This is a genomic window from Curtobacterium sp. AC273 (assembly GCF_979253735.1).
In genome coordinates this window covers 274,616-484,914 of record NZ_CEEDDU010000009.1, presented here as the reverse complement: position 1 = coordinate 484,914, position 210,299 = coordinate 274,616, and the positions used below count along the sequence as shown (strand labels likewise).

Annotated in this window: 199 protein-coding genes, 4 tRNA genes and 49 pseudogenes; 126 read left to right on the top strand and 126 right to left on the bottom strand. The window is 72.1% G+C overall.

Features of this window, described 5'->3' with window-relative positions; translation table 11 throughout:
* Positions 1–73: 73 nt before the first annotated feature.
* Together ACZ8AI_RS17795 and ACZ8AI_RS17790 are read right to left on the bottom strand one after the other, a co-directional pair.
* Positions 74–721: pseudogene (locus ACZ8AI_RS17795) on the bottom strand (alcohol dehydrogenase catalytic domain-containing protein); the annotation flags it as partial.
* A gap of 50 nt (positions 722–771) precedes the next feature.
* Positions 772–1,758, bottom strand: a complete 987-nt coding sequence (locus tag ACZ8AI_RS17790; protein WP_464859217.1) for a phosphotransferase — start codon at positions 1,756–1,758, stop codon at positions 772–774.
* Between the two features lie 33 nt (positions 1,759–1,791).
* On the opposite strand from ACZ8AI_RS17790, the gene ACZ8AI_RS17785 reads away from it, so the two are divergent.
* On the top strand, positions 1,792–2,163 hold the full coding sequence (locus ACZ8AI_RS17785; RefSeq protein WP_464859216.1) for a nuclear transport factor 2 family protein: 372 nt from the start codon (positions 1,792–1,794) through the stop codon (positions 2,161–2,163).
* A gap of 49 nt (positions 2,164–2,212) precedes the next feature.
* Here ACZ8AI_RS17785 and ACZ8AI_RS17780 read toward each other — a convergent pair whose 3' ends face one another.
* The 5 genes from ACZ8AI_RS17780 to ACZ8AI_RS17760 all read right to left on the bottom strand — a co-directional run bounded on the left by ACZ8AI_RS17780 (position 2,213) and on the right by ACZ8AI_RS17760 (position 5,553).
* Complete coding sequence (locus ACZ8AI_RS17780; RefSeq protein WP_464859215.1) at positions 2,213–2,518, bottom strand: DNA alkylation repair protein; 306 nt, start codon at positions 2,516–2,518, stop codon at positions 2,213–2,215.
* Positions 2,497–3,102, bottom strand: a complete 606-nt coding sequence (locus ACZ8AI_RS17775; RefSeq protein ID WP_464859214.1) for a hypothetical protein — start codon at positions 3,100–3,102, stop codon at positions 2,497–2,499. The genes ACZ8AI_RS17780 and ACZ8AI_RS17775 overlap by 22 nt, the downstream gene beginning before the upstream one ends.
* The gene (locus tag ACZ8AI_RS17770) at positions 3,081–3,704 is read right to left on the bottom strand and encodes a sulfite exporter TauE/SafE family protein (protein WP_464859213.1); all 624 of its coding nucleotides are present in this window, start codon (positions 3,702–3,704) and stop codon (positions 3,081–3,083) included. The genes ACZ8AI_RS17775 and ACZ8AI_RS17770 overlap by 22 nt, the downstream gene beginning before the upstream one ends.
* A 33-nt stretch (positions 3,705–3,737) precedes the next feature.
* Positions 3,738–4,751: a M23 family metallopeptidase gene (locus ACZ8AI_RS17765; RefSeq protein WP_464859212.1), complete on the bottom strand. Its 1,014-nt coding sequence runs from the start codon at positions 4,749–4,751 to the stop codon at positions 3,738–3,740.
* Between the two features lie 475 nt (positions 4,752–5,226).
* Positions 5,227–5,553, bottom strand: coding sequence for an SRPBCC family protein (locus ACZ8AI_RS17760; RefSeq protein ID WP_464859211.1), 327 nt, complete (start codon positions 5,551–5,553; stop codon positions 5,227–5,229).
* A gap of 500 nt (positions 5,554–6,053) precedes the next feature.
* Here ACZ8AI_RS17760 and ACZ8AI_RS17755 point away from each other — a divergent pair.
* From ACZ8AI_RS17755 to ACZ8AI_RS17740, 4 genes and pseudogenes are all read left to right on the top strand, one after another.
* Positions 6,054–6,401 (top strand): annotated as a pseudogene (locus ACZ8AI_RS17755) (gamma-glutamyltransferase); the annotation flags it as partial.
* Positions 6,402–6,417: 16 nt separating this feature from the next.
* The gene (locus tag ACZ8AI_RS17750; RefSeq protein WP_464859281.1) at positions 6,418–7,146 is read left to right on the top strand and encodes a hypothetical protein; all 729 of its coding nucleotides are present in this window, start codon (positions 6,418–6,420) and stop codon (positions 7,144–7,146) included.
* Positions 7,147–7,498: 352 nt separating this feature from the next.
* Positions 7,499–7,798, top strand: coding sequence for a gamma-glutamyltransferase (locus ACZ8AI_RS17745; protein WP_464859210.1), 300 nt, complete (start codon positions 7,499–7,501; stop codon positions 7,796–7,798).
* Positions 7,776–8,012 (top strand): hypothetical protein, encoded by a 237-nt coding sequence (locus ACZ8AI_RS17740; protein ID WP_464859209.1) that lies wholly within the window; start codon positions 7,776–7,778, stop codon positions 8,010–8,012. The genes ACZ8AI_RS17745 and ACZ8AI_RS17740 overlap by 23 nt, the downstream gene beginning before the upstream one ends.
* A gap of 351 nt (positions 8,013–8,363) precedes the next feature.
* Here ACZ8AI_RS17740 and ACZ8AI_RS17735 read toward each other — a convergent pair whose 3' ends face one another.
* Positions 8,364–9,341: a zinc-binding dehydrogenase gene (locus ACZ8AI_RS17735; protein WP_464859264.1), complete on the bottom strand. Its 978-nt coding sequence runs from the start codon at positions 9,339–9,341 to the stop codon at positions 8,364–8,366.
* Between the two features lie 422 nt (positions 9,342–9,763).
* Between ACZ8AI_RS17735 and ACZ8AI_RS17730 the strand changes: the two are divergent.
* The 4 genes and pseudogenes from ACZ8AI_RS17730 to ACZ8AI_RS17715 form a co-directional block, all read left to right on the top strand.
* A pseudogene (locus ACZ8AI_RS17730) lies at positions 9,764–10,183 on the top strand (OsmC family peroxiredoxin); the annotation flags it as partial.
* 141 nt (positions 10,184–10,324) lie between these two features.
* Positions 10,325–10,528 carry a hypothetical protein gene (locus ACZ8AI_RS17725; protein ID WP_464859208.1) on the top strand — a complete coding sequence of 68 codons (204 nt, stop codon included), beginning with the start codon at positions 10,325–10,327 and terminating at the stop codon, positions 10,526–10,528.
* A 144-nt stretch (positions 10,529–10,672) separates the two neighbouring features.
* Positions 10,673–10,915 (top strand): annotated as a pseudogene (locus tag ACZ8AI_RS17720) (threonine/serine exporter family protein); the annotation flags it as partial.
* A 169-nt stretch (positions 10,916–11,084) separates the two neighbouring features.
* Positions 11,085–11,834 (top strand): threonine/serine exporter family protein, encoded by a 750-nt coding sequence (locus ACZ8AI_RS17715; protein WP_464859207.1) that lies wholly within the window; start codon positions 11,085–11,087, stop codon positions 11,832–11,834.
* Positions 11,835–11,853: 19 nt separating this feature from the next.
* Here the strand turns inward: ACZ8AI_RS17715 and ACZ8AI_RS17710 are convergent, their stop codons facing one another.
* Together ACZ8AI_RS17710 and ACZ8AI_RS17705 are read right to left on the bottom strand one after the other, a co-directional pair.
* Positions 11,854–12,081, bottom strand: coding sequence for a DUF2795 domain-containing protein (locus ACZ8AI_RS17710; RefSeq protein ID WP_464859206.1), 228 nt, complete (start codon positions 12,079–12,081; stop codon positions 11,854–11,856).
* 42 nt (positions 12,082–12,123) lie between these two features.
* Positions 12,124–12,831: a TetR/AcrR family transcriptional regulator gene (locus ACZ8AI_RS17705; RefSeq protein WP_464859205.1), complete on the bottom strand. Its 708-nt coding sequence runs from the start codon at positions 12,829–12,831 to the stop codon at positions 12,124–12,126.
* A 331-nt stretch (positions 12,832–13,162) separates the two neighbouring features.
* Between ACZ8AI_RS17705 and ACZ8AI_RS17700 the strand changes: the two genes are divergently transcribed.
* The 5 genes and pseudogenes from ACZ8AI_RS17700 (at position 13,163) to ACZ8AI_RS17680 (ending at position 17,391) form a co-directional block, all read left to right on the top strand.
* Entirely contained in the window at positions 13,163–13,324 is a 162-nt protein-coding gene (locus ACZ8AI_RS17700; RefSeq protein ID WP_464859204.1) for a hypothetical protein, read from the top strand.
* A gap of 89 nt (positions 13,325–13,413) precedes the next feature.
* Positions 13,414–13,557 (top strand): annotated as a pseudogene (locus ACZ8AI_RS17695) (ATP-binding cassette domain-containing protein); the annotation flags it as partial.
* 23 nt (positions 13,558–13,580) lie between these two features.
* Positions 13,581–14,327, top strand: a complete 747-nt coding sequence (locus ACZ8AI_RS17690; protein WP_464859263.1) for an ABC transporter ATP-binding protein — start codon at positions 13,581–13,583, stop codon at positions 14,325–14,327.
* Positions 14,328–14,438: 111 nt separating this feature from the next.
* Positions 14,439–15,158: pseudogene (locus ACZ8AI_RS17685) on the top strand (ABC transporter substrate-binding protein); the annotation flags it as partial.
* Positions 15,159–15,312: 154 nt separating this feature from the next.
* Complete coding sequence (locus ACZ8AI_RS17680) at positions 15,313–17,391, top strand: iron ABC transporter permease (RefSeq protein ID WP_464859262.1); 2,079 nt, start codon at positions 15,313–15,315, stop codon at positions 17,389–17,391.
* Positions 17,392–17,546: 155 nt separating this feature from the next.
* On the opposite strand, the pseudogene ACZ8AI_RS17675 reads toward ACZ8AI_RS17680, so the two are convergent.
* Positions 17,547–18,414 (bottom strand): annotated as a pseudogene (locus ACZ8AI_RS17675) (SDR family oxidoreductase).
* 357 nt (positions 18,415–18,771) lie between these two features.
* Between ACZ8AI_RS17675 and ACZ8AI_RS17670 the strand changes: the two are divergent.
* Positions 18,772–19,749 carry a hypothetical protein gene (locus tag ACZ8AI_RS17670; RefSeq protein ID WP_464859203.1) on the top strand — a complete coding sequence of 326 codons (978 nt, stop codon included), beginning with the start codon at positions 18,772–18,774 and terminating at the stop codon, positions 19,747–19,749.
* Between the two features lie 120 nt (positions 19,750–19,869).
* Here the strand turns inward: ACZ8AI_RS17670 and ACZ8AI_RS17665 are convergent, their stop codons facing one another.
* Positions 19,870–20,340: an endonuclease/exonuclease/phosphatase family protein gene (locus tag ACZ8AI_RS17665; RefSeq protein WP_464859202.1), complete on the bottom strand. Its 471-nt coding sequence runs from the start codon at positions 20,338–20,340 to the stop codon at positions 19,870–19,872.
* 185 nt (positions 20,341–20,525) lie between these two features.
* Entirely contained in the window at positions 20,526–20,843 is a 318-nt protein-coding gene (locus tag ACZ8AI_RS17660; protein ID WP_464859261.1) for a sigma factor, read from the bottom strand.
* Between ACZ8AI_RS17660 and ACZ8AI_RS17655 the strand changes: the two genes are divergently transcribed.
* Together ACZ8AI_RS17655 and ACZ8AI_RS17650 are read left to right on the top strand one after the other, a co-directional pair.
* Positions 20,730–20,969 carry a hypothetical protein gene (locus ACZ8AI_RS17655; RefSeq protein ID WP_464859280.1) on the top strand — a complete coding sequence of 80 codons (240 nt, stop codon included), beginning with the start codon at positions 20,730–20,732 and terminating at the stop codon, positions 20,967–20,969. The genes ACZ8AI_RS17660 and ACZ8AI_RS17655 overlap by 114 nt on opposite strands.
* A pseudogene (locus ACZ8AI_RS17650) lies at positions 20,966–21,196 on the top strand (TetR/AcrR family transcriptional regulator); the annotation flags it as partial. The gene ACZ8AI_RS17655 and the pseudogene ACZ8AI_RS17650, both read left to right, overlap by 4 nt.
* 67 nt (positions 21,197–21,263) lie before the next feature.
* On the opposite strand, the gene ACZ8AI_RS17645 reads toward ACZ8AI_RS17650, so the two are convergent.
* On the bottom strand, positions 21,264–21,434 hold the full coding sequence (locus tag ACZ8AI_RS17645) for a hypothetical protein (RefSeq protein WP_464859201.1): 171 nt from the start codon (positions 21,432–21,434) through the stop codon (positions 21,264–21,266).
* Between ACZ8AI_RS17645 and ACZ8AI_RS17640 the strand changes: the two genes are divergently transcribed.
* A complete protein-coding gene (locus ACZ8AI_RS17640; RefSeq protein ID WP_464859260.1) occupies positions 21,360–21,680 on the top strand; it encodes an LmrA/YxaF family transcription factor in 321 nt (106 codons plus the stop codon). The two genes, ACZ8AI_RS17645 and ACZ8AI_RS17640, sit on opposite strands and share 75 nt — an antisense overlap.
* Here the strand turns inward: ACZ8AI_RS17640 and ACZ8AI_RS17635 are convergent.
* The 3 genes from ACZ8AI_RS17635 to ACZ8AI_RS17625 all read right to left on the bottom strand — a co-directional run bounded on the left by ACZ8AI_RS17635 (position 21,650) and on the right by ACZ8AI_RS17625 (position 24,682).
* A complete protein-coding gene (locus ACZ8AI_RS17635) occupies positions 21,650–22,372 on the bottom strand; it encodes a LytR C-terminal domain-containing protein (RefSeq protein ID WP_464859200.1) in 723 nt (240 codons plus the stop codon). The two genes, ACZ8AI_RS17640 and ACZ8AI_RS17635, sit on opposite strands and share 31 nt — an antisense overlap.
* Positions 22,339–23,082, bottom strand: a complete 744-nt coding sequence (locus tag ACZ8AI_RS17630) for an LCP family protein (protein WP_464859199.1) — start codon at positions 23,080–23,082, stop codon at positions 22,339–22,341. Before ACZ8AI_RS17630 ends, ACZ8AI_RS17635 begins: the two co-directional genes overlap by 34 nt.
* Positions 23,083–23,329: 247 nt before the next feature.
* Positions 23,330–24,682, bottom strand: a complete 1,353-nt coding sequence (locus tag ACZ8AI_RS17625) for an MFS transporter (protein WP_464859198.1) — start codon at positions 24,680–24,682, stop codon at positions 23,330–23,332.
* A 225-nt stretch (positions 24,683–24,907) separates the two neighbouring features.
* Between ACZ8AI_RS17625 and ACZ8AI_RS17620 the strand changes: the two are divergent.
* From ACZ8AI_RS17620 to ACZ8AI_RS17605, 4 genes and pseudogenes are all read left to right on the top strand, one after another.
* Positions 24,908–25,535 (top strand): annotated as a pseudogene (locus tag ACZ8AI_RS17620) (FAD-dependent oxidoreductase); the annotation flags it as partial.
* A 33-nt stretch (positions 25,536–25,568) separates the two neighbouring features.
* Positions 25,569–26,519, top strand: coding sequence for an FAD-dependent oxidoreductase (locus ACZ8AI_RS17615; RefSeq protein WP_464859259.1), 951 nt, complete (start codon positions 25,569–25,571; stop codon positions 26,517–26,519).
* A 132-nt stretch (positions 26,520–26,651) separates the two neighbouring features.
* Entirely contained in the window at positions 26,652–26,945 is a 294-nt protein-coding gene (locus tag ACZ8AI_RS17610) for a hypothetical protein (protein ID WP_464859197.1), read from the top strand.
* Between the two features lie 119 nt (positions 26,946–27,064).
* On the top strand, positions 27,065–27,727 hold the full coding sequence (locus ACZ8AI_RS17605) for an IclR family transcriptional regulator domain-containing protein (RefSeq protein WP_464859196.1): 663 nt from the start codon (positions 27,065–27,067) through the stop codon (positions 27,725–27,727).
* 171 nt (positions 27,728–27,898) lie between these two features.
* On the opposite strand, the gene ACZ8AI_RS17600 is transcribed toward ACZ8AI_RS17605, so the two are convergent.
* The 5 genes and pseudogenes from ACZ8AI_RS17600 to ACZ8AI_RS17580 all read right to left on the bottom strand — a co-directional run.
* A complete protein-coding gene (locus tag ACZ8AI_RS17600) occupies positions 27,899–28,273 on the bottom strand; it encodes a hypothetical protein (protein ID WP_464859279.1) in 375 nt (124 codons plus the stop codon).
* Positions 28,274–28,379: 106 nt separating this feature from the next.
* Positions 28,380–28,469 (bottom strand): annotated as a pseudogene (locus tag ACZ8AI_RS17595) (GntR family transcriptional regulator); the annotation flags it as partial.
* A 93-nt stretch (positions 28,470–28,562) separates the two neighbouring features.
* On the bottom strand, positions 28,563–29,015 hold the full coding sequence (locus ACZ8AI_RS17590; RefSeq protein WP_464859195.1) for an MMPL family transporter: 453 nt from the start codon (positions 29,013–29,015) through the stop codon (positions 28,563–28,565).
* 76 nt (positions 29,016–29,091) lie between these two features.
* Positions 29,092–29,547, bottom strand: a pseudogene (locus ACZ8AI_RS17585) (MMPL family transporter); the annotation flags it as partial.
* Between the two features lie 131 nt (positions 29,548–29,678).
* Positions 29,679–30,632 (bottom strand): annotated as a pseudogene (locus tag ACZ8AI_RS17580) (efflux RND transporter permease subunit); the annotation flags it as partial.
* Positions 30,633–30,750: 118 nt separating this feature from the next.
* Here ACZ8AI_RS17580 and ACZ8AI_RS17575 point away from each other — a divergent pair.
* Together ACZ8AI_RS17575 and ACZ8AI_RS17570 are read left to right on the top strand one after the other, a co-directional pair.
* Entirely contained in the window at positions 30,751–31,164 is a 414-nt protein-coding gene (locus ACZ8AI_RS17575) for a MarR family winged helix-turn-helix transcriptional regulator (RefSeq protein ID WP_464859194.1), read from the top strand.
* Between the two features lie 225 nt (positions 31,165–31,389).
* Positions 31,390–32,013 (top strand): annotated as a pseudogene (locus tag ACZ8AI_RS17570) (LCP family protein); the annotation flags it as partial.
* A gap of 545 nt (positions 32,014–32,558) precedes the next feature.
* On the opposite strand, the gene ACZ8AI_RS17565 reads toward ACZ8AI_RS17570, so the two are convergent.
* The 5 genes and pseudogenes from ACZ8AI_RS17565 to ACZ8AI_RS17545 all read right to left on the bottom strand — a co-directional run bounded on the left by ACZ8AI_RS17565 (position 32,559) and on the right by ACZ8AI_RS17545 (position 36,909).
* Positions 32,559–33,074 carry a transglycosylase family protein gene (locus ACZ8AI_RS17565; protein WP_464859193.1) on the bottom strand — a complete coding sequence of 172 codons (516 nt, stop codon included), beginning with the start codon at positions 33,072–33,074 and terminating at the stop codon, positions 32,559–32,561.
* Between the two features lie 334 nt (positions 33,075–33,408).
* A pseudogene (gene rlmC, locus ACZ8AI_RS17560) lies at positions 33,409–34,559 on the bottom strand (23S rRNA (uracil(747)-C(5))-methyltransferase RlmC).
* 272 nt (positions 34,560–34,831) lie between these two features.
* Positions 34,832–35,146 (bottom strand): hypothetical protein, encoded by a 315-nt coding sequence (locus ACZ8AI_RS17555; protein ID WP_464859258.1) that lies wholly within the window; start codon positions 35,144–35,146, stop codon positions 34,832–34,834.
* Positions 35,147–35,476: 330 nt separating this feature from the next.
* Positions 35,477–35,761, bottom strand: coding sequence for an FCD domain-containing protein (locus ACZ8AI_RS17550; RefSeq protein ID WP_464859192.1), 285 nt, complete (start codon positions 35,759–35,761; stop codon positions 35,477–35,479).
* Entirely contained in the window at positions 35,686–36,909 is a 1,224-nt protein-coding gene (locus tag ACZ8AI_RS17545; RefSeq protein WP_464859191.1) for an SDR family oxidoreductase, read from the bottom strand. The genes ACZ8AI_RS17550 and ACZ8AI_RS17545 overlap by 76 nt, the downstream gene beginning before the upstream one ends.
* A 190-nt stretch (positions 36,910–37,099) precedes the next feature.
* Between ACZ8AI_RS17545 and ACZ8AI_RS17540 the strand changes: the two genes are divergently transcribed.
* The 6 genes and pseudogenes from ACZ8AI_RS17540 to ACZ8AI_RS17515 form a co-directional block, all read left to right on the top strand.
* On the top strand, positions 37,100–37,813 hold the full coding sequence (locus ACZ8AI_RS17540; protein WP_464859257.1) for an SDR family NAD(P)-dependent oxidoreductase: 714 nt from the start codon (positions 37,100–37,102) through the stop codon (positions 37,811–37,813).
* A 52-nt stretch (positions 37,814–37,865) separates the two neighbouring features.
* Positions 37,866–40,778 (top strand): annotated as a pseudogene (locus ACZ8AI_RS17535) (Na+/H+ antiporter subunit A).
* Positions 40,775–41,185, top strand: a complete 411-nt coding sequence (locus tag ACZ8AI_RS17530; RefSeq protein WP_464859190.1) for a Na(+)/H(+) antiporter subunit C — start codon at positions 40,775–40,777, stop codon at positions 41,183–41,185. Before ACZ8AI_RS17535 ends, ACZ8AI_RS17530 begins: the two are co-directional and overlap by 4 nt.
* Entirely contained in the window at positions 41,182–43,467 is a 2,286-nt protein-coding gene (locus ACZ8AI_RS17525; protein WP_464859189.1) for a Na+/H+ antiporter subunit D, read from the top strand. The genes ACZ8AI_RS17530 and ACZ8AI_RS17525 overlap by 4 nt, the downstream gene beginning before the upstream one ends.
* Complete coding sequence (locus ACZ8AI_RS17520; protein WP_464859188.1) at positions 43,464–43,790, top strand: MrpF/PhaF family protein; 327 nt, start codon at positions 43,464–43,466, stop codon at positions 43,788–43,790. The genes ACZ8AI_RS17525 and ACZ8AI_RS17520 overlap by 4 nt, the downstream gene beginning before the upstream one ends.
* Positions 43,787–43,933, top strand: a pseudogene (locus ACZ8AI_RS17515) (monovalent cation/H(+) antiporter subunit G); the annotation flags it as partial. The gene ACZ8AI_RS17520 and the pseudogene ACZ8AI_RS17515, both read left to right, overlap by 4 nt.
* On the opposite strand, the gene ACZ8AI_RS17510 reads toward ACZ8AI_RS17515, so the two are convergent.
* Both ACZ8AI_RS17510 and ACZ8AI_RS17505 read right to left on the bottom strand, forming a co-directional pair.
* On the bottom strand, positions 43,874–44,029 hold the full coding sequence (locus tag ACZ8AI_RS17510) for a hypothetical protein (protein ID WP_464859278.1): 156 nt from the start codon (positions 44,027–44,029) through the stop codon (positions 43,874–43,876). The pseudogene ACZ8AI_RS17515 and the gene ACZ8AI_RS17510 overlap by 60 nt on opposite strands.
* A 277-nt stretch (positions 44,030–44,306) precedes the next feature.
* Positions 44,307–45,152 carry an MFS transporter gene (locus ACZ8AI_RS17505; RefSeq protein WP_464859187.1) on the bottom strand — a complete coding sequence of 282 codons (846 nt, stop codon included), beginning with the start codon at positions 45,150–45,152 and terminating at the stop codon, positions 44,307–44,309.
* Here ACZ8AI_RS17505 and ACZ8AI_RS17500 point away from each other — a divergent pair.
* The 3 genes and pseudogenes from ACZ8AI_RS17500 to ACZ8AI_RS17490 all read left to right on the top strand — a co-directional run.
* Positions 45,142–45,501, top strand: a complete 360-nt coding sequence (locus ACZ8AI_RS17500; RefSeq protein WP_464859186.1) for a hypothetical protein — start codon at positions 45,142–45,144, stop codon at positions 45,499–45,501. The two genes, ACZ8AI_RS17505 and ACZ8AI_RS17500, sit on opposite strands and share 11 nt — an antisense overlap.
* Before the next feature lie 292 nt (positions 45,502–45,793).
* The gene (locus ACZ8AI_RS17495; protein WP_464859185.1) at positions 45,794–46,252 is read left to right on the top strand and encodes an iron chaperone; all 459 of its coding nucleotides are present in this window, start codon (positions 45,794–45,796) and stop codon (positions 46,250–46,252) included.
* A gap of 43 nt (positions 46,253–46,295) precedes the next feature.
* A pseudogene (locus tag ACZ8AI_RS17490) lies at positions 46,296–46,580 on the top strand (MerR family DNA-binding transcriptional regulator); the annotation flags it as partial.
* Between the two features lie 250 nt (positions 46,581–46,830).
* Here the strand turns inward: ACZ8AI_RS17490 and ACZ8AI_RS17485 are convergent.
* Entirely contained in the window at positions 46,831–47,283 is a 453-nt protein-coding gene (locus tag ACZ8AI_RS17485) for a MarR family winged helix-turn-helix transcriptional regulator (RefSeq protein WP_464859184.1), read from the bottom strand.
* Between the two features lie 57 nt (positions 47,284–47,340).
* Here ACZ8AI_RS17485 and ACZ8AI_RS17480 point away from each other — a divergent pair, with 57 nt between their 5' ends.
* On the top strand, positions 47,341–48,072 hold the full coding sequence (locus tag ACZ8AI_RS17480) for an MFS transporter (RefSeq protein WP_464859183.1): 732 nt from the start codon (positions 47,341–47,343) through the stop codon (positions 48,070–48,072).
* 65 nt (positions 48,073–48,137) lie between these two features.
* On the opposite strand, the gene ACZ8AI_RS17475 is transcribed toward ACZ8AI_RS17480, so the two are convergent.
* Both ACZ8AI_RS17475 and ACZ8AI_RS17470 read right to left on the bottom strand, forming a co-directional pair.
* The gene (locus ACZ8AI_RS17475) at positions 48,138–48,476 is read right to left on the bottom strand and encodes a hypothetical protein (RefSeq protein ID WP_464859182.1); all 339 of its coding nucleotides are present in this window, start codon (positions 48,474–48,476) and stop codon (positions 48,138–48,140) included.
* Between the two features lie 254 nt (positions 48,477–48,730).
* The gene (locus ACZ8AI_RS17470; RefSeq protein ID WP_464859181.1) at positions 48,731–49,441 is read right to left on the bottom strand and encodes a phosphatase PAP2 family protein; all 711 of its coding nucleotides are present in this window, start codon (positions 49,439–49,441) and stop codon (positions 48,731–48,733) included.
* Positions 49,442–49,553: 112 nt separating this feature from the next.
* On the opposite strand from ACZ8AI_RS17470, the pseudogene poxB reads away from it, so the two are divergent.
* Positions 49,554–51,279: pseudogene (gene poxB / locus ACZ8AI_RS17465) on the top strand (ubiquinone-dependent pyruvate dehydrogenase).
* A gap of 132 nt (positions 51,280–51,411) precedes the next feature.
* On the opposite strand, the gene pcp reads toward poxB, so the two are convergent.
* The 3 genes and pseudogenes from pcp to ACZ8AI_RS17450 all read right to left on the bottom strand — a co-directional run bounded on the left by pcp (position 51,412) and on the right by ACZ8AI_RS17450 (position 52,949).
* Positions 51,412–52,059, bottom strand: coding sequence for a pyroglutamyl-peptidase I (gene pcp, locus ACZ8AI_RS17460; RefSeq protein ID WP_464859180.1), 648 nt, complete (start codon positions 52,057–52,059; stop codon positions 51,412–51,414).
* Positions 52,060–52,132: 73 nt separating this feature from the next.
* The gene (locus ACZ8AI_RS17455) at positions 52,133–52,441 is read right to left on the bottom strand and encodes an SDR family NAD(P)-dependent oxidoreductase (protein WP_464859179.1); all 309 of its coding nucleotides are present in this window, start codon (positions 52,439–52,441) and stop codon (positions 52,133–52,135) included.
* Positions 52,438–52,949 (bottom strand): annotated as a pseudogene (locus tag ACZ8AI_RS17450) (SDR family NAD(P)-dependent oxidoreductase). Before ACZ8AI_RS17450 ends, ACZ8AI_RS17455 begins: the two are co-directional and overlap by 4 nt.
* A gap of 86 nt (positions 52,950–53,035) precedes the next feature.
* Between ACZ8AI_RS17450 and ACZ8AI_RS17445 the strand changes: the two are divergent.
* The 3 genes and pseudogenes from ACZ8AI_RS17445 to ACZ8AI_RS17435 all read left to right on the top strand — a co-directional run.
* A pseudogene (locus tag ACZ8AI_RS17445) lies at positions 53,036–53,179 on the top strand (transcriptional regulator); the annotation flags it as partial.
* Between the two features lie 148 nt (positions 53,180–53,327).
* Positions 53,328–53,891: an MmyB family transcriptional regulator gene (locus ACZ8AI_RS17440; protein WP_464859178.1), complete on the top strand. Its 564-nt coding sequence runs from the start codon at positions 53,328–53,330 to the stop codon at positions 53,889–53,891.
* 43 nt (positions 53,892–53,934) lie between these two features.
* Positions 53,935–54,438 carry a MarR family winged helix-turn-helix transcriptional regulator gene (locus ACZ8AI_RS17435; RefSeq protein ID WP_464859177.1) on the top strand — a complete coding sequence of 168 codons (504 nt, stop codon included), beginning with the start codon at positions 53,935–53,937 and terminating at the stop codon, positions 54,436–54,438.
* A 24-nt stretch (positions 54,439–54,462) separates the two neighbouring features.
* On the opposite strand, the gene ACZ8AI_RS17430 is transcribed toward ACZ8AI_RS17435, so the two are convergent.
* The gene (locus ACZ8AI_RS17430) at positions 54,463–54,870 is read right to left on the bottom strand and encodes a Dabb family protein (RefSeq protein WP_464859176.1); all 408 of its coding nucleotides are present in this window, start codon (positions 54,868–54,870) and stop codon (positions 54,463–54,465) included.
* A 57-nt stretch (positions 54,871–54,927) separates the two neighbouring features.
* On the opposite strand from ACZ8AI_RS17430, the gene ACZ8AI_RS17425 reads away from it, so the two are divergent.
* The gene (locus ACZ8AI_RS17425) at positions 54,928–55,284 is read left to right on the top strand and encodes a VOC family protein (RefSeq protein ID WP_071293556.1); all 357 of its coding nucleotides are present in this window, start codon (positions 54,928–54,930) and stop codon (positions 55,282–55,284) included.
* A gap of 69 nt (positions 55,285–55,353) precedes the next feature.
* On the opposite strand, the gene ACZ8AI_RS17420 is transcribed toward ACZ8AI_RS17425, so the two are convergent.
* A complete protein-coding gene (locus tag ACZ8AI_RS17420) occupies positions 55,354–56,241 on the bottom strand; it encodes an SDR family oxidoreductase (protein WP_464859175.1) in 888 nt (295 codons plus the stop codon).
* Positions 56,242–56,412: 171 nt separating this feature from the next.
* Between ACZ8AI_RS17420 and ACZ8AI_RS17415 the strand changes: the two genes are divergently transcribed.
* Positions 56,413–56,871, top strand: coding sequence for a DUF4383 domain-containing protein (locus tag ACZ8AI_RS17415; protein WP_071293554.1), 459 nt, complete (start codon positions 56,413–56,415; stop codon positions 56,869–56,871).
* Positions 56,872–56,990: 119 nt separating this feature from the next.
* Here the strand turns inward: ACZ8AI_RS17415 and ACZ8AI_RS17410 are convergent, their stop codons facing one another.
* The 5 genes and pseudogenes from ACZ8AI_RS17410 to ACZ8AI_RS17390 all read right to left on the bottom strand — a co-directional run bounded on the left by ACZ8AI_RS17410 (position 56,991) and on the right by ACZ8AI_RS17390 (position 63,380).
* Positions 56,991–57,767, bottom strand: a complete 777-nt coding sequence (locus tag ACZ8AI_RS17410; protein WP_464859174.1) for an ROK family protein — start codon at positions 57,765–57,767, stop codon at positions 56,991–56,993.
* Between the two features lie 192 nt (positions 57,768–57,959).
* Positions 57,960–58,436, bottom strand: coding sequence for an ATP-binding cassette domain-containing protein (locus tag ACZ8AI_RS17405; protein WP_464859256.1), 477 nt, complete (start codon positions 58,434–58,436; stop codon positions 57,960–57,962).
* Positions 58,437–58,530: 94 nt separating this feature from the next.
* Positions 58,531–59,643 (bottom strand): annotated as a pseudogene (locus tag ACZ8AI_RS17400) (ATP-binding cassette domain-containing protein); the annotation flags it as partial.
* Positions 59,643–61,490: an ABC transporter permease subunit gene (locus ACZ8AI_RS17395; RefSeq protein ID WP_464859173.1), complete on the bottom strand. Its 1,848-nt coding sequence runs from the start codon at positions 61,488–61,490 to the stop codon at positions 59,643–59,645. The pseudogene ACZ8AI_RS17400 and the gene ACZ8AI_RS17395, both read right to left, overlap by 1 nt.
* Positions 61,491–61,583: 93 nt before the next feature.
* The gene (locus tag ACZ8AI_RS17390) at positions 61,584–63,380 is read right to left on the bottom strand and encodes a peptide ABC transporter substrate-binding protein (protein ID WP_464859172.1); all 1,797 of its coding nucleotides are present in this window, start codon (positions 63,378–63,380) and stop codon (positions 61,584–61,586) included.
* A 237-nt stretch (positions 63,381–63,617) separates the two neighbouring features.
* On the opposite strand from ACZ8AI_RS17390, the gene ACZ8AI_RS17385 reads away from it, so the two are divergent.
* The 4 genes and pseudogenes from ACZ8AI_RS17385 to ACZ8AI_RS17370 all read left to right on the top strand — a co-directional run bounded on the left by ACZ8AI_RS17385 (position 63,618) and on the right by ACZ8AI_RS17370 (position 67,063).
* Positions 63,618–64,802, top strand: a complete 1,185-nt coding sequence (locus ACZ8AI_RS17385; RefSeq protein ID WP_464859171.1) for an ROK family protein — start codon at positions 63,618–63,620, stop codon at positions 64,800–64,802.
* Positions 64,795–64,884: pseudogene (locus ACZ8AI_RS17380) on the top strand (hypothetical protein); the annotation flags it as partial. The gene ACZ8AI_RS17385 and the pseudogene ACZ8AI_RS17380, both read left to right, overlap by 8 nt.
* A gap of 62 nt (positions 64,885–64,946) precedes the next feature.
* Positions 64,947–66,326: a M81 family metallopeptidase gene (locus ACZ8AI_RS17375; RefSeq protein WP_464859255.1), complete on the top strand. Its 1,380-nt coding sequence runs from the start codon at positions 64,947–64,949 to the stop codon at positions 66,324–66,326.
* Positions 66,323–67,063, top strand: coding sequence for a copper homeostasis protein CutC (locus ACZ8AI_RS17370; protein ID WP_464859170.1), 741 nt, complete (start codon positions 66,323–66,325; stop codon positions 67,061–67,063). Before ACZ8AI_RS17375 ends, ACZ8AI_RS17370 begins: the two co-directional genes overlap by 4 nt.
* 100 nt (positions 67,064–67,163) lie before the next feature.
* Here the strand turns inward: ACZ8AI_RS17370 and ACZ8AI_RS17365 are convergent, their stop codons facing one another.
* Positions 67,164–67,823 (bottom strand): TetR/AcrR family transcriptional regulator, encoded by a 660-nt coding sequence (locus ACZ8AI_RS17365; protein WP_464859169.1) that lies wholly within the window; start codon positions 67,821–67,823, stop codon positions 67,164–67,166.
* Positions 67,824–68,035: 212 nt separating this feature from the next.
* Between ACZ8AI_RS17365 and ACZ8AI_RS17360 the strand changes: the two genes are divergently transcribed.
* A complete protein-coding gene (locus tag ACZ8AI_RS17360) occupies positions 68,036–69,151 on the top strand; it encodes an MFS transporter (RefSeq protein WP_464859168.1) in 1,116 nt (371 codons plus the stop codon).
* Between the two features lie 264 nt (positions 69,152–69,415).
* On the opposite strand, the gene ACZ8AI_RS17355 is transcribed toward ACZ8AI_RS17360, so the two are convergent.
* From ACZ8AI_RS17355 to ACZ8AI_RS17345, 3 genes are all read right to left on the bottom strand, one after another.
* Entirely contained in the window at positions 69,416–70,270 is an 855-nt protein-coding gene (locus ACZ8AI_RS17355) for a LamG domain-containing protein (protein ID WP_464859167.1), read from the bottom strand.
* On the bottom strand, positions 70,267–71,151 hold the full coding sequence (locus tag ACZ8AI_RS17350) for a S26 family signal peptidase (protein ID WP_464859166.1): 885 nt from the start codon (positions 71,149–71,151) through the stop codon (positions 70,267–70,269). Before ACZ8AI_RS17350 ends, ACZ8AI_RS17355 begins: the two co-directional genes overlap by 4 nt.
* A 104-nt stretch (positions 71,152–71,255) precedes the next feature.
* A complete protein-coding gene (locus ACZ8AI_RS17345; protein ID WP_464859165.1) occupies positions 71,256–71,909 on the bottom strand; it encodes a hypothetical protein in 654 nt (217 codons plus the stop codon).
* A 217-nt stretch (positions 71,910–72,126) separates the two neighbouring features.
* Here ACZ8AI_RS17345 and ACZ8AI_RS17340 point away from each other — a divergent pair, with 217 nt between their 5' ends.
* The 3 genes and pseudogenes from ACZ8AI_RS17340 to msrA all read left to right on the top strand — a co-directional run bounded on the left by ACZ8AI_RS17340 (position 72,127) and on the right by msrA (position 74,078).
* On the top strand, positions 72,127–72,540 hold the full coding sequence (locus tag ACZ8AI_RS17340) for a MarR family winged helix-turn-helix transcriptional regulator (RefSeq protein ID WP_464859164.1): 414 nt from the start codon (positions 72,127–72,129) through the stop codon (positions 72,538–72,540).
* 37 nt (positions 72,541–72,577) lie between these two features.
* Positions 72,578–73,399, top strand: coding sequence for an aldo/keto reductase (locus ACZ8AI_RS17335; protein ID WP_464859163.1), 822 nt, complete (start codon positions 72,578–72,580; stop codon positions 73,397–73,399).
* 155 nt (positions 73,400–73,554) lie between these two features.
* Positions 73,555–74,078: pseudogene (gene msrA, locus ACZ8AI_RS17330) on the top strand (peptide-methionine (S)-S-oxide reductase MsrA).
* 4 nt (positions 74,079–74,082) lie between these two features.
* Here the strand turns inward: msrA and ACZ8AI_RS17325 are convergent.
* Together ACZ8AI_RS17325 and ACZ8AI_RS17320 are read right to left on the bottom strand one after the other, a co-directional pair.
* Entirely contained in the window at positions 74,083–74,442 is a 360-nt protein-coding gene (locus ACZ8AI_RS17325; protein WP_071293535.1) for a UBP-type zinc finger domain-containing protein, read from the bottom strand.
* Between the two features lie 19 nt (positions 74,443–74,461).
* Positions 74,462–75,463: an aldo/keto reductase gene (locus tag ACZ8AI_RS17320; RefSeq protein ID WP_464859162.1), complete on the bottom strand. Its 1,002-nt coding sequence runs from the start codon at positions 75,461–75,463 to the stop codon at positions 74,462–74,464.
* A 227-nt stretch (positions 75,464–75,690) separates the two neighbouring features.
* On the opposite strand from ACZ8AI_RS17320, the gene ACZ8AI_RS17315 reads away from it, so the two are divergent.
* The gene (locus ACZ8AI_RS17315; protein WP_464859161.1) at positions 75,691–76,536 is read left to right on the top strand and encodes an Ltp family lipoprotein; all 846 of its coding nucleotides are present in this window, start codon (positions 75,691–75,693) and stop codon (positions 76,534–76,536) included.
* A gap of 88 nt (positions 76,537–76,624) precedes the next feature.
* Here the strand turns inward: ACZ8AI_RS17315 and ACZ8AI_RS17310 are convergent, their stop codons facing one another.
* A complete protein-coding gene (locus ACZ8AI_RS17310; protein ID WP_464859160.1) occupies positions 76,625–77,737 on the bottom strand; it encodes a 5-methyltetrahydropteroyltriglutamate--homocysteine S-methyltransferase in 1,113 nt (370 codons plus the stop codon).
* A 79-nt stretch (positions 77,738–77,816) separates the two neighbouring features.
* On the opposite strand from ACZ8AI_RS17310, the gene ACZ8AI_RS17305 reads away from it, so the two are divergent.
* On the top strand, positions 77,817–78,623 hold the full coding sequence (locus ACZ8AI_RS17305) for an alpha/beta fold hydrolase (RefSeq protein WP_464859159.1): 807 nt from the start codon (positions 77,817–77,819) through the stop codon (positions 78,621–78,623).
* Here ACZ8AI_RS17305 and ACZ8AI_RS17300 read toward each other — a convergent pair.
* From ACZ8AI_RS17300 to hisD, 5 genes and pseudogenes are all read right to left on the bottom strand, one after another.
* Positions 78,613–80,262: a glycoside hydrolase family 13 protein gene (locus ACZ8AI_RS17300; RefSeq protein WP_464859158.1), complete on the bottom strand. Its 1,650-nt coding sequence runs from the start codon at positions 80,260–80,262 to the stop codon at positions 78,613–78,615. The genes ACZ8AI_RS17305 and ACZ8AI_RS17300 overlap by 11 nt on opposite strands.
* Positions 80,259–81,146: a nitrilase-related carbon-nitrogen hydrolase gene (locus tag ACZ8AI_RS17295; RefSeq protein ID WP_464859157.1), complete on the bottom strand. Its 888-nt coding sequence runs from the start codon at positions 81,144–81,146 to the stop codon at positions 80,259–80,261. Before ACZ8AI_RS17295 ends, ACZ8AI_RS17300 begins: the two co-directional genes overlap by 4 nt.
* Positions 81,092–82,861, bottom strand: coding sequence for an ABC transporter permease (locus ACZ8AI_RS17290; protein WP_464859156.1), 1,770 nt, complete (start codon positions 82,859–82,861; stop codon positions 81,092–81,094). The genes ACZ8AI_RS17295 and ACZ8AI_RS17290 overlap by 55 nt, the downstream gene beginning before the upstream one ends.
* A gap of 1 nt (position 82,862) precedes the next feature.
* Positions 82,863–83,983: pseudogene (locus tag ACZ8AI_RS17285) on the bottom strand (ABC transporter substrate-binding protein).
* Between the two features lie 215 nt (positions 83,984–84,198).
* Positions 84,199–85,455 (bottom strand): annotated as a pseudogene (gene hisD, locus ACZ8AI_RS17280) (histidinol dehydrogenase); the annotation flags it as partial.
* Between the two features lie 172 nt (positions 85,456–85,627).
* Between hisD and ACZ8AI_RS17275 the strand changes: the two are divergent.
* The 7 genes and pseudogenes from ACZ8AI_RS17275 to ACZ8AI_RS17245 all read left to right on the top strand — a co-directional run bounded on the left by ACZ8AI_RS17275 (position 85,628) and on the right by ACZ8AI_RS17245 (position 92,275).
* The gene (locus tag ACZ8AI_RS17275) at positions 85,628–86,602 is read left to right on the top strand and encodes a LysR family transcriptional regulator (RefSeq protein ID WP_464859155.1); all 975 of its coding nucleotides are present in this window, start codon (positions 85,628–85,630) and stop codon (positions 86,600–86,602) included.
* 164 nt (positions 86,603–86,766) lie between these two features.
* A pseudogene (locus tag ACZ8AI_RS17270) lies at positions 86,767–87,186 on the top strand (hypothetical protein); the annotation flags it as partial.
* An 811-nt stretch (positions 87,187–87,997) separates the two neighbouring features.
* Positions 87,998–88,953 (top strand): annotated as a pseudogene (locus ACZ8AI_RS17265) (carbohydrate ABC transporter permease).
* A gap of 99 nt (positions 88,954–89,052) precedes the next feature.
* A pseudogene (locus ACZ8AI_RS17260) lies at positions 89,053–89,852 on the top strand (carbohydrate ABC transporter permease).
* A 201-nt stretch (positions 89,853–90,053) separates the two neighbouring features.
* Positions 90,054–90,239 carry a hypothetical protein gene (locus tag ACZ8AI_RS17255; RefSeq protein WP_464859154.1) on the top strand — a complete coding sequence of 62 codons (186 nt, stop codon included), beginning with the start codon at positions 90,054–90,056 and terminating at the stop codon, positions 90,237–90,239.
* A gap of 108 nt (positions 90,240–90,347) precedes the next feature.
* Positions 90,348–91,052 carry a TIM-barrel domain-containing protein gene (locus ACZ8AI_RS17250; protein WP_464859153.1) on the top strand — a complete coding sequence of 235 codons (705 nt, stop codon included), beginning with the start codon at positions 90,348–90,350 and terminating at the stop codon, positions 91,050–91,052.
* Complete coding sequence (locus ACZ8AI_RS17245; protein ID WP_464859254.1) at positions 91,016–92,275, top strand: TIM-barrel domain-containing protein; 1,260 nt, start codon at positions 91,016–91,018, stop codon at positions 92,273–92,275. The genes ACZ8AI_RS17250 and ACZ8AI_RS17245 overlap by 37 nt, the downstream gene beginning before the upstream one ends.
* Positions 92,276–92,315: 40 nt before the next feature.
* On the opposite strand, the gene ACZ8AI_RS17240 is transcribed toward ACZ8AI_RS17245, so the two are convergent.
* From ACZ8AI_RS17240 to ACZ8AI_RS17230, 3 genes are all read right to left on the bottom strand, one after another.
* The gene (locus ACZ8AI_RS17240; RefSeq protein ID WP_464859152.1) at positions 92,316–93,329 is read right to left on the bottom strand and encodes a LacI family DNA-binding transcriptional regulator; all 1,014 of its coding nucleotides are present in this window, start codon (positions 93,327–93,329) and stop codon (positions 92,316–92,318) included.
* A 376-nt stretch (positions 93,330–93,705) separates the two neighbouring features.
* On the bottom strand, positions 93,706–93,948 hold the full coding sequence (locus ACZ8AI_RS17235; RefSeq protein ID WP_464859151.1) for a hypothetical protein: 243 nt from the start codon (positions 93,946–93,948) through the stop codon (positions 93,706–93,708).
* Positions 93,949–94,127: 179 nt separating this feature from the next.
* Complete coding sequence (locus ACZ8AI_RS17230) at positions 94,128–94,457, bottom strand: hypothetical protein (protein WP_464859150.1); 330 nt, start codon at positions 94,455–94,457, stop codon at positions 94,128–94,130.
* Positions 94,458–94,751: 294 nt separating this feature from the next.
* Between ACZ8AI_RS17230 and ACZ8AI_RS17225 the strand changes: the two genes are divergently transcribed.
* The gene (locus ACZ8AI_RS17225) at positions 94,752–95,336 is read left to right on the top strand and encodes a TetR/AcrR family transcriptional regulator (RefSeq protein ID WP_464859149.1); all 585 of its coding nucleotides are present in this window, start codon (positions 94,752–94,754) and stop codon (positions 95,334–95,336) included.
* Here the strand turns inward: ACZ8AI_RS17225 and ACZ8AI_RS17220 are convergent.
* From ACZ8AI_RS17220 to ACZ8AI_RS17185, 8 genes are all read right to left on the bottom strand, one after another.
* Entirely contained in the window at positions 95,249–95,848 is a 600-nt protein-coding gene (locus ACZ8AI_RS17220) for a hypothetical protein (RefSeq protein ID WP_464859148.1), read from the bottom strand. The two genes, ACZ8AI_RS17225 and ACZ8AI_RS17220, sit on opposite strands and share 88 nt — an antisense overlap.
* Positions 95,849–95,954: 106 nt before the next feature.
* Positions 95,955–96,677 carry a hypothetical protein gene (locus tag ACZ8AI_RS17215; RefSeq protein WP_464859147.1) on the bottom strand — a complete coding sequence of 241 codons (723 nt, stop codon included), beginning with the start codon at positions 96,675–96,677 and terminating at the stop codon, positions 95,955–95,957.
* Positions 96,678–96,704: 27 nt separating this feature from the next.
* Positions 96,705–96,908: a hypothetical protein gene (locus ACZ8AI_RS17210; protein WP_464859146.1), complete on the bottom strand. Its 204-nt coding sequence runs from the start codon at positions 96,906–96,908 to the stop codon at positions 96,705–96,707.
* Positions 96,909–97,463: 555 nt separating this feature from the next.
* Entirely contained in the window at positions 97,464–97,931 is a 468-nt protein-coding gene (locus tag ACZ8AI_RS17205; RefSeq protein ID WP_464859145.1) for a hypothetical protein, read from the bottom strand.
* A gap of 82 nt (positions 97,932–98,013) precedes the next feature.
* Positions 98,014–98,460 carry a hypothetical protein gene (locus ACZ8AI_RS17200; RefSeq protein WP_464859144.1) on the bottom strand — a complete coding sequence of 149 codons (447 nt, stop codon included), beginning with the start codon at positions 98,458–98,460 and terminating at the stop codon, positions 98,014–98,016.
* 80 nt (positions 98,461–98,540) lie between these two features.
* Positions 98,541–99,359 (bottom strand): carbohydrate ABC transporter permease, encoded by an 819-nt coding sequence (locus tag ACZ8AI_RS17195; RefSeq protein ID WP_071293518.1) that lies wholly within the window; start codon positions 99,357–99,359, stop codon positions 98,541–98,543.
* 13 nt (positions 99,360–99,372) lie between these two features.
* Positions 99,373–100,188: a carbohydrate ABC transporter permease gene (locus tag ACZ8AI_RS17190; protein WP_464859143.1), complete on the bottom strand. Its 816-nt coding sequence runs from the start codon at positions 100,186–100,188 to the stop codon at positions 99,373–99,375.
* A gap of 132 nt (positions 100,189–100,320) precedes the next feature.
* Complete coding sequence (locus ACZ8AI_RS17185; protein WP_464859142.1) at positions 100,321–101,430, bottom strand: ABC transporter substrate-binding protein; 1,110 nt, start codon at positions 101,428–101,430, stop codon at positions 100,321–100,323.
* A 332-nt stretch (positions 101,431–101,762) separates the two neighbouring features.
* Between ACZ8AI_RS17185 and ACZ8AI_RS17180 the strand changes: the two genes are divergently transcribed.
* From ACZ8AI_RS17180 to ACZ8AI_RS17170, 3 genes are all read left to right on the top strand, one after another.
* Complete coding sequence (locus ACZ8AI_RS17180; RefSeq protein WP_464859141.1) at positions 101,763–102,755, top strand: LacI family DNA-binding transcriptional regulator; 993 nt, start codon at positions 101,763–101,765, stop codon at positions 102,753–102,755.
* A 278-nt stretch (positions 102,756–103,033) separates the two neighbouring features.
* On the top strand, positions 103,034–103,654 hold the full coding sequence (locus tag ACZ8AI_RS17175) for a hypothetical protein (RefSeq protein WP_464859140.1): 621 nt from the start codon (positions 103,034–103,036) through the stop codon (positions 103,652–103,654).
* Positions 103,612–104,664 carry a class I mannose-6-phosphate isomerase gene (locus ACZ8AI_RS17170; RefSeq protein ID WP_464859139.1) on the top strand — a complete coding sequence of 351 codons (1,053 nt, stop codon included), beginning with the start codon at positions 103,612–103,614 and terminating at the stop codon, positions 104,662–104,664. Before ACZ8AI_RS17175 ends, ACZ8AI_RS17170 begins: the two co-directional genes overlap by 43 nt.
* Positions 104,665–104,741: 77 nt before the next feature.
* Here ACZ8AI_RS17170 and ACZ8AI_RS17165 read toward each other — a convergent pair whose 3' ends face one another.
* The 4 genes from ACZ8AI_RS17165 to ACZ8AI_RS17150 all read right to left on the bottom strand — a co-directional run bounded on the left by ACZ8AI_RS17165 (position 104,742) and on the right by ACZ8AI_RS17150 (position 107,727).
* A complete protein-coding gene (locus ACZ8AI_RS17165) occupies positions 104,742–105,236 on the bottom strand; it encodes an ROK family protein (protein ID WP_464859138.1) in 495 nt (164 codons plus the stop codon).
* A 432-nt stretch (positions 105,237–105,668) separates the two neighbouring features.
* Positions 105,669–106,910, bottom strand: a complete 1,242-nt coding sequence (locus tag ACZ8AI_RS17160; RefSeq protein ID WP_464859137.1) for a glycoside hydrolase family 76 protein — start codon at positions 106,908–106,910, stop codon at positions 105,669–105,671.
* A 76-nt stretch (positions 106,911–106,986) separates the two neighbouring features.
* Positions 106,987–107,187: a DUF4190 domain-containing protein gene (locus tag ACZ8AI_RS17155; RefSeq protein WP_464859253.1), complete on the bottom strand. Its 201-nt coding sequence runs from the start codon at positions 107,185–107,187 to the stop codon at positions 106,987–106,989.
* A gap of 201 nt (positions 107,188–107,388) precedes the next feature.
* The gene (locus ACZ8AI_RS17150; protein ID WP_071293513.1) at positions 107,389–107,727 is read right to left on the bottom strand and encodes a cupin domain-containing protein; all 339 of its coding nucleotides are present in this window, start codon (positions 107,725–107,727) and stop codon (positions 107,389–107,391) included.
* 208 nt (positions 107,728–107,935) lie between these two features.
* On the opposite strand from ACZ8AI_RS17150, the gene ACZ8AI_RS17145 reads away from it, so the two are divergent.
* Positions 107,936–108,418 (top strand): hypothetical protein, encoded by a 483-nt coding sequence (locus tag ACZ8AI_RS17145; protein ID WP_464859136.1) that lies wholly within the window; start codon positions 107,936–107,938, stop codon positions 108,416–108,418.
* Positions 108,419–108,424: 6 nt separating this feature from the next.
* On the opposite strand, the gene ACZ8AI_RS17140 is transcribed toward ACZ8AI_RS17145, so the two are convergent.
* From ACZ8AI_RS17140 to ACZ8AI_RS17110, 7 genes are all read right to left on the bottom strand, one after another.
* Positions 108,425–108,547, bottom strand: coding sequence for a hypothetical protein (locus ACZ8AI_RS17140; protein WP_464859135.1), 123 nt, complete (start codon positions 108,545–108,547; stop codon positions 108,425–108,427).
* A gap of 649 nt (positions 108,548–109,196) precedes the next feature.
* Complete coding sequence (locus ACZ8AI_RS17135) at positions 109,197–109,691, bottom strand: nuclear transport factor 2 family protein (RefSeq protein ID WP_166645762.1); 495 nt, start codon at positions 109,689–109,691, stop codon at positions 109,197–109,199.
* A 38-nt stretch (positions 109,692–109,729) separates the two neighbouring features.
* Positions 109,730–110,638 carry an FAD-binding oxidoreductase gene (locus tag ACZ8AI_RS17130; RefSeq protein ID WP_464859134.1) on the bottom strand — a complete coding sequence of 303 codons (909 nt, stop codon included), beginning with the start codon at positions 110,636–110,638 and terminating at the stop codon, positions 109,730–109,732.
* Positions 110,602–111,159 (bottom strand): FAD-binding protein, encoded by a 558-nt coding sequence (locus ACZ8AI_RS17125; RefSeq protein WP_464859133.1) that lies wholly within the window; start codon positions 111,157–111,159, stop codon positions 110,602–110,604. Before ACZ8AI_RS17125 ends, ACZ8AI_RS17130 begins: the two co-directional genes overlap by 37 nt.
* Positions 111,160–111,276: 117 nt before the next feature.
* Positions 111,277–111,720 (bottom strand): hypothetical protein, encoded by a 444-nt coding sequence (locus ACZ8AI_RS17120; RefSeq protein WP_464859132.1) that lies wholly within the window; start codon positions 111,718–111,720, stop codon positions 111,277–111,279.
* Positions 111,721–111,767: 47 nt separating this feature from the next.
* Positions 111,768–112,925: a glycosyltransferase gene (locus ACZ8AI_RS17115; RefSeq protein ID WP_464859131.1), complete on the bottom strand. Its 1,158-nt coding sequence runs from the start codon at positions 112,923–112,925 to the stop codon at positions 111,768–111,770.
* Positions 112,865–113,905 (bottom strand): 1,4-dihydroxy-2-naphthoate polyprenyltransferase, encoded by a 1,041-nt coding sequence (locus ACZ8AI_RS17110; protein ID WP_464859130.1) that lies wholly within the window; start codon positions 113,903–113,905, stop codon positions 112,865–112,867. Before ACZ8AI_RS17110 ends, ACZ8AI_RS17115 begins: the two co-directional genes overlap by 61 nt.
* Before the next feature lie 286 nt (positions 113,906–114,191).
* On the opposite strand from ACZ8AI_RS17110, the gene ACZ8AI_RS17105 reads away from it, so the two are divergent.
* Complete coding sequence (locus tag ACZ8AI_RS17105) at positions 114,192–114,776, top strand: DUF4232 domain-containing protein (RefSeq protein ID WP_464859129.1); 585 nt, start codon at positions 114,192–114,194, stop codon at positions 114,774–114,776.
* Positions 114,777–114,829: 53 nt separating this feature from the next.
* Positions 114,830–116,533, top strand: a complete 1,704-nt coding sequence (locus ACZ8AI_RS17100; RefSeq protein ID WP_464859128.1) for an AfsR/SARP family transcriptional regulator — start codon at positions 114,830–114,832, stop codon at positions 116,531–116,533.
* 169 nt (positions 116,534–116,702) lie between these two features.
* On the opposite strand, the gene ACZ8AI_RS17095 is transcribed toward ACZ8AI_RS17100, so the two are convergent.
* The 3 genes from ACZ8AI_RS17095 to ACZ8AI_RS17085 form a co-directional block, all read right to left on the bottom strand.
* Complete coding sequence (locus ACZ8AI_RS17095; RefSeq protein WP_166645760.1) at positions 116,703–116,846, bottom strand: hypothetical protein; 144 nt, start codon at positions 116,844–116,846, stop codon at positions 116,703–116,705.
* Positions 116,843–117,646: a GNAT family N-acetyltransferase gene (locus ACZ8AI_RS17090; RefSeq protein ID WP_464859127.1), complete on the bottom strand. Its 804-nt coding sequence runs from the start codon at positions 117,644–117,646 to the stop codon at positions 116,843–116,845. The genes ACZ8AI_RS17095 and ACZ8AI_RS17090 overlap by 4 nt, the downstream gene beginning before the upstream one ends.
* A 90-nt stretch (positions 117,647–117,736) precedes the next feature.
* Complete coding sequence (locus ACZ8AI_RS17085; RefSeq protein WP_464859126.1) at positions 117,737–118,555, bottom strand: hypothetical protein; 819 nt, start codon at positions 118,553–118,555, stop codon at positions 117,737–117,739.
* A 456-nt stretch (positions 118,556–119,011) separates the two neighbouring features.
* Between ACZ8AI_RS17085 and ACZ8AI_RS17080 the strand changes: the two genes are divergently transcribed.
* The 10 genes from ACZ8AI_RS17080 to ACZ8AI_RS17035 all read left to right on the top strand — a co-directional run bounded on the left by ACZ8AI_RS17080 (position 119,012) and on the right by ACZ8AI_RS17035 (position 128,921).
* On the top strand, positions 119,012–120,115 hold the full coding sequence (locus ACZ8AI_RS17080; protein ID WP_464859125.1) for an amidohydrolase family protein: 1,104 nt from the start codon (positions 119,012–119,014) through the stop codon (positions 120,113–120,115).
* Positions 120,116–120,228: 113 nt separating this feature from the next.
* Positions 120,229–121,671, top strand: a complete 1,443-nt coding sequence (locus ACZ8AI_RS17075) for a hypothetical protein (RefSeq protein WP_464859124.1) — start codon at positions 120,229–120,231, stop codon at positions 121,669–121,671.
* Positions 121,672–122,097: 426 nt separating this feature from the next.
* Positions 122,098–122,934: a hypothetical protein gene (locus tag ACZ8AI_RS17070; RefSeq protein ID WP_464859123.1), complete on the top strand. Its 837-nt coding sequence runs from the start codon at positions 122,098–122,100 to the stop codon at positions 122,932–122,934.
* 780 nt (positions 122,935–123,714) lie between these two features.
* Complete coding sequence (locus ACZ8AI_RS17065) at positions 123,715–124,233, top strand: helix-turn-helix domain-containing protein (RefSeq protein ID WP_464859122.1); 519 nt, start codon at positions 123,715–123,717, stop codon at positions 124,231–124,233.
* 244 nt (positions 124,234–124,477) lie between these two features.
* Entirely contained in the window at positions 124,478–125,479 is a 1,002-nt protein-coding gene (locus ACZ8AI_RS17060; protein WP_464859121.1) for an LCP family protein, read from the top strand.
* A 209-nt stretch (positions 125,480–125,688) separates the two neighbouring features.
* Positions 125,689–126,045, top strand: coding sequence for a DUF4232 domain-containing protein (locus tag ACZ8AI_RS17055; protein WP_464859120.1), 357 nt, complete (start codon positions 125,689–125,691; stop codon positions 126,043–126,045).
* A 78-nt stretch (positions 126,046–126,123) separates the two neighbouring features.
* On the top strand, positions 126,124–126,891 hold the full coding sequence (locus ACZ8AI_RS17050; RefSeq protein ID WP_464859119.1) for a hypothetical protein: 768 nt from the start codon (positions 126,124–126,126) through the stop codon (positions 126,889–126,891).
* A gap of 74 nt (positions 126,892–126,965) precedes the next feature.
* On the top strand, positions 126,966–127,142 hold the full coding sequence (locus ACZ8AI_RS17045; protein WP_464859118.1) for a hypothetical protein: 177 nt from the start codon (positions 126,966–126,968) through the stop codon (positions 127,140–127,142).
* On the top strand, positions 127,121–128,170 hold the full coding sequence (locus ACZ8AI_RS17040; RefSeq protein ID WP_464859117.1) for an amidoligase family protein: 1,050 nt from the start codon (positions 127,121–127,123) through the stop codon (positions 128,168–128,170). Before ACZ8AI_RS17045 ends, ACZ8AI_RS17040 begins: the two co-directional genes overlap by 22 nt.
* 73 nt (positions 128,171–128,243) lie before the next feature.
* The gene (locus ACZ8AI_RS17035) at positions 128,244–128,921 is read left to right on the top strand and encodes a response regulator transcription factor (RefSeq protein WP_133520781.1); all 678 of its coding nucleotides are present in this window, start codon (positions 128,244–128,246) and stop codon (positions 128,919–128,921) included.
* A gap of 126 nt (positions 128,922–129,047) precedes the next feature.
* Here the strand turns inward: ACZ8AI_RS17035 and ACZ8AI_RS17030 are convergent, their stop codons facing one another.
* The gene (locus ACZ8AI_RS17030; protein WP_464859116.1) at positions 129,048–129,224 is read right to left on the bottom strand and encodes a hypothetical protein; all 177 of its coding nucleotides are present in this window, start codon (positions 129,222–129,224) and stop codon (positions 129,048–129,050) included.
* A 10-nt stretch (positions 129,225–129,234) separates the two neighbouring features.
* On the opposite strand from ACZ8AI_RS17030, the pseudogene ACZ8AI_RS17025 reads away from it, so the two are divergent.
* Positions 129,235–129,666, top strand: a pseudogene (locus ACZ8AI_RS17025) (histidine kinase dimerization/phospho-acceptor domain-containing protein); the annotation flags it as partial.
* A 308-nt stretch (positions 129,667–129,974) separates the two neighbouring features.
* Positions 129,975–130,157, top strand: coding sequence for a hypothetical protein (locus ACZ8AI_RS17020; protein WP_464859115.1), 183 nt, complete (start codon positions 129,975–129,977; stop codon positions 130,155–130,157).
* A 30-nt stretch (positions 130,158–130,187) separates the two neighbouring features.
* On the opposite strand, the gene ACZ8AI_RS17015 is transcribed toward ACZ8AI_RS17020, so the two are convergent.
* The gene (locus tag ACZ8AI_RS17015; protein ID WP_464859114.1) at positions 130,188–131,060 is read right to left on the bottom strand and encodes an MBL fold metallo-hydrolase; all 873 of its coding nucleotides are present in this window, start codon (positions 131,058–131,060) and stop codon (positions 130,188–130,190) included.
* Between the two features lie 227 nt (positions 131,061–131,287).
* Between ACZ8AI_RS17015 and ACZ8AI_RS17010 the strand changes: the two genes are divergently transcribed.
* From ACZ8AI_RS17010 to ACZ8AI_RS16990, 5 genes and pseudogenes are all read left to right on the top strand, one after another.
* On the top strand, positions 131,288–132,070 hold the full coding sequence (locus tag ACZ8AI_RS17010; RefSeq protein ID WP_464859113.1) for a Pr6Pr family membrane protein: 783 nt from the start codon (positions 131,288–131,290) through the stop codon (positions 132,068–132,070).
* Between the two features lie 281 nt (positions 132,071–132,351).
* Complete coding sequence (locus ACZ8AI_RS17005) at positions 132,352–132,486, top strand: hypothetical protein (RefSeq protein ID WP_464859112.1); 135 nt, start codon at positions 132,352–132,354, stop codon at positions 132,484–132,486.
* Positions 132,487–132,627: 141 nt separating this feature from the next.
* Positions 132,628–133,299: pseudogene (locus ACZ8AI_RS17000) on the top strand (FAD-dependent oxidoreductase); the annotation flags it as partial.
* A gap of 148 nt (positions 133,300–133,447) precedes the next feature.
* Entirely contained in the window at positions 133,448–133,990 is a 543-nt protein-coding gene (locus ACZ8AI_RS16995) for an FAD-dependent monooxygenase (protein ID WP_464859111.1), read from the top strand.
* Positions 133,966–134,679, top strand: a complete 714-nt coding sequence (locus ACZ8AI_RS16990) for an SDR family oxidoreductase (RefSeq protein WP_464859252.1) — start codon at positions 133,966–133,968, stop codon at positions 134,677–134,679. Before ACZ8AI_RS16995 ends, ACZ8AI_RS16990 begins: the two co-directional genes overlap by 25 nt.
* A 91-nt stretch (positions 134,680–134,770) precedes the next feature.
* On the opposite strand, the gene ACZ8AI_RS16985 is transcribed toward ACZ8AI_RS16990, so the two are convergent.
* Both ACZ8AI_RS16985 and ACZ8AI_RS16980 read right to left on the bottom strand, forming a co-directional pair.
* On the bottom strand, positions 134,771–135,439 hold the full coding sequence (locus ACZ8AI_RS16985) for a glycosyltransferase (RefSeq protein ID WP_464859110.1): 669 nt from the start codon (positions 135,437–135,439) through the stop codon (positions 134,771–134,773).
* On the bottom strand, positions 135,376–136,041 hold the full coding sequence (locus ACZ8AI_RS16980; protein WP_464859109.1) for a glycosyltransferase: 666 nt from the start codon (positions 136,039–136,041) through the stop codon (positions 135,376–135,378). Before ACZ8AI_RS16980 ends, ACZ8AI_RS16985 begins: the two co-directional genes overlap by 64 nt.
* A gap of 117 nt (positions 136,042–136,158) precedes the next feature.
* Between ACZ8AI_RS16980 and ACZ8AI_RS16975 the strand changes: the two genes are divergently transcribed.
* A complete protein-coding gene (locus ACZ8AI_RS16975; protein ID WP_464859108.1) occupies positions 136,159–137,538 on the top strand; it encodes an acyl-CoA dehydrogenase family protein in 1,380 nt (459 codons plus the stop codon).
* Positions 137,539–137,572: 34 nt separating this feature from the next.
* On the opposite strand, the pseudogene ACZ8AI_RS16970 reads toward ACZ8AI_RS16975, so the two are convergent.
* Positions 137,573–137,767, bottom strand: a pseudogene (locus tag ACZ8AI_RS16970) (TetR/AcrR family transcriptional regulator); the annotation flags it as partial.
* A gap of 356 nt (positions 137,768–138,123) precedes the next feature.
* Here ACZ8AI_RS16970 and ACZ8AI_RS16965 point away from each other — a divergent pair.
* From ACZ8AI_RS16965 to ACZ8AI_RS16945, 5 genes are all read left to right on the top strand, one after another.
* Positions 138,124–138,870: an SDR family NAD(P)-dependent oxidoreductase gene (locus ACZ8AI_RS16965; RefSeq protein WP_464859107.1), complete on the top strand. Its 747-nt coding sequence runs from the start codon at positions 138,124–138,126 to the stop codon at positions 138,868–138,870.
* Between the two features lie 102 nt (positions 138,871–138,972).
* On the top strand, positions 138,973–139,206 hold the full coding sequence (locus ACZ8AI_RS16960) for a hypothetical protein (protein ID WP_464859106.1): 234 nt from the start codon (positions 138,973–138,975) through the stop codon (positions 139,204–139,206).
* Positions 139,197–139,385 (top strand): hypothetical protein, encoded by a 189-nt coding sequence (locus tag ACZ8AI_RS16955; RefSeq protein ID WP_464859105.1) that lies wholly within the window; start codon positions 139,197–139,199, stop codon positions 139,383–139,385. The genes ACZ8AI_RS16960 and ACZ8AI_RS16955 overlap by 10 nt, the downstream gene beginning before the upstream one ends.
* Complete coding sequence (locus ACZ8AI_RS16950; RefSeq protein ID WP_464859251.1) at positions 139,316–139,957, top strand: MFS transporter; 642 nt, start codon at positions 139,316–139,318, stop codon at positions 139,955–139,957. Before ACZ8AI_RS16955 ends, ACZ8AI_RS16950 begins: the two co-directional genes overlap by 70 nt.
* Positions 139,929–140,156: a hypothetical protein gene (locus ACZ8AI_RS16945; protein ID WP_464859104.1), complete on the top strand. Its 228-nt coding sequence runs from the start codon at positions 139,929–139,931 to the stop codon at positions 140,154–140,156. Before ACZ8AI_RS16950 ends, ACZ8AI_RS16945 begins: the two co-directional genes overlap by 29 nt.
* Before the next feature lie 111 nt (positions 140,157–140,267).
* On the opposite strand, the gene ACZ8AI_RS16940 is transcribed toward ACZ8AI_RS16945, so the two are convergent.
* Together ACZ8AI_RS16940 and ACZ8AI_RS16935 are read right to left on the bottom strand one after the other, a co-directional pair.
* The gene (locus ACZ8AI_RS16940) at positions 140,268–140,960 is read right to left on the bottom strand and encodes a response regulator (protein WP_464859103.1); all 693 of its coding nucleotides are present in this window, start codon (positions 140,958–140,960) and stop codon (positions 140,268–140,270) included.
* Positions 140,957–141,562, bottom strand: coding sequence for a sensor histidine kinase (locus ACZ8AI_RS16935; protein ID WP_464859102.1), 606 nt, complete (start codon positions 141,560–141,562; stop codon positions 140,957–140,959). The genes ACZ8AI_RS16940 and ACZ8AI_RS16935 overlap by 4 nt, the downstream gene beginning before the upstream one ends.
* Before the next feature lie 959 nt (positions 141,563–142,521).
* On the opposite strand from ACZ8AI_RS16935, the gene ACZ8AI_RS16930 reads away from it, so the two are divergent.
* Entirely contained in the window at positions 142,522–144,426 is a 1,905-nt protein-coding gene (locus tag ACZ8AI_RS16930) for an SDR family NAD(P)-dependent oxidoreductase (protein ID WP_464859101.1), read from the top strand.
* Between the two features lie 24 nt (positions 144,427–144,450).
* Here the strand turns inward: ACZ8AI_RS16930 and ACZ8AI_RS16925 are convergent, their stop codons facing one another.
* The 4 genes from ACZ8AI_RS16925 to ACZ8AI_RS16910 are packed head-to-tail and all read right to left on the bottom strand — an operon-like array spanning position 144,451 to position 150,608.
* Entirely contained in the window at positions 144,451–145,155 is a 705-nt protein-coding gene (locus ACZ8AI_RS16925) for an ABC transporter ATP-binding protein (protein ID WP_464859100.1), read from the bottom strand.
* Entirely contained in the window at positions 145,148–146,116 is a 969-nt protein-coding gene (locus ACZ8AI_RS16920) for an ABC transporter ATP-binding protein (protein WP_464859099.1), read from the bottom strand. Before ACZ8AI_RS16920 ends, ACZ8AI_RS16925 begins: the two co-directional genes overlap by 8 nt.
* The gene (locus ACZ8AI_RS16915) at positions 146,113–148,314 is read right to left on the bottom strand and encodes an FtsX-like permease family protein (RefSeq protein ID WP_464859098.1); all 2,202 of its coding nucleotides are present in this window, start codon (positions 148,312–148,314) and stop codon (positions 146,113–146,115) included. Before ACZ8AI_RS16915 ends, ACZ8AI_RS16920 begins: the two co-directional genes overlap by 4 nt.
* Entirely contained in the window at positions 148,311–150,608 is a 2,298-nt protein-coding gene (locus tag ACZ8AI_RS16910; protein WP_464859097.1) for an FtsX-like permease family protein, read from the bottom strand. The genes ACZ8AI_RS16915 and ACZ8AI_RS16910 overlap by 4 nt, the downstream gene beginning before the upstream one ends.
* Positions 150,609–151,625: 1,017 nt before the next feature.
* Here ACZ8AI_RS16910 and ACZ8AI_RS16905 point away from each other — a divergent pair.
* The 7 genes and pseudogenes from ACZ8AI_RS16905 (at position 151,626) to ACZ8AI_RS16875 (ending at position 157,444) form a co-directional block, all read left to right on the top strand.
* Positions 151,626–152,438 carry a hypothetical protein gene (locus tag ACZ8AI_RS16905; protein WP_464859096.1) on the top strand — a complete coding sequence of 271 codons (813 nt, stop codon included), beginning with the start codon at positions 151,626–151,628 and terminating at the stop codon, positions 152,436–152,438.
* Positions 152,422–153,177: a hypothetical protein gene (locus ACZ8AI_RS16900; RefSeq protein ID WP_464859095.1), complete on the top strand. Its 756-nt coding sequence runs from the start codon at positions 152,422–152,424 to the stop codon at positions 153,175–153,177. The genes ACZ8AI_RS16905 and ACZ8AI_RS16900 overlap by 17 nt, the downstream gene beginning before the upstream one ends.
* Positions 153,089–153,814 (top strand): annotated as a pseudogene (locus ACZ8AI_RS16895) (glycosyl hydrolase); the annotation flags it as partial. The gene ACZ8AI_RS16900 and the pseudogene ACZ8AI_RS16895, both read left to right, overlap by 89 nt.
* Before the next feature lie 838 nt (positions 153,815–154,652).
* Positions 154,653–155,603, top strand: a pseudogene (locus ACZ8AI_RS16890) (discoidin domain-containing protein); the annotation flags it as partial.
* Positions 155,604–155,957: 354 nt separating this feature from the next.
* Positions 155,958–156,812 carry a discoidin domain-containing protein gene (locus tag ACZ8AI_RS16885; protein ID WP_464859250.1) on the top strand — a complete coding sequence of 285 codons (855 nt, stop codon included), beginning with the start codon at positions 155,958–155,960 and terminating at the stop codon, positions 156,810–156,812.
* Between the two features lie 231 nt (positions 156,813–157,043).
* Positions 157,044–157,235: a hypothetical protein gene (locus ACZ8AI_RS16880; protein WP_464859094.1), complete on the top strand. Its 192-nt coding sequence runs from the start codon at positions 157,044–157,046 to the stop codon at positions 157,233–157,235.
* Entirely contained in the window at positions 157,232–157,444 is a 213-nt protein-coding gene (locus ACZ8AI_RS16875; RefSeq protein ID WP_464859093.1) for a hypothetical protein, read from the top strand. The genes ACZ8AI_RS16880 and ACZ8AI_RS16875 overlap by 4 nt, the downstream gene beginning before the upstream one ends.
* 27 nt (positions 157,445–157,471) lie before the next feature.
* On the opposite strand, the gene ACZ8AI_RS16870 is transcribed toward ACZ8AI_RS16875, so the two are convergent.
* Positions 157,472–158,080: an SDR family oxidoreductase gene (locus ACZ8AI_RS16870; RefSeq protein WP_464859092.1), complete on the bottom strand. Its 609-nt coding sequence runs from the start codon at positions 158,078–158,080 to the stop codon at positions 157,472–157,474.
* Between the two features lie 250 nt (positions 158,081–158,330).
* Between ACZ8AI_RS16870 and ACZ8AI_RS16865 the strand changes: the two genes are divergently transcribed.
* Together ACZ8AI_RS16865 and ACZ8AI_RS16860 are read left to right on the top strand one after the other, a co-directional pair.
* Positions 158,331–158,726: a LysR family transcriptional regulator gene (locus ACZ8AI_RS16865; RefSeq protein ID WP_464859091.1), complete on the top strand. Its 396-nt coding sequence runs from the start codon at positions 158,331–158,333 to the stop codon at positions 158,724–158,726.
* Positions 158,626–159,150: a LysR substrate-binding domain-containing protein gene (locus tag ACZ8AI_RS16860; protein WP_464859090.1), complete on the top strand. Its 525-nt coding sequence runs from the start codon at positions 158,626–158,628 to the stop codon at positions 159,148–159,150. Before ACZ8AI_RS16865 ends, ACZ8AI_RS16860 begins: the two co-directional genes overlap by 101 nt.
* Before the next feature lie 95 nt (positions 159,151–159,245).
* Here ACZ8AI_RS16860 and ACZ8AI_RS16855 read toward each other — a convergent pair.
* From ACZ8AI_RS16855 to ACZ8AI_RS16840, 4 genes and pseudogenes are all read right to left on the bottom strand, one after another.
* Positions 159,246–159,533 (bottom strand): annotated as a pseudogene (locus tag ACZ8AI_RS16855) (GNAT family N-acetyltransferase); the annotation flags it as partial.
* Positions 159,534–160,051: 518 nt separating this feature from the next.
* Positions 160,052–160,957: a glycosyltransferase gene (locus ACZ8AI_RS16850; RefSeq protein ID WP_464859089.1), complete on the bottom strand. Its 906-nt coding sequence runs from the start codon at positions 160,955–160,957 to the stop codon at positions 160,052–160,054.
* Entirely contained in the window at positions 160,933–161,292 is a 360-nt protein-coding gene (locus ACZ8AI_RS16845; RefSeq protein ID WP_464859088.1) for a hypothetical protein, read from the bottom strand. Before ACZ8AI_RS16845 ends, ACZ8AI_RS16850 begins: the two co-directional genes overlap by 25 nt.
* A gap of 210 nt (positions 161,293–161,502) precedes the next feature.
* Positions 161,503–161,592 (bottom strand) — tRNA-Ser (locus tag ACZ8AI_RS16840).
* Between the two features lie 203 nt (positions 161,593–161,795).
* Here ACZ8AI_RS16840 and ACZ8AI_RS16835 point away from each other — a divergent pair.
* The 6 genes and pseudogenes from ACZ8AI_RS16835 (at position 161,796) to ACZ8AI_RS16810 (ending at position 165,911) form a co-directional block, all read left to right on the top strand.
* Complete coding sequence (locus ACZ8AI_RS16835) at positions 161,796–162,632, top strand: SGNH/GDSL hydrolase family protein (protein WP_464859087.1); 837 nt, start codon at positions 161,796–161,798, stop codon at positions 162,630–162,632.
* Between the two features lie 87 nt (positions 162,633–162,719).
* Positions 162,720–164,081 (top strand): annotated as a pseudogene (radA, locus tag ACZ8AI_RS16830) (DNA repair protein RadA).
* A 119-nt stretch (positions 164,082–164,200) separates the two neighbouring features.
* On the top strand, positions 164,201–164,821 hold the full coding sequence (locus tag ACZ8AI_RS16825; protein WP_464859086.1) for a hypothetical protein: 621 nt from the start codon (positions 164,201–164,203) through the stop codon (positions 164,819–164,821).
* Positions 164,822–164,832: 11 nt separating this feature from the next.
* Positions 164,833–165,039, top strand: coding sequence for a cold-shock protein (locus ACZ8AI_RS16820; protein WP_464859085.1), 207 nt, complete (start codon positions 164,833–164,835; stop codon positions 165,037–165,039).
* A 389-nt stretch (positions 165,040–165,428) separates the two neighbouring features.
* Positions 165,429–165,599: a hypothetical protein gene (locus ACZ8AI_RS16815; RefSeq protein WP_464859084.1), complete on the top strand. Its 171-nt coding sequence runs from the start codon at positions 165,429–165,431 to the stop codon at positions 165,597–165,599.
* A gap of 21 nt (positions 165,600–165,620) precedes the next feature.
* Positions 165,621–165,911 (top strand): hypothetical protein, encoded by a 291-nt coding sequence (locus ACZ8AI_RS16810; RefSeq protein WP_464859083.1) that lies wholly within the window; start codon positions 165,621–165,623, stop codon positions 165,909–165,911.
* 108 nt (positions 165,912–166,019) lie between these two features.
* Here ACZ8AI_RS16810 and ACZ8AI_RS16805 read toward each other — a convergent pair whose 3' ends face one another.
* Positions 166,020–166,508 carry an amino-acid N-acetyltransferase gene (locus ACZ8AI_RS16805; protein WP_464859082.1) on the bottom strand — a complete coding sequence of 163 codons (489 nt, stop codon included), beginning with the start codon at positions 166,506–166,508 and terminating at the stop codon, positions 166,020–166,022.
* Positions 166,509–166,660: 152 nt separating this feature from the next.
* On the opposite strand from ACZ8AI_RS16805, the gene ACZ8AI_RS16800 reads away from it, so the two are divergent.
* The 3 genes from ACZ8AI_RS16800 (at position 166,661) to ACZ8AI_RS16790 (ending at position 170,173) form a co-directional block, all read left to right on the top strand.
* Entirely contained in the window at positions 166,661–167,113 is a 453-nt protein-coding gene (locus tag ACZ8AI_RS16800) for an SRPBCC family protein (RefSeq protein ID WP_464859081.1), read from the top strand.
* Between the two features lie 224 nt (positions 167,114–167,337).
* Positions 167,338–169,470, top strand: a complete 2,133-nt coding sequence (locus tag ACZ8AI_RS16795) for a hypothetical protein (protein ID WP_464859080.1) — start codon at positions 167,338–167,340, stop codon at positions 169,468–169,470.
* Positions 169,471–169,486: 16 nt separating this feature from the next.
* A complete protein-coding gene (locus tag ACZ8AI_RS16790; protein ID WP_464859079.1) occupies positions 169,487–170,173 on the top strand; it encodes an alpha/beta hydrolase family protein in 687 nt (228 codons plus the stop codon).
* A gap of 239 nt (positions 170,174–170,412) precedes the next feature.
* Here the strand turns inward: ACZ8AI_RS16790 and ACZ8AI_RS16785 are convergent.
* Positions 170,413–172,930, bottom strand: a pseudogene (locus ACZ8AI_RS16785) (ATP-dependent Clp protease ATP-binding subunit).
* A 654-nt stretch (positions 172,931–173,584) separates the two neighbouring features.
* On the opposite strand from ACZ8AI_RS16785, the gene ACZ8AI_RS16780 reads away from it, so the two are divergent.
* From ACZ8AI_RS16780 to ACZ8AI_RS16770, 3 genes are all read left to right on the top strand, one after another.
* A complete protein-coding gene (locus ACZ8AI_RS16780; RefSeq protein WP_464859078.1) occupies positions 173,585–174,613 on the top strand; it encodes an NAD(+)/NADH kinase in 1,029 nt (342 codons plus the stop codon).
* Between the two features lie 49 nt (positions 174,614–174,662).
* Positions 174,663–174,941 (top strand): SLAC1 family transporter, encoded by a 279-nt coding sequence (locus ACZ8AI_RS16775; RefSeq protein WP_464859077.1) that lies wholly within the window; start codon positions 174,663–174,665, stop codon positions 174,939–174,941.
* Positions 174,942–175,140: 199 nt separating this feature from the next.
* Positions 175,141–175,632 (top strand): SLAC1 family transporter, encoded by a 492-nt coding sequence (locus ACZ8AI_RS16770; protein ID WP_464859249.1) that lies wholly within the window; start codon positions 175,141–175,143, stop codon positions 175,630–175,632.
* A gap of 68 nt (positions 175,633–175,700) precedes the next feature.
* Here the strand turns inward: ACZ8AI_RS16770 and ACZ8AI_RS16765 are convergent, their stop codons facing one another.
* The 18 genes and pseudogenes from ACZ8AI_RS16765 to tilS form a co-directional block, all read right to left on the bottom strand.
* On the bottom strand, positions 175,701–176,489 hold the full coding sequence (locus ACZ8AI_RS16765) for a sigma-70 family RNA polymerase sigma factor (RefSeq protein ID WP_464859076.1): 789 nt from the start codon (positions 176,487–176,489) through the stop codon (positions 175,701–175,703).
* A complete protein-coding gene (locus ACZ8AI_RS16760; protein WP_464859075.1) occupies positions 176,486–176,857 on the bottom strand; it encodes a sigma-70 factor domain-containing protein in 372 nt (123 codons plus the stop codon). Before ACZ8AI_RS16760 ends, ACZ8AI_RS16765 begins: the two co-directional genes overlap by 4 nt.
* Positions 176,858–177,197: 340 nt before the next feature.
* Positions 177,198–177,413 (bottom strand): hypothetical protein, encoded by a 216-nt coding sequence (locus ACZ8AI_RS16755; RefSeq protein ID WP_139200068.1) that lies wholly within the window; start codon positions 177,411–177,413, stop codon positions 177,198–177,200.
* Between the two features lie 63 nt (positions 177,414–177,476).
* Positions 177,477–177,650, bottom strand: a complete 174-nt coding sequence (locus ACZ8AI_RS16750) for a hypothetical protein (protein ID WP_464859074.1) — start codon at positions 177,648–177,650, stop codon at positions 177,477–177,479.
* 52 nt (positions 177,651–177,702) lie between these two features.
* A complete protein-coding gene (locus tag ACZ8AI_RS16745) occupies positions 177,703–177,891 on the bottom strand; it encodes a hypothetical protein (RefSeq protein WP_464859073.1) in 189 nt (62 codons plus the stop codon).
* A gap of 43 nt (positions 177,892–177,934) precedes the next feature.
* A pseudogene (lysS, locus tag ACZ8AI_RS16740) lies at positions 177,935–179,436 on the bottom strand (lysine--tRNA ligase).
* Complete coding sequence (locus ACZ8AI_RS16735; protein ID WP_464859072.1) at positions 179,433–179,963, bottom strand: hypothetical protein; 531 nt, start codon at positions 179,961–179,963, stop codon at positions 179,433–179,435. The pseudogene lysS and the gene ACZ8AI_RS16735 overlap by 4 nt, the downstream one beginning before the upstream one ends.
* Positions 179,960–180,651, bottom strand: a pseudogene (locus ACZ8AI_RS16730) (Rossmann-like and DUF2520 domain-containing protein). The gene ACZ8AI_RS16735 and the pseudogene ACZ8AI_RS16730 overlap by 4 nt, the downstream one beginning before the upstream one ends.
* Before the next feature lie 1,314 nt (positions 180,652–181,965).
* A pseudogene (locus ACZ8AI_RS16725) lies at positions 181,966–182,136 on the bottom strand (PH domain-containing protein); the annotation flags it as partial.
* A gap of 338 nt (positions 182,137–182,474) precedes the next feature.
* Entirely contained in the window at positions 182,475–182,711 is a 237-nt protein-coding gene (locus ACZ8AI_RS16720) for a PH domain-containing protein (RefSeq protein ID WP_464859071.1), read from the bottom strand.
* A gap of 374 nt (positions 182,712–183,085) precedes the next feature.
* Entirely contained in the window at positions 183,086–183,784 is a 699-nt protein-coding gene (locus ACZ8AI_RS16715) for a hypothetical protein (protein WP_464859070.1), read from the bottom strand.
* 36 nt (positions 183,785–183,820) lie between these two features.
* Complete coding sequence (locus tag ACZ8AI_RS16710) at positions 183,821–183,991, bottom strand: hypothetical protein (RefSeq protein WP_464859069.1); 171 nt, start codon at positions 183,989–183,991, stop codon at positions 183,821–183,823.
* A gap of 97 nt (positions 183,992–184,088) precedes the next feature.
* Positions 184,089–184,484 (bottom strand): dihydroneopterin aldolase, encoded by a 396-nt coding sequence (locus tag ACZ8AI_RS16705; RefSeq protein WP_464859248.1) that lies wholly within the window; start codon positions 184,482–184,484, stop codon positions 184,089–184,091.
* Positions 184,481–184,885, bottom strand: coding sequence for a dihydropteroate synthase (locus ACZ8AI_RS16700; protein WP_464859247.1), 405 nt, complete (start codon positions 184,883–184,885; stop codon positions 184,481–184,483). Before ACZ8AI_RS16700 ends, ACZ8AI_RS16705 begins: the two co-directional genes overlap by 4 nt.
* 73 nt (positions 184,886–184,958) lie before the next feature.
* Positions 184,959–185,275 (bottom strand): annotated as a pseudogene (locus ACZ8AI_RS16695) (dihydropteroate synthase); the annotation flags it as partial.
* A 183-nt stretch (positions 185,276–185,458) separates the two neighbouring features.
* Positions 185,459–187,440 (bottom strand): annotated as a pseudogene (gene ftsH, locus ACZ8AI_RS16690) (ATP-dependent zinc metalloprotease FtsH).
* A 104-nt stretch (positions 187,441–187,544) separates the two neighbouring features.
* Complete coding sequence (gene hpt, locus ACZ8AI_RS16685) at positions 187,545–188,138, bottom strand: hypoxanthine phosphoribosyltransferase (protein WP_464859068.1); 594 nt, start codon at positions 188,136–188,138, stop codon at positions 187,545–187,547.
* A gap of 9 nt (positions 188,139–188,147) precedes the next feature.
* Positions 188,148–189,168: pseudogene (gene tilS / locus ACZ8AI_RS16680) on the bottom strand (tRNA lysidine(34) synthetase TilS).
* A gap of 51 nt (positions 189,169–189,219) precedes the next feature.
* Here tilS and ACZ8AI_RS16675 point away from each other — a divergent pair.
* Entirely contained in the window at positions 189,220–189,711 is a 492-nt protein-coding gene (locus tag ACZ8AI_RS16675; RefSeq protein ID WP_071293357.1) for an inorganic diphosphatase, read from the top strand.
* Here ACZ8AI_RS16675 and ACZ8AI_RS16670 read toward each other — a convergent pair.
* The 3 genes from ACZ8AI_RS16670 to ACZ8AI_RS16660 are packed head-to-tail and all read right to left on the bottom strand — an operon-like array spanning position 189,705 to position 191,620.
* Positions 189,705–190,805, bottom strand: a complete 1,101-nt coding sequence (locus ACZ8AI_RS16670) for an NlpC/P60 family protein (RefSeq protein WP_464859067.1) — start codon at positions 190,803–190,805, stop codon at positions 189,705–189,707. The genes ACZ8AI_RS16675 and ACZ8AI_RS16670 overlap by 7 nt on opposite strands.
* Positions 190,802–191,272, bottom strand: coding sequence for a hypothetical protein (locus tag ACZ8AI_RS16665; RefSeq protein ID WP_464859066.1), 471 nt, complete (start codon positions 191,270–191,272; stop codon positions 190,802–190,804). Before ACZ8AI_RS16665 ends, ACZ8AI_RS16670 begins: the two co-directional genes overlap by 4 nt.
* A 33-nt stretch (positions 191,273–191,305) precedes the next feature.
* A complete protein-coding gene (locus ACZ8AI_RS16660) occupies positions 191,306–191,620 on the bottom strand; it encodes a M23 family metallopeptidase (RefSeq protein ID WP_464859246.1) in 315 nt (104 codons plus the stop codon).
* Between the two features lie 518 nt (positions 191,621–192,138).
* Here ACZ8AI_RS16660 and ACZ8AI_RS16655 point away from each other — a divergent pair.
* The 4 genes from ACZ8AI_RS16655 (at position 192,139) to ACZ8AI_RS16640 (ending at position 193,154) form a co-directional block, all read left to right on the top strand.
* Positions 192,139–192,501: a hypothetical protein gene (locus ACZ8AI_RS16655; protein ID WP_464859065.1), complete on the top strand. Its 363-nt coding sequence runs from the start codon at positions 192,139–192,141 to the stop codon at positions 192,499–192,501.
* 380 nt (positions 192,502–192,881) lie between these two features.
* A tRNA-Glu gene (locus ACZ8AI_RS16650) sits at positions 192,882–192,954 on the top strand.
* Positions 192,955–193,003: 49 nt separating this feature from the next.
* A tRNA-Asp gene (locus ACZ8AI_RS16645) sits at positions 193,004–193,080 on the top strand.
* A gap of 1 nt (position 193,081) precedes the next feature.
* A tRNA-Phe gene (locus ACZ8AI_RS16640) sits at positions 193,082–193,154 on the top strand.
* A 65-nt stretch (positions 193,155–193,219) separates the two neighbouring features.
* Here ACZ8AI_RS16640 and ACZ8AI_RS16635 read toward each other — a convergent pair.
* Both ACZ8AI_RS16635 and ACZ8AI_RS16630 read right to left on the bottom strand, forming a co-directional pair.
* Positions 193,220–194,252 (bottom strand): annotated as a pseudogene (locus tag ACZ8AI_RS16635) (aldo/keto reductase).
* A 1,065-nt stretch (positions 194,253–195,317) separates the two neighbouring features.
* Positions 195,318–195,545: a hypothetical protein gene (locus ACZ8AI_RS16630; RefSeq protein WP_464859064.1), complete on the bottom strand. Its 228-nt coding sequence runs from the start codon at positions 195,543–195,545 to the stop codon at positions 195,318–195,320.
* Positions 195,546–195,631: 86 nt separating this feature from the next.
* Here ACZ8AI_RS16630 and ACZ8AI_RS16625 point away from each other — a divergent pair, with 86 nt between their 5' ends.
* Positions 195,632–195,868 (top strand): hypothetical protein, encoded by a 237-nt coding sequence (locus ACZ8AI_RS16625; RefSeq protein ID WP_464859063.1) that lies wholly within the window; start codon positions 195,632–195,634, stop codon positions 195,866–195,868.
* A 91-nt stretch (positions 195,869–195,959) separates the two neighbouring features.
* Positions 195,960–196,124: a hypothetical protein gene (locus tag ACZ8AI_RS16620; RefSeq protein ID WP_464859277.1), complete on the top strand. Its 165-nt coding sequence runs from the start codon at positions 195,960–195,962 to the stop codon at positions 196,122–196,124.
* Between the two features lie 289 nt (positions 196,125–196,413).
* Here ACZ8AI_RS16620 and ACZ8AI_RS16615 read toward each other — a convergent pair.
* Together ACZ8AI_RS16615 and ddaH are read right to left on the bottom strand one after the other, a co-directional pair.
* Positions 196,414–197,588 (bottom strand): annotated as a pseudogene (locus tag ACZ8AI_RS16615) (aspartate aminotransferase family protein); the annotation flags it as partial.
* A pseudogene (ddaH, locus tag ACZ8AI_RS16610) lies at positions 197,588–198,482 on the bottom strand (dimethylargininase). The pseudogenes ACZ8AI_RS16615 and ddaH, both read right to left, overlap by 1 nt.
* Before the next feature lie 244 nt (positions 198,483–198,726).
* Here ddaH and ACZ8AI_RS16605 point away from each other — a divergent pair.
* The 8 genes and pseudogenes from ACZ8AI_RS16605 to ACZ8AI_RS16570 form a co-directional block, all read left to right on the top strand.
* Positions 198,727–198,819: pseudogene (locus ACZ8AI_RS16605) on the top strand (AsnC family protein); the annotation flags it as partial.
* Positions 198,820–199,570: 751 nt separating this feature from the next.
* Positions 199,571–200,408: pseudogene (locus ACZ8AI_RS16600) on the top strand (nitroreductase family protein).
* 55 nt (positions 200,409–200,463) lie between these two features.
* Complete coding sequence (locus ACZ8AI_RS16595) at positions 200,464–201,171, top strand: YqjF family protein (RefSeq protein WP_464859245.1); 708 nt, start codon at positions 200,464–200,466, stop codon at positions 201,169–201,171.
* A gap of 48 nt (positions 201,172–201,219) precedes the next feature.
* Positions 201,220–202,047: pseudogene (locus ACZ8AI_RS16590) on the top strand (phophatidylserine decarboxylase associated domain-containing protein); the annotation flags it as partial.
* Between the two features lie 13 nt (positions 202,048–202,060).
* Positions 202,061–202,489 carry a phosphatidylserine decarboxylase gene (locus ACZ8AI_RS16585; RefSeq protein ID WP_464859244.1) on the top strand — a complete coding sequence of 143 codons (429 nt, stop codon included), beginning with the start codon at positions 202,061–202,063 and terminating at the stop codon, positions 202,487–202,489.
* 31 nt (positions 202,490–202,520) lie between these two features.
* A complete protein-coding gene (locus ACZ8AI_RS16580; protein ID WP_464859062.1) occupies positions 202,521–203,525 on the top strand; it encodes an SDR family oxidoreductase in 1,005 nt (334 codons plus the stop codon).
* Positions 203,522–203,875, top strand: a complete 354-nt coding sequence (locus tag ACZ8AI_RS16575) for a hypothetical protein (RefSeq protein WP_464859061.1) — start codon at positions 203,522–203,524, stop codon at positions 203,873–203,875. Before ACZ8AI_RS16580 ends, ACZ8AI_RS16575 begins: the two co-directional genes overlap by 4 nt.
* Positions 203,876–203,925: 50 nt before the next feature.
* Positions 203,926–204,486 (top strand): dihydrofolate reductase family protein, encoded by a 561-nt coding sequence (locus ACZ8AI_RS16570; RefSeq protein WP_464859060.1) that lies wholly within the window; start codon positions 203,926–203,928, stop codon positions 204,484–204,486.
* Positions 204,487–204,785: 299 nt separating this feature from the next.
* Here ACZ8AI_RS16570 and ACZ8AI_RS16565 read toward each other — a convergent pair whose 3' ends face one another.
* From ACZ8AI_RS16565 to ACZ8AI_RS16550, 4 genes and pseudogenes are all read right to left on the bottom strand, one after another.
* Complete coding sequence (locus tag ACZ8AI_RS16565) at positions 204,786–205,385, bottom strand: tyrosine-protein phosphatase (protein ID WP_464859243.1); 600 nt, start codon at positions 205,383–205,385, stop codon at positions 204,786–204,788.
* 153 nt (positions 205,386–205,538) lie between these two features.
* Positions 205,539–206,761, bottom strand: a pseudogene (locus tag ACZ8AI_RS16560) (hypothetical protein); the annotation flags it as partial.
* The gene (locus ACZ8AI_RS16555; RefSeq protein ID WP_464859242.1) at positions 206,758–207,231 is read right to left on the bottom strand and encodes an aldehyde dehydrogenase family protein; all 474 of its coding nucleotides are present in this window, start codon (positions 207,229–207,231) and stop codon (positions 206,758–206,760) included. The gene ACZ8AI_RS16555 and the pseudogene ACZ8AI_RS16560, both read right to left, overlap by 4 nt.
* Positions 207,232–208,004: 773 nt before the next feature.
* Complete coding sequence (locus ACZ8AI_RS16550) at positions 208,005–209,063, bottom strand: proline dehydrogenase family protein (RefSeq protein WP_464859059.1); 1,059 nt, start codon at positions 209,061–209,063, stop codon at positions 208,005–208,007.
* 166 nt (positions 209,064–209,229) lie between these two features.
* Between ACZ8AI_RS16550 and ACZ8AI_RS16545 the strand changes: the two genes are divergently transcribed.
* Complete coding sequence (locus ACZ8AI_RS16545) at positions 209,230–209,790, top strand: MarR family winged helix-turn-helix transcriptional regulator (protein WP_464859058.1); 561 nt, start codon at positions 209,230–209,232, stop codon at positions 209,788–209,790.
* Between the two features lie 47 nt (positions 209,791–209,837).
* Positions 209,838–210,227 carry a hypothetical protein gene (locus ACZ8AI_RS16540; RefSeq protein WP_464859057.1) on the top strand — a complete coding sequence of 130 codons (390 nt, stop codon included), beginning with the start codon at positions 209,838–209,840 and terminating at the stop codon, positions 210,225–210,227.
* Positions 210,228–210,299: the final 72 nt, after the last annotated feature.

Here is a 210,299-nt window from a genome sequence, read left to right as displayed (position 1 = left end):
GTACTTCGTTCAGTTACGGTGCAGGTGTTTAACCGTTTTCGCATTTATCGTGAAACGCTTTCGCGTTTTTCGTGCGCCGCTTCATGCCGGCGTCGACGGCGAGGACCCGGTAGCCGAGGTGCTTGCCGATCCGGGCGGCGAACTGGCCGACCGGGCCGAGCCCGAGCACGGCGAGCGTGCCGCCATCGGGCACGTTCGCGTACTGCACGGCCTGCCACGCGGTCGGCAGGATGTCGCTGAGGAACAGCCAGCGGTCGTCGGGGGTGCCGTCGTCCGGCACCACGATGGGGCCGTAGTCGGCGTGCGGCACACGGAGGTACTCGGCCTGGCCGCCGGGGACCTGGCCGTACATCTTCGTGTAGCCGAACAGCGACGCCCCGGTGCCGTACTCCGTCACCTGGGTCGTCTCGCACTGCGACTGCAGGCCGTGCTGGCACATCCAGCAGTGGCCGCAGGAGATGTTGAACGGGATGACGACGCGGTCGCCGACCTTCAGGTTCGTGACGCCGCCGCCGACCTCCTCGACGACGCCCATCGGCTCGTGCCCGAGCACGTCGCCCCGGTCGATGTACGGGCCGAGCACCCCGTACAGGTGCAGGTCGGAGCCGCAGATCGCCGTGGAGGTGATGCGGACGATCGCGTCCGTCGGCTCCTGGATGGTCGGGTCGGGGACGGTCTCGACGGACACCTTCTCGGTGCCCTGCCAGGTCAGTGCGCGCACGTCGCGTTCCTCTCGTGGTCGCTTCGAGCCGGCCGGGAGGCACGACTACGTCACCCTCGTCGGTACGCCCCGCCCCGTGGCGCGTTCCCAGCCGCGGGTCCCCCGCGCGGTCCGTGGCGGCGGTGATCCGCGCCTCCAGGCCGCCGCGACCGCTCACGCGACCGGGTCCGCGAGGACGGACGCGAGCACCCGCTCGTGGCCCGCGCGATCGCCGGGGCCGGCGCTGCCGGCCAGCATGATGAGCGACTTCCAGGCGCCCAGCCCCGTGCTCGTGCCCAGGTGTCGGCGTCGAGTTCGACCGCCTCGTGGAACGCGCCTTCCGGGCGTCGCCCGCCAGGAACGTCCACGCGAGCACCAGGTCGCATGCCGGGTCGCCGACGCCGCACGTGCCGAAGTCGATGAGCGCACGAGCCGGCCCGATCCTCGTCGACTGAGCAGGTTGCCCGGCGCGACGTCGCCGTGGAACCAGACCGCCGGCCGGTCCACGCCGTCGCGGTGGCTGCGTCCCAGACTCGCTCGCAGGCCGCGCGGTCGACCCTGCCGCCGAGCGCGTCAGAGTACTGCGACTTGACCTCGGCGGCGTACACCGACAGGTGCGCTCCGCGCTGGAACGAGTGCGCGCCCGCTACTTGGTCCCCGGCGGCCGGGACGCCCAGGAGCCGCCGAAGAAGGACGGCGCCGACCTCGGCGGCGAAGCGCTCGGTGTCGAGGTCTGCCGCGCGCTCGGCGACGGTTCCGTCGAGCCACCGTCGGACCGACCACGGGAACGGGTAGCCGCGCCCCGGTTCCCCGAGCCCGACCGCCTCCGGCACCGCGACGTCGAGCCGGCCCGCGAGGCACGGCAGCACGTCCTGTTCCTTCTCGACCGCGGGCACATTGCCGTCGGCGCTCGGCGACCGGACGGCCAGCTCGTCGCCGAGGCGGAAGGTGCGGTTGTCCCAGCCCTGGTGGTCGACCTCGCGCACCGGCAGGGACGTCCACTCCGGGACACGACGCGACGAGCCGAGGCGGACCAGCGCGTCGTCGATGGAGGGCACCTCGGTGTGCATGGGCCCAGGTAGGCTCCGCGCATGGCCACCGTCTCCGAGCTCCTCTCCGCGAACCTCGAGCACGTCTTCGGCAACACCGACGCCGCTTCCCGCCGCGCTGCGATCGAGCGCACCTACTCGTCCGACGTGTCGTTCACCGACCCCGAGGGCACCGTCGTCGGGTGGGACGCCCTCGAGCAGAAGGCCGCCGGGCTCCTCGGGTCGGTGCCCGCCGGCTTCCAGTTCGTCGAGGAGGGCCGCCGCTACGTCTCCGCGACGCAGGGCGCTCGCGTGGGGTTCGGCCCGGTCGGGGTCGCCCGTGCGGGGGGCATCGACGTGATCGAGGTCCGCGACGGCGTCGTCGTCGCCCTGACGACGGTGCTGGCGGAGCCGGACGAGGCGAGCGCGGTCTAGTTGCGCGGGGTCCGCGGGGCGCGTGACTTTTCGCGCGCTGAGCGACAGATCACGCGCGGCGAGCGCGTGATCTGTCGCTGCACGCGTGACGTCGGTGCCGCGTCCAGTCGCGCAGCCGGTCCCGTTCGGCCAGCGGCAGGCCGGTCGCCGTGCGCGCGGCGCCGGCCAGGGTCAGGAAGCGACCGCTGCGCTCGAGGAACGCGATGAGCGCCGGCTCCGACGCACGCTTGCCGGTCTCGCGCAGCACCCACCCGAGCGCGGACTGCACCGTCTCGCTGCGCTCCCGCACGAGTCGACCGGCGATGGCGAGCGGCACCTCGGCGTCGCCCTGCTTCACGAACGCCAGCGTCGCCACCACCGCGATCCGCCGCACCAGCTCGCGCCACGTCGGACTTCACGAGCGCGAACAGCGGGCCCGTCAGACCGCCCTCGAGCGGTGCGCCCACGAGTTCCTCGGCAGCCAGGTCGACCAGCGCCGTGTCCCTCGAACCGTTCGGCCTTCGCCACGGACACGTACTCGTCGGTCAGCTCCGGGTCCGGACGCTCCCGCATCGCCTGGACGAGCAGCAGCACCGCGACGAGTCGCGCACCAGGTCCTCGCTCCAGAGCAGCGCGGAGCGCTCCACATCGTCGAGACCGGCGAACTGCCGGGCGACCCCGGCGGAGCCGCGGGCATCGCCGGAGGTCGAGGCGAAGGCCGCGGAAGCGCTTCGGCGTCGCTGTCCGCTGCGGGGTGTCACGCGACCTCCCCGGCGGTCGCCTCGTTCCGGTGGGCCCAGGCGACCGCGCACCAGGACGATGACCGCAACGACGGCGAGGAAGCCGGCGAAGAGCCACGTCGCCACCGCGCGGGTCGAGCTTGCCCCGCGCGATCACGGCCCCGCCCGGGGAGCAGATCGCCGCGGTGATGCCGACCGTCAGCCCGACGCGCAGGTCCACCGCACGTCGACGGAGGGTTCGCGACCGTGCCGGACACCGACGTCGGCACCATCGTGAGGAGCGACGTGCCCTTCGCGAGCAGGTCGCCCGCGCCGAGGACGACCTCGAAGGCGGGCACGATGACGACCCGCCGCCCACACCCACGAGCCCGGACAGCACGCCCGAGAGCGGCCGAAACAGCGAACACGTCGCCTCGACGACGCCGAAGTGCGTCCCCGCCACGGGTCGGGACGGTGAGCGACCCCGAGCGAGACGAGCACGACGGCGATGAACCCGACGAAGATCCACGGCAGGACCCGGAGCGGCAGGGCACGCAGCAGCCGCGCCCCGATCCGGGCGCCCACCACGCTGCCCACCGCCAGCGTCAGCGCCGCGAGCCAGTGCACCTCGCCCTGCACGGCGTAGGTGATCACACCGACGACGGCCGCGGGCGCGATCGCCACGAGCGACGTCGCCGATGCCCGGCGCTGGTCGAGGTGGAGGAACGCCATCAGCGCGGGGACCACGATCACGCCGCCGCCGACCCCGAACAGGCCGGAGAGCACGCCGGCGACGATCCCGATCGCCACCAGCACGAGGACCTGTCCGCGACGCTTCTCCATCGCCACCAGGCTAGCCGCCGTGCCCGCCGCGCCTCACGAGCAGAGTCGTCCGCCGGTGCCCCCGCCGCGAAGTCGTCGGGCTGGGTCACCGAGTGCAGCACCTTGAGCGGGTCGACCAGCGTGCCACCCTGCCGGACCTCGACGTGCACGTGCGGGCCCGTCGACTGCCCGATGTTGCCGGACCGCGCGCGATCTCGTTGCCCTTCCCCACGATCTGCCCTTCTTGACCTCGATCTTGCTGAGGTGGGCGGTGAGCACGGTGGCCATGCCGTAGGTCACGATGACGTAGTTGCCGTACGAGGGGTTGTTCGCGACGGCGCTCGTGACCGTCCCGGTGCCCGAGGCGTACACGGGCGTGCCGGTGCCCACCGCGGAGTCGGTGCCCTGGTGGTAGCGCGGGACGTGCCCGGCGCCACGGTCGTCGCCGTACTTGCCGGAGATCCGGGTGCTGGCGACGGGCCAGGGCGAACCGGTGACCGCGCGGGTGGACCAGACGCGGGGTGTCCTTCTTGCCGTAGAGCGCGACGTTGCCGTCGAGCCCGCGAGGAGCTGGCCGGGGTGCCGAAGTTGCCGGTGGCCCAGAGCGCCTTGCGCGCCGCGCTGTAGATGACGAAGTTGCCGTCCGGCTGCACCGAGGCGTACGCGTTCTTGTTGCCGCCCGTCTTCGAGGCCCAGATCTGCTTGCCGTCGACGGACTGCACGAGCACACCGTCCGCGCGCATGGTCGGCGTGCACTTGCGAGTTGGTGCGGTCGGACCGCAGGACCGTGCCGGGCAGGATGACGTTCCCGGCTCCGACGGTGTCCTGGTAGGTGAGGCTGACGACGCTGTAGTTGGTGTTGATCATCTTTATGGTGCCGATCGGACGGACGAAGTTGCGGCCGACCTGACCGGCACCGCCCCAGAGTGCGACCCGCACGTTGTTGTGGACGATCACCCGAGCGTGCGCGCGGACCTGGGCGAACGCGCCGGGCTTGCCCGAGGTGTTCGAGGACCAGAGGACCTTGCGGCCGATGCCGTACTCGACGAAGGTTGCCGTCGCCTGCATGACGAGCTGGAACTGTCCGTTGTTCGACGTGACCAGTCACCGGGCCAGGCGTCGCCCCGGCTGGGACAGTGCCATGTAGACGATCAAGCGGCGGTGGCCGGAGCGGCGGTGCCGACGAGCCCCGCGGCGACGGCGGCGAGTGCGACGACTGCCGCGACGAGCCGAGCGCGGACTGGGCGGGCGTGCCGTGGACGACGAGGTGCTGCGCATGATTCCCTGAGCTGGGATCGCAGGGAAGGCGATCCGGGTGGCGGTCACGCCCCTGCGCGACCGTACGGCGACACGCCCGATACGCGCCGCCGAACGATGGTCACCTTTTCAGGGAAGTGACACAACCCCTTGACTGGCGGGGTGAACCCCAGTTCCGGGGGCAAGCCGGCGTGTCACGGCATCCGGAAGAACTCCTTCGGTGCGCCGAGCAGCGCCTCGAGCTTGTGGAACGACTGCGTCCAACCGGCGATGTTCATGTCGCGCATCACCTCGGGGAAGGGGCCTGGGTCAGCGTCACGGCAGTGCCGTCGCCGTCCTCGGCGAACTCGAGGGTGAGGGACAGCGGCGTGCCGTCCTCGATCCCGGGGATCCCGTTCGCCACCTGGGTCCCGACGATGACCCGGTTCTCCTCGATCTCCTGCAAGGTCGACGTCACGGGCGACGCCCACTCGGGGTTGTCGTTGCTCACCATGGTGAGGTTCAGAGCACCGCCGACACGGGCGTCGACCTCGACCGTGGCGTGCAGGACGTGGAAGCCGAGCGGCCCGAACCAGAGCGCGAGCAGGGCGGGGTCGACGAAGGCGCGGTACATCCGCGACGAAAATTGCGAACCGGTGCGTGGCGTGGGCGGTGAACTGGTCGTTCATGACTGCTCCTGGTGGTGGTGGTGATGCGTGGCGGGGGTGAGGTCGTGTCGGGTGGCGGCACTGCCTCCAGGCTGTCGAACCGGCGGTCCCAGTCGGGCCGGAGCCCGCCGAGCCAGACGCCGAGCTCGGCGACGGCCTCCGGCCGGAGCCGGCACGTGCGCCAAGGTGCCGTGCCGTTCGCGCGTGATGAGCCCGGCGCGCTCGGGGATCCCGAGGTGCGCGAGATCGCGGGACCGCTGACGTCGAACGGTGCGGACAGGTCGGTGACGGTCACCTCGCCCTTCCCCAGTCGTTCGACGATGCGACGGCGGATCGGATCGGCCAGGGCCGACAGGACGGCGTCGATGTCGTCGGGCTCCACGGCGGCCTCCTCTGATGAACTGTCCGGTTACTTAACCGATGCGTTCAGTGTGGACCCGGTCGGCAGAACGCGCAAGATGGGACCATGCCGACGCCGAACCCCGCCTTCGTCCCGCCCGCCCCCGCACCACCCGCCCCGACCTCCGGGGGATCTTCGGGATGGCCGCCTCGACGCACTGGATCGCCACGGCCATCGCACAGTCCGATGCTCGAACGGGGCAGGAACGCGTTCGACGCCGCGGTCGCGGAGGCATTCGTCCTGCACGTCGTCGAACCGCACCTGAACGGCCCCGGCGGCGACCTGACCGCCGTGTTCGCGACGGCGGACGACCCGACGCCGGTCGTCCTCGTCGGGCAGGGGCCGGCACCGGCAGGCGCGACCCCGGAGCACTACCGTTCGGGGCTCCACCTCGTGCCCGGCTCCGGCGCCCTCGCCGCCACCGTCCCCGGTGCGGTGGACGCGTGGCTCCTGCTGCTCCGCGACCACGGCACGGGAACTCGCGGACGTGCTCGCCTCGGCGATCGGACGTACGCGACGGTCACCCGGTCGCACCCGCCGTGGATCCGCACGGATCACCGCCGTCGCCGACCTGTTCCGCGACCACTGGCCCACCTCCGCCACCGCAGTGGCTGCCTGGAGGCGCGGTGCCGGTCCCGGGGGACATCGTCCGGAACGAGGCGCCTGGCCTCGGTCCCTCGACCGCTTGGTCGCCGCCGGCGACGACGCCGGCAGCCGGACCGGACGGATCGACCGCAGCCTGGAGCGAGGTGGGCCGGACGGGCTCGTCGCCCAGGCGGTCGAGCACTTCGTGCAGCAACCGCACCGGCACTCGTCGGGCACCGACCACGCCGGGGTGATCCGGGAAGACCGACCATCGGTAGCAGTCCGAGGCGACGTACGAGTCCCACGACGACCGCCGAGTTCCGCGGCTGCACCATCGCGAGAAGACCGGAGCCATGGCGGCAGGGCCCGGCGCTCCCTGCAGACCCTCCGCCTGCTCGAGCCGCTCGACGACGCGCTGCTCGACCCCTCCACCGAGGTCGGCGCGCACACGATCGTCGAGGCGCAGAAGCTCGCCCTCGCCGACCGCGAGGCGTTCTACGGCGACGGCGACGTCCCCCTCGACGTCCTGCTCTCCGACGCCTACTCCGACGAGCGCCAGTGCGATGATCGGTGACCACGCGTCCGCGGAGCTCCGCCTCCGGCACCGTCGGCGGCGTCGCGCACGCCATGCCCTCGGTCCGCACCAGGCCGAGGCCGAAGCGGCCGGTGCGGTCGGTGGCCAGGGCGTCGGGGAGCCGACCGTCCAGGTCGCCCGCCGCTCGGAGGTGCCACCGGCCTGCGCCGGTGGAGGACCGCGGCGAACCCTTCGTCGCGCCGAACGGTGAGACCCGTGGCGACACAGTCCACATCGACGTCGTCGACCGGCTGGGGCAACATCGTCAGCGCGACGCCGTCCGGCGGCTTTCTGGCTGCAGTCCTCGCCGACGATCCCGGAGCTCGGGTTCTGCCTGGGTACCCGCCTGCAGATGACCTTGGCTCGAGGAGGGCACCGCGTCGACGCTCCGCCCCCGAGAGCGGCCCCACGACCCCTGACCCCGACGCTCGTGCTCCGCGACGGAGTCCCCGTCGCCGCACTCGGTTCGCCCGGCGGCGACCAGCAGGACCAGTGGCAGCTGCTCTTCCTGCTGCGCTGGATCGTCGGCGGGTACTCGCCGCAGCAGGCGATCGACGCGCCGAAGCGCTGCACACACGACCTCGTTCCCCGGCTCGTTCTGGCCCCGCACATGGGAGCCGGCGGGACTCGTGGTCGAGGACCGGCTCGGTGACGACGTCATCGCCGGACCCGAGACCCGCGGCCACGTCGTCACCCGCGCCGGCGACTGGTCACTCGGCCGGTTGTCGTGCGTGACGCGGGACCCGGCGACCGGCGTGGTCGGCAGCCGCGGCGAACTCCCGCGGCGCGCAGGGCTACGCCGTGGGGCGCTGACGCCGGAGTCGCGCCGTGCGGACGAGCCGGAGCACGTTGACGACCCCGGGTAGGCCAGGGCGAGCCCGGCCAGGACGAGCAGCGCGAGCGCGCTCCGACCCAGGCACCGCTCGCGGGGTCGACAGTTCGCGCTCTGCCACAGCGGGATCGACCGCACGACGGCGTTGACCCCGAGCGGCGGCGAGCACGAGTGACGCCACGACGCGCCAGACGAGGCCGAGGCCGCGTTGCGGGTCGGCCGTCCGAGGCGCCCGCGCCGTGCTCCGGTGCGTCGTACGGCAGCCCCATCGTGACGGCGCCGCCCTCGCTGTCAGCGGTCCGGGGACGAGGCGACGGCCTCGGTGTGGTCAGACGTTCCCGGTCATGGTCCCCTCCTTGCCCGGCGCATACGTTACCCCGTGGGCTCACGATAGCCCCGAGGCCCGCGAGCGGGAGGGAACCGTTACCGAACCGATCTCACAGGGTCGGGACGACGACCGCTCGGCCCGAGAGCTCACCGGCCTCGAGCTTCCGGTACGCCCTCGAGCGCCGCCGGACGGCGAGTACCGTCTCGACGTCCAGGACCGATCTGCCCGGCGCGGTACATCGCGACGACCTCGTGCAGGTCCTCGATGGTGCCCCGGTACGTGTTCGTGATGGTCGACTCGTAGGGCGTGGAGAAGAAGTTCCACTCCGTGGTCCACACCGGCGATGCCGACCACCGTGCACCGCCCGCCGACGGCCATCGACGCCTGCGCTGCCGTGATGGTGGGCGTGGCACCGACGAAGTCGAACGCCGCGTCCACGCCACGCCCTCCGGTGATCTCGCGGATCGCCGCCAGCACCTGGTCGGGGCCGCCGGGCACGGTGACCGCGCCGCGTTCGGCGGCGCGGTCCATGCGTCCTGCTTCACGTCCGTCGCGATGACCGTCGCGCCGGTGAGCGCCGTGAGGATCTGGACGGCGATCTGGCCGAGGCCGCCGAGCCCGACGACGAGCGCGAAGCGCCCGCCCCCGGCCAGGTTCGGCAGGGCGTTCTTGATCGCGTGGTACGGCGTGAGGGCCGCGTCGCTGAGGGGTGCGGCCGCCACGGGGTCGGCGTCGCCGAGCGGCACGAGGTTCCGGGCGGGGACGCTCACGTACTCCGCCATGCCGCCACGTCACGGCCGAGCCCGATGCCCGCGTAGGGGTTCGTCGCGGCGATTCTCGCAGTAGGTGTCCTGTCCCCTTGGAGCAGTACGAGCAGTGGCCGCAGCCGACCGGCCCGTAGACCAGGTACGCATCGCCCTCCGTGAACCCGGTGACGCCGTCGCCGACCGCCTCGACCCAGCCGGAGGTTCTCGTGCCCGAGCACGAAGGACGGGCCTGCGCGCCTGGCTGTCCCTGCTGGAACTCGCGGTACACGGCGACGTCGGAGTGGCAGGCACCGGCGCCGGCGACCTTGAGGAGCACCTCCCGGCCCTGGTGTGTGGGCTTCGGACCTCCGTCAGGACGGGAAGGTCTGGTACTGCTCGAACACGACGGCACGCATGTGTCTCTCCTTTGATTCCCACTCACGCTACACCTGTTGCCCTCAACAACACCTGTCGCCCGCCTCACCGATTCTTCCCACAACGCCCGCGATGGAAGGCGGAATCGGGCACACCTGGTCGGAACATTCGACCCGGTATCACGCCCGAATCCACCATGTACGCCCGAATCCACTCAGTACGCCCGATCCTGCGTCTTCCCCGAGAGTTTCTCCGTGACGAGAACGTCCGTTCTCGACTTGACTCGGACGCGATGGTCCCGACTCGGGACCGATTCCCCACACGAAAGGAGCGGCGCTGCCCACGCGCACCGCACGAACCGCCTGGAACGGCGGCCCTCAACGACGGCTCCGGCCAGGTCGAACTCTCCAGCTCGAAGGTCGGCACCTACGACGTCTCGTTCCCGAAGCGCGCCGCCGACGACGCCGGTGGCACCACCAGCCCCGAGGAACTCCATAGCCGCAGCGCACTCCGCCTGCTACGCCACGCAGTTCTCGGCGGTCCTCGGCGAGGCCGGCGGCACGGTCGAGGCCCTCGACGTCAAGGCCGACGTCTCGCTTCGGCCCGGACAGCGCCGGCGGCTTCAAGCTCACCGGCATCGTCCTCACCGTCACCGGCGAGGTCTCCGGCATCGACGAGGCAGCCTTCCTCAAGGCCGCCGACGAGGCCAAGGCCACCTGCCCCGTCAGCAAGGCGCTCACCGGCGTCGACATCACGCCTGCAACGCGACGTTCGAGCAGTAACGGACCAGGGCGGGAGACCGCACCACCCGACGGACTGGAGGCCCGAGGCGACGCCGCCACGGGCCTCCAGTCAGCGTCCTGGTGACGTGGAGACCGCGACTGGCACCATGGCGGGATGGCCGAGCAGTTCCTCCCCGGTGCGCCGCGACCGGGGCGACCCCACCGGCCCCGCGTCCGCAACCTCGCACAGCACGACATCCGCGACGCCCGCGCACGTCCGCGGCACGATCTACGAGGACGTCTCGCCGGACACCCGCGCCGCGCGAGCAGTACTCACCGGTGCAGATCGTCGACTTCTGCCTCGACCTCGCCGAGGTGATGCTCGCCTCCGGGGCCGACACCCGCAGCGTCGAGACCGCCGTGGTCGCCGTGTCCACGAAGTGGACACCTCGCCCCGCTCGACCTCGACTTCTCCGGCAGCTCGGTCACGATCCAGTACGCGCCGTCGGACACCCCACCCCTGGTGAAGGTCCGCACCGTGCAGTCGGACGGGTCCGACCTCGACCGTCTGGCGCGGGCGAACCAGATCGTCGACGACCTGGTGCACGACGAGCGGGACATGACCTCCGCCGTGAGCGCGCTGGTGGCGGTCCTCCGGCTCCCGCCGCGCTGGCCGACCTGGCTGGCGGACGTCGGCCTGTCGATCCTCGGCATCTCGATCGCGATGCAGGCCGGCGGTGGGTGGCGTGCCGGCCTCGGCGCGTTCGTGCTCATGCTCGGCATCATCCTGTCCGGCCGCTGGCTGACCGGTCGGGGGCTTCCCCCAGTTCTTCGTCTCCGGCGCCCAGGGAGCGGTCGCGTCGGCCATCGGCACGCTCGCGATCTGGGCCGGCGTGCTGCACCCCGGCCAGGCGGCGACGATGGTGGCCGCGCTCGTGGTGCTCCTGCTGCCGCACCCGTCGCTCGTGACGTGGGCGCAGGACGCGATCTCCGGGTTCCGCGCGATGGCGGTCGCTCGGGCCTTCTACATCGGGCTCGTCATCGCGGCCATCGTGGTCGGGGTGCCCGCCGGCATCGCCCTGACGAAGTGGCTGCACATCGAGGTGGACCCGTCCGGCATCGTCCTGCCGGTGCTGCCGCTCTGGGCCTCCCTCGCGCTGACCGTCGTGTCGGCCGCGGCGAACTGCTTCGTGCAGCAGGCCAGCGCCCGGGTGATCCCGGTGGCCGTCGTGTTCTCCGTAGCCGCCGGCGCTGCGCTCCGGGGCCTGCGAGGGGCCGGGCTGCCGCTGCTCGGGGCGACGTTCCTGGCGGCGGTGCTCCTCGGCGTGCTGTCGACGATCGCCGCGGCACGGATGCGGACGGCCGTCGCGGCGATCGCGGTGCCGGCGTTCTGCGGCGCCCTGCTGCCCGGGGTCGCGGTGTCCAACGCCCTGCTGAACTTCATGTCCGGGTCCTCGAGCGCCGCGCTCGGCTTCGTCACCGCCGTGTCGGTCGCGCTGGGGATCGGGGCGGGACTCGTGCTCGGCGGGCTCGTGGCCACGCCGGGTGCTCGTCGTGCGCTGCGCCGGTCGCGGCGGGTCGTCGTGCACTCGGTGCACAACGACACCACCGCGATCCCGGTCATCCGCGACTCGGGCTACGACCCGGGCAACGGCTCGACCCCGCGGGGCACGCGAGCGCGCTGACGCGGTCCCGGCGCCGGGGTCAGCCCGCGTCGGAGACGGCGCTCGACACCGCGGTCGGGGCGTCGTACTCGCCGTCGGGGATGTTCTTCAGGGCGTCGAGGACCTCGCCCTCGGCACCCTCCTTCTCGGCGGTGGCGACGATGTCCTCCTTCGAGGCCGGGTAGTCGATGCCACTGAGGTACTTCTGGACCTGGATCGGGTTCCGCTGATGCCATGTCGGTCCTTCCGTCGGAGACCCACCGAGCACGCCGGTGTCCTCCGAGCCGGTCCGGCCACCGCGCGCAGCGGATCAGCGGCGACGCCCGAGCGGCGACGCGATCGGGTCAGAGTTCCCAGCCGCCGTCGCCCCAGGTGGACAGGCGGCGTGCGGCCTGGGGCTCGTACCGCTCCATCCAGCCGCGCTCGAGCCGCGCGACCGCACGGTCGAACGCCGGCACGAGGTCGAGGTCCGAGCGCAGGAGCGCCTGCAACTGCAACCCCCTCGTAGAGGGCGATCAGCTGCTCGGCACCGCGGCGGGGGTCCATCGTGTGCGGGGCACGGCCGACCGCGACGTCGTGCTCGAGGCCGCGCTTGATCTGCGCGTAGAAGAGCTGGTACCGGGAGCCGGAGGTAGGTCGCCATCGGGTGCTGCGGGTTGCCGGCGACCGACAGCAGCGCGACAGGCCGCATGAGCGCCGGGTCCTCGGCGTTCGACGCGACGATGGCGCGGAGGAGCTGCACGGTCGAGCCGTCCCCGACCTCGCGCGTGACCTCGTCCATCCGGCCGCCGTTCCAGCGGTCGACGGCGGCGAGCACCAGGCCGTCCCACCACGGGAAGTGCTGGTGGAGTTCCTCGACCGGGATGCCGAGGCGCTCGGCGACGAGCGCGGCGTGGGCCTCGTGGAAGGGGACGTCCCGCAGCAGGTCGACGGTGGCACCGACGATCGTGATCCGCAGGTGCAGGGTGGCGGCGGCGGCGGCTGCCGCGTGCGTGTCCGCGCTGGTGTGTTCGAGCATCGTGCCCTCCGTCGGTCCCGGACGTCCTGTCCGCGTCGCCCCTCTTGGGGGCAGGTCCATCCAAGTGGAGATCGGGGGCCACCATCATCCCCGGTCCGGGTGTCGGCATGTCGGGGGACAAGCGCGACTTCGCAGGACAATCGCGGCGATCCGTGAGACGATGCCGGGATGACCCCGAACGACCCCACCGCGCAGGGACTCGCGACCATGGCCTCGGCCGGGTTCGAGTTCGGCGGCGACCCCGACCAGGTCGCACACGACGTCCGCACGATGTGGGAACAGCTGGGCCGTCCGGTCGGGGCCTTCGACGCCCGCAGCGCGCGCGATCGCCGTGCTGCCGCAGCGTCCCGAGGTCCCGATCGCCGACCAGGCGCGTCGGCGCGAGTTCGAACGGGCGGTCGGGATCAACCCCGTCGAGGTCGAGCTGGCCGCGGCGCTGTCCGCCCGCGAACTGCTCGAAGGGCTCGCCCCGCACCTGCAACGCCCCTGCTGAAACGGTCCGCAGCGGTCCCGACGATCCCCCGCCTCCGGAATCCCGTCACGCGTTAGGGAATCGAGGCAAGGTGAGGCTACCCTTACCTCGTGGTCGATCTGGATGCGCGTTCCGTCACCGTGGGCTACCACGGCGAGCCCGTCGTGCACGCCGCCTCGCTGGAGCTCGTCGCCGGGAAGGTGACCGCACTGGTCGGACCGAACGGCTCCGGGAAGTCCACCCTGCTGCGGACCATCGCGCGCCTCCAGGCCCCCCGATCCGGCGACGTGACCCTGCGGGGCGTGGCCGACACCCCCGTACCGGCACCGGCACCGACACCGACGCCGGGCGCGCCGACCGCGGCGACGACCTCGACGGCCTCGCGCTCTCCCCGAAGGCCTTCGCCCGCCAGGTCGCCCTGCTCACCCAGGGCCGGCCGGTCCCGGGCGGGCTGCGTGTCCGTGACCTCGTGGCCTTCGGCCGCTACCCGTACCGCTCGCGCTTCGGCGGGCAGGACCCGGACGGCGCCGCGGCCGTCGCGCACGCCCTCGACGTCACCGGGCTCACGCCGCTCGCCGAACGCCCCGCCGACGAGCTCTCCGGCGGCCAGCTCCAGCGCGTCTGGCTGGCCAGCTGCCTGGCGCAGGAGACCGGCGTCCTGCTGCTCGACGAACCGACCACGTACCTCGACCTCCGCTACCAGGTGGAGCTGCTCGACCTGGTCCGCGACCTCGCGGACGAGCGGGGCATCGCCGTCGGCGTGGTCCTGCACGACCTCGACCAGGCCGCCGCCGTCGCCGACCGCGTCGTCCTGCTCCGCGCCGGGGTGGTCGTCGCCGACGGCTCCCCCGAGGAGGTCCTCGTGTCGGACCGCCTGACCGATGTCTACGGCATCCGCATCGACGTCGACCACGACCCCTCCACCGGACGCCTGCGCACCCGCGCGATCGGCCGGCACCACACCCGGACCGCGTCGGACACCGGCGCGCACCACACCATCGAAAGGCTCCACGCCAGCTCATGAGACGACTCCTCGCCGCCACCGCCATCGCCGCCACCGCTGCCCTCGGCCTGACCGCGTGCGGCTCGACGCAGGCAGCCTCCGACGAGGACGTCCTCGGCGTCGAGCATCACCGTGACCGACGCGACCGGTACGAAGGTCACGCTCGACGGCCCGGCGAAGAAGGTCGTCGGCACGGAGTGGAACGTCGTCGAGGACCTCGAGACCCTCGGCGTCTCGCCCGCCGGTGTCGCCGACGTGAAGGGCTACTCGGCCTGGGACTCGGCCGTGCCGCTGACGGGCAAGCCGGAGGACATCGGGACCCGCGGTGAGCCGAGCACGGACACCATCGCGTCGATCGCCCCGGACCTGATCGTCGCCACCGACGACCTGAAGGACTCCGTCGTCGCGCAGCTCCGGAAGATCGCGCCGACGATCGTGGTCTCCTCGGCGAAGGGCAGCGACCAGCTCGGCACGACCAAGGCGACGCTCGACCTCATCGCCGAGGCCACCGGCACCACCGCGAAGGCGAAGTCGGTCTGGAACGGCCTGGAGGACGCGATCGCCGACGGCAAGGAGCAGCTCGCGAAGGCCGGCAAGGACGGCACCGAGGTGGCGTTCGCCGACGCCTACGTGCTGTCGAACCAGGTCACGATCCGTCCGTACACGGGCTCGTCGCTCATCGGGACGATCAACGGCGAACTCGGCCTGAAGGACGCGTGGGCGTCGACGGACGTGAAGGGCGACGCCGCCTACGGCCTCGGCTCGACCGACGTCGAGGGCCTGACCGGCCTGCCCGACGACACCGAGTTCCTCTACATCGGCAACGACGTGGACGGCGACGACGTGTTCGCGAAGACCCTCGCCTCGAACGCCGTCTGGAAGGGCCTGCCCTTCGTGCAGGACGGCGACGTGCACCGTCCGCCGACGGCATCTGGATGTTCGGCGGTCCGGGTTCGATGGAGGCGTACATCGACGCCACCGTCGCCGCGCTCACGAAGTAGCGGTCATCGACACCACGACGGCACCGGCGCGGGCCGGGCGACGCAGCATCGTCGTCCGGCCCGCGCTCGGCGTCGCGCTGCTGGTCGGCGGGATCGCGCTCGTCGCGGTGCTCGCCGCGGTCGACGTGACGCAGGGCACCGCGCACGTCGGGGCGATCGACGTCTGGAACGCCGTCCTCGGGCGGGCGGACCGCACCGACGCGTCGGTCGTCGCCGCATCGCGGTTCCCCCGCGCGGCCGCGGGGCTGCTCGTCGGCTTCGCCCTCGGCGTCGCCGGCGCCGCGATGCAGGCGGTCAGCCGGAACGTCCTCGCCTCCCCCGACACCCTCGCGGTGAACGCCGGGGCGTACCTGGCGCTCGGCGTCGTGTCGGTCGCCGGCGTCGGCCTGCCGGTCGTCGCGCAGGGTGCGGTCGCGTTCCTCGGCGGCCTCGGCGCCGCGGCCCTCGTGCTCGCGCTGTCCGGACTCGGCAGCGGGACGGTCCGGCTCGTCCTGGCCGGCACCGCGCTGGCGCTCGGCCTCGGGTCGGTCACCCAGGCACTCATCCTGCTGTTCCCGCAGCAGACCCAGGGGCTCTACGCGTGGAACCAGGGCGGCATCGCGCAGAACGGGTTCGCCACGGTCCTGCCGATGCTGCCGGTGCTGGCCGTCGGCGTCGTGGGGTTCGTCCTGCTCTCGCACCGCGTCGACGTCCTCGCGCTCGGGGACGACGCCGCGCGCGGTCTCGGCGTCCCCGTGCGGGGCACCAGCGTCGTCGCCGTGGTCCTCGCCGTGCTGCTCTCGGCGGCGGCCGTCACCATCGCGGGACCGATCGGCTTCGTCGGGCTCTGCGCTCCCGCCCTGGTCCGCCCCCTCGCCCGGCGCTTCCCGACGCTGCACCGCTCGTGGGCACTGTTCCTCGTGGCCGGGCTCGTCGGCGCGGGGATCGTGCTCGCGGCGGACGTGCTGCTCCGCGCCGTGGTCAGTGGCGACCGTGCGGTCTCGGTGCCGACCGGGGTCGTGACGAGCGTCCTCGGCGCGGTCTTCCTGGTCGTGCTGGCGGTCCGCGCCCGCGACGCCGGGCAGACGACGCCGCTCGAGGTGCACCGGATCCCGGGCCGCACCACCGTGGCCGTCACGGTCGTGGTGCTCGTGGCGGTCCTGGTGGGCGTCGTGATCGCCTCCGTCCTGCTCGGCGACGCGAAGCTCCTGCTCGGCGACGTCACGAACTGGCTGACCGGCCGGGCGAACCAGGCGATCTCGTTCATCCTCGACACCCGCGTCCCCCGGGTCTCGGCGGCGCTCCTGGCCGGGGCGGCGCTGGCACTCGCAGGCACCCTCGTGCAGGGCGTGACACGCAACCCGCTCGCCGACCCCGGGGTCCTCGGCGTCTCGAGCGGCGCCGGGCTCGGCGCCGTGCTCGTCGTGACGCTCGTCCCCGCGGCGACCAGCTGGTCCGTCGCCGGGGCCGCGTTCGTCGGTGCGGCCGTCGCCGCGCTGGTCGTGTTCGGCTTCGCCGCCCGCGGCGGCTTCCGGCAGAACCGGCTCGTGCTGGTCGGCGTCGGCGTCTCGGCGGGCCTGACCGCCCTGATCAGCCTGCTCATCGTCGTGACGGACCCGTTCAACGCGAACAAGGCCCTGACCTGGCTGTCCGGGTCGACCTACGGCCGCACGTGGCAGGACTCGCTCCCGGTGGTGGTCGTCCTGGCGGTGTCACTCGTGCTCGTCACCACCCGGACGCGCGAGCTCGACCTGGTCTCCCTCGACGAGGACACGCCCCGTCTGCTCGGCGTCCCGCTCGGCCGCACCCGGCTCGGGTTCCTGGCGCTGTCGGTGCTGCTGACCGCGACCGCGATCGCCGCGGTCGGCACGATCGGGTTCGTCGGCCTGGTCGCGCCGCACCTCGCACGCTCGCTGGTCGGCCGCGCCCACGCCCGGGTCGTCCCGGTCGCGGTGGTGCTGGGCGCGCTCCTCGTCTGCCTCGGTGACCTGCTCGGCCGAACGGTGATCGCCCCGGCCCAGCTCGGCGCGGGCATCCTCACCGCCGTGGTGGGGACGCCGTACTTCATCTGGCTGCTGCTGCGCACGCCACGGGCCGCACGCTGACGCGACCGGCGCGGCCGCGGCCACAACCCCGCACGACCCGACGAGGGCGCGAGCCGGTCACGCCGACGCGACCACGGCCGGAACCGGCCACACGCACGACAGGAGGCGCGGCGCCCACCGGCACCGCGCCTCCTGTCCGGCACCGTCCTGCAGCCCTACGGCGTCGGCATCCCGCCGTCGACGTGCAGCGTCTCGCCGACGACGTACGACGACTCCCCGCTCGCCAGGAACACGTAGGCCGGCGCGAGCTCGGCCGGCTGTCCCCAGCGGCCGAGGTAGGTCTGCTCGCCGGCGGACGGCAGCGCCTCCGGCGGCTGCCCACCGGCCGGCTGCAGCGGGGTCCAGATCGGACCCGGCGCGACGGCGTTGACCCGGATGCCCTTCGGCGCGAGCTGCGCGGCGAGGACCCCTTCGCCAGGTTGTTCACGGTCGCCTTCGTGGCCGCGTAGTGCACCAGGTGCGGCGACGGCGCGTACGCCTGGATCGACGTGGTGTTGATGATCGTGGAGCCCGGCTGCAGGTGCGGCACGGCGGCCTTCATGATCCGGAACGTCCCGTAGGCGTTCGTCTTGAAGGTCTCGTCGAACTCCTCGTCGGAGATGTCCTCGATCGAGGCGACGTTCTGCTGCTTGCCGGCGTTGTTCACGAGGATGTCCAGCCCACCGAGCTGCTCCACGGCGTCCGCCACGATCTGCTCGCACACGGCGAGCGAGGTGATGTCCCCGGGCAGGGTCACGGCCTTGCGGCCGGCTGCCTCGATGAGCCCGACGATGCGGTCGGCGTCTTCCTGCCTCCTCGGGCAGGTACGAGATGGCGACGTAGGCGCCCTCGCGGGCGTAGGCGATGGCGACGGCGGCGCCGATGCCCGAGTCGCCGCCGGTGACGAGCGCCTTGCGGCCCGCGAGCCGTCCGGAGCCGCGTAGGTGTCCTCCCGCCGTGGTCGGCGGGGACGTTCTCCGCCATCTCGGCGTCGGTGCCGGCACCCGGGAGGTACTGCTCGTCCGGCTTCTTGTCGGCGTACATCTTCGTCGGGGTCCTGCATTGCGTACTGGTCGATCTGCTGGTCCGCCGCGCCCGTGACGGTACGCACGTGGTCACCCCGGACCGTCCAGCAGACTGTCCCCCGGCGCGTGGACCGGCCTGCGTCGTCCGCCGGTCAGGTGCGGGCCTGGAGGCGCGGCACCGGCCCACGGACCGCGCGGTGGGTGCGCGCGTGCATCGCGGCACCGCCGGTCAGGACCGCACACGGGTGCGGCGGCGACGCGGTCCGGCTCGGCGGACGGGACGACGTCACCGAGGAATGTCACGGTCCGGTGACGACCAGGCTCCGATTCGGTAACACCCGTCGTCCAACCAGCCGCGACGTCGTACCGTCGACTGGTGACCTTCCGACCGTCCTGGCGTCGAGCGCCGCCGTGCTGGCCTTCGCGGCCAGCGCGTTCGGCATCGGTGGCACTCCCCGAGATCCGGCACGGCGACCGCTGCGGCGGCCGAGCCTCGACGGACGCCTCGCTGCACGAGCAGCCCGCCCGGGTCAGCACCGCCAGCTTCAAGCGCGTCGACGCCATCGAGCTGGACGCCGAGTCGCTGGTGTTCCGGAACGGCTCGAAGACCGTGACCGAGGCCTCGATGCGTGACTCCGTCACCACGGTGTCGCTGCTCAACCGTCTGCTCGGCACGGCCTCGCGGACCCAGACGGCCGAGGGCGACGGCGCGTGCTTCCCGTCCGGCACCACGTACACCTGGGGCGGCGCGGTCCGCGTCGCCGCGCTGTCGACGCCCGCCAAGGCCGGCAACGCGGTCGAGATCCGCATCCTCCGCGACGCCGTGCGCACGCGGGCCGGCGACGACGTCGACCTGACCGGCCCGGACGGTGTGCAGGTCGGTGACGACATCCACGATGCGATCGCCGATACCCCGAAGTCGGAACGCGTCTCGTACGGGTCCGACGACACCAAGGCGTGGCAGCTCCTGCTCGAACCGGGCTGGAGCCCGACCGACGAGCCCCGGACCGACGACGGGGCCGACGCAACGAACGACGCGAGCGACGCGACGCACGACGACGACGCGGTCGCGCGCGGCACGAACGGGGTCTCCGCCCTGACCGACGACACGACGGTCACGGTGCTCGGCTCCCGATGCCGGTCCACGCCCGGCGCAGCTGCTGATCCCGGCGGCCAGCCGCACCCGGTCGAGACCGATCAGATCCGGATCGTCGCCACCACCGGGAAGTGGTCGCTCGCGAACCAGGTCTCCGGTCCGTCGTGGTCGATCACGACGCGGTCCACGCCGGCGATCCCGCGCGTGAACACCCAGTCGATCCGCTCCCCGAGTCCACCGGCGGCTGCCAGTCGTTGAACGTCGCGGTCCGGTCCGCGGGATCACCCGCGACGACCCAGGCGTCCGCGAAGCCCGCGTCCGTGAGCACCCGGGACGCCGCACCCGCCCCGGCCGGCTCGTTGCAGTCGCCCGCGACGATCACCGGGCCGTCGGTACCGTGCAACCGTTCGGCGATGAGCGCGGCGCTCTTCGCACGGACCTCGTCGCCGTGCGGACCCACCTCGTGGTCGAAGTGCGTGGTGAGGAGCGTGAAGGCGGCTCCGTCGACGTCCAGGAAGCCGGCGTGGTTCGCGACCCGCGGAACACGCCGCCCCAGGTCTCCAGACCGACCGCCGGGGTGTCCGACAGCCAGAACGTCCCGTCGTCCGTCGGCCGGAAGCGGCTGCGGCGGAAGAACACGGCGGCGTGCTCGCCGGCGGTGCCGCCCTCGCGTCCCTGTCCGACATCGGCGTGGTCCGGGAGCCCGGCGCGGAGGTCGTCCATCTGGTGGTCGAAGGCCTCCTGCACGCACAGCAGGTCGGGGTCGTGCCGCCGGATGACGTCGAGCAGCACCGGGAGCCGGGCCGGCCAGTCGTGCGCGGGGTCCGGGTTCTTGATGTTGTAGGTCATCAGGGTGACGGCCGCGCTGCGTTGCTCACCCCTCGACCGTACTGACCGACGGCGTCACGGGCCATGACCCGCCGCAGTGCGGTGACGCCGTCCGTGCGCGCGTCTCGCGGTTCCGACCGGCACGCCGAGCGACGCCGTCGACCTCGGGTCCGGTCATGCCGACGAGGTAGCGCAGGGCCACGGCCTCACGCTGCCGCACAGCAGCGCGGCGACGGCCTGGTGCAGTTCGGCGCGCTCGAGGACGCTCTCGGCCCGCTCGGTGCCGGCGTGGTCGACCGGCTCGTGGTCCCGCGCGCCGATGCGCAGGTCGCGGTCGCGGTCGGCCCTGCTCTTCCGCACCCGGTCGATAGCGCGCCGCTGGGCGATCGTCCGGATCCAGGCGAGGCGGCGTGCTGCGGGTCGAACCGGTCCGCGATCCGCCAGATCTCGAGGAAGACGTCCTGCACGACCTCCTCCGCCTGCCAGGGATCGACGAGCTGGTGCCGGACGTACCGCTCGACCAGGGGACGGAAGCGCACGTACAGGCGCTCGAAGGCACGTCGGTCGCCCAGCGCGACGGCGAGCAGGAGAGCGCGTTCTTCGTCGCGCCGAGCGAGGAGTGCATCGTCCATGCGGAGAATGTCACATGAGGAAAATGTACTCGCAAGTACACTCTGAGCATGCGCCTCGAACACGCCCCGAAGACCCTTCGACGCACGACGCCGAAAGGACTGGCGACCCGAACCGGATCGTCGTCACGGCCGCCGACCTGATGCTCACCCGGGGCGTCGCCTGCACCACGCTCGACGACATCGGGGCCGCTGCCACCGTCGGCCGGTCGCAGATGTACCACTACTTCACCGACAAGGGCGAGTTCGTCCGCGCCGTCGTCCGGCAGCAGACCGACGCGGTGATCGCGCACCAGGGGCCGGACTACGGCGACCTCACGACGTGGACGCCCAGCGCTGGCGCGACCGGGCCGTCGCCGACGCCGCTGCCGGGGACTGCGTCGAGGCTGCCCGCTGGTCCTCGGCACCGAACTGGCCGAGCGGGACGTCGACGCGCGGGACCTCGTCGCCGCCGGGTTCGCCCGGTGGGAGCAGGGCTTCCGGCACGGTCTCACCGTGATGCGGGACCGCGGGCTGCTCGACGCCGACGCCGACCTGGGCACGCTCGCGACCGTGGTGATGGTCGCGTTGCAGGGCGGCCTGCTCCTCGCGCAGGTCCAGCGGGACGTCCGACCGCTGGCGATCGGACTCGACGCCGCGATCGCCGTCATCCGGCAGCACGCCACCGCACCGGCTGCGGTGGACACGCCCACGACGAGGCGTCAGTTGATGCAGACGCCTTCCTTGCCGTAGCTCTTCACGTCGGTCGACGACGGCTTCGGCTCGGACGAGGCGGACTTCGACGGCTTCGGTGCGGCAGCGCGGCGTCCGGACGACCCGGCGGCGGAACCGTCGGCGGGGGTCGATGCGGCGCCACCGGCAGCGGGGACCGGTGTGACGGTCTTGCCGTCGGAGCCGAGCACCAGCGTGACACCGGTGACGGCGGTGGTCCGCACGGCGACGGCACCCGGGACGACGGCGGCGACGGCCTTGGCCTGCGCCTCCATCCCGGCGGGGTACTGCACCTGGGTGGCCTTGGTGGTGCCGGAGGAGCCGGGGGCGCCGACCTGGAACCCGCGGGCCGAGCACCTGCCCGGCGGCACCCGCAGCACCGTGACGCCGCTGCCGTTCAGCACGGTGACCGTGAGTGGGGGCGGGCGTGCGCGGCCGTCGCCTTGGTGTACCTCGGGCTCGCCGACGAGCCCCTGCACGAACGCGGGGAGGCCCACGGTGTCGACCTCGACGATGGACAGCGCCGAGCCGTTCACGTACACCGTCGGCGTGCCGAGGGTCGGGACCGTCGCCGACTGGATGTTGCCCGGCCGGAGGTTCCGCATCTGCGAAGCCAGGTTGATCAGGTCGGTGTCGGTCTGGATCGAGCCGCCGACCGCGCGCAGGATGTTGCCCATCTTCACGGGGTTGAGCAGCGTCCCCGCGGAGAGCACCTTGCGCGCTTCCTGCGACAGGAAGTACTGCGCCGGACGTTGCGGTCGAGGTCGCCGTTCGGCAGGCCGTGCCGCTGGCGGACGAACGAGAGCGCCTGCTTCGCGTCGAGCGTGGACTTGCCGGCGGGGAGGTCGACCCCCGAGTAGCGGTCCTTGCTGGCCTGGTTGAGGCAGACCTCGACCGGGCCGAGCTCCTTCACCACCTGGTAGAAGCCGAGCAGTGAGACGCGCACGTAGTGGTCGATCGAGAGCCCGCTGAGGTTCTGGATCGTCTGGATGAGCAGCTTCGCCCCGCCGGTGTCGCCGCCGCCGTTGAGCGTGCCGTAGTAGAAGGCGCTGTTCAGCTTGCCCTTGCCGACGCCCGGGATGTCGACGTACGAGTCGCGCGGAACGAGGATCATCGTGGCCTGCGAGCCGTCCTCGTTGATGTGCAGGACGATCATCGTGTCGGTGTTCGTCGCACCGCCGTCGGACTGGGTGCTCAGCTCGGCCATCCGCTCGGGCGTCGCGTTGTCCGGCCGGTGGTCGTCGCCGACGAGCAGGATGTTCTGCGCCTTGCCGTCGACGTCGTCCTTCTTGGTCGCGCCGCCGCCGGTGATCGCATCGATCCTCGTGACGCCGTTCGACAGGCTGCCGTACGCGTACGCGGCGTACCCGCCACTGAGCAGCAGGCCCATCGTGAGCACGCCGGCGACAGCGGGGAAGACCACCCCGGCGCGTCGCTTCTGGCGGCCGTGGCGCGGCGGCACGGCGAGCCGCGGGTGGCGCGGCGCGTCGTCTCCTCGGGTTCGTTGCTCACCCCGAAACCATAACCGCAGCGCGTCCAGCGGCATCACACGGCCCTGGCAGGTCGCCGCGATTCCGCCGAGTCCACTCGCGCTCCGACGCGGGTGCGGGACGGACGGGAGGCGCGGTGCCAGCTGGCACCGCGCCTCCCGTCCGTCGTCCGCCCGCGTCTCAGGACGGCAGCTCCGCCTTGTTCGTCTCGCGTGCCCGCAGCACGGTGATCCCGGTGATCGCGGCCGCCGCCATCACGTAGAACGCCGGCGCGAACGTGTTGCCGGTCGTGGCGATGAGCCAGGTGGCGAAGTACGGCGTGATGCCACCGAACAGCGCGACGCTGATGTTGTACGCGATGCCCATCGAGCCGTAGCGGATCGCGGTCGCGAACAGCTCCGCCATCAGGCGCTGACGGCTTCGTCGAACGCCGCCATGAAGAGCCCGAGGAGCATCATCGCGCCCGCCGCCGCGAAGAAGTTGCCCGCGTTCATGAGCATGAGCGTGGGGTAGGTCAGCACCAGGAAGCCGGCGCAGCCTGCGAGCATCACGGGCTTCCGGCCGATCTTGTCCGACAGCAGTCCGAAGAACGGCACGAGGGCAGCGATCACGATGAACCCGATGACGACCACGCCGTACGACACGAGCGGGGAGTACCGAGGTCGGCCTGCAGGTACGACGGCATGAACGTCTGCAGGATCCAGTGCCCGACCGCCTTGAGGACGACGAAGCCCGACGCAGAACAGCAGCGCCTTCCACCCCGAACGGATCGAGCGGCGGAGCGGGCTGGACCGCGACCTCGCCCTTCGCCTTCAGGGCCCGGAACTCCGGGGTGTCCTCGAGCTTCGAGCGGAGGTACAGCCCGACCAGGCCGAGCGGCAGCGCGATGAGGAACAGGACGCGCCAGCCCCACGACTCGAGGGCCTCCGGCCGCCGGCGAGCGCCGTGAAGAGGAACACCAGACCGCCACCGACGATGAACGCCGCGAAGCCGAAGACGTCGATGAAGCTCGTCACGAAGCCGCGCCGGTTCGACGGGGCGAACTCGGCGAGGAGCGTCGTCGCACCCGCCCCCCTCGCCACCCGCCGCGAAGCCCTGCACGAGGCGGACCACGACGAGCAGGATCGGCGCGAGGAGTCCGACGCTCTGGTAGGTCGGCAGGATCCCCATCACCGCGGTCGCGCCGCTCGTGATGAGGATGACCGTCGCGAGCGTGGTCTTCCGGCCGACCCGGTCGCCGAGCGAGCCCCAGAACAGGCCGCCGAGCGGACGCATCACGAAGCCGGCACCGAACACGGCGAACGCGGAGAGCAGCGCCACCTGCGGGTCGCCCTGCTTGAAGAAGTACAGCGAGATGACGGTGGCCAGGGTGCCGTACAGGCCGAAGTCGAACCACTCGACGAAGTGGCCGACGCCCGCGGCGACGATCACCTTCCGCATGCTCTGGCGGCGCGCGTCGTCGCCCAGTGCTGCCTGGACGTCTGGGCTGCTGGCGGCGTCGGCGCTCGTGCGCGTTCGGGTTCCGTCGCTCATGGGGTTGACCTCACACTGCGTTGTCGAGAGTTCGTTGACGATAGCACTTGCCGGGCACACTTTGCCACACAGTGGGAAAGAGACACCAGAGAGTGATACCGTCACCGCCATGCAGTCCCGTGAACAACACCACGACGTCGTGGTCGTCGGAGGCGGTCTGGCCGGTGTAGCGCCGCGGTCGCCGCCGCCCGCCTCGGCTCCAGCGTCGCCCTCGTCACCAACCGCCCCGTCCTCGGCGGCAACTCCTCGAGCGAGATCCGGGTGTGGGTCGTCGGTGCGACCGCGCACGGCACGCAGCGGTTCGCCCGCGAGAACGGGATCATGGGCGAGCTCTTCCTCGAGAACCAGTACTCGGAACCCGCAGGGCAACGCGGTCTACTGGGACCAGGTCGTGCTCGACCTCGTGCGCGCCGAGCCGAACGTCCACCTGCACCTCAACACCGACGTGCGGACGGTGACGACCTCGGACGACGGCGGCGAGACCCGGATCACCTCGGTCACCGGCTGGACGACGGCCTCCGAGATCGAGACGACGTTCACCGCACCGGTCTTCCTCGACTGCACCGGCGACGGCCTGGTCGGTGCCCTCGCGGGGGCCTCGTACCGGATCGGTCGCGAGGGACGCGACGAACACGGCGAGGAGTGGGCGCCGGAACAGCCCGACGACGAACTGCTCGGCAGCTCGATCTTCTTCTCGACGCACGACACCGGTCGCCCGGAGAAGTTCGTGCCGCCGTCGATCGCCGTCGACCTGGCGACGACGCCGATCCTGGCGAACCGCGCGATCACGACCGGCGACAACGGCTGCAACTACTGGTGGATCGAGGGCGGCGAACTCGACACCGTCGCCGAGAACGAGCGCATCCGCGACGAGCTGTGGGGTGTCGTGCACGGCATCTGGGACCACATCAAGAACTCCGGGCGTTCGACGCGGACACCCTCACGCTCGACTGGGTCGGCGCGATCCCCGGCAAGCGCGAGTACCGCCGCTTCGTCGGGGACCACCCTGACGCAGCAGGATCCTCGTGGCGCAGCGGACCTTCCCCGACACGGCCGCCTTCGGCGGGTGGTCGATCGACCTGCACCCCGTCGAGGGCGTCTACGCCGAGACCCCGGGCGCCCAGCAGCGGTACACCGACGGCACGTACGACATCCCGTTCCGCCCCTCTACTCGGCGGACGCCGCGAACCTGCTCTTCGCCGGCCGGAACATCTCCGCCTCGCACGCGGCGTCCAGGTCGACGCGGGTGATGGCCACGTGCGCCACCCAGGGGCAGGCCGCGGCACCGCTGCGCACTCGTCGCCCGGCACGGCACGACGCCCCGCACGCTCGGCACCGACCACGTCGCGATGCTCCAGCAGACGCTGCTCGAGAGGACGCCCCCGCTCAACGGGGTCCGGGCCGTCGACGGCGCCGACCTGGCCAGGCACGCGCGGATCAGCGCGAGCAGCGAGCTCACGACGATCGACACCACCCCGTGGGTGACGGCGGACACGTTCGCGCTCGACCGCGACGTCACGATCGTCCTGCCCGCCGACCCGGCGCTCGGCTCCTTCGCGCTCCGGACCGTCGCACGACGACGGCGCCCCGGCCGAGCTCACGATCGAGCTCTGGACGACCGGCAAGCCGCAGAACTACGCCCCGATCGAGCACGTCTCCACCCACACCGCTGCGGTCGCCCCGGGAGCCGGGGAGGTGGTGGTGGACCTCGCGTTCCGTCCCGAGGAGCCGTGCAACGCGGTCGTCGGTCCGTCCGTCGCGCCCCCGGCGTCCGCCTGGTCCTGACCGACGGGCACCCGTACGGGGTGCTGGCCCTCCGTGCCCGCACGGCCGATGACGAGCAGTTCGACGACCACATCCCCGAGGAGTCCGACCAGCCGGTGACCGACCTGGGAAGCGCGGCCCTGCGCGGACGCTCCTTCGCGTTCGCCGCAGCCGGCACGTCGGACGCGTGGCGGCCTCCAGGGTGGTGGACGGGTACCCAGCGTCCCTTCGGCGGCCCTGCACATGGCTCGTCGAGGCCGGCGACGGCACCGCTGCCCTGACGCTCGACTGGGCGGAACCGGTCGACGTGCACGAGGTCCGGATCGCCTGGAACGACGACGTCGATGCCGACCTCATCAACCTGCACCACCACCGCACCCACCGGGACAACGTCCCCACGCTCGCCCGCGACTACCGGGTCGAGGCGCGCTCGACGGTCCTGGCGGCGGCTCGACGAGGTGACCGGCAACCGGCACCGGCACCGGCGTCCACGCGGTGACGCCCGTGCGGACCACCTCGCCCCGGGTGGTGGTGACGGCGACGAACGGGTCGCCGTTCGTCACGGCGAGCGCCGTGAAGGTGTCCTGATCAGCACTACCGGTCCAGAATGATCGGATGGTGACCACACCTCCGAACCAGAGCATCGAGCGCGCCGCAGCAGTCCTCGGCGCGCTCGGTGCCGCCGACGGCGCGATGCGCGCCTCCGACATCGCGCGGGCGATCGGGCTCGGCACCTCCACCACCGGTCGGCCCTCGCGACGCTCGAGTCGCTCGAGTACGTCCACCGGGACCCCGAGTCGCAGGGCTACCTGGTGGACGGGCCGTGCTCGAGCTCGCCAGTCAGGGCCTCAACCACAACCCGGTGCACCGCGAGAGCCGGGCTGCGGCGCAGAGCCGGCGCACCGCATCGGCCTCACCGCCAACGCGGGGTGCAAGACGACGCCTCGTGCATCTACCTCTGCCACTTCGAGGGGTCGCTGCGCCGAAGTCGCACACCATGATCGGCATGCGGCAGCCGATGCACGGCCCGCCCTCGGCAAGGCGCTGATGCTCGACATGACGCAGGCGGAGCGGATCGCCCTGCTCGGCGAGGTGCTCCCCCGCTACACCGACCACACGATCACGTCGCACGACGACCTGGACGGCGGACTCGCGGCATCGGCAAAACGCGGCTGGCGCGTCGAGAACCAGGAGCTGGCCCTCCGGCGCTTCTGCATCGCGGCGCCGATCCGGAACGCCTCCGGACGCATCGCGGCCGCGCTGTCGATCTCGGACGGGTGACCCAGCTGCGCGACCGCGACATGGACTCGCTCGCCGAGGACCTCATCGAGGTCGCCGACCGCACCAGCGTCGGCCTCGGCATGACCGAGGTGCCGTCGCCCACCGACGGCCTGGAGGCGCGTGCCAGCCGGCACTCGCGCCTCCAGGCCGTCGACCGGTCGCGTCCGAGCGCTAGCCGCGCGACGGGAGCAGGTGGATCGCCTCCATGGCGAGTTCCGCGGCGATCGGGTCCTTCGCCTGGACGGCCGCCTTCAGGTTCGCGACCTCGGGCAGGACGACGTCGGCGGGGACGATCTCGGCGAGCTCCGGCACGCGGAGCTTGAACGCGAGGCCGTCGGTCGTCGACCGGCACAGCTGCTCGAGTGAGGGGGTTGCCGCAGTGCTCTGCCCACATCGCGTAGATGTCGGCGCCGTTCTGCGCGACCTCGCCCTGGTGCTGCCGTTCGATCTGCGCGGTGACGTCGTCGAGCATCTTGACGACCTTCTTGCGCTGCGCGTCCGTGAACCGCGGGGTCGCGAGCCGGGCGACGCCGCCGTAGATGACACCGAGCGTCCGGTACGCGTCGAGCAGTTCGTCCTTCGTGGGCGCCGCGACCCGCGTGTAGCGGTTCGGTGCCATCTCGATCAGGCCGGCACGGGCCAGTTCCGCCAGGGCCTCGCGGATGGGGGTCCGGGAGACACCGAGCCACGAGATCAGGTCGTCGTCGTTGAGACGCTCGCCCGGCTCGAGGGTGCCGTCCATGATGGCGTCGCGGATCTTGTCCTGGACGGTGTCACGGAGGAGCTTCCGCTCGGCTGCGGGCTGCGTCGAAGGAACTGGCATACGCCCAGCGTGTCACATGTCAGGGTCCGTGCGCGAGAGGCGCGACGGCCACCACGCGCGCCGTCCGAGGTCGTACGCCAGGGCCGGCACGAGCAGGGACCGGACGACGATCGTGTCGAGCAGGACGCCGAACGCGACGACGAACGCGATCTGCACGAGGAACAGGATCGGGATGACGCCGAGGGCGGCGAACGTCGCCGCCAGGACGATGCCCGCCGAGGTGATCACCCCGCCGGTCACGCCGAGACCGCGGAGCACGCCCTCGCGCGGCCCGTGCCGGAGGGCCTCCTCGCGGACCCGTGTCATGAGGAAGATGTTGTAGTCCACGCCGAGCGCCACCAGGAACACGAACGAGTACAGCGGGACGCTCGGGTCGGCGCCGGGGAAGTGGAACACGTGGTCGAACACGAGCGCACCGACGCCGAGGGCCGCGGCGAACGAGACGATCACGCTGCCGATGAGCACGAGCGGCGCGACGATGCCCGAGCAGCAGCATCAGGATGAGCAGGATCACGACGAGGACGACCGGGATGATGACCGAGCGGTCGCGGATGCCGGTGTCGTTCGTGTCGACGGCCGTCGCGGTCACCCCACCGACGATGGCGTCCGGGTCGACCCGTTCGACTGCGGTCCGGAGCTCCCGCACGGTCTGCTCGGCGGCGTCGGAGTCGGCCGGGTCGGACAGGGTCGCCTCGAGCAGCACGTCCCCGCGGGACACGGTGGGCGAGCCGGGAGCGCCGTCCCCGGTGACCGACACGGTGCCGGACGGGGAGTCCTTCGCCGCGGCGACCACCTGGTCGACCCCGTCGACCGCGGTGATCGCGTCGACGAGCCGGTCGAGGTCGGCCTCGGCGCCGATGACCTGCGCCGGGCTGCCCGAGCCGCCCGGGAAGTGGTCGGCGAGCACGTCCTGACCGTCGCGCGCCTGCGAACTCCCGATGACGAGGTCGCTCTGGGGCACCCCGTCGGCCTTGAGCCCGACGAGTCCGGCCCCCATCGCGAGGAGCCCCACCGTGCAGACGATCCAGACCGTCCGCGAGCGTCCGGGCGACGAGCCGTCCGACCTTCGCCCAGATCCCTCGCGCGTCCGGACCCGTGACGACCGGGTGGGCGCTGCCGTACGCGGGGCGGAGCGGCCAGAACGCGGCCCGACGGAAGGCGCAGCAGCAGCGCCGGCAGCAGGGTGAGGGCGGCGAGCAGGCTGAAGGCGATGCCGATCGCTGCGACCGGCCCGAGCGCCTTGTTCGAGTTGAGGTCGGAGAGCAGCAGGCAGAGCACGCCGACGATGACGGTGCCGCCCGAGGCGAGGATCGGTTCGAGGCTGCCGCGGAGCGCGGCCTTCGTGGCGTCCCAGCCCGTGCGGTGGTCACGCAGGGCCTCGCGGAAGCGCGACGTGTAGAGGAGTGCGTAGTCCGTCGCGGCACCGATGACGAGGATCGAGAGGATGCCCTGCACCTGCCCGTTGACGGTGACGACGTCCGCCTTCGCCAGCCACCACACGACGAGGATCGACGCACAGAGGGCGAAGGTCGCGGTCCCGAGCACGAGGATCGGCAGGAGCGGTGATCGGTACACGATGATGAGGATCACGAAGACCGCGGCGAGCGCCACCCCGAGCAGCAGCCCGTCGATGCCGGCGAAGGCCTCGGTCAGGTCGGCGGTGAACCCGGCCGGTCCGGTGACGTAGCCCTGGAGTCCCGCGGGCAAGGCGTCGTCGACGTCGGCGCGGATCGCCTCGACGGTGTCCCCGGTCTCGGCCGCCTGGGTGAGCGTCGCGACGATCTCGAGGGCGTCGCCGTCCTCGCTCGGGATCACCGGGCTGACACCCTGCACGTCGTCGCGGTCCCCCAGCTGCGCGGCCAGGGTGCTGGCTGCCGAACGGTCGGCGTCGGTGAGCCGCGCCGCCCGCGAGAGGACGACGATCGCCGGCGCTCCCGAGGCCTTCCGGAACTCGGACGAGCGCTCCTGCACCTTGGTGGCGTCCGCCGAGGCCGGCAGGAAGGAGGTCTGGTCGTTCGTGGAGACCTCGGAGATCTTGCCGAAGAACGGACCGCCGACGGAGGCGATCGCGAGCCAGACCACGATGACGAGCGCGGGGAGGACGATGCGAGGAAGCGGGACACGAGGGCGAGCGTACTCCAATAGTCAGCATGCTGATTACTAGACGGGCCCACACGATGCCCGCCCGTAGACTCGCCCCATGGACGACGCCCCCGACGGCTGGCCCCTCGGCCGCCTCCTCTCGGCCGCGGCACGGGCCGTCGAACGGGACTGGGACGAACGACTCCGGGCGATCGGGCTGCCGCACGCCGCGCTGATCGCCATCGACATCCTGATCCGCACCGGACCCACGGGTGCCGACACCCTGGCGCGGACCGCACGCGTCCAGCCGCAGACGATGTCCCGCACGCTCGAACGCATGGAGCGGGACGGCCTGGTCGAGCGTTCGCCGCACCCCGACGACCGGCGGCGGCGGATCGTGACGGTGACCGAGCACGGGCGCCTGGCCCGGGAGACCGCGCGGCACATCGAACGCGACGTCCTGCCGGACGACCCCGCACTCCGAGGAGCACTGGCCGCCCTGCTCGAACGCGGTCGCCCCTCACGCGACTGAACTGCTCGCGATTAACATATCACATGCGTTGCTGGATCGGTCGGCGTCAGGTCCGACGCGACTCGATCCGACCGCAGGAGCCCCGATGTCCGAGCGCCGAGCAGCCGCGCGCAGCGGCCGCAGCACACACCCCCCACCACTCCCCCGGAGCGCCCCCGGAAGCGCCGGCGCCCGGCGCTCGTCGCACTCGTCGCGACCCTCGGCTCCCTCGTCGGCATCGCCACGGTGATCGCCGTCGTCGCCAGCGTCTTCGTCGGTGGGGGGGGGGGGGGGGGGGGGGGCTCGCCCGCAGCTACGACGCCGGCAAGGACGTCATCGCCGACCTGTTCCTCCGGCTCACGACCGGCGGCGACGGACGGTGCCGAGAACATCCTGCTCATCGGGTCGGACTCGCGGTCCGGGTACGACCCGGACCACGACGGCGCCGGCGGCGGCCGCTCCGACACGCTCATGCTCGCGCACGTCCCGGCCGACCGGAAGACCGTGTACCTCATGTCGATCATGCGTGACTCTGTGGGTCGACGTCCCCGGCCACGGCATGGCGAAGATCAACGCCGCGTACTCGTGGGCGGGGTCCCGCTGACGGTGCAGACGGTCGAGCGGCTCCTCGACGTCCGGGTCGACCACGTCGCCGAGATCGACTTCGCGGGCTTCACGGGGATGACCGACGCCCTCGGGGGTGTGACCGTGGACTCCCCGAAGGCGTTCACCGCTCGCGGTCACTCGTACACCGCCGGGCCGAACCGCCTCGACGGCGATGCAGCCCTCACGTTCGTCCGCGAGCGGTACTCCTTCGCCGACGCCGACTACACCCGCGTGCAGAACCAGCAGGCGTTCATGCGGGGCATCCTCGACGGCGTCCTGTCGAAGGGGACCGCCACGAACCCGGGCCGCATCCAGGACTTCGTCACCGCCACGAGCAAGTACCTCTCGGTCGACGAGGGCCTGACCTTCCCGACGCTCGTCAGCCTCGGGTGGTCGCTCCGTGACGTCCGGTCGTCCGACCTCACCACGTTCACGATGCCCACGGCAGGCACCGGGACCTCTCCCGGCGGGCAGTCGATCGTCAACCTCAACACGCTCGCGGTGCAGTCACTCTCCCAGCGCGCTCCGCTCCGACGAAGTGGCGGGGTGGTTGGCCGACAACCCGCAGTAGCGCCCCGGACAGCACGACACCCCGCGACCGATGGGTCGCGGGGGGTGTCGTGCGTGCGATGCGCTCGGGCGTCAGGCCGGGAGTTGCAGCGTCTGACCGGCGTACACCAGGTCGGCGTTGTCGATCGTCGACGTGTTCGCGGCCCAGAGCTTGTTCCAGCCGCCGTCGATGTTCAGCTTCGTGGCGATGCTGTCGAGGGTCTCGCCGGAGACGATCTTGTAGGTCTTGCCGCTCGTCTTCACCGGGGCCGGCTTCGCGGGCGCAGCCGGGGCGGCCGGAGCAGCCTGCGCGGCACGGCCTGCGGCGCGGCCGGAGCCTGCGGGGCGGCCGGCTGCGGAGCAGCGGCCTGGGGGGCCGGAGCGGGTGCCGGTGCCGGCGCGGGAGCCGCGGCCTGCGGGGCCGCACCGGCGGTGCCGCTCAGGCCGAGCTTCGCGGAGCAGGCCGGCCAGGCGCCCCAACCCTGCGAGGCGAGGACGCGCTCGGCGACGGCGATCTGCGCGGAACGGCTCGCGGAGGCCGGGCTGCCCGCGCCGCCGTCCGCCTGCCAGGTGCCGAGGCTGAACTGCAGGCCGCCGTAGTAGCCGTTGCCGGTGTTGATGGCCCAGTTGCCGCCGGATTCGCACTGCGCGAGGGCGTCCCAGGTCGAGCCGGAGGCTGCGTTCGCGGGGGCTGCGGCGAGGCCGACACCGGTCGCGGCGAGGCCGGCGAACGCGATGCCACCGACGATGGTGCGGGTACGAGAAAGCTTCTTCATGTTGGTGCTCCACCGGGACCACGCGCCGGAGAACGGCGGCCACTGCCCGCCCCGACCGGTCAGGGTCGAGTCGTGGGGGGTGCGCCTCCGGGGGCAGTGGTCTCGTGCCGGGGCGCCTCGGTCGGCCACCATAGGAAACTCTTGACTGTTATCAAACCGAGACCAACGGTTCTACCCAGGAGTGCTATGTACCCCACCGGTGTTCCTGTACGCCGCGATGCCCATGGCCATGGTGATCGCGACGTACCCGGGTACGCCACCTTGGCAGTTCCCTGGCAATGACGGACTGGAGGCACGTGGCAGCCGGGATGCGCGCCTCCCGTCCGCCTGCCGGTCACCCCCGGGACAGGAGGGTGACCGCCTCGAGGTGCCCCGTCTGCGGGAACATGTCGAGCACGCGCACGCGCCGCAGGCGCAGCGACGGCATCCGGGCCAGGTCCTTCGCCAGGGTGACGGGGTTGCAGCTCGAGTAGACGACGTGCTGCACGTCCGAGTCCTCCAGCCAGGTCGACAGCGCCTCGCCGATCCCCCGCCGTGGCGGGTTCACGAGGACCAGCTCCGGTGTCGCGCCGGGGCGGGACCGCAGCGCGTGCTCCGTCGCGTCGTCCGCCGTGAACCGGACGTCCGTCAGGCCGGCCTCGCGCGCGGACTGCTTCGCGGACCGGATGGCCTCGCGGCTGGTCTCGATACCGGTCACGGCCCGACCGGGGCGCGCGGCGCAGGGCGAAGCCGCCGACCCCGCAGTAGAGGTCCCACATCGACTCGGGGGCCACCTCGTCGATCCACGCCGACGCCTGCGCGTACAGCTCCGTCGCCACGTGGGTGTTGGTCTGGAAGAAGCTCCTGCGGCCGCAGGTGCATGGTGACCGGGCCGAGCCGCATCGACAGGGTCTCCTGCTCGGTGAGCACGATCTCGCGCTCCCCCTCGGTCACGGCCTTGTGCTCGGGCAGCAGGTTCGCGGTGACGACGACCGCCTGCGGCAGGACGCTGCGGAGCGCGTCGAGGTGCTGTCGGAGCGTCGGCAGCTGGCCCTCGGAGCGCAGGACGAAGCGCACCATGAGCTCACCGTCGGGCGACTCGGTGACGAGCACGTACTTCAGCTCGCCACGACGTGCGGCGACGTCGTACGGGATCAGGCCAGCGTCCGCGATGAAGTCCGCCAGGATCGGCAGCGCGTGCCGGATGCCCGGCGTGCAGATGCCGCAGTGGCGCAGGTCGACCCCGCGCTGCCGGTGGTCGAGGATCCCCACGGTCGGTCGCTGCAGGGTCCCGCCGACGACCATCTTCGCCTTGTTGCGGTAGCCGGACTCCGGGCTGGTGATCGCCGGCAGCCACTCGACCGCGCCCGGGCCGCCCGCCGCGTCGACCGCCTCGCGCAGGAGCTCACGCGTCCGGATCTCCTTGTCGAGGACCTGGTCGGCGTACGGCTGCCCCATGAGCGTGCACGAGCGGCACACCCCGCGGTCGAAGTAGTCGCACTGCATGGCCGAGTCAGGATACGGCAGCGTCCCGCGTCGTCGGGCGATCCGGTACACCGACGTCGTCGCCGTCAGGAACAGCGTCGTGCCGTCGTCACCGCCGAAGCACAGGTTCGACGTCACCTCGGGGACGGCCACCTCGCCGATCCGCTCGCCCGACGGGTCGAAGACCACGACGCCCCGGTGCGACGACGACCACACGCTGCCGTGCACGTCGACGCGGATACCGTCCGGCGCGCCCTCGCCCGGCTCGAGCCGCGCGAACACCCGGCCGTTCTTCAGCCGGACGCCGTCACGGTCGTAGGCGCGGATGACGGGCTCCTCGCCGGACGAACTCGCGATGTACAGCAGCCGCTCGGACGGGTCGAAGGCCAGCCCGTTCGGTTCGTCGAGGTCGACCGCGACCGGCCGGAGGTCCTCGCCGTCGGGGCCGCACACGAACGCCCAGTGGTCGCCGTACTCGCGCTCACCGGGGTGTCCTCGCGCGGCTGGGTGATCCCGTACGCCGGGTCGGTGAACCAGACGCTGCCGTCCCGCGCCACGACGACGTCGTTCGGGGAGTTCAACCGGACGCCGTTCCACACGTCGACGATCGGCGTGACGACCCCGGTCGCGGTCTCGCTCCACCCGGCGGAGCCCGTGCGAGCACTGCACCACGCTGCCGTCGCGGTCGAGCGTCCGGCCGTTCGTGAACTCGACGCCCTCGGCGTACGCGTCGACGGCGCCCGTGTCGGCGTGCCACTGCAGGATCCGGTCGCCGGGGATGTCCGACCACCGCAGGGTGCGACTGGCCGGGATCCAGCACGGGCCCTCCGCCCAGGTGCTGCCGGTGGTGACCCGCTCCAGCGCGGTGGGGTCGGGGACGAGGTCGGTGAACGGCATGTGCTCTCCTTCGAACCCCTCGACCCTATGCTCGCGGAGCCCTACGCGACGGGCGGCTGCACCACGTCGGTGCGGTCGATGATCTCCGTCATCGTCGCCGCCGCGACGGCGGCATCGCCGTCCGCCACCGCGTGGGCCAGCCGGACGTGCAGTCCGACGTCGTGCAGGTCCGGGCGGATGCTCGCGCGTTCGTCGAGTGCGCGGGCGGTGACCCGCCCCAGTCGGATGAAGAACGCGTTGCCGGACAGCGTCAGCAGACTCCGGTGGAGCTGGAGGTCCGCCAGGAGGAACGTGGCCGCGTCGTCCGCGTCCGTCCACTCCGACATGATGGTCGCGCTCGCGAGCAGCTCGACGAGCGGGTCGGGTGTGACCAGGTCCGCCAGGGGACCGGGCGCGCGCGGCCGGAGGACACGGCCTGTCGAGACGGTCTCGGCGGCGGCCGCCGCGGCGGCGGGTTCCACCGCACGGCGCACGGCTCGCAGTTCGGAGAGGGACCCGGTCGCGGTCGGGTCCGGCGAGCTGCCAGCCGAGCACGAGCGGATCGGTGACGTCCCACGCCCCGGGCGGATGCACGAGGAGTCCGGTCCGGCGTCGCGCGGACAGGAGCCCGCACCCGACCAGGACACGGACGGCCTCGCGCACGATGCTGCGGCTGGCGCCTCGTCCGGACGACGAACCCGTCGATGCTGTCCCGGTGCCACGTCGGCAGGACGCCCGTGACGATGGCACTGCCGAGCTCGTCCCGCACCCGGTCGAAGGTGCTCGTCACCGCTGGGACACCGGGCTGACCACGAGCTCGTCGACGCGCATGTACGGCGGGGCCTCGAGCACGAAGGACACCGTCCGGGCGATGTCCTCCCGCTTGCAGCATCACCGATCGTGCGGCGGCGTCCGGCACCGACGGACGCTGGTCGAGGAAGTCGGTGGCGACGTCGCCGGGGCACAGGTGGGTGGCACGGACGCCGTGCGGGGCCTCCTGCTGGTTGAGCGTCCGGACGACGGACCCGAGCGCGGTCTTGCTCGCCGAGTACGCGACACCGGCGCCGGGCTGGAAGGACCAGCCCGCGTACGACGACACCACGACGACCACGCCGCCGGACTCGCGGAGCGCCGGCAGTGCGGCGTCGACGACGGTGACGACGGCCGTGAGGTTGGTGTCGACGATCGCGCGGAAGTCGGGGAGGGACTGGTCGTCCCAGCGTCGCCGCGGTGCGTTCAGGCCGGCGGCGAGGACGAGTCCGTCGAGTCGCCCGTGCCGCCGCGCCACGGCATCACGGGCGTCGGCCACCGCGGACTGGTCCCCCGCGTCGAGGGGCAGGACGTCGGCGGTGCCGCCCGCCGCCCGGATCGCCGTTGCGACCTGCTCCAGCCGGTCGGCGCGGCGCCCGCTGAGCACCACCGTCCACCCGTCTCCGGCCGCGGCGGTCGCCACCGCCGCCCCTACGCCGCTTCCCGCACCGGTGATCCAGAGCAACACGCTGATCCGCCATGCTTGAATGGTATGCCTAATCAAGGCCGCAACGCCGTGGCCTCGACGACGGGAGCACCGATGCACCTCGACCTGACCGACCGGGTGGTGATCGTCACCGGCGCCGCGCGCGGGATCGGTCACCGGATCGCCGAACGCTTCCGCCGCCGAGGGGTGTCGGGTCGTCGCCTTCGACCTGGCGTTCGACGACGACCCCTCCACCACCGACTCGATCGACCACGTCGTCTGCAACGTCGCCGACCTGGACTCGGTGCGGGCCGCCGTGGACGAGGTCGTCGCCCGCCACGGCACGATCGACGTCCTCGTGAACAACGCCGGCATCAACGTCGAGGGCACCGTCGCCGAGCTCGAGTGGGACGCCTGGCGCCGGTGCATGGACGTGAACCTCGGCGGCACCTTCCTGATGAGCCACGCCGTCGCTCCGGTGATGCAGGCCGCGGGGCGGGGGGCGGATCATCAACGCCGCCTCGTTCGCCGCGGTCATCCCGAGCGTCGGCAGCGCTGCCTACGCGGCGTCCAAGGCTGCGGGTCGTCTCGTTCACGCGGGTGCTGGCATCGGAGCTTCGGCCCGTGGGGCGTCACCGTCAACGCGTACGCGCCGGGCATGGTCCCGACGGCGATGAACGGGTTCGCGACGATGCCGACCGAGGCACAGGACCGCCTGCTCGACACCCTGTCGCTGCGCCGGTGGGAGTCACCGGACGACGCCGCCGACCTGCTGGTGTTCGTGGCGAGCGACGCCGCCGGGTACATCACGGGGACGTTGCTCGACGTCTCCGGCGGCAAGCTGGCCACGCAGATCCCCCGCGCGCGCACGGCCGCTGACACCCTCCACGGGCCCTCAGGCCTTTCCGGTTACTCAGGTTCCGTACAAGGGCCTTCTCCGTAAGCTGTGAGGGCCCAGTGAGCCGGACTGCAGCCCGACCCCGAGGAGGTGCCCGATGGTCATCGTCCTCGTCGCGTTCGCGATCGTCGCCCTGATCGTCCCCGCCCTGACCCCCGTCCTCGGCCGTCGCGTCTTCTACGTCGCAGCCCTCGCCCTGGCCGCCGCCGCGGTCCTCACGGTCGCGCAGACCGGCCAGGCGTTGCACGGTGGTGTCACCGAGCGCTTCACGTGGGTGCCGCAGCTCGACCTCGCGATCGCCCTGCGGATGGACGCGCTGTCGTGGGTGCTCGCCCTCGTGGTCTCCGTGGTCGGCGCGCTCGTGCTCGTGTACTGCGCGTCGTACTCGAGCCGCGCGAACCCGCGCTCGGCCGGTTCGCCGGGGTCCTGACCGCGTTCGCCGGCTCGATGTACGGGCTGGTCGTCGCCGACGACGTCATCGTGCTGTTCGTGCTGTGGGAGGCCACGACGGTCTTCTCGTACCTGCTCATCGGCCACGACGCCGCCAAGCGGGCGAGCCGCGCCGCCGCGATGCAGGCACTCGTCGTCACGACCGCGGGCGGTCTGGCGATGCTCGCCGGACTCGTCGTGCTGTCCGTCACGGCCGGCACGACCTCGCTCTCCGGGATCGTCGCGGACCCGCCCTCGGGCACGGTGGTCTCCGTCTCGGTGGTCCTCGTGCTCCTCGGCGCCCTGACGAAGTCGGCCATCGTCCCCTTCCACTTCTGGCTCCCCGCGGCGATGGCCGCGCCGACGCCCGTCAGCGCCTACCTGCACGCCGCCGCGATGGTGAAGGCCGGCATCTACCTGGTGGCCCGGCTGGCCCCGGCGTTCGCGCTCCTCGACGGCTGGCGCGAGACGATCACGCTGCTCGGCGTGCTCGGCATGCTCGTCGGCGGGTACCGCGCACTCCGGCAGACCGACCTCAAGCTGCTGCTGGCGTACGGCACGGTCGCCCAGCTCGGGTTCCTCGTGCTCGCCGCCGGGTGGGGAGCGCCGGCGGTCGCTCTCGGCGGAGTGGTCCTGCTCGTGGCGCACGCGGCGTTCAAGTCGACGCTGTTCCTCGTCGTCGGGGCGGTCGACCACGTGACCGGCACCCGTGACCTCGCACGGCTGAGCGGCCTCGGACGGAAGCGCCCGTGGCTCGCCGTGGTCGCCGTCCTCGCGCTCCTCTCGATGGCCGGCATCCCGCCGACCTTCGGGTTCGTCGCGAAGGAGGCCGTGCTCACCGGCTTCGTCGAGGCGCTGCACGGGCCGGACGCCGGGTGGGCCTGGTTCGCGCTCGTCGGCGTGACGATCGGCTCGGTCCTCACCGTGGCGTACTCGCTCCGTTTCCTCTGGGGCGCCTTCGCCCGGAAGCCCGGTGTCACCGAAGCCGAGCCGCACCGGCTGCACGGCCTGGGTGTCGTGCCGTCGGTGCTGGCCCTCACCGGGCTCGCCCTCGGTCTGCTCACCCCGCTCGTCGCGCACGGCATCGAGCCCGCGGCGAGCGCAGCAGCCCTGCCGGGCGAGGCCGTCCCGCACCTCGCACTCTGGCACGGGCTCGAGCCCGCACTCGGCCTGTCTGCCGTGACCCTGGTGGGCGGCCTCGCGCTCTTCGCGCTGCGCCGTCCGGTCGAGGCCGTCCAGCACCGGCTCGCGGGCTTCCCCAGCGCATCGGGCACCTACCGGCACCTGATGCGCGGGCTGGACCGGGTGGCGACGGGTCTGACCGCCGGCGTCCAGCGCGGCTCGCTCCCCTACTACCTGACGGTGATCCTGTCGGTCTTCGTCGCCGGCGCGCTCGTGAACCTGGCGGTCGGCGGCCCCTGGGCGTTCCACGTCCGGTTCGCCGACTCGTGGGGGCAGATCCCGGTCGTCGTCGTGATGTCGATCGCCGCGATCGCCGTCCTCACCGCGAAGACTCGGTTCGCGGCGGCCGTCCTGGTGGGGGTGACCGGCTACGGCATGTCCGTGCTGTTCGTCCTGCACGGCGCCGTCGACCTGGCCCTGACGCAGATGGTGGTCGAGACGGTGACGCTCATCGCGTTCGTGCTCGTGCTCCGCCGGCTCCCCCGCGGATCGCCACCACGAACCCCTCGCGCTTCCGGGTCGTCCGGGCGCTGTTCGCCGGGCTCGCCGGGCTGACCCTGGCGGTCGTCGTCGTGGTCGCCGCGTCGGCCTCGGACCGCCGAGCCGCTCTGGCCGGACCTGCCGGCGTTGACGAGCTCTGTTCGGGCACGGACTCAACGTGGTGAACGTGGCGCTGGTCGACCTGCGCGGCTGGGACACCCTCGGCGAGCTGACGGTCGTCGTCGCCGCAGCCACCGGGGTGGCGAGCCTGATCTTCGTGAACTCCCGCGAGGACACGCTCCCCCGGCTCCGCGACCTGGCCTCGACCGTCTCGGGCGACAAGCACCGCCCGGACGGTGAGCCGCGCGCCTGGCTGCCGACCAGCGCGGCGATCCCGACCGGCCGCTCGGCGCTCCTCGACGTGGTCGTGCGCCTGCTCTTCCACGGGCTCATCGTGCTGTCGGTCTACCTGCTGTTCGCCGGGCACAACGCGGCCGGCGGCGGGTTCGCGGGCGGCCTGGTGGCGGGCATCGCGCTCGCGGCCCGGTACCTGGCCGGTGGGCCGGCGGAGCTCGGCGCCGCGGCTCCGGTCCGTGCGGGTCGGCTGCTCGGGCTCGGTGTCGCGACGGCGGCCATCACGGCGATCGTGCCGATGTTCTTCGGCAAGGACGCCCTGTACTCGGAGTTCTTCGAGGCCACGGTGCCGGTGCTCGGCCACGTCGAGTTCGTCACCGCCACGTTCTTCGACATCGGGGTCTACCTCGTGGTCGTCGGCCTGGTGCTCGACGTGCTCCGCAGCCTCGGCGCCGAAGTGGACCGGCAGCGCCTCGAGGACGCCTCCACCCCCACCCGGGACACCACCGAGTCCTCACCGCACGACAACGCCCAGGCGCCCACGCCGGAAGGGAGCGCGGTATGACCGTCACCCTGGTCCTCGTCATCGCGATGGCGGTCCTGTTCTCCTGCGGGGTCTACCTGCTGCTCGAACGGTCTCTGACCCGGATGCTGCTCGGGTTCCTGCTGCTCGGCAACGCCCTCAACCTGCTCCTCCTGACGATGTCCGGAGCCGCGGGCAAGCCGCCGATCGGCAAGACGTCCGAGGGCATCACCGACCCGCTGCCCCAGGCGTTCGCCCTGACCGCGATCGTCATCACCTTCGCGGTGAGCGCGTTCCTGCTGGCACTCATCCACCGCTCCTGGAAGCTGTCCCGCGCCGACGAGGTCGAGGTCGACGAAGCCGACCGCGCAATCGGCCGCGACCGCGACGAACCGGCCGACGACGACCCCGAGACCACCACCGACGCAGAACAGGAGGCGACCCGATGACCTGGCTCGTCCCGCTCCTCGTCCTCGTCCCGCTGCTCGGCGCCGCGGTCGCACTCGGACTCCTCCGTCACCAGAAGTTGCAGCGCGCGATCACCGTCGTGGTCCTCGTGGTGGCGCTGGCCGTCGCCGCGACCCTCATGGTCCTGGTCGACCAGCACGGCACGATCGTGGTGCAGGTCGGCGGCTGGGACGCTCCGTACGGCATCTCGCTCGTCGTGGACCGGCTGAGCGCCCTGCTCCTCACCGTGAGCGCGAGCGTGCTCCTCATCGTCCTGCTGTTCTCGATCGGGCAGGGGCTCGCAGCGGACGACGGCGAGGCACCGGTCACGATCTTCTACCCGACCTACCTCGTGCTCGCGGCCGGGGTCCTCGACTCGTTCATCGCGGGCGACCCCTTCAACCTCTACGTCGCGTTCGAGATGCTCCTGGTGGCGAGCTACGTGCTCATCACCCTCGGCGGCAGCGAGCAGCGCGTCCGGGCCGGCACGACGTACATCGTGACGAGCCTCATCGCGTCGGCGATCTTCCTCGCCGCCATCGGCCTGGTGTACGGCGCGACCGGCACCGTGAACATCGCGCAGATCAGCGAGCGCGTCGCCGGCCTGCCGGAGCACGTGCAGTTGCTCCTGCACACGATGCTGCTCATCGGGTTCGGCATCAAGGCGGCCGTGTTCCCGCTGGCGTTCTGGCTGCCGGACTCGTACCCGACCGCCCCGGCGCCGGTCACCGCGGTGTTCGCCGGCCTGCTGACGAAGGTCGGCATCTACGCGATCATCCGCCTCGAGACGATCATCTTCCCCCGACTACAGCTCAACACCGTGCTGCTCATCGTCGCGGTGCTGACGATGGTGGTGGGCGTGCTCGGAGCCGTCTCGCAGACCGACGTGAAACGGCTGCTGTCCTTCACCCTCATCAGCCACATCGGCTTCATGGTGATGGGCGTCGGGCTCGGCACGGTCGCGGGGACGGCGGCCGCGGTGTTCTACACGGTCCACCACATCGTCGTGCAGACGACGCTGTTCCTGGTGTCGGGGTTGATGGAGCGCGTCGGTGGGACCACCTCGACGCGGTCGCTCGGCGGCTTGCTCAAGGCCGCTCCGTTCCTGGCGGCGCTCTACCTGATCCCGGCGTTCAACCTGGGTGGATCCCACCGTTCTCCGGGTTCATCGGCAAGCTCGGGCTGTTCCGCGCCGCCGCCGAGGACGGCCTCACCCCTGGCGTACGTGACCATCGGCGCCGGGGTCGTGACGAGCCTCCTGACCCTCTACGCGCTCATGCGCGTCTGGGACGCCGCGTTCTGGCGGCCGAAGCCGGCGGCCGAGGCCGCCGCTCCGCACGTGACCGCCGCCGAGCCGCACGCGCACCTGCGCTCCCCGGAACCCGCACCGCTGACCGTGTCCGAGGAGACCGGCGAGGCGTACCACCCGGGCGGCTCTGACCACCGTCACCGATGCACCCCACGCGACCCGCGCCTCCAGTCCGGAGACGGCCTCGACGGACACGCAGGCCGGCGTCGGGGACGCACCCACCCGGGTGAAGCTGCCGCGCATGCTCGTCGGCGTGACGACCGTCGCGGTCCTCGGCTCCGTCGCCCTGACGGTCGTCGCCGGCCCGCTGTACGGCTACGCCACCCGCGCGGCGGAGTCGCTCGAGTCGCCGGACCGCTACGTGCAGGCCGTGCTCGGAGGGACGCGATGATCCTCCGACAGCACGCGTCGCATCACGAACGCACGCCGGATCGCCGTCGCGTGGCGGTACGACGTGCCGCTGGTGGCGGGCCTGACGATCCTGTGGGCGCTGCTCTGGGGGTCGTGGACGCCGCTGACGCTCCTGTGCGGGATCGTCGTCGCGCTGCTCGTGACCCAGGCGCTCCTGCTGCCGCCGGTGCCGCTCTCGGCGCGGTTCTCGATCCCGCACTTCGTCTGGTTCCTGCTGGTCTGGGCCGGGCTCGTGGTCGTGCCTCGTTCCGGGTCGCCTGGGTCGCGTTCCGTCCGCGCGGGGCTCGTCGCAGCTCGATCTCCCTCGTGCAGATGCACACCACCTCCGAGATGACCTTCACGTTGGCCACCCTCGCGATCTCGCTCGTGCCCGGGTCGTACGTCGCCGACGTCGACCTGCGCCGGCGGCGGCTGCTGCTGCATGTGCTCGACACCGAGCGGGCCGAGCAGGTCGAGGCCGCGCGGCGTGAGGCGCTCGGCATCGAGGCCCTGGTCATCCGTGCCCTCGGGTCGAAGCAGGACGTCTCCGAACTGTCCGAGCCGCTGCCGGCGGTGACCCGGTGAGCGCCGCGGTGGTCGTGATGGGGATCGGCATCGCCCTCGTGCTCGCGCTGCTCGGGGTGGCGCTCGGACTCGCGGTGTTCCGGATCGTGCGCGGTCCGACGATCCTCGACCGGATGATCGGCTCGGACATGGTGCTGACCACGGCGTTGATCGTGATCGGGGCGGCGATGGTCGTCCGGCAGGACCTGACCGGCATCCCCGTGCTCGTGGTCATCGCCGCGACCAGCGTCTTCGCGACGATCGCGGTCGCCCGGGCCGTCACGCCGTCGTCGGACCCCTCCGACGACGGACCGACGGCCACGACACCGGAGGACCGCTCGTGATCGACACCATCCAGGGCTTCATCGACGGCGCGGGCGTCCGGGCGTGGATCGCGCTCGGGCTCCTGCTCGTCGCGGCCGTGCTGTCACTCGGAGCCGGGGTCGGCATCGTCCGCTTCCCGGACCCGCTCGTCCGCCTGCACGCGATGGCGAAGCCGCAGGTGCTCGGGCTGGCGTTCGCCCTCGCGGCGATCGTCGTGGCCGTGGACGTGGACGGCGCTGTGGGTCGTCCTGCCGATCATGGTGTTCCAGCTGTTCCTGGTGCCGGTGTCGACGCACATGATCGCGCGGGCGGGGCTGCGGTCGGACGACCTGCGGCACGAGGACCTGCTGGTCGACGACACCGAGTCCTGACGCGCCTCGGGTCACGTCGGTGCCGGTGCGGTGCCGGCCTGGAGGCGCGGTGCGCGTCCGCCACGCGCCCCCGCCCCGGCAGGTGGTCGGGTCACGGGCGCGACGCGGGTGGTCAGGCCGCGGCGCGATGCGCGGGTGGTCGGGTCACGGGCGCCACGCGGGTGGTCAGGCCGCGGCGCGACGCGGCAGCAGCAGGTTCGCCACGGCCGCGAGCACCACGACCGCCGCCGAGACTGCCGGCAGCAGCATCGCCGCGCCCGTCCCGTGCTGTTCGGCGAGGTCGCCCGTGACCGCCGACGCGATCGACTGCCCGACGATCACCGCGGAACCGAGGATCGTCATGGTCGTCGCCGAACGACCGACCGGCGACCGGTCCGACCCGAGGCTGTACTGCGCGACGAGGGTCGGTCCGATCCCGATGCCCATCACGCCGAGCACGACGCCGACGGCGAGCACCGAGTCGGCCTGCGCGAACGCGACGGCACCCCCGAGCAGGACGACGCCGAACACGAGCCAGCGCCAGCCGAGGGCGAACCCGCGCGGGAACGCCGCGGAGCCGAGTGCCAGGCCGGCCGACCCGATGCCCATCAGGCCGTAGAGGAGCCCCGCCTGCGACGACTCGCCGTGGGTCTCCATGAACGCGGTGAGCGACGTCAGCGTCGACCCGGAAGAACAGGCCGATGCCGAGGATCCCGAGCACGACGACGACCAGCCGGGGGCGGAGGAGCTCGCGCGCGGGGCCTGCACGAGGTCGTCGCGGTGACCGATCGCGAGCTTGCCCGTCGGGTGCAGGGCGAAGGCGGTCACGAACACGAAGGTCAGGGCGGAGGCGCCGGCCACGGCGACCCACGGGGCGATCGCACTGGCGAGGATGCCGACCAGGAACGGCCCGATGATGAACACGGTCTCGTCGGCGGCGGACTCGTACGCCATGGTGCCGCTCGTGACCCGCTCGCGACGGCCCGGAGCCATCCGCTGCCGGATGATCGCGACGAGCCGGGTGCGGGACATCGGCGCGACCTGGGGCGCGGACGCCCCGATGCAGAACGCCATCGCGAGCACGGCGAGGTCCGGCGCGGACCCCGTCACGACGAGCGGGAAGAGCCCGAGCAGCGCGGCGTTCACCAGCCCGACGGGCACGAGCAACGCGGCGCTGCCCGAAGCGGTCGGCCGCGGCGCCGATCATCGGGCCGAACACCGCCGCGCCGATGCCGACGGACGCGGAGTTGACGCCGCCGAGGGCGACCGAGTCGCGTGCGGAGACGACGAGCGTGAGGACGCCGACGACCATCATCGCGAAGGGGAGCCGGGCGACGAACGCGATCGGGAAGTACCAGCGGCCGGCGAGGGCGACCAGTGATCGGTCTGCGGCTCCGGTGGGTCCTGAGGACCCCGTGTGCGGAGCGGGGACGGACGTGGTGGAGTGCGGGTGGAGCATGAGGTGTGCCTTCTCGGCCCGCCGGACTGGAGGGGGCGGACCCATCGGGTGCCGCCGTTGTCCGCCGGGGAGCCGGCGGCCGGTAGATACACACTGCGTGTTGGTGGAGCCCGGCCAGGGTACCAGCGGCGACCGTTCGGCACCCGAGCAGGATCGGAGAAGCAGTCGGAGCGTCCGGGCGGCACGATGGGACCACACCGACCGAGAGGACGCGATGATGGCCACCACGAAGCAGACCGAGGGCACGTTCACCGACGAGGAGCGTGCCGCGATGCAGGAGCACGCCGCCGAGGTGAAGCGGGCGCGCAGCACGAAGGGCACGAAGGCGGAGAAGGCTGCTGCCGATGCCCAGGCCGTCGTCGACAAGATCTCCGAGATGCCCGAGCCGGACCGGGGTCTCGCGGAACGGATCCACCGGATCGCGCTCGATGCCGCTCCCGAGCTCGCACCGCGGCTCTGGTACGGCATGCTCGCGTACGCGAAGGACGGCAAGGTGGTGTTCTTCTTCCAGGACGCCGCCAAGTTCACGGCCCGCTACTCGACGCTCGGGTTCCAGGACCCCGCTCGCCTCGACGACGGGTCGTTCTGGCCGACCTCGTGGGCGATCACGCCGGAGTTCTCGGACGGCGACGAAGCCACGGTCGCGGACCTGATCCGACGAGCGGTCGCCTGACGCTTGCGGACTCCGGGGCGGTGCCGGTCGCAGGATCTCGACCATGGTCGAGATCCAGCCCCCGCGACCGACCGACCTGCTCACGATCGGCGAGGTGGTCGAGCGCACCGGAGTCGCCGCCTCCGCCCTGCACTTCTACGAGCGCAAGGGCCTGATCCACCCGGAGCGCACGGCCGGCGGCACCCGCCTGTACCCGCGGCACGTCGAACGGCGCATCGCGATCATCCAGGTCGCCAAGCGGCTCGGCATCCCCCTCAGCGAGGTCGCGGAGCAGTTCGAGGCGCTGCCGTCCGACCGGATGCCCTCGCTGCGGGACTGGGAGCGGCTCAACGAGCGGTGGCGTGCTCGGCTGCGTGCCCGCCAGCTCGAACTCCGAGCGGCTGCAGCGCGAGATGGACCAGTGCATCGGCTGCGGGTGCGTCTCGCTCAACGCCTGCCTGGTGATGAACCCGGGAGACGCCCTGGGCGCGGAGGGGCACGGAGCCCGCCGGTTGCTGCCGATCGCGGACGAGGTGTCGGAGGCGACCGAGCTGACGGCCTGGAGGCGCGGTGCGGGCCCGCCACGCGCCTCCAGGCCGTCAACGGGTGCGTCCACCGTCAGTGGCCCGCGTCACGCAGGTTCGCGTCGACCCGCGTGAGCAGCGCGAACGTGGCGTCGACGCCGCGCTCGTCCCCGGCGAGCGCGCGCGCAGCAGCTCGGCCCAGTGTGCGTGCAGGCGGGCGATGCTCTGCCCGGCGAGCTCGGTCGAGAAGAGCTGGACGGTACGGGCGTCCTCGGGGGCGGGACGGCGTTCGACCATGCCCTTCGCGACGAGCGATCCGACCGCGACGCTGAGGTTGCTGCGCTTGAGGGCCGTCGCCTCGGCCACCGCACTCGGCGTGGATCCGGGGTTCCGGTCCACCCAGCGCATCACGAGGGCCTCGGTGCCGGTGAGCGGCACGATGTCGAGCACGCGCGCGCCGTTCGGGTCGACCTCCCGCGAGATCCGGAGCACGACGTCGGCGAGTTCGGCGAGGAGGTCGTCGGACACCGCGGGTTCCATGTCGTCACTGTACCGGCGTCGGCAATGAGTTGTGATTTCATAATCATGACGACGGACACCGGCACCATCCGCGCGCACGCCGCGCCTCCCACGACCCGCCAGCAGGGCATCACGACGGGACTCCTGCTCGTGCTCGGCCTGCTCAGCGCCGTCGCGCCCTTCGCGACGGACCTCTACCTGCCGGCCTTCCCGCAGATGACCGGGGAGCTGCAGGCCTCGGCGACGACGGTCCAGCTCACCCTCACCGCCTTCCTGGTCGGCGTCACCGCCGGGCAGCTCGTGTTCGGTCCGCTCTCCGACCGGTTCGGCCGCGTGCCGCCGCTCATCGCCGGCGCGGTGCTCTGCGTGCTCGGCGAGCGCGGCCGCCGTCCTGGCCCCGAACGTCGGGGTCCTCGTCGTCGCCCGCCTGCTGCAGGGCCTCGGCGGTGCCGCCGGCATGGTCATCGGGCGCGCGGTGATCTCGGACCTCGCCACCGGCAAGCCGGCCGCCCGTGCGTCTCGCTGATGATGATCGTCGGCGGCGTCGCCCCGGTCGTCGCACCGCTGCTCGGCGGACTGCTCACCGGGCCGATCGGCTGGCGGGGCTGCTCGGCATCGTGCTCGGACTGTCGGTCCTCATGCTCGTGGCCGTGCTCGCCGTCGTGCGGGAGACCCACGTGCGCTCGCACTGCGATGCCCTCCGCGCCGAACGGCAGGGACCGGGGTCGCCGCTGCGCGCCCTCCGCTCCCGGACGTTCCTCGGCTACACCGCCGTGTTCGGCTTCGCGTTCGCCGTGATGATGGCGTACATCTCCGCCTCGCCGTTCCTGTACCAGGACATGCTCGGGCCTCGGGACGGTCGGCTACGGGGTCGCGTTCGGTCTCAACGCCCTGGCGCTCATGGGCGTCAGCGTCCTGTCGGCGAAGCTCACCGCCACCCGCTCGGTCGTCGGCGTGCTGACGCTCGGCATCGTCCTCGTGCTCGCGTCGACCGTGGCCTTCGGGCTCCTCGTCGCCACCGGGGCGCCGGAGTTCTGGCTCGCGGTGCCGCTGTTCACGGCGGTGGGGTCGCTCGGGCTGGTGCTCGGGAACGCGACGGCGCTGGCCCTCGGCGCGGTGCCGTCCTCGGCGGGCAGTGCCTCGGCGGTGCTCGGTGCGCTGCAGTTCGGGCTGGCCGCACTGGTCTCGCCGCTCGTGAGCATCGGCGGGTCGACGACGGCGGCGCCGCCTCGCGATCGTGATGCTGGCCGCCGCGGTGATCGCGGTGCTGGCGCTGGTCGCTGCGCGGGGTCGCGCGGCGCGCGCGGCCTGAGGCCGGGGGCGAGTTTCGGCCTGAGCGACAGTTCTCGCGGTCGGCGCCGCGAGAACTGTCGCTCACCGCGAAACTCGGGGCCGCGCGGGCGGGACCGGCGCGGGCAGCGCGGGCCGACCGGACCGGCCGGCCGGGCCGGCCGGGTCAGGCCGTCCGGGCCGCCCGGGGGCGCAGGAACGGGATCCGCGGCATCAGCCAGTCCACCCACACGACACGCACGCCCGGAGCCACGGCCAGCGCCCACAGGATCGAGGCGATCGCGTCGGTCGGGTAGTGCACCGCGTCGATCGTCACCGCGAAGAACACCACCACGATCGCCACCGTCCCGAGCGTCAGGACCAGCCGGTGCCACCGGGTCTCGCGGAGGAGCCAGATGAGCGCGACCACGAACGCGGTGATGTACACCGTGTGGCCGCTCGGGTAGCCGGGGTCGGGCTGCACCGGGAACGGGTGCGGCAGCACGGCGACGTCGGGCCGCGCCCGGTGCACGATCTCCTTCACGACCGCCGACGGCACCCACGTGATCGCGATCGTGCCGCCGAACGCCAGCGCCGGACGGAGGTCGCGCCCGCGCCACCAGATCACCACGACGACCACGACCGTGATGCCGATCGCCGGTCCGGGGCTGATCACGTGGTAGACCGCGTCCGAGAACGCGCCGATCGCCCCGGTGTGCAGGGTGTTGAGCGCCTTCGAGAGTCCGATGTCGACCGTGCCGAGGGTGAACCCGACGATCGTGATGACGATCACGGCGGCGACGGCGAGCGCGATCGACGCGAGCGGGTACCGGCTCGGAGGAGGATCCCGTCGACGTCGTTCGATCGTCGGCGGGGGGCGGATCGCGGCGTCGGACATCCGCTCATCGTCGCAGACCCGAATCCGGTGGCGACCTGGAGATCGGTGCTCGTCGATCCGAGAGCACTCAGCGACGATGCGAGTACCGGCTTCCGCGACTAGACACGAGTGCATGACAACCGTTGCCGAGAACATCGTCGCCGCCCTCCGCGAGAACCACGTCGAGCGGATCTACGGTCTCCCCGGGGACTCCCTCAACGGCTTCACCGACGCACTCCGCAAGGACGGGTCGATCCGGTGGGAGCACGTCCGGCACGAGGAGGCAGCCGCGTTCGCCGCCTCCGCCGAGGCCGAACTGACCGGGAACCTCGCCGTCTGCGCCGGCAGCTGCGGCCCGGGCAACCTGCACCTGATCAACGGTCTGTACGACGCGAACCGCTCGCGCGTGCCGGTCCTGGCGATCGCCGCGCACATCCCGACGGCCGAGATCGGCTCCGGGTACTTCCAGGAGACCCACCCGCAGGAGCTGTTCCGCGAGTGCTCGGTCTACGTCGAGTACGTCGCCGACCCCACGCAGATGCCCCGCCTGCTCGAGATCGCGATGCGCGAGGCGATCGAGAAGCGCGGCGTCGCGGTCCTCGTCATCCCCGGCGACGTCCTGCTGGCCGAGGCGAAGCACGACCGCGTCGCCCGGATCGAGCGCGCGACGCCCCGCATCCTGCCCAGCGAGGCCGAGTTGCAGCGCACCGCCGAGCTCCTCAACGGCGCGGACAAGGTCACGATCCTGGCCGGTGCCGGCGTCGCCGGTGCCCACGACGAGGTCGTCGCCCTCGCGGAACGGTTGCAGGCCCCGATCGTGCACGCCCTGCGCGGCAAGGAGCACATCGAGTGGGACAACCCGTACGACGTCGGCATGACCGGGTTGCTCGGCTTCGCCTCCGGGTACCGCGCGATGGAGGATGCCGACGTGGTCCTCATGCTCGGCACCGACTTCCCGTACCAGCAGTTCCTTCCCCGCGAAGGCGAAGCACGTGCAGGTCGACATCCGCGGCTCCCAGCTCGGTCGGCGGCACCCCGTCGACATCGGCCTGGTCGGCACGGTCAAGGACACCGCCCTCGCCCTCATCCCCCTGCTCACCGGCTCGCACCCGACCAAGCACCTCGAAGAGGCCCGGCGGCACTACACGAAGACCCGCGCCAAGCTCGACGACCTGGCCGTGCCCGCCGGCAAGCACAAGGCGCTGCACCCGCAGTACGTCGCCCGGGTGCTCGACCGGCTCGCCGCGCAGGACGCCGTGTTCATCCCGGACGTCGGCTCCCCCGTGGTGTGGGCGTCGCGCTACCTCACGATGAACGGTGACCGGCGCCTCATCGGCTCGTTCGTGCACGGCACCATGGCGAACGCGGTGTCGATGGCGATCGGCGCGCAGACCTCGCACCCCGACCGCCAGGTCGTCGCGATGGCGGGCGACGGCGGCCTGACGATGCTGCTCGGCGAGCTGATCACCATCGTGCAGAACAAGCTGCCCGTGAAGATCGTCGTGTTCGACAACTCGTCGCTGAACTTCGTCGAGCTCGAGATGAAGGCCGCCGGGTTCGTGAACTTCGGTACCGAGCTGCAGAACCCGGACTTCGCGAAGGTCGCCGAGGCGATCGGCATCGCGGGCTTCCGTGTCGACGAGTCCGACCAGCTCGAGGACGCCCTCGCGGCGGCGCTCGCACACGACGGCCCGGCGCTCGTCTCGGTGAAGTCCGACCGGCAGGAGCTCTCGATGCCGCCGGCGGTGACGCTCGAGCAGGCGAAGGGCTTCACGCTCTACGCGATCCGCACCGTGCTGTCCGGCCGCGGCGACGAGCTGCTCGACCTCGCGTCGACCAACTTCCGCCAGTTCATCTGAGCGCCCCCTCCCCGCAAAACGTAACGCCAGCGGTTGCTCGCAGCGGAGTAGCGCTGCGAGCAACCGCCAGGGTTGCGTTTTGCGGGGGCGGAGCGGCAGACAGTGCGGGGGCGGAGCAGTAGCGCCCAGGCCTCAGGACTCGGCGCCGCCCTGCTCGACGATGTCCGGCGACGGGTCGATCGACGCCCGGACGACGGCGTCGAGGGCGGTGACGATCTGCTCCAGCTCGAGCGACGGCCCGTCCCCGGCGATGTCCGGTGTCGCCGGCACGTGCACGAACCCGGCCCGGAAGCCCTCGCGCTCGGCGAAGGACATCAGCTCGTAGAACACCTGGTTGCAGGTGAACGTGCCGGCGGTGTTGGACACGGCGGCGGGGATGCCGACGGCCCGGACGTCCCGCACGATCCGCTTGATCGGCAGGCCGGAGAAGGCAGCGGGCGCGCCGAACGGGTCGATCGGTTCGTCGATCGGTTGCGCTCCGGCGTTGTCCGGGATCCGTGCGTCCATCACGTTGATCGCGATGCGCTCCGGCGTGACCGCGGCCCGTCCGGCAGCGAGACCCGTCGCGATGACGACGGACGGCCGGTGCTTCGCGATGAGACCGGCGAGCCGGGAGCGTTCCTCGGCGAAGACGACCGGCAGCTGCTCGACGACCAGCGTCGCCGGCCCGTCCCACGCCGCGGCCAGCCGCTCCGCGGCATCCCACGACGGGTTCCGGGCGTCACCGCCGAAGGGCTCGAAGGCGGTCAGCAGGACGGTCGGTTCGGTCGCGGCAGCCACGGTCCCATCGTACGGAGCAGACGGACGGGAGGCGCGGGTCGGGCCCGCACCGCGCCTCCCGTTCGTCAGATCGTCACCATCGCGAGCCGCGGTGCCTGCTCAGGGCGCCGGCGCCGCCGTCCACCGGCACGATCGCGCCGGTCACCATGGACGCCCGGTCGCTGAGCAGCCACGCGGCGACCTCGGCGACCTCGCTCGGCTCCGCCATCCGCCCGAGCGGGACCGACGCGTTGATCTGCTCGACGATCCCCGGGGTCGCGGCCTCCCACGCGTCGATCATCTCGGTGGCGGTGCCACCGGGGGTGATGCCGTTCACCCGGATGCCCTCGGGGGCCCAGGTCACGGCGGCGGTCTCGGTGATGCTGTTGAGCGCCCGCTTCATCGCGCCGTACGCCGGCAGTGCCGGGTCCTCGCGCGGCGGCTCCCGATGCTCGACGTGTTCACGATCGCACCACCACCCGTCCGCCGCATGAGGTCGGCCTCGGCGGTCATCGCGACCCAGTGCCCGCGGAAGTTCACCGCGAACTGCGTGTCGAGGTCGTCGTCGCTCGTGGTGTCGAGCGGCCCGGGCTGCTGGATCGCCGCACCGTTGTTGAAGGCACCGTCGAGGCGTCCGTGCAGGGAGTCGACGTGCGCGACGGCGGCGCGGATGCTCGCGGGATCGGCGAGGTCGAGCGCGACCGCGTCGGCCGTGCCGCCCGCAGCCCGACGTCGGCGACGACGGCCTCGAGTGCTGAGGTGGTCCGTGCGGCGAGCACGACCGCGGCGCCTTCTCGGGCGAACAGGCGGGCGGCTGCAGCGCCGATGCCACGGCTCGCGCCGGTGATGAGGACGACCTTGCCGGTGAGCAGGCCGATCGGAGAGGAGTTCGGGGTGGTCTCGTTGGTCATGTCGTCAGCGTCGCCCGTACCGCGACGCCGGAACCAGGTACATCCGGTACCAGGGTCCGGCGGCTCGGACGCGGCAGACTCGGCGTATGGACAAGCAGGAACTCGCCGCGTTCCTCCGATCCCGACGCGAGCGGGTCCGGCCGGAGGACGTCGGCCTGCCGTCGGGTCCCCGTCGCCGGACGCCGGGTCTCCGACGCGAGGAGGTGGCGGTCCTCGCCCACATCTCGACCGAGTACTACGTGCGGCTCGAGCAGGGCCGCGCGCCGAGGCCCTCCGCCGAGGTGCTCGCCGGGATCACGGGAGGCCCTCTGCCTGACCGACTCCGAGTCGGCACACCTGCACCTGCTCGCCGGCACGGCCGCGCTGCACGCCGGCGCGGTGCGCCGCGACGTCCGCCCGAGCATCCTGGCGGTGATCGAGCGGCTTCCCCAGACCGCGGCGATCGTGCTCTCGGCGGACTTCGAGGTCCTCGCCTGGAACGACCTCGCCGCGGCGCTCATGGAGGACTTCGGTGCCCGGGACCGCGCCGGACGGAACCTCGCCCGGCAGGCCTTCCCCACCGTCGGCTCGTCGTTCCCTGCCGATCCGCCGTACGGCATCTCGGACGGTGCAGAGTTCCGCCGGCACGTCGTGATGCAGCTCCGCACCACGCTGACGCGCTACCCGTCCGACCCCGTCGTCACCGGCCTCGTCGAGGAGCTCCGGACCGGCAACGCGGAGTTCGCCGAGCTGTGGGAACGGCACGACGTGCAGACCGCTCCCGTGCTCTCGAAGACCTTCCGGCACCCGGCGGTCGGCCCGGTGACGGTGGACTGCGACAGCCTCGCCCTGACCGACCACGACCAGTTCCTGGTGCTCTACACCGCACCGGTCGGCTCGCCCGACGCCGACGCCCTCGCGCTCCTCGGTGTACTCGGCGCGGCCCAGGCCCACTCCCGCTGACGCCTCGAGCCGCTTCGAATTCGGAGCACCGTAGGATCGCTGCATGTCCGACGACGCCTCCGCACCGCCGCTCGACCCCGCCGAGCTCGGCGCCTACTTCGCCCTCATCGAGGTCAGCAGCCTGCTCCGGCACACCGTCGAGCAGCAGCTGAAGGAGGCCGGCGGGCTGAGCTACGTGCAGTTCCAGCTCCTCGCCACACTCGGCGACGCCGCGGACGGTAGCCGACGGATGACGGACCTGGCCGACGGCGTCGTCTACAGCCGCAGCGGCCTGACCTACCAGGTCGGACTGCTCGAGCAAGCGGGGCTCGTGACGAGGAGCCCGTCGGCCGACGACGAGCGCGGCGTGACGGTGACGATCACCGACGCGGGGCGCGACGTGCTGGCGCGGGTGTTCCCCGGCCACGTCGAGGTGCTCCGGCAGCTCTTCCTCGACCCGCTCTCGGCGCAGGACGTCGGGGTGCTCGCGGACGTCCTCGGGCGGGTGCGGGACCACATGCGGACGATCCCGCCGCGCTCGGCCTGCCCGCGGCGCAAGCGCGCCTGAGCACGGCAGCGAACGCCGGCGGCGCTAGTCCTCGACGTCGAAGACGACCACGCGGTCGCTGGCGGCGCCGATGAACTCCGCGACCGGCCGGTGCTCGGGGTGCGGCAGGTAGCCCGCCAACGCCGTGCGGTCGCGGAAACGCACGACGAGCATCCAGTCGAAGCCACCCTCCAGCCCCTCGGTGCTGACGCTGGTGCCGGACCGGACGTCCTCGACGCCGTCGATGCGGGCGAGGTGCTCCGCGACGACGGCGTCCGCCTCACTCGCTCGGTCCGTCCCCGGCTCCCACGTCACCAGGACCACGTGCGTCACGCCTGCCATGTGCTGCTCCCCGTCGATGCGTCCGGACCCGCGCTCGGGGTCCGCAGCCGATCGTGCCACGAGCCCCGGCATCGCGTTCGGGGACACCACCACCCCTGTGTCCGTGCACATCCGCGGCTCCTAGCGTCCACCGCGAACGACAACCGACACATCGGAAGAGGAATCACCATGGCAAGTGGAGTGGCAGCGGTCTGGGTCCCGGTCAGCGACATGCAGCGAGCGGTCGCGTTCTACCGCGACACGCTCGGTCTCGAGGTCGCCAGCGAGTCCGACGACTGGAGCGAGATCGACGCGAACGGCCTGCGGATCGGTCTGAACGGCCGCGAGTCCGCATCGGCGTCGAGCGACGGCGGCGCGGTCGTCTCGTTCCAGCCGGACGGCTCGATCGAGGACGAGGTCGCCGACCTGCGGTCGCGTGGCGCCGAGTTCCAGGGCGAGATCAGCGAGCACCCGTGGGGCAAGATCGTCCCGTTCAAGGACAGCGAGGGCAACGACCTGCAGCTCTACTCGCCGCCGCAGGGCTGACGCGACCTGGTGACGGTCTGGAGGCGCGGGCGGGCCCGCCACGCGCCTCCAGTCCGCCTGCCGTTCCGTCTAGAAGGCGGGCGTCCCGCCCGCGATGGTGATGGTCGAGCCGGACTGGTAGCTCGACTCCGGGCTGACGAGGTGCACGTAGGCGGCACCGAGCTCGGCGGGCTGCCCCGGACGACCGAACGGCGAGCTCTCGCCGAAGTGCGACACGGTCTCGGCGTCGTCGGAACCCGGCTGGAGCGGCGTCCACACCGGCCCGGGAGCGACCGAGTTCACCCGGATGCCCTTCGGTGCGAGCTGCTGGGCGACCGCCTCGGTGAAGAGCTTGATGGCCCCCTTGGACACGGCGTAGTCGATCTTGTCCGGCGACGGGGTCGAGGCCTGGATCGACCCGGTGGTGACGATCGTCGAGCCGGGTTCCATGTGCGGGACCGCGGCCTTCGTCAGCCAGAACAGCGAGTAGATGTTCGTCTTGAACGTGGAGTCGAACATCGACGTGTCGAGCGTGAGGATGTCCTCGTTGCTGTCCATCCGGCCGGCGACCATGACGAGGGTGTCGAGGCCGCCGAACTCGTCGACCGCCTTCTGCACGAGGTCCCCGCAGTACTGCTCGTCCGAGATGTCCCCCGGGAAGAGCACCGCGCGGCGCCCCTCGCCCTCGAGGAGGTCACGGACCTGCTCGGCGTCCTCCTGCTCGTCGGGCAGGTACGAGAGCACGAGGTCGGCCCCCTCGCGGGAGAGCGCGATGGCGGCGGCCCGGCCGATGCCGGAGTCGGCGCCGGTGACGATCCCGCGGAAGCCGGTCAGGCGGTCCTTGCCGACGTAGCTCTGTTCGCCGTGGTCGGGCGTCGGGTCCATCTTCCAGGCGGCACCGGGCAGGGACTGCTCCTGCTTCGGGAACGGCGGCTTCGGGTAGAGGGTGTTCGGGTCGCGCTTCTCGTACTGGCTCATGTCCCCACAGTGCTCGTGGGGCCCTGCTGGTCGGCACAGCGCACGACTGCGCTGCGTGGACAGCGGGGTTCTCCTGCAAACCGACTCGGGGAGTGCTCCGAATGTGCTGTGGGCGTCATCGCGCCCGATCCGGTGCAGGGGCGCCGGAATCGCCGAGAGAGAGGTCGCACCATGACCAGCAACGCAGCCACCAACCGGATCGGGTACGGCTCGACCTGGACCCAGAAGGGCGCCCTCGTCTTCGGCGTCGTGTTCCTGCTCGTCGGCATCGCCGGCTTCGTCCCCGGCCTCACGATGGACATGGGCACCATGTCGGTCGCCGGCCACGGCTCGATGGCGATGCTCGTCGGCCTGTTCCAGGTCTCCGTCCTGCACAACATCGTGCACCTGCTGTTCGGCGTCGTCGGGCTGCTCGCGGCCCGCAGCGCACGCGGCGCACGGCTCTACCTGGTCGTCGGCGGCATCGTCTACGCGGTCCTGTTCGTCTACGGCCTGTTCACCGCGGGCATGGCGGACCCGGCCAACTTCGTGCCGCTCAACAGCGCCGACAACGTGCTGCACCTGGTGCTCGCCGTCGCGATGATCGTCCTCGGTCTGCTGCTGCCGCGCGTCGGAGCACGTCGGGCCTGACCAGCTCGGCGCCCGCCGTCGGCACCACCGCACAACGCAAGTCGGTCCGAACCACGAGATCAGGTGGTTCGGGCCGATTTGCGTTGTGCGGAGTGCTCCCGGCACGCGGGGTGCACGGCTCAGCGCGCGGGGGCGCCGCCGAGGACGAGGTCGCGGACCTGTGCCGCCGCTCCGAGCGCGACCGCGTCGGACCCGAGCGTCGACTGCGCCAGGCGGATCGCCGCCCCGCTCACCGGCGGCTCGAGGGCGATCGCCCGCGAGATGGCCGGTTCGAGCAGGTCCCACGACCGGGCGATGCCGCCGCCGATGACGAGGGTGGTCACGTCGAGGATGCCCGCCGTCAGCAGGGCTGCACGCGCGAGGCCCCACCCGGCGGTCTCGAACACGCGTGCGGCGTCGGCGTCTCCGGCACGGGCGGCCTCGGCGATCTCGCGCACCGAAGCCCGGCGACCGGTCCGTTCGGCGTACCGGTCGGCGATGCCGCGGGCTCCCGCGATGGTCTCGAGGTGGCCGATCTGCCCGCAGGTGCACAGCGCGTCGCCGAAGCCCGGCACGTGGCCGATCTCGCCGGCGGCACCGCGGGGCCCGGCGAACAGCGAACCGCCGAGCACGAGGGCCCCACCGACCCCGGTGCCGAGGGTCATCCCGAGCACGTCGGGTTCACCGGCGACCGCGCCGGTCGCGACCTCGCCGAGCAGGAACGCGTTCACGTCGTTGTCGAGGGTCGCGGGGACGCCGAGTGCCGACGTCACCGCGTCGGTCACGCCGAACCCGGCCCACCCCGTGAACGAGTTCCCGGTGACGAGCACGGTGCCCGTGGTCGCGTCGACCACGCCGGCCGCGCCCACCCCGACACCCGCCAAGGAGGCGCGGTGCCGGTCGAGCAGTTCGGTCACGGCACCGAGGGCCGCCGTCACGATCGCCGCTCCGCCCGCGTGGGCGGGCGTCGGGCAGGTCGACCCGGTCGATCACGTCGAGGGTCGGGGTGGCGAGGAGCACCTTCGTGTTCGTCCCGCCGACGTCGACGCCGGCGACGACGACGTCCGTCCCCAGGGTCTGCCGGTCCACCGCGGCCGGTGCCCCGCCGATCACGCGGTCACCGCCGCGAGGGTCGCGAGCCGCTCGGCCTGGCGCTGCCGTTGCACGATCGGGTCGGGGACGGGGACCGCCGCCAGCAGCCGCCGGGTGTAGTCCGTGGTCGGGTGCAGGAGCGTGGTGCCGGTGGTGCCCTGCTCCTCGACGACGCCCTGGCGCATCACCACGACGCGCTCGGCGAACTGCTGCACGACGGCGAGGTCGTGCGACACGAACAGGCACGCGAACCCGAGCTCGCCCTGCAGCTCGCGGAGGACCTCGAGCACGGTCTCCTGCACACTGACGTCGAGCGCGCTGGTCGGTTCGTCGGCGACGAGGAGCCGCGGCGACAGCACGAGTGCGCGAGCGAGCGAGACCCGCTGCCGCTGCCCGCCGGAGAGCTCCCGCGGCGCACGCGACGCCAGCGTTCGGGGCAGCCGGACGGCGTCGAGGACCTCGTCGATGCGTCGACGTCGGTCGGCCGATGACATCCCCCCGGCGGTGCACGGCGAGCGGCTCCGCGATGCACTCGGCGACGGACATCCGCGCGTCGAGCGACGCCACCGGGTCCTGCAGCACGACGCCGATCCCGGACCGGAGCGCACGGCGGTCGCGCCCCTTCGCGGTGCGGAGGTCGGAGCCGAACAGGTGCACGCTGCCGGACGTCGGCTTGACGAGGCCGAGCGCGACCCGCGCCGCGGTGGACTTGCCGGAGCCGGACTCGCCGACCAGGCCGACGGTCTCGCCCGCGTGCACGGCGATGTCGATCCCGCTCAGCGCGTGGACGGCACGCGCCCCGCGCCCGAACGTCACCGAGACGTCCCGCAGGTCGACCACCGGGGGCGAGTCGTGCCTCCCGGCCGGCTCGACGGGACCGTCGACGGACGCGCGGTCCGTGGCGGACGCAGGATCGGCGACGGCGAGCCGTGGCACCGCGGCGAGCAGCCGCTTCGTGTAGTCGTGCTCGGGGTGGAGCAGGACGTCCTCGACGCCCCCGGTCTCCACGATCTCGCCCTGCAGCATCACCGCGACCCGGTCCGCGAAGTCCGCCACGACGCCCATGTTGTGGGTGACGAGCAGGACGCCCGTGCCGGTGTCGGCGGCGAGCTTCCGGAGCAGCTCGAGGATCTCGGCCTGCACCGTGACGTCGAGCGCGGTCGTCGGTTCGTCGGCGATGAGGAGCGCCGGCGAGTTCGCGATCGCCATCGCGATGACGACGCGCTGCCGCTGCCCGCCGGAGAGCTGGAACGGGAACGCCTTCGCGCGGCGCTCGGGCGACGGGATGCCGACGCGGCGGAGCAGCTCGACGGCCTCGGCGTGCGCGTCGGCGGCGCTGACCGACCGGTGGTTCCGGACCACCTCCGCGATCTGGGCACCGATGCGGGTGAGCGGGTCGAGGGCGGTCGCGGGCTCCTGGAAGACCATCGAGACGGTCTTGCCGCGCAGGCCGCGGAGCGCGTCCTCCGGGGCGCCGATGACCTCGTGGCTGTCCACGACCGCGCTGCCGGTGGCGGTCGCGTTGCCGGAGAGCAGCCCCATCGCCGCGAGCGCGACCGTGGACTTGCCGGACCCGGACTCGCCGACGAGCGCCAGGGTCTCGCCCGGCTCGACGTGCAGGGTGACGCCGCGGACCGCGTCGACGGTGCCGGACTCGGTGCGGAAGGTGACCCCGAGGTCGGTGGTGGTCAGGATGGACATCAGCGGCCCCTCACGTCGAAGGCGTCCCGGAGCCCGTCGCCGACCGCGTTGAACGCGCAGACGACGAGGATCACGGCGAGACCGGGCGGCACGATGAGCCACCAGCGTCCCGAGTACGCGGCGGTGAGCCCCGCCGACAGCATGCCGCCCCAGTCCGTCGCCGGCGGCTGCACGCCGAGGCCGAGGTACGAGACGTAGGCGACGAGGAGGATCGCGTCGGCGACCTGGAACGTCGCCGCCACGACGATCGTGGACACCGAGTTCGGCAGCAGGTGCCGGCCGATCGCGCGGGCGTGGGACCCGCCGATGGCGCGCAGGGTGAGCACGTAGTCGCGGTTCTTCAGCGTCAGGGTCTCGGCGCGGATGAGTCGGGAGGGCACGAGCCACGACACGAAGCCGAGGATGACGATGAGCCCCCACACGCCTGGCGTCGTGATCGCGGAGATGACGAGCAGGATGAAGAGCGCGGGGATCGCGATGCCCGCGTCGACCACGCGCATCATGACGGCGTCGACCCAGCCGCCGACGTACCCGGCGACCGAACCCCAGAGCGTGCCGACCACGGTGGCGAGGACGCCGGCGGCGATGCCGACCATGAGCGACACCTTGCCGCCGTACATCAGGCGGCCGAGGACGTCGTGGCCGACCGCGTCGGTGCCGAACCAGTGCGCGGCGCTCGGGCCGAGGTTCGCCTGGGACAGCTGCGTGTGGGTCTGGTCGGTCGGGTACACGAACGGGCCGACGAAGCAGAACAGGACGATGACGACGATCACGACGAGGCCGATCACCGCGAGGGTGTTGTGGCGGAAGCGGCGGACGGCGAGCTTCCAGCCGGTCGCCGCGACGGTGACGGGTGCGCCGGGTGCTTCCGGGGCCATCTGGACGGCGGTCATGCGCGGCCTGCCTTCACTCGGGGGTCGATCAAGGACTGCGCGACGTCGGCGAGCAGCGTGCCGACGACGGTCGCGATCGAGATGACGAGCACGCAGCCGAGCAGGGTCGGGTAGTCCGAGGTCTGCGCCGCGTTCCAGAACAGCAGCCCCATGCCGGGGTAGTTGAACAGCTGCTCGGTCACGAGCGCCCCGCCGAACAGGACCGAGGTAGTAGCCGAGCATCGCGACCACGGGGGTGAGCGAGTTCCGGAACACGTGCCGCCGCAGGATCGTCGCCGTCGACGCCCCACCGGCGCGGGCGGTGCGCACGTAGTCCTCGTGCAGGTTCTCGAGCGTCGAGGCCCGCATGTACCGGCTGAACACGGCGATCATCGCGAGGGCGCCGGTGACGACGGGCAGGACGAGTCCGGCCGGGTCCTGGAACACCTCGGCGAGCGTGTTGCCGCTCGGTGCCTGGGACGGCAGCCACGGCAGCTGCTGGCTGAACACGATGATGAGGACGAGGCCGAGGAAGAACGCCGGCGTCGAGTAGAAGACGAACGCCAGGGCGGTGGCGGCGTAGTCGACCGCGCCGTTGCGGCGGACCGCCTGCCACATGCCGACCGGGATCGCGATGACGATGCCGAGCACCGCGGACATCCCGGTGAGCACCAGGGTCTTCGGCAGACGCTCGGTGATGAGCTGCGAAACCGGCTCGTTGAGCGTGTACGAGGTGCCGAGGTCGCCGGTGAGCAGGCGGCCGAGGAAGCGGAGGTACTGCACGGGCAGCGGCTGGTCGAGCCCCTGCGCCTGGTTGAAGGCGGCGATCTGCGCGGGTGTCGCGGAGACGCCGAGGACGCCGCGGGCGGGCCCGCCCGGCAGGGCGTGCAGCAGGCAGAACACGACGATCGTGACGATGAGGATCACCGCGAGCGCCTGCAGGACGCGCCTGGTGAGGTAGAGAGCTGTGGTCATGCGGCTTCCGATGGTCGGGTTCGGGACGTGGGGAGGACGGGAGGCGCGGTGCGCGTCGGACGCGCACCGCGCCTCCCGTCCGTGGTCACGTTGCTACTTGCTCCACTTCCACTGGGCGGGGTGGAAGTTGGCGAGCGAGTCCTGGTCGAACCCGGACAGGCCCTTCTTGACGACCGAGATCTGGTAGTCCGGGCTGGGCAGCCAGATCACCGGCAGGTCCTTCGCGACCGCGGCGCTGTAGTCCTGCACGGCGGAGGCGTCGGGCGAGGTGGTGGTCGCGTCGATCAGGGCGTCGACCTCCTTGTTGGAGTAGCTGCCGAAGTTCGCCGAGCCGGCGGTGGAGAACAGCGACTCACCGGTCGGGTACGCCGGGAAGTACCAGCTGCCCGCGGTGCCGAAGAACGACAGGTCCCACTTGCAGCTCGCCTGGTCGGCGGTGCAGGTCGGGGTCTGCGACAGCACGCTCGAGACCGGAGCGGTCTTGATGGTGAAGCCGATGCCGGTCTTCTGCAGCGACGACTGGATCGCGCTCATCATGTTGTCGGTCACGGTCGAGCCGGACTGCGAGAGCACCTGCATGGTGAACTTCGTGCCCTGCTCGACGCCCTCGCCGCACTGGCTGTCCGAGGTGCCGGGCGACGTGCAGACCATCGTGCCGCCCTGCTCGGTCCAGCCGTGGCTGGTGAGCAGGTCCTTGGCCTTCTTCGTGCTGAACGGGTAGGGGTTCGACTTCTGCACGTCGGAGACGTAGTCGGACTCCTGCGCCTGCGGGATCGGGCCGTAGGTCGAGGTGGCCGTGCCGTTGAAGACGACCTTCGACAGGCTCTTCTGGTCGATCGACATCTGGACGGCCTGGCGGGCGTACAGCTGCTTGAAGACCGCACCCATGGTCGGGTTGTTGAAGTTGTACGGCATGTACGTGATGGCCCAGCCGGTCCACGGCTCGACGTCGTAGCCCTTCGCCGTGAAGGACGACTTCTGGTCCATGTCGGTGGCGTTGATGTAGCCGTAGTCGACCTCGCCCGAGCGGACCGCGTTGACCTCGGCGTCGCTCGTGGTGAACGGCAGCAGGTTCACCGTCTTGATCGCCGGCTTCTCGCCGCCGTCGTACTTCGTGTTCGCGGCGAGGGTGACCTTGCCGGCGGTCGTGAAGGACTTGACGCCGTACGGACCCGAGATGGTCTTCCACAGGTCGTCGCTGGCGTAGTCGGAGATCTTGCCGGCCGCGGTGTTGAGGTACTTCCACACCTGCTTCGCGCCGGCGGTGGTCTCGTCGGCGTCGGAGATCTTCGCGCTCGCGCTCGTCTTGTCCCAGGCGTGCTGCGGCAGCGGGATGATGTGGCTCAGCTGGTTGGCGAGCATCCAGTCCGAGTTGTACGCCTTGTCGAACGTGATCGTGAAGTGCGTGTCGTCGACCGTCTTGAACGACGTCCAGTTGTCCGGAGCCTTGCCCTCGGAGTACGAGCCCCACTGGTCCTTGTTCGCCTTGATCAGGTTGAACCAGAACGCGACGTCGCGGCTCGTGATCGGCTTGCCGTCCGACCAGTGCCGATCGCCCAGCGTGACCGTGGCGCTCTTGGAGTCCGACGCGAACGAGACGTCGGTGGCGACGGAGCCGGCCTTGTTCCACGCGATCTTGCCGGTCGACCCGTCGTAGGCGACGAGGGGCTCGTAGAGCGACTGCGCGATCGAACCGTTGTTCGTGTTGAGGTGCGACGCCGTGCCGATCGGCAGGATCCAGTTCGGCGTGAAGTTGGCGGGCAGCGCGTAGTTGATCTCGTCGGAGTCGGAACCGGACGCGGTGGAGCCGCCCCCGGAACATCCGGCGAGCAGGGCGCTCACGGCGATCGCCGCTCCGGTGAGGAGCGCCCAGCGACGGGGCTTGGACATGCGGTGTCTCCTTGTGCGGTCACGCCGGTTCGGCGTCGGGGGTTCGGGGAGGTGGAGCACGAGACGTGCCCGGAGGCACGAGGACAGTCAAGGACCAAAGCGATTGGAAAAACAAACATCTCGATGTAAAAACTGCGTTACTGCCGATCGGACGAAAGGGTCGACCGGCTGTTCCGCCCCGTAGGCTCGCCGCAGATCGGGTCCTCCGGTCCGCTTCCGCCCGGATTGGAGAAAGTCGTGCCGGACCTCAGTGCCCGTGTCCTCGAACTGGTCGCGTCCGGGCAGGCCAGCAGCCGCACCGAGATCGCGACCCTGCTCGGCGCCGCCCCCTCCACCGTCTCCCACGTGGTCGCCCAGCTGCTGTCCCACGGCCTGCTCGCCGAGGAGGGCACCGACGTCTCCACCGGCGGTCGCCCCCGCAAGGTGCTCCGGATCGGCGGGGCCGACGAGTTCGCGGTCGCCGCGGACGTCGGCGGCGGGCACGCGCGCATCGGCATCGTGCTGCCGGGAGGCGCGCTCGAGTCGGTCGCGAACGTCCCGTTCGCGCTCTCCGACGGCCCGACCGCCGGGCTCCAGCGACTGGCCGCCCTGCTCGAGCGGCTCGCCGACGAGCGTGGTCGCGACGGCCTCCGCGGGGTCGGGCTGAGCCTGCCGGGTCCGGTCGACGTCGAGGCCGGCGTCGTCGACCTGCCGAGCCGCATGCCCGGGTGGAACGGGTTCCCGGTCGCCTCGTGGCTGTCCGAGCGCTTCGGCCTGCCCGCGATCGTCGACAACGACGCGAACTGCATGGCCGCCGGCGAGCAGACCGTGCAGGACCCGAGCCGCCGGCAGACCATCACCATCAAGGCCGGGTCGGCCATCGGCGCCGGGATCGTCATCGACGGTCGGCTGTACCGCGGGTCGACGGGTGCCGCCGGGGACATCACCCACGTGCGGATCGACGCCGCCGGCGACACCCCGTGCTCGTGCGGCAACACCGGGTGCCTCGAGACCGTCGCCTCCGGTGCCGCCCTCGTGCGGATCCTGTCGACCGCCGGGGTCGACGTGTCGTCGACCGCCGACGTCGTCCGGCTCGCCTCGGACGCGCACCCGGCGACCACCCGGGCCGTCCGGATGGCCGGCCGGTACCTCGGCGAGGTGCTCGCCGCCAACGTGAACTTCTTCAACCCCGACGCCGTCTACCTGGGCGGCATCCTCTCCACCCTCGACCCGTTCATCGCCGCCGTGCGCAGCCAGCTCTACGAGAGCTGCCACCCGCTGATGACGCAGCACCTCGCCATCGAGCCGGTGTCGCTCGGCGCCGACGCCGGGCTCGTCGGGGCCGGACAGTTCGCCCTGCAGCGGGGCCTCGCCGCCTCGCTCGAGGAACTGTCCGCACCCATCCCGCAGTCCACCACCAGGAACAGGAGCGTCCGTGTCTGAGCCCCTCACCCATCGTCGTCCGGTCATCGCCATCGCCGGGCTCGCCATCGAGACGTCGACCTTCACGCCGACCCGGACCCTCGCGCCGGCGTTCCACCCGGACCGTGGCGACGAGGTCGTGGCGCGGTACGACTTCCTCGGGCCCTGTCGTCGCGCGCGGACTTCCGGGGCGCGCTCATCGGGCACGCGCTGCCCGGCGGGATCGTGGACCGGGCGTCGTACGAGTCGCTCGCGTCGGAGATCGTCGAGCGGCTGCGTGCGATCGTCGAGGCCGAGCACGTGGACGGCCTCTGGTACGACATCCACGGCGCGATGGTCGTCGAGGGGCTCGACGACGCCGAGGCGGACCTGCTCGGCCGGATCCGCGCGGTGATCGGCCCGGACGTCATCGTCTCGGCGTCGATGGACCTGCACGGCAACGTGACCGCCGAACTCGCCCACCAGGTCGACCTGGTCACGTGCTACCGGATGGCTCCGCACGAGGACGCCCTCGAGACGAAGGAGCGCGCCGTCCGGAACCTGGTCGACGTGCTCACCACCCGCCCCGTCGGCGCGCAGCGTCCGGTCAAGGCGTGGATCCCGATCCCGGTGCTGCTGCCCGGTGAGCAGACCTCCACACGCATCGAGCCCGCGGCGTCGCTGTACGCGCAGGTGCCGGAGGTCGAGGCGACCGAGGGCGTGCTCGACGCCGCGATCTGGGTCGGCTACGCCTGGGCGGACCAGCCGCGCGACCGTGCCGTCACCGTCGTCACCGGGTGGGACGCCGACGCGGTGGCCGCTGGTGCCGAGCGGCTCGCGACGGCGTTCTGGGACGCTCGCGAGGACTTCGTGTTCGTCGCCCCGACCGGCTCGTTCGACGAGTGCCTCGCCGCCGCGCTCGCCCCCGGTGCCGCGAAGCCGTACTTCATCTCGGACTCGGGTGACAACCCCACCGCTGGTGGCTCGGGCGACATGACGTGGGGGCTGACCCAGGTGCTCGCACGCCCGGAGTTCCAGGACCCGACCGGCCCGATCGTCATCTACGCGAGCGTCCCCGGCGCCGCCGCCGTGGCGACCGCGGTCGAGGCCGGGGTGGGCGCGACCGTCACCGTGACCGCGGGTGCGACGGTCGACGACGTCCACGCCGGTCCGATCACGATGACCGGCCGGGTGCACGCGATCAAGCACGGCGACCGCGACGCCGAGACCGAGGTCGTGCTGCAGGTCGGCAGTGTGTTCGCCATCCTCACGAAGCTCCGGAAGCCGTACCACCACGAGCACGACTTCACCGACCTCGACCTCGCGCCCCGCCAGGCCGACATCGTCGTCGTGAAGATCGGGTACCTCGAGCCGGAGCTGTTCGACATGTCCGCCGACTGGATGCTCGCCCTCACGCCGGGCGGCGTCGACCAGGACCTCGAGCGCCTCGGACACCACAGGATCGAGCGCCCGATGTTCCCCTACGATCGAGTGTTCCCGTCGGCGCCGGACCTCCGCGCCCGGATCGTCCCCGCCTCCAACGAACCGCTCGGAGCCACTGCATGAGCCACTCCCCCGTCAGCCTCGAGATCGCCGTCACCTCGCCCGCCGGGGCGATCGTCGCGCGGGACGGCGGCGCCGACCGGGTCGAGCTGTGCGTCGGACTCGAACTCGGCGGGCTCACTCCCTCGCAGGCCCTGGTCGAGACGACCCACGAGACCGGCATCCCGGCGCACGCGCTCGTGCGGTGCCGGCCCGGCGGGTTCGTGCACGACCGCGGCGAGGTCGACCTGATGGAACGCGAGGTCCGCACGGTGCTCCGTTCCGGGGCCGCCGGCGTCGTGGTCGGGGCCCTGCGCCCGGACGGCACCCTCGACGTGGACGCCCTCCGTCGCTTCGTGGACGCCGCCCGTTCGGTGAGCGCCACCGCCGAGGTCACCCTGCACCGGGCGATCGACCACGCGGCGGACCCCGTCGCGGCGGCCGCGTCCCTGGCCGACCTCGGGTTCACCCGCGTGCTGACGTCCGGTGCCGCTCCCACCGCCCTGACCGGTGCGGCGACGATCGCCCGCATGGTCGAGGCCGCCGGACCCGTGCAGGTCATGGCGGGCGCTGGGGTCATCCCGGCCGACGTCCCTGCGCTCGTCGCGACGGGGGTCGCCGCGGTGCACCTCTCCGCGAAGCGTCCGGCAGCGGACAGCGCGCACGCCGGCGTCCCGATGGGCGGCGCGGACGACGGCTCCGCGCACTTCGTGACCGACGAGTCGGTCGTCGCCGCTGCCCGGGCGGCGCTCGACGTCTGATCGCCTGCGACAGGCACAGTGCTTGTTGACATGAACAACGCGACAGCGAGGCCGTCGATGGTGACGCCGTGCGCACATCGGACGCCTGGCCGGCGCGTCGTCACTCGACGGGGTGCGTCGCCTCGTAGCGGAACACGCGGTGCAGGTCGTCGGGCCGGATCGCCGCACCGGGCAACGGGTGGCGGACGCCGTCGGTACGGAGCCCGTCGAGCACGATGCCGAGCTGCCGACCGATGATCCGATCGGCCTCGTCCGGAGGCAGGTTCGAGTAGCTGCCGAGCCGGAAGGCCGCGAACGTGACGTCGTTCGCCGTCACGTCCCGACGCAGGGCGCCCTCGGCCTGCGCGGCAGCGATGAGCGCGTCGAGCCGGTCGGCCCACCGGGCGCTGAGCTGCTGGTCGTCGTCGAGCGCGACCATCTTCCGGTTGAGCCGCGGGATGGCGGGGTGCTCCTGCAGGACGTCGATGATCGTGGTGACGAGGGCGACGACACCGTCCCATCCAGTCGGCCGCGCGGCGACGGCCGCCTCGACCCGGCCGAACTCCTCGAGCAGTCGCCCGTGCAGCTCGCGCACCACGTCGTCGATGCTCGGGAACCGGCGGTAGAGCGTGGCGGTCCCCACCCCGGCCAGTTCGGCGAGCTGCGCCATCGTGGGATCGGCGTCGCGCACCGCGTAGTGCCGTTCGGCCGCGGCGAGGATCGCTTCGCGGCTCCGACGCACCTCGACCCGTTCGGCGCGGACGCGCTCGCCAGGGGACATGAGAGAACCCTAATCGTGGGTCTTATGTGGACGCTTGACTCCACATAACGATCTGCCTAGGTTCTCAGTGGGACGGCCCGCACCCTAGGCGGACCGTCCACAGCACGGTGATGCCGCCGAACCCGAACGGCGGCATCACCGACACCACACCGGTGGGCACCGCTGGTGCGTCGCACGGGAATGGCACGACGCCATCGGTGCTTGAGCAGCGCATGACCTCGTCAGCAGAGCGCCGCGGGTGGCTCAGTGTCACGTCCGTCGCACTCGGATCGTTCGTCCTCGTCCTGTCCGAGTTCCTGCCGATCGGCCTGCTCCCCGCGATCGCGTCCGACCTCGACGTCGGCATCGGGACCGCGGGCCTGATGGTCGTCGCCACCGGCCTCGTCGGTGCCGTCGCCGCTCCCGTCGTCACGGTGTTCACCTCCCGGATCGACCGCCGCGTCGTCCTCGTGTCACTCACCGTCCTGCTCGTGGTCGCCGACGGCCTCGCCGCGATCGCGCCGTCCTTCTGGGTCCTGCTCCTCGCCCGCATGCTCCTCGGGGTCGGCATCGGCGGCTTCTGGGCGATCGGCGCGGGGATCGCCGGACGACTCGTCCGCTCCGACGCCGTGATCCGCGCCACCTCGCTCATCACCGCGGGCGTCTCGGTCGCAACGGTCGTGAGCCTCCCACTCGGCGCCCTCGTGTCGTCCCTGGCGAGCTGGCGCCTGGCGTTCGTGATCGGCGGGGTGCTCGGCCTCGTCGCACTCGGCCTGCAGCTCGCCATGCTGCCGAAGATCCCGGCCCTGCAGCAGGTGCGGTTCTCGACGCTCGGATCGTTGCTCCGGGTCCCCCGCGCACGCGTCGGGCTCATCGCGGCGGCGTTCCTCTTCGCGGCGCAGTTCGCCGCGTACACCTACATCGCGCCCTACCTGCAGGACCTGGTCGGCGTCGGTCCGGACACCATCACGATCGCGCTGCTGGTCTTCGGCGTCGCCGGCATCGTCGGCAACTTCGCCGCCGGCTTCACCCTCGGCCGGAGCGTCCTCGGCACCATCGGTTCGGCGAAGTTCGTGCTCGCCGGCGCCGTCGTCCTGCTGCCGCTGCTGGCACACTCGGTCGTCGGGGTCTTCGTCCTGCTCGTGGTGTGGGGCCTGGTCTGGGGCGCGCTGCCGCTCGGGATGCAGACGTGGATGTCGACCGCGTCACCGAGCGGTTCGAGACCGGCCTCGCACTGTTCGTCACGACGATCCAGCTCGCCATCGCGGCCGGATCGGTGCTCGGTGGCGTGGCGGTGTCGTCGTTCGGACTCGCCGCCGACTTCTGGCTCGCCGGCGGTGTCGCCGTGATCGGTGCGGTCGTGCTCGTGTCGCTGGGGCTGCGGCGGTCCAACGCGGTTCCGACGGCCGAGGCCGTCGCGGTCGAGACGACGACCACCGGTTCGGTCGCGGTCGCCTGCCCCTGAGGCCGGTCCCGTCGACGGCTCGCGCCCGGCCCGCACGCACCGACATTCGCGCTCAGCGACACTTCACGGCCTCAGCAGCCCGTGAGGTGTCGCTGAGCGCGTGAAGTCGCAGCCAGCGGACAACGCCCGCCGGTTCGGCCCGGACCGGTCAGCGACCGGCCGCCGCGTGGTTCGCGACCTGCGTCGCCGACAGCACCGTGCTGTAGACGGCCGCGTACCGCATCGACCCGGTGAAGAAGAAGTTCGACGGCTGCCCCGGCCACCCGGAGACCGTGTCGTACCCGACCCGGAAGTAGCCGGTGTACGGCTCCGCGGCGGTGAACGCCGTGTTCGACGCCACCAGGACACCGTCGGCGTACAGGCGCATCCCGGTGCCGGCCGACTGCGTCGCGACGACGTGGTGCCACGCCCCGTCCGTGTAGGCCTTGGGCGACGTGACGACCTGCGTCGTCCCGCTGTACGTGCCGAAGACGAGCTGGCCGGCGGTGTTGAGGTACACCTGTCGGTCGTGCTGCCCGGAGGCGGCGACCTGGTTCGTGCCGAAGCCGATGAGCATGCCACCTGCGACGGAGGTCTTGAACCAGACCTCTTCGCTGAAGGTCGTGGGGTTCGCGAACGACTTCGGCGTGGAGACGAAGCTCGTCGAGCCGTTCAGCAGGTACGAGCTGCCGGTGTCCCGCGGGCACGCGTTCGGGTTCGGCGTCGTCGCTGCCATCGACCCCTGGTAGGTGCCGTTCGCGCGGTTGCCGGACCAGTCCGTGGCGGTCGTCGACCCGGAGGCCTCGGTCAGGCGGTAGGCGAACAGGGCGTTCGCGGTGTCGGCGCCGACCGCTGCCGTGCACGTGAAGTAGGGCGCGGTGGCGGCGGAGTTGCCGGAGTTCGTGATCCGGGCGCTGTAGGCGGAGCGGGTCGGGGAGAACGCGTTGAGGAGCGCGACGACGACGAGCCCGAGGACGAGGACGGCGGCGATCACGCGACCGTCGCGCAGGTGCTGGAGCCTCACGAGGGACGCACCGCCTCGACGCGGCCGACCGACAGGCAGAGCACGAGCGGGACGAGGCACGCGGCGATGAGCAGCGCCCACCCGACGGGGCCGAGGTCGATGTTCGAGGTCAGCTGGTAGTGCCCGTTCTTCGTGAGCTCGTGGATGACCATCCGCCCGACCTGGCCGTCGACGAGGTGCAGGCTGTCGGCGCCCTGGGCCTCGACCCGGACGGGGAACATGCCCGACGAGACGATCGTCGCCTCGACACCGGACGGGCTCGAGGTGTTCGTGATCGTCGTCACGTTGACGAACGGCTTCAGGACGAACGCCGCGTAGGAGACGGTGAGCGCGCCGCCCGCGATGCGGAGGCAGGCGCGCGTGACCCGGTCGGTGAAGACGCTGGTGAGCGTCCAGATGACCAGGGTGCCGATGAGCAGGAGCGGGGCGGCGCGGAAGAGCCAGCCGAGGTGCGGGACGAGGAGCGCCGGGGTGCCGATGACGTCGTCCTGCGTGAGCGTCCACAGGTCGGTCGCGCCGTTGATGTCGCCGCGGGTGTGCAGGCCGCCGTCGGCGTCGACGGCGGTGATGCGGTGCGTGTAGACGACGCCGCGGTTGGCGGCGGTCTCGAAGGAGACGATGTCGCCGACGTGCAGGGTGGCGACGTCCACGGGGAGGTCGAGGACGAGCGTGCCGACCGGTGCGGCTTCGCCCATCGAGGGGGTCTCGACGACGAACCAGCGGCCGCCGGCGGAGAGGAAGAGCACCGCGGCGGTGAGCAGGACTGCGGCGACGAGGGCGACCGACCAGGCGAGGACGGTCTCGAAGCGCGTGGCGGTGGGGGCGCCGAGGAGCGGACGGTCGAGCGTGCCACTGAGCGGGATCGCTGCGGTCTGGCTCATGTACTGCTCCGTCCTGTGGGCCGTGGGGTGGTGCGGGGAGTTGGGGTGATGGGAGGCGACGCTCGGCCGGAAGGGGGTCGGCCGAGCGTCGCCGGTCAGGGGGCCTAGGCCGTGAAGGTCCAGGTCATCGGCACCGAGGCGGCGAGGCCCTGGTAGGTGTTGCCAGCCGAGGGGTCGAGCGTCACGGCGAAGTTGAACGGGACGCTGGCACCGGCCGCGGGGGCGGCGGGCATGGTGATGGCCGACGCGGCGGCGCCCTTGAAGCTGGCGAGCGTGCCGTTGAAGACCGTGGTCGCGCCGGACGTGATCACGAGGTTCATCTTGGCGCACAGGTCGGTCGCGGTGCCGTTGATGGTGCCGTTCGCCGACTGGGTGCAGGTCGCGCCCGGGGTGAGCGTGAAGGTCGCGGCGTTCGCGGTGCCGGTGTTCTTGATCGAGATGGCGGTGTTGACCGTGTTGCCCGGGGTCATCGTGCTGCTGCCGCCGAACTTGTTGATGGTCGAGCAGGTCGCCGCGTTCGTGGAGACCGAACCACCGTCCGTGCTGAGGCAGGTGACCGTGGCACCGGCGTTCTGCTCCTGCATGATCAGCGTGCCGCTCGCGGCGGTGTTGCTGCTGTTGGTGATGCTCGCCGCGAACCCGGACAGCGTGCCGGTGAGCGAGAGGGAGAGCAGGACGGCCGCGAAGATGCCCGCGAGGAGCGCGACGGGGGCGAAGCGGATCCGCTTCAGAGCGGAGGTGCGGAGCTTGTCGGACACGGGGATACCTCTTCGATCAGGGAGTCAGGGTGTGGGGCGGAGCAAGGGGCTCGGGCTCTCTTGCTTCAATGATCAAGATACTTAATGCTTGACCAAGTTGACCACTCGTAGACTTACCCCAGTGCGAGGGGGTGCCCCGATCCGCGGCGGCCCCGGCGACACCGAGACGACAAGAGGAGCACCTGTGACCCGGACAGGTCAGACGGACACGGCGGACATGCTGACGGCCTTCGACGCGGTCGTGCGCGCGAACGCGAGCCTGGTGCGCCAGCTCGGTGCGCGCGCCGGCGTGCACGAGAACGCGCTGCGTGCCCTCGTGCTCGTGAGCGACACCGGGTACTCCACGCCGACCGAGGTCGCGGGGTTCCTCGGGCTCACCTCGGGTGCGGTCACGAACATGATCGACCGGATGACGAGCGCGGAACTGCTCGAGCGCGCCCCGAACCCGAACGACCGACGGGGATCGCTGCTGCGCCTGCTGCCCGCCGGCGAATCGGTGGTCGCGGACTACCGCGAGCGCTACACCGCGGTGCTCCGGGCGGTCGACACGGCGCACGGGGGCGACCTGCTCGCGGTGCTCGACGAGCTGGCGACGAGCCTCTACGGCTCGGCCGGCGACGCGATGCCCTGACCGACGACGCCACGGTCACCGGCGTATCGTCCGGAGCATGCCCGCTCTCATCGACACGTTCACCATGTCCAACGGCCTGCACATCCCGAAGATCGGGTTCGGCACCTGGCAGATCCCGTCCGGCAGTGACGCCTACGACGCCACGAAGACCGCACTCGACCTCGGGTACCGGCACATCGACACCGCGCTCGCCTACGGCAACGAGGCCAGCGTCGGCGAGGCCGTCCGCGACAGCGGCGTCCCCCGCGACGAGGTCTTCATCACCACGAAGCTCCCGGCCGAGATCAAGACCGCCGCCGGTGCCCGCGAGGCCTTCGAGACCTCCAGCGCCAACCTCGACCTGGGCGGGATCGACCTGTACCTCATCCACGCCCCGTGGCCCTGGTCGGACATGGGCTCGGACCACCGCGACGGCAACGTCGAGGTGTGGAAGGTCTTCGAGGAGCTCTACGACGCCGGCCGCACGAAGAGCATCGGGGTCTCGAACTTCACGGTCGCGGACCTCGAGGACCTGCTCGGCCGCACCGACGTCGTCCCGCACGCCAACCAGATCCGCTGGTTCATCGGCAACACGCAGGACGAGACGACCGCCTTCGACCGCGAGCACGACATCCTCACCGAGGGCTACTCGCCCCTCGCCACCGGCGGCCTGCTCGAGAACGCGCAGATCCGCGACATCGCGGCGAAGTACGACAAGAGCGTCGCGCAGGTCGCGATCCGCTACCTGCTCGAGCAGGACGTGCTCCCGCTGCCGAAGTCGACGACCCCGTCGCGGATCGCCGAGAACGCCGACGTGGACTTCGTCCTGTCGGCCGAGGACGTGGCCGCGCTGGACGCACTGCAGGACACGACCGACTGACCCCACCACGGAACCAGACGCGACCACAGGGCGGCCTGGAGGCGCGGTGCCAGCCCGCACCGCGCCTCCAGGCCCGCAACGGGAACAGCACACCCCCGTCGCCGGTTGCACAGTACGGTGCCGCAGCCAGCGGCACGAGAGCCCAGGAGGCCACCATGACCACCACCACCGAGACCGCCATCCTCGCCGGCGGCTGCTTCTGGGAGCGCAGCAGCTCCTCCGTCGTCGTCCGGGCGTCATCAGCACCCGCGTCGGCTACTCCGGCGGCGACACCCCGAACGCGACCTACCGCAACCACGGTGACCACGCCGAGTCGGTCGAGATCGTCTTCGACCCGTCCGTGATCTCGTACCGCGACCTGCTCGAGTTCTTCTTCCAGATCCACGACCCGTCGACGAAGGACCGCCAGGGCAACGACGTCGGCCGCAGCTACCGCTCGGCGGTCTTCTTCACGTCGCCCGAGCAGGAGCAGGTCGCGCGCGACACGATCGCGGACGTCGACGCCTCCGGCATCTGGCCGGGCCCGGTCGTGACCGAGGTCACCGCCGCCGGTCCGTTCTGGGAGGCCGAGGAGGAGCACCAGGACTACCTCGAGAAGTACCCGGCCGGGTACACCTGCCACTTCGTGCGTCCGGGCTGGAAGCTCCCGCACCGCGACGAGGCGACCGCATCGGTCTGATCGCCTAGCGCGAGCCGCCGAGCAGTTCCAACCAGTCCCCGGGAAGGCGATCCGCCGGCCCGGGGACTGCCTGTTCCACCGGGTGGCTGGTCGGCGCCGCGAGTTCCAGCCCCTCGGACCGCGAGTCGTCGCGGTAGTCCCACGCCCAGGTCTCGCCGGGCTCGAAGCTCTGGATGACGGCGTGCCCCGTCTCCTCCCAGTGCCGCGTCGCGTGGGTGTTGAGCGAGTCGTCGCAGCAACCGATGTGCCCGCACGCGGCGCACCGGCGCAGGTGCACCCACCAGGATCCGGTCGCGTCGCACTCGACGCACCCGTTCCCGCTCGGCGCGACCTCGGGGTGGATCATCTCGTCCTGGTCCGTCATGGCACCATCATGGCCTCGCTCAGCCGCGCGGCACCAGCGCGTCGATGGCGGTGAGTTCCTCGTCCGACAGCGGCGCACCCGACAGCGCGTCGAGGGTGCCGTCCAGCTGCCGCACGCTCGAGGCGCCGACCAGTGCCGAGGTGACCGCGGGCTGGCGGAGCACCCACGTGATCGCCAGCTGCGCGAGGGTCTGCCCGCGCGCCGCCGCGATGTCGTTCAGCGCCCGCGCCGTGGTCAGGTACTCGTCGTCGATGCGCTCGGCGGTGAACCAGCGGCCCTCGGCGGCACGCGACCCGACCGGCACGGTGCCGTCGAGGTACCGGTCCGTCAGCAGCCCGCCGGCGAGCGGCGAGAACACGATCGCGCCGGTGCCGAGCCGGGTCAGCTCGTCGAAGAGGCCGTCCTCGGGGACCCGGTCGAACATGTTGTAGCGCGGCTGGTGGATGAGCAGGTGGATGTTCTCGGCGGCCAGGGCCTCGGCCGCAGCGCGGGTCTGGGCCGGGTCGTAGTTCGAGATGCCGACGTACAACGCCTTGCCGGAGCGGACGGCGGTCACGAGGGCGCTGACCGTCTCCTCGATCGGCGTCTCCGGGTCGGGACGGTGCGAGTAGAAGACGTCGACGTAGTCCAGGCCCATGCGGCCGAGGGACTGGTCGAGCGAGGCGAGCATGTACTTGCGGGAGCCCCCGTTGCCGTACGGGCCGGGCCACATGTCGTAGCCGGCCTTCGTCGACACCACGAGTTCGTCGCGGAACGGACGCAGGTCGGACTCGAGGACACGGCCGAACTGCTCCTCGGCAGCGCCGGGCGGGGGGCCGTAGTTGTTCGCGAGGTCGAAGTGGGTGACCCCACGGTCGAACGCGTGCAGCAGGATGTCGCGCTGCGTCGTGAGCGCGCGATCCGTCCCGAAGTTGTTCCAGAGGCCGAGGGAGATCCGCGGCAGCAGCAGGCCGCTCTTCCCCACGCGCTCGTACGGGAGGCGCTCGTAGCGGTCGTCGGCGGGGCGGTGGGCGTCAGGCATCGTTGCTCGATCCGGGTCGGGGACAGGCCGTCGTCGACGCTACCGTGTCCCCGCAGCGCGAGCGGTGGTCCGGCGCGTTGCCCCCCAGTTCGAGGCGCTCCCGATCCGGGAATCCTTGCGGGTCCACGCATTTCCGGATTCAGTCCGCGCTCTGCGGACTCCTGAGGTGTCCTCTGGTTGTACCGTCGGCCTGCCTTTGCTCTTCCTCAGACCACGGAGAACCCGACATGTCCGACACCATCCCGGCCCCCCACCAACCAGTCATCGCAGAGTCGGGTCCACGACCGAAGGGTCGGCTCGGAACTGCAGCCGTCTGGCTCGGCGTCATCGGCATCGTCTTCGCGCTCATCCCGCACACGGGCGGGTTCGGCATCTTCCTCGGCATCGTCGCGGTCGTAATCGGCATCATCGGCATCCGACGCAAGAGCCGCAGGTCCGTCGCAGGCGCTGTCGTCGGAGGTGTCGCGATCATCCTGGGGAGCATCTTCACAGGCGTCTACGGCGGATCGTCCAACGAGACAGCAGCACCGGCGACAGCGGAAACGACCGCAACGCCCGCTGCAGCCTCGGAGCAGGACGCAGCGAAGGCCACGACAGAAACGAAGGCAGCTGCGAAGCCAGCCACCCCTAAGGGCACCGTCGGTCAGCTCCAGGCTGCCGCCGCAGCCAAGGGCTACCTGGACTCCGGGATGGGGTTCTCGGCCGCGAGCCTGCTCCAGCAGCTCACATCCTCCGCAGGTAACGGCTTCGCTCAGGCAGATGCGCAGTGGGCCATCGATCACTCCGGCGCAGACTGGAATGCACAGGCCCTCTCGGCGGCGAAGGGGTACCTCGAGTCCGGCATGGGATTCTCCGAGGCCAGCCTGACCGGGCAGCTCACGTCCAGCGCCGGAAACCAGTTCGCTGCCGAGCAGGCGCAGTACGCAGTCGCGAATGCAGGCGCGGACTGGAACGCGCAGGCAGTGGATGCGGCGAAGGGCTACATGGATTCCGGGATGGGCTTCTCGCGAGTCGGCCTCATCGAGCAGCTCCACGTCTTCCGCTGGCAATCAGTTCACCCAGCCGCAGGCTGAGCAGGCGGCGACCACGGTCGGCCTCTGAACAACCGACGGACTGGAGGCGCGGTGCCCGCTGGCACCGCGCCTCCAGTACGTTCCGGGCTCAGGACCAGACGCGCCTCGCGATGTCGACCACGCTGCGGACCTTCGCCCACTGCTCGTCCTCGGAGAGGACGTTGCCCTCCTCGGTGGAGGCGAACCCGCACTGCGGGCTGAGCGCGAGCTGCTCGATCGGGGCGTACTCGGCGGCGTCGCGGATGCGCTGCTCGATGACGGCCGGGTCCTCCAGCTCGCCGGTCTTCGAGGTGATGAGCCCGAGCGCCACGACCTGCTCACCCGCGGGCAGGAACCGCAGCGGTTCGAAGCCGCCCGCGCGGTCGCTGTCGTACTCCAGGAAGAAGCCGTCGTAGCCGGTGTTGCCGAGCAGTTCCTCGGCGACCGGCTCGTACCCGCCGGACGCGATCCACGTCGAGCGGAAGTTGCCGCGGCAGACGTGCGTCGTGACGACGAGGTCGTCCGGACGGCCGTCGAGCACGCGTCGGATGATCGACGAGAACCGCGCGGCGATGCCGTCCGTGTCGATCCCCCGCTCGCGCGCCTTCGCCATCTCGGCGTCCGAGCAGGCGTACGCCCAGGCGGTGTCGTCGAGCAGCAGGTACCGCACGCCGGCGGCGTACAGCGCGGCGATCGCGTCGCGGTACGCCTGCACCAGGTCCTCGGTGATGGCGTCGCGGTCGGCGTAGTGGTCGGTGCGGATCTGGTCGGCGTCGAGCCGGAAGTCGAAGACCGTCGGCGCCGGGATCGTGAACTTCGCGGTCACGCCACGCTCGGCGGCCTCGGCGACGACGAACGCGGCGTCGGCGACGAAGGGGTGGTCCGCGGGAAACGACACCGGGCCGGTCACGCGCATGCCCTTCGGCGTGGTGGTGACGCCCTGGAACGCGATGCCGTGGTCGAGCTCCACGACCTCGACGCCCGTCAGGCCGCCCCAGAAGTCGAGGTGCCACCAGGCCCGGCGGGCTTCGCCGTCGGTCGCGAGCTGGAGTCCAGCTGCCTTCTGGGCGTCCATCAGGGCTCGGATCGCGTCGTCCTCGACGGAGCGGAGCGCGCCGGTGTCGATGCGCCCGGCGGCGACCGCGCTGCGGGCCTGCTTCACGGTGTCGGGGCGGAGGAAGCTGCCGACGACGTCGGCGCGGAACGGCGGGTGCTGGCGCATCCGTCGATGGTACCGGGGCGGAACCAGGTGTTGCGGCTGCGGGCGGACGCCGCCTCGGGCGGGGAGGACCATGGGCGCCATGACGAGTCAGGTCGTGATCGGACCGTCGGCATCGCTGGCGTACGACACCTCGGGGAGCGGGATGCCGCTCCTCGCCTTCCACGGCGCGTACTCGTCGCGCGTCGAGGTGCGCGGGTTCCTCGAGCCGATGCTCGCCGGCCGTGCCGTCCGCCCGGTGTACGTCGACCTGCCCGGCCACGGCGACTCACGCCCGTCGAGCGGGTTCCGGTCGGCGGAGGACGTGCTCGACGCCGTCGACCGGCTGCTCGACACCGAGGTGCCGCACGGGCCGTTCCTCCTGCTCGGGCACTCCTACGGCGGCCACTTCGCCCGCGCCGTCGCCGCCCGGCACCCGGACCGCGTCGCCGGCCTCGCCCTCCTCTGCACCGTCCTGCCCGGCGAGCTGCGTCCGGCGGCGTTCGCGCTGGTCCGCGACGACGGCGTCTCGGCGCAGCTCGACGACGACCAGCGTGCCGAGTACGAGGGCTACTTCGTCGTCCGGACCGCGGCGACGCTCGAACGGTTCCGGACCGCCGTCGTGCCCGCGGGCGGCACCGTCGACGACGAGACCCTGGAGCGCGCGATCACGACGGGACCGCACGCCGCCGACCCCGACGCCGTGGTGGTCGACGCGCCCGTGCTCGTGCTGTCCGGCCGCCGCGACCACTGGGTCGGGTGGGAGCGGCAGGAGCGGCTCGGCGACGGCGACGTGTACCCGCACGCCACCGTGGTGACGGTCGCCGACGCCGGGCACGCGCTGCCCCACGAGCGGCCGGGGCTCGTGGGGGCGCTGCTCGGCGACTGGCTCGAGCGGGTCAGTCCGTGATCCCCACCGCCGCATCCGGCGCCAGTGCCCCGTCCCGCACCGCGTCCGGTACCGACCGCAGCACGATGGTCCCGGCCGGCAGGGCGACCGGCTCAGCGCCGGTATTCGCGACCACCGTCACCGAGCCGCTCGACCACGCCAGGACGCCCGAGTCCGGCTCGCCGAGATCCTCGATCCACCGCAGGTGCCCGGCCGCCACGCCGCTCGACGCCCGGGCCGCGAGCGCAGCCCGGTAGAGCTCGAGCGTCGACGCCTGCTCGCCGGTCTGTTCGGACACCGCGAACGTCCCGAAGTCCTCGGGCTGGGGCAACCAGGTGTCGGCCGAGTCGCCGAACCCGAACGACGGCCCGTCGGGTGTCCACGGCAGCGGGACGCGACATCCGTCGCGACCGCGGGTGCGGTGGCCAGAGCGTTCCCAGACCGGGTCCTGCCGGACGTCGTCGGGCAGGGTGGTGACCTCGGGCAGGCCGAGTTCCTCGCCCTGGTACAGGTAGGCGGAGCCGAGGAGTCCGAGCATGAGGAGGGTCGCCGCCCGTGCCCGCCGGAGCCCGAGGGCGCGGTCCGGCTGGGGGTCGTCCACGCCGACGCCCGACTCGAGCTCCACCGGGCCGTCGTACCCGAAACGGCTGGCGTGCCGCATGACGTCGTGGTTCGAGAGCACCCACGTGGTGGGCGCGCCGACGGCGTCGTTCGCGGCGAGGCTGACGTCCACGGTGTCGCGGATGGCGCGTGCGTCCCAGGGCAGTGACAGGTACGCGAAGTTGAACGCCTGGTGCATCTCGTCGGGACGGACGATCCGTGCGGCGCGTTCCGGCGGCAGCCACGCCTCGGCGCAGAGGATGCGCTGGCCGTCGTACTCGTCGAGGATCCGCCGCCAGTCGCGGAAGACGTCGTGGATGCCCTCCTGGTCCCACATCGGCGGCATCACGCCGTCGACGGGCTCGATGACACCGTGGGTCGCGTGCGGCCAGTCCGGGAGTCCGGGGGCCTTCACGATCGCGTCGCAGACGTCGACGCGGAAGCCGTCCACGCCGCGGTCGAGCCAGAACCGCAGGGTGGTCTCGAACTCGTCGTGGACGCGCTGGTCGTCCCAGTTCCAGTCCGGCTGCTCGGGTGCGAACAGGTGCAGGTACCACTGGCCCGGGGTGCCGTCGGCCTCGGTGACCCGCGTCCACGCGGGCCCCTGGAACATGGACTCCCAGTCGTTCGGCGGCTCGTCTCCGCCGGGTCCGCGTCCGTCACGGAAGTGGAAGAGGGCCCGTTCCGGGCTGCCTGGAGGCGCGGCGAGCGCCCGGCGGAACAGCGTGTGCTGGTCGGAGCAGTGGTTGGGAACGAGGTCCACGATCACCCGGAGTCCGAGGCCGTGGGCGCGATCGAGCAGGGCATCCGCGTCCGTCAGGGTGCCGTACAGCGGGTCGACGTCTCGGTAGTCCGCGACGTCGTAGCCGCCGTCCGCCTGCGGCGACGGGTAGAAGGGCGAGAGCCAGATCGCGTCGGCTCCGAGGGCGGCGACGTGGTCGAGGCGGTCGGTGATGCCGCGGAGGTCGCCGGTACCGTCGCCGTCGGCATCCGCGAAGGAGCGCGGGTACACCTGGTAGATGACGGCGGTCCGCCACCACTCGTGGTCGTCGTGGGTCATGCCTGCGGTACCTCTCGTGCGTAGATCGTGGGGCGGCGGTCGCGGAGCCAGTCGTTGTGCGGACTGGTCGACTTGTCGCGGGCGAGCGTCGGGAAGACGTCGGCGGTGACCGTGGCAGCCCCTGCCCCGGGCTGGGCCTCGGCGACGACCCAGCCGAACTGGTCGACGATGACGCTCGCCTCGTTCCAGTCCTGGCCGCGTTCCGTCCCGGCGCGATCGCAGCACGCGACGAAGACGCCGTTGCCACGAGCGGCCGCCTGCGCCGCGATCACCTCGGCGACCCGGTCCCGCTCGGGGTGCGAGCCGACCGGCCAGTTCGTCGGGACGGCGATGAGGTCGGCGCCAGCCAGCGCGAGCATCCGCGGCATCTCCGGGAACTCCATGTCGTAGCAGACGAGGACGCCGATCCGACCGTGCGCCGTGGTGACCACGGGCGGGGCCTCGTCGCCGGGTTCGAAGAGGAGCGCCTCCTCGTCCCAGAGGTGGGTCTTGCGGTAGACGGTGCGGATGCCGCTCGCATCGACCACGGCGACGCTGTTGCGGAGCACCTCGCCGTCGCGCTCGCAGAACCCGAGGACCACGACGGCCGTCGTACCGGCGAGCCGGTCGGTCAGCCGGTCGAACACCGGGTGTGAGGTCGTGATCGCCGCCGTCGCCGCCTCGGTCCGGTCGCGGAAGACGTAGCCGCTCGTCGCCAGCTCCGGCAGGACGAGCACGTCGACGCCGTCCTCGAGCGCGCGGGTGACGGCGTCGAGGACGGCCTCGGTGTTCCCCGCCAGGTCGCCGAGCACCGGGGCGAGCTGGTCGCACCGGACCCGGGCCACCCCGGTCACTTCACGGCCCCTTCCGTCCAGGCCGGTGATGAGCCGACGCTGCAGGACCACGTACGCGACCACGATCGGCAGCGCGACGAGGACGGCCGCGGCGGCGGTGACGTCGGGCTGCGCGGCCGTGCTGGGCGCCGGAGAAGAACGAGAGCGACAGCGGGGCCGTCCTGGACCGCCTGGTTCTGCGGCACCAGGACGAGCGCGAGCAGGAACTCGTTCCAGGTGAACAGGAACAGGATCGTCGCGAGTGTCGCGACCGCCGGCATCGCGACGGGCATGAGCACGCTCCGCAGGATCCGGAACCGGCCGGCACCGTCGATCCGGGCGGCCTCGAGCAGTTCGGTCGGGACGGACGCGAAGAACGACCGCATCCAGAAGACACCGAGCGGGACGGACAGACCGACCTGCGGCAGGATCAGTGCGCCGTAGGTGTCGACGAGGCCCCATCCCGCCAGCATCTGGTAGAGCGGCAGCACGGTGACCTCGTAGGGCAGCACGAGGCCGATCAGGAGCAGTCCGAGCAGGATCCGGCCGCCGGGCACCCGCATGTGGGCGAGTGCGTACCCCGCGAGGCAGGCCACCGCGGCGGTCACCACGACGACCGTGATCGCGACGACGGCGCTGGAGAGCAGCGCCGAGCCGAACCCGCCCTGGGTCCAGGCCTCCACGTAGTTGCCGAAGCCGACACTGCCGGCGCCGGACGCCCCACCGTCCCCGCCCAGGGAGGTGACGATGACCGAGGCCAACGGGAACGCGGCGACGAGCGCCGCGACGATGAGCACGGCGTGCGTCAGCACGCTCTCGGAACGGGCCACCCTCATGCGCGGACCCCTGCCCGCTCGACGTTCCGGGCGCTCGCGGAGGGCGAGCTGGACGATCCCCACGACGACCAGGATGAGCACGGTCAGGACCACGGCGAGCGCCGACGCCTGTCCGAGCGCGCGGTCCTGGAAGGCGTCCTGGTAGACGAACACGCTGGGGACGGTCGTCGAGGTGCCGGGGCCGCCACGGGTCGTGTTCCAGATGAGGTCGAAGTTCCGGAGTGCGAACGTGATGGTGAGGATGAGCGCGATCGAGATCTGCGGCCGCAGCGCGGGCAGCGTGATCGCGGTGAACTCCCGGAGTGCGCCCGCCCCGTCGAGCCGCGCCGCCTCGTACAGCGAACGGTCGATGGTGGCGATCCCGGCGAGGAACAGCACCATGCAGAGTCCGTACTCGACCCAGGTCCCGATCAGTCCGATGGACGGCAGGGCGGTACCGAAGTCGCCGAGCCAGGTGCGGGCGAGCCCACCGAGGCCGACCGCGCGGAGGACGGCGTTCACGGGGCCGTCGTCGGCGAGGATGCCGCGCCACGCGACCGCGACGACAACGCTGGACAGCACCTGCGGCAGGAAGAGCACCGCGCGGAGCGTCGTGAGGCCGTGGATCCGGATCCGGGACATCGCCCCGGCGAGCAACAATCCGATCAGGACGGGCAGGGCGGCGTAGAACACGAGGAGCACGAGCGAGTGCCCGAGCGCCTGCCGGAGGTCCGGGTCACTGAAGACCGCGGCGTAGTTCGAGAGCCCCGCCGGGGTCGCGACGCTGATGCCGTCCCAGTCGTAGAACGAGATCCGGACCGACTGCACGATCGGCACGACGACGAACACGGCGAAGAACGCGAGGGCCGGCGCCACGTAGAGCAGCGAGGACCAGCTGGGGCGGGAGGCCGCCGGGCGACGCACACGTGGTGCTGCTCGAGCGGCCTCCCGCTCGGCGACGGTGACGGCCATGTCAGCCGTGCGCCTTCGCCCAGGTCTGCTGGACGGTCTGGGTGAAGGCCTTCGGGCTGGTCTTGCCGGCCATCACCTCCTGCAGCGCGCCGCCCATCTTCGTCAGCATGTCGGTCGTGCTCCAGTCGTAGTAGCCGACCTGCGTGCCGGCCGCGATGGTGTCCTTGAGCGCGGTGAGCGTCTGCTCCTGCAGTGGGTCGTCGGACGTCACACCGTCGGTCACCACGGGGAGGCGGCCGGTGTCGAGGATCCACTGCCCGGTCTCGGGCGAGTGGAGCATCGCGAGGAAGGCGATGGCAGCGTCCTGGTGCTCGGACTTCGAGCTGATGTGCCACGGTGACGCGGTGGCGCCGACACCGCCCGAGGTCAGTGGGGCGAGCCCGAAGCCCTTCGAGTCGAGCGAGGCACCGTTCCAGGACCCGCCGACGAAGAACACGCCGGTGCCCTTCGCGAAGCGTGCGATGGCGTCCTCGTTGCTGAGACCGTCGTAGCCGGTGCCGAAGTAGCCCTTCTCCGCCCAGTCGCGCATGGTCTGCGCCGCCTGCTCGTTGCCGCTCGTCGCGAAGGTGCTCCCCTGCTCGCCACCGATCCAGGCCGCGATGTCCTTCGGCTCCTGCTTCGTCACGGCGATGTCCGAGAAGATGTGGGTCGCGGCGTACTGGTCCGAGTTGCCGAGGGCGATCGGCTGCTCGCCCGCGGCCTTCGCCGTCGCGAGGTCCGCCTCGAGGTCCTCGATCGAGGTCGGGGCTGCAGGCCGAGGGCCTCGAGCTTCTGCTTGTCGTAGTAGATGCCCTGCACCTCGCTGATCGGCGACATGCCGTACAGGGTGCCGGAGCCGAACGCCGTGCCGGCCGTGTCCCAGCGGGCCGGTGCGAGCGTCGACGCACCGGTCCCGGAGGTCCAGCCGTAGACCTTCGCCACGTCGTCGATCGGCCGGATCAGCTTGCCCTTCACGAGCGCACCGTCGACCGCGTACCCGATGTTGCCCTGGAACAGGTCGGGCGCGTTCGACGAGTTCGCCGCGTTCACGACCGTGGCGGTCAGGTCGTCGAAGCTCTTGTAGGTGATCTTCACGTCGACGTTCGGGTACGCCTTCTCGTAGGCGGGGACGAGCTTCTGCATGAGGGGCTTCTCGGCGACGTCCGCCCACATGCTCAGGGTGGTGTCACCGCCCTTCTTCACGTCCGCGGTGGTCACCTTCGCGGTGATGTCCTGCTGGTCGGCGCGCTGGCCGGTGCCGCCGGCGCCGGGCGCGGAGCAACCCGCGAGGGCGACGACGAGTCCGATGACGGGGAGCGCGACGAGGAGCCCTCGTCGACGTGCTGATGCGGTCATGGTCACTTCCGGGTCGTGAGTTCGGGTTCGGGGTGGTGGAGGTGGCGCCGTGGAGCCGGTCGGTGCGGAGGGTGGCGGTGGCGCGGTGCGCGGACATCCCCTCGCTGGCCGAGATGACGTCGACCGCGTCGGCGAGCGCCGGGGTGGCCTCGCGGGCGATGTGCTGGTACGTCAGGGGCTTGAGGGAACCGCGAGACGGAGAGGCCTGCGCTGTGCTTCGCCCCACCGGCCGTCGGCAGGGTGTGGTTCGTGCCGGCCATGCCCTTGTCCGAGTACGCGACGGTGCTCCACGGGCCGATGAAGAGCGAGCCGTAGTTCGTCAGGTGGTCGTGGAACCAGGCGTCGTCGTCGGTCTGCACCTCGAGGTGCTCCGGGGCGAGTTCGTCCATCACGGCGACGGCGGCCTCGCGGTCGTCGACCACGATCACGGAGCCGAAGTCGTACCAGGCGGGTCCGCAGATGGCGTTCGTCGACAGGGTCGGGAGCTGCCGCTCGACCTCGGCGACGACCGCTTCCCCGAGGGCGCGCGATGTGGTGACGAGTGCCGCCGGCGAGTTCGGGCCGTGCTCGGCCTGCCCGAGCAGGTCGGCGGCGACGAGCTCCGGGTCAGCGGTCTCGTCGGCGATCACCGCGACCTCGGACGGTCCGGCGAGGAGGTCAATCGCCACCGCTCCGAACAGCTGTCGCTTCGCCTCGGCGACGAATGCGTTGCCCGCGCCGACGATCATGTCGACGGGGGCCTCGCCGAGCAGCCCGTAGGCCATCGCGGCGAGCGCCTGGACGCCACCGACGACGAACAGGCGGTCGACGCCGGAGACGTACGCGGCGTAGGCGACCGCGGCGTTGACACCGCCGTCCGGCTGCGGCGGCGTGCAGGCGATCACCGTGGGGACCCCGGCGGCCTTGGCCACGCCGACGCTCATGAACGCGCTCGCGGTGAGCGGGAAGCGCCCGGCCGGCAGGTACGCGCCGACACTGCCGACCGGGACGTAGCGCTGACCGACGGTGAGGCCGGGGACGAGCTCGGCCTCGAAGTCGGTCAGGTGGTCGCGCTGCAGCCGCGCGAACTGCTGGGTGCGCTCGGCACCGAGTTCGATGGCCGCGCGGAGTTCGGGGGTGAGGCGTTCGCCCGTCGCGGCGAGTTCCTCGGCGGAGAGCTCGACGACGTCGGCACCGTCGAGCTCCCGCGCGTACCGGCGGACCGCGTCGATGCCGTCGCGCGCGATCTCCTCGAGCATGCCGGCGACGCGCTCGGCGACGGCGGGGTCGCGCTGTACCTCGGGGGCGTCGACCTCGGGGGCCTTGACGAACGAGAACCGGTGGCCGTTCTCGGCGGTGAAACGGGGGGCTGAGCTTCATGGGATCGAGCCTGACGATGCTCCGCACCAAGGGCAAGGGCGAAACTTCCAGGGCTTCCCATAGGGTAACGCTATGACGCTCAACCAGCTGCGCGCGTTCCTCGTGATCGCCGTCGCCGGGTCGTTCTCCGCCGCCGCGGTCCAGCTCGGGATGGCTCAGCCGTCCGTGTCCGAGCTCGTCAAACGGATGGAGGACACCTACGGGGTCCGGCTCTTCACGCGCAGCAGCCGCGGACTGGTGCTCACCGCCGCCGGCGAGGCACTGCTCCCGCACGCCAGGCAGACGGTCGACGCCGCCGAGGAAGCAGACCGCGCCCTCCGTGACCTCACGAGTCTCCGCGGCGGGGTCGCCACGTTCGGCCTGCTCCGGAACGCGAACTACTACTTCCTCTCGCGGCTGCTCGAACGGTTCCACCAGCGCTACCCCGACGTGCGGCTGCGGGTGATCGGGCTCAACTCCGTCGAGGTCGCCGAAGCAGTCGCCGCCGGGGAGCTCGAGGCCGGCCTCGTGGTGCTGCCGATCGACGCCGAATCGCTCGAGGTCACACCCCTGCGCCGCGACGACGTCCTGTTCGCCTCGGCCGACCCGACGAAGACCGCACGGCCGGTGACGATCGAGGACCTCGCGGCGACCGACCTCGTCCTCTACGACGCGCACTACGGGTGGCGCGATCCGACCCGACGGCAGCTCGCGGAACGAGCGCAGCTCGCCGGGGTCTCGCTCGTGCCCCGCATCGAGGTGGAGCACATCGACTCCGCCCTCGACCTGGTGGCCCGCGGCGCCGGTGACACCATCGTGTCCGGGGCCGTCGCCGCAGGCCGGAACTTCCCGCCGGGTCTGCACACGGTGCGCTTCGCGGACCCGCTGTACGACACCATCGCGCTCGTCCAGCGGTCAGGCGTCCCCCTCTCCCCCCGGCCACGCGGGAACTGGCCCGCCTCGCACGCCGGATGCTCCTCGAGGGCTGACGACACGGCGCGACCCACGGCGTTCCGCACGGGGCACGGCGGACGCGCACCGCGCCTCCTGTCCGGATTACAACGTTGACTTGCGGTTTCCAGCGCTGTAAACATGACCACGCGCGAGGGAGCGCACGAGGGAGCAGCAATGGTCGGCAGCAGGACAGGAACCATCGGGACGACGCTCGGACGGCGGGGGTTCCTCGCCGGAGCGGCAGGCGGGATCGCACTCGGCACGTTGGCGTTGGCGGGGTGCGCGACGCCTGGCCAGGCCGCTGCGGGCGGCACCACGCTGCGTTTCTACGAGCAGAAACAAGAGGTGATCGCCTACTTCGACAAGCTCCTCCGCCGGTTCGAACGCGAGCACGCCGGCCTCTCCGTGGTCCACGACAGCACCACGGCGATCGCACCGCAGTTCGTCCGCGGACAGCCGGCCGACGTCGGGTGCTTCAACGACAACCTCGAACTCGCCCGCTACGTCGAGCGCGGTGTGCTCCGCGACCTCAGCGGGCTGCCGTCCGCCGATCGGATCCGGCCGAGCATCGCGTCGCTCGGCGACCAGTACGCGAAGTACCCGGCCGCGTCAGCGTGCTGCCGTACTCGTTGGCCGCAGCCGGTGTCATCTACAACAAGAAGATCTTCGCGGACCACGGCCTGCCGGTCCCCACGACCTGGCACGAGTTCGTCGACGTGTGCACCGAGTTGCAGAAGGCGGGCATCACGCCGGTGTACGCGACCGACCGTGACACGGACGCTCTGGCAGGGCCTCTTCGACTACTCCGTGGGCAGCCTCGTCGACACCGGCGAGTTCTTCCGGAAGATGAAGACCATCGGCGCGGACGTCGGGCCCGACTCCGAGGTGTCGTTCGAGAAGACCTTCGCGGTGCCGATGGAACGCGCGAAGACCATCTCGTCGTTCTTCAACCCGGACCACGCGACCCGGTCGTACGCCGACGGCAACCTGGCGTTCGGGCAGGGCAAGGCAGCCATGTACCTGCAGGGGCCGTGGGCGCTCGGGCAGATCGCGCTCATCGACGACAAGCTCGAAGTCGGCACCTTCGCCCTCCCCGTCTCGAACGACCCCGCCGACCGGAAGGCCCGGGTGAACGTCGACCTCGGGCTCTGGATCCCGGAGGCCAGCGGTCACGTCGACCAGGCCCACGAGCCTCGTCGAGTTCCTCATGCAGGACGAGGTCATCGACGCGTACAACCGCGACAATCTCGCCTACTCCACCCGGAAGGGCGCACCGCCGCAGACCGACGAGCGACTCGCGGGCCTGCAGCAGTACGTCGACGACGCCGCGTTCTACCAGGGCGCCGGCACCTTCATCCCGACCTCCATCCCGCTCGGCAACTACCTGCAGTCGGCGATCCGGAGCGGTGACTTCACCTCGATGCTGCGGCGACTCGACGCGGACTGGCGGCGGCTCGCCGGCCGGTCGGCGACGGTCTGAGCCCGGCGACCAGGACCCCAGGAGCGATCATGACCATGCAGACCCCTCTCGCTGGCGAGACCGACCAGCCGGCACCCGGCGCGGCCACGGCGGCCACGCGCGTGCACCGACGCGTCGGTTCGCTGCACCGCACCGAGCGGATGTACTACTTCTTCGTGGTGCCGGCCCTCGTGCTGTTCACCGCCTTCGTCGTCGCTCCCGCGTGCGTCGGCATCTTCTACAGCTTCACCGACTACCTCGGCTTCGGCGCGTGGCACTTCCTCGGGTTCGAGAACTACAAGGCGCTCGTGTCCGACCCGTCGATCCTCGCGTCGTACGGGTTCACGCTCGGGTTCGCGCTCGTCACGGTCGTCGTCACGCAGGTCATCGCGCTGGCCCTGGCGATCGGCCTGACGAAGAAGGTCAAGTACGCCGCGGGCTCCGCTCGGTGTTCGTGATCCCGATGGTCGTCTCCGGCATCGTCGTGGCGTACGTCTTCAACTACCTCTTCTCGAACACGCTCCCCGCGCTGGCCACCTCGGTCGGCTTCGGGCCCCTCGAGCAGAGCATCCTGGGCGACCCGAACCTCGCCTGGCTGTCGATCGTGATCGTCTCGGCCTGGCAGACCGTGCCCGGTGCGCTCCTCGTCTACACCGCGGGGCTCACGTCGATCCCGAACGACCTGTACGAGGCGAGCGCGCTCGACGGCGCCGGTGCCTGGAAGCAGCTCCGCTCGATCACGCTGCCGCTCATCAGCGGGTTCATCGTCATCAACACCGTGCTCGGCGTGAAGGGCTACCTCGGCGCGTACGACGTCATCGTCGGCCTGACCGGCGGTGGTCCCGGCACCGCGACGAGCAGCGTCGCGATGACGATCTTCAGCGGCTTCACCGGCGGCGACTACGCCTACCAGATGGCGAACGCGACCGTCTTCTTCATCATCACCGTCCTCATCTCCGTGCTGCAGCTCGCGGCGACCCGTGGAAGGAACCTGCGACTCGCATGACCGCCGTCGACACCCGAACCCAGACCACCGTCCCCAGCGGCCGCGACGACGACGACCGGCCGGTCCGTCGGCGCCGGCTCGGCCGACCGGAACTGGCCGCTGACGATCCTGCTCGCGGTCGCGTCCCTGACCGTCCTCGTCCCGCTCTACGTGACCGTGGCGATGGCGTTCAAGACGAGCGCGCAGTCCGTCGACGGCAACGCCCTGTCCCTGCCCGCGCCGTTCAACCCGGCGAGCTTCGTCGAGGCGTGGCAGCTGACACGCTTCCCCGTCTCGTTCTCGGTCTCGGTCGGCGTCGCCGCGCTCACCGTCGTCGCGACGCTGCTCCTCAGCTCGTTCGCCTCGTACGCGATCGTGCGGAACTGGCACAAGCGGTTCTTCCGCTTCTCGTTCGTGTACCTGCTCGCGGCGATGTTCCTGCCGTTCCCGGTCATCGCCCTGCCGCAGATCAAGCTCACCGCGCAGCTCGGCCTCGACAACCCGATCGGCGTCGGGATCCTGCACGCCATGTTCCAACTGTCGTTCAGCGTGCTGCTCTACTCGGCGTACCTGCGGTCCATCCCGGTCGAGCTCGAGGAGAGCGCCCGCATCGACGGGGCGAGCACGTGGCAGATCTTCTGGCAGATCATCCTGCCGCTGCTCGTGCCGATGAACGCCACGGTCGGCATCTTCGCCTTCCTGGCCTGTGGAACGACTTCATGCTGCCGTCGCTCATCACCGCAGACCCGACGTTGCAGACGCTGCCGGTCGTGCAGAACATCTTCCAGAGCAAGTTCGGCACGAACTACAACGTCGCGTTCGCCTCGTACCTGATGGCGATGGCGCCGACGATCATCGTGTACCTGTTCGCCCAGCGCTGGGTGATCTCGGGTGTGACCCAGGGAGCGGTGAAGAACTGATGGCATCGACCGAGACCCACACCACCGCGGACGTGATCCGCCCCTTCCCAGGGTCGGCCCCTCCGCCGACCCGGCCGCCACGATCACCGGCGACCACTGGCGGGTCACCGTGCTGGCCGACGGGGTCTTCCGTGTCGAGTGGAGCGACGACGGCGGGTTCGAGGACCGCGCCTCGACGCTCGCGCCCGGCGCGACCTGCCGGTGCCGGACTACACGGTCGAGCGGACCGGCAGCGCGGACGCCGCCGGAAGCCCGGACGCCACCGGCACCGACAGCGCCACCGGCGTCGTCGTCACCACCGCCCGCGCCCGCCTGCGCTACGACGGCCGCCCGTTCTCCCCGGGCGGCTTCACCGTCGAGACCCTCGGCCCGGACGCCAACCGGTAGGCGCTGGGGCCAGGAGCCCCGCGACCTCGGCGGCACCGGCCGGACGCTCGACGACGTCGACGGCCGCATGCCGCTCGAGTCGGGATCCTCGCGCGGGACGGCATCACCGTGCTCGACGACTCCGAGTCCTTCCTGTTCGCGGACGACGGCTGGATCGGCACCCGGGTGCCCGGCCGCCGCGACGTCACCGTCTTCGCGTACGGCCGCGACTACGACGCCGCCCTGCACGCCTTCCACGCCGTCTCCGGCGCACCGTCGCTCCTGCCGCGGTGGGCGCTCGGCAACTGGTGGAGCCGGTACCACCCGTACACGGACACCGAGTACCTGGCGCTCGTCGACCGGTTCGCCGAGGAGCACCTGCCGTTCTCGGTCGCCGTCATCGACATGGACTGGCACCGGGTCGAATCCGTCCCGGAGCGCTTCGGCAACGGCTGGACCGGCTACTCGTGGGAGCCGTCGCTGTTCCCCGACCCCGCCGGCTTCCTGGGCGAGCTGCACCGTCGCGGGATGCGCACCACGCTGAACCTCCACCCGGCCGACGGGGTGCGTGCGTTCGAGGACGCCTACCCCGCCGTCGCCCGGGCGATGGGCATCGACCCCGCGACCGAGCAGGTCGTCCTGTCGACCCGACCGACCCGACGTTCCTCCGCACGTACTTCGCCGACCTGCACCACCCCTCGAGGAGCAGGGCGTCGACTTCTGGTGGATCGACCGGGGCGGGCCGCACTACGAGCCTGCCCGGCGTCGACCCGCTGTGGCTGCTCAACCACTTCCACATGCTGGACTCCGCCCGCGACGGCGCCGCGGGCATGACGTTCTCGCGGTACGCGGGCCCCGGCAGCCACCGCTACGCCGTCGGCCTCTCCGGCGACGCGGTCGTCTCGTGGGCGTCGCTGGCGTTCCAGCCCGAGTTCACCGCGACGGCCGCGAACATCGGGTACGGCTGGTGGAGTCACGACATCGGTGGGCACACCCGCGGTGTCCGCGACGACGAGCTGGCGACGCGGTGGGTGCAGTTCGGGGTGTTCTCGCCGATCATGCGGCTGCACTCCGCGAACAACCCGTTCATCCGGAAGGAGCCGTGGGCGTTCCCCGCCGAAGCCCGCGACGCGATGGGGCGACGCGCTGCAGTTCCGCCACCGCCTGGTCCCCTACCCCCACACCACGAACCACCGCGCCGCCGCCGGCACCGCGCTGGTCCGGCCGCTGTACCACCTGGAGCCGCACCGCGACGAGGGTACCGCGTGCCGAACGAGTACGCGTTCAGCAGCGAGCTCCTCGTCGCGCCGATCGTCGAGCCGCGCGACCCGGAGTCCCTGCTCGGTCGCGCCCGCGCCTGGCTGCCGCCCGGCACCTGGACGGACGTCTTCACCGGCACGACCTACGCCGGCGACCGCCGGGTCGACCTGCACCGCGGCATCGAGGGCATCCCGGTGCTCCTCCGCGGCGGCGGGATCCTGCCGCCTTCGCCGCCGAGGACGAGGTCGACGCCACGGCGAGGTCCCGACGTCGCTCGAGGTGCTCGTCGCTCAGGGCGTTCGGCTCGTTCACCCTCGCCGAGGACCGTGAGGACGACCCGACTCGGTCTGCACCACCTTCCGCCTGTCGTGGGATGCCGACGAGTCCGGTTCCAGGTCCACCCCGCCGAGGGAGTGACCGCACGTCCGTCCCCGCCCACCGGCACTGGCGGGTCACCTTCCCTTCGCCGCCCCGGCAGCAGGACAAGCGGTGGACCGCGCAGGGGACGGACCGCTTCTCGGTCGACCTCGAGGTCGACACCCGCAGCAGGTGCCGCACTCACCCTGGCCGAGTCCACCGTCCGTGGGCGTCGACGCGCGCGACGGCGCACGCCGCCTGCTCGAACGCGCCCAGTCCGGCAACCCGGAGAAGCTCGAGGCGTGGACCGTCGTGGCGCGGGACGCGTCCCGCGCCGACCGGATCGCCGAACTCGAGAGCGTCGATCTGCCGGTCTGCGCTCCGCTCGCACTGGTCGAGTTGCTGGGCAGCGTCCACCTCGGTACGGACTGACGGTGTGACGGACTGGAGAGCGCGTGGCGGCCCGCCCCGTGCCTCCAGTCAGTCGACGGAACCGTCCGCGTACGGTGCGCTCTCCCCCACGACGAGCCGGTGGCCGACGGTGACGAAGGCGGCCGGCGGCGTCGTCGCCGTCGATGCGTGCCAACAGCAGGTCGAGCGCGGACTCGGCGAGGGCGACCGTGTCCGGTGCGACCGAGGTGAGGCTGGGGGGCGAGGCTCGCGGCCGAGCCAGCCGTCCCAGCCGACCACCGCCGACGTCGGCCGGTGCCTCCAGCGCGCAGGCACCATCGCCCGCGGCGCGCCGATCGCGGCAGGTCGTCGCGGCAGAGCAGGGCGTCGACGTCGAGACCGGCGTCGAAGGCCGCACGAAGGCCGCCTCGGCGCCTGCCGCGTCACCGACCTCGCGTGCAGCGAGGAGCCCGTCGTCCACGGCGAGGCCAGCGCGTTCAAGCCGGCGCGGCCCACTCGAGCCGGAAGGTCGACGTGCGGGACACCTGCCCGGTCTCGTGCCGGAGCCCGATGCGGCGGCGGCCGAGGGCGACGAGGTGGTCCACACCGCCTCGGCGGCGGCCGCGACATTTCGATCACGACCTGGTCAGCGACACTCCGGACGGAGGTCCTCACCGAGGAACACGACGATCGTGTCGCCGCGGATGCCGTCGATGTACTCGGGGTGAGCACCTGCGGGTGGATCACGACACCGTCGACCACGCCGGCCTCCCGCCCGCGCACCGCGGCCTCACCGTCCTTGGCCACGCCGGTCTCCTCGAGCAGCTGGTAGCCGCGGTCCGCGCAGACGCGGGAGAACACGTGCGCGAGTTCGGCGAAGTACGGCCGACGGAGGTCAGGGAACGCGAGGCGAGCATGTTCGGCGTGACGGCCGGTGGCAGGCTCCGGCCAGACGTTGAGGCGGTAGCCGAGCTCGTCGACAGCGGTCTGCACGCGGTCGCGCATGGCCACGCTGACGTGCCGGTAGCCGCGCACCACGTTCGACACGGTCTTCATCGACACACCGGCGTGGTCCGCGACGTCCTGCAGCGTGACCTTGCCCACGTGGCCACCGTACCGGGCGCTCGGCGGCGCGCGGCGCACCCCGGGGCGCGCGGGCGGCGGCGCAGGGCGAGGTACGGCGAGTCGATCGGCAGCACCTTCGACACGACGGTCCTGTACTGGTCGCCAGGTCGCGGTGGCCGCTGTTCAGGTCGGTCCCTTTCCAGGCGGTACAAGGTCGGAGTCGTCGGCTGGTCGCCGAGCCAGCACCGGTACGTGTGCAGGTACGGCGGCGAGGCAACGCCGTCCGGTCGCGGACGGGCGTCGTCCTTACCGTCGTGATGGGCGATAGAGCAGTCGATCTCGTTCTGGAGCACGCTGACGCCGATGGAGGCGCTCCGTTGCCGGAGCGCCTCCATCGCCGTCGCTCAGCGCAGCGTCATTCACTCGATGTCCGAGAACAGGCCGGTGAACCCGGCCGGAGCCGATGAGGCGTCCGAACAGGTCCTGCGCGGTGGCGGTGCTGACCGCGGCGGAGGCGTCCTCGTAGCTGTCGAAGTACAGGTCGAGGGTGCAGTGGGCCGGCGTCGGTGTGCCGTCCTCCTTCGGCCAGACCTTCGCCGACTCGGCGCGGACGAGGCCGGGCGAAGCCGGCAGCCGGGTCCGCGACCTGCTGGTACACGGGCTGGAAGGCGGCGGGGTCCTCGGGGTTGTCGATGACGAGGGTGATCTTGGTGGGCTGCGGTGTTCCTTCCTGGTGGGTGTGGCGAGCGGATCAGCGGTCGGACTTCGCGGCGCCGTGCAGCCGGATGGCCGAGACGAGGAAGAAGACGGCCCCGAGGACCGCGTAGCCGCCGACGTTCACGACCGATTCGGCCTCGGCGGCCCCGAAGAGGAAGGCAGCACCGGCGAGGACGGAGATCCACCGCTGAGGATCATCGGCCACTGGCCGCCGAGACGACGGCGCAGCAGGGCGACGACGAGCTGGACCGCACCGGCGGTGATCGCCCAGAGGCCCCAGACGACCATGACGGCGGAGACACCCGGCGTCACGGCGAACGCCAGGCCGACGGCCGCCAGCGAGCTGAGCCCCATGTTGACGAAGAGCAACGGCGACGGCCCGGTGCCGCGGGAAGCGCGGTAGTCGACGACGGCCGCCGCGACGTCGAAGAGCGAGTAGATGAGCAGCAACGTGATGCTGACCGGGCCGAAGTCCGGCCGAGGCGCTGACGATCAGCACGATCGCCCAGACGATCTGGACCGCGAACCGGACGAAGTAGAGGAGCGCAGTGATGAAGCGACCCCGGCGGAGCGGGGAACGGAGGTGGCGGACATCCAGGGAGACCTTTCGAGGCGGGTGATGCCGAGGTCTCCGGAAGTCCATGAACCTTGCCGGCATCTCGTCACCGCAGTAGGCCGAGCTGATCACTCTACGTACCGGCTGGAAACCCGCGGTGACGTGATGCGCAAGCACGATCGGAGAACATGATCGGTCCGGTGAAGGTGTCCATGCGCGATCGACTGATCGAGAGCGGCGACCGAACTGTTGCCGGAGGGGCTCCGCGCAGTCCTTGTCGACCGCGTCATCGAAGCCGGACCGGCTACCACGAAGGTGACGTTCACTGCCACCGCCACTTCAAGAGCAAGGACGACCTCGTCGTCGCGCACCTCGAACGCCGGGCGCAGCGGGAGCGGGAGGGCGTCGGCGCGGCCATGGAGCACGCCGACGGCGACCCCGACCGGACCTTCGAACTCATCGCCGGTGGCCTCGGGACCATGGCGTGCGAGCCGGAGTTCCGCGGGTGCCCGTTCATCAACTGCCTTGGAGTACCCGGACCCGGCGAGCGCCGTCCGGCAGACCGTCGATACCACCGGTGGTGCCGGGACACCTACCGCCAGATCATCGAGCCGCTGCACCTGGCCGACCCGGACGGCGTCGCGGCCGACCTGATGCTCCTGCGCGACGGCGCGATGGTGGCGGGCTACCTCGACGGCGAAAGGAGCAGGTGGCGGCGTCGTTCCTGCGGAGCAACCGCGCGGTTGACGGCGGAGCCAACCGCCCGCCGGTAGCAGCCGGCCGTGCGCCGGTCACGGACGCGGACGCGCAGGCCACCGGCGAGTACGGCCGGCTCACCGCGACCCCGCACCGCGCTTCCTGGTGGACGCGCACCGCAGCCGCCATCGAACGGCGCGAGCGACGTCCGCGCGACACCGTCGTCGAACGTGATCGGCGCGCCGGTCTCGTCGCCGAGGTAGGTCGTCCGGACGGCCGTCTCGACGAAGGACGAAAGGCGAGCTCGACGTCGACGAGGGCGTCCACCAAAGGACTGGAGCCGCACGATGGACGTCACGTCGTCGTCGACCACCAGCCAGTCGCACCCGCGGATCGCGGTCGGGCTCGGCCGACGCCCCGCCCGCACCACCCGCACGCCGGCCGCCGGCACGGCCAGCGGTCGGACGAGGTCGGCGGTCGTCTGCACCGCGACGGCCTCGACCGGCTCGGACGGGTTCGACCGGACCCCGATCGCGTACTCGAAGGTCGCGGTGAAGCCCTGCTCGATCGGGAAGTTCGTGTCCCACACGTTGTTGTGCAGCCACGGTAGACGGTCGCCGCCTGCGCCGGGTGCTGGCAGGGAACGGCGCGTACGGCAAGTCGTGCCCGGGTGCACGAGCGGAGCACGTCCTTCGTCACCCACACCACCGCGTCGTCAGCGTCCTGCATGACCCAGTTCGATGGCGCGCATGTGCTGCAGGGCACCGAGGGCGTGCGCCAGGCCGTCGCCGTTCACGCCGCCGGAGACCTCGTACCGGACGACGGGCTCGGCGGCGGCGAAGGGGAACGAAGGGCCTCGGCGCCGATGCGGGTGGCCGGCTTCTCGAAGCGGTTCTCGATGCGGAGGCGGGGCTCGCCGTGTCGCAGCCGGGCGTGACCGTGACGCTGTCGACCCCGGCCGCCGCGAACCGGTAGACCAGCCGCTCCTCGACGGCGTCCGACACCCGCTCGACCAGCACCGCCGGACCGCCGGTGGTCCGGCGAGGAAGCTCGGGCAGTCCGGGCTCCAGAGCTTGTTCGCCGGGTGGTTCACGCCGGCACCCGACGAGCCGTACTCGTCGTAGACGTGCCCGTTGAAGCCGGCGGGCGCGTGCTGCTCGACGATCTCGCGTCCGGTCGCCAGTTCGACGACGGAGCGGATGGTCGACGTCTGCGGGTCGGCGGCGACGCGGAGGAACGCGTTCTCGAGCGTGAACAGCTCGGCTGCCGGGGTGGTCAGCGCGTCGTGCGTCCGCGGTGCCTCGATACCGGTCGGCGGACAGGACGTCGACCCGGACGAACCAGAACGCCGGCATCGCGCACCTGCACGGTCTTATGCCGGACTCGCGGTGCAGGGAGTTCGACTGCGGTTCGAGCACCAGGTCGAGGCGCTCGCCGGTGCGGCATCACAGTGCGACGTGTGCGTCGAGCAGGACCGTGGACTCCTTGGAAGGCAGGAAGCGGACGCCGGTGCGCGTGGCCCCGGAGGCGTTGGCGACGACCGATCGCCACGAGGGCGTCGTCGGCGTGGCCACGGTGTCCGCCAGGTAGGCGAGGGCGTGCTCCTCGAGGTCGCGTCCGCGCTGGTGGCCGGTGAGGGCCTGCGCCACCTTCCACTGCCACTGCCGTTCGCCGGAGTCGTAGCCCTCGTCGCCGTGGGTCCACAGTTGCTCGCACCCCAGGTGTGCTCGTTGAACATCGAGATCGCGTCGTAGGCGGCGTCGGAGTCACTGCGCTCGTCAGGACGCCTGCCCGCCGAGCCACGCGGCCGCCTGCGAGAAGGAGCGGGCGTCGCCGACGGTGGCCTGCGCCTCACGCGCGAGTGCGAGCAGGACGTCGACCCACCAGTCGCCCCCACAGTCCCCTCGACGGTGATCAGCTCGTCGCCGTGCCGGGCCTCCGCCTCGGCGAAGAAGTCCTCGTTCGTCAGACGCGCAGGTCGGCGAGGTCCAGGTGTCGTTCCACCGGCAGACGACCTCGGACAGGTGCAGTCGCTGGACCGTTGTCGCCCATGAGCCTGCGTGCGCAGGTGCAGGACCTCCCACAGCGGGCGCCCCTCCGCCGTCTCGCCGTGCGCGCCGAACACGCCGGGCAGGAGCAGGTAGCCGCGGGTCGCGGCGCGGTCAGGTAGGCGGGCAGGTAGGTCAGCGACTCGTACGGCTCGGTCAGCCCCACCGTAGGTCCACTCCACGTAGGCGAGACCGTGCAGGCTGTCGATCATCCACACCACGACCGAGTTGCCGGCCGGGGTGCGCCACCGGAACGGGCTGCGGCAGGTCGAGGGCGCCATTCTGGTGGGGCATCGGCCGTCCGGCCCAGTTGTGCGCGACGGCGAGGTACCGGACGCCGACCTCCTGCAGGGGCGTCGGAGCAGACCCGCGACCTGACCGGGCACGTCGGTCTGCATGGCCGTGGTGAAGTCGATGCCGTACTGCTCGCCGGACTGCGCCGGGCTTCGCGGGGGGCTTCGTGGAGTTCCTCGGTCGAGCACGTCGTCGATGTGCAGGTTGTAGGGCATCGCGCTGGAGACCGATCGACCCCTGCTGCACGAGCCGCACGAACTCGGCGACCTTCGCCGCCGGACGGTGCCGCTCCCAGTCGGCGAACGCCCAGGAAGCGCTTCGACGTTCCACCGGAACCGTGCGGCGTCGGGCCACTCGCTCGTCGCCGCGGCGAGCTCCACCGCGGAGTCGAGGTACGAGCGCTGCGACGAGATCACCGTGGTCTGCGGATCGGTGTACCCGAAGTCGAAGTGCGAGTGGTGGACGACGTGCACCGACCAGGCCCCGCTGGGGCAGCAACACGAAGGAGATCGTCTCGTCGCCGAGGTCCGACAGCGCCAGGGACACCTCGGTCGGCTCGGCGACCTGCGCGGACGAGGAGCCGGACGGACGTGTCGTCGGGCGCGGGAGCACTGCCGACGACGAGGTCGCCGGCCGGACCCGTGAGCGCCGCCGTGACCGGATCGGGGAGCCGTCCGTCGACGAGCAGTCGCACGGCCTGCACGGTGGTGCCCTCCCGCTCGGTCAGCAGCGGCTCGGGGAGGGCCCGCACGCGGACGCCCCCGATCGAGCCCGTGGCGACGGTCGCCCGGTCGAGGAGTCCGTCGCGGGCCTCCAGGTGCGACCAGGGCTGGGCGGAGACGAGGGCGGGTTCGGTCATCGGAGCAGGACTTCCTTCGGTGGTCGGAGCAGGGAGCGGGACGGGGGACGGCGCAGGCAGTCGGAGTCAGGCCGTCGAGGTCAGGCGGTCGGGTTCAGCCCGCGGGCGAAGAACCGCTGGAACGAGAAGAACACGATGATCGTCGGCAGCGACGCGACGAGCGCTCCGGCGAGCGCCACCGGCGGCCCGTACGTCGAGTAGTTGCCGGTCAGGTCGGCGAGGGTCGCCATCACCGGCCGGATGTTCGGGCTGGTCGACAGGGTCAGGCCGAACAGCAGGTCGTTCCAGATCCACGTGAACTGGAAGACGAAGGCGGCGAGGAGCGCGCTCGTCGACAGCGGCAGGTGGACCTGGAAGAACATCCGGACCCACCCGGCTCCGTCGAGCGACGCGGCTTCGCGCACCTCGTTCGGCAGCCCGGTCATGTGGCCGCGCACCACGAAGAACGCGAACGGGATCGTCAGGGCCACGTAGACGAGCAGCATGCCGTACTGCGTGTCGAACAGCGACGCGGCGGCGAACCCGGTGAACAGCGGCGACAGGAAGGCCTGCAACGGCAGGATCGTGCCGATGTAGATCACCCAGAACCAGAACGTCGGGCGCTTCACCGGCATGATCGTCACCGCGAACGAGGCGAGCGCCGCGATGAACACCGCGGCCCCCGCTCCGACGACGGAGTAGAGCAGGCTGTTCGCCATGCCCTGGCCGACGTTCGCGTTCTGGAACGCCGTGGCGATGTTGTCGAACAGGGACCACGAGGTCGGCCACCAGGACGGCGTGCCCGAGTAGTCGGCGCTCTTCGTGAAGGCGTTGACGACGAGCAGGTACGACGGGATCAGCCAGATCAGCGACACGACGGTCAGCACGGCCGCGAGGATGCGGCGGGAGGTCTTGGTCATCGAACGGCTCCTGCTAGTCGGTCGGGCGGAGTTGCCGGCGGAGGTACGCCCACGAGGCCACGACGACCACGAGCGTCAGGAAGACGGCCACCGCGGCACCGGACCCGTACCGGGAGAGCGTGAACGTCTCGCGGTACATGGTCAGTGCGAGCGTCTCGGACGCCGTACCGGGGCCACCGTTCGTGAGCAGCAGCACCTGGTCGAAGACCTTGAGGCTGCCGACGATGGAGATCCCGACGACCACGACCGTCATCGGGCGCAGCTGGGGGAACGTGATGGACCAGAAGAGCCGCCACCCGGAGGCACCGTCGATCTGCGCCGCCTCGAGCGTGTTCACCGGGATCGACTGCAGCCCGACGAGGAAGAGGATCACGCACGCACCGGTGGCCTGCCACGTGGTCGCGATGATCATCATGACCGTGTTGAGCGGCCACTGCAGCAGCCACTGCGACACGAGCCCGTCGAGGCCGACCATCCGCAGGAGGGTGTCGAGTCCGCCGTCGGTGGAGAGCATGAACGTCCGAGACGACCGCGGTGGCGGAGCCCGAGATGGCGTAGGGCAGCACGATCGCGAACCGGGCGAGACCGCCGAGCCGGAGCTTCCACGTCCCCACGGCGATCGCGAGCCCGATGCCGACGGGCAGCAGCAGCGTGCCGACCACCCACATGAACGTGTTGAGCACGGACTGCCCGAACGCCGGGTCGGCGAACATCGCCTGGTAGTTGGCGATCCCGACCCAGCTCCTGCAGTGAAGCCGTTGTCGTCGAAGAAGCTGCGGTAGATGGTGAACAGGAACGGGACGACGAGCAGGGCGACGACCAGCAGCACGGACGGGGCGAGGAACGCGCCCCGGTGATCCGTGCCCTGAGGGTGCGCGTCTCGTCGGCGCGGGCCGACGTCGTGACGCGGGACGGGCCTCCTGGTCGACGACCGTGTCAGGGACGGGCGGTTGTGTCAGCGTCATGCGGCGTTCCAGGTCTTCCACTCGGGCACTGCTCGGTTCTGCATGGATCGCAGGGTGGCGACGCCGTTCGCCTTCGACGGGTTGACCATGAAGGACCCGAGGTCCTGCACGTTGCCCTCGATGAGCGGCGTGGGCGAGGCCTCCCAGTAGCGGGTGAGCTCGACGGGGCGCGTCTCGGCGATGTCCTTCGCCAGGTCCTGCACGAGGTGGGACTTCGGCAGCGCGTGCGGGTTCGGACTGGTGTCGCCGAGGAACCCGACCCAGGCGGTCTGCACGTCGGTCGCGAGCCAGTTCTCGGCGACGTCGACCGCGGCCCCGTGGCGGTGCGCCTTCACCGGGACCGACAGGGAGCCGCTCTCGACCACGACGGCCGGCGCGGCGGACCCGCGGGGCGGGACCCGGAAGAAGCCGATGTCCGCGTCGCTGAGCCCGGCTGCGAGGAGGGTGTTCGCGAACCAGGTGCCGTAGAGCATCATGCCGAACTTCCCCTTGCTGACGAGCCCCGGGAGGTCGTTCGAGGTGACGTCGGGTGCCGAGAAGAACCCGTCGGCGTACATCGACGACCAGAGGTCCATCGCCTGCTTCGCCGGTTCGTCGGTGTAGCTCGCCTTGTCGGTCGTGACGGCCTTGTAGTAGTCGGGGTCGATCGACGCGAGCAGCTGCATGAACCAGATCTCGGCCTCCCACGTGGTGGCACCGGGCGAGAGGAAGGGGGTGATGCCAGCGTCCTTGAGCTGCTGCGCGGCGGTGAGCATCTCGTCGAAGGTGGTCGGCACGCTGATCCCGTGCTCGGCGAACGCCTTCTTGCTGTAGAACACCGCGTAGTAGCTCTTGTAGAGCGGGACGCCGTAGGCCTTGCCGCGGTAGCTGAAGGACTCGCGCTGCGCCGGGTCGACCCAGCCACGCTCGACGGCCGAGTCCCACACCGGGTTGAGGTCGGTGAGGATGTCGGCCCGCGCGATGTCCTGCAGGCGGTACCCGTTCGTCCACTTGATGAGGTCGGTGGTGCTGTCGGTCTGCGCGGTCATCCGGATGACCTGCGTGTAGTTGTTCACGCTGGCGATCGAGCGCGACGTGATCCGGTACCCGATGCGCTTCGCGAGCACGGCGGAGGCCGCGGCGGTACCCGGGACCCCAGGTGGGGTTGTCGCTGTTCAGCGTGACCGTGCCGGGCGCCGACGGCTGCGTGTCGGAGCCGCGGGCGCAGGCCGCCAGGGTCAGGGCGAGGAGCCCGCCACCGCCGAGCGCGAGCGCGGTGCGGCGGGTCACGGCGGGCCCTCGGGAGAACGGGTTCGGCATCGGGCGTTCCATTCGACGATGAATTGATAACGTTACCAACCGGAGCATACACGGCGCGCGAGCAGCCGCAAGTGGGATGTCCGGTATACAGGGACACATGCAGCCAGCCGCGGGATCCGGACCAGGACGGAAGCCCGCGATGACCGTGAAGGACATCGCACGGGTCGCCGAGGTCAGTCCGATGACCGTCTCCCGGGTGCTCTCCGGCGGCAAGAACGTCCGCCCCGCACTCCGCGAGCACGTCGAGCGCGTCATCGCCGAGGTCGGCTACCACCGCAACGAGAACGCCCGGAGCCTGCGGCCCGGACAGCGCTCGGGACTGGTCGGCGTGATGATCACGAACATCGGCAACCCGTACTACGCCGGCGTCGTGCAGGGCATCGAGCAGGTGGTCGCCGCGACCGGCCGGCGCATCCTGGTCGGCACCACCAACGAGGACTCGGACCTCGAGCGGCAGCTGCTCTCCGACTTCCTCGGCCGCCAGGTCGAGGGGCTCATCGTGGTCCCCGTCGGCCAGGACGGCGAACGGTTCACCACCGACCGCCTGAACGACGCTCCGCTCGTGCTCGCCTCGCGCACCGTCGACGACGTCGCCGCCGACGCCGTCCTGATCGACGACGTGCACGGCGCCCAGGACGCCACGACCCTCATGCTCGAGGACGGCCACCGCCGCATCGCGTTCCTCGGCAACAAGGTCACGGTGTCGACCGGGCAGCGCCGCCTCGCCGGTTTCCGGAACGCCTTCGCGTCGCAGGGGGTGACACCCGACGACTCGCTCGTCGTGCTCGAGCTGCAGGACACGGACACCGCCGAGCGCGCGATGCGCCGACTGCTCGAGCGCACGGACGCACCCACCGCAGTCTTCGCCGCGAACAACCGGATCAGCGTCGGCGCGATCCGGGCGATCCGCGAAGGCGGTGGCGGACGGCACGGTCGCCTCCCACCACGTTTGTTCGCCTTCGACTCGTTCGACTTCGCGGACATGGCGCCGATCCCGTTGTCGGTCATCGACCACGACCCCGCCGAGCTCGGACGGGTCGCCGCTCGGATGCTGTTGTCGCGGCTGGACGGGACGGCCGACGCCGAGCCGCCGCGGCTCGTCGAGCTGCCGGTGCGGATCGTCCACCACTGAGCGCACGGTCGGCCGGTCCGGCCGGTCCGGCCCGGTGCTGCGGCGGCGGCCTGGAGGCGCGGCTTGCGTTCTCGCGCTGCTTCCGTTGTAGTGTTGGTAACGTTATCAGCGCGAAAGGGGCCTCATGTCCGCCTTCCTTCCCACAGGAGTGACCGTCGGTCAGTACGACAAGACGCCCGTCATCGACCTGCCGCCCGGACACGACGTCTGGGCGGGTACGGCCGCCTGGCAGCGCCCTCGCCTCGCTCCTCTCCGGGCCCGGTCGACGCACCATGGCGGTGGACACCTACCCCGGCAGCGACCTCGACGGTCTGCGTCGGGCACTCGCGGCGGCCGCGCCCGACGCCGGTGCTCATCGACGTCGAGGACGCGGCGGCCCTGCCGAACTCCGTGATCGAGGAGCGCATCGCCGCGAACCTCACCGACGACCGCGTCTTCGGGGTCCTCGGCCACCAGGTGCTGTCCGACTTCTACGACGCGGACCGCCTGACCGGCGTGGCAGAACGGGTCCGCACCACCGACGGGCCCGTGGTCGTGTACGGCTGGGGCGCCACGCTCGTGCCGACGTCGTTCGACACCGTCGTGCTCGCGGACCTCGCTCGCTGGGAGATCCAGCGTCGACAGCGAGCCGGGGCGCCGAACTGGCGCGCGGACAACGGCGACGAGGATCAGCTCCGCAAGGTCAAGCGCGGCTACTTCGTCGAGTGGCGCGTCGCCGACCGGCACAAGCGCGAGCTGTTCGAGCGGATCGACCTGGTGCTCGACGCCAACGGCTCGATGGCCGACGCGAAGCTCGTCGAGGCCGGGACCTTCCTCGCCGGCCTCGAGCTCGGCGAGCCGTCGCCCCTTCCGCGTGGTGCCGTTCTTCGACCCCGGCGTCTGGGGCGGGCAGTGGATGAAGGAGGTCCTCGAGGTCGGGGACGCCGACAACTACGCGTGGTGCTTCGACTGCGTCCCGGAGGAGAACAGCCTGCTGTTCCGCATCCGCGACACCGTCGTCGAGGTCCCGGCGGTCGACCTGGTCTTCCGGCACCCACGAGAGCTCCTCGGTGTGAAGACCCACGCCCGGTTCGGCGCGGAGTTCCCGATCCGCTTCGACTTCCTCGACACCATGGCGGGCGGCAACCTCTCCCTGCAGGTCCACCCCCTCACCGACTACATGCAGAACGTGTTCGGGATGCCCTACACGCAGGACGAGAGCTACTACATGCTCGACGCCGCGGACGACGCCGTCGTGTACCTCGGCGTCCGCGACGACGCCGACCCCGCGGCGATGCAGGCCGCGTTGCGGACGGCCTCCGTCGGCGAGGAGCCCTTCCCCGCCGACCGGTACGTGAACACCTTCCCAGCGAAGAAGCACGACCACTTCCTCATCCCGGCCGGCACCGTGCACTGCTCCGGCGCGGACTCGATGGTCCTCGAGGATCTCGGCGACGCCGTACATCTTCACGTTCAAGATGTGGGACTGGGGTCGGGTCGGACTCGACGGCGTCCCGCGGCCGGTCCACCTCGACCACGCGTTCGCCAACATCCAGTGGGACCGTCGCACGGACTTCGCACGCGACGAACTCGTCAACCAGGTCACCGAGGTCGCACGCGGCGAGGGCTGGGTCGAGGAGCGCACCGGCCTGCACGAGCTCGAGTTCATCGAGGTCCGGCGGCACTGGTTCGAGGGAGTCGTCCCGCACGACACCGACGGCACGGTGAACGTCCTCAACCTCGTGGAAGGGGCCGAGGCGGTCGTCGAGAGCCCGGACGGTGCGTTCGAGCCGTTCGTCGTGCACTACGCCGAGACCTTCATCGTGCCGGCGAGCGTCGGCCGCTACACGATCCGGCCGTGGGGGCGCGGCGTGGGGCAGCGCCTCGGCACGGTGAAGGCCTCGGTCTGGGGACCGGCCTCAGCGACTGAGGCCGGGCGCGCTGGTGCGCGGACGCGGGCGCGGGGTGCCGGCACGCGCGCGGCCGCAGGGGTGTCGGCGCGGGTCGCTAGCCGTCCGTGTCGCGGGTCCACGCGACCGCGGCACCGACCAGCGGGGCACGGGACCCGAGTGTGGCCGGCACGAGCTCCGGGCCTCGGGCGGTCGAGCGGTCCCGCGTGATCCCCGCGTGCAACGGCGCCGCGATGACGTCCCACGACCGCGCGATCGACCCGCCGACCACGACCCGAGTCGCCCCGAATCGTTCCACCCACGGTCGCAGCGCACCGCCCAGTGCGGACATCGCCGTCGCCACGACCTCGAGCGCCACGGGGTCAACGCCACGAGCAGCCGCGCAGAGCTCCTCGACCGACCGATCCCGGCCGGACCGCTCGTGGTCGGCACGACGGAGTGCCGGCGACGACATCGTCTCCTCGAGCGGACGTCCGTCGATCGCGAGGCGGTGCACCTCCCCCTGTTCCGGGACCGTCGGACCGGAGTCCACCGCTACGCCGTCGACGAGGAACGCCGACCCGACGCCGGTGCCCAGCGTGATGCAGACCATCCGGCCCGCACCGACTCCAGCCCCGCCGCCCACTCGCCGATGCCGTAGGCGACGGCGTCGTTGAGGAAACGCACCGCACTCGGCGGAACCCCGAGGCGTTCGGCGAGCGCCACGCGCAGGTCGATCCCGGCGATCGACCGGAACTTGTCGACGCCCGCGAACGTGCCCGTGCCGGCCGCGGCGTCGAACGGTCCGAGGCATGGCGATCGACCAGCCCTCGGAGTGGCGCCGATCCCGCTCGGAGGGGTCCGAGCGCGCGACCCGGGCCGGCGAGCTGGTCGAGCAGGACGTCGCGGTCCGCGTGGGGGTCGATCGTCGCTCCCCGCTCGACCAGGGCCTCCCCCACGGATGCCGGGTCCACGAGCGCTGCCGTGACGTGACCCCCGCCGACGTCCATGACGCCGATGGGGGTCGCGGTCGCGTGCGATGCGGTCAACTGACGTCCCCGAGCCGGTCCGACGGCCATCCGAGGACCGCGAAGACCTGGATCATCGCCGCCTGGTCGAGCGTCGCTGCTGGGCGGTCCCAGGCGGGGTCGCCGCCGCCGCTCGGCTGGAAGTGGAACAGGCCGGTCGCCGGGTCGCGGTTGTCGCGCCAGGTCGCGGTGGCCCACTGCTCGGCGGCTGCCCGGTAGGAGGGGTCGTGCTGCACGGAGTCGAGGAGCAGCAGGTCCTTGAAGTAGAACGCGTTGAAGACCGCGGGCTGCTGCCGTAGACGACCGTCCGCGTTCCAGTAGCGCAGCGACGCCCGTGCCGCCGCCGAGGCCTGCCGCAGGTACTTCGGGTCGTCGGTCGCGCGGTAGAGGATCGTCGCGGTGCCGATCATGGCGCCGGAGTTGTACGTCCACAGCGTCGGGTCGACGCTGCCGTCGTCACCGAGACTGTTCCGGTAGAGCCCGGCCGGCTGCCGCAGGCACCGGTTGTTCCAGTCGTACAGCCGGGTGCTCCAGCGCAGGTACGACGCGTCGCCGGTCTCCTCGTAGAGGTGCGCCGCGAGCTGCGCGGTCAGTCCGGTGACGTTCGCCGCCCGGGTCGTGTTGTCCGGGCGGTCGATCCAGTCGGATCCACCCGGGCACGTCAGCGATGCATCCGTGTTCCAGCTGCGGACGGCGACGTCGAACGCCGCCCGCGCGTGGTCGAGGGAGGCGGCGTCGTCGGTCGCCTGGTACTGGCTGACGAACGAGAGGCCCACGACGGCATTGTCGTCGTAGTAGACGTCTCCACCGGAACCGAGCGGTGCGGGGAGGTACGACTCGTACCCGGGGCGGCCACCCGGAGCGACGGCGAAGTAGTGCTCGAACCCGTCGACGCGCGCGGCGGCGGAGTTCGCGTACGCGGGTCCGACGCCGTCGATCCCCTGGAGGTCGAGAGCCGCCTGGGTCGCTTCGCGGTACTCCCAGAGGAACGAGTACGGGTTGCCGGTGGTCGTGTCGGTGTTCTCGCGGTAGAGCCCGTGTCCTGCGGCTCCGGTGTACAGGTTGTCCTGCATCGCGTCGTAGGTCGCGCTCGCGCGTTGCTGCCAGACCGGGTCCGTGGTCGGTCGGGGCGGGGTCGCGGCCTCGGCCGCGAGCGGCACGGTGCTCGCCACCACCCCGAGGACGATCGCGGCCGTGGTGATCCGGGCGGCGTGGCGCCACCGCGTCCGAGCTGTCGCTGTCGCTGTCGTTCCGAGCATCGTCGCTCTCCCGTCGGTTGGTATCGTTACCATAACCGCATCGGGAACACCGGACAAGCCCCCTCCGCGCCCCCGCTCACGCGCCGTGCGCGGCCCCGACGATCGCGTGCAGCAGGAGCGCGCCGCCGAAGACGACGAACCAGAACCCGCCGACGACGATGCCCGCGATCGCCAGGCCTCGGCCCCGCTCGCCGGTGCGGCCGATCTGGACGAGGGCGATGACCGACACCACCAGGCCGACGATGTTCGCGACGAACGCCAGCACGAACCCGACGATCGACAGGGTGTTGAGGCGGTCGGTGGGGGGTCGGGGCTGCGGTCTGCTGGTCCAGGGTGGACATGGGGTCTCCTTCGGTGAGGTCGGACACCTTCGGCGTCCGTCGAGACCAGCGTGCGCTCGCAGCCGAACGGGTTCGACGGCCGTGCGGATGACGCCGATCCCCCCGCAGGATGATCGTTCCGCAGCGGTACTTCCCGGTCAGGCGCAGATCGCGATGAGCGTGCATCCCTCGGGGCCGGCACGGAACCACCGCTCGGGCTCCTCCGTCACACCGGCGCTGTCCCCGGCGGCGAGGGCGGTCTCGGCACCGTCCACCACGAGCCACCCGGACCCCCGGACGACGACGTACGCGTCCTCGGCGTGGTCGTCGCGGTGGTCGTGCGGCACCGTGGCCGCTCCCGCGGGCAGGTCCACCTCGTACAGACCGAACCGCGTGATCCCGAGCGGACCCGTCAGTCGTCGGTCGTAGGGGCTCGACGCCGGGTGCTCCGAGTCGCTGGCGGGGACATCGGACACGTGCACGACGGAGAAGGGCATGACGGGATCGTACGACTGCGCACCTCCCCGTCGTCGCGGGTCCGGCCGGGTGCGCGGGCCACTCAGTGGCTGCACGGACGCGCCCCGTCGACCCCGATCCGCAGCATGGTGCGATGCACGAGCAACGCGCGAGTCGGGCGGGAGCGAGGGCCAGCACCGCTGGACGAACCCGCTGACCGACGGTTGGGAGTACCGCTGGAACGTCCTCGTGGCGCTCCCCGACCGCGATCCGGAGACGCTCGACGCCGTGCTCGCCTCGATCGGGGCATCGCAGGCCAACACGGTGGTCCGGCTCGCCGAGGGCTCCGGGACACCGTCGACCGAGCCGTCGCGGAACCTGGTCTACGCGGTGGACGAGGCGCTCCCCGAGCTGCTCGAGGGCATGGACGTCGCCGTCGTGTCCGGCGACGCGCTCACCGCCCTCGCCGCCGCACAGCACCGGGTCCCCGTTGTGGTGTTCCCCGCCAGCGACGCACAGGACGGTGTCGGCCGGGCACTCGCCTCCGTCGGCGCCGGTGTCGTGGTGCGCTCGGCGGCCGAGGTCGGGCAGGCGATCCGGGCGATCGCGTCGGACGGATCACGGGGACCACGGATGCGGGGGCTCGCTCATCAGCTGGGCGCCGTCACCGTCCTGCTCGCCGCCCTCGGGACGTCCGCACTCCGCCTCGTCGCCCGCACACGGGCGCGCTGAGTCCGGTCACGCCGAGCCGGGGTCCGCACGCCGAGTGGGACGGTCGACGTGCGCCGTGACGGCCGCGGCGAGGTGGCTCGCCAGCGCCGCGTAGCTGTCGGCGGACACCAGGCGCTCGTCGCGGGACACCGGTGCAGCGTGGGAGATCGCGGGGACGAAGGCCGCTCGCGGCCTCGACCGGCACAGCTCCCGGGACGCACGGTCGAACGATTCGGCGGCCCGGTCGGCGGCGCCCCTGCCGGCAGCCGGAAGGCGGGGAGCGTGCTCGGCCTGGGGATCCCGACGAGGAACACGTGCGCTCCGGACCGGGTCAGGACTGCGTCGAGGACGACCGCCATCGCAGTCCGCCACCGCTCGACGTCGCCGAGGCGCACGGCGTCGCTCACACCGCCGATGACCACCGCGACGTCGTGGGCAGCGGTCGGCAGCACGCTCGCCACCGCCGCGAGGTCCGCGACCCGGGCCACGCCGCAGTCGACCAGCGTCACGTGCACCCCGCGACCCGTCGTGCCGCGCAGCGCCCGCGCGAGGTGTCCGGGCAGCGCGAGGTCCTGCCGGAGGACGCCCCAGCCGCTGGCCGCGTCGGTGCCGAACACCAGGACGCGCAGCGGGTGCGGGCCCGCGACCCGGACTGGGGTCGTGCTCTCCGGTCTCGGGTGGCGGCGGTAGGCCGCACTCCCCCGCCGCGACCACATCGCCGCGACGAGGCGCGACAGCGAGGGCAGGCGCAACGGTCGTCCTCTGGTCTGCCCTCGGGGCCGGTGCGGCTGGCCGGCGTTCAGCTGATCGCCGCGAGGAGGACCGTGGGGTCGCCCTCCATCCACCGGCAGTCCATCGTGAACCGCGCGACACGGGGGCCGGCCGGGGTGGCACGGACGTGGAAGGTCCACGTGTTCCCCATCAGGGCGTGCCGCGTCGCGCGCACGTCGGGCCCCTCGCCCGGCAGGTAGTGCTGGGCGAGTGCGTACGCCTCCACCAGGTAGCCGTCGCCGAGCCCACGTGCGGAGACGTTGCTGACGGCGTGCATGGTGTCGAGCGGCCCGACGGCCCCGATCATGGTCGGGATCACCGTCTCGCGCCCTTGCAGCACCGGGAACTCGAGCCCGATCTTCGTCGTGGCGGGCGTCATGTCGACGACGACGTCCTCGGTGAGCAGGTCCTCGAGCACGGAGGCGTCGGCGGTGTCGAGCGCGCGGGCCCACAGCAGTGGGAGCCGCCCGAGCTCCCACTCGGTCTCGATCGGCAGGGTGGTGGTGATCTCGGTGGTGGTCACGGTGGTGCTCCTTCGGGAAGGTCGGTGGTGTCGGATGGTCAGGACTCGATGAGCGGCTGCTGCGTGCGGAAGAGGTTCCGGGGGTCGACGGCGGCCTTCACGCGCAGCAGCCGCTCCCAGTCGGCCGCGGAGAACGACCGCTCGGGGTGCCCGTCGTCGGGCGCGAAGTTCAGGTACCGCGTTCCGGTGCTGGACGGCCGCATGGCCTCGACGAGCGCCCGCGCCTGCGCGATCCCCTCCGCGTCGGACTCGGGCATGCCGATCGAGACGGCCCAGAGGACGTAGGAGGCGGTCGGTGCGACGATCGCGCCGGCACCGGGGCGGGTGACGTCGAAGGCTCCGCCGAGGTGCCGGAGCTCGACGATGTGGAGACCGGTGTCGGTCAACGGTCCGACGACGTCCAGCAGCGCGCGCTGCGCCGACGGGTCGAGGTCGGCGAGCATCGCCGTCTCCTCGGAGAAGGGGGCCGGGTCGACCGGGTCGTTGTGGATCCGTTCGAAGTCCTCGACCCGGGTCTCCTCGATCGTGTCGAGGACGACCGGGGCGGCGGCACGGAGCGGCGCGAGCAGCGCGTCGGCGCCGGCGGCGTCCCCGAGGTGCGCCACGCGCAGGTGCAGCACGAAGCGCCCGGCGAGCAGCGGGGGGATCCCGGGCACCGGAGGCAGGCGGAGGAAGGCCAGCGACAGTGTGAGGTCGTCCGGGGCGGTCGCCGTCGCCGTCGCGAAGGCAGCCAGGACCGCAGCGGCGTGCTCGCCGTCGTAGAAGAGGCCGCCGCCGATGAACCGCTCGACCGCGAACAGCTCGATCTCCATCGACGTGACGATGCCGAGGTTGCTCCGTCCGCCGCGCAGGGCCCAGAACAGGTCCGCGTCGTCCTCGGCGGACGCGCGCACCAGCTCGCCCGAGGCCGTCACGACGTCGAGCGAGACGACGTGGTCGGACCCCACCCGTACTTGCGCCCCAGCACGGGGCTCAGCCCGCCGCCCAGCGTGAAGCCGACCACTCCCACCTGCCCGGACGAGCCGCGGACGGGCGCGAGGCGGTGCGCCGCGGTGCGGGACACGACGTCGCTCCAGCGTGCGCCGGCGGCGACCACGGCTCGGCGAGCGGCAGCGTCGACGTGCACCTCGTTCATCGCCGCCGTCGTGACGAGCAGCCCGCCCCGGAGCGGGCGTGTGCCGTGGTGGCCGGTCGCGACGACGGCGACGGGCAGGCCGTGCGCGGCGGCGAAGGACACCGCTTCGACGACGTCGCTCGCGCTGCGCGCGGTCACCACGACGTCCGGGTGTCGCTCGCCGGCCAGGTTGTAGCCGGCGCACGCGGCCGGGTAGCCGGCGTCCTCCGGGGTGAGCGCGGCACCGTCGAGGGTCGCGTCGAGGGTCTCCACGGCCTCACGGAACGCGGCGCGCGCGCCGTGGTCGACGGTGTCGTCGGTGTCTTCGGTGTCGTCGGGGATGGTCTGGGACAAGGGGTCCTCCAAGAGTGATCGCGCCCCGCACGGGGCTGGTCGGGATCGAGCACACCAGCGCAGCGTCGACGTCGGGTCGATGCACCGTCGACGCCCGATCGGCAGCGTGCCGATGGGTCAGTCGTGGCGGGGCGTCACGGGTTGCACGAGCAGCGTGAAGCGCGATGCCCGGTCAGGGCTTGGTGGGTGGTGGAAGGAGACGTAGGACCGTCGGTGCGCCACGACGTCGAGTTCGGCGAGGAACACCCGCAACCGGCCCCAGTCACGATCGGTCTGGTCTCCCGGGACCAGGAGGGTCACGGCCTCGTGGCTCGGACGCTCGACGACCCGGATCGTCTCGGTCGGGATCACGGGTTCGCGCACGACCACACCGACCTCGATGCCGATGCCGGCGTCGTCCGCGGCGACGATCGTCATCGACGCAGAGCCCGTGCTGCTGACGCCCTGGTCGGCGAGCTCCGAGACGAGGTCAGAGAGGAGTTCGTCGGCGCGTCGGTGCGTCGCAGCCGGACGGAACCCTGCGCTCCTGCCGGAGGTCACGGCGAGGGTCAGCGCGGGCATCGGCACCAACGCGGGAGCACGACCGTCCGTGACCCGCTGGTCGGCGGTCACACGCGCTCCCGGGTCGCGGCAGCGACGACCTGCTCGACCTCGGCGAGCGCCGACTCCACCGACGGCAGCGCACGGATCCGGTCTGCGACGTCCCGGGCGGACCGACGCAGGCCCTCGTCCTCGAGGACGCGGCGGAGCGACGGACCGACGGCTTCCGGGGAGTCGACGGTCACGGCGGCACCGGCTGCCGTCGCTCGCAGGGCGTTCACGGAGTGGTCGGCACCCAGCGGCATCACCACGAGCGGGACCCCGGCGACGAGCGCCCCGAGGACGGTGCCGGCGCCGCCGACGGTGACGACCGCGTCGACGTCGGCGAGCAGCTCGGCGAGCGGACGGAACGGCACGTTGACGACCCGCACGGCGGAGTCGGGCGAACCCGCACGGGCCTGCACGCCGTTGACGGCGGTCGTCACGAGGTCGACCGCGAGTCCCTCCCGCTCCGACGAGGCGACCGTGCGGTCCAGCAGCGCCTGGTCGGTGAACACGGTGCCCATCGTCACGAGCACCCGCGGACGGGTCCGAGGCGTTGCGGACACCGGGGCGTCCGACGCCCCGACCGCTCCGTGCGCCGACGGGCGCAGGGCGATGCGACGACCCTCGCGGACCGTCCCGGCAGCCTCGAGGAACGCCGGGTAGACGTCGATCCACGCCGCCACCGGCGGCAGCTCGACACCGCGCGCCGCGGCGGAACGCGCGGACGCCGCGGCCATCGCGGCCAGGACGGGCTCCGGGCGCTCCGGGCCGAAGCCGTGCCGGAGGAACGGCACGTCGAGCGCCGCGGCGACGTACGGCCCGACGTGGTCGAGGCTCTCGCTGATGACGACGTCCGGGTGCCAGGCCCGTGCGGCCTCGACAGCGTCGTCCACAGCCGCTGCGACCCGCCGGACGGCGAAGTACTCGGCGACGGTGTCGGGTCGCGGCGCGGTCGCCGGGCTCGTGCCGGTCTCCCGCTGCATGTCGGCCATCGCGACGAGGGTGGGCGGGCCGGCGGGCAGGACCTCGATGTCGGGGCTGCCCTGCGCGTGCACGAAGTCCGCCGCGTCGGCACCGGTGACGAGGGCGACCCGGTGGCCGGCAGCGAGGGCGGCACGCATCAGCGGGACCATCGGCACGATGTGCCCCGGGAGCGGGTTGGCGGTGAAGACGATGCGCATGGTGGACCTCCGTCTGGAGTGGGACTACGAGAGTGGGGGCGTCGCTCAGGCGGCGCTGGTGACCAGCGCCACCGTGAGGAGCACGCCGAACGCCAACGAGGCGAACGACGACAGCTGGAGCGCCGCGATGAGCCGGGCGCCTCCGCCGGCCGGGAGCCGATGGCCACTGCCGGGAAGGCCAGGGCGAGCGCCGCGGCCGCGACGAGGGTCAGCGGAGCGGCGACGACGAAGACCAGCAGGACGAGGAAGGGCGCCAGCATGAAGAACGCGTACAACGAGCGCGCGCCCCGCTCGCCGACGACGACCGCGAGGGTGCGCTTGTCGGCGAGCCGGTCGACCTCCAGGTCACGGATGTTGTTGACCATGAGGACCCCGCAGGCGAACAGCCCCGCGGCGGTGCCCGCTGCCCAGCCCTGCCCGGTGACGTGCCCGAGTTGCGCGACCTGGGTGCCGAGGACGGCGACGAGCCCGAAGAACACGAACACCGAGACCTCGCCGAGCGCCCGGTACCCGTACGGCCGCTTGCCGCCCGTGTAGTACCAGGCGGCGACGATCGTCGCCGCCCCGACGACGAGCATCCACCAGAGTCCGGTGAGCAGCACGATGACCAGTCCGGCCACCGCCGCGATCCCGAAGAACGTCAGGCCGACGCGGAGGACCGCCCGCGGCGTCGCGGTCCCGGCGCCGGTCAGCCGCGCCGGACCACGGCGGAAGCGGTCCGTCCCGCGCACACCGTCCGAGTAGTCGTTGCTGTAGTTGACACCGATCTGCAGGCAGAGGGCGACGACGAGGCAGAGCACGGCGATGCCGACGTGCCGACCGTGGCCGGCCCACGCCGCCGCGCCGCCGTCCGTGCCGGCGACGGCGACGCCCGTCCCGAGCAGCACCGAGACGACGCTCAGCGGCAGCGTGCGCGGTCGGGCACCACTGATCCACTGGCGGGTCGTGGGGCGAGCGGCCATGACTTCGGGTTCCGGCATGGGGCAAGGGTCGTCGCGACCGGGCGCGCCGGCATCCGTACAACCACCGACCTCGTCCGGTCCGGTGGTACCGACCCGGAACATTCATCCTCCAGGGTGATGCGGGTCATCCTGACAGCCGTGGCCCGGACCCCCGAGGGGTCGCACGCTGAGACGATGACGACTCCCCGTGCACGGCTCCTCACGCCGACCATCGCGATCGTGACGCTCGCGGTACTGCTGACCGGGTGCGCCGCCACCGGGAACGGCGCCTCGAGCGCTTCGACCCCGGAGGCTGCGAGCACCGGTGCGACGACCTCCGCCCCGACCGCGACGCCCACGTCCGGTCAGGGCACGACCCCCTCGACGCCGGGGACCGCGCCCGCGAGCGCCGCACCGAGTGGCTCCACCACCGCGTCCGGCGCGTCGCCTGCCGGGGCGGGAGACGCCGACGGCGCCCGGTGCACCGTCGCCGAGCTGTCGGGTTCGATCGCGGACGGCGGCGGGGGTGGCGGCGCGGGAGCCGAACGGGTCGCGATCGTCCTCCGCGACTCCGGCACCCGGTCCTGCACCCCTGCAGGGCTGGCCCGGCGTGTCCTTCGTGGGCGGGGGCGACGGCGCGCAGATCGGCAACCCGGCCACGCTCGACCGGTCCGCGCCGCACCCGACCCTGACGCTCCGACCGGGCCACGAGGTCCAGGCGATCGTGACCGTCGAGCAGTCGGGCGACTGGGACGCCGCGACCTGCGAGCCGCGCACGACCGACGGGTTCCGGGTCATCCCGCCGGGATCGCGGCAGTCGCTCTTCGTCGCCGCCTCCGGCTCGCTGTTCGAGGCCTGCGCCTCGACGAGCATCCACCAGCTCACCACCACCGCACTCGCGTCGTTCTGACGCGGGCGCTCGTGTCCCGGGCACCGGGACCGATCTGCACAGGAAGCACGCCCATGCGCCCATCCGCGCTCCCCACCGTCCGGTTCGCCGTCCTCGGGCCGGTCACCGCCGCCGCGCACGGTGTCGACCTCGACATCGGGTCGCCGCAGCAGCGAGCCGTGCTGGCGATGCTGCTGCTCGCCGACGGACGCCCGGTGGACGTCGACACGGTCGTGGACCGGATCTGGGGCGACACCCCGCCCCGGAGCGCCGCCGGCGTCCTGCGCACGTACGTGTACCGCCTGCGACGGGTCCTCGCACCCCACGCGGAGGCCGACGGGCTGGTGATCGGGACGGACGGCGGGGCCTACCACCTCGACCGTGGCTCGGCCGAACTCGACGTCGCGGTCGTCGAGACGGCCCGGCGTCGCGCCCGCGACCTGGTCCGTGCCGGTGACGTCGCCGGAGCCGCCGACGAGCTCGCGGCCGCGGCCGCCCGCTGGACCGGGACCGCACTCGGAGGGCTGCCCGGCTCGTGGGCCGACGCCCAGCGATTCCGGCTCGGTGAGCTCCACGACGAGGTGGCCTTCGCACGCGCGACGCTCGAGGTCCGGCTCGGTCGGTACGAGGACGCCCTGCCGGAGCTCCGACGTGTGGCCGAGGACCGTCCGCTCGACGAGCGCGTCGCCGCGCTCCTGCTCGAGACGCTCCTCGCGCTCGGCCTCCGCAACGAGGCCCTCGGCGCGTACGACGACTTCCGGCACCGGCTCGCCGACCAGCTCGGCGTCTCCCCCGGCAGCGCGCTGCGGCAGGTGCACCAACGGTTGCTGCAGGACGACGTCACGGAACCGGCCGTCGGACTGGAGGCGCCCCCCGCGTCCGTCACCGCGCCTCCCGGCCCGCCGGTCCGACCGCCCACCCGCCGCGGCGCCCGCCCAGCTGCCCCCGGACCTCGCCGACTTCGTCGGCCGTGCCGACGAACTCCAGCGCCTCCGACGCGTCGTCGCCCAGGATTCGTCCGGCGGCGTCCTCGGGATCACCGGACTCGGCGGCATGGGCAAGACGGCGTTCGCGGTGCATGCGGCCCACCGGGTGCGCGCGGCGTTCCCCGACGGGCAGTTCTTCGTCGACCTCCGCGCCGCCGGCGGGCACCCGCTGACCGCCTCGGACGCCCTGCTGTCGCTGCTCCGGACCGCCGGCGTCCCACGGTCGACGATCCCCGACGGTCTGGAGGAACGCTCCACGGCGTGGCGGTCCCTGGTCGCCGACCGTCGGGTGCTGCTCGTCCTCGACGACGCGGCGAGCAGCGCCCAGGTGCGTCCGCTGCTGCCGTCCGGACCGGGCTCGCTGACCCTCGTGACATCGGTCCGACGGTTCCTCGACCTTCCGGGTACGCGGTGGACGACCCTGCTCCCCTCGCGCCGGAGGAGTCGATCGACCTGATGGGTCGACTGGTCGGTCACGAGCGGCTCGCGGCCGAGCCGGGGCCGACGGCCAGGCCTCGCGGCCGCCTGCTCCCACCAGCCCCTCGCCGTCCGTGTCGCGGCTGCCCGCCTGGCGGACCGGCCGACCTGGACCGTCGCGGAGATCGAGCAGCAGCTCTACGACGACCTCGACCAGCCGGTCGTGATGCACGCCGACTGCCGGATCGTCGACGCGCCGTTCCGACGCGCGTCCGCCGGGCTGCGCGAGGACCAGCGCGATGCCTTCCACCGGCTGTCGCACCTGCCGGAGGGACCGTTCTCCGTGGAGGAGGCGGCACGTGCGCTCCGCCGTGACACGAGGTCGACGCGTGCGGTGGTCGAGGACCTGCTCGACGCGCACCTGATCGTCGCCGAGCCCGGCGGGCGGTACGGCTTCTTCGCCCTGGTCCGCGCGTTCGCGCGACGGCAGCCGGTGCGGGAGCGCGTGGCCTGACGACCGCGCTCGACGGCGGAGGGCGGCACCTCAGTCGTCCTCGGGCAGCAGCGGGTCGGGACCGACTCCGCCCAGTTGCAGCACCACCCACCGGAGGAGCGCGCGGCAGACGACCCAGGCCGTGGCCACGCCGATGCCCAGCGCGACGAGGGACCGGGCGTGACGCGCGCTCACGCCGCGGACCACCGGACGAGGGTGTCCACCTGCCGGAACCCGAGCGACCGGTACAGCCGGAGCCCGTCGACCGAGCTGACGAGGTACGCGGCGGTCGCGCCGTCGGCGAAGCCGTCCTGCACGACCCGTTCCGTCACCGCCCGCCCTGCGCCGTGGCAGCGTTCACCGGGCAGGACCGCGATGTTGTGGACCCCGAGCCCGTCGTCCGTCCGGACGCCGAGGCCGGAACCGACGACGTGGTCGTCGAGCCGGACGGCGTACCCCGTGACCAGCGGATCGTCGAGCAGTCCGCCCCCGAAGACCGAGCCGAACGCCGCTCGCGGTACCTCGAACCCGGCCGCGACGGTCGCGGTGTACGCACGCCAGGCATCGGCGGACACCGTGTCGACCCGGATCCGCGCCGCCGGTCCGTCCGCCGGTCCCGACCGGGTCGGCGGTCGGAAGTCGGCGCGCTGGCACACCAGGAACGGGTCCTCGTCCCGCTCGGTGAGACCGTGGCGCGCGGCGGCGCGCTCGACGGCACGCAGGCGAGCCCCGTCCCGGACCGTCCCCGTCCCCCGCTGAGCGGTGATCGACCAGGGCCGGCCACTCGCCGCGGCGAGTCCGGCCGCCCGGTCGAGGTCGCCGCCGGACCAGGCCGCGCCCGTCACCGTGATCGCGTTGAACGCCGCGACGTCGATGCCGGAGTCGGTGTACGCGAGCGAGCCCGCGCGGGCGACCCGTCCGACCGGGCTGGCCGCCGTCAGCCGCTGGAGAGCGTGGACGTGTTGTCGGAGGAGCACAGCGGTCTTCGTGGTCATGGCGCGATGCTCGCCGCAGCCGGCGGACCCCGCATCGGTGACATCACCGGGACGCTGTGCCCGGGGCGGTCGCACGGGTGAGCGGTTCCGTCAGGCGGCCACCTGCTGGCCGGCGGAGCGGTCGACGGTCCGGAGCGGCAGCAGCACGGCGACGGCGACGGCCACGGCGAGCGGAGCCGCGAGCGTGACCACGCCCTCCACCTGCCACAGCACCGGGCGGGTCGACGTCGACGCGTCGACGGCGGCACGGGCGACGAGCGCGGCCAGGCCGATGGCGACGAGCACCACGGCCGGCGACCCGACGAGGAACCAGGCGCGAGGCCGCACGGCGTTCGCGAGGAACCACGCGGCCAGCAGGGCGGCGAACCCGATGCTCGCGGCGACGACCCAGACCGCACCGCCGAGGACCACGCCGACCGCGACCGCGCAGGAGCCGGCGACGGCCGCGACCGCGGCCGCGCCCCACCGCCGGCGGCTCGTGGTCACGCGGGACAGCGCGACGAGCACCAGGGCCAGCGGGACGAGGAAGCCGAGGACGACCTCGAACGCCTCGCCCACGCGGTACTGCGCGGTGCTGGACACGACGAAGAACACCGTCTGGTCGAGGACGGACGCGGCGACGACGGACAGGACGGCGGCAGCGAGGAGGAGCCGGGCGGGGCGAGCGTGCGCGGGACGGGACGGGTTCATCGATCCTCCTGGTCGGGGGTGCGCGGAGCGGTGGAAGGCAGCGGTCGTGATCATCCCGAGCACGAGGGCCGTGCGCGGGACGCCGACCTCCGGAGCGGCCGCGACGTCGGCGTGCCACTGCTCGCGGCGGTCCGCGCGGAGCGGCGCGGTGGACAGGTCGGCTGCTCGGTCGACCCACCAGTGTGCGGTCTCGGCGATCCGTCGGGCTTCCTGTGGCACGGGTGGTCCCTCGTCGGTCGATTTTGATCGACCTATGTAGATTAAGCACCTCTCGGCCATCGTGACCAGTGCTCGTCCTGAGCGTCCACGCAGGCACGGCATGGTGTGGCCGAACATTCTTGACCGATCGATCCACAAAGCGTAAAGTTCGAGACCAATCGGTCCAGTACCGGCTACCCGCGGCCGTCTCGGGGATACCACCGTGGTGCCGGCCCGGCCGGACGCCGTAACGTCCGCGGGCGGATCGGCTCACCACGAGCGACAGGAGCCCCTCATCGACCACGACCACCCCGACCTCGACGGCGACCGCCACGTCCTCTGGGAGCACGCGACGGTCCTGGCCGGAGCGGGCGCTGCGCCGGTCCCCGACGGAGCCGTCCTGGTGCGGGGCGAACGGATCCTCGCCGTGGGACACGTCGCGCACTCGCCGCCGCCGCACCCGGGAGCACCGTGCGTGTGGACCTCGACGGCGCCTTCCTCCTCCCCGGACTGGTCGACAGCCACCAGCACGTCGCAACCCCGCCGTGCGTGCCGTACGCCACCGCGCAGCTCGAGCGCGAGGTGTACGGCGGCGTCACCACGATCCGGGTGATGGCCGACGACCTCCGCGTCGTCGCGGAACTCGCGCGGGCCTCCGCCGCCGGCGAGCTCCCCGCCCCCGACATCGCCTTCGCGGCCTTCTTCGCCGGTCCGTCGTTCTTCGACGACGAACGGGTGCGGGTCGCCTCGGCGGGGTACGAGCCGGGGACGGCCCCGTGGATGCAGGCCGTCGACACGGACACCGATCTGGCGCAGGCGGTCGCGGTCGCCCGGGGTACCGGCGCCCGCGCGATCAAGGTCTACGCGGACCTCGACCCAGAGACCGTCCGTCGGATCACGGACGAGGCGCACCGTCAGGGCCTCCTGGTCTGGGCGCACGGCACCGTGTTCCCGTCCGGCCCATCGGAGGTCGTCGCGGCAGGAGTGGACTCCGTGAGCCACGCCTACCTGCTCGGCCACGAGGGCAGACCGATCCCGACCTCCTACGCACCGCCACGGCAGGACATCGACCTGGAACGGTTCCGCGACCGGGTTCCCGAGTCCGTGGACGTGCTCCTGCGGGAGATGCGTCGCCGAGGCTGCGTGCTCGACGCCACGCTGTTCGTCGACGCCCACACCGGCACGCCGACGGCACGCCTGTCCGCTGCCGCGCGCATCACCGCCCGTGCCGCCGAGCTCGGTGTCGTGGTCTCGGCCGGGACCGACTTCCCGACGACGCCCGACGACCCGTTCCCCGCGATCCACCGGGAACTCGCCCTGCTGGTCGAGCAGGCCGGCTTCACCCCGGCCCGCGCACTCGCCGCCGCGACGGCCGGCGGCGCGGCGGCACTCGGGCGCTCCGCCGACCTCGGGCGCATCGCACCGGGCGCACGCGCCGACATGATCGCCACCGCGGAGGACCCCACGTCCGACCTGTCGGCGCTGCGGTCGATCACGACGACCATCACCCGGGGTCGTCGCCTCGACCGGCGCGGGTTCGACCCACGGGCTCGCGCTCGGGAGCGGACCTGGCGCCCCTGATGCGTCCGGTGGCGTGACGTCGACACGACGTCGACACCGCCGACCGAAGATGAACCCCCGGTGCCGACTCCCAGCGAGCCGTCCGCGCCGACCGATCGCCCTGAGGATGCCCGATGCCCATGTCCCCCTCCGTCTCGAAGCCGACCACGCAGCACGACCGCGACCAGGTGCGAGCGCACCTCGCGCGCTCGGGGGTGCTCGACGCCCGGCGCCCCGACCGCGGTGGGCCGACCCCGTGGACCGTCGCCGACATCGCCGATCGCCTGCGCGACCTCGGAGCGGCCGACGCCGACCTCGGGTGGATCGGCGCGGTCGCCGCGGTGACGAACCTCGCGGTGGCGGAGTTCCCCGACGAGACGCTGCGCGAGGTCTGGGGGCCGGACGGCGACACGCTCGTGGCCGGCACCCTCGCCCCGCAGGGCACCGGCACCTGGACCGACGGCGCGTTCCACGTGCGCGCGGTCTCGACCCCGGCGAGCGGCCTGCCCTGGGCGGGCTGGGTCATGGCGACGGTCCGCGACGTCGACTCCGGTGCGCTGGTGCGGGTCCTCGTCCCCGTCGCGGACGTCCGCGTGGAGACGACCTGGGACGCCCTCGGGCCTGCAGGGCTCCGGTGGCGACACCGCGCACCTCGAGGACGTCGTCGTGCCCGCTCGGAGGACCCGACCCTCGCGCCGGCGCCGTCGGTGGCTCCGCTGACGTTCTTCGCCACGATCTTCTTCGCCTCCCCGTTGATCGGCGCCGTCGAGTCGGCGCTCGACCGGGTCCTCGACGACGTCGCAGCCCACGGGGAGCGGTCCGCCCGAGCCGACGTGCGGGCAGCGGTCGGTGCGGCCGCCCGCGACGTGGCCCGCGCCGCGGGTCTGCACGCCGCTGCCACGGCCACCCTCGGAACTCCGCGACGAGGTGGACGCGCTGTCCGCCGTGGCCCGTGCCACCTCGGCCGACCTCGCCGTGCAGGCACTCGCCGCGGCCGAGCAGGCGCTCCCGCTCCTCGTGAGCGGGACCGGAGCCGCGGCACTTCGCACGGGGCACCCGCTCGCGCGGACGGTCCGCGACGTCGCCGTCGGCGCGCGGCACACGGCGCTCTCGCGGACCAAGTCGGCGCTCGCCCACACCGACGCGCTGTTCGAGGGTCGCTCCTGATGGCCCGACAACGCGACGAGCAGCCGTCGCACAACCGCATCCCGCTCGAGCGTCGCGACCTGTTGGAGCGCATGGTGCGCGTCGCCGGCGAACGCGGCGGCCGCCTGGCCATCGTTGGGGAACCCGGCGTCGGGAAGACCACGATGCTCGAGGCGCTCGCCGGCCGACTGGCCCAGGACCGCATCGTGTTGATGCTGCGGTTCGACGAGGGGACGACGGGCCCGTACGCGGCGGTCAGGACACTCCCGCGACTCGTTCCCGACCGCATCTTCCGCACCCTGCCCATCGGCTACCGGGCGGTCCTGGAGCAGGTGCTCCAGACCGCTCCCCTGGGGTTCGCCGACCACCGGATGCTCGAAGCGGCGTTGCGGCACCTCTGCAACGTCCTGCTGCGGCGCACACGGTGGTGATCCTGGACGACGCGCACCTGGCGGACCGGGAGTCCGTCGACCTGATGGCCCCGATGTTCCGGCCACCGCACGAGGCCGCCGGGACGGTGCTCATCGTCGCGCGGGAGCTGGACGCCGGCGGCCCGGTCACCTCGTGGAAGGTGGTGTTCACCGCGTCGCAACTCGCCTTCCCTGGCGCCGCTCAGCCCCGCGGCGGTCGCCGGCGTCCTGAAGGACTCCGAGCTCGGGGGCCTCTCCGCGACGGACCTCAACGAGATCGCGACGGAGAGCGGCGGCAACCCGTCGTGGGCGATCGACCTGGCGATCACGCGGCTCTCCGGGGACGACCGGACGGCCGCGTCGACGTCACGTGCCCTCGCGTCGACGATCCGTCGGATCGAACGACTCCCCCCGGCCGTCCGAGAAGTCCTCGCGGTCACGGCGTCGATGCGCGGTGGCACCGTCGAGGCGCTCTTCCACGTGGTCGGGCAGGCGGAGGACGCCCTCGCCGAGGGCGTCGCACTCGGCGTCCTCAGCACCAAGGGGCACGAGGTCGCCGTCCGGACCCCGCTCCTGCGTGCCGCGATGTCGGCGATGCTGTCCGCGCAGGAGCGGCGAGCGCTGCACGCCGGGCTCGCCGAGTCCCCCCTGCCCGCTGAACAACGACTCGAGCACCGCGACGACGCCGTCCTGCCGGGGCCGCGACCGGACCTCGCGGAGGAGCTGCGAGCCGCCTCGGGCCGCGCCCGCCGGATCGGGACGACCTCGAACGCGCTGCGCCTGGCGATGCGCGCGGTCGCGCGGTCCGACGGACGCTCCGACGCGCACGTGGACCGCGTCCTGCACGCCGCGGAACTCGCGGGAGCGCACGGCGATGCCGCGCTCGCCAGGCGGTTGTCGGCGACCCTCGACCCCGCCGTCCTGGCACCGGAGCAGTTCGACCGGATCGCGGTCGTCAGCGCCGAGGCGATCGCGCAGGACCTCGGCGTCGACGCGCTCGACCGTCGGCTCGCGAACGCCAGACGGTCGTTCGAGTCGGGCGACGTGCGCGCATCGATCATCGACGTGCTCCGGATCCTCTGGTCCTCCGGTGGAGCGAGCGACGTCGCGCACGAGCTCGAAGACCGCGCCGCCGAGCTCCCGCCCGAGGTCGCTCCGGAACACGCTGCGCGCAGCGCTGGAGGACCTCGCGTTCCGGCTCCTCGACGCGGGCGAGGGACTCCTCGTCGGAGATCATCGCGAGGACCCGGGCCGTCGAGTCGGCCAGCGGCACGCTGGACCTGACCTCGAGCGCGGCGTCCATCGAGGCGACGGGCGCCTACCAGGCAGACGACCTCGGCCGTTCGCGTCCCGCACTCACCGCCTTCGTCCGGACCGCGGAACTGCTCGGTGCGCACCCGACCACCACGCGTGCGCTCGCGCACGCGGCCATCGTCGAGATCCTCGCCGGACGCGTCGTCCAGGCGGCATCGCTCCTCCACGAGGCCGAGCAGCACGCGCTCCGCCTGGGGGACCCGCCGGCTCCGCTCACCCGCGCCCGGGGACTCTTCGCACTCACCCGGAACGACCGCGAGACGCTCGAGGAGATCCTGACCGGGTGGTCGAGCCCGGCGGCGACGATCCGCGGCAGCCTGCTCGTCCACGGCCTCGCCGGCATCGACGCGGCCTGGTCCGAGAACTGGACGGAGGCGCGGACCGAGCTCGAGCTGGCCCTGGAGCTGGCCGAGGCGAAGGGCATCGTGGAGCCGGGACGACGCCTGTGGATCGACATCGAGCTCGCCCGTGCCCGTGTCCACCTCGGCGACCTCGACGGCGCCGAACACCTCGCCCGTCGACTCGCCGCGCTCGACGAGTCCCACCGGCGACCCCATGCCCACGGCCAGTCACTCCGGATCCGGGCGATGGTCGCGATGCGGCGGGGCCAGCAGGACGAGTCGCTCCGGCTCGCCGAGGAAGCCGTGGAGGAGCTCCGCCGCGGCGGCTTCGCACCCGAGTCGGCGCGCGCGCAACTCGACCGTGCGCAGCTCCTGCTGGACGCCGGCCGCAGCGGACGGGCACGACAGGGTGCTCGCCGACGTCGCGACGAGCCGGATCCACGCCGACGACCCGCGGATCGCCGCCCGGACACTGCGTCTGGCCGAGGCGGCCGACACCGTCGACGGTCGAGCGCTGCTGACGGCCGCCGAGACCCGGGTCGCGCAGTCGGCTGCCGCCGGACGGACGAACCGCGAGATCGCCGCCCAGCTGTTCGTGAGCGTCAGGACGGTCGAGACGCACCTCGGCAACGCCTACCGCAAGATGGGCGTCCGCACGCGCACCCAGCTCGCGCTCGCCCTGAACGACCTCGGCCAGGACGACCCGGGCCTGGCCGAGGCTCCGGCCCCGCATGAGCGTCGGACACGCGTCCGGCTCCGGCTCCGGCCCCGGCTCCGGCTCCGGCCCCGGCTCCGGCTCGGGGCGGAGCCGGAGTACCGGTCGGCACCACAACCGAACGGAGTACCCATGACACAGCGCCACCGGTCGCAGCCCTCGGCATCGCCCGTCACGGACGGCTTCCGCGCCGGCGCGGACGGGGCCGCGTGACGGGCATCGCTCGGCGCAGCGGCCGCCGTCGTCCTGGTCAGTGCCACCAGCCTCGTCGCGATCGCGGGTGCGCAGCTCGACGCGGCACCGCACACGGTCGCCCTCAGCACCGACGACCAGAGCGTTGCGCGGGCCGCCGACATCACCGCGATCCCGGGCGGGGCCAACATCCTGCTGATCGGATCCGACACCCGCGTCGGACAGTTCGACGCGGCCGACGGGCACGGCCGGCGCGCGCAACGACGTGACGATCCTCGTCCACGTCTCGGCCGACCACACCCGGCTGACCGCTGTGAGCTTCCCGCGCGACCTGGAGATCCCGCTCCCGTCCTGCAGGAACCCGGAGAGCGGAACGACCTACCCCGCCGCCGCGAAGGCCCTGCTCAACACCGCGCTCGGCCACGGCGGGATCTCGTGCGTCGTGGACACCATCGAGAACCTCACCGGCGTGACGATCCCGTACGCCGGTCTGATCACCTTCGACGGGGTGATCGCGATGTCGAACGCCGTCGGTGGTGTCGACGTCTGCGTCGCCAAGCCCATCGACGACGACTACGTCGGGCTGCACCTCTCGGCGGGGACGCACGCGCTCAGCGGTGCGACGGCGCTCGAGTTCCTGCGGTCGCGCCACGGCGTGGGTGACGCCAGCGATCTCGCCCGCATCAGCTCGCAGCAGGTGTTCCTCTCGGCGCTCCTCCGGAAGGTGACGTCGAACGGCACGCTGAGCGATCCGGTGACGCTCTACCGTCTCGCCGGTGCGGCGCTGAGCAACATGACGCTGTCCGACGGGTTGCACCAGCCCCGGACGATCGTGGGACTGGCGTCGATGCTCCGGTCCATGGACACGTCGGACATGCTCTTCGTGCAGTACCCCGTCACCGACGACCCCGATTCGCCCGCGCACGTCCTCCCGGAGCCCGAGCCCGCTCACGCGCTCGACGTCGCCATCCAGGACGACCAGCGGACGTCGCTGAGCGACTCCACGACGGGGCGGGCGTCCACGCCGGTCACCGCTGCTCCGCCGTCGTCCGACGCCGCGGACGGCAGCGCCGGGGCCGCGCACGGCAGCGCCGGCGCTCCCGGGACCACCTCGGGCGCAGCCCGCCGAGCCGGGCCCGTCAGCCACCCCGTTGCCGTCGGCGATCACGGGGCAGAGCGCGGCGGAGCAGACCTGCACCGTCGGGTCGTGACCGCTTCATCGTCGTCTCATGCCGCCAGTGTCAGGTTTTCCGTGTGCAGCAGCTGACGTTCCGCGGGACGGTGATCGCGACCCTGGTGGTCGCCGTCGCCGTGACCTTCGGCCGGTTGCACGTCGTCCACACACCCGACCGGCCGGGACCACGAGCACGTGCAGAGCCTGCGGTCGCCGCGGTGCCACGACTCCTCGCTGTCGGCCAGCGTGAGCGGCCGCGACGGAACGGGCGTTGCCGCCCCGGTCCGACCGACGAGGGTGCGGTGCTCCTTGCCGTCGTCTTCACGAACGAGGGCGACCACAGCTGCGTCCTGCAGGGATGGCCCACGGCACGCCTGGTCTCCCACGGGAGCCCCTTCGGTCCGGACGCCCTCGAGATCCGCGCCGTCCCCTCGCCGGCGGTCACACTCCGCCCGGCGAAGCGCGCACAGGTGTACGTCGCCCTGCACGCGGGGGAGTCGCCGATCGACTGCGTCGAGGCCGAGCCGGAGGCGCTGGCGGTGGTGCTGCCGCACAGTGACAGCACCCTGACGGCCGGCCTGCCCACCGGGTACCTCGGATCGACCTGTCGCGCGGAGACGGCGACGTTGATCGGCATCCAGGCGGTGCTCCCCCTCTGAGGTCGGCGCGATGCGCTCGTCCCTCCCTGAACTCATCCGGCGAAGTCAGTCCCACTCCACCATCGGAAGGAAACGACCATGAACACGAACACCTCGAGCACACGGGGCCGCGCGTTCCGACGCATCGGCGGCGCAGCCCTCGTCACCGGCGCTGCGGCGTGCGCTGCCGCAGCACTCTTCGGCACGCTGCCCGCCCAGGCGACGGTGACGCACCACGCCGCGACGACGACCACCGCGGTGCGCACGACATCCCACAGCACCCTCCCCGCGTCGGCTGCGACCAGCGCCCAGCGCGCCAAGGCGGAGAAGGACGCCGCGATCCGCAAGGTCCAGAACGACCCCACGACGAAGAACCTCGACGCGTACTACGCGGCCGGGTACAAGTACGAGGACGCACTCGACCTCGCGGCCCTGTGGAACGCCCCGGACCGGAACCACGCCAAGTTCACCGCCGGGGCGAAGCTCCGTGCCGGCCAGACGCTGCCGTTCGCTCCCGGTGCCGGGTTCACCCGGAGCTACACGACGGCACAGCAGGTGCACGCGTTCGAGATCGCCGAGGTCGACGACGGCGGGCTCGCGGCACGCCTCGCCGCCTCGTGGAAGGTGTCCCCGGAGGCCGCGAAGGCCAAGGCCGGCGCACTGGCCCTGGCGAACCAGCCGGTCCCGCTGGAGCACCCGACGCCCTCGGCCGGTGACGCTGCCACTGCGTTCGCGAACGCCGGGTACGACTACGCCGATGCCGAGAAGCTGGCCCAGATCTGGAAGATCGACGCCTACAGCGCCAAGGTCAAGGCCGGTCAGGACCTGCTGAGCTCCCCGCAGATCCCGCTCCCGATCCAGCCGTGACCGACGGACCGGTGCCGGGTCCCCGGACCCGGCACCGGTCCCGCATCTCCCCTCCACCGCACGAAGGACCCACGATGACCACCCTCAGGCGCCGCATCGGCTTCGAGATCGAGCTGCTGGCTCCGCGCGGTTCCGACCGCCGTGCCCTCGCACGGAGTGTGGCCGACCAGGTCGGCGGCCGCGTTCGACCGTGTTCCACACGGACTCGGAACCGTCGCTCGTCCCCGGGATGGGGCAGTTCTGGCACCTGACCCCGGGGTTCGCCGTGACCGACGGTGCCGGGCGACCGGTCGCGTCGTTCGTCGACGACATCACGCTGGTCGACGACCTCCGCGACCTCGCGGACCCGACGGACGTGCCGAGCGCGGAAGACGGCTGGTACCGGATCCTGTCCGACGAGCCCCGTCTGCTCCGGCTCGTCGAGCGCCACGAGACCCCCGGCGCACCGTTCGACCGCGTCCTCCGGTCGGCTGCGGAACTGTTCGGTACCCGGGTCGACGTCATCGGTCCCGTCCGCCGGCTCGACGACGAGAGCGGAGCGACCCTCGCCATGGCGACGGCACTCGCGCGCGGACGCGACCGCCCGTGCGAGATCGTGACGGCCCCGCTGACCGCCGACCACCACGCGACCCTCGAACTCCTGCTCGGCCGGGCCCGGGCACTCGGCTTCACCGTGCCCAGGGAAGCGGCGGTGCACCTGCACTTCGACGGAGCGCCCTTCCGAGCGCCCGGACCGTTCGCGAACCTCGTCCGGCTGTTCGCGCTCTGGCGGGATGAGCTCCGGTCTGCGCTCGGCTCGAACCCCGCCGCCACGAGGGTCCGTCGGCTGCCGGACGAACTCCTCGCACTGGTCGAGACCGCCGACGGCTGGTCCGCACCTGCAGACCGCGGCGGCTGGCGTCGGTCTGACCAAGTTCTTCGACGTCAACCTCACCGCGCTCCTCGACGCCGACCCGGTCCGCGACACCGTCGAGGTGCGGATCCTGCCGGGCTCGATCGACGCCGACGGGATCACCGAGCGCCGCCGCGCTCGTGGAACAACTCCTCGACCGGTGCCTCCTGTCGGAACCCGTTCCGTCGCCCGAGCGCGCGGGTGGTGACCTCCGTGCGCTCGCCGACCACGTCGTCTGACCGGACGCGGCCGATGCCGACCGGCGGGACGATGACGACCCGGGCGCTCCCCGCGGCACCGCAGTGCCGCTGCCGCGTCTACGGCATCCGGTGCGTCCGGCCCGACCGGCACGCGGGCGAGCACGAACGCGGAGCGCTCCGGTGGTGAGCGGTCCGGACGGCACCCGGCCGACCGGTGCCGGGTCCTCCCCGTCCGTCGGCGAGCGTGGGACGGCGACGACGTGAAGGTCCTGCTGCTGGAGGACGACCGGTCCCTCGCGACCGAGGTCGAACGCGTCCTGCGTCGTGCGGGGTACGCGGTCGACGTCACCCGCACCTACCAGGACGCCGACGTCGCCGCGGTCTCCGGCGACTACGCGTGCCTGGTCCTCGACCGGAGCGTTCCCGGTGGCGACGGCTCGGAGCTGGTCGCCGCGCTGCGGAGGAGCGGGGACCTGACGCCCGCGATCCTCATCACCGCACGGGACGCGTTGGCCGACCGGGTCAGGGGCTTCGACCTCGGCGCGGACGACTACCTCGTGAAGCCCTTCGCCGCGGTCGAGCTGGTCGCACGGGTCCGTGCGCTCAGCCGTCGGGGCCAGGTCACGCTCCCCCCGGTGCTCGATGCGGTGGGCATCCACCTGGACGTGCAGCGGCACACGGTCCATCGGCACGGTACGAAGCTGCTCCTCCGCGCGAAGGAGTTCGCCGTGCTCGAGGAACTGCTCCGTTCGGGCGGCGGCGTCGTGACGAGGGCCGAGCTCGTCGAACGGTGCTGGGACGAACTCCACGATCCGGCGTCCAACGTCGTCGACGTCGTGATCGGGCAGCTCCGGAAGCGCCTCGGGTCGCCGCCCGCCATCCACACGGTGCGCGGCGTCGGCTACCGCGTGGGGGACGAGGCGGCCGGTGACGCCTGAAGCGCGGCACCTCCGCCGGTTGCGGTGGCGAGGCACGGTGCTCTTCGCGATCACGACGGCGATGTGCCTGGTGGTCCTCGCCGTGATGGCGTCCGTCATCGACTCGCGCTCGCACACGCGCGAGACCTACCGCGAACTCACCGTGCTCGCGGAGCAGCTGGCCCGGTCGGCGGAGTCGTCCGGCCCCGAGGTCCGGTTCGACGCGCAGGACGTCGCGACCTGGACGTCGATCGACGGCACCTTCGCGTACGTCGACCCGGCCGGCATCGTGGTGGCCTCGCCGTCGCAGCGTGCGCTCCCCACGTCCGCGACGATGACCGACCTGATGACACGAGCACGGCACGGCGACGGGGCCGTCCGGACGAGGGCGCCCGCCGTCGGGAGCGGTCGGCCCGTCGACTGGGTCGTCCTGGCGGTCCCCTACTCCGACACCGTCGTCTTCGCCGGGGCCTCGGCCACTGCCCCACCCGACCACCGTCGGCTCGATCTCCTGCTGGTCCTGACGGTCGCCGGGCTCTGCGCCCTCGGGACCGCGCTCGGACACCTCCTCTCCGGACTCGCCGTGCGTCCGTCCATCCGGAGCATCGAGCAGCACGAGCAGTTCCTCCGCGAGGCTGCCCACGAACTGCGGACGCCACTCGCCGTGATGCGGCTCGCGCTCGACGACGGGTCGCCGCACCTCGGGTCGATCTCGACGCAGGTCACGCGGATGTCGGCGCTGGTGGGCCGGCTCCTCGACCGCGCGCGCATCCGGAGCGCCGACCCCGCGTCGTTCGAGCTCGAGCCCGTCCGCCTCGACCAGGTGATCGAACTCGCCGTGGAGGAGTTCGAGGGCGCCGCGGAGTTCGAGGACGCCGAGGCCGGGTCCGACGTCCGGCTGGACCTCGATCCGTCGGTGGTCGTCGGGCACGCGGAGCTCCTGGCGCAGGCGGTGCGGAACCTCGTCGAGAACGCGCTCCGCCACGGCACCGGCCCGGTCGTGGTGGCCCTCCGCGGCGACGTGCTGACGGTCACGGACCGGGGCTCGGGATCCCGGTCCGCCGACGGCGCGCGGTGCTCGAGGGTGGACGGACGACCGCTGCGGGTGGGACCGGCACCGGGCTCGCCATCGTGTCCTGGGTCGCCGACGTGCACGGGGCCGACCTCACCCTCGGAGACGCCGAACCACACGGGCTGCGCGTCACGCTCACCTTCCCGGGGCCGAGCGCTCGACGACCGCGCTCGGCACCACGGTGACCCGGCCCCACACCCGGCCCCGCCGCTCGGCTACCGCAGCGCGTCGGTGACCGGTCGTGCGGCGTCCGGGTCGAACCGGCGGAACACCGCGTCCGGGAAGTGCGGACCGACGAGGACCACGTCCTCGGTGCCGACACGACGCGCGATGGCGCGACGGGTCCGGACGGCTTCCTCGGCGTCGTGGTCGCCGACCCAGACCACGTCGGGGTGCAGCACCTCTGCTGGGCAGTGCACCGCGTCGCCGACGATGAAGGCGGTCGAGCGGCTCCCCTGCACGGCGAACGCGTGGTGGCCCGGGGTGTGCCCGGTCGTCGCGACCGCGGTGACGCCCTCGACCGGTCGGGCGCCGTCGGTGAGGCTGTGTCGGCGCTCGTCGATCAGGGCCAGCTCGTTCGGTCGCGGGGCGACTGCGTCGGAGCGGTGCTCGGGTCGGTTCCAGAACGCCCACTCGGCGTCGTCGAGCCAGTACTCGGCGCGCGGGAAGGTGTGGACCCCGTCGACGTCCTCGTCCCCGATCCACCCGACGTGGTCGGCGTGCAGGTGGGTCAGCAGGACCGTGTCGACGTCGCCGGGCTCGACGCCGATCGTGCGGAGGTTGTCGAGGAGCATGCTGCCGCGCATGAACGCGTCGCGTGTCGTCCCGGGTCGGACGAGCGGGATGGTCCGTCTGCCGATGCCCGCGTCGACGAGGATGCGGCGTCCCTGCGTCGAGATGAGGATCGCGCCGACGCTCAGGACGAGCATCCCGTCGTCGTCGAGCACGTCGAGGCCGTCGGACAGCACGGCGTCGTGCCCGCGGGGGTAGGCGAGCGCGGGTTCGGCGCGGAACTCGCCGTCCGGCACGTAGGTGAGCGTGATGCCGCCGAGGTCGAGGCTCGTGACGGCAGCGGGGGATGCGGGCACAGGAGGCTCCAGTCCGTGGTCGGGGTGAGGACGAGGACAGTCTGCGCGGCCGGGTGCCGGTGCCGCCTCCGCGCTCTCACGGAGTTCGACGCCGACCACGACCGGGCACCGGAGGGCGAAGGAGGGCGACGTGGACTTCAGCAGCCCTGCGGATGCCGACCATGAGCGCTCGACCGAGGGTGGTGGGGCCCGGTCGATCCCGGCCGGGCGATCGAAGGAGGACCATCGTGGCTGCTCTCCAGCTGCACCAGTCGACGCCCAGCCCGACGTCCGCACTCCCGGCACGGAACGCACCGGCGACCGGGATCGCGAGCGCCCGGGCGGCGGTGGCGACCCTGATCGCCCTGGCACTCGCTGCCCAGTACGGGCAGAGCGTGGTCTTCTGGCACCACATCGGTGTGACGAGCATCCCGGGGAAGACCCTCGACTTCGCGCTGTTCTTCACGGAGGACTCGAACGCCGCGGCGGTCGTCGTGTTGGTGGTCGGTGTGGTGCGGCTCGCGCTGGCGGTCCGCCCGACGACCGCGTGGACGACGACACGGCTCGCCGTGACGGTCTGCGCCGTGATGACGGCCGTCGCCGACAACGTGCTGCTCCGCGGCCTGCCGCACCCGGACGGCTCGGTGCTCCCCTGGGCCGACGACGTCGTGCACATCGTCGGCCCCGCGCTGGTGCTCCTCGACTGGCTCGTCGCCCCGGACCGCGTCCGGCTCCCCGTCCGACTGCGGACGGTCGGCCTGGTGGCCGCCGCGCCGGTCGTGTGGCTCGTCGTCACGCTGACGCGGGGACCCTTCACCGGGGACCAGGCGAGTGACGCGGTCCACTACTACCCGTACGGTTTCCTGGACCCCGACACGTCCCGGTACGGGTACGCGTCGGTCGCCGCGTACGTCCTCGCCCTCCTGCTGTTCCTCACGGTGACCACGCTGGCGCTGTGCTGGTCCACGCGGCTGCGCTGGCATCCGCGACCGTCGACGTCGCGCCGTCCCGGGGACGGCGTGCGCGAGTGAGCGGTGCTGGACGGAACCCGCGCCGGGGAACCGCGGCGAGGACCCCCACGGTCCCCGCCGGGCGGCCCCCAGCGGGACCCGGTTCCCCGGCACGGCCTCCAACGACGGGCCGACCCGAACGGCCGCGTCCGCACCAGGATCCGCGACACCGGTCGGTCGTGCATCGGTGGGACCACCGGACACCGACCACCGGCGACCGGCCCCTCGGCCCGGCCCGCGCCGGTGCAGGAACCGGTGGGAACCCTGAGGGAGAAGCCGGTGCGGCCACCGAAGATGCTCGCATGACGCATTCTCATGTGAACGATCCCGACGTGTCGTTCGACGGCAGCACCGACCCGGTGACGACGAGCACCCCGGACCGCGACGAGGACGTCCGGCCGGACGAGCAGCACGCGCAGCCCCGCAGCGACTGGTGACGAGCGCGTCCACCAGTCCTCCCCGTGGTCGCACGGATGCGACCACGAGCCGTCCGACCCGATGCTGCTCCTGTCCGTCGACCAGGTACGGGCACGGAACAGGCGCGCAACGCGCACGGAACGTGAGGACGTGCAGGTCGGATGCAACGAGTACTGGACATCGCGGTCTGCGGTGGCGGCATCGCGGGCCTCGCGACCGCGCTGCTGCTCACCCGCGCAGGGCACCGGATCCGTGTCCACGAGCGCGACGCCGACGCCGACGCCCGTGACCAGGGCGGGAGCATCGGGATCGACGGTGCGCTCGGCCGCGTCGTGCTCCGACGCATGGGCCTGGACGCGGCCTTCGCCGAGATCGCCCACCCCGAGGCAGCGGTCGGGCGGCTCGTCGACGCCGCGGGGACCGTGCTGCGCGAGTCGCCGGGGGTGACGGACTCCGGCGACGCCGAGGTCGAACGGCCGCGCCTCCGTCGTCTGCTGCTGGACCGGCTCCCTCGCGGCACCGTCGAGTGGGGGCACCGCGTCCGTGCGCTCGAGGACGACGGCGGGCGGGTGCGTCTCCGGTTCGACGACGACACCGAGGCCGTCGCCGACCTCGTCGTCGGAGCGGACGGTGCGTGGTCGCGCGTCCGCGCCGCGGTGGGCGGGACCGAGCCGGTCTACAGCGGGATCACGTTCCTCGACCGCCGGTTCCCGGACGTCGAGCGGGACTTCCCGCGCGTCGCGGAGACCATCGGCCGGGGCACGCTGTTCGCCGCCGACAGCGGCCTCGGCGTGATCGCGCAGCGGATCGGGCGGAACGCGCGGGTGTACGTCGCGTTCCGCGCGGAGCTCGCACGCGTGCGCGAGACACCGGTGCAGCGGCTGCGCGCCGGACTCGACGCGGCGTTCGACGCCGCCGGATGGGACGCGTCGCTCCTGGAGCTCGTGTCCGCCGGCGCCGAACCGGGGGACGGTCCGTCCGGTGTTCGAACACCCGGCCGGCCACCGGTGGGCGAGTCCCCTGGCGGCGACGCTCGTCGGCGACGCGGCACACCTGCAGTCCCCGTTCTGCGCGCTCGGGACCAACGGCGCGCTGCTCGACGCCGCCGACCTGGCCGACGCACTGGACGGCGCCGCGACGGTCGACGAGGCACTCGTCGCCTACGAGGCGAGGATGTGGCGGCGAGCGGCCCCGAACGCGGCCGCGGCGCACCGGAGCCTCCGGTGGTTCATGCACGACGACTCCCCGGGTGAGTACCTGCGCCGACGCGACGGTCACACCTGTCGCCCCGCACCGGCCGGGCTCGCTGGACGAGCCGTGGTCCCCGGGGGCCGTCGCGGCACGGTGGGTGACCGACGACTCCGGCCCGGTCCCCCGTGCGGGTCGCCGACGACCCGTGTGATCACCGATGCCCGGCCGGGGCGGGCGCGCGACGATGCACTCGGAAGGCGCTCCGGTGGTGGAGCGTCGGAGAGGAAGACCGATGGACCTGCCTTCGTATCGAAGGCTCCCGGATCCTGGTGACCGGAGCGAACGGCGGACTCGGGGTCGAGTTCGTCGACCAGGCACTCGCGCGCGGCGCGGAGCGGGTCTACGCGACCACGCGGACGCACCGTGACTGGGACGACGACCGCGTCGTGCCGATCGCGCTGGACGTCGACGATCCCCGGGCCGTCGAGCGAGCGGCCGAGGTGGCGCACGACGTCACGATCACCGTGAACAACGCGGGGATCGCCTCCCTGGAGCCGCTGGCGACCGGTGACGTCGACGTGCTGCGCCAGGTCGTCGAGACCAACCTCTGGGGCGCCCTCGGCGTCGCGCGGGCGTTCGCGCCGGTGATGGCGACGAACGGCGGCGGCACGCTCGTCAACGTGCTGTCGGCGGCGAGCTGGGCGCACCGGCTGGGTGCCTACAGCGTGTCCAAGGCCGCGCTCTGGGCGGCGACGAACGTCCTGCGTCTGGAACTCGCGCCGAGCGGCGTCCGCGTTGTCGGGGTGCACCTCGGCTTCACCCGCACGCCGATGCTCACGAAGTACGACGTCCCGATGCCGCCCATGGGCGAGGCCGTCGACGTGGTCCGGTCGGCGTACGACCAGATCGAAGCGGGCGCGCTCGAGGTGCTCGCCGACGAGCGCAGTCACACGGTCCGGCAGACGCTGGCGCTGCCGCTCGGAGAGGCGTACCCCGAGCTCGAGCAGCTCGGACTCCTCTGAACCGAGGACCCGAGCGGACCGAGGACCCGAGCGGACCGAGGACCCGAGCGGACCGAGGCCCCGAGGACGAACCCCCGCGCGGGCGCCGACGTCAGCGGCCCCGCCGGGCCGGCGCCCCCACGGCCTCGATCGCGTCGGCTGCCCCGCGCGTCCCGTCCTCGGCGGCGAGCGACGACCGGAACGAGCGAGCCTGTCGGCGGGCGTCCGGCCCGAGCAGGGGCCGGATCGCCTCGACCAGGCGGGCGCCGGTCAGCTGCGCGAACGGCATCCAGGTCCCGAGTCCGCGGTCCTCGAGACGCTGCCCCCAGAACGGTTGGTCGAACGACACCGCGCAGACGACGCTCGGGATCCCGGCGGTCACTGCCTCAGCCGTCGTGCCGGCGCCCCCGTGGTGCACGGCCACGACGCAGCGCGGCAGGACCGCAGCGTGGTCGACCGACCCCACGACCCGGACGCGCTCGGAGTCCTCCCGGTCGCCGAAGTCGGACCAGCCGGCGCCGATCAGCCCGCGGACGCCGAGCTCGGCGCAGACGCGGTCGACGAGCGCCGTCATCGCGGCGGGGTCCCGCACGGGCATGCTCCCGAACCCGAAGAAGACCGGCGGTTCCCCGGCGGCGAGCCACTCCTCGAGCCGTCCGTCGACGCCGGCGTCACCCCAGCGGGCGTGGTCGTGCGCCGTGGCCCGCGGGAACCCGGTCAACGGTCGGATCGGCGACCAGTCCCGGAGCTCGGGGACCAGCAGGCTGCTGTACGCCTGCACCTCGAGGTCCGGCGGTGGAACTCACCCCGGTCCTCGGGACGCCGGGTGAGTCCGAGCGCGCGGCGGAAGTCGCCGAGGTACTCCGCGTTCGCGATGCGGTCGCGGCGAGCGGCGATCCGGTGGGTCACCAGGTTCACCGCACCGGGGAGCCGAGCGGTCGACACGGAGAACGCGGGGAAGAACCGGTTCGACCGTCGCGGCGAGTGGACGAGGGCGACCACGGGGATGCGCGCGACGCCGGCGATGTGTCGCACCTCCTCGAGCGTGAGGTGGTTGCCGACGATCACGTCCGCACCCGAGCTCGCCGCGATCACCGCCGGGAAGAAGGTCGGCGCGATGCGCTGCTTGAACGCGGCGATCCCGGTGAGGTACGCGCGGGTCCCGCCGGTCCGGAGGAACTCGCTGCCGTCGTCCGACCGCAGGAAGGCGCGGATGTCGACGCCGAGCGGGACCGTGTCGAGGCCGAGCGCGCGGCCCATCGGGACGAGGTCGTCGGCGGTCGCCAGGACGACCCGGTGTCCCCGGCGGTGGAGTTCCGCGGCGACCAACGCAGCGGGTTGGACGTCGCCGCGGGTGCCGGGTGTGATGAACGTGATCTGCATCGTGGCCGGAACGGTACCGAGCAGCACTCGACTCCACCCCCGTGGTCCCACTGAGCGTCGGGTGGCCCGGGTGGAACCACGGACGACCAGATGCCGCGGCGTTCCTACAGTCACGACATGCGCACGCACACACCCCTGCCCGTCGACGAACTCCCTGACACCGACCGGCTGCTCGACCGGCTGCGGGACGCCGCCCCGGCCATCGACGAGGACGCCTCCGTCCCCGCGGACCTCCTGACCGAGCTGCGGACGAGCGGACTGTTCGAGATGCTCACGACCCCGCCCGACGGCTCGCCCCGGGTTCCGCTCCCCGCCGTGTTCCGCACGTACGAGCGCATCGCCCGCGCCGACGCCTCGATCGCGTGGCGCGTGTGGAACGGCAACTTCGGCTTCCTCCACGACCTTCTCGGACCGGCCGGGCGAGATGCACTCCACAGCGGCGCGCGGGACGGGACCCCTCGGTTCGCCAACGCGGGACAGCCGGGTCGAGCGCGGAGGACTCCCACGGGGTGGCTCGTCGACGGGCGGTGGCCGCTCGTGTCGGGTGCCGACACGGCCGACTGGTTCGTCTTCGGGGCGCTGGCAGAGGACGGCGATGCGCCGGGAACGGTCCTGCGGACGCCACTGCGCGCCGACCAGGTCAGGATCGAGGGTGACTGGGACGGCACCGGTCTCCGCGGAGCGGGCAACCGGGTCGTCGTCGCCGACGGTGCGGCCGTGCCCGACCACCTCGTCACCGTCATGCGTCCCGCACCGGGTTCCGCCGAGCCCGACGGGTTCACGCCCCTGCTGCTCGTGGCGCCGGGCGTCTCGGCAGTGACCCTGGGGATCGCGCGTGGCGCGCTCGACCTCGCCACCGAGCGCCTGCGGGAGGATCCCCGGCGGGGTGCCGACCCCGTGCACCGGATGGGCCTCGCACGCGCCGACGCCTCGCTCCGGGCCGCGCTCGGCGGGCTGCTCGACGCGGCGGCCGTGGTCGAGCGGCGGCGGACCGCCGGCGAAGCGGTCCCGCCCCCGGAGCGGGCCCGGACGATGGCGAGCATGTTCCACGCGGCCGAGGTCGCGTCGCACGCGCTCCAGGCCGCGGCCGCGTTGGGCGGCTCGGCGTCCCTCCGTCGGGGCTCCGCGCTCGAGCGGGTGGCTGCGCGACGGCGCCACCGCACTCCGGCACGGCAACCAGTCGGCCACGGGCTACCCGGCAGCGGGTGCCCTCCTCATCGCGGACGACGGGCCGGGACCGTGCCGTGGAACCGGGGGGTGACGGACGGGAGGCGCGGGGCGGGCCCGCCCCGCGCCTCCCGTCCGTCAGCGGTGCCGGCTGTCAGCAGTGCTGTCCGTCGGCGGTGCCGACGGTCAGGTCCAGTCGCCGTCGTCGGTGCCCAGGTGCTCGCGTCCGACGGACGTGATCGGGACCGTCGCGAGGCTGGTGAGGCCGATCTGGAGCAGCGTCGCGCGCGAGACGCCGACGCGGCCGAGCGTGGAGCATGCCCTCGATGACCGCGCAGAAGTAGGTCCCCAGGGCCTCGGCGTCGGCGTCGGCCTCGATCTCGCCGGCGGCCTGCGCGTCGACGATGCACGCGACGTAGTCGGCCCGGATGGCGTCGAACGCGCTCGCGACGGCCGCGGCGACCTCGACCTCGCGGCTGGAGAGCTCGACCGCCGCCCGCAGGAACAGGGAGGGCGGCGCCTGGCCGGCGCCGTGCTCGACCGCGGCGGAGACGAGCACGGTGCGGATGCGGACGATCGGGTGCTCGGCACTCTGCAGGCTCGTCTTGACGGCGTCCACCGCCTCGGCGGTGTCGCTGGAGGAAGGCCCGCATGAAGAGTTCCTTCTTGCCGCCGAACGCGTTGTAGAGGCTCTGGCGTGCGAGGCCCGTCGCTTCGAGCAGGTCGTCGAGGGACGTGCCGGCGAAGCCCGTCTCGGCGAAGGTGCGCCGCGCGCGGTCGATGACCTCTGCGCCTCGTCGAACATGCGTGGTCGTGGCATTCGCGATCCTCCTCGAACCGGTTATTGACTGAAGCGTCCATTATGCCCTATCGTTCTGGACTAAGCAGTCAACAACTAGGAAACGGAAGCACATCATGGTCGGAACACTGAACGGCAAGACCGCACTCGTGTCGGGCGGCACCTCCGGGATCGGCCTGGCGGTCGTCCGTCGGTTCGTCGCCGAGGGAGCCCACGTCTTCGTCACCGGACGACGCCAGCAGGCGCTCGACGCCCTCCGCGAGGAGTTCGGCGACCACGTCACGCCGGTGCAGGCCGACGCCACCGAGCCCGCGGGCATCGAGACGGTCTTCCGGGCCGTCGCAGCGCGCGGTGCCGGTCTGGACGCGGTGCACGTCAACGCGGGCATCGGGGAGTTCAAGCCGCTCGCCGAGGTCACGGCAGCGGACATCGACGAGACCTTCGGCACGAACGTCCGCGCCACCACCCTGACGGTCCAGGGCGCGCTGCCGTTCCTCGGGAAGGGCTCGGCGATCGTCGTGACGGGCTCGTCGTCGGCGTCCGGCACCGAACCGGCGTTCGGCCTCTACGGCGCCTCGAAGGCCGCCGTCGCCACCCTCACCCGGACCTGGGCGGCCGAACTCGCGCCGCGGGGCATCCGGATCAACACCGTCGTGCCCGGCCCCACCGAGACGCCCGGGCTCAAGGGCCTCGCACCGCACGACCCGGACGCGCTCCTGGCCGCGATCGCCAGCAAGCTCCCCTTCGGCCGCGTCCTGCTCCCCGAGGAGGTCGCCGCAGCCGTGCTGTTCCTGGTCTCGGACGAGAGCTCGGGCATGACCGGCAGCGAACTCGCCGTCGACGGCGGCAGCACGATCGTCTGACCCACCCGGCCCCGCCCCACGACGGGACACCGCCGCGACCGCACCCGCGGTCACGGCCACCACCCGGACGTGCCCACGTCCGGCAGGAAGAGGAGGAAGAACATGTCACGCACACACCGCAACGGGTGGTTCGGGGTCGCCTCGGTCGCCGTCGGGTCCTTCGGGACCGTCCTGTCCGAGTTCCTGCCGATCGGGCTGCTGCCGTCGATCTCGGCCGACCTGGGCGTCCGGATCAGCACCGCCGGGCTCATGGTCGTCGTCACCGGTCTCGCAGCCGCGGTCGCCGCACCCGTCGTCACGGTCGCCACGTCCGCCTCGACCGTCGCGTGGTCCTGATCGGTCTCAGCGCCGTGCTGGTCCTCGCCGACGTCGTCGCCGCGATCGCCGGGGTCTTCCCGGTCCTGCTCGTCGCCCGGGTCCTGCTCGGCGTCGCGCTCGGCGGGTTCTGGGCGATCGGCGCGGGGATCGCCCTCGCCTCGTCGCCGCGAAGGACACCATCCGAGCCACGTCCCTGATCACCGCCGGGATCTCGATCGCCACCGTCGTCAGCCTCCCCCTCGGTGCGCTCGTCGCCGCCTTCTCGACCTGGCGGCTCGCGTTCGTCATCGGCGCCGCGCTCGGCGTCGTCGCGCTCGTCCTGCAGCTCGTCGCCCTGCCCGCGATCCCCTCGCAGCAGCGGATCCGCGCCACGGCGCTCACGAGCCTGTTCGGTGTGCCGCGGGCCCGTGTCGGACTCGTCGTCGCCGCGTTCCTGTTCGCCGCGCAGTTCGCCGCGTACACCTACATCAGCCCGTTCCTGCAGGACGTCGCGAAGCTCAGCCCCGACGTCGTGTCGGTCGCCCTGCTCGTGTTCGGCGTCAGCGGCATCGTCGGCAACTTCGTGGCCAGCGCGACCCTCGACCGCTCGGTGCTCGGCACACTCGTCGCCGGCGGGCTCGCACTCGCCGCCGCCGTCGCGCTCCTCCCCCTCGTCGCGCACCTGTCCCTCGCGGTGTTCGCACTGCTCGTCGTCTGGGGACTGGTCTGGGGCGGGCTGCCGCTCGGCCTGGCAGACCTGGATGGCGGGCGCGACGCCCGAGGGCGCTGAGGCCGGACTCGCGATGTTCGTCACGATCATCCAGGTCGCCCTCGCCGTCGGTTCCACGCTGGGCGGCGTCGCGGTATCGGTCTCGGGGCTCGCCGCCGACTTCGGGTTCGCCGCCGTCGTCGCGCTGCTCGGTTCCGCCGTCCTGGTCCTGCTCGGCGTGCGCTCGACCCGCAGCCGGCTGGCCGTCGCACACCAGTAGCCCCAGCACCCCGCCGCCGGCCGCACCGGACGACGGGCACCACGCGCCGACGCCGACCCGGACCCCGGGCCGGCGTCGGCGCGCGTCGGCACGTGCGGGTGCTGCCCGTGGTCAGGACGCGCGGATCGGCGGGGAGTCCCCGCCGGCCGTCCGGTCGCCAGTGAGCCGGTACTGGTGCGCGTAGATCACGAGCTGGACGCGGTCGCGGAGGCCGAGCTTGGTCAGGACACTGCTGACCTGCGTCTTGATCGTCGACTCGCTGACGAACTCGATCCGGGCGATCTCGACGTTCGTCCGGCCCGCCGCGACGTGGTCGAACACGATCCGTTCGCGGGGTGCGAGCGAGCGGAACGCCGCCGGCGCCGGGGGCGCGTGGGTCCCCGACTCGAGTCGCAGGAGCGCGGCGAGGTCATCCGGGCTGACCACGGCGTTCCCGGCGACGACGGTCCTGATCGCCGTCAGCAGGGCGTCCGGGGTCGCGTCCTTGAGCAGGAAGCCAGCGGCGCCGAGCCGGACCGCCTCCGCGGTGGCATCGTCCACCGCGAACGTCGTCAGGACGATGATCTTCGTCGCGATCTCGGGGCCGTCGTCGCCGAGCAGACGCCGCACCACCTCGACACCGTCCAGCCGTGGCATCCGCACGTCGAGGAGGGCGACGTCCGGCACGGTCTCCCGGATGAGGTCGACCCCCGCCTCGCCGTCCGCGGCCTCGCCCACGACCTCGATGTCGGCCTGCTTGTCCAGCATGAAGCGGAGCCCGGCGCGGAACAGTTCCTGGTCGTCGACCAGTGCGACGCGGATCACGTGGCCGCGCCGTCCGGAGCCACCGCGTCGGGGTCCGCCGAACCCTCGACCGACAGCCGGACACGGGCGACGAAGCGCTCGTCGTCGGTGATCGTCTCGAAGGCGCCGTCGACCTCGCGCGCGCGGTGCGCCATGTTCCCGAGCCCCCGTCCCGACCCCGGTTCGGCGTCCGGTGACGTCCGGTTCTCGATCTCGAGCACCACGACGTCCGGCCACCAGGTCTCCCGTACCGACACGACCGCGGCCGCGTCGCCGTGCCGCAGCAGGTTCGCGACCATCTCCTGCACGATCCGTCGGGCCACCGCGCCCTCGCGTGCGGCCAGCCGCCCGCGATGCCCACGGACGGCGTGCTCGACCGTGAGCCCGGTCTCGCGGAGGCGTTCGACCACCTCGGCGAGGCCGATCGCGTCCGTCGCGCTCGGCTCGGCGTCGATCCCGGCCAACACGTCGCGGACCTCGTGCAGGGAGGCCCGCGCGGCCGCGGCGATGTTCCCGGTGATGCGGTGCAGCTCGTCCGGGTCGTCCGTGAACGCCGCGGAGTCCGCCTGCGCCACGATCACGGCCAACGAGTGCCCGACGACGTCGTGCACGTTCCGGGCCATGTCGGCGCGGAGCCGGTCTGTGCGGGCGGACTCCGTCGCGTCGACCGCGCGTCGTTGCGCCCGCTGCCGCAGCGCCGTCTCCGGCCACGGCGGACCGGCGCAGGCGCACCGCCAGCCCGACCGACCACGCGACGAACAGCACGGCAGCGGGCCCGACCAGCGCCGGCCACCGGGTGTCGGGGTCGTTCGCGATCCCCGCCACCAGGCGGCCGCCGGCGAACGAGAAGTCGTATGCCGCGTAGGCGCCGCCGACGACGGCCCCGACGGCACTCGCGATCCGCAGGAGCGGACCCCCGTACAGCGCGAGGCTGTACACGACGACGACGTACGTCAGGACCAGCGGCGTGAGCCCGTCGCCCGGGAAGGGCTGGAGGACCACCAGGAGGAGCGTCGCGGCGGTGGTCAGGGCCGGACGGCGGCGCACCGCCACCGCGACGAACCCCAGGAGGAGCGCGACCGGCGAGGGGACGCCGAACAGGAAGGGACGCACCACGAACGGAGCGAACGAGGCGCCGACGATGGCCAGCCCGAGCAGGACGTCCGCTGGTGGCAGCTGCCGGAGGAAGGACTCGACCGCCCGCAGGGTGGGGACCGCGCGCTCGGTCACACCGCCCTCGTTCCGTTCCACCAGCGAACCGTATCCCGCTCCGGACGCACCGGACATCGTCCGATCGGGGGAAGACCGGTTCGCCCGGTCTCCGGATGAGGGTCACCGTCGGGGCCGATCCGGTGACGGGGTCCCCGGCCGTAGCGTTCCGGGATGCCGACCGACACCGTCCTGACGTCCACGCCCCGCCCGACTCGATCGGCCACCAGCCGTCGACCCGTGGTCGCCCTCGTCGTGGCAGCCGCGACCGTCGTCCTGGTCTTCGCCCTGCTCCCGTTCCTGCCGCACATGCTGCCGGTGGACTTCCTGGTCTACCGCGACGTCGTCCCGGTGCTGCTGCGCGGCGGGGACGTTGGACGCCGGCAACCTCCGCGCCCCGGAGCTCGGCCCGGTCGGCATGCCGTTCACCTACACGCCCTTCGCCGCGCTCCTGTTCACGCCGACGGGCCTCCTGCCGTGGTACGCGGCCTTCGTCGGCTGGACCGTCCTCAGCGTCGCGATCCTCCTCGTCACGGTCCTCTGGTCCGCAGGGTGCCGGAGCGCCGCCGACGTCGGGTACCGGCACCTCGGGCTCTTCCTGCTGGCCTGCAGCACGACGGTCGCGGTGCAGCACCTCGTCTACGGCCAGGTCAACCTCCTGCTGATGGCGCTCGTCCTCGCGGACCTGGTGCTGCCGGACCGCATCCGGGGCCACCGCCGCCCGACGGGCCTCCTCGTCGGCATCGCCGCAGGCGTGAAGCTGACGCCGGCCCTGTTCATCGTGTACTTCGCGGTCACCGGGCAGTGGCGCCGACTCGGCTGGTCGAGCGCGGCGTCCGTCGCGACCGTGGCGATCGGGGTCGTGGTCGCACCCACGGCGAGCCTCCACTTCTGGACCTCGACCGTGTTCCACCTGTCCGACCGGGTCGACCTCACGGGGAGCGCCTCCGCCTCCTCCGGCAACAACTCGGTCGCCGGCGCGATCGCCGGGCTCGCCCCGGACTGGACCGGCCTGACGACGCCGCTCGTCGTGGTCGTCGGGATCGCCGGACTCGCGGTCGCCGCGATGGTGCACCGGCGTGGCCGTCCCGTCGCAGGGGGTGCTCGTCATCGGGCTCCTCGCGCCGATGCTCTCGCCGATCAGCTGGATCCACCACTGGGTGTACCTGTTCCCCGCCGCGCTCGTCGCCCTCCGCGCCGTCGAGGACCGGCGGACCCGCACCGCGATCGCCGTCGGACTGCTCCTGCTCGTCGTCCCGGGGCCGAGCTTCGCCGACTTCATCCAGAGCGACGCGCCCTGGGCCGCCGCGGTCGCACCGGTCTGGCGGGAGTCGCTCCTGCTGTGCGGTGCCGGCCTGATCGCGGTCCTGGCGACCACGTCGCCCCGCCGGACGGCACCGGACCGGCCGCTCGTGACGAGCTGATCCCGCGGTCAGCGCGTCGTCCCCCGCCCGGCCGGGTCGGTCGGGTCGGTCGGGGTCGGGTCAGTGGTTCCGCGGTGGTGGAGCGGCGGGTGCCGTGGACACCATCGACCATGACCCCACCGACACCCCTGCCCCGGTCCTCCTCCCCCGTCCCCATCGCGGGCGCATCCGTGTTCGTCACCGGCGCGGACGGCGGACTCGGCGCGGAGTTCGTGGCCCAGGCGCTCGACCGGGGCGCCGCGGTCGTCCACGCGGCGACGCTCGAGCCCCACCGGTGGTCGGACCCCCGGGTTCGTCCCCTGGTCGTCGACATCCGGGACGGCGCGTCGGTCGAGGCAGCCGCCACGGCCGCTGCGGACTCGAGGATCGTGGTGAACAACGCCGGCACGGGCTCCGCGGCGTCGCTCGTCACCGGTGACCTGGACCAGCTCCGGGACGTCGTGGAGACGAACCTGTGGGGGTCCCTGCGCGTGGCCCGCGCGTTCGCGCCCCTCCTCGAGGCGAACGGCGGCGGCACGATCCTCAACGTCCTGTCCGGGGCGGCGTGGGACCACTGGTTGCGGTCCTACAGCGTCTCGAAGGCGGCGCTCTGGGCGGCGACGAACGGCATGCGCCTGGAGCTCGCCCCGCGCGGCATCCGGGTCGTCGGGCTCGTGCTCTCGTTCACCGACACGGCGATGCGCCGGACCTTCTTCCCCGGGATGCCGGACGTGAACCGGCCCGCCGACGTCGTCCGGACCGCGTACGACCGGTACGAGGCCGGCGCGCTCGAGATCCTTGCCGACGCGCACTCGGCAGCGCTCAAGGCCGCGCTCGCCGAGCCCCTCGTCGAGGCCGCGCCCGACCCGGAGTGACCCGGTCGTCCGGACGTCCGGTCGTCAGTCCTCGTCGCCGACCAGACGGACCCGACCGTCGCGCAGCTCGACGACGTGGTCCGCCATGGCGATGACGAGCGGGTCGTGGGTCGCGACGACCGTCGCGACCCCGCGCTCGCGGGTGAGGGCGACCACGAGGTCCATCACCTGCGCGCCGGTCTCGCTGTCGAGCTGCCCGGTTGGCTCGTCCGCGATGAGCACGCTCCGCGGGGACACGAGTGCCCGGGCGATCGCGACCCGCTGCTGCTGACCGCCGGAGAGCTGCCCGGGGCGCTGGTTCTCGTGCCCGTCGAGCCCGACCGAGGCGAGCGCCCGGGCGACGCGCTCCACTCGCTCGCCGGCGTCACGTCGGGCGATGCGGAGCGGGAGCTCCACGTTCTCGGCGGCCGTCAGGGTCGGCAGCAGCCCGAACTCCTGGTGCACGAACCCGACCATGTCGCGGTGCAGCTCGACCAGCTCCCCCTCGGTGGCGGCGGCGACGTCGAGGTCCCCGATGCGCACGGCACCCGCGGTCGGACGGTCGAGCCCGCCGAGCAGTCGCAGGAGCGTGGACTTGCCCGCCCCGGAGCGACCTCGGACGACGAGGAGCTCACCCGGCCGGACGGCCAGGGAGACGTCCTCGCAACCCACCACCCGCGCCTCGCCGGCACCGTAGTGGCGGGTGAGCCCCTCGGCGGTGAGGATCGCGTCGACCACGGCCTCAGGCATCGTCGTGCTCCGTTCGGTCGTCGGCCGCCGATCGCGGCGCGTCGGGGGCGGTGGGGTGTGCGTCGTCGCCGCGGTACACGCCGACGTGGTCCGGCCGCATCGCCAGCCGGACGCGGTCCCGCAGGCCGAGCCGGTCGACGTAGTCCTGCGGGAGCTGCAGCCGACCGGCACGGTCGACGAGGGCGAACTCCTGGGCGTCCCCGTCCGGCGCGGACCCGGTCGTCGTCGACCGGAGCGTCTCGGTGGACGTCCGCCCGTCGCGGATGCGCACGGTCCGCTCGACGTGCTCGGAGACGGCGGCGTCGTGGGTGACGATGAGGGTCGTCGTCCCGGTCTCGCGGTTCACGGTGCGGAGCGTCTCGAGCAACTGGGCGCTCGTGGACTCGTCCAGCTCACCGGTCGGCTCGTCCGCGAGGAGCACCGACGGGCTGTTCGCGAGCCCGACGGCGACCGCCGCGCGCTGCCGCTGACCACCGGAGACGTCGGCGGGTCGACGCTCGAGGACGTCGCCGAGGTCGAGCAGCTCGACGAGGGTGTCCAGGCGCCCCGCACGGTCACGCGTCCCACCGATCTGCATCGCGAGGAGCACGTTGTCGGCGATCGTCAGGTACGGCACCAGGTTCCGTTCGGTCTGCTGCCAGACGAAGCCGACGACCCGCCGGTGGTAGTGCAGCCGGGTCTTCCGCGTCATCGTCGTGAGGTCCACGCCGGCGACCAGGGCGGAGCCGGCCGTCGGGCGGTCGAGACCGGAGAGGATCCCCAGGAGGGTCGACTTCCCCGAGCCGGACGCCCCGACCAGCGCGACGAGCTCACCGCTCGCCACGTCGAGCTCGAGGCCCTGGAGCGCCTGCACCTCGACGTCGTCGGAGACGTAGATGCGGACGAGCTCCCGGCAGTGGATCGCTCGGTCCGGTCCCACGGCGGGCAGTCCGCTGCTGGCGGTCGGCGTCGTGTCGGTCATGCTGCACTCCTGTCGTCGACGAGGGCCGGCCGTCGCCGGTCGGAGAGGACCGCGGCGACCGTCGCCACCGAGGCTGCGAGTCCGAAGCCCAGGGCGGTGGCCACGACCGGCAGCGGAGCCGGCCACACCGTTCCGGAGCCGGGGACGACGGCCGGCACGACGACGATCGCGGACAGCAGACCCGCCACCGTCCCACCGAGCACCCCGGCCACGCAGCGTGGGATCAGCTCCCACACGGTGACCGCGGTGCGGTCCCGCCCGGACAGTCCGAAGGTCCTGAGGAGCCCACTCCGACGACGCCGCTCCGGCGCCGCGGCGACCACCGTGATCACGACGGCGACCGCGGTGAGCACGGCCGCGAGGGCGAGGCCGCCGACCACCACGGTCGGTGCACCGCCGACCAGGACGCTCCGGTCCAACCCCGTCGTCGCCCCCGTGGTGCTGGCGGTCGCCGCCCCGACCGCGCGGAGCAGGGCCGCGGCGACCACGCCGGTCCCGGTCGCGAGGACCACCGCTCCGAGCACCCAGGCCGGTGCGCTCCCGCCGCGGGCGTCCTCGGCGGTGCCGACGAACGCTGCGGCGCTGCGGTCCCGCACCAGGCGCGCGGTCCAGCGGACGAGCGTCGGGCGGAGTCGGAGGAGGACCACCACGAGGACCGCGGCGACGAGCAGCGGCGCGGCGACCACGAGCGGGTCGCCGACGATCGACTGCGGTCCGGCGCCGTTCGGTGCCCGGCGGAGCACGGCGACGGCTGCGGCGACGGCCCCGGTCACGACCAGCGCCTCGAGCACCCACCGGAACGGTGCCGCCCGTGGTCCGCGGACCTCGACGGCCTCGGCGACGGCGACGACCGCAGCGACCGCCGGCGGCAGGACGATCCCGGCCAGACCCGCTGCGAGGCCTGCGGCCCACGGCACGTGCGGCAGGACGGCCACGGCGACGAGCCACCCCACCACCGCGGCCGGGACGGTGGCGACCGCGGTCTCGACGACGGTCCGCAGCACCGTCGCCCCGCCACCGGTCCCGCGCGCCCGGAGGAGGGCACGGTCCGGCCGACGGCGGGCGACGACGACGGACGTCGCGAGGACGACCACGACGAGTGCGACGCCGAGCGGTCCGGTCGCCGACACCGCCAGCAGTTCCCCGGACGCCGCGGCGCGCTGCTCGGCGATGGCGAAGAGCCGGGGCAGGAACGAGCTGAAGCGCAGGACGCGCAGGTCCCCCGCCGGGGTGGTCACCGTCGGCGGGTTCGCGAGCAGCCGGTCGAGGCCCGCGCTGATGGCCGGCTGGCTCGCCGTCGAGATCGATGCGGTGTCGAGGTGGTACCAGGTCGCGACGTCGGTGCCGCCGAGCTGCGGACCGATCTGCGGCCAGGTGCTCGGATCGACGAACACGATCCCGTGCCGCATCGGCGTCTGGTAGATGTCGTAGGTCACGGACGTCCGGCTCCGACCGGGATCGAGCGCCCAGAAGTCCGAGTCGGTCGTCCGCGGCGACACGAGCCCGACCAGCCGGGCGGTGATCGTCCCGCCGGCCTGCGCGAGCTGCTGCTCCTCGCCGACCCGCCAGTGCATCTCGTGCGCGGTGCGCTCCGTGGCCGCCACCTCGAGCACGGTGTCGGCGCCGATCGTCGTGGCTGGAGCGGGCCAGTGCCCCTGCACGAGGCGCGAGTCCGCGCGCAGCCCCGGGTAGGCGTCGATCCGGTACCCGGTGTGCTCGGTCAGGCCGCCCCGCAGTCCGCTGGCGGCGAACTCGTCGATGGAGCCCTTCAGCGGGGGCCCGGAGTGCAGCCCGACCGCCCGGCCCGAGACGTGCCCGTCGTCGAGGAGCGCGCGGAGTGCCGGCGCCGTGTGCGCACGCGCGGTCCGGAGTCGGTCCGGCAGCGCGTTCCAGATCCGCGGGAAGAAGTCGCCCGGCGACGACACCGTGTCGTCGACGGCGAGGGACACGCCGGCAGCCGGGTCGCGGAAGGACGGTGACGCGCTCGCGACGGTCCGGTTCAGGTCGGCGTCCAGGAGGGACGTCACCAGTCTCGGGGTCCCGACCGCTGCCAGGGTGGTCACCGCGACGAGCACCGCGAGCGCCAGCAGCGCCGCCGCCTGGTCGGCGAGCGACCGCCGGACGAGACGTCCGGGCCAGGGTGCGCTGCGCCCGCGACGCGCCGTGTGCCGGGCGCGACCGGTGCCGTGGACGCTCATCGTGCCTCCCGTCCGGTGCGGCCGGCCGCTCGACGGACCGCGGCTGCGTGCGCGGCGGTGACGACCACCACGGCGACGACGACCAGCGCGACGACGACTCCGACGTCCCACCACGCCGGGGCGAGCAGGACGCCGAGCCCGACGGGCGCGCGCGGCGCGCTCGCCCGGACCGCGGCGACGCCGACCAGGCCGGCGGCCGCGACACCGGCCACGAGGCCGGCGACGAGGCCGAAGGTGCCGGTCAGCGCCGGACCGATCGCGCGGAGACACGACTGCTGCGACGCCGAGGCCCCGACGATCCGGAGTCCCAGCGCTTCCTCGCGACGGCTCCGGGCGACGGACACGGCCGTCGCGGCGAGGATGAGCACGGCGCAGAAGAGTGCGGCAGCGGTACCGGCCAGCAGGGCGAGGACCACCGAGCGGGCGAAGGGTGCCTCGAGCGCCGTGGAGGGGACCGTGAGGGTCGCGTCCGGGGCGGCGTCGGCGACCAGGGAACGGGCGGCCGCGTCGGCAGCCCAGACCTCTCGGATGCGGGGAGGGCGCTGGGACGCGGCGAGGACGGCCTGGTCCAGTGTGGGGAGGTCGGCCAGGTACGCCGCTCCGCCGTCGGTGCCGGGGACCGTCGGCGCAGTGCCGACGACCCGCGCGCGGAAGCTCGCCCAGTCGCCGGCCACCGAGACGCTGTCGCCGACGGCCGCGCCGCTCGACGCGCTGGCCAGCACGGGGACCACGCGCCCCGTCACGGGCATCAGCCGGATCGCGGAGCTGCTCCCGGACTGGGCCGCGAGCTGGAGCGATGCGGCGTGGACACCGATCGGGCCGGACGCCGCGCCGCTCCCCGCGGACGCACCGGCGCGGAGGCCGGAGGCGTCGTAGGCGTCCGGCGCGGCCGTCCAGGACCGGCTCGGCAGCGCGACGGCGACGTCGTCGACGGCGAGGGACCCGACGGCGAGGCTGACGCCGGTCACGTCGGCGTCGCCACGGAAGCGGAGGTCGAGCGCCGCGAGTCGCCAGGGGCCGCCGCTCGGCAGGGTGGCGCGCAGTGCCTGCGCCGTCGGACGGCCGCCGGTCGGCAGCGCTCCCGCCGCCGTCGTCACGGGTGCCACGTCGCCGACCCCGTCGACGACCCAGGCGACGGCCTGCACCTGGACGTCCGCGCCGACGACGGGCGTCGGCGCGACCGAGCTGCGGATCCCGATCTCCAGCGTGCTGGCCGCGCGGCTCCGGCCGGTTCCGAGCTCCACGCCGGGCAGGCTCTGGCGCAGCCCGCGGACCGTCTCCGGGACGTCGAGGGTCCGTGGCGAGACCGGGAGCATCGCGGGCACCGCGGAGGCGTCGACGCCGACGACCTGCACCGATCCCTCGGCCTGCGCGGCGTCACCCGTGGTGCCCGTCACGCGGAGCACCGGCCGGACTCCGCGGTCCTGGGCACGCTGGTCGCGGACGCCGACGGGCAGGAGGTCGGACACCCCGTTCAGCGGGATCGGGCCACCGACGTCCGCCCGGAGCGCGGCACCGTGCTCGATCCGGGTGCTGTCGTGCAGGAAGCCACGGGTGGAGGCGTCGACGGTGGCGCTGAGGACCCCGGACGCGACGGCGAGCACCAGCAGCGCCGCGGGCACGAACAGCCGCCGGCCGTCGCGCGCGGCGAGCCGCAGGCCCACCGGGCGCACGAAGCCGGTGCGACGCTCCGCCAGGCGAGCGAGCAGCGCCAGGGTCGGCGGGAGCAGGAGCGCCCCGGTCACGGCGAGCGCCGTCAGCAGCGCGGCGGGGGCGACGACGGCGAGCGCGTCCCCGGCTGCGGCGGCGCCCGGGCTGCCGTACCGCCAGACGGCGACGCCGGCGAACAGGTCGAGCAGCGCGACGAGGGCGCCGATCCGGGCAGCACCGACACGGGACGCCCGATCGGCGGGACGAGCGTCGGCGGACCGCGCACGTCGGCCGGCCGCCAGTGTCGTCGCGGCGACCGTCAGCACGGTCACCGACGCGGCCGCGACGACGACGTCGACGCTGGTCGCCGCACCGGCGATGCCCCAGCGGTCAGCAGCCCAGAGCGTGCCGGCCGTACTGCCCACCGCGGCACCGATCGCACCGGTGACGAGTCCCTCCAGCCCTGCGAGGCCGACGATGCGGGCGTCCGAGGCACCGCGTGCCCGGAGCAGCCGGTCCTCGGTGACCCGGGCCCCTGCGAGCAACCGACCCGTCAGGAAGAGCGCGACCGCGCCGGCGATCACGACGATCGACAGCGGGACGGGCGCGGCGGCACGGACGGCGGACGCCGCGGAGGCGAGCACCGCCGCATCGGCACGCACGGTGGCGGCGTGCCGGGTGGTGGTGCCGCCGTCGACCGCGAACCGCTCGGCGGCCGCGGACGGGAGCCTCGTGAACCCGGACCTGCAGACCGCTCAGGTCCTCGGCGGTGATCCGGTCCGCATCGGCGCTGACGCGCCACTCGGACGTGTCGCCGCGGACCTCGGTCCGGACGTGCACCGGAACCGCACCGAAGGTCCGCGTCACCAGACCCCGGAAGGCGCGGCCCTGGCTCGTCGGGTCCCCCGACGCCTCGATCTCGAGGGTGCGTGAGGCCACGGGGATCCCGTGGAGCGCGCTCCCGCAGGTCCGTGGTCGGGGCCTGGAGGACGAGGACGAGGGTCACTCCCACGACGGCGGCGAGGACCGCGGCGACGAGGGTGACGACGAGCAGCAGTCCTGCCCGGGCGCGGGACCGGAGGAGCCACGGGCGGATCGCGACGAACATGCTGCCCCTTCCTGGTTCGGCGAGCGGCAGGTGGGGCCGTTCGTCCGCGCGACGATCGCTCGGGTCTTCGGTGGTCGGGACAACGTTAGGGAGTTCGAGGGAGCCGCGCGTCGTCCTCGGCGCAATCTCCGTGTTTCCACTGGCAACACCGACCGTGCCGGGCTCGAACCCCCGAACTGGGGGCCTCTCGGGCGGTGCTTGTCCGCAGAACCGCTGACGCTGTCGGCTCCGTCCGCTGGCTACCGTCGCCCCGTGCCCACAGACAACTGGTTCGTCCGACACACGCGTGCGCGGTCGCTGACCGCGACCGTCGCCCTCGTCGCGCTCGCGGCACTGCCCGGTGCAGCGCTCGTCTCCTCGTCCACCGCGGCCTCCGCCGCGACCCCCTCGACCACGGCCGGGAGCGGGACCACCTCGGAGGATCCCTCGTCCCCGCCGCCCGCTGCCGCGAGCCCGGCACCGTCCGGGTCCGCCCCCCGCCGTCGACGGCGTCCACGTCGGCGCCGGCTCGTACGCGCCGACGCCGCCGGACTCGATCTCCGACATCGGGGACGTGCAGGCCTTCCTCGGCCAGAAGGTGCACGTGGACCCGTCCATCGCCGGCAAGCCGGTGCCCTCGAACCAGTGGTGGACGAGCATCGTGCACAACGGCAACGGGTTCTCGGGCGACCTCTGGTCGAACCCGTTCGTCTCGTCGAACAGCGCCGCCGGCACGAAGGTGACGTACCCGGACTCGTGGAACGCCGACGGATCGCAGATGGTGCAGAACCACGCGATCACCGTCTCGGGCGCGGTGGACGCCGCCGCCCTCCACGGACCGGGTCCTCGCCGACTTCGAGCATGGGATCCCCTCGGGCTGGACCGCCACCGGCACCGCGTTCACCACGCTGGGCGGGACCGGCGCCGGCCAGTCGAAGGTCGTCGGATGGAAGGACTCCGGCTACCTGACGTCCTGGGGCGCCAAGAACGGCGACGCGGCGACCGGCACGCTGACGACGGCGCCGTTCACCATCGACCGCTCCGGCATCGCGTTCCTGCTCGGCGGCGGGAGCTACCCGGACCCGGGCGTCGACGAGGCCGAGCTCCTCGTGGGCGGCAAGGTCGTCGCGACCGCGACCGGCAAGCAGTCGGAGCAGCTGGCGTGGACGAGCTGGGACGTCAGCGCCTACCGGGGGCAGCAGGCCCAGATCCGCTTCGTCGACCAGACGAAGGGCGAGCACGGGCACCTCATGGTGGACCAGGTGACCCTCACCGACAGCCGCGCCGACATCGCCGACCACGGCAGCACCGCGTTCTCCGCGACGGAGAACGACGCGCTGCGGTGGGGCGACTGGAACGTGAGCTGGCGGATGCCCCAGAAGGGTGACGGCGGCCAGTACATGGACGTCACGAGCGTGCAGGGCGAGCCGTACCAGTGGTTCGAGTACCACGACGAGACCCCGCGGATCACGACGGAGTCCGGCGCGACGTTCACCGACGGTGACGGGCAGCCGATCACCTTCCCGTTCACGGGCAACAGCTTCGAGGTCCGGCAGAGCGGACACGTCTTCGGCGTCCACGCCGCGGACGGCACGACCTTCACCCTGACCGGGAACACGATCGACGCGACGACCGGCACCTGGCTGGCGGTCAGCGCGGTCCCGAAGAGCGGCCTGACCCTGGCGCAGCTGCAGCAGCACGCCGGCGCGATCCCGCGCGACACCCGGATGGACTACTCCTACGACTCCGCGAAGGGCATCGTGCACGAGCAGTGGAAGGTCACGACCGACCTGCTGCAGGGCTCCGACCACAGCGTGGTGCAGGGCTGGCTCCAGCACCAGGTACGAGGACGGCACCACGAACTTCTCCCTCACCGGGGCGGAGTACGCGACCCCGCGCGGCACGATGAAGACCGCCGTGGGCGGGGACGACTGGACGATCGACTACCCCTTCGAGGGCATGACGCCGATCGCCGGGACGCCGAAGGGCGCCGCGTCCGACCCGGTGCTGCAGAAGTACCTGTCCGACTACTCCACGATGCCGACCTGCACGGGCGACACCTACTGGCAGGGCAAGTGCCTCGAGCAGCTCGCCGAGTACATGACGGTGGCGAAGCAGATCGGTGACACCGACGACGCCGCCAAGATGCAGGCGACCCTCGAGACGTCCCTCACCGACTGGTACACGTACACCACCGGCGAGAAGCAGGACTTCTTCGCGCGGTACCCCACCTGGGGTGCGCTCGTCGGGTTCGCCGACTCCTACGGCTCCGGCCAGCTCAATGACCAGCACTTCCACTACGGCTACTTCGCCGTCGCGACCGCGCTGCTCGGCGCCGTCGACCCGGCGTGGGTGAAACAGTACGAGGGGATGGCCACGCTCGTCACGAAGGAGTACGCGAACTGGGACCGCGACGACGACGCGTTCCCGCACCTGCGCACCTTCGGCGTCTGGGCGGGCCACTCGAACGCCGCCGGCGTCTCGTCGCCGCAGGGCCAGAACCAGGAGTCCTCGTCCGAGGCGATCCAGTCCGAGGCCGGACTCTTCCTGCTCGGCACCGTCCTGGGCAACGAGGACATGCAGGCCACCGGTGCGATGGAGTACGTCAACGAGCGCCTCGCCGTCCGTGACTACTACCAGAACGTCCACGGCAACCCGGACTCGGCGACGTACGACGGCAACGGCGCGTTCCCGAGCCAGTACCAGCACCCGCAGGCCGGCATGCTGCAGGACTGGGGACAGGCGTGGTCGACGTACTTCGACGGTGACGCCGCGTGGAAGGGCGGCATCCAGTGGATGCCGACCGCACCGTGGTTCGGCTACTTCGGCTGGGACAAGGAGTTCTCGGCCTCGATCCTGAAGACGATCCTCGAGGAACGCCCGAAGGAGCAGGGGGAGGCGGACGTCAAGTCCGCGAACCAGGACCACATCCAGATGCTGACGAAGAAGTGGTACGGCATCGGCACCTACGGCTCCGTCGCGATCACGAAGGACCAGAACGCCGCGATCGGCGAGCTGGAGGACGCGATCCGATCCGCCGAGAAGAACCACCCCGGCTACGCGACCGCGAAGACCGCCGAGAACCCGCTGTACGACCCGTCGACGGACACGCTCCTCGTCTCGGTCGACTCCACGGGCAAGGTGACCTTCCCGAAGGAGCACTGGACGCCCACGACGCTGCCGGCATCACTGGTCCCGACCGAGATCTCGGCGGCGGAGGCCGACGCGAAGCCGAGCCAGTGGACGCACGCGTCGCCGCTCATGCCCTACCTGTCGACGAACTACACCGCCGACACGGACACGGTCGACCGGCTGTACTCGTTCGACCCGACGCACTACACGCCGGGGGTCGACACGGCCCGCGCCGCCGGGGTCATCAGCGACATGGGCGACGCCCTCGGCGAGGTCGTGCTCGGCTTCCTGCTGCAGTACGACCCGGCGACCTACGCCGACATCCACGCGGCGCTGTGGAAGGCGAAGGACGGCGCGGTCACGGGCAAGTCGATGGCCGGCATGAACTACTGGCAGGGCATGTCGAACCTGACGCTCGGCACCGAGTCGACCACGCGGCACACCAGCGACCCGCTCAGCCAGGCGTTCCGTGACGCCGACGGCAACTGGTCGTACGTGCTCGACAACGTCGGGGACACGCAGCAGTCGTACGACGTGTACGAAGGCACGAAGGTCATCGGCTCCGTCGCGGTCCCGGCCCACACCCAGATCACGTCGCACCTCGACGCGCACCTGGCGAAGGTCGTCGTCGGGACTGGACGGCAGCCCGAAGACCCTCACCCCGGGTTCCCGCCACCACCTTCACCGCGACGGCTACGACCGGTACGGCGCGACGATCCCGCTCGACCACGTGCAGTGGACGTCGAGCACCGGGACCGTCTCGTCGTCCGGCGTGCTGACCACCGGCGCCGCGGTCGACCACGCCACGGTCACCGCGACGGTCGGTTCGACGAGCGACGGCTACGCGTTCCGGGTCGCTCCCGCACCCGTGCTGACGAGCATCGACGTCACGCCCGGCTTCCACCGGGTCGTGGTGGGCTCCGCCCAGCGCTTCGCCGCCGCCGGCGCCGACCAGTACGGCGACCTGTTCGCCCTGCCGTCCAGCACCACCTGGTCGTACACCGGCCCGGGGACGATCGCCGCGGACGGCACGCTCACCACGAGCGGCCCCGGTGCCGGGTACGTCGTCGCCACCGCCGGATCGGTCGAGGGCGGCGCCGTCGCCTCGTCGGTCGCGTCGATCCCGGTCGCGAGTGCCGGTGCCACCGCCACCGCGACGTCGAACACCGTCGGCAACAAGCCGGCGAACGTGCTCGACGGCAACCCGTCGACGCGGTGGGAGAGCACCCAGGGGACCGACGACGCCGACCTGACGATCGACCTCGGCAAGGAGACCGACGTCGCGCACGTCCACATCGACTGGGAGACGGCTGCCGCCAAGCAGTATTCCCTGCAGGTGGCCGACGCCGCGTCCGGTCCCTGGACGACGATCACGACGGTCAGCAAGAAGGACGCCAAGCCGGACGACCTCGACGTCGCCGGCACCGGGCGCTACATCCGGATGCACGGCATCACGCGTCTGACCAGCTACGGGTACTCCATCCTCGACCTCGCGATCTCCGGCACCCCCGCCGAGGCCGCGATCACCCCGACGCAACTCCTCGTGTCGCCGCGCAGCAGCGCGGTGCTGCCCGGCGCGACGGCGGAGCTCGGCGCGTACGCCTTCGACGGCAACGGCTTCGGTGGTCCGGTCGGGTCGGACGCCTCGTGGTCCGTCGCCGGCGGCGGGTCGGTGGACGACTCGGGCACGGTGACGGCCCCGGCCGACGCCGGTGCGACGGCCACCGTGACGGCCACGGTCGGCCCGCTCCACGGGACCGCGACGGTCACCGCCGTGCGGAACGAGGCCCCGGCCCCGACCGCTCCGTCGGGCACCTCGCGTGACGTCGCCGTCGGCAAGGCCGTCAGCACGTCGTCGGCGGAGCGCGGCGACCTGTCCGGGGCCCAGGCCGTCGACGACGACCCGTCCACGCGCTGGGCGAGTGCCGCGCGCGACGGCGAGTGGATCACGGTCGACCTCGGCGAGGTCCTGCCGATCGACCGGGTCGAGCTCGACTGGGAGGGTGCGTACGCGAAGACGTACCAGCTCCAGGTCCGCGACAGCGCCTCCGACGACTGGCGGACCGTGGCCGACGTGACGGGCGGTACGGGCGGTGTGGACACGCACGACCTGCAGGGCGTCCAGGGTCGCTTCGTCCGGATGCTCGGTGGGAAGCGGGCGACCGCCTACGGCTACTCGCTCTACGCGGTCAAGGTGTTCTCGACCAAGGGTGCACCGTCGCCGGACCTCGCCCGGAACGCGGTGGTGACGGCCTCGAGCAGCGAGTCCTCGTCGGTCGGACCGCGCAACGCGGTCGACGGCGACGCGACCTCCCGCTGGGCGAGCGGCCACTCCGACGACCAGTGGCTCCAGCTCGACCTCGGGACGGCACGGACGCTGCGCTCGGCGCACATCGACTGGGAGGGCGCCTACGGGTCGGCCTACCGGATCGAGGGTCGGAACAGCAGCACCGACGACTGGACCACGATCGCGTCGGTCACCGACGGTGACGGTGGGGCGGACGACGTGACGATCTCCGGCGACTGGCGGTACGTCCGGCTGCACGGCGTGCACCGTGCCACGCCGTACGGCTACTCGGTGTACTCCCTGCAGCTGCGCTGGACCGGCAGCGCTGACCGGCAGCGCTGACCACCAGCACGACGCCCCGCTCGTCCGCACGGACGGGCGGGGCGTCGTGCGTCCGCCCCCGCACACGACGGGCGACGACGTCGACGGCCGGACCCACCGCCCTGCGCGACCAGCGGACGGCCTGGAGGCGCGTGACGGCGCCGTCCCGCGCCTCCCGTCCGATCGTGGCCGGTCGCGGAGACCGGTGGAGTCACGGATGCACGCGACGGAGCGCTCGACCAGGGTGGGCGGGTGCCCCTCTCCACCGAGCCGTCCCCGACCGCACCGCTGCTGACCACGTCCGAGGCCGCGCGCCGCGCGGTCGCCCGGCTCCTGCTCGCCGCGCTCACGGTCGAACGGCGTGCGTCGGGCGACGACCGGCTTCGGCGCTTCCGCGACACCCGCCGCCTGATCGGTGCTGCCCGCGAGGCGGGCTTCCCGTGACCTTCCTCGCGGAGGCCACGGGCATCGGTACCGGCACCCTGCACGCGCGCACCGACCCGTCCGGTCCGATGGCCGTCGAGCGGTTCCTGGACCTCCTGCCGGACGCGGTCGCGGAGCGGGCGGCTGCCGCTCTCGGTGGCACTGCGCCGGACCGACGGTCGACGACCGAGTTGCTCCGCTGGCTGGTCGTCGACGCGGACCGAGCCTGATCGGAACGGTCCGCGCCGCGACGTCGCTCAGGCCAGGTGGCCGCCGCCGTCGACGTGCAGCGTGGTCCCGGTGACGAAGGTGTTGTCGACCGCCAGGAGCACCGCGGAAACGACGTCGTCCGGTGTCCCCACGCGTCGTGCCGGGTTCGTCGCGGCGGTCGAGGCGAAGAAGTCGCGCTTGCCGTCCTCGCCCATGAAGTCCCAGAGGCCGGAGTCGATGATGCCGGGCGACACCGCGACCGCGCGCACCGGGGCGAGCTCCACGGCGAGCGCCTCCGCCATGAACGACACCGCGCCGTTCACGGTCGCCATGACGCTGAGTCCGGGCGCGGGCTTCCAGGCGGCGACGCCGGAGAAGAGCACGAACACGCCGCCGGGACGCACCGAGGGCGCGAGGTGCTTCGCGAGCAGCATCGGTCCGACCACCTTCGCGTCGAACGCGTTGCGGACCGCTGCCTGGTCGAGCGACCCGACCGGCCCGTTCGCCGAGCCCGCGCGGCCAGCGAGACGACCGCGTCGAACGGCCCCGATGCGGTGAGTGCGGCGATCGTCTCCTCGTCGGTGACGTCGGCGCGCACGACCGGTACGTCGCGGAGCGCTCGGCAGGCAGCGCCGCCGTCGCACGCTCCGGGTCACGTGCCCCGATGATCGGCTGGTCGCCGCGCTCGAGCAGGGCCGCGGCGATCGCGTGACCGATGCCCGAGCCGCCGCCGACGAGCAGGATGCGCTTCTGGTCGTGGTTCGTCATGGTGGGTTCCTCCCTGGTGCCTGGTGCGCGGCGGTCGCCGTGCACCAGAGGAGGAACGACCGGCCGCCGCCATCGGTTCCCGAAGTCTCCTCGATGTTCTCTGGGTCAGCCATAAGATGCTGACGATGGCAAACCTGCGTGCGTTCGAGGTGTTCCTCGCCGTGGTCGACGCCGGCTCGATCCTCGCGGGCCGCCCGCACGCTGCACCTGACGCAACCGGCCGTGTCGCACCAGATCGCGTCCCTGGAGCGCGAGCTCCGGGTGTCGGTCCTCGATCGCGGTCGCCACGGAGCCACCCTGGACGGCGGCGGGCCGGGCCTTCGCGCCGGCGGCACGGGTCGCGGTCGACGCCGCCCGGCGGGCCGAGGACGCCGCACGGGGACGCGTCGCGCTGCGGATCGTCGTCGCGCAGTCCTTCACCGAGCCGTTCATCGTGCCGGTGCTGCGCTCGTTCCACTCCTCCGGGCGCCTGCTGCCCCGTCTGACCGAGGGCGCGAGTGCCACCTCGATGGTCGAGGCCGTCCGCCGGGGTGACCAGGACCTCGCCGTCGTGCCGGGTCCCGTCGTCGCGCCCGACCTGGTGGTGCGCTCCGCCGGACACGAGGAGATCGTCGCGGCCGGCGCGCAGGCGCCGTCGGTCTCGCTCGACGTCGTCGCTGCCGGTCCCTTCATCGGGATCGACCCCGCCAGCGGCTACGGGCAGTGGCTCATCGAGACCCTCGCGGGGCGAGCCGTGTCACCGGTGACGACGGTCGGGTCGCCCCGCGCCGCCGCCGCACTCGCCGGGGCGGGGCTCGGCGTCGCCGTCGTGCCGGTGTCCGCGGTCGCCGGCGACCACCCACGAGCACCGCTCGACCCGCCGCTCCACCGAGACGTCGCGGTCGTCGCGCGGTCGGTCGGCCCGTGGGACGCCGTCGCCGGTGCGCTCTCCGACGCGGTCCGCAGCGCCGGCTCGTGACGGCCGCCCCCGCCGGCGGAGGCCCGCGGCGACCGGCCGGTCAGGCGTTCCAGAGCCAGTTCGTCCGGTCGTAGTGGTGGGGTGAAGCCCGAGCGCACGAGGTTCCGGTACGAGGGGTTGCTCGTGGACAGACCCGTCTCGGCCGCCAGGAGCCGGCAGCCGGCTTCGACCGCAGCCGCGCGGCGCGCGGTGAGGATCGCGGCCTGCACGCCGCGGTTCCGGTGTGACGGCAGCGTCCCGCCGGTGTTGATCGAGGCGACCTCGCCGACGACGTGCACGGCGCCGGCCCCGACGAGCTCATCGCCGTCCCAGGCGCCGAACACCCGCGCCTCGGGGTCGTCGAACACCCCGCGGAGCATCGGCGTGAGATCAGGGTCCGTCATCCCGAAGGCCTCCCGGATGATCCGCGCCCAGGCCCCCGTGTCGTGCGCCGTCAGCTCCCGGACGTCGAGGTCGGTCTCCCCCGGCACGAACTCGTCGACCGGGCACGCGAACTTGGCCCACGACGGGCTCGCCGTCAGACCCAGTTCCGCGCAGATGGCGTCCCAGTCGTCCGGCAGCACCTGTGGTGCAACCGCGACCAGCGCCGACTGCCGCCCCGACGCACGGAAGAACGCGAGCACGTCGGTCAGCACCGCACGGTCGAGCGGGACGTCGAAGCCGAGGCCGATGCTCTTGCTCCAGTAGCCCGTCGGGTCGCCGGCCATCGCCGCGGCCGTCGCGCCACCGTACCTCGCGGTGCGGATCCCGAGGGCCTCCTGGTCCGGTGCCGACGCCCCGCGAGGAACCGCAGGAAGTAGTCGGCCTCCGCCTGCTCGATCTGCTGCACGTCGGCGATGGGAAGGGTGCGAAGTGACACGGAAGGCCTTTCGTTGGGGAGCCCCTCGAGGGCCCGTTCGCGTCACCGGCGGATCCGGCGGCGGCGAGTTCGATCAGGGCGTCCCGGACGATGTCGACCGGTCCGGCAGTGCGTCCATCCGGTCACGGAGGACCGCAGTGCGACGACGCAGGATCCCGTCGCCCAGGACCCGCCGGACGGCAGCCCGGACCCGCCCGGGCGTCGGGGTCCCGGTGCGGAGGTCGATGCCGCACCCCGCCCACTGCACCCGCGCGGCGATCTCCGGCTTGTCCTCGGTACTGCCGGCCACCACGAGCGGACTCCCGCCGCGAGCGCGCGCTGGACGCCACCGAATCCGCCGTTGGTGACGAACGCATCGCACCGGGGAAGGAGCTCGTCGTAGGGCAGGTACTCCTCGACACGGGCGTTCGACGGCAGCCGACCGCCCACGGCACGCACGACCTCGTCAACCGGACGACCACCGGTGGCGACGACGACCAGGACGTCCTCGTCCGCGAGCGCACGGAGCGTCGGGACGACGAGCCGCCCCAGGTCGTGGTTGTCCATCGTCCCCTGCGAGACGTGCACCACCGGCCGACCGGAATCGAGGTCACCCCACCACGCCGGCAAGCCGTCGGCGCGGACCCCTCTCCGGCGGCGCAGCGGACCGACGAAGCGGACGGTGTCCGGGAGCTCCCGGCGCGGGTACTCGAGCTCCGCGATACTGAGCTGGAACAGGCGATCGTAGGAGCGGTACGGGTAGTCGGAGAACGGCATCGTCGCGGGTGGCTCGCCGACCTCGGCGAGCGCTTCGTCCACAGCGACCCCGATGGGCCCCAGGGGCCCGCGGAGGACGAAGGCGTTCAGCGCACGGTTCCGGAGGCGGCCGACGACCGACCGCGCGGGCGGGAGCACCAGTCCGAACGGTGCGGTGTCGACGCTGGTCAGGACGACCGGAACCGGTGACACCCCGACGACCGGCAACCGCTCCGCAGCCGGACGCGACGCGTACGGGGCCAGCCCGGTGAAGGTCGCGTCGCCGATGATCCCGTCGAACCGCTGCGACGCCAACAGCGCCTCGACGGCCCGCCACTGCCCCGGAGCACGCGGGCGAACATGCCGATCATGTCCTGGCGCACCGCCGCGAGCCCCTTCGCCTCGCCACGACCGGGAAGCCAGGCGTCCAGGTCGCTGTCGTCGAAGTCGACCTCGGCCGGCAGCGGCGCGAAGGCGAGACCCGACCGGAGCACGGCGTCCTCGTACCGACGGCCGGTCAGGACGGTCACCGCGTCGCCGCGTTCCACCAGCTCCTCGTCCGAAGCTCGATCACCGGTGTGACGTGGCCGTGCACGGGTGGCGAGCAGAGGAGGTAGGACGGCACGATCGCGATCGTCGCAGGCGCGCGGCGGCGACCGCATCAGCGGAACTGCGCAGGCTGGCTGCAAGGTGCGGGGGACCTGCGTCGGAATGGTGCCGTGAACGAAGAAAACCCCCGCGTGAACGGGGGCTTTCTGTGGCGGTACCGGTGGGATTTGAACCCACGGTGGAGTTGCCCCCACACATGTTTTCGAGACATGATCCTTCGGCCGCTCGGACACGGTACCGGGAAAGAGTTTACACGATCCGGGAGGCCCGTCGCACCACCGCAGGTCGGCTCGCCCTCCACAGGTGGCCGGTCTCCGACCCCCGCCCACAACTCGCGCTCGGCTCACCGGGCACCTGGTTGCGCGGCGTACCGTGCCAGGAATGAGATCGCGCACCCTCATCGCCCTGCTCACGTCGATCGGCGGCGGCCTCGCCGTCCTCGGTGGCGCGACGTTCGGCGCCCGCGCCGGCGTCCGCGGGCAACGCGCCGCCGCTCGACGCGTCGTCGACATGCTCCCCGTGCACGCGGACTGGTGGCGCGAGCGCCTGCAGCACGACGGGCAGATCACCTACCTGGCGATCGGCGACTCGGCTGCGCAGGGGTCGGGGCGAGGAACCGCACCGCGGCTACGTGGGGCTGCTCGCACGCCGGATCCGACACCGTTCCCGCACCTCGGTCCGCGTCGTGAACCTCAGCGTGTCCGGGTCGACGACGTGGGGCGCTCGGAAGGACCAGCTGCCGAAGCTCCGCCACTACTCGCCGGACATCTGCACGGTGTCGATCGGTGCGAACGACATCGCCGACTTCCACCCGGACAAGTTCGAGCGGAACATCCGCGAGATCTACGGCGCCGTGCCGTCCCACGCCATCGTGGCCGAGCTGCCGTGCATGTTCGTGCCCGACCGTGAGCGGAAGGTCGCCGTGGCGAACGAGATCGTTCACCGGGTGGCCGACGAGTTCGGTCTGACGGTGGCGCCGCTGCACACCATCACGAAGCGCGTCGGGCTGCGTCGGACGTTCTTCAACAGCTACGGGGACCTGTTCCACCCGAACGACCGCGGGTACGAGATCTGGGCGAGCGCGTTCGAGCCCGCCGTCGACGCGCGCGTGGACGTGGTCGCGGCGATCCGGCACTACCTCTCCGCGCGGAGGCAGAGGACCTCGGCGCCGGTGCGGGCGCGGTGGCGACGGCACGTGCCGAGCAGGACGTCGAGGGCGCAGAGGCACTCGACCACGCCGACCGTCCCGGGCGCATCGACCGACTCCGGCAGCGCATGACGGGGTCGGTCCCGATCCCCGGAGCAGGGCACGACGACCCGGACGACCAGTCCGGTGGTGTCGGCGGCACGGCTTAACCTGACGAGCATGGCGCGCCCCCAGTCTCTCTACCGCTGCACCGAGTGCGGCTGGACCAGCATCAAGTGGGTCGGCCGCTGCGGCGAGTGCCAGGCCTGGGGCACCGTCGAGGACACCGCAGCCGCCACGGTCAGCGCACGCGGGACGAGCGCGGTCGCGGTCGCCGGCAACCGGGTCGCGCGCCCGATCACCGAAGCACGTGGCACGACGGTGCAGCGCTGGCAGACCGGCATCGGCGAGTTCGACCGGGTGCTCGGCGGCGGCGTCGTGCCGGGTGCCGCGGTCCTGCTGTCCGGCGAGCCCGGCGTCGGCAAGTCGACGCTCCTGCTCGAGGTGGCCCTCACGCGCGGCGGCCTCCGGCAAGCGCGTCCTCTACGTCAGTGCCGAGGAATCGGTGGACCAGGTCCGTCTCCGGGCCGAACGCACGGGGCCATGCACGACGACCTCTACCTGGCGAGCGAGGTCGACCTCGGCGTCATCATCGGTCAGATCGACCAGGTGCGCCCGATCTCCTCATCGCCGACTCGGTGCAGACGATCTCGTCGAGTGCGATCGACGGCATCGCCGGGGGCACGTCACAGGTGCGCGAGGTGGCGTCGACCCTCATCCGCATCGCGAAGGACCGCGCCCTCCCCGTCCTGATCGTCGGCCACGTGACGAAGGACGGCACGATCGCCGGCCCACGGCTGCTCGAGCACCTCGTCGACGTGGTGTGCCACTTCGAGGGGGACCGGCAGACGGCACTCCGGTTCGTCCGCGCGCTCAAGAACCGCTTCGGCCCGACGGACGAGGTCGGGTGCTTCGACATGGCCGGCGACGGCATCCACGAGGTCCCCGACCCGAGCGGACTCTTCATGTCCAAGAACGGTGCCCCGGTGTCGGGTACCTGTGTGACGGTCGCGCTCGAGGGGCGTCGGGCGCTGCCGGTCGAGGTGCAGGCGCTCGTCGTGCCGAGCTCGGCGCCGCAGCCCCGCCGGGTCGTGAACGGCGTCGACTCGTCCCGGGTGGCGATGCTGCTCGCCGTTCTCGAACGACGTGCCGGACTGAAGCTGTCCGACGCCGACGTCTACGTGTCCACCGTCGGCGGCATGAAGCTCACCGAACCCGGCGCGGACCTCGCGATCGCACTGGCCCTGGCGAGCGCCGCACGCGACCGCCCCTTCCCGCACTCCCTGGCCGCGGTCGGCGAGATCAGCCTTCGCCGGCGAGATCCGACCGACGACGGGCACGAAGCAGCGCGCGAACGAAGCCGCACGGCTCGGGTTCACGACCGTGCTCGGTGCCGATTCGCAGCACCTTCGCGAAGCCCTGCGCGTCGCGTTCTCCCTCGCCAGCAGCGAGCGGGAACGCGAACTCGACCGCGCCTTCTGATCGACGTCGGACCGGCCGGCGACCTGAGCCACCGACCGTGACACGCCGAAGGACGCGAACCGAGCAGAACGGTTCAGGCGCGCAGTGCGGCCAGCAGGTCCTCGGGCGTCGCCTGCATCGTGCGGTCCGGCGATGTCGAAGAACACGCCCCCGAGCGAGTCGAGGTGCGCGGCGAGGAACTCGCCGAGGCGCGCGCCGTCGTAGACCATGACCTGCCGGATCTCGTCCGGCACCATCGCCGTGTAGGCGTCCGCCGACGAGAACAGCAGCAGGATGCGCTTCTCGGACCCTTCGCGACCGAAGACCCGCACCTGCATGTCCTTCTTGCCGGTGACGAGCCGGGGGACGATCACGATGTCGTTGCGGAGCGCGAAAGCCACCGCTGCGACGTCCTGTTGTGCGAGGGCTTCCTCGAGCTGTTCGCTCCGGAAGCGCTGTTCCTTGTCTGCCATCACCCCCTAGTCCACCAGATTCACGACGGTTCAGCGACTCGGCTCTTCCCTTGCGGCCGTGAGCCCGTGTTGGTACCAACCGCTTCGGCGGGAGTCCATCGTTCTTCCGGTGCCCTGCACCTCGAGCGCCATCGGTCACTGGCCTTCCCCGGCCGCCTGGCCCCGAACCCGTTCCGCCCGCCCACGCCGCGGGGCGCATCGATCAGACAGCAATCGGTTGTCGGATCGGCGGTAGCAAGTACCGCTTCGCAAGACAGGCAGCGAAAATCTCGCCTGGCAAGAAAGTAAGGAACGCCATCATGGCAACTGGAACCGTCAAGTGGTTCAACAACGAAAAGGGCTTCGGCTTCATTGCGCCGGACGACGGCAGCGCTGACGTCTTCGCCCACTTCTCCGCGAGCGGTGGCAACGGCTACAAGTCGCTCGAGGAGAACCAGAAGGTGGAGTTCGAGATCACCGAGGCCGTGAGCGGCCCGCAGGCGGAGAACATCACCGTCATCGGCTGATCACCCTCAGTTGAACGGGCCTCGTCGTCCTCTGGACGGCGGGCCCGTTCTGCATCTCCGGTCACCTGAGTCGCGAGGCCCGGATGACGGGAGCGGAGACCACGGCCGCTCCCCGACACAAGCGAGAACCCCGGCCTGGGCCAGGGGTTCGACGCCGATCGGGCACTCCCAATCCACTTGAGGAGAGGCTAGCGGCCCGCGAGGCCCCACGCCTAGTCGAGGATGAACTGCACCGAGTCCTTCGACTCCAGGTTCCCCACCGCGACCTGCAGGTGGTAGCTCGCCCCCCGGCGGTCACCGACGGCCGCGACGAGTCGCACGTCGACGTCGACGAGCGCGTCCGGTCCCACTCGATCGCCGGCGTGGTGAGCGTCTGCCCGGCCTTGATCGTGACGTCCTGGTTCGTCCCACCGGTCTGGCAGTCCTTCGACGACCAGTACTGCTCCTCGCCCGAGCTGATGGTGAGCACCCGCTGCGCGGACCCGAGGTCCATGTGGCACGACGCCGAGCCGGTGTTCTTGATCGACATCGCGATCTTCGGGTCCTCCGTCGGCCCGTAGGCGGTCTTGTCCACGACGGGGGTGAGCTGCACCTGGTCCTTCGCGCAGGTCGCCCCGGCAGCAGCGGCCCGGGACGGCGCCGCCGACGGCGTGGCGCGCGGCGTGGCCGGAGCCGACGACCCGGACGACGACCCGGACGACGGCGCAGCGGCGGCGGTCGACGCAGCCGACGACCCAGCCGAGGACGACGCCGACGCGGACGCGGACGGCTCCGCCGAACTCGCCCCACTCCCCCGCCCGACGACGATCAGCACGACGACGACCACGATGAGCAGCAGCACCCCGACGACGGTGGCACGACGGCGCCAGTAGACGCCCGGTCTCTCGGGCCCGACGGGATGACGCAACGACGACATGCGCACAGGGTAGACAACGGCGCGCACGCGACGAGGCCACCCCGCCGAGCGACGCGGGAAAGCGTCAGAGGATCTTCAGCATGCGGGTGTTGCCGAGCGTGTTCGGCTTGACCCGGGCGAGGTCGAGGAACTCGGCGACCCCTTCGTCCGACGACCGGACGAGTTCGGCGTAGACGTCGGGCGAGACGACGCTCTCGCCGATCTCGAGGTACCCGTGCTTCGTGAAGAACTCGACCTCGAAGGTCAGGCAGAAGATGCGCGCGACACCGAGCTCGCGGGCGTCGTGCTCGAGGGCTTCGAGCATCCGGTGCCCGACCCGCTTGTGGATCCAGTCCGGGTCGAGCGCGAGCGTGCGCACCTCGGCGATGTCGTCCCAGAACACGGCGAGCGCTCCGCACCCGATCGGCACGCCGTCGGGGCCCTCGGCGATCCGGAACTGCTGGATCGAGCCGTAGAGCGCGACGTTCTCCTTGCCGAGCAGGATGCGGCGGTCGACGTAGGGCGCGATCAGCCGCTGGATGTGCGGGACGTCGGAGGCGAGCGCCGGGCGCACCAGGATGCCGTGGTCGTCCCGTTCGTGGAACGCGTAAGCTTCCCGTGCTCAGTCATCCGGACAACCATAGCCGGGCGCGCGCGAGCGGCACCCGGCGACCGGGGGACGCCGCCCTGGACGGCGCCCAGCCTCCGCCGCCTACCGTCCACACCATGCCTCAGATCATCGAAACCGTCGACGTCAACGTCCCCGTCCGTCAGGCCTACGACCAGTGGACCCGCTTCGAGGAGTTCCCCCACTTCCTCGACGAGGTCGAGAAGATCGTCCAGGTCGACGACAAGACCACCGACTGGACCGTCAAGGTCGCCGGTCAGGAGCGCGAGTTCCGCGCCGTCATCACCGAGCAGCACCCCGACGAGCGTGTCGCCTGGACCGTGAAGGACGGCGAGACCGACCACGCCGGTGTCGTCACGTTCCACAAGCTGTCGGACAACGAGACCCGTGTGACGGCGCAGATCGACTGGGAGCCGTCCGGCTTCCTCGAGAAGCTCGGCTCCGCCGTCGGCGTCGGCGGTCACGCCGTCAAGAAGGACCTGCAGAACTACAAGGAGCGGGTCGAGAACGCCCCGACCGAGCCCGGCTGGCGAGGCGACGTCCAGGCGTAGGACGCAACCCCGGATCGGACTGGAGGCGCGGTGCCAGCTGGCACCGCGCCTCCAGTCCGTCCACCGGTCCCGCCCACGGCGCACGGATCGCGTTCCCGGTTTCGGCATCCCCCCACGAAATGCCGACCTGACGGGCGGGCCGGACCCTGGCAGAGTGGTCGAGGCTGGCCGTCGCGCTGGTCCAGTTTTATCATGTCTGAGACAGATGTAAAGGGTGGGACGACGTGATCGAGTACAACGACGACGACGCGCACCGGCGCGAACTCTCCCGGAAGCTCCAGCTCCTGATGGACGTCGTCGAGGCGAACTCGGGCCAGCGACCGTCCTACAAGGAGATCGCCGCCGAGATCGAGACGCAGGGTGTCTCGATGAGCCGGCCGCGCTGGGGGTACATGCTCGGCGGCAACGGACCCGCCGTGCGCGACCAGCGGCTCCTCGCCGCCCTCGCCGACTACTTCGGCGTGCCGGCCGAGTACCTGACCGATCCCGCGGGCAGCACCGACGTGCCGGAGCGGGTGCAGGCGCAGCTCGAACTCGTGCTCGAGCTGCGGAAGCGCGAGGTCGTCGCGTTCGCCACGCGCCGCCTCGGCGAGTTCGCCACGGCCGACGAGATCCGCGACTTCACCGAGCACGTCCGGCGCCTCGACGAGTCCGGGGGGCGCATCGTGACGGCGTTCCGCGACCGGCTCGGCGCGATCCGCCGGCAGTCCGACGCGCGCCGTCGGGTGGAGCGCCTCGGACTCCCCCGCCGACTGTCCCTGCCCGAGCTCGTCGAGCGTGCGGAGTCCGCGCTCGGCAAGCCCATCGCGGTGCGCACGGCGGACCTGCCGGGCGACCTGTCGGCGCGGCTGATCCAGCGCGCCGACCACGCCCTGCTCGAGACCCGACCCGACCTCTCCGAGCGCTCCCGGGTCGCGTGCGTCCTGCACGAGCTCGCACACGTCTTCATGGACGACCGCGGGTGCGACCACCAGGCGTACACCGGGCTGCTCACCGGACGGACCGCGTTCACCCGTTCGCTGGACACCCTGCACGAGCACGAGGTCGAGCTCGTCGCCGACCAGCTCGCGCTCCGCATCGGACTGCTCGACCCGGACGGCCAGCAGCCCGGGATCTTCCCGGTGACGCTGCACGTCTGGGGCTCGCTCCCGGTGTGGTTCATCCTGCTCGTGCTCGTCGCACGGCTGTGGCTCGTGCGCACGCAGTCGGCGAGCGTGACCTGGCTCATGGTCTGCTGCGCCTTCGTCGCGGTGGGACTGACGATCAACCAGTCGGACGTCCTGACCTTCCTCGCCGCGGTCACGCACGAGCCGAACGTCGCCGACCCGCTCGGTCGCTGCCTGATGGTCTGCGGGCTGTTCGCCCTCGCGCAGTCGGTCGAGGCGGCCGCCAGCTCGGCGAACCTGCTCCGACCGAGCCGGTTGATCGGCTGCGTGGCGGTCCTCGTCGCCCTCGTCGTGCTGTTCTCGCTGATCGACGCCCCGCACCCGACGTCGTCGTTCATGGCGGAGTACGGCGACCAGTGGCCCACCGCGTTGTACTCCGCGGTCGAGATGACCTACATCGCGATCGTCATCGCACGGTCGGCGCTGGCGGTCCTCCGGGCCTTCCGCACGGGTGACCTCGGCCGGACCTACTGGCCGTTCGTCATCGGCGCGGGTGCGATGGTGCTCGTCGCCGTGATCGCCGTCGCCCTCGACGCCGTGCACGTCCTGGGCGCCGATGCCGCGATGCGGGTGCTGTCGGCCGTGTACGCCCCGGTGTTCCTCACGTCGATGGTGCTGCTCGCCGTCGGCGCCGCGGGCGGGGTGCTCCCGGACGCCGCGCGGGAGTTCCGCGACTGGCGCCGGACCCGTCGGCGCTTCCGGGTGCTCGAGCCGGAGCTCCGACGCCCTCGAGACCCAGTCCGGCAACCACGGCCTGTACTTCACGATCGTCTGGCAGCGTCGCCAGTGGCGGAGCCGCCTGCACCGGCTGTCCGTCGAGCTCGAGGACCGCGCGCGCGAGGCCGGACAGGACGTCCCGGCGGTCGCCGCACCCACCACCGGACGCACCAGGGAGACCACATGACAGGCGGACGCTTCGCCGCACTCGGCAACCACCGTCGGCGCGGCCGGTACGCTCGGGCTCGGGGCCCTCGTGGCGCGTCGGCTGATCGTCCCGACGCCCTACACCGCGACGGCCACGGTGCGGAGCTCCTCCGCCACCGAGGTCGACCTCGTCGAGACGCGGGACACCCGCCTGCCGGGCACGTACCGGCTCACGCGCGACGGGCACGACGTCCGCGTCGGCGAGGTCCTGAGCCCCGACGCGGACGGCGTCCGGCGTCGAACGGAGTCCGCCGCGGCCGACGGTGAGTGGACCTGGGACGCGATGCTGTTCGACGACGCCGCGGACACCCCCGGTACCGAGCCCGTCAGCGCCGACACCCACGTCGTGCACGTCCACGGGCAGTCCCTCGGACCGCGCCAGGTCCTCCGCGGCCTCGGGGTGTGGCGCGGACTCGGGGCGACGTCCGAGGTGCTCGACACCACCGACCTCCCGCTCCGCTCGCTCGACCCCGTCGCGGTGGACCGCATCGTCGCCGCCGTCCGTGCCGCTCGGACTCGCGGCGCCGCCCGAGTCGTGCTGCAGGGGTGGTCCGCCGGTGCGCTGGCGTGCTCCGTGGCCGCGACGCGTGAACCGGTCGACGGGATCGTCGCGGTGTCCCCGCTCCTCGACGTCCGGTCCGCCCTGCGCGGTGCCGTCGGGGCGGCGCGACTCCCCCGCTTCGTCGGCACCGTGGCGGCGCGCATCGCCACAACACCCGTGGTCTCCCGCCTCGCCGGAGCTGCGCAGCCGGTGGGGACGACCTCGTGGCAGGACACCCGGACGCCGACCCTCGTGCTGCACTCCGAGGCCGACGTGCTGGTGGCGGCGGACGACGTCACCCGGCTCACCCGACGCCGCGACGTGCGCGCGGTCGCGTTCCGAACGGCGCCGCACACGCTGGAGTGGAACGAGGACCCGGAGCGCTGGGAGACCGCGGTCCGCGAGTTCGCCGCCACCCTGCGCGCCTGACACCAAGGCCCCGAAACGAGCAACGGCCCCGGTCTCCGAGGAGACCGGGGCCATCGGCGTCTCGACCCGTTGGGGGGGAACCGGTCGATCGCTGCGCGCGAGGTGTTGGGGGGAACGCCTCACGCAGTCCTCACCGTACCCCCGGAAGGGGGTCGGCGGACACACGACGCGCACACAGGACGTCGGAACGACGGAAGGCGCGGTGGCAACCGGCACCGCGCCTCCTGTGCGGACGTGTCCTAGGACTCGATCTCGCCCTGCGGAGCGTCGGCGGCCTCGACCGCTGCCGCCCCGGCGAGGACCTCTTCGCGGCCCGGCTGACGCCCGGTCTCGAACTCGAACTTGCCGTCGGCGAAGTCGACCTTCACGTGGTCGCCGGCGTTGAGCTCACCTTGCAGAATGTGCTCGGACAGCTGGTCCTCGACCTCGTGCTGCATCGCGCGGCGGAGCGGGCGTGCGCCGAGGGACGGGTCGAACCCGACCTTGATGAGCTGCTCCTTGGCGGCGAGCGTGAGCTCCACCGTCATGTCGCGGTCGAGCAGACGGTCCGACAGACGCTTCACGAACAGGTCCACGATCTGCAGCAGCTCGGGCTGCGACAGCTGCGGGAACACGATCGTGTCGTCGACGCGGTTGAGGAACTCGGGCTTGAAGTGCTTCTTCAGCTCCTCGTTCACCTTGCCGCGCATGCGGTCGTAGCCGACGGCCGAGTCACCCTCGACCTGGAAGCCCACCGGGCCACCGGCGATGCCCTGCGAACCGAGGGTTCGTGGTCATGATGATGACGGTGTTCTTGAAGTCGACCACGCGGCCCTGACCATCGGTCAGACGACCTCTTCGAGGACCTGCAGCAGCGAGTTGAAGATGTCCGGGTGGGCCTTCTCGATCTCGTCGAACAGGACCACGGAGAACGGCTTACGGCGCACCTTCTCGGTGAGCTGGCCGCCCTCCTCGAACCCGACGAACCCGGGAGGGGCACCGAACAGGCGGGACACGGTGTGCTTCTCACCGAACTCCGACATGTCGAGGGAGATCAGCGCGCCCTCGTCGTCGAACAGGAACTCCGCGAGCGCCTTGGCGAGCTCGGTCTTGCCGACGCCCGTGGGGCCGGCGAAGATGAACGAGCCCGAGGGGCGGTTCGGGTCCTTCAGGCCGGCGCGGGTGCGGCGGATGGTCTTGGACAGGGCCGAGATGGCCTCTTCCTGACCGATGACCCGCTGGTGCAGGGCCTTCTCCATGAAGACGAGACGCGAGGTCTCCTCTTCGGTGAGCTTGAACACCGGGATGCCGGTGGCCTGCGCCAGAACCTCGGCGATGATGCCCTCGTCGACGGTGCCGGACGCGGCGACGTCACCCGCACGCCACTGCTTCTCGAGGCGGGAGACGCTCGCCGAGGAGCTTCTTCTCCTCGTCGCGGAGCGAGGCGGCCTTCTCGAAGTCCTGCTCCTCGACCGCGGCTTCCTTCGACCCGCGGACCGTCGAGATCTTCTCGTCGAACTCGCGGAGCCCGGCGGCGCCGACAGGATCGACAGGCGGAGGCGTGCGCCGGCCTCGTCGATCAGGTCGATGGCCTTGTCGGGCAGGAAGCGGTCCTGCACGTAGCGGTCCGCCAGGCTCGCCGCGGCCACGATCGCGCCGTCGGTGATGGACACCTTGTGGAACGCCTCGTACTTGTCGCGGAGGCCCTTGAGGATGTTGATCGCGTGGGGCAGCGACGGCTCGTTGACCTGCACCGGCTGGAAGCGACGCTCGAGTGCGGCGTCCTTCTCGAAGTGCTTGCGGTACTCGTCGAGCGTGGTGGCACCGATGGTCTGGAGCTCACCGCGGGCGAGGAGCGGCTTGAGGATCGACGCGGCGTCGATCGCGCCCTCGGCAGCACCGGCACCGACGAGCGTGTGGATCTCGTCGATGAAGACGATGATGTCGCCGCGGGTGCGGATCTCCTTCGTGACCTTCTTCAGGCGCTCCTCGAAGCCCGCCGCGGTAGCGGGACCCGGCGATGAGCGACCCGAGGTCGAGCGAGTAGAGCTGCTTGTCCTTCAGCGCCTCGGGCACGTCGCCCTCGACGATCGCCTGGGCGAGGCCCTCGACGACGGCGGTCTTGCCGACGCCGGGCTCACCGATCAGGACGGGGTTGTTCTTGGAGCGGCGGGAGAGGATCTGCATGACCCGCTCCATCTCCTTCTCGCGCCCGATGACGGGGTCGAGCTTGCCGTCGCGCGCAGCCTGGGTGAGGTTCCGACCGAACTGGTCGAGGACCTGCGAACCCTGCTGGGCGTTCTGCTGCTGCTCGCCGCCGACGGCGACCGCTTCCTTGCCCTGGTAGCCGGACAGCAGCTGGATGACCTGCTGGCGGACCCGGTTGAGGTCGGCGCCGAGCTTCACGAGCACCTGGGCTGCGACACCCTCGCCCTCGCGGATCAGGCCGAGCAGGATGTGCTCCGTACCGATGTAGTTGTGGCCGAGCTGCAGCGCCTCGCGCAGGGACAGCTCGAGCACCTCCTTGGCGCGCGGCGTGAACGGGATGTGCCCGGTCGGCTGCTGCTGGCCCTGCCCGATGATGTCCTGGACCTGCTCGCGGACGGCATCGAGCGAGATGCCGAGCGACTCCAGCGCCTTCGCGGCGACGCCCTCGCCCTCGTGGATGAGGCCGAGGAGGATGTGCTCGGTGCCGATGTAGTTGTGGTTGAGCATCTTCGCTTCTTCTTGAGCGAGGACGACAACACGACGGGCTCGGTCGGTGAATCTCTCGAACATGTGTTCTCCCCTTGCCGGACTCGTGGAAGTCCGGTGACGTACATCGAGAGTAACCAGCGCTCCCCCCGGTGGCTGCCCCTGTTCGCCGTGGGCGTGACCCCGTTGCGGGTTGTGCGCGGTGGGCGGACGGACGGCGCCGGAGGCGCGTGCGGGCCCGCCACGCGCCTCCAGGCCGCTGGTCTGGTCCGGTCGACTACGCCCGCCGCGCTGCGCGACGGACGGCCCGTCGGAACCGGCGCGGCTCGACGCCGAGCTGCTCGAGCACGTCGTGCGCGGCGCCCATGAACGGGTCGTCGATCCCGTCGAGCACCGCGAGGACCACGTGGTGCGGCCGACCCGCGCTGCCGGGTCGGCGAGCTGCGCCGCGCGGGCCAGGACGCGGGCCGCGGCCGGGGTGCAGGCGACCCGGTCGGGTGCGTACGGCGTCGCTGAGCGTGCTCCGACGAAGGCGTTGCTGGCGGCGCGGACCCGGTCCGGTGTGACGCCGTGGGTCTCGAGCACCTGTCGGAAGCGGGCATGCCGGAGCACAGGGTGACGGCGGCGAGGAGCAGGTGCTCGGCGTCGAGGAACCCGAAGCCGGTCTCGCGCGACTCCTGCTCGGCGAGGAGCACGATCTCGCGGCCGTGCCGAAGGGTGGGCACGGGGACGGAGAGCGTGGCGACCTGCATGCATGCAGAATATCGCACATCTGTGATGAGAACCAGGGCTGTTCGGGACGAGGTCGGTACGATTCCGACATGGAGCAGCCCGTCGTCGGCCTCGTCGTCCACCCGACCAAGAACGTGCAGGAGTTCGGTCCGGACCCTGCAGCGCTGGAACGCGTCCGGACGGGGACGCCTCGTCGCCTGTCGCGCCGACGCCCAGCGCATCGGCGGCGGCGTCGACGTCATCGGGGACGAGGACTTCACCGAAGAGGTGGACCTCGTCGCCGCGCTCGGCGGCGACGGCACGATGCTCGGCGCGATGCGACTCGTGGCGAAGCGACCGGTGCCGGTCCTCGGCGTGAACTACGGCAACGTCGGCTTCCTCGTGGAGATCGAACCGCCGGAGCTCGAGGCCGCGCTCGAACGCCTCTCCGCCGGCCAGTACCAGCTCGAACCGCACCACGCGCTCGAGGCCAGGCTGTTCTGGAGCGGGGCGCGCACCGACTACCTCGCGTTCAACGACCTCACCATCGTGCGGCGACCGGGCGCGGGCCAGGTGTCGGCGGACCTCAGCGTCGGTGGGCTCGGCTACGGCTACTACCGCGCGGACGCCATCGTCGCCGCGACCCCGGCCGGGTCCACCGCGTACAACTACGCCGCCGGTGGTCCCGTGCTCTCCCCCCGCGCCGTCCGGCTCCGCGGTGACCCCGGTCGCGCCGATGGCGGGGATCGACCGCGCCGTGGTGCTCGCCGCCCGCGAGCGCTACCGCTTCGACATCGCCGAGGGCACCCGGAGCGCGGCGCTCGAGGTCGACGGGCTCGTCGTCGGCGAGGTGGCGACCGGTGCGCAGCTCGACGTCCGGCTCCGGAAGGACGCCGGCAGCGTGGTCCGCCTCGACGCCGAGCGGCACGGCCGGACCGGGCGGGTGAAGCTCAGCCTGCTCGACCTGCCGGTGCGGCCGGACCAGCTCATCGAGCCCATCCCGCAGGACCTCCGCCAGAAGCTGGGGCGCGAGGTCGAGGAGTAGCCGGGGAATAACCACCCTGGGTGGTTCGGTTCCCCGGGCACACGCCCGAGGAGGCACCCCATGGCCAGCAGCAGCTCGACCCGTCCGAAACTCGCACTGAACACCTTCGGCATCGCCTTCGGGACGGCCGGGATCGCCGGCACCTGGACAGCCGCCGGCGCCGAGCTCCACGCCCCGCAGGTCGTCGGCGAGGTCCTCTGGATCGTCGCCGCGGTCGTGCGGGTGACCACGATCGTGCGGTACGCCGTCCGAGCCGGCGGGCTGCCCGGCGTCCGCGACGACCTGCGGCACCCGGTGTTCGGTCCGTTCGCCGCACTCGTGCCGGCCGTCGGCTCCTGATCAGCGCGCACCTGGCCGGGTGGCTGCCGGTGGTCGGCGCCGCCGGGGCCTGGGCGACCGCCGCCCTGTCGACCGCCTTCGGCGCCTGGTTCGTCGCGTCGCTGCTGACCCTCGCCACGGGAGCCGGGGACGCTGCACGGCGGCTACCTGCTGCCGACGGTCGCGGCGTCGCCCCTGACCGCGCAGTCCCTCGGCGGCGATCGGACAGCAGACGCTCGCCGTCGGGTTCTTCGCGACGGGGATCCTCTTCTGGCTGCTCATCGGGGCCGTGCTCTTCGCCCGACTCGCCACCGGGCCGGCTCTCCCGCCGCCCCTCTTCCCGACCCTGGCGATCCTGTCCGCTCCACCGGCCGTCGCCGGCAACGCGTGGTGGACGATCACCGGCGGTACGTGGTCGACGGTCGACACCGTGCTGGTGCCCACGATGGTGGCGTTCCTGCTGCCGCACGTCTTCCTGGTCCGGCGGTACCTCCGCACCGGCTTCGCGATCGGGTTCTGGGCGATGACGTTCACCGCGGCCGCGAGTGCGACCTACGGGGTCCGCGTGCTCACGACGACCGGTCTCGGCGTCGTCGGGACGGTGGCCGCCTGGGTCGTGGTGGCCGCGGCGACGCTGCTCGTCGGCACGATCGCCGTGCGTTCCGTCGGACTGCTCCGCGCTGGCCGCGTCCCCGCACGCCGGGCGTCCTGACCGGCCTCGCGCTCCGGCCCCCGGAGATCGGACGGCCCGCCCAGGCAGTGCCTGAGCGGGCCGTCCCATCACCCCACCGAGTCGCCTTCCCACGGAACGACCCGGTTCCCCGAGCCAGCGCTCACGCGCCGGCCGAAGTGTTCTGACCTCAGTCGGTCAGGTACAGCTGCATGTCCTGCGAGACCGCCTTGGCGAAGAGGCGGAGCTTGGCGCGGGACTCCACACGGCTGACCGCCTGGCGGGTCGTGTGGACGATCTTCGAGATCTCGTCGAGCGTCATCGGCTTGTCGTCGTCGAGGCCGTAGCGCATGCGGATCACGTTCGCCTCGTCGCTCGGGAGCTCGGCGACGATGGAGCGGATGTCGCGGTGCAGGAGCGTCGTCTCGGTGAGCTCGTTCGGGCTCGCGGCGTCCTCGTCCTCGATGAAGTCGCCCAGCTCGCTGTCGTCCGAGTCGCCGACCACGGTGTGGATCGAGACCGGCTCGTGCGAACGGCCCTTGAGGTCGACGAGTTCCTCGACGCTCAGCGCTCAGCTCGGCGGCGACCTCGTCGGGCATCGGCGCACGGCCGAGGTCGACGGTCAGGTCGCGTTCGGTGCGCGAGATCTTGTTGATCAGCTCGACGGTGTGGACCGGGATGCGGATCGTCCGGGCCTTGTCGGCGAGACCACGCGAGATCGCCTGGCGGATCCACCAGGTGGCGTAGGTCGAGAACTTGTAGCCCTGCGTGAAGTCGAACTTCTCGACCGCACGGACCAGGCCGAGGTTGCCCTCCTGGATGACGTCCATGAACGGCAGGCCACGCTGCGAGTAGCGCTTCGCGATGCTCACGACCAGGCGGAGGTTCGACGTGATCATGCGCTCCTTGGCGCGCTCACCGTCGCGGACGAGCCAGCGGAGCTCGCGCTGCAGGTGGTCTTCGCGAGGTCCTTCTCGGTGTTGAGCTTCTCTTCTGCGAAGAGGCCCACCTCGATGCGGCGGGCGATCTCGGCCTCTTCCTCGGCGGTGAGGAGCGAGAGGCGGCCGATGTGGCGGAGGTAGTCGCCGACCTGGTCGACCGAGGCGCCGCGGACACCGGCGAGCTGCTCGTCGGCTTCGACCTCGGTGTCGAGCGTGGTGGTCTCGGTGGTGGCGGCGGAGGTCTTCGCTGCTGCCGTCTTCTTGGTGTTCCGGCGCGCGGTGGTGCCAGTGGTCGTCGTCTTCGGTGCTGCGGTCGCGATCGTCATGATGACTCTCCCTGCGTTCGACGGTGTTGGCCTCGGTGGGGTGATCACGAGTAAAGCGGTCACGAGGTGTACCCCACAAACCGATCCGATCGATTCTCAGGCTTCTCCGTGCTTCGCCATCGGAACCGTCCCCCACGGGGTACACCACGACGTCGGTCCGGTCCCCCATCTGGCCGCAGATCGGCCTGGATTCGCCGTGTTTCCGGCGTTGCAGAGATGTTTCGCCCGGGTTACCGGCCGTGTACCCCGCGAAGTTGCGTCCTCTGGACACGAGAAAGGGGTACGGCGGCCGGGATCGGTGTGATCCGGTCGTCGTACCCCGAAAGCGGAGCGGTGGGGGTCACCAGGACGGTTCGAGCCACCCTTCGCGGCGCTTCGAGACCTCGAGATCGGCGTCACGGTCGAACTCGTCGTACTCGCTCTCGATGTCGCCGACCATGCTGCGGCCGGTGAAGACGGTGCCGCGGTTCGTGCCGACGGCGCTCTCGCCGTTGACGGCGGCGATCGGGCCGCTGACGTCGGCGCTCCGGCCGGCGAGGATGTGCGTGATGGACATGCGGTCGATCGTCACCCCGCGACGCGTCGTCCGGGTGAACGGGCGGTGACGATCCCCGGACGGTCAGACGTCGATGTCGTCCTCGTCGCCGTCCGACCAGACCGCGTCGTCGCGGGCGGCGTCGGTGAGCGCCGGGTGCCCGAAGGCGTCGTCGGTGTCGAGGTCGTCGAGGCCGTCGAACGGCTCAGCCGGCTCGAGCGGCTCGGCCGGCCCGACCGGCTCGGCTGCGGCGTGCATGGGCGACAGCGTCACACCGCGCGGTGAACGCCGAGTGAACCCGCGTGCGGAGCTACTCGGCGGAGGCCGGTGCCGGCGCGGGGACGCCGTGCTCGCGCTCGAACCGGGCGCGCTCTTCCGCCTCGACCTTGGCGTACACGGCACGCTCGCTGCGGTCGGCCCGCATGATGGCGCGCATCACGAACCAGAAGATGAGGCCGACGACGACGGTCGGCGTCAGGGCGAAGATGATCCCGGTCACGACTCCATGCGGCACCCGAGCATGGTACCTCGCCCGACTGGGCTCACTTCACGAGCGGGAACAGGATCGTCTCGCGGATGCCGAGCCCGGTGATCGCCATGAGCAGGCGGTCGATGCCCATGCCCATGCCACCCGACGGCGGCATCGCGTGCTCGAGCGCCCGCAGGAACTCCTCGTCGACGCGCATCGCCTCCGGGTCGCCCCCGGCAGCCAGGCGCGCCTGGTCGACGAAGCGCTCGCGCTGCACGACCGGGTCGACGAGTTCGAGCAGGCCGTCGCCAGTTCGAAGCCACGGACGTAGAGGTCCCACTTCTCGACGATGCCCGGACGGGTGCGGTGCTCGCGGGTGAGCGGGGAGGTGTCGACCGGGAAGTTCATCACGAACGTCGGGCGGTCGAGCGAGTCGATGACGAAGTGCTCCCAGAGCTCTTCGACGTACTTGCCGTGGGTGGCGTGCGCGACCTCGACGCCCTCGGCCGCGGCGAGCTCCTTGCAGCTCGGCCAGCGGCATCTCCGGCGTGATCTCGCGACCGGCGGCCGACGACAGCGAGCCGTACATGTCGATGCGCGGCCACTCGCCACCCAGGTCGTACGAACTGCCGTCGGCGAGGGTGACCTCGAGCGGCCCGCCGGTCACCGCACGCGCGGCGTTCTGCACGAGCTCCTGGGTGAGGTCGGCCATCTGCTCGTAGTTGCCGTAGGCCTGGTACGCCTCGAGCATCGCGAACTCGGGCGAGTGGGTCGAGTCGGCGCCCCTCGTTGCGGAAGTTCCGGTTCACCTCGAACACCCGGTCGATACCCCCGACGACCGCGCGCTTCAGGAAGAGCTCCGGGGCGATGCGCAGGTACAGGTCGGTGTCGAAGGCGTTCGAGTGCGTGACGAACGGACGCGCCGAGGCCCCGCCGTGCTGGGTCTGGGCATCGGGGTCTCGACCTCGAGGTACTCGTGACCGGCGAACGTCTGGCGGAGCGACGCCATCACGGCGGCACGGGCACGGACCGTGGCCCGTGCGTCCTCGCGCACGATGAGGTCGAGGTAGCGCTGGCGGACCCGCGTCTCCTCGTTCAGCTCGTTGTGGAGGTTCGGCAGCGGCAGGATCGCCTTCGCCGCGATGGCCCACTCGTCGACCATGATCGACAGCTCGCCGCGGCGCGAGGAGATCACCCGGCCGTGCACGAACACGTGGTCGCCGAGGTCGACGAACTCCTTCCAGCGCGCGAGGGACTCGTCGCCCACCTCGGCGAGGGACACCATCGCCTGCACACGGGAGCCGTCACCGGACTGCAGGGTCGCGAAGCAGAGCTTGCCGGTGTTGCGCGAGAACACGATGCGTCCGGCGACGCCGACGACGTCCTGGGTCTCCTCGCCGGTCTCGAGGTGCGCGTACTGCGCCCGCAGGCCGGGATCGTCGTGGTGATCGGGAGCTCGGCCGGGTAGGCCTCGATGCCCGACTCGAGGAGCTTCGCCCGCTTGTCGAGCCGGACCTGGCGCTGCTCGCTGGTCTCCTCGGCTGACAGGACGTCTGCGGCGGTCTCTTCGCTCATGCTGGTGCGGCTCCGATGGTCGTGGGGGTCGCGTCGATGCTACCCGCGCGCGGGGTCCGACCCGAATCCCGCCCGTCCCCGGGCCCCGGTGCGCGAACGCCGACGGAGCCCGGCGCAGGCCGACCCTGGGCGCGGAGCACCAGGAGCGTCACCGACGACCCGGCGTACGCGGCCGCGATGAGGACCGAGGTGACCAGTCCACCGGCGTCGACCGCCGAGGTGGTCAGCCCGCGCGCGACGACCGCGTCGACCAGGAAGTACGCCGCGAGCAGGAACCCCACGACCGGCCCCGCGGTCATCCGCCACCACGCACGGGGCGGCTCGACGGGTTCGTCCGGCCCCCGGAAGACGCGCACGCCGACGACGACGATCGCCAGGGACCACAGGGCGCCGATGAACGGCACGAGCGCCCCGGGCAGCCCGAGCGCTGCCAGCAGCAGCATGCCGAGCACCTCGATGACGACGGCTCCGACGACGTAGCCGACCTTCGCTTGGGCGCCGAGGATCCGGAACGGCTTCGTCCTCACAGCGTCGCCTGCCCGTCGGCCGCGGCCAGCGCGTTCTCGACCGCCGACCGGACCAGTGCCCCGAGGACCCGGCCGGGGTGCTCGACCCCGATGCCGTCGAGCGTCCCGGCGGACTGGTCGACGATCGCCGTCGAGAAGCTCACGGCGGCACGGACGGCATCGGCGTACGCGGGCCGGTCCTGCTCGGCCACGACGAAGGGCTCCGCGCCCATCTCGACGACGAGCGCCTGCGCGATGGGGAGCACCGGGGACGGCGCGGTCACGGCGCAGTAGGCGTCGCGGAGCCGGGAGAGGTCGACGCTCGTGCCGGTGAAGGCCATCGCCGGGTGGATCGCGAGCGGGATCGCGCCGGCAGCCATGGCCGGGCGAGGATCCCGACGCCGTGGTCCGGGCTGGTGTGCACGACGAGCTGTCCGGGCTGCCAGATGCCCGCCTCGGCGAGCCCCTGCACGAGGCCGGCGAGCTGGTCGTCCGGCACGGCGAGGAGCACGAGTTCGCTCCGCTCGACCAGGTCCGGCGTGGCGAGGACGGGTGCGCCGGGGAGCATCGCCTCGGCGCGGTCACGCCCCTCGTCGGACACGGCGGTCACCCCGACGACGGCGTGCTCCGCGTCCGCCAGGGCGGCGCCGAGCACGGGCCCGACGCGTCCGGCGCCGACCACGCCGACGCCCAGCCGGCCTCGCCTCATCGTGCGGCTCCCGGCTGGCGGGACGGCACCCCAGGGCGAGTCGGGAGGCACGGTGCCGGTCAACAGGGTCGGCTCGGCTCCGCGCACCGCCGGGTCCGCCCCGGTAGGGCTGGTCGTGACGGTCGGCGCGGAACCGGCGGGGGCGGTGGACGCGGCGTCCTGCGGGACCGCGGCGTGCGCGCCGGGCCGCGGTCGGGCCTCCCGCTCGCGCCAGCGGTGGAGGTGCCGGCCGCAGCGGCCTCGACGGCGCGCTCCGCGGTCTCCGCCCAGCAGACGCTGCGCGTCGCGCGCGTCCAGCGCACCGACGCTTGCCGACACGGGGCCCTGCACGGTCTGCACGTGCACCGAGGGGAGCCGGAGCGCACGTTCGAGCGGCCCCTGCGAGACCTTGATGCTCGGCACACGGGCAGCGGGACGATGACGAGCGACCGCCAGACGGCGCCGAGCCGGAGCAGCACCGCGCCCGGCACGAAGCGGTAGCCGTTGCGGCGGAACGCGAACGGCCGGAGCCACGCACCCCGGCGGGGAGTGCACGAAGCCGCCGCGGTCGCCCGTGGTGGTGAGGCTGTCGTCGACGACGTTCACGGCCTCGGACGACCCCTCGCGCAGCTGCTCCTGCGAGGCCGCCGGCCCCATCACGGCGGCGCCGACGAGGCCCGGGAGGATGATGTCGAGGACCTCCGCGGACGTCCGTCGCGGTACCGACGGGCAGCACGATCGAGGACACCTGCTGGTTGCCCGACGCACCGTTGCCGGCGTTCGTCGCGCGGTTGATGCGCACGTCCCACCAGCCGAACGGCCGCCAGAGCAGCGGCTGCGACGCTCACGGCGTGGATGCGACCCGGCGGGAGCGTCCCGTTCGACGTGGACACCAGACCGAAGCCGATGCGGATGCCGTCGCGGGTCTCGGCGATCGCGTACTGCAGCGAGCGGGAGAACTTCCGGACGTAGTACCCGCCGGCGCCGATCACGGCCGGGAACAGGCCGAACAGGATCCCGTACTCGCCGGTGAGCGCGACGCTGACGATCATCGCCGCGACGGCCAGCAGGATGAACACGGTCGTGCCGGAGAGCAGCATCGACGCGATCAGTCGCCCCGGGTGCACCTTCACGATGCGGGTCAGCGTGCACGGCCGAGGGTCGAGCTCGGCGCGAAGACCTGGTCGACCCGGTCCTGCAGCCGACCGTTCGAGGCGCGGGCGGGCCGTGACCGCTGTCGGCCTCGTCCTCCTTCGCGCCGGAGGCGAGCACGAGGATCCGCTGCCGCAGGTCGTCCGCTGCCGTCGTGCCGAGGTAGGCGAGCTGCACGTTCGCGTCGTTGCCGGCCTGGGCGATCTCGAGCTTCGCGGTACCGAAGATCCGCGGGACCAGCGGGCGCGAGATGTTGATGCCCTGGATCCGGTCCAACCGAGCCTTGCGGTTCGTGCGGAACAGCACGCCCGAACGGACTTCGACGATCTCGCCGGTGACCCGGAACTCGTGCATGCGCCACGACAGGTAGAACAGGCCGATCAGCACGACGAGCAGCACCACGATGCCGAGCAGCACCCAGCCGACCACGCCGTGCTCGTAGACGTAGCGCACCGGGTCGCCGTCATCCTCGGGGCCGCTGCCGGGGATGAAGAACTCGACGAGCTGGTCCCGCAGGCTGTTGAGCACGTACCCGAGGATCACGATGAGGAAGATGCCGCCCTTGAGCAGCGGCGTCAGCGGGCGCAGGCGGTGCCACTCGCCGTCGGTGAGCGGCGCTGCGGCGGCGGCGTTGCCCCGCGCGGACGGCGGCGTGGGCGGCGGCGGACCGGGTCGGAACGTCACGACGACCCCTACAGCCCGGCGCGACGGGACTCGGCGAGCTCGACGAGCCGGTCGCGCAGCTCGTCGGCGTCGGTGAACGGGATGCCCGGGATCCGGACGTTCGTCGACGCGGCCGCCGTCACGAACTTCAGCTCGTCCAGCACGCCGAGCACGCGGTCGAGCGGCCCGCGGTTGACGTCGACGAGCTGTATGCGGCCGTACGGCACGGCCGTGAAGCGCTGCCACATCAGGCCGCGCCGGAGCACGAGGTCGTCGCCGCGGAGTGCGTACTCCGATCGCCCGGACCCGTCGCGGGGTCAGGACGGCGGTGACGGCCGCGATGACGAACACACGATCGCGATCAACAGCCAGACAGTGCCGGCGGTGCGACCGAAGCCGCCGCTGACGACGCCGATCAGGACGCAGCCGGCGGTGACGACGACCCCGATGACGACGGTCGTGAGGAGCTCGGTCCAGACGAGCTGGGGGACACCCGGTTCCAGGTGGTCCCCGTCAGGCCGAGGCCCGGCTCGCCGAGTCGCTCACGCGGCATCGCGGTCTCCTGCGGTCTGGTCGGTCGACGCACCGGGTCAGCAGCGCCTGCGTCGTGCCACCCCGGGGAAGGTCGTCGTCGTCATCGTCACCGGGCGGCGCGATGCACATCCGCTCTGCCACGATGGCGCACACTCGTCAGCACGAGCCCACCCCCGACCGCCACGGCGTTCGGCAGGACCGAGCCTAGCGAAGGAAACGCGGAGCGGGTCAGGAGGTAGCAACGAGCAGCCCGGCCGCGAACCCGCCGAAGAGCGCTCCGGCGATGCTCGACGCCTTCGCGAGCACGACGACGCGGATCGCGTAGAGCGGGTCCACCGGACGCTGTCGGGTCGCGCCGTCGCGCGGCGTGCCGGCGGACGGGGCGCGCCATCAGGACGACGGCGATGCCGATCAGGGCGAGCGTGACGCCGAGGGGCGTCGCGAGGAAGAGCGGCGGGGCCTGCCGCGAGGCGAGGACGGCGGCGAGCGCGAAACCGGCCACGGCGGCCACCACGGCGACGCTGATGAGGGTGGAGGCGCGGGTCGGCTTCACGTTCGGGCCTGCGTTCGGTCGGCTGTCGCGGGCCTCGGAGGCGTGGGTCGGCTCGTCGAACAGGCGCGGCTCGTCGACGCGCTCGGTGTCGTCGCCCAGCGCGGCGAGCAGGCCGGCTACCGGTCCGGCCTCGGGCAGCACCGCGTCGGGGTCGGCGTCGAGCCACGGCGCGAGCACGAACGCCCGCTCCTCGGCGCGCGGGTGCGGGACCGTGAGCGTCTCGGTGTCGAGCGACAGCTCGCCGAACGCCACCAGGTCGAGGTCGAGCGTCCGGTCACCCAGCGCACCTCACGGGTGCGGCCGTTGGCGTCCTCGATGCCGTGCAGGGCGTCCAGGAGGAGCTGCTGCGGTCGCGAGCTCGGTGTCGACGACCACGACGGCGTTCCGGTACCGCGGCTTCGTCGCGTCGGGGCCGTCGAGGGTCACGGCGATCGACTCGACCTCGCGGCTCGACGCCACCGGCCGGACCCCGGGCAGTGCGGCGATGGCCGATGCCGCGGCACGCAGCGTGCTCCCCGGTCGCCGAGGTTCGCGCCGAGGGCGACGACGGCGCGGCTCACTTTTCCTCCTCCGCGCGGTCGGCGGGCAGGGCGCCCCCGCTGGTCCGGCGGATCGTGATGGAGACGTCGGTGAAGGGCACCGTGATCGGCGCCTGCGGCTTGTGCACCGTGACCTCGGTCGCCAGCCGCGCGGTGCGTGAGCACGGCGGCGGCGATGCGCTCGGCCAGGGCCTCGATGAGGTCCACCGGGTCACGTTCGATCTCGGCGACGACCCGCTCGGCGAGCACGCCGTAGTGCACCGTGGCGTCGAGGACGTGGTGCCGGAGGCCGCACGGGCGTCCACCTCGACCGCGACGTCGACGACGAAGTCCTGGCCGCCGGCGCGCTCGTGGTCGAACACGCCGTGGTGTCCCCGGGCACGGACCCCGGTCAGTTGGATGGTGTCCCTCACGATCGAGCTGCCCTCCAGGCGTCCCAGACGTCGAGCACGGCACGGGTCGGTGCCGGGTCGTGCACGCGTGACAGTGCCACGCGCCGCGTTCGGCGGCGAGCAGGCTGATGGCGGCGGTGGCGAGGTCGCGGTCCTTCGCGGGCACCGGCAGCGCTGCCGACCCCGTCGAGGAAGCGCTTCCGCGACGCTGCGACGAGGACGGGCAGCCTGACGGAGGCGAACCGCTCGTAGCCGGCCAGGATCTCCCAGTTCTGCGCGCCCTGCTTGGCGAAGCCGAGGCCGGGGTCGATGACGACCTTGCCCTGGCGCACGCCCAGCACGATGAGTTCGGCGACGCGGAGTTCGACCTCGCGCCGGACTTCCCCCTCGACGGCGTGCGCGTACTCGGCGTTCCGGTACATGCGGCTCGCTGTGCCCGCGCCAGTGCATCACCACGAAGCCGGTGCCGGTGTCCTGCACGACCCGCGCCACGTCGGGGCCGGCCAGGCCGCCGGAGACGTCGTTGACGATCACCGCGCCGAGGTCGACCGCACGCTCGGCGGTGGCGGCGTTCATCGTGTCGACGCTCACCGCGATGCCCTCGGCGACGAGCTGCTGCACCACCGGCAGCACGCGACGCTGTTCGACCTCGACCGGCACGCGGTCCGCACCGGGACGGCGGACTCGCCACCGACGTCGACGAGGTCCGCGCCGGCGGCGACGAGCGCCCGGGCATGCTCCACCGCGGCGTCGCAGGCCTGGTGCAGCCCGCCGTCACTGAACGAGTCCGGGGTGACGTTGAGGATGCCCATCACCCGGTGCCGTCGGACGTCGGCGTCCCGCGCTCGCGCCGACGGCCGGTCACGACCCCCGGCACCGGTGCTGGTGCACGAGGTCGATCGCGACCGTCGGCGGTTCCGGCGGCAGCGGCGCGCGCCTGGCTCACCTCGGCGAGCCGACGCGACTGTCTCGTCGGCAGGTCGGTCAGCGCCGGCCTACGCGGGGGCGATACCCGGGTTGCCGAACGGACGGCGACGGGGCTTCGACGACTCGGTGTCGGACGGCTCGGCTGCGGTCGACGCGGCCTTGCCGGGGACCCCGATCGCGGGCAGGTCGCTGACCGGGCGCTTGTCGCTCGACAGCCACTGCGGGCGCTCCGGCAGCTTCCGGACGTCCTTGAAGATCTCCACGAGCTCCGGGGCGTCGAGCACCTCTTCGAGGAGCCCGCCGGCCAGGCGGTCGAGGATGTCGCGGTTGTCGTTGAGCACCTGGTAGGCCTCGTCGTGCGCGGCCTCGAGCAGGGCACGGGTCTCGGCGTCGACCGTCTCGGCGATGTTCTCCGAGTAGTCGCGGCTCGTCCCACCGCCCATGTCCCGACCGACGAACGGCTCACTCGACCCGGAGCCGAGCTTGACGGACCCGACCGCACGGCTCATGCCGTACCCGGCGACCATCTTGCGCGCGGTGCCGGTGGCCTTCTCGATGTCGTTCGACGCACCCGTGGTCGGGTCGTGGAAGACGATCTCCTCGGCGACGCGGCCGCCCATGGCGTAGGCGAGCTGGTCGAGCAGTTCGTTGCGCGTGACGGAGTACTTGTCCTCGAGCGGGAGCACCATCGTGTAGCCGAGGGCACGGCCGCGCGGCAGGATCGTGATCTTCGTCACCGGGTCGGTGTGCCGCATCGCCGCCGCCGCGAGGGCGTGGCCGCCCTCGTGGTACGCGGTGATCAGCTTCTCCTGGTCGGACATGATCCGGGTGCGGCGCTGCGGGCCGGCCATCACGCGGTCCACGGCCTCGTCGAGCGCGCGGTTGTCGATGAGCTGCGCGTTCGAGCGTGCCGTCGGGAGCGCGGCCTCGTTGAGGACGTTCGCCAGGTCGGCGCCGGTGAACCCGGGCGTCTTGCGGGCGAGGAGCTCGAGGTCGACGCTCGCGGCGAGCGGCTTGCCCTTCGCGTGCACCTCGAGGATCTGCTTGCGGCCCTGCAGGCCGGGGGCGTCGACGCCGATCTGGCGGTCGAAGCGGCCCGGACGGAGGAGCGCGGGGTCGAGCACGTCCGGACGGTTCGTCGCGGCGATGAGGATCACGTTCGTCTTGCCGTCGAAGCCGTCCATCTCGACGAGGAGCTGGTTGAGCGTCTGCTCACGCTCGTCGTTGCCACCGCCGATGCCGGCACCGCGGTGGCGGCCGACGGCGTCGATCTCGTCGATGAAGACGATGGCCGGGGAGTTCTGCTTGGCCTGCTCGAAGAGGTCACGGACACGGCTCGCACCGACACCACGAACATCTCGACGAAGTCCGAACCGGAGATCGAGTAGAAGGGCACGCCCGCCTCGCCGGCGACCGCACGTGCGAGCAGCGTCTTGCCCGTTCCGGGAGGGCCGTACAGCAGCACGCCCTTCGGGATCTTCGCGCCGACGGCCTGGAACTTGGCCGGCTCCTTGAGGAACTCCTTGATCTCCTGGAGCTCCTCGATCGCCTCGTCCGACCCGGCGACGTCCGCGAAGGAGACCTGCGGGTTCTCCTTGTTGTTCATCTTCGCCCGGGACTTGCCGAACTGCATGACCTTCGAGCCACCGCCCTGGGCGCTCGACAGGAGGAACCAGAAGAGGGCGCCGATGATCAGGAACGGCAGGATGATGCCGAGCAGCGAGAGGAACCAGTTCCCCTGCTGGACGGTGTCGTTGTAGCCCTTGGGCAGGTTCGCGTCGTTGACGGCCTGGATGACCTCTTCACCGCGCGGCGTCGAGTAGTAGAACTGCTCGTGCGCGTTGCCGTCCTTCAGGGTGAGGTCGACGCGCTGCTCGGTGGAGTTCACCACCACCGACGAGACCTTGCCGTCGGAGAGCTGTTCGAGGCCCTTCTGCGTGTCGATCTGCTGTGTGCCGGACTGGCTGATCACGGCCCAGCCGATCCAGATCCCCACGATCGCAATGAGCACGTAGATGTACGGCCCGCGGAGGATGCGCTTGAAGTCCATGTGATCCGGGCAGAGCGCCCGACACCTTCTCTGCCGAAGTTGCGTGGACGTCAGCATACGGCGGCGATTCTGTGGCGAGAAATGGATGTCCTCTGCGGGCGAACTCACAACCCGTCCGGAGTGCGCCGGACGTTGGTGCCGAGCGTCAGGGAGTAGACGTGCGGGGCGAGGACGCCCACACCGCGCAGGTTGCGGTAGCGCTCGTCGTAGTCGAGGCCGTAGCCGACCACGAACTCGTCCGGGATGTCGAAACCCACGTACCGCACGTCGACCTCGACCTTGGCGGCCTCGGGCTTGCGGAGCAGCGCGACGATCTCGACGCTCGCGGCACCGCGGGACTCGAGGTTCTGCTTGAGCCACGAGAGCGTCAGCCCGGAGTCGATGATGTCCTCGACGATGAGGACGTCACGCCCGTGCAGGTCGGTGTCGAGGTCCTTGAGGATCCGCACCACGCCCGACGACTTCGTGCCGGAGCCGTACGACGACACCGCCATCCAGTCCATCCGGGCCTGCATCTTGAGGTGCCGCGAGAAGTCCGCCATCACCATCACCGCGCCCTTGAGGACACCGACGAGCAGGGGATCGCGCCCCGCGTAGTCACGGTCGACCACCGCGGCGAGTTCGGCGAGCTTGTCGTCGATCTGCTCGGGGGTGAAGAGGACTTCGGACAGGTCTGCCTGGACGTCGGAGAGTTCCACCACCCCAGCCTAACCGGCGGTGAACTGCAGGCGGTCGCCGGTCCGCGATGCCTGGACACCCGGCAGGTCGATCGGCCCCTGTCCGGTCCAGTCCGTGACGAGCCGGCACACCTCGAGCGTCTGGACGCGGGACAGCGTCACGCCGAACTCGCTCTCGACCGCGAGTCGCACCAGCCGCTGCCGGAGCGCGGGCGGGTTCGCGTGCAGGGCACGCGCGGACAGCGAGATGCCGGCCTCGGAGTGCTCGGCGATGTCCTCCGCCATCTCCTCGGCGAAGTGGTCGAGCGCTGCGGAGTCCTCGCGGAGCTGGTCCGCCGTCCGGGCGAGGGCCTCCGGCACGCCGGCACCGAGCTCGCGCTCCAACGCGGGCATCAGCGTGTTCCGCACCCGGACACGCGCGAACGTCGGGTCGTCGTTCTGCGGGTCGTCCCACGGCACCAGTCCGGCCACCGCGCACGCCTCGCCGCGTCGTGTGCCGACGGAGCCCGAGGAGCGGCCGCCCGTAGGCCGGACCGGCATCGCGCCGCGCCAGCGGCGCCATGCCGGACAGCGAGTCCGGCCCGCTCCCGCGGGCCAGGCCCAACAGGACCGACTCGGCCTGGTCGTCGAGGGTGTGCCCGAAGAGCACGAGTGGTGACCCCGTCTCGGCCGCGACCTCCGCGATCGACGCGTGTCGTGCCTCCCGGGCGGCCCCTTCGGGACCACCTGCGGACCCGACGGCGACTCGACGGACCGTCACCGGTGCGAGTCCCAGCTCGGATGCCTGCCTGGAGGCGCGGCTCGCCACCGCCTCGGAGCCCACCTGGAGCGCGTGGTCGACGACCACCGCCCCGGCGCGCAGTCCCTGTTTGGGTGCCTCGAACGCGGTGGCCGCGGCGAGTGCGAGGGAGTCCGGTCCGCCGCTCAGCGCGACGAGCACGAGGTCGCCCGCGCGCACGACCGATTCGTCGAGGGCCTGGGCGAGGAGCGTCCGGACCGCGCGACGGGCGTCGGCGACCGCGGGATCCAGCCGGGGACGCGGAGTGTTCACCCGGTAACGTTAGCCGCGCTTTGTAGTTCAACCGACAGACCAGGAGCACACATGGCCGCGTACGACGTCGTCGTCGAGATCCCCAAGGGCAGCCGCAACAAGTACGAGGTGGACCACGAGACCGGTCGCGTCTACCTCGACCGCGTGCTGTTCACGTCGTTCGTGTACCCGACGGACTACGGGTTCTTCGAGAAGACCCTGGCCGACGACGGTGACCCCGTGGACGCGCTGCTCCTCCTCGAGTACCCGACCTTCCCCGGCGTGGGCGTCAAGGTCCGCCCGGTCGGCGTCTTCAAGATGAGCGACGAGGCCGGCAACGACGCGAAGGTCCTCGTGGTCCCCGCGAAGGACCCGCGCTGGGCGCACATCCAGGACATCTCGGACGTCGACGAGCAGACGAAGGCCGAGATCGCGCACTTCTTCGAGCGCTACAAGGACCTCGAGCCGAACAAGTGGGTCAAGGCCGAGGGCTGGGGCGACGCCGCCGAGGCCGAGGCGATCGTCACGGCCGGCCAGGCCGCGTACGTGCCGACCGGTCACTGACGGTCCGCGGGCTGCTCGCCCGCCACGGGATCGCACTCGTACGAACAACGCGCCCCGTCCTGACGGGGCGCGTTGTTCGTCTCGGGGTGCGGTGCGGCGTCTAGAGCGAGCCGCTCGGACGGGCGACGTACGGCAGGAGGTCGCCGGGGGTCCAGATCGCCCGCTCGACCACGCCGACGCGGACGTTCGCCGCCTCGACCATGCGGCCGTTCCCGGTGTAGATCGAGTCGTGGTACCCGCCGGAAGCGGCGCCGTTGCTCGAGTAGAAGAGGATGTCGCCGGGCTGGCGCTGGGACATCGGGACGAGTCGACCGATCGACTTGAAGTAGTTGTACTGCCAGACGACGTTGTTCGCCGCCGGTGGCGATCCCCTGCGAGCTGTACGCCGCCATCACCAGGCCGGAGCAGTCCCACCGCGAGGGGCCGGCGCCGCCGAACTCGTAGGCGTCACCGATCTGCGCCCGGGCGAAGGCGATCGCTCCCGCGGCTCGCGACGGGGTGCTCGGCGCCGGCGCGGGTGCGGGCGGCGCGCTGGGCTTCGGCGCGGTCGGCTTGGGGGCGCTGGGCTTCGGTGCGCTGGGCTTCGGCGCCGCCGGCTTCGGTGCAGCGGGCTGCGGCGCGGCCGGCTTCGGCGCCGTCGGCGTGCTCGCGCCGGCGCCGCTGCCCGGCGAGGTCGCGGGCCGGCTCGGCGTCGAGCCGCCGCCGGCGCTCGGCGCGGTCGACGAACCGCCGCCGGCGCTCGGCGAGTCCGCCGAACCGCTGCCACCCGTCGCGGTGGTCTGCGCAGCGAGCTGGGCCTCGGCCTGCGCCGCACGCTGCTGCGTGAAGTACGCGCTCTCGGCGGCGACCGTCGACCCCTTGAGGAACGCCAGCTGCTCGAGGACCTCTTGCTGCTGGCTCTGCGCCGCGGTGAGCTGCCCCTGGGCCTTCGCCGCGGTGTCGTTCGCCGCGTCGAGTGCGGTCTTCGTGGCGTCCGTCGCCGTGGCGAGGGCCTTCGTGGCCTGGCGCTTCTGCGCGGCGAGCGCGTCGACGGTCTTCTCGTCGGCCTTCGCCTGGGCGAGCACGGTCGCCGAGCGCTCCGAGAGGTGGGTCATCGTGCCGACCTGGTAGAGCAGGTCCTTCGCGTCTTGGCAGCGTCCACGAGCATGCTCGTCGACAGGTCGCCGCCGCCCGTCCGCGAGAGCTCCACCACGAGCGCCGCGACCTGGCCGGCCGACTCGTCCGCCGATCGCTTCGCCCGCTTCGACTGCGCGCTCAGGTCGTCGAGCGTGGACTGGGCCTCCTGCTGCTCCGACGCCGCGAGGGCGTAGGTCTGCCCGGCCTGCTGGACCACGATCCCGGCCTGGTCGGCACCGTCCTGCAACGAGGACAGCCGCGAGGCGAGCTCGTCGACCGTCTGCTGCTTCTCGGCCTGGTCCGCCTTGGCCGCCTGCACGTCCGCCCACGACGGGGCCTCCGACGGGGTCGCCCCTGCTGGTCCGGCGAGCCCCACCGACAGCCCGATGCCGAGCAACGAGACGGTGGCGATGCCGCAGGCGAGGGAACGCGCAGGCTTCTTCATGTGGTGTCAGGGCCTTCTCGGGCGCGCACACGGTCATACCGAGATCCCCCGCGCTGCCATGAAGGGGACCGGGTCGACGGCGGAACCGTTGATCCGGGTCTCGAAGTGGAGGTGGCACCCGGTCGACCAGCCGGTCGAACCGATCTTCGCGATCTGCTGGCCGGCACTGACGTGCTGGCCGACGGACACGAGGATGCCGCCGTCGACGATGTGCCCGTAGGCGGTGGAGATCCCGCCGCCGTTGTCGAGCACGACCTCGTTGCCGTAGCCGCCGCCGTTCGCCGCGAAGGTCACGGTGCCGGAGTGCGCGGCGTAGATCGGGGCGTAGCAGGCGGGAGCGAGGTCCACGCCGGCGTGCAGGGCCCGGTAGTGCGTGTAGGGGTCGACGCGGTAGCCGTACGGGCTGGTCTGGTAGCCGCCGGCGGGACGCACCCAGCCCGACGAGTTCGGCGATCCGCCGCCGGAGCCGCCCGAGCTCGTCGCCGCCGCCTTGGCTGCCGCAGCTGCAGAGGGCGGCGAGTCGCGCCTTCTCGGCCTTGACGCCCTTGTTGTAGCGCGACTCGACGTTCGACTCGTTCGTGGTGAGCAGCGTCAGCTGTGCCTCGAGCCGCGCCTGGTTGTCGCTCTGCGCGTCGACGACCGACTGCGCGTCGTCGGCTGCCTGCTGGGCGGCCTGCATCTTCTCCTGCGCCGCGTCGGCCAGCTTGCCGAGGGCGTTCTTCGCGAGGTCTGCTCGGTCGGCAAGGCCCTGCGCGACGCCGCGGTCCTGGCTCGCCTGCGAGTAGATGCCGTCCGCCTGCTCGCTCAGCTTCGACATGGCGCCGAGCTCGTAGAGCAGGTCGCCCGACTTCGACGGGTGCGTGAGGATGTCCGTCGTCACGTCGTTCGCGCTCGCTCGGCCGAGCTGCGCGGCGAGCTGGCCGGCCTGCTCCTCGGACGCGGCGGCGGTCTTCTCGGCGTCGTCCGCCTGCTCCTGCAGCTTCTGCTGCTTGAGGGTGGCGTCGTCGTACTTCGTCTGCGCGTTCTGGTACGCGGTGCCGGCTGCCTCGGCGGACTTCTTCGCCGCGGAGGCCTTCGTCGACAGGTCAGCGATGAGCGCCTTGATCTCGGTGACCTTCGCCTGCTGCGCCGACTTCGACGCCTTCGCCTTCTGGACGTCCGACCAGCTGGGTACGACGCTGCGCTGGCCGACGTCACCGGAGCCAGTGCTCCGAGCGTGCCGACGGTGAGCGCGACGGCGACCGCGGCGGCGACGACGCGGCGGCGGGGACGGGGGCGGAGTGAGAGCGATGGTGGGGTCGACATACATCTCGATTTCGTAACAGCGCGGCAAGGCTCACGCACGTAACACTGTTAACAAGCGCAACAGTAACAACAGGTGTCGCACCCGCACACCCCCTCGCACGAGGGGGTACGGGACCGACGACGATGCTCGCATCCGATCATCGACAGCACGAATCGGGCCTGGAGCCCCAGGGTGAGTGAAGCCCTGCGGGGTCGGCGCGCCCGGACGCGACACGCCGGGGATTCCGCCGCCACGGCACCCGATTTGTGAAAACCCGCAGTCCATCCGTATGCTTGTCCATCGGTAGCGCGAAGCACCGCTTGCGGCCCTATCGTTTAGTGGCCTAGGACACCGCCCTTTCACGGCGGCAGCACGGGTTCGAATCCCGTTGGGGTCACTTCCTTCGGAGTGAGCAAGCAAGCAGAGTGGTACCGACAACAAAATATGGCCCTGTAGCGCAGTTGGTTAGCGTGCCGCCCTGTCACGGCGGAGGTCGCGGGTTCAAGTCCCGTCAGGGTCGCCACGGCTGGATAGCTCAGTTGGTAGAGCGTTCGACTGAAAATCGAAAGGTCCACGGATCGATGCCGTGTCCAGCCACGGTGAAAGGCTCCCCTGCTTCGGCAGGGGGCCTTTTTTCGTGCGCGGTGCGGCTCGCGTCCGCGCTACGCCTCGCGGGTCTTCGGGCTGCTGTCGTTCGTCTGCGCCGGGTCGCGCTCGACCACGGCCCCGAGGGCGTCGTCGATGCGCGACATCAGCTCGGCCGGGATCTCGACCCCGGCGGCGCCGGCGTTGTCGTGCACCTGCTCCGGTCGCGATGCCCCGATGATCGCGGACGCCACGTTCTCCTGCACGTTCTGCAGCACCCACGCGACGGCGAGCTGCGCCATCGACAGGTTCAGCTCGTCGGAGATCGGCTTGAGGTCCTGCACGGCGGTGAGCACCTCGTCGCGCATGAACCGCTTGATCATGTCGGCGCCGCCCTTGTCGTCGGTCGCGCGGGAGCCCTCGGGCAGCGGCTGACCGGGCTGGTACTTGCCGGTGAGGACGCCCTGCGCGATCGGCGACCAGACGATCTGCAGATGCCCGAGCTCCTCGGACGTCGGGACGACCTCGCCCTCGATGACCCGCCAGAGCGCGGAGGTACTGCGGCTGGTTCGAGATGAGCTGCACCCCGAGGTCGTCCGCCGAGCTCGTGGCCGGCTCGGAGCTGCATCCGCGGTCCACTCGCTGACACCGATGTACAGCGCCTTGCCCTGCCGGACGACGTCCGCGAAGGCGAGCATCGTCTCCTCGGAGCAGGGTCTCGTAGTCGAACCGGTGCGCCTGGTACAGGTCGACGTAGTCGGTCTGCAGGCGCTCGAGCGACTCGTTGATGGACTCGAGGATGTGCTTCCGGCTGAGGCCCGTGTCGTTGTGGCCCTTCGGACCGGTCGGACCGAACACCTTCGTCGCGATGTCCTCGAGCGACTGGCGCCGCGCCTCCCCCTTGAGCGCCTCACCGAGGACGGTCTCGGCGCCGGTGTTCGCGTAGACGTCGGCGGTGTCGAACGTCGAGATGCCGACGTCGAGCGCTTCCTGCCCGGACGCCCAGGCGATGGCTGCGTCGTTCTCGACCTGGGAGGCGTGGGTGAGCCAGTTGCCGTAGGTGATCTCGGAGACCTTGAGGCCCGAGTTGCCGAGGTAGCGGTACTCCATATGTGCGTGTCACTCCTGTCGTGGCCGCATCGGTGCGGCTCGGTTCGTGACGGTAGTCTCCCGGATCTTCGCCATCCCCAAACCACGTCGCGAAGCCGGTACGGTGAAGTATCAGTTGGCTGGCCGGGCAAGACCCGAACCCCGGCGATGTGGCCTGGGCCAGGGATCGTTCCGGGGTCTTCGGTGGAGAGTCTACATGGGAGGGGCGTGCCGGCGAGGACGTGCTGGTGTCCGGGGATTCAGCGGCACTCCGCTGGTCTCCTCACGGAGGACTGCCTGTCCTCGTACACGACGGTCGTCGGGCAGCGCCGACGGGGAAGCTTCTCGCCTGTACGAGTGGAACATCAAGGCTGCCTCGCGCGTGATGGCACTGACAGGCGTGGTCGAGGTGATCACTCGGAACGCTCTCGATCGCGAACTGCACGCGTAGGCAGGAAGGCGACCGGAACGGGGGCAGTGGCTTGATGCGGTTCCACTGGACGGTCAGAAGCGTGCAGACCTCGCGAAGGCGCGATCACGGGCGTCTCGCAAGGGCCGCTGCGATGGAGGTGCACGGTCGCGTGGTGGCTGAGTTGACCTTCGGTTTCTGGCGGTACCTGGTCGAGGTCGAGGTACCACACCTCGCTCTGGGTGCCGGATCTCCACCGAGCCTTCCCGCACGGCCCAGCCGATCTCCGCGTGCAGGCGCAACGAAGTGAAACGCCCGGTTGCAGCAGCTCCGACCACGTGCGCAACCGCGCAGCTCATCACGAGCCGATCCACGAGCCGGGACCTGCGCCGGGATCATGGTTACGCCGTCGAGCTGCTTCGGCTGGATCCATCCGCGCGCCGCGCGATGGGCGGGTGATGGGGTCCGGGCTGCCGGAGGCGCTGGATGCCAGGCCCAGCGCCTGAGGTGCAGGATCGGAAGGAGTGCGGCGCAGTGGTGCGTCGCCGGGAGCGAAGGAGCATCCACTGTCGGGACCGAGCGTGCTGTTCATCGGCGGCAGCGGGGTCATCAGTGCCTCGTGCGTCCGCGAAGCTCGTCGAGCAGGGGTTCGAGGTGAGCCGTGCTCAACCGGGGGACTACCGGGGAGCAAGGCCCGATCCCGGAGGGTGTGACGCGCCTCCAGGCCGACGTGTCGGACCGCAGCGCACTGGCGAGGACGTGCTCGGCGACCGCCAGTTCGACAGCGTCGTGAACTGGATCGCCTTCACGCCGGACCAGGTGCAGGCGGACGTGGACTTCTTCGCCGGACGGACGCGGCAGTACGTGTTCATCAGCTCGGCCTCGGCGTACCAGACGCCGGCCACGCACCTGCCGATCACCGAATCGACGCCGCTGAAGAACCCGTACTGGCAGTACTCGCGCGGACAAGATCGCCTGCGAGGAACTGCTGATGGCCGCATACCGGGAGCACGACTTCCCGGTGACGATCCTCCGGCCGTCGCACACCTACGACGAGACGAAGCTGCCGCTGACGGGCGAGGTGGACAGCCGTGGCGCGGATGCGTGCGGGCAAGCCGATCATCATCACGTGGGCGACGGCAGCTTCGGCTGTGGACCCTCACGCACAGCCGGGACTTCGCCGTCGGGTTCACCGGGGCTGACTCGACCGGGGCGAGGCGATCGGTGAGGCGTTCACGATCACGAGCGACGAGGCGCAGACGTGGAACGCGATCGCGGCCGACATCGCCGCGGCGGCCGAAGTCGACGACCTGCGGATCGTGCACGTCCCGGCAGACGCCATCAACGCCGTCGACCCGGAGTGGGGTGCGGCGCTGCTCGGCGACAAGGCGAACAGCTCGGTGTTCGACAACAGCAAGATCCGGTCGCTCGTGCCCTGGTACCGGCCGCGGACGCCACGTACCGGCACGGCGTGCGCGAGGTGATCGCCTGGTATGAGGCGCACCCCGAGGAGCAGGTGGTCGACGAGCGGCTCGATGCCCTGATGGACGAGCTGGCGGAGCGCTGGGGCGGTCTGAGGTCGGGGCGTCGGGGGGACGTCGGGGCGTCGAGGGACGTCGGGGCGTCGAGGGAACAGGAATCGTCGGCTGGTCGGGATCGACTCGGACGATTTCTGCTCCCTCGACGGGCGCGCCGGCCCGCGCGCCCGCGGCTCAGCGCGCGCCAGCACCTCGCCGAGGGTGCCGATCGCCAGGCGCACCTCGTCTCGTCGGTGACGACCAGGGGCGGCGCGAAGCGGATCGTCGACCAGTGCCGTTGTCCTTCACGAGCAGCACGCCCCGGTCGGCGAGGTCCTTCGCGATGGCCTTGCCGGTGCCGAGCGCGGGGTCGATGTCGATGCCCGCCCAGAAGTCCGGCGACCCGGTGCGAGACGACCCCGGAACCGAGCAGGTCCGTCGAGCAGCCCGCGCAGGAGCGGTTCGCCGTCGAGCGCCCGCTGCTGGAACGTGCCCTCGTCGAGCATCGCCACGACCTCGGACCCGACGGCCGCCGCGAGCGGGTTGCCGCCGAAGGTGGGACCCGCTCGCCCGGACGCAGGACGCCGAGCACGGCAGCCGACCCGACGACCGCGGACACCGGCACGATGCCGCCGCCCAGGGCCTTGCCGAGCGTGACGAGGTCCGGTCGGACGTCGACGCGCTGCACGGCGAGGTGTGCCCGGTGCGGCCGAGCCCGGAGCGGATCTCGTCGGCGACGAAGAGCGCACCGAACTCGTCGCAGATCTCGCGGACGGCGGGGAGGTACGACTCCGGCGGGATGACGACACCGCCCTCGCCCTGGATCGGCTCGAGCAGCACGGCGACGACGGTTTCGTCCATCGCCTTCGGGCGGAGGGCCGCAGCGTCGCCGTACGGCACGGTGCGGAAGCCCGGCGTGTACGGCCCGAAGTCATCGTGGGCCGAGGGGTCGTCGGAGAACGAGATGATCGTCGTGGTGCGGCCGTGGAAGTTCCCGGACGCCACGATGATGGTGGCTCCGCTCGGCCGGCACGCCCTTGACGCGGTAGCCCCACGCACGGGACACCTTGATCGCGGACTCCACGGCTGGCCCCGGCGCGCGGGTGTTCATCGGGAGCACCACTCGGTGTCGGTCAACGACGCGAGCGCGGACGCGAACTTGGCCCGAGCTGGTCGTTCACGAACGCCCGCGAGGTCAGCGTGACCCGGTCGAGCTGGGCCCGGGCGGCGTCGAGCAGCCGCGGGTTGCCATGGCCGAAGTTCACCGCCGAGTACGCGGCGAGGCCGTCGAGGTAGCGCTTGCCGTCGACGTCCGTCACCCAGGCGCCCTCGCCGGAGGCGCTGACGACGGCAGCGGGCTGCAGTTGTTGCGCGAGGGCACGGTCCTCGACGAGCGAGCGCGGCGGTGTTCGTCCCCAGCGCGCTGGTCATCAGGCGCCCCGTGCGACGGAGTTGCCGGTACCGACCGGGTGCAGGTCGAGCGTGCAGCACTTCACGCCGCCGCCGCCGAGCAGCAGCTCGGACAGGTCGACGCCGATCGGGTTGTAGCCCTTCTCCTTGAGCTGCTCCGCGAACGTGGTCGCGCGGGAGGCGATCACGACGTTGTACCCGTCCGAGTAGGAGTTGAGCCCGAGGATCGCGGCGTCCTCCTCGGTGGCGATGATCGCGTCGGGGAAGCGCTCGCGCAGGATCGCCAGCGACGGCTCGTCGAAGGCGCTCTCCAGGTAGGCGATGTTGCTCGTCCCGTCGACGGAGGGCTCGGGGTCGAGCACGGCGATGGCGGTGTCGAGATGGTAGAAGCTCGGGTTGATGGAGCTTGAGGGTGACGACCTCGCGGCCGTAGATCTTCGCGAGCTCCTCGTGCGAGGTGCTGTCCGAGCGAAACCCGGTGCCGGCGAAGATCGTGTCGCCGATGAGCAGGAAGTCGCCCTCGCCCTCGTTGGTCTCCTCGGGCTCGGCGACGGTCAGGCCAGCCTGACGGAACCAGTCCATGTAGGCCGGACCCTCGGGCTGGCGCTCGGGGTACTGGAACTTCGCGCCGTAGGCGACACCGTCGAGGACGAACCCGCCGTTGGCCGCGTAGACCATGTCGGGCAGACCGTCGATCGGGTCGATGTACGAGATGTCGAAGCCGAGGCCCTCGTAGACGTCGACGAGCGACTGCCACTGCTGGACGGCCTTCGACGTGTCGGTGGGGTCCTCGGGGTGCATCCACGGGTTGATCCGGTAGCTCACCGTGTAGAAGTCCGGCTTGCACATCAGGATCGTCCGCTTGGTCGCGGTACGGGCCGGTGCATCGGTGGTCGAGGGTGCGGTGTTCGACATCAGTCCTCCACGAGAAGGGACCGGGGCCCGAGCCTGCCAGGAACCGAAAGGGAACGAAGGAGAGGTGCTCCGGCGAGATGCAGGCTCACTCGCCGTGGCGGACCAGGTCGACGCCGATCACGAGTCTAGACAGAACCGTCCGAGGGGTGCAGCAACGGGATGCGAAACGCCGTGGCACCCGCGGTCGGGGCGCGCACGTTTCGTGCGCAGAACCCCGGGCCGTGCAAGAAGCTTTCCGCGTAGGATGGTGTCAATGGATTCGCTCGACCACCGCATCCTGGACCAGCTCCGGGAGAACGCCCGTGCCGGCTACGGCGACATCGGGTCGGTGGTCGGACTCTCGGCCTCGGCCGTGAAGCGCCGGGTCGACCGGCTCGTCGGCGACGGGGTCATCCAGGGCTTCACGATCAAGGTCGACCCCGCTGTCGAGGACCGCGGCACCGAGGCCTGGGTGGAGCCTCTACTGCCGCGGCACCGTCTCCCCCGACGAGCTCCGGTCGCTGCTCGACACCGTTCCCGAGGTCATCGACGCCGGCACCGTCACCGGCAGCGCCGACGCCGTCGTGCACATGCGCTCGAAGGACCTCCTCGGCACTCGAAGAAGCGCTCGACAAGGTCCGTCTCGCACCGCAGGTGGACCACACCTGCCCCGCGATCGTGCTCTCCAAGCTGGTCAGTCGAGAGACCGCGTAGCGTCCCGGCCATGGGACGGAAGACGGTCTGGAGGCGCGGCTCGGCACCCACGGGATCGCGCCCGGCCCGACAGCTGGTCACCCTTGCGAGCGTCGCCTACCTGGCGAACTGCCTCTGGGGCGCCGCCGTCGCGGTGCGGCTGATCCGGACGAAGAAGCTCCGCGTCGTGCACCACGGCCTGTTCGTGGTGACCGCGACCCTGACCGGCGTCGCCGCGACGACCCTGGTGTGGACGCGGGACCGGTCGGCGCTGTTCCTGTTGCCGGCACTCGTTCCCTTGGCGGTCGCTCCCACGCACGAACCCCCGCTCCGGAGCACACTGGAAGGTCGCGGTCGCCGCCGCACCGTCCTACCTGGGGGCCGTGCTCGCACGCAGGCGATCAGAGAGGTGAGCAGTGGAGCTCTTCGAAGCGATCCGACGGCGGCGCACGACGAACGGGGCGTTTCCCTGCCCGACCCCGTCTCCGAGGAGCACCAGCGGCTCCTGATGGAGCTGGCCGGACGGGCCTCCCTCGCAGCTGAACAGCCAGCCGTGGCGATTCGTGCTGGTCGAGGAGCGCGCCACGATCGACCGTGTCGCTGAGATCAGCGGCAGCTCGATGACCCGGACGATGGCCGAGGGGACGTTCTTCGAGCGGTACAAGCCGTACTTCCGGTTCTCACAGGCCGAGATGGACGCGCGGCGTGACGGGATGCTGTTCGACAAGCTGCCCGGACCGCTCAAGCCCTTCACGAAGCAGGTGTTCACGAAGCGCGGGCAGCTGCTCATGAACACGCTCCGGGTGCCGCAGAGCCTCGGCGAGGAGAACCGGAAGCTCGTCGCCGGGTCGCCGCTGCTGCTCGGGGTGATGCTCGACCGGCACGAGTACCGGAAGGAGGAGCTGTCCGGCTTCTACTCGGTGTTCAGCATGGGGGCGGCGATGGAGAACATCTGGCTCGCGACGACGGAGCTCGGCCTCGGCATCCAGTTCGTGTCCTTCCCGATGGAGACCCCGGGCGCGTGGGAGGAGATCGAGGACCTGCTGCGGGTGCCGGACTCCCTCGAGCTGATGGCCGTCTACCGGATCGGGTACCGTGCCGCCCGAGCGCCGTCGCCCCGCGATCGACTGGACGTCGAGCGAGCGGAAGCGCCCGTCGCAGTACGTGTTCCGCGGTACCTGTGACACCCCGCAGCAGGGGTGGGACGACGCGCCGGTGGCGGGGCACATCGCCCCGGAGGCGACCACCTCGTGACCGCGACCACGCCCGCCGGGGGCACCACCGCGCCTCCCCGGCCGCCGCCCCCGGCCTGACCGGACGCCCCTGGATCGAGCAGGCCTGGCGCGACGTCGTGTTCGCGCACTGGCGCGTCGACGCGTCAGCGGTCGCCCCGTTGCTGCCGGCCGGTACGCGGCCGGACACCCTCGGCGTCGACGGCGTCGACGACGGCGCGACCACCTGGGTCGGCCTCATCTGCTTCCGGTTCACGGACACCCGGTTCCCGCCGGTGTCCGTCGGCTCGGTCGGCGACTTCATCGAGGTGAACGTCCGCGTCTACACGGTGGACGACCGCGGACGGCACGGTGTCGTGTTCCTGTCCCTCGACGCCGGCAAGCTCGCCCCGACGGTGGGCGCGCGCGTGGCGACGGGCCTGCCGTACAAGTGGGCCGTCGCCGAACACCGCCGGCCGGCACCGGACCGCGTGGCGTACGCGATGCGGCGGCACGGCACGCACCTGCGATCGCTGCTGGACGTGCGGGTCGGGACGACGGTGGCGGAGCCGACCGCGCTCGAGACCTTCCTGACGGCGCGGTGGGGCATGCACGTGCGACGGCTCGGGCGGACGCGGTTCTGGCCGAACGAGCACGAGTCGTGGCCGTTGCACCGCGCGTCGGTGGTGTCGCTGCGGGACGACCTGGTCGGTGCCGCGGGGCTGCCGTTCGCGTTGACGGACCTGGAGCCGGACTCGGTGCTGTACTCGCCGGGGGTGACGACCCGGTTCGGTCTCGGGCGCTGACGGCGATCGCTGGGACCGGGCGCGGTCGTCGTCGGTACGGTCCGGTGTGTGAGCAGTGCATCCCAGGACGTCCGCCGCCGTGCCGGGTGGCTCCCCGCCGAGCAGTCCGGCCTCGAAGCGTGGCTCCGCGGGCGACGCGACCGTCTCGCCGACCGCGACCCCGACCAGGTGCTCCACCCGGCGGTCGCCGCGCTCCGTGACGTCATCGAGTCGGACCCGGTCCTCCGGATGGAGGCGCACGAGATGATCGCGCAGGTGCCGAGCGGCCGGCAGTACGCCGAGCGGCACCTCGAGAGCGTCGAGGAACTGCTGGAGCTCGTCGACGAGGTCATCCGGAGCGCGCCCGAGTGGGGCGAGGAGCAGATGGTCATGACGCCGCTCGACGGCATCCTCGACTGGACGAAGGCCACGCCGGCCGGCTTCGCCTTCTACCGCGACCCGCGGGTCAACGACGCGCTGCGCGAGGTGCTCCGGGCCTGGTGCACCTTCCTGTCCTCGCCCGAGTCCGCCGACGTCATCGTCGACACCCCGGACGGCTGGCGGAGCGACGCCGCACGTCGGACCGTGGGCATGGACCAGTTCGAGCACGACCCCGACGACGAGCACTGGGGCTTCGCGTCGTGGAACGACTTCTTCACCCGACGGTTCCGGGACGGCGAACGGCCGGTCGCCGCACCCGACGACGACGCCGTCGTGGTCAGCCCGTGCGAGGCCACCCCGTACCGGATCGCCAGCGGGGTGCGCCGTCGCGACGAGTTCTGGGTGAAGGCCGAGCCGTACTCGCTCGACGAGCTCCTGGCCGGCGACGAGTCCGTGGACGCCTTCGTCGGCGGCACGGTGTGGCAGGCCTTCCTGAGCGCCGTGGACTACCACCGGCGGGTACAGCCCGGTGTCCGGGAAGATCGTGAACGCGTGGGTGCAGCCCGGCACGTACTACTCCGAGGCCGAGTCGCAGGGGCCGGACGCCGCCGAGCCGACGCTGTCGCAGGGGTACCTGGCCCACGTCGCCACCCGCGCGATCGTGGTCATCGAGGCGGACGACGCCGACCTCGGACTCGTCGCCGTCGTCTTCGTGGGGATGTCGGACGTGTCGTCGTGCGTGATCGGCGACGGCATCGAGCCAGGCGCCCGGGTCGCGAAGGGCGACGAGCTCGGGTACTTCCAGTTCGGCGGGTCGACGGTCTGCGTGCTGTTCGGCGAGGGTGTCGTCGAGTCGTTCTCGCTCGAGGCGATCCCGCAGGCGCCCGACGAGGACGCCACCCTGGTGCACGTCCGCTCGCACCTGGCGACGGCCCGTCGGGGGACAACGGCTGAGTGATGCCGCGCCGCCCCTGCGTACAACTGGGCCCATGACTCGAGTGGCAGTGGTGACCGGTGGATCCGCAGGACTGGGACGGGCGACCGTCCGCGAACTCGCGGCACGAGGGTGGGACGTCGCGGTCCTCGCACGCGGGCGGGACGGGGTCGACGCCGCGGTCGCCGAGGTCGAGGCCGCCGGACGCCGGGGGCTCGCACTGGTCGCCGACGTCTCCGACCGCGACGCCGTCGAGGCCGCGGCCGACCGGGTCGAACAGGAGCTCGGGCCGATCGACCTGTGGGTCAACGGGGTGATGGTCGGCGTGTTCGGCCGGTTCCTCGAGACCGCGCCCGAGGACTTCGAGCGTGCCCTGCACGTCACCTACCTCGGCTTCGTCAACGGCACCCGCGCCGCGCTCTCGCGGATGGTCCCCCGCGACCACGGCCAGGTCATCCAGGTCGGGTCGGCGCTCGGCTTCCGCGGCATCCCCTTGCAGGCGGCCTACTGCGGCGCGAAGCACGCGATCGTCGGCTTCACCGAGTCGGTCGTCTCCGAGCTCATCGAGCAGGGCAGCCACGTGCAGGTGTCCCGCGTGGACATGCCGGCGCTCAACACGATCCAGTTCCAGTGGGTGAAGTCGAAGCTGCCGCACCACCCGCAGCCGGTCGCCCCGATCTACCAGCCCGAGGTCGGCGCCCGGGCCATCGCCGCCACCGCCGAACGCCCGCGCCGCCGCACCTGGGTGGGCGAGTCGACGGTCTACACGATCCTCGGCAACCGGATCAGCGGGCGGTTCGCCGACTGGTACGCCGCGAAGACGCTCGTGTCCGGGCAGCAGAACCCGGAGAAGGACGGCCTCGAGATGCAGGACAACCTCTACGAGCCGGTGCCGGGTGACCACGGCGCGCACGGGGTGTTCGACGAGTCGGCGCACGCGTGGTCGCCGCAGACCTGGTGGGTGGAGCACCGTCGGCTCGGCAACGGGCTGCTCGGAGCGGTCGTCGGTGCGGCCGGGGCCGTGGGCGCGGTGGTACTCGCGGCGGGACGTCGACGATGACCCGGGGTCCGAGCCGCGCGCGGATCACCGCCCGTCGGCGCGCGGTCGAGATCGCCCGCGCCGGCCTGGGCGTCTGGCACCTGGCCCGGGCGACGCGGTCGGACGACCCGCACGTGGTACTCGACCGGGTGCTCGGCGTCCGGCAGCTCGCGCAGGCCGCCCTCGTGCTCCGCGCCAGCAGCGCCGAGGCGCACACCCTCAGCGCGGTCGTCGACGCTGCGCACGGCGCGACCATGGTGCCCCTCGCGCTCGACCCGGCACGGCGGCGGTTCGCCGTCGGTCAGGCCTGGATCGCACTCGTGCTCACGGTGGCCGAGGTGTGGGCTGTCGGACACGGTCGCCGCGCCTGACGCCGAGACCGCGGCCGCGGCCTGTCGGGGGTCGTCGGTAGCGTCCGGACATGGCCACCACCTACCTCGTCGCCTCGTCGCTCGACGGCTTCGTCGCCGCCCCCGGTGACGACCTCGACTGGCTCCTGCATTTCGGCTTCGAGCCGTTCCAGGAGCACCACGACGCCTTCTTCGCCGGCGTCGGTGCGATCGCGATGGGGTCGACCACGTACGAGTGGCTGCTCGCGAACGACGACACCTGGGCGTACCCGACGATGCCCACCTGGGTGTTCACCTCGCGCGAGCTGCCGGTGCCGGACGGTGCCGACGTGCACTTCGTCGCGGGGTCCGTCGCCGACCACCAGGCGACGCTCGAGCACGCCGCCGGGGAACGCGACGTGTGGGTCGTCGGCGGCGAACTCCTCGCGGCCCAGTACCAGGCGGCGGGTCTGCTCGACGAACTCCGGGTGACGGTGATGCCGATCGCGCTCGGGGCCGGCGCGCCCCTCGCCGGTGGCCGCACCGACGGCGGTGTTCGAGCTCGTCGGGCTCACCCCGTTCACCGGCGGCGCCGTCGAGCTGCACTACCGATCTGCGCACGCACGGACCTGATCCCGACCACCGCGGCGTAGCGTCCACGGCATGAGCGACAAGGAACAGACCGAGCCCGTCATGGACGGCGCCACCGACGCGACGAACCACGAGAAAGCTGCGCGGACTCATCGAACAGGTCGACCACGACCACCACGGCGAGGGCGCCGGCGCGATGGCCGACCACCTGCGCGACCGGATGGACGAGACCGGCGTCGAGGACGAGGACGCCGGGGGACGCCCAGGACTGACCCGGTCCGCCCCTCGGCCCCGACGGGCGGCCGACGGGCGGCACCGCTCACGCGAGCCGAGGCGCGGCTCACGCGAGCCGAGGCGCGGCTCACGTGACGTGTGCGCGGAACGTGCGCAGTGCCTCCAGGTCGGCGGCGTCGAGACCGGAGCGGCCCACGAACCGGTCCACGTCGAACCCGTCGAGCGCCCCGCGGAAGGCCCCCTCGACCGTCGTGCCGTGCTCGGCGCAGAGTGCCTCGATCTTCTCCTCGGTCGGCGGGACCCCGATCGACGCCAGCAGTGCCGGTGCGTTCTCGACCGTGACGAGGTAGTCGGCGACGACCGCCGCCGGTTCGACCTCGGCGATGGTCAGGAGGGCGAGGGCCACGATGCCGGTGCGGTCACGGCCGCCGGCGCAGTGGAAGAGCACCCCGCCCGGCTCGGCCCGTGCGATCACCCGCAGTGCTTCGCCCGTGCGTTCCGGCAGCTCGTCGAGGTGCGGCCCGTAGTACAGGGTGCCGACCAGGCCGGTCTCCCAGTACGCCGACCAGAACGACGGCGCGACGTCGAGGCCGTCGTGGTCGACGACGACGGTGGTCAGCCACTCCGGGCGGACACCGGTGTCCTTCGCGGTCTCCGACGGGGCCCGCAGGTCGACGATCGTCCGGATCCCCGCGTCGTACAGCGCCTGCCACCCGTCGAACGTCAGCCGGTCGACGCCCTCGGACCGGAAGACCCGGCCCCGCGGGGTCGTCCCGCCGTCCAGAGCGGCAGCCCGCCGAGGTCGCGGCCGTTGAACAGTCCCTCGGCGTGCAGGGTGCGCGGGTCGGACATGCAGCTCCGTGAAGTCGGGGTCGAGGTCGCCGAAGCGGTGCGCCGTCACGGACACCGACTGTTCGCGGAGGAACGGCAGCATCTCGATGAGCCCGGCCTCGACCACGGGGGCGTCGTGGATCGCCACGTCGATACTCGCGCCGAGGGGCTTCCTCGAGCGCGAGGGGGTCTCCGCCGACCAGACGGATCCGGGCTCCCGGTCCGCCGAAGGCCGTGTGGGCCGGACGTTCCCGACCCTGCGAGAGCACGACCTCGAGCGCGTCCTGGGGCTCGTCGTCGCCGGTCGACCAGGACTCCTGGAACACGGCGCCGGACGCCGCCCGACGCAGGAACTCGTCGTCGGACTCGACCAGGCTGTCGACGACGTGCAGTGGGGACCGACTGGAGGCGAACAGCTGCGTGAGCGGACCGGGGAGCGGGCGGGCGCTGCTCAGCAGGACGTGGGCGCGGGCCGCCGTCGCGGCGACGAGCACCCGGCCGAGGTCGCCGATCGGCGCACCCTCGGCCTGTCGGACGATCACGGACTGCGGCCGCCACCGCAGCACGTTCCGCTGCACGACGAGCCCGGACGGCGTGCGACACCCCGAACTCGGTCGCCCGCGCGCGCACGTCGCTGAGCGCACCGGCACGCACCTGGTCGAACTCCTCGAACGACAGACCGCTGCGGGCCGCTTCGATGACGGCGGTGACCCGGGGCGGAGCCCGTAGCTGGATGCTCTTGTGGACGGTGCGCGGAAGAGGCTCCCACCGGCCGAGGGTGGCGACGTACATCGAGCCGCCGGGCTTCGTGCCGGTCCCCACCGCCGAGCCCTTCCAGCCGCCGAGCGGCTGGCGTCGGTCGACCACACCGGTGACCTCGCGGTTGACCGCCGGGTTGCCCGCCTGCACGCCGGTGATCCACTCGGCGACCTCGTCGGCGTCGAGCGGGCGGATGTCCGCCGCGAGTCCGGAGTCGGTCCCGTTCTGGATCGCGAGGGCCTGCTCCAGGGTCTCCGCCCGCATGATGCCGAGGACCGGGCCGGGTATCTCCGTCTGGTGGAAGTCGCTGCCGGGGCGCACGCCGTCGCGGATGCCCGGTGACCACAGCCGCCCCGAGTCGTCGAGGGCACTTGGCTTCACGACGCCAGCTCTCCCCCGGGCGAGCTCGGTGAGGCCGGCGCGGAGCGTGCCCGTCGGCTCGGCGATGCGGAGCGGTCCGACCTGCGCGGTCGGGTCGTCCGGCCATGCGACCCGCAGCGTGCAGGTGGTCATCGACGAGCTGGCGGCGGAAGCGCTCGCCTCTCGCCCACGGACCCGACCAGGACCACCAGGGACGCGGCGGAGCAGTGCTGCCCGGCGTGCCCGAACGCGGACTCCACGATGTCCTGCACGGCGAGGTCAAGGTCGGCGCTCGGCGTGACCACGACGGCGTTCTTGCCGGTGGTCTCCGCCGTCAGGGGCAGGCCGGCGCGCCACCAGCGGAACGACCGGGCGGTGTCGGTCGACCCGGTCAGGATGATGCGGTCGACGGCCGGGTGCGCGATGAGGTCGCGGCCGAGCTCGTTCTCGTCGAGGTCGACGAGTCCGAGCAGGGAGTGCGGAACCCCCGCGTCCCAGAGGACGTCGGCGAGGTGAGCCTCCGCAGCGCTTGGCCTGCGGTGCGGGCTGGAGGACGAACCCGCCGCCTCGCGGCGAGTGCGGCGAGGACCCCGCTGGCCGGGATCGCCACGGGGCCGTTCCACGGCGACGCGACCACGGTGAACGGCGGCAGCGAATACCGGGCGCCGTCGCCGTCGAGGTCCGCCAGACGGCGGGCGCTGGCGGCGGCGTGGTGCGCGGAGTCGACCGCCGCGCTCGACCTCGGTGTCGGCGTCGGCGAGGGTCGCGCTCGGTCTCCGCCGCCATCACCTCGATCAGGTCGGCCCCGTCGGGTCTCGGAGGCGTGCGCGATGAGGCCGAGGAGCTCGGCCCGGTCCGACGGATCCTGCCGCCCCCAGTTGACCCCGGCCTCGGCGTGTCCGGGCGACGATGCGCTTCGAGCGTCGAGCGGCCTGGCGACCTTCGCGCCGCGGATGGTCTGCGCACCGAGCCGCGACCGGGGCACGCGGCGGAGGACGTCCTGGAGCGCCACGAGCGGTTCGCGGCGATCGACGGGTCTGGTGTCGGGGACGTCTCCGGAAGGCATCGCGGTGGAAGACCGGCTCGCCGACGGGCCGGCGGCGGTCCTGCGTCCTGGCGGGTGGCTGCTCGGCACGGGATCCGGCGCGTCGAGCGCCCGGACCGCGGCGAGCCAGCGGCCGCGCGCACGCTCGAAGGCTGCCTCTGCTGCGGGCGTCGATCTCGGTGGCACTCGCCACGAAGTAGCTACGGGGGCGGCGCTCTCCTGCAGCCGCCGGGCGAGGTACGGGATCGCCGCGTCGAACGGTCCGGCTGCACGACGGGCGTGGAGAGCGTGATCCGCCCGACGCCGAGCGCGCACGGCGTCGGCGTGGGTGGTGGCCATGCTCGAGCAGCATCATCCTCGACGCCGACCGCGTCGGTCACCCCGCGCCGCTTTCGGGCGGAGCACCCACGCCGTGGCCAGGGTCGAACAAGCAGTGCTCCGGCGACGCCGATCTGGACCGCGCTCGGTGCGCTCCGGCGAGAGGGCGGCGTCGAGCATCCGGAGGTACGCGGTGTCGGTCTCCTGCTTGGAGCCCCACGTCGCCAGCGGCCACTCGCGCAGGATCGCGGTCGACCCATCCCGTCCCCAGGTACGCGCCCTTGACGAGCCGGACCGAGACCGGCGCACCGCCCTGGCCCGGCGCGCGACGGCCCACTCGGTCAGGGACTCGAGCGCCGCTGCGGTGTCGGGCAGGTACGCCTGGAGCGCGATGCCGGCGTGCAGTCCGACGAACTCGTCGCGGTCGAGGAGCGTCCGGAACACCGCGAGCGTGACGTCGAGGTCGCGGTGCTCCTCGGTGTCGAGGGTGACCGACTTCGGGACGGGCGCCGACGCGGCGAGCCGGAACAGCGGCACGAGCTGGTCGACGGCACGCTCCACCGTCCGCTCGAACGCCCACGGCGACATCTGCGGCAGGACCGAGCGCACCGTGATCGAGACGTAGTCGACGTCGTCGCGGGCGAGGAGGTCCATCAAACCCTGCAGCTGCCGGCCGCTGCCGGCGGTGCCGAGGACCGCTTCGCCGAGGAGGGTCACGCTGAGCCGGGTCCCCGGTCCGGCGACCTTCGCGAGCGCGGGCCCGAGCTTCGCCGGGGTGGCGGCGCGACGACGAGGTGCCCGGTCATCCGACGCAGGATCTTCCGCGCCGTCGGCACGACCGCCCACGGCGCCATGGTCGCGAAGCCACCGCCGAACGTCACCGCACCGCGGAGGTACCAGGCGAGGGCGTCCGGGACGTCCTGACCGACCTTCTCGAGGTTGCGTGCCACGACCTCGGTCCTCCGGACGGATCACCTTGTCGACGAACCCGCGGGTGAAGCCGAGCCCCTGCTCGTCACGGAGCACCGCCGCCAGACGCGCGGCGCCGGGCTCCGGCTTGGCCCCGGCGGACGCCGCCGTCCACCGGCGCACGAGGGCGACGGCGTCGTCGGTGCAGTCCTTGGGGTCGGGCGCTCGGCATGCCTCGATCGTATGCCGAGCCCCCGACCCCACCTCGGAGGAGCTGTGCGTGCCCCCGAGCCTCATCCGGACGCATGATCCCCGCCGCCACGGGGTCCGAGGTGGATACGCTGGCGCCATGTCGAACCCGGGGCCGAAGGCCACGACTGGGCCACGTGGACGCCTACCACGACGTCTGGCGACGGCTCGATCGGGCGCTGGACCACGCCGTGCAGCAGGGCGCGGGGATCTCGATCCCGAGTTCGAGATCCTGATCGGCCTGCACCGCGACCTGGAGCACCGGTTGCGGGTGCGCGACATCGCCGCGGGCATCGGCTGGGAGAAGTCGCGCGTGAGCCACCAGGTAACGCGCATGGTGGCGCGCGGGCTGGTGGAGCGCGCGGACTGCCCGACGGACGGCCGCGGCAGTTGGGTGGTGATGACGCCGGACGGGCGTCGCGCGGTCCTCTCCGGCATCCGCGCGCACACGGGTGCGCTCGAGGACCTGTTCTGGAGGCCCGTGGGGACCGACGCCGAGACGCTGCGGTCCGTTCCCGCGCGGGTCCAGGACGCCATCGGCCCCGACCCGGAGCCGGCTCCCGCTCTAGCTACGGGACCTGCCGCTCCTGGATGTCGGGCGCGAACCTGCAGGCACGACTCGACGGCCTCCTGGAACTCCGGCTCCTGCGATCGCTCGTAGGTGCCGCCGAGCACGCCGTTGTCCTGCCCTTCGAAGTCCGGGTAGCCGTGGTCGCGGATGCAGCTCGCGACCTGCACGTTCTGCCGCTCCCACTTCTGCTTGTCAGCCTCGCTCGTGCCGCTGATGCCGAGCCCCTTGCTGCACGCACCGCCGGCCTCGACGAAGCCCTGCTCGTCCGTGCCGCTCGGAGCCCGCAGCGCACCAGAGCGGACCTCGTCGTCGCTGGGGTCCTGCACGTCGAACCTGGCATCGCGCATGCAGGCACCCTGGTCGGCCTCAACCTCGTGGTGCGCTCGCTGGCCGGCGGTGCTGCCGGTCGTGGTGTCCGACGAGCAGGACGCCAGTGCGAGCGGCAACGTGACGGCGACGACCGCCGCTCCGAGGAGCGAGCAGCGGGTGGGTGCGGGTGCGGTGGAGCGATCGTGTGCGTGTCATGAGGCCACCAGCGGGACGGTGCTCGGTCCTCGTACCGCCGGCGATACACCGGCGAAACCCAGGCTCCGGACACG

Coding starts and splice junctions, on each gene's coding strand:
- ACZ8AI_RS16775 (WP_464859077.1), top strand. CDS start 174,663: ATGGCCAGCAGCAGCTCGACCCGTCCGAAACTCGCACTGAACACCTTC.
- ACZ8AI_RS17115 (WP_464859131.1), bottom strand. CDS start 112,925: ATGCGCATCGTCTTCACCGCCAACCCGCTCCCGGGGCACATCGTGCCG.
- ACZ8AI_RS17455 (WP_464859179.1), bottom strand. CDS start 52,441: ATGAAGCGGGCGCTCAACAGCATCACCGAGACCGCCGCCGTGACCTGG.
- ACZ8AI_RS16765 (WP_464859076.1), bottom strand. CDS start 176,489: ATGATCACGTCGAACCTCCGCCTGGTCGTGAGCATCGCGAAGCGCTAC.
- ACZ8AI_RS17495 (WP_464859185.1), top strand. CDS start 45,794: ATGATGGCCACCACGAAGCAGACCGAGGGCACGTTCACCGACGAGGAG.
- ACZ8AI_RS17275 (WP_464859155.1), top strand. CDS start 85,628: ATGACGCTCAACCAGCTGCGCGCGTTCCTCGTGATCGCCGTCGCCGGG.
- ACZ8AI_RS16935 (WP_464859102.1), bottom strand. CDS start 141,562: ATGGCCCGGAACGTGCACGACGTCGTCGGGCACTCGTTGGCCGTGATC.
- ACZ8AI_RS17785 (WP_464859216.1), top strand. CDS start 1,792: ATGGCCACCGTCTCCGAGCTCCTCTCCGCGAACCTCGAGCACGTCTTC.
- ACZ8AI_RS17320 (WP_464859162.1), bottom strand. CDS start 75,463: ATGCCTGACGCCCACCGCCCCGCCGACGACCGCTACGAGCGCCTCCCG.
- ACZ8AI_RS17090 (WP_464859127.1), bottom strand. CDS start 117,646: ATGACCACGAAGACCGCTGTGCTCCTCCGACAACACGTCCACGCTCTC.
- ACZ8AI_RS16980 (WP_464859109.1), bottom strand. CDS start 136,041: ATGCAGATCACGTTCATCACACCCGGCACCCGCGGCGACGTCCAACCC.
- ACZ8AI_RS16925 (WP_464859100.1), bottom strand. CDS start 145,155: ATGCCTGAGGCCGTGGTCGACGCGATCCTCACCGCCGAGGGGCTCACC.
- ACZ8AI_RS16945 (WP_464859104.1), top strand. CDS start 139,929: ATGGCGGGCGCGACGCCCGAGGGCGCTGAGGCCGGACTCGCGATGTTC.
- ACZ8AI_RS16625 (WP_464859063.1), top strand. CDS start 195,632: ATGGCCGCATACCGGGAGCACGACTTCCCGGTGACGATCCTCCGGCCG.
- ACZ8AI_RS16800 (WP_464859081.1), top strand. CDS start 166,661: ATGCCTCAGATCATCGAAACCGTCGACGTCAACGTCCCCGTCCGTCAG.
- ACZ8AI_RS16975 (WP_464859108.1), top strand. CDS start 136,159: ATGCGCACGCACACACCCCTGCCCGTCGACGAACTCCCTGACACCGAC.
- ACZ8AI_RS17100 (WP_464859128.1), top strand. CDS start 114,830: ATGCGCCCATCCGCGCTCCCCACCGTCCGGTTCGCCGTCCTCGGGCCG.
- ACZ8AI_RS16750 (WP_464859074.1), bottom strand. CDS start 177,650: ATGCACGCCGCAGCCGAGCCGGTCGGGCCGGCCGAGCCGCTCGAGCCG.
- ACZ8AI_RS17665 (WP_464859202.1), bottom strand. CDS start 20,340: ATGACCTACAACATCAAGAACCCGGACCCCGCGCACGACTGGCCGGCC.
- ACZ8AI_RS17045 (WP_464859118.1), top strand. CDS start 126,966: ATGACCACCCTCAGGCGCCGCATCGGCTTCGAGATCGAGCTGCTGGCT.
- ACZ8AI_RS17335 (WP_464859163.1), top strand. CDS start 72,578: ATGCCCGCTCTCATCGACACGTTCACCATGTCCAACGGCCTGCACATC.
- ACZ8AI_RS17300 (WP_464859158.1), bottom strand. CDS start 80,262: ATGACCCACGACGACCACGAGTGGTGGCGGACCGCCGTCATCTACCAG.
- ACZ8AI_RS17120 (WP_464859132.1), bottom strand. CDS start 111,720: ATGCCCGCGCTGACCCTCGCCGTGACCTCCGGCAGGAGCGCAGGGTTC.
- ACZ8AI_RS17725 (WP_464859208.1), top strand. CDS start 10,325: ATGGCCGAGCAGTTCCTCCCCGGTGCGCCGCGACCGGGGCGACCCCAC.
- ACZ8AI_RS17310 (WP_464859160.1), bottom strand. CDS start 77,737: ATGCGCCAGCACCCGCCGTTCCGCGCCGACGTCGTCGGCAGCTTCCTC.
- ACZ8AI_RS16580 (WP_464859062.1), top strand. CDS start 202,521: ATGACTCGAGTGGCAGTGGTGACCGGTGGATCCGCAGGACTGGGACGG.
- ACZ8AI_RS17505 (WP_464859187.1), bottom strand. CDS start 45,152: ATGTCCCGCACCCGGCTCGTCGCGATCATCCGGCAGCGGATGGCTCCG.
- ACZ8AI_RS16900 (WP_464859095.1), top strand. CDS start 152,422: ATGCCCCAGAAGGGTGACGGCGGCCAGTACATGGACGTCACGAGCGTG.
- ACZ8AI_RS17480 (WP_464859183.1), top strand. CDS start 47,341: ATGACGACGGACACCGGCACCATCCGCGCGCACGCCGCGCCTCCCACG.
- ACZ8AI_RS17040 (WP_464859117.1), top strand. CDS start 127,121: ATGGGGCAGTTCTGGCACCTGACCCCGGGGTTCGCCGTGACCGACGGT.
- ACZ8AI_RS17705 (WP_464859205.1), bottom strand. CDS start 12,831: ATGCTCGAACACACCAGCGCGGACACGCACGCGGCAGCCGCCGCCGCC.
- ACZ8AI_RS17770 (WP_464859213.1), bottom strand. CDS start 3,704: ATGGAGAAGCGTCGCGGACAGGTCCTCGTGCTGGTGGCGATCGGGATC.
- ACZ8AI_RS17070 (WP_464859123.1), top strand. CDS start 122,098: ATGCGCGGTGGCACCGTCGAGGCGCTCTTCCACGTGGTCGGGCAGGCG.
- ACZ8AI_RS17245 (WP_464859254.1), top strand. CDS start 91,016: ATGCTGGACTCCGCCCGCGACGGCGCCGCGGGCATGACGTTCTCGCGG.
- ACZ8AI_RS17360 (WP_464859168.1), top strand. CDS start 68,036: ATGACCTCGTCAGCAGAGCGCCGCGGGTGGCTCAGTGTCACGTCCGTC.
- ACZ8AI_RS16655 (WP_464859065.1), top strand. CDS start 192,139: ATGTCCGTCGTCACGTCGTTCGCGCTCGCTCGGCCGAGCTGCGCGGCG.
- ACZ8AI_RS16700 (WP_464859247.1), bottom strand. CDS start 184,885: ATGTACCGGAACGCCGAGTACGCGCACGCCGTCGAGGGGGAAGTCCGG.
- ACZ8AI_RS17530 (WP_464859190.1), top strand. CDS start 40,775: ATGACCGTCACCCTGGTCCTCGTCATCGCGATGGCGGTCCTGTTCTCC.
- ACZ8AI_RS16670 (WP_464859067.1), bottom strand. CDS start 190,805: ATGACCCACCTCTCGGAGCGCTCGGCGACCGTGCTCGCCCAGGCGAAG.
- ACZ8AI_RS17470 (WP_464859181.1), bottom strand. CDS start 49,441: ATGTCCGACGCCGCGATCCGCCCCCCGCCGACGATCGAACGACGTCGA.
- ACZ8AI_RS16960 (WP_464859106.1), top strand. CDS start 138,973: ATGTCACGCACACACCGCAACGGGTGGTTCGGGGTCGCCTCGGTCGCC.
- ACZ8AI_RS16915 (WP_464859098.1), bottom strand. CDS start 148,314: ATGAGCGTCCACGGCACCGGTCGCGCCCGGCACACGGCGCGTCGCGGG.
- ACZ8AI_RS17290 (WP_464859156.1), bottom strand. CDS start 82,861: ATGGCCGTCACCGTCGCCGAGCGGGAGGCCGCTCGAGCAGCACCACGT.
- ACZ8AI_RS16575 (WP_464859061.1), top strand. CDS start 203,522: ATGACCCGGGGTCCGAGCCGCGCGCGGATCACCGCCCGTCGGCGCGCG.
- ACZ8AI_RS17350 (WP_464859166.1), bottom strand. CDS start 71,151: ATGAGCCAGACCGCAGCGATCCCGCTCAGTGGCACGCTCGACCGTCCG.
- ACZ8AI_RS17225 (WP_464859149.1), top strand. CDS start 94,752: ATGATCGGTCCGGTGAAGGTGTCCATGCGCGATCGACTGATCGAGAGC.
- ACZ8AI_RS17565 (WP_464859193.1), bottom strand. CDS start 33,074: ATGAAGAAGCTTTCTCGTACCCGCACCATCGTCGGTGGCATCGCGTTC.
- ACZ8AI_RS17365 (WP_464859169.1), bottom strand. CDS start 67,823: ATGTCCCCTGGCGAGCGCGTCCGCGCCGAACGGGTCGAGGTGCGTCGG.
- ACZ8AI_RS17625 (WP_464859198.1), bottom strand. CDS start 24,682: ATGAGCGACGGAACCCGAACGCGCACGAGCGCCGACGCCGCCAGCAGC.
- ACZ8AI_RS17305 (WP_464859159.1), top strand. CDS start 77,817: ATGACGAGTCAGGTCGTGATCGGACCGTCGGCATCGCTGGCGTACGAC.
- ACZ8AI_RS16920 (WP_464859099.1), bottom strand. CDS start 146,116: ATGACCGACACGACGCCGACCGCCAGCAGCGGACTGCCCGCCGTGGGA.
- ACZ8AI_RS17050 (WP_464859119.1), top strand. CDS start 126,124: ATGAACACGAACACCTCGAGCACACGGGGCCGCGCGTTCCGACGCATC.
- ACZ8AI_RS17075 (WP_464859124.1), top strand. CDS start 120,229: ATGCCCATGTCCCCCTCCGTCTCGAAGCCGACCACGCAGCACGACCGC.
- ACZ8AI_RS17390 (WP_464859172.1), bottom strand. CDS start 63,380: ATGTCCAAGCCCCGTCGCTGGGCGCTCCTCACCGGAGCGGCGATCGCC.
- ACZ8AI_RS17395 (WP_464859173.1), bottom strand. CDS start 61,490: ATGACCACAGCTCTCTACCTCACCAGGCGCGTCCTGCAGGCGCTCGCG.
- ACZ8AI_RS16965 (WP_464859107.1), top strand. CDS start 138,124: ATGGTCGGAACACTGAACGGCAAGACCGCACTCGTGTCGGGCGGCACC.
- ACZ8AI_RS16790 (WP_464859079.1), top strand. CDS start 169,487: ATGCTGTTCGACGACGCCGCGGACACCCCCGGTACCGAGCCCGTCAGC.
- ACZ8AI_RS17165 (WP_464859138.1), bottom strand. CDS start 105,236: ATGGTCTGCATCACGCTGGGCACCGGCGTCGGGTCGGCGTTCCTCGTC.
- ACZ8AI_RS17315 (WP_464859161.1), top strand. CDS start 75,691: ATGTCCGACACCATCCCGGCCCCCCACCAACCAGTCATCGCAGAGTCG.
- ACZ8AI_RS17475 (WP_464859182.1), bottom strand. CDS start 48,476: ATGCTCACGAGCGGCGAGACCAGTGCGGCCAGCCCGAACTGCAGCGCA.
- ACZ8AI_RS17550 (WP_464859192.1), bottom strand. CDS start 35,761: ATGTCGGAGTGGACGGACGCGGACGACGCGGCCACGTTCCTCCTGGCG.
- ACZ8AI_RS17510 (WP_464859278.1), bottom strand. CDS start 44,029: ATGATCGGCAGGACGACCCACAGCGCCGTCCACGTCCACGGCCACGAC.
- ACZ8AI_RS17005 (WP_464859112.1), top strand. CDS start 132,352: ATGACGCATTCTCATGTGAACGATCCCGACGTGTCGTTCGACGGCAGC.
- ACZ8AI_RS17425 (WP_071293556.1), top strand. CDS start 54,928: ATGGCAAGTGGAGTGGCAGCGGTCTGGGTCCCGGTCAGCGACATGCAG.
- ACZ8AI_RS16545 (WP_464859058.1), top strand. CDS start 209,230: ATGTCGAACCCGGGGCCGAAGGCCACGACTGGGCCACGTGGACGCCTA.
- ACZ8AI_RS17760 (WP_464859211.1), bottom strand. CDS start 5,553: ATGTACCGCGCCTTCGTCGACCCCGCCCTGCTCGCGCTCTGGTTCGGG.
- ACZ8AI_RS17420 (WP_464859175.1), bottom strand. CDS start 56,241: ATGAGCCAGTACGAGAAGCGCGACCCGAACACCCTCTACCCGAAGCCG.
- ACZ8AI_RS17575 (WP_464859194.1), top strand. CDS start 30,751: ATGGACGACGCCCCCGACGGCTGGCCCCTCGGCCGCCTCCTCTCGGCC.
- ACZ8AI_RS17110 (WP_464859130.1), bottom strand. CDS start 113,905: ATGCCGGAACCCGAAGTCATGGCCGCTCGCCCCACGACCCGCCAGTGG.
- ACZ8AI_RS17370 (WP_464859170.1), top strand. CDS start 66,323: ATGAGCCACTCCCCCGTCAGCCTCGAGATCGCCGTCACCTCGCCCGCC.
- ACZ8AI_RS17340 (WP_464859164.1), top strand. CDS start 72,127: ATGCTGACGGCCTTCGACGCGGTCGTGCGCGCGAACGCGAGCCTGGTG.
- ACZ8AI_RS17160 (WP_464859137.1), bottom strand. CDS start 106,910: ATGCTCGGAACGACAGCGACAGCGACAGCTCGGACGCGGTGGCGCCAC.
- ACZ8AI_RS16570 (WP_464859060.1), top strand. CDS start 203,926: ATGGCCACCACCTACCTCGTCGCCTCGTCGCTCGACGGCTTCGTCGCC.
- ACZ8AI_RS16675 (WP_071293357.1), top strand. CDS start 189,220: ATGGCCGCGTACGACGTCGTCGTCGAGATCCCCAAGGGCAGCCGCAAC.
- ACZ8AI_RS17525 (WP_464859189.1), top strand. CDS start 41,182: ATGACCTGGCTCGTCCCGCTCCTCGTCCTCGTCCCGCTGCTCGGCGCC.
- ACZ8AI_RS17195 (WP_071293518.1), bottom strand. CDS start 99,359: ATGACCAAGACCTCCCGCCGCATCCTCGCGGCCGTGCTGACCGTCGTG.
- ACZ8AI_RS17200 (WP_464859144.1), bottom strand. CDS start 98,460: ATGACCGAACCCGCCCTCGTCTCCGCCCAGCCCTGGTCGCACCTGGAG.
- ACZ8AI_RS17325 (WP_071293535.1), bottom strand. CDS start 74,442: ATGACGGACCAGGACGAGATGATCCACCCCGAGGTCGCGCCGAGCGGG.
- ACZ8AI_RS16665 (WP_464859066.1), bottom strand. CDS start 191,272: ATGAAGAAGCCTGCGCGTTCCCTCGCCTGCGGCATCGCCACCGTCTCG.
- ACZ8AI_RS17180 (WP_464859141.1), top strand. CDS start 101,763: ATGACCGTGAAGGACATCGCACGGGTCGCCGAGGTCAGTCCGATGACC.
- ACZ8AI_RS17435 (WP_464859177.1), top strand. CDS start 53,935: ATGTCCGACGACGCCTCCGCACCGCCGCTCGACCCCGCCGAGCTCGGC.
- ACZ8AI_RS17430 (WP_464859176.1), bottom strand. CDS start 54,870: ATGTGCACGGACACAGGGGTGGTGGTGTCCCCGAACGCGATGCCGGGG.
- ACZ8AI_RS17150 (WP_071293513.1), bottom strand. CDS start 107,727: ATGCCCTTCTCCGTCGTGCACGTGTCCGATGTCCCCGCCAGCGACTCG.
- ACZ8AI_RS17415 (WP_071293554.1), top strand. CDS start 56,413: ATGACCAGCAACGCAGCCACCAACCGGATCGGGTACGGCTCGACCTGG.
- ACZ8AI_RS17745 (WP_464859210.1), top strand. CDS start 7,499: ATGACCTTGGCTCGAGGAGGGCACCGCGTCGACGCTCCGCCCCCGAGA.
- ACZ8AI_RS16820 (WP_464859085.1), top strand. CDS start 164,833: ATGGCAACTGGAACCGTCAAGTGGTTCAACAACGAAAAGGGCTTCGGC.
- ACZ8AI_RS16760 (WP_464859075.1), bottom strand. CDS start 176,857: ATGACGATCGCGACCGCAGCACCGAAGACGACGACCACTGGCACCACC.
- ACZ8AI_RS17765 (WP_464859212.1), bottom strand. CDS start 4,751: ATGCAGGCGACGGCAACCTTCGTCGAGTACGGCATCGGCCGCAAGGTC.
- ACZ8AI_RS17405 (WP_464859256.1), bottom strand. CDS start 58,436: ATGTCATCGGCCGACCGACGTCGACGCATCGACGAGGTCCTCGACGCC.
- ACZ8AI_RS16755 (WP_139200068.1), bottom strand. CDS start 177,413: ATGTCCATCACGCACATCCTCGCCGGCCGGAGCGCCGACGTCAGCGGC.